The organism is Chitinophaga sp. OAE865 (genome assembly GCF_040546735.1).
GTDB lineage: Bacteria > Bacteroidota > Bacteroidia > Chitinophagales > Chitinophagaceae > Chitinophaga > Chitinophaga polysaccharea_A.
The window spans coordinates 3,071,583-3,302,268 of record NZ_JBEPOF010000001.1; the positions used below are offsets into that span (position 1 = coordinate 3,071,583).

Annotated in this window: 195 protein-coding genes and 1 tRNA gene (2 of these 196 only partly in view); 112 read left to right on the forward strand and 84 right to left on the reverse strand. The window is 46.9% G+C overall.

Annotation, left to right across the window (positions count from 1 at the left end; translation table 11 throughout):
• From ABIE50_RS12495 to ABIE50_RS12515, 5 genes are all read left to right on the forward strand, one after another.
• Positions 1-866 carry the end of a RagB/SusD family nutrient uptake outer membrane protein gene (locus ABIE50_RS12495; protein WP_142682903.1) on the forward strand. 931 nt of this gene lie to the left of the window's left edge, so 866 of the gene's 1,797 nt are visible here — the last part of the coding sequence; its start codon lies beyond the left edge, outside the window; it ends in the stop codon at positions 864-866.
• Between the two features lie 57 nt (positions 867-923).
• Positions 924-2,039 (forward strand): glycoside hydrolase family 76 protein, encoded by a 1,116-nt coding sequence (locus tag ABIE50_RS12500; protein ID WP_209861125.1) that lies wholly within the window; start codon positions 924-926, stop codon positions 2,037-2,039.
• 60 nt (positions 2,040-2,099) lie between these two features.
• Entirely contained in the window at positions 2,100-2,984 is an 885-nt protein-coding gene (locus tag ABIE50_RS12505) for a hypothetical protein (RefSeq protein ID WP_209861123.1), read from the forward strand.
• Positions 2,985-3,091: 107 nt separating this feature from the next.
• Complete coding sequence (gene mrdA, locus ABIE50_RS12510) at positions 3,092-5,044, forward strand: penicillin-binding protein 2 (protein WP_209861121.1); 1,953 nt, start codon at positions 3,092-3,094, stop codon at positions 5,042-5,044.
• Between the two features lie 28 nt (positions 5,045-5,072).
• Positions 5,073-5,882, forward strand: coding sequence for an alpha/beta hydrolase (locus ABIE50_RS12515; RefSeq protein WP_354027990.1), 810 nt, complete (start codon positions 5,073-5,075; stop codon positions 5,880-5,882).
• On the opposite strand, the gene ABIE50_RS12520 is transcribed toward ABIE50_RS12515, so the two are convergent.
• Positions 5,883-6,629 (reverse strand): DeoR/GlpR family DNA-binding transcription regulator, encoded by a 747-nt coding sequence (locus ABIE50_RS12520; protein ID WP_209861119.1) that lies wholly within the window; start codon positions 6,627-6,629, stop codon positions 5,883-5,885.
• 57 nt (positions 6,630-6,686) lie between these two features.
• Between ABIE50_RS12520 and nudK the strand changes: the two genes are divergently transcribed.
• A complete protein-coding gene (nudK, locus tag ABIE50_RS12525; protein ID WP_209861117.1) occupies positions 6,687-7,265 on the forward strand; it encodes a GDP-mannose pyrophosphatase NudK in 579 nt (192 codons plus the stop codon).
• Positions 7,266-7,277: 12 nt separating this feature from the next.
• On the opposite strand, the gene ABIE50_RS12530 is transcribed toward nudK, so the two are convergent.
• Positions 7,278-7,646, reverse strand: a complete 369-nt coding sequence (locus ABIE50_RS12530) for a winged helix-turn-helix transcriptional regulator (RefSeq protein ID WP_209861115.1) — start codon at positions 7,644-7,646, stop codon at positions 7,278-7,280.
• A gap of 178 nt (positions 7,647-7,824) precedes the next feature.
• On the opposite strand from ABIE50_RS12530, the gene ABIE50_RS12535 reads away from it, so the two are divergent.
• From ABIE50_RS12535 to ABIE50_RS12560, 6 genes are all read left to right on the forward strand, one after another.
• Positions 7,825-8,697: an NAD(P)-dependent oxidoreductase gene (locus ABIE50_RS12535; RefSeq protein WP_209861113.1), complete on the forward strand. Its 873-nt coding sequence runs from the start codon at positions 7,825-7,827 to the stop codon at positions 8,695-8,697.
• 79 nt (positions 8,698-8,776) lie between these two features.
• Positions 8,777-9,550: a helix-turn-helix domain-containing protein gene (locus ABIE50_RS12540; protein WP_354027991.1), complete on the forward strand. Its 774-nt coding sequence runs from the start codon at positions 8,777-8,779 to the stop codon at positions 9,548-9,550.
• A 103-nt stretch (positions 9,551-9,653) separates the two neighbouring features.
• The gene (locus tag ABIE50_RS12545; RefSeq protein ID WP_142682896.1) at positions 9,654-10,244 is read left to right on the forward strand and encodes a TetR/AcrR family transcriptional regulator; all 591 of its coding nucleotides are present in this window, start codon (positions 9,654-9,656) and stop codon (positions 10,242-10,244) included.
• A gap of 52 nt (positions 10,245-10,296) precedes the next feature.
• Positions 10,297-10,515, forward strand: coding sequence for a hypothetical protein (locus ABIE50_RS12550; RefSeq protein ID WP_142682895.1), 219 nt, complete (start codon positions 10,297-10,299; stop codon positions 10,513-10,515).
• A 28-nt stretch (positions 10,516-10,543) separates the two neighbouring features.
• The gene (locus ABIE50_RS12555; protein ID WP_142682894.1) at positions 10,544-11,812 is read left to right on the forward strand and encodes an MFS transporter; all 1,269 of its coding nucleotides are present in this window, start codon (positions 10,544-10,546) and stop codon (positions 11,810-11,812) included.
• A 110-nt stretch (positions 11,813-11,922) separates the two neighbouring features.
• Positions 11,923-12,906: a GlxA family transcriptional regulator gene (locus ABIE50_RS12560; protein WP_142682893.1), complete on the forward strand. Its 984-nt coding sequence runs from the start codon at positions 11,923-11,925 to the stop codon at positions 12,904-12,906.
• 4 nt (positions 12,907-12,910) lie between these two features.
• On the opposite strand, the gene ABIE50_RS12565 is transcribed toward ABIE50_RS12560, so the two are convergent.
• Entirely contained in the window at positions 12,911-13,342 is a 432-nt protein-coding gene (locus tag ABIE50_RS12565; protein WP_209861111.1) for a response regulator, read from the reverse strand.
• 180 nt (positions 13,343-13,522) lie between these two features.
• Between ABIE50_RS12565 and ABIE50_RS12570 the strand changes: the two genes are divergently transcribed.
• Together ABIE50_RS12570 and ABIE50_RS12575 are read left to right on the forward strand one after the other, a co-directional pair.
• Positions 13,523-14,791, forward strand: coding sequence for a PQQ-dependent sugar dehydrogenase (locus tag ABIE50_RS12570; protein WP_209861109.1), 1,269 nt, complete (start codon positions 13,523-13,525; stop codon positions 14,789-14,791).
• 22 nt (positions 14,792-14,813) lie between these two features.
• On the forward strand, positions 14,814-15,236 hold the full coding sequence (locus tag ABIE50_RS12575) for a secondary thiamine-phosphate synthase enzyme YjbQ (protein ID WP_142682890.1): 423 nt from the start codon (positions 14,814-14,816) through the stop codon (positions 15,234-15,236).
• A gap of 3 nt (positions 15,237-15,239) precedes the next feature.
• Here ABIE50_RS12575 and ABIE50_RS12580 read toward each other — a convergent pair whose 3' ends face one another.
• On the reverse strand, positions 15,240-15,953 hold the full coding sequence (locus ABIE50_RS12580) for a 2OG-Fe(II) oxygenase (RefSeq protein WP_209861107.1): 714 nt from the start codon (positions 15,951-15,953) through the stop codon (positions 15,240-15,242).
• Positions 15,954-16,039: 86 nt separating this feature from the next.
• Between ABIE50_RS12580 and ABIE50_RS12585 the strand changes: the two genes are divergently transcribed.
• Entirely contained in the window at positions 16,040-16,879 is an 840-nt protein-coding gene (locus ABIE50_RS12585; RefSeq protein ID WP_209861104.1) for a metallophosphoesterase family protein, read from the forward strand.
• Between the two features lie 111 nt (positions 16,880-16,990).
• On the opposite strand, the gene ABIE50_RS12590 is transcribed toward ABIE50_RS12585, so the two are convergent.
• Complete coding sequence (locus ABIE50_RS12590; protein ID WP_209861102.1) at positions 16,991-18,736, reverse strand: ATP-binding response regulator; 1,746 nt, start codon at positions 18,734-18,736, stop codon at positions 16,991-16,993.
• Between the two features lie 210 nt (positions 18,737-18,946).
• Here ABIE50_RS12590 and ABIE50_RS12595 point away from each other — a divergent pair, with 210 nt between their 5' ends.
• The 5 genes from ABIE50_RS12595 (at position 18,947) to ABIE50_RS12615 (ending at position 24,590) form a co-directional block, all read left to right on the forward strand.
• On the forward strand, positions 18,947-20,314 hold the full coding sequence (locus ABIE50_RS12595) for a TlpA family protein disulfide reductase (RefSeq protein ID WP_209861100.1): 1,368 nt from the start codon (positions 18,947-18,949) through the stop codon (positions 20,312-20,314).
• A 515-nt stretch (positions 20,315-20,829) separates the two neighbouring features.
• A complete protein-coding gene (locus ABIE50_RS12600; protein WP_209861098.1) occupies positions 20,830-21,075 on the forward strand; it encodes a DUF4374 domain-containing protein in 246 nt (81 codons plus the stop codon).
• A gap of 22 nt (positions 21,076-21,097) precedes the next feature.
• A complete protein-coding gene (locus ABIE50_RS12605) occupies positions 21,098-22,327 on the forward strand; it encodes a PepSY-associated TM helix domain-containing protein (protein ID WP_209861097.1) in 1,230 nt (409 codons plus the stop codon).
• A gap of 131 nt (positions 22,328-22,458) precedes the next feature.
• Positions 22,459-23,394: an NADP-dependent oxidoreductase gene (locus ABIE50_RS12610; protein ID WP_209861095.1), complete on the forward strand. Its 936-nt coding sequence runs from the start codon at positions 22,459-22,461 to the stop codon at positions 23,392-23,394.
• 323 nt (positions 23,395-23,717) lie between these two features.
• Positions 23,718-24,590 (forward strand): EamA family transporter, encoded by an 873-nt coding sequence (locus ABIE50_RS12615; RefSeq protein WP_209861093.1) that lies wholly within the window; start codon positions 23,718-23,720, stop codon positions 24,588-24,590.
• Positions 24,591-24,641: 51 nt separating this feature from the next.
• On the opposite strand, the gene ABIE50_RS12620 is transcribed toward ABIE50_RS12615, so the two are convergent.
• Positions 24,642-25,181 (reverse strand): GNAT family N-acetyltransferase, encoded by a 540-nt coding sequence (locus ABIE50_RS12620; RefSeq protein WP_209861091.1) that lies wholly within the window; start codon positions 25,179-25,181, stop codon positions 24,642-24,644.
• 87 nt (positions 25,182-25,268) lie between these two features.
• Positions 25,269-26,489 (reverse strand): cytochrome-c peroxidase, encoded by a 1,221-nt coding sequence (locus ABIE50_RS12625; protein WP_209861088.1) that lies wholly within the window; start codon positions 26,487-26,489, stop codon positions 25,269-25,271.
• Positions 26,490-26,638: 149 nt separating this feature from the next.
• Here ABIE50_RS12625 and ABIE50_RS12630 point away from each other — a divergent pair, with 149 nt between their 5' ends.
• From ABIE50_RS12630 to ABIE50_RS12650, 5 genes are all read left to right on the forward strand, one after another.
• Positions 26,639-26,896 (forward strand): sigma factor, encoded by a 258-nt coding sequence (locus ABIE50_RS12630; protein WP_209861086.1) that lies wholly within the window; start codon positions 26,639-26,641, stop codon positions 26,894-26,896.
• A 91-nt stretch (positions 26,897-26,987) separates the two neighbouring features.
• The gene (locus ABIE50_RS12635; RefSeq protein WP_209861084.1) at positions 26,988-27,197 is read left to right on the forward strand and encodes a sigma factor-like helix-turn-helix DNA-binding protein; all 210 of its coding nucleotides are present in this window, start codon (positions 26,988-26,990) and stop codon (positions 27,195-27,197) included.
• Entirely contained in the window at positions 27,197-28,162 is a 966-nt protein-coding gene (locus ABIE50_RS12640; RefSeq protein WP_209861082.1) for a FecR family protein, read from the forward strand. Before ABIE50_RS12635 ends, ABIE50_RS12640 begins: the two co-directional genes overlap by 1 nt.
• On the forward strand, positions 28,104-29,396 hold the full coding sequence (locus ABIE50_RS12645; RefSeq protein ID WP_209861080.1) for a hypothetical protein: 1,293 nt from the start codon (positions 28,104-28,106) through the stop codon (positions 29,394-29,396). Before ABIE50_RS12640 ends, ABIE50_RS12645 begins: the two co-directional genes overlap by 59 nt.
• Before the next feature lie 308 nt (positions 29,397-29,704).
• Complete coding sequence (locus ABIE50_RS12650; RefSeq protein WP_209861078.1) at positions 29,705-30,940, forward strand: amidohydrolase family protein; 1,236 nt, start codon at positions 29,705-29,707, stop codon at positions 30,938-30,940.
• Between the two features lie 66 nt (positions 30,941-31,006).
• Here the strand turns inward: ABIE50_RS12650 and ppsA are convergent, their stop codons facing one another.
• The gene (gene ppsA / locus ABIE50_RS12655; protein ID WP_209861076.1) at positions 31,007-33,421 is read right to left on the reverse strand and encodes a phosphoenolpyruvate synthase; all 2,415 of its coding nucleotides are present in this window, start codon (positions 33,419-33,421) and stop codon (positions 31,007-31,009) included.
• Positions 33,422-33,630: 209 nt separating this feature from the next.
• On the opposite strand from ppsA, the gene ABIE50_RS12660 reads away from it, so the two are divergent.
• Entirely contained in the window at positions 33,631-34,134 is a 504-nt protein-coding gene (locus tag ABIE50_RS12660; protein WP_142682874.1) for an Lrp/AsnC family transcriptional regulator, read from the forward strand.
• A 175-nt stretch (positions 34,135-34,309) separates the two neighbouring features.
• Here the strand turns inward: ABIE50_RS12660 and ABIE50_RS12665 are convergent, their stop codons facing one another.
• Complete coding sequence (locus ABIE50_RS12665; RefSeq protein ID WP_209861074.1) at positions 34,310-36,358, reverse strand: beta-L-arabinofuranosidase domain-containing protein; 2,049 nt, start codon at positions 36,356-36,358, stop codon at positions 34,310-34,312.
• 137 nt (positions 36,359-36,495) lie between these two features.
• On the opposite strand from ABIE50_RS12665, the gene ABIE50_RS12670 reads away from it, so the two are divergent.
• The gene (locus tag ABIE50_RS12670) at positions 36,496-37,290 is read left to right on the forward strand and encodes an alpha/beta hydrolase (RefSeq protein WP_209861072.1); all 795 of its coding nucleotides are present in this window, start codon (positions 36,496-36,498) and stop codon (positions 37,288-37,290) included.
• 1 nt (position 37,291) lies between these two features.
• On the opposite strand, the gene ABIE50_RS12675 is transcribed toward ABIE50_RS12670, so the two are convergent.
• Positions 37,292-38,026, reverse strand: coding sequence for a DNA-formamidopyrimidine glycosylase family protein (locus tag ABIE50_RS12675; RefSeq protein WP_209861070.1), 735 nt, complete (start codon positions 38,024-38,026; stop codon positions 37,292-37,294).
• Between the two features lie 54 nt (positions 38,027-38,080).
• Here ABIE50_RS12675 and ABIE50_RS12680 point away from each other — a divergent pair, with 54 nt between their 5' ends.
• Positions 38,081-38,686, forward strand: coding sequence for an alpha-ketoglutarate-dependent dioxygenase AlkB family protein (locus ABIE50_RS12680; RefSeq protein WP_209861068.1), 606 nt, complete (start codon positions 38,081-38,083; stop codon positions 38,684-38,686).
• A gap of 94 nt (positions 38,687-38,780) precedes the next feature.
• Positions 38,781-39,626 (forward strand): protease complex subunit PrcB family protein, encoded by an 846-nt coding sequence (locus tag ABIE50_RS12685; protein WP_209861066.1) that lies wholly within the window; start codon positions 38,781-38,783, stop codon positions 39,624-39,626.
• A 71-nt stretch (positions 39,627-39,697) separates the two neighbouring features.
• On the opposite strand, the gene ABIE50_RS12690 is transcribed toward ABIE50_RS12685, so the two are convergent.
• Positions 39,698-40,546 (reverse strand): NAD(P)-dependent oxidoreductase, encoded by an 849-nt coding sequence (locus ABIE50_RS12690; protein ID WP_209861064.1) that lies wholly within the window; start codon positions 40,544-40,546, stop codon positions 39,698-39,700.
• 70 nt (positions 40,547-40,616) lie between these two features.
• Entirely contained in the window at positions 40,617-40,970 is a 354-nt protein-coding gene (locus tag ABIE50_RS12695; RefSeq protein WP_142682867.1) for a winged helix-turn-helix transcriptional regulator, read from the reverse strand.
• Positions 40,971-41,092: 122 nt separating this feature from the next.
• Here ABIE50_RS12695 and ABIE50_RS12700 point away from each other — a divergent pair, with 122 nt between their 5' ends.
• Positions 41,093-41,887, forward strand: coding sequence for an SDR family oxidoreductase (locus ABIE50_RS12700; protein ID WP_209861062.1), 795 nt, complete (start codon positions 41,093-41,095; stop codon positions 41,885-41,887).
• 155 nt (positions 41,888-42,042) lie between these two features.
• Here ABIE50_RS12700 and ABIE50_RS12705 read toward each other — a convergent pair whose 3' ends face one another.
• The 6 genes from ABIE50_RS12705 to ABIE50_RS12730 all read right to left on the reverse strand — a co-directional run bounded on the left by ABIE50_RS12705 (position 42,043) and on the right by ABIE50_RS12730 (position 52,480).
• Complete coding sequence (locus tag ABIE50_RS12705; RefSeq protein ID WP_209861060.1) at positions 42,043-43,458, reverse strand: alpha-L-fucosidase; 1,416 nt, start codon at positions 43,456-43,458, stop codon at positions 42,043-42,045.
• A 10-nt stretch (positions 43,459-43,468) separates the two neighbouring features.
• Positions 43,469-45,517: a glycoside hydrolase family 2 protein gene (locus tag ABIE50_RS12710; protein WP_209861058.1), complete on the reverse strand. Its 2,049-nt coding sequence runs from the start codon at positions 45,515-45,517 to the stop codon at positions 43,469-43,471.
• An 8-nt stretch (positions 45,518-45,525) separates the two neighbouring features.
• A complete protein-coding gene (locus ABIE50_RS12715) occupies positions 45,526-47,109 on the reverse strand; it encodes a RagB/SusD family nutrient uptake outer membrane protein (RefSeq protein WP_142682863.1) in 1,584 nt (527 codons plus the stop codon).
• A 16-nt stretch (positions 47,110-47,125) separates the two neighbouring features.
• Positions 47,126-50,368 (reverse strand): TonB-dependent receptor, encoded by a 3,243-nt coding sequence (locus tag ABIE50_RS12720; RefSeq protein WP_209861056.1) that lies wholly within the window; start codon positions 50,366-50,368, stop codon positions 47,126-47,128.
• A 294-nt stretch (positions 50,369-50,662) separates the two neighbouring features.
• Positions 50,663-51,823, reverse strand: coding sequence for a FecR family protein (locus ABIE50_RS12725; protein ID WP_209861054.1), 1,161 nt, complete (start codon positions 51,821-51,823; stop codon positions 50,663-50,665).
• Positions 51,824-51,889: 66 nt separating this feature from the next.
• Entirely contained in the window at positions 51,890-52,480 is a 591-nt protein-coding gene (locus ABIE50_RS12730; protein WP_209861052.1) for an RNA polymerase sigma factor, read from the reverse strand.
• Between the two features lie 126 nt (positions 52,481-52,606).
• On the opposite strand from ABIE50_RS12730, the gene ABIE50_RS12735 reads away from it, so the two are divergent.
• A complete protein-coding gene (locus ABIE50_RS12735) occupies positions 52,607-53,839 on the forward strand; it encodes a trans-sulfuration enzyme family protein (RefSeq protein ID WP_209861050.1) in 1,233 nt (410 codons plus the stop codon).
• 25 nt (positions 53,840-53,864) lie between these two features.
• On the opposite strand, the gene ABIE50_RS12740 is transcribed toward ABIE50_RS12735, so the two are convergent.
• Positions 53,865-55,190, reverse strand: a complete 1,326-nt coding sequence (locus tag ABIE50_RS12740) for a GntP family permease (RefSeq protein ID WP_209861048.1) — start codon at positions 55,188-55,190, stop codon at positions 53,865-53,867.
• A gap of 168 nt (positions 55,191-55,358) precedes the next feature.
• Here ABIE50_RS12740 and ABIE50_RS12745 point away from each other — a divergent pair, with 168 nt between their 5' ends.
• The gene (locus ABIE50_RS12745; RefSeq protein WP_209861046.1) at positions 55,359-55,889 is read left to right on the forward strand and encodes an OmpA family protein; all 531 of its coding nucleotides are present in this window, start codon (positions 55,359-55,361) and stop codon (positions 55,887-55,889) included.
• Positions 55,890-55,957: 68 nt separating this feature from the next.
• Here ABIE50_RS12745 and ABIE50_RS12750 read toward each other — a convergent pair whose 3' ends face one another.
• Positions 55,958-56,818, reverse strand: a complete 861-nt coding sequence (locus ABIE50_RS12750; protein WP_209861044.1) for a helix-turn-helix domain-containing protein — start codon at positions 56,816-56,818, stop codon at positions 55,958-55,960.
• Between the two features lie 9 nt (positions 56,819-56,827).
• On the reverse strand, positions 56,828-57,817 hold the full coding sequence (locus ABIE50_RS12755) for an amidohydrolase family protein (RefSeq protein ID WP_209861042.1): 990 nt from the start codon (positions 57,815-57,817) through the stop codon (positions 56,828-56,830).
• Positions 57,818-58,006: 189 nt separating this feature from the next.
• Between ABIE50_RS12755 and ABIE50_RS12760 the strand changes: the two genes are divergently transcribed.
• On the forward strand, positions 58,007-59,116 hold the full coding sequence (locus tag ABIE50_RS12760; protein ID WP_209861040.1) for a Gfo/Idh/MocA family protein: 1,110 nt from the start codon (positions 58,007-58,009) through the stop codon (positions 59,114-59,116).
• A gap of 126 nt (positions 59,117-59,242) precedes the next feature.
• Positions 59,243-59,836 carry a porin family protein gene (locus ABIE50_RS12765; protein WP_209861038.1) on the forward strand — a complete coding sequence of 198 codons (594 nt, stop codon included), beginning with the start codon at positions 59,243-59,245 and terminating at the stop codon, positions 59,834-59,836.
• Between the two features lie 6 nt (positions 59,837-59,842).
• Here the strand turns inward: ABIE50_RS12765 and ABIE50_RS12770 are convergent, their stop codons facing one another.
• Both ABIE50_RS12770 and folD read right to left on the reverse strand, forming a co-directional pair.
• Positions 59,843-60,346, reverse strand: a complete 504-nt coding sequence (locus ABIE50_RS12770; protein ID WP_209861036.1) for a DinB family protein — start codon at positions 60,344-60,346, stop codon at positions 59,843-59,845.
• Positions 60,347-60,471: 125 nt separating this feature from the next.
• Positions 60,472-61,323, reverse strand: a complete 852-nt coding sequence (gene folD / locus ABIE50_RS12775; RefSeq protein WP_209861034.1) for a bifunctional methylenetetrahydrofolate dehydrogenase/methenyltetrahydrofolate cyclohydrolase FolD — start codon at positions 61,321-61,323, stop codon at positions 60,472-60,474.
• 142 nt (positions 61,324-61,465) lie between these two features.
• Between folD and ABIE50_RS12780 the strand changes: the two genes are divergently transcribed.
• The 5 genes from ABIE50_RS12780 (at position 61,466) to ABIE50_RS12800 (ending at position 70,656) form a co-directional block, all read left to right on the forward strand.
• A complete protein-coding gene (locus ABIE50_RS12780; protein ID WP_209861032.1) occupies positions 61,466-63,454 on the forward strand; it encodes an FAD-dependent oxidoreductase in 1,989 nt (662 codons plus the stop codon).
• Positions 63,455-63,568: 114 nt separating this feature from the next.
• On the forward strand, positions 63,569-64,135 hold the full coding sequence (locus tag ABIE50_RS12785) for an RNA polymerase sigma factor (RefSeq protein WP_209861030.1): 567 nt from the start codon (positions 63,569-63,571) through the stop codon (positions 64,133-64,135).
• A 149-nt stretch (positions 64,136-64,284) separates the two neighbouring features.
• The gene (locus ABIE50_RS12790) at positions 64,285-65,520 is read left to right on the forward strand and encodes a FecR family protein (RefSeq protein WP_209861028.1); all 1,236 of its coding nucleotides are present in this window, start codon (positions 64,285-64,287) and stop codon (positions 65,518-65,520) included.
• Positions 65,521-65,571: 51 nt separating this feature from the next.
• On the forward strand, positions 65,572-68,898 hold the full coding sequence (locus ABIE50_RS12795) for a TonB-dependent receptor (protein WP_209861026.1): 3,327 nt from the start codon (positions 65,572-65,574) through the stop codon (positions 68,896-68,898).
• A gap of 60 nt (positions 68,899-68,958) precedes the next feature.
• Entirely contained in the window at positions 68,959-70,656 is a 1,698-nt protein-coding gene (locus ABIE50_RS12800; protein ID WP_209861023.1) for a RagB/SusD family nutrient uptake outer membrane protein, read from the forward strand.
• 60 nt (positions 70,657-70,716) lie between these two features.
• Here ABIE50_RS12800 and ABIE50_RS12805 read toward each other — a convergent pair whose 3' ends face one another.
• The gene (locus ABIE50_RS12805; protein WP_209861021.1) at positions 70,717-71,643 is read right to left on the reverse strand and encodes a helix-turn-helix transcriptional regulator; all 927 of its coding nucleotides are present in this window, start codon (positions 71,641-71,643) and stop codon (positions 70,717-70,719) included.
• Positions 71,644-71,736: 93 nt separating this feature from the next.
• Here ABIE50_RS12805 and ABIE50_RS12810 point away from each other — a divergent pair, with 93 nt between their 5' ends.
• The 7 genes from ABIE50_RS12810 to ABIE50_RS12840 all read left to right on the forward strand — a co-directional run bounded on the left by ABIE50_RS12810 (position 71,737) and on the right by ABIE50_RS12840 (position 83,641).
• Entirely contained in the window at positions 71,737-72,621 is an 885-nt protein-coding gene (locus ABIE50_RS12810; protein ID WP_209861019.1) for an SDR family oxidoreductase, read from the forward strand.
• Between the two features lie 466 nt (positions 72,622-73,087).
• Positions 73,088-73,642, forward strand: a complete 555-nt coding sequence (locus tag ABIE50_RS12815; RefSeq protein WP_209861017.1) for an RNA polymerase sigma-70 factor — start codon at positions 73,088-73,090, stop codon at positions 73,640-73,642.
• Between the two features lie 95 nt (positions 73,643-73,737).
• Positions 73,738-74,673, forward strand: a complete 936-nt coding sequence (locus tag ABIE50_RS12820) for a FecR family protein (RefSeq protein ID WP_209861014.1) — start codon at positions 73,738-73,740, stop codon at positions 74,671-74,673.
• Between the two features lie 33 nt (positions 74,674-74,706).
• A complete protein-coding gene (locus ABIE50_RS12825; protein WP_209861012.1) occupies positions 74,707-78,018 on the forward strand; it encodes a TonB-dependent receptor in 3,312 nt (1,103 codons plus the stop codon).
• Positions 78,019-78,037: 19 nt separating this feature from the next.
• Positions 78,038-79,663 carry a RagB/SusD family nutrient uptake outer membrane protein gene (locus ABIE50_RS12830; protein ID WP_209861010.1) on the forward strand — a complete coding sequence of 542 codons (1,626 nt, stop codon included), beginning with the start codon at positions 78,038-78,040 and terminating at the stop codon, positions 79,661-79,663.
• Positions 79,664-79,968: 305 nt separating this feature from the next.
• A complete protein-coding gene (locus tag ABIE50_RS12835; RefSeq protein WP_209861008.1) occupies positions 79,969-82,548 on the forward strand; it encodes a GH116 family glycosyl hydrolase in 2,580 nt (859 codons plus the stop codon).
• Positions 82,549-82,558: 10 nt separating this feature from the next.
• The gene (locus ABIE50_RS12840) at positions 82,559-83,641 is read left to right on the forward strand and encodes a hypothetical protein (protein ID WP_209861006.1); all 1,083 of its coding nucleotides are present in this window, start codon (positions 82,559-82,561) and stop codon (positions 83,639-83,641) included.
• On the opposite strand, the gene fucP is transcribed toward ABIE50_RS12840, so the two are convergent.
• From fucP to ABIE50_RS12880, 8 genes are all read right to left on the reverse strand, one after another.
• Positions 83,619-84,908, reverse strand: coding sequence for an L-fucose:H+ symporter permease (gene fucP, locus ABIE50_RS12845; RefSeq protein ID WP_209861004.1), 1,290 nt, complete (start codon positions 84,906-84,908; stop codon positions 83,619-83,621). The two genes, ABIE50_RS12840 and fucP, sit on opposite strands and share 23 nt — an antisense overlap.
• A gap of 15 nt (positions 84,909-84,923) precedes the next feature.
• On the reverse strand, positions 84,924-85,784 hold the full coding sequence (locus tag ABIE50_RS12850; protein ID WP_354027992.1) for a fumarylacetoacetate hydrolase family protein: 861 nt from the start codon (positions 85,782-85,784) through the stop codon (positions 84,924-84,926).
• Positions 85,785-85,790: 6 nt separating this feature from the next.
• On the reverse strand, positions 85,791-87,023 hold the full coding sequence (locus tag ABIE50_RS12855; protein WP_209861002.1) for a DUF6786 family protein: 1,233 nt from the start codon (positions 87,021-87,023) through the stop codon (positions 85,791-85,793).
• A gap of 33 nt (positions 87,024-87,056) precedes the next feature.
• Complete coding sequence (locus ABIE50_RS12860; protein ID WP_209860999.1) at positions 87,057-88,691, reverse strand: UxaA family hydrolase; 1,635 nt, start codon at positions 88,689-88,691, stop codon at positions 87,057-87,059.
• A gap of 21 nt (positions 88,692-88,712) precedes the next feature.
• Positions 88,713-89,495, reverse strand: a complete 783-nt coding sequence (locus ABIE50_RS12865; RefSeq protein WP_209860997.1) for an L-fucose dehydrogenase — start codon at positions 89,493-89,495, stop codon at positions 88,713-88,715.
• 9 nt (positions 89,496-89,504) lie between these two features.
• A complete protein-coding gene (locus ABIE50_RS12870) occupies positions 89,505-91,067 on the reverse strand; it encodes an aldehyde dehydrogenase (NADP(+)) (protein WP_209860995.1) in 1,563 nt (520 codons plus the stop codon).
• Between the two features lie 10 nt (positions 91,068-91,077).
• Entirely contained in the window at positions 91,078-92,220 is a 1,143-nt protein-coding gene (locus tag ABIE50_RS12875; RefSeq protein ID WP_354027993.1) for a glycoside hydrolase family 172 protein, read from the reverse strand.
• 103 nt (positions 92,221-92,323) lie between these two features.
• Positions 92,324-93,343 (reverse strand): LacI family DNA-binding transcriptional regulator, encoded by a 1,020-nt coding sequence (locus ABIE50_RS12880; RefSeq protein ID WP_209860993.1) that lies wholly within the window; start codon positions 93,341-93,343, stop codon positions 92,324-92,326.
• A gap of 166 nt (positions 93,344-93,509) precedes the next feature.
• Here ABIE50_RS12880 and ABIE50_RS12885 point away from each other — a divergent pair, with 166 nt between their 5' ends.
• From ABIE50_RS12885 to ABIE50_RS12895, 3 genes are all read left to right on the forward strand, one after another.
• Complete coding sequence (locus tag ABIE50_RS12885; RefSeq protein ID WP_209860991.1) at positions 93,510-95,426, forward strand: GNAT family N-acetyltransferase; 1,917 nt, start codon at positions 93,510-93,512, stop codon at positions 95,424-95,426.
• Between the two features lie 123 nt (positions 95,427-95,549).
• Positions 95,550-95,891, forward strand: a complete 342-nt coding sequence (locus ABIE50_RS12890) for a YciI family protein (protein WP_142682829.1) — start codon at positions 95,550-95,552, stop codon at positions 95,889-95,891.
• A gap of 109 nt (positions 95,892-96,000) precedes the next feature.
• A complete protein-coding gene (locus ABIE50_RS12895) occupies positions 96,001-97,236 on the forward strand; it encodes an RNA polymerase sigma factor (RefSeq protein WP_209860989.1) in 1,236 nt (411 codons plus the stop codon).
• Here ABIE50_RS12895 and ABIE50_RS12900 read toward each other — a convergent pair.
• The gene (locus ABIE50_RS12900) at positions 97,230-98,048 is read right to left on the reverse strand and encodes an SDR family oxidoreductase (RefSeq protein WP_209860987.1); all 819 of its coding nucleotides are present in this window, start codon (positions 98,046-98,048) and stop codon (positions 97,230-97,232) included. The two genes, ABIE50_RS12895 and ABIE50_RS12900, sit on opposite strands and share 7 nt — an antisense overlap.
• 83 nt (positions 98,049-98,131) lie before the next feature.
• Between ABIE50_RS12900 and ABIE50_RS12905 the strand changes: the two genes are divergently transcribed.
• The 3 genes from ABIE50_RS12905 (at position 98,132) to ABIE50_RS12915 (ending at position 99,310) form a co-directional block, all read left to right on the forward strand.
• Positions 98,132-98,482 carry a winged helix-turn-helix transcriptional regulator gene (locus ABIE50_RS12905; RefSeq protein ID WP_209860985.1) on the forward strand — a complete coding sequence of 117 codons (351 nt, stop codon included), beginning with the start codon at positions 98,132-98,134 and terminating at the stop codon, positions 98,480-98,482.
• A gap of 101 nt (positions 98,483-98,583) precedes the next feature.
• On the forward strand, positions 98,584-98,871 hold the full coding sequence (locus tag ABIE50_RS12910; RefSeq protein ID WP_354027994.1) for a class I SAM-dependent methyltransferase: 288 nt from the start codon (positions 98,584-98,586) through the stop codon (positions 98,869-98,871).
• A 4-nt stretch (positions 98,872-98,875) separates the two neighbouring features.
• Positions 98,876-99,310: a hypothetical protein gene (locus tag ABIE50_RS12915; RefSeq protein WP_354028286.1), complete on the forward strand. Its 435-nt coding sequence runs from the start codon at positions 98,876-98,878 to the stop codon at positions 99,308-99,310.
• 46 nt (positions 99,311-99,356) lie between these two features.
• On the opposite strand, the gene ABIE50_RS12920 is transcribed toward ABIE50_RS12915, so the two are convergent.
• The 4 genes from ABIE50_RS12920 to ABIE50_RS12935 form a co-directional block, all read right to left on the reverse strand.
• A complete protein-coding gene (locus ABIE50_RS12920) occupies positions 99,357-99,872 on the reverse strand; it encodes a DinB family protein (protein ID WP_209860981.1) in 516 nt (171 codons plus the stop codon).
• Between the two features lie 103 nt (positions 99,873-99,975).
• Complete coding sequence (locus ABIE50_RS12925) at positions 99,976-101,388, reverse strand: hypothetical protein (protein WP_209860979.1); 1,413 nt, start codon at positions 101,386-101,388, stop codon at positions 99,976-99,978.
• Positions 101,375-102,358 (reverse strand): caspase family protein, encoded by a 984-nt coding sequence (locus ABIE50_RS12930; protein ID WP_209860977.1) that lies wholly within the window; start codon positions 102,356-102,358, stop codon positions 101,375-101,377. Before ABIE50_RS12930 ends, ABIE50_RS12925 begins: the two co-directional genes overlap by 14 nt.
• A gap of 3 nt (positions 102,359-102,361) precedes the next feature.
• Complete coding sequence (locus ABIE50_RS12935; RefSeq protein WP_209860975.1) at positions 102,362-103,792, reverse strand: hypothetical protein; 1,431 nt, start codon at positions 103,790-103,792, stop codon at positions 102,362-102,364.
• Positions 103,793-104,037: 245 nt separating this feature from the next.
• On the opposite strand from ABIE50_RS12935, the gene ABIE50_RS12940 reads away from it, so the two are divergent.
• From ABIE50_RS12940 to ABIE50_RS12960, 5 genes are all read left to right on the forward strand, one after another.
• Positions 104,038-104,502, forward strand: coding sequence for a GbsR/MarR family transcriptional regulator (locus ABIE50_RS12940; protein ID WP_209860973.1), 465 nt, complete (start codon positions 104,038-104,040; stop codon positions 104,500-104,502).
• A 61-nt stretch (positions 104,503-104,563) separates the two neighbouring features.
• Positions 104,564-105,883, forward strand: coding sequence for a TolC family protein (locus tag ABIE50_RS12945; RefSeq protein WP_209860971.1), 1,320 nt, complete (start codon positions 104,564-104,566; stop codon positions 105,881-105,883).
• A gap of 6 nt (positions 105,884-105,889) precedes the next feature.
• Entirely contained in the window at positions 105,890-106,981 is a 1,092-nt protein-coding gene (locus ABIE50_RS12950) for an efflux RND transporter periplasmic adaptor subunit (protein WP_209860970.1), read from the forward strand.
• Positions 106,982-106,984: 3 nt separating this feature from the next.
• Positions 106,985-108,247 carry an ABC transporter permease gene (locus ABIE50_RS12955; RefSeq protein WP_209860968.1) on the forward strand — a complete coding sequence of 421 codons (1,263 nt, stop codon included), beginning with the start codon at positions 106,985-106,987 and terminating at the stop codon, positions 108,245-108,247.
• Between the two features lie 3 nt (positions 108,248-108,250).
• Entirely contained in the window at positions 108,251-108,934 is a 684-nt protein-coding gene (locus ABIE50_RS12960) for an ABC transporter ATP-binding protein (RefSeq protein WP_209860966.1), read from the forward strand.
• Positions 108,935-108,946: 12 nt separating this feature from the next.
• Here the strand turns inward: ABIE50_RS12960 and ABIE50_RS12965 are convergent, their stop codons facing one another.
• The 3 genes from ABIE50_RS12965 to ABIE50_RS12975 form a co-directional block, all read right to left on the reverse strand.
• A complete protein-coding gene (locus ABIE50_RS12965; protein ID WP_209860964.1) occupies positions 108,947-109,681 on the reverse strand; it encodes an SDR family NAD(P)-dependent oxidoreductase in 735 nt (244 codons plus the stop codon).
• Positions 109,682-109,754: 73 nt separating this feature from the next.
• Positions 109,755-109,892: a carboxymuconolactone decarboxylase family protein gene (locus ABIE50_RS12970; protein WP_209860962.1), complete on the reverse strand. Its 138-nt coding sequence runs from the start codon at positions 109,890-109,892 to the stop codon at positions 109,755-109,757.
• A 20-nt stretch (positions 109,893-109,912) separates the two neighbouring features.
• Positions 109,913-110,053, reverse strand: coding sequence for a hypothetical protein (locus ABIE50_RS12975; RefSeq protein WP_209860960.1), 141 nt, complete (start codon positions 110,051-110,053; stop codon positions 109,913-109,915).
• 250 nt (positions 110,054-110,303) lie between these two features.
• On the opposite strand from ABIE50_RS12975, the gene ABIE50_RS12980 reads away from it, so the two are divergent.
• The 3 genes from ABIE50_RS12980 to ABIE50_RS12990 all read left to right on the forward strand — a co-directional run bounded on the left by ABIE50_RS12980 (position 110,304) and on the right by ABIE50_RS12990 (position 114,506).
• Entirely contained in the window at positions 110,304-111,557 is a 1,254-nt protein-coding gene (locus tag ABIE50_RS12980) for an alpha/beta hydrolase family protein (RefSeq protein ID WP_209860958.1), read from the forward strand.
• An 81-nt stretch (positions 111,558-111,638) separates the two neighbouring features.
• Positions 111,639-113,444: a serine hydrolase gene (locus ABIE50_RS12985; RefSeq protein WP_209860956.1), complete on the forward strand. Its 1,806-nt coding sequence runs from the start codon at positions 111,639-111,641 to the stop codon at positions 113,442-113,444.
• Positions 113,445-113,765: 321 nt separating this feature from the next.
• A complete protein-coding gene (locus ABIE50_RS12990) occupies positions 113,766-114,506 on the forward strand; it encodes a LuxR C-terminal-related transcriptional regulator (protein WP_209860954.1) in 741 nt (246 codons plus the stop codon).
• On the opposite strand, the gene ABIE50_RS12995 is transcribed toward ABIE50_RS12990, so the two are convergent.
• A complete protein-coding gene (locus tag ABIE50_RS12995) occupies positions 114,472-115,557 on the reverse strand; it encodes an ATP-binding protein (protein WP_209860952.1) in 1,086 nt (361 codons plus the stop codon). The two genes, ABIE50_RS12990 and ABIE50_RS12995, sit on opposite strands and share 35 nt — an antisense overlap.
• A 121-nt stretch (positions 115,558-115,678) precedes the next feature.
• Here ABIE50_RS12995 and ABIE50_RS13000 point away from each other — a divergent pair, with 121 nt between their 5' ends.
• Both ABIE50_RS13000 and ABIE50_RS13005 read left to right on the forward strand, forming a co-directional pair.
• Entirely contained in the window at positions 115,679-116,614 is a 936-nt protein-coding gene (locus tag ABIE50_RS13000; RefSeq protein WP_209860950.1) for a glycoside hydrolase family 43 protein, read from the forward strand.
• A 140-nt stretch (positions 116,615-116,754) separates the two neighbouring features.
• Positions 116,755-117,591: an NmrA family NAD(P)-binding protein gene (locus tag ABIE50_RS13005; protein WP_209860948.1), complete on the forward strand. Its 837-nt coding sequence runs from the start codon at positions 116,755-116,757 to the stop codon at positions 117,589-117,591.
• A 41-nt stretch (positions 117,592-117,632) separates the two neighbouring features.
• Here ABIE50_RS13005 and ABIE50_RS13010 read toward each other — a convergent pair whose 3' ends face one another.
• Entirely contained in the window at positions 117,633-118,076 is a 444-nt protein-coding gene (locus tag ABIE50_RS13010) for a hypothetical protein (RefSeq protein ID WP_209860946.1), read from the reverse strand.
• A gap of 237 nt (positions 118,077-118,313) precedes the next feature.
• On the opposite strand from ABIE50_RS13010, the gene ABIE50_RS13015 reads away from it, so the two are divergent.
• From ABIE50_RS13015 to ABIE50_RS13040, 6 genes are all read left to right on the forward strand, one after another.
• A complete protein-coding gene (locus tag ABIE50_RS13015) occupies positions 118,314-118,496 on the forward strand; it encodes a DUF3606 domain-containing protein (RefSeq protein ID WP_209860944.1) in 183 nt (60 codons plus the stop codon).
• Positions 118,497-118,508: 12 nt separating this feature from the next.
• Entirely contained in the window at positions 118,509-118,910 is a 402-nt protein-coding gene (locus tag ABIE50_RS13020; protein WP_209860942.1) for a tetratricopeptide repeat protein, read from the forward strand.
• Positions 118,911-119,172: 262 nt separating this feature from the next.
• Positions 119,173-119,553: a hypothetical protein gene (locus tag ABIE50_RS13025; RefSeq protein ID WP_209860940.1), complete on the forward strand. Its 381-nt coding sequence runs from the start codon at positions 119,173-119,175 to the stop codon at positions 119,551-119,553.
• Positions 119,554-119,718: 165 nt separating this feature from the next.
• Entirely contained in the window at positions 119,719-124,083 is a 4,365-nt protein-coding gene (locus tag ABIE50_RS13030) for a CusA/CzcA family heavy metal efflux RND transporter (RefSeq protein WP_209860938.1), read from the forward strand.
• A gap of 4 nt (positions 124,084-124,087) precedes the next feature.
• The gene (locus ABIE50_RS13035; protein WP_209860936.1) at positions 124,088-125,230 is read left to right on the forward strand and encodes an efflux RND transporter periplasmic adaptor subunit; all 1,143 of its coding nucleotides are present in this window, start codon (positions 124,088-124,090) and stop codon (positions 125,228-125,230) included.
• Positions 125,231-125,261: 31 nt separating this feature from the next.
• Positions 125,262-125,789: a DinB family protein gene (locus ABIE50_RS13040; protein WP_142682809.1), complete on the forward strand. Its 528-nt coding sequence runs from the start codon at positions 125,262-125,264 to the stop codon at positions 125,787-125,789.
• 13 nt (positions 125,790-125,802) lie between these two features.
• Here the strand turns inward: ABIE50_RS13040 and ABIE50_RS13045 are convergent, their stop codons facing one another.
• Together ABIE50_RS13045 and ABIE50_RS13050 are read right to left on the reverse strand one after the other, a co-directional pair.
• Positions 125,803-126,168, reverse strand: coding sequence for a cupin domain-containing protein (locus ABIE50_RS13045; protein WP_354027995.1), 366 nt, complete (start codon positions 126,166-126,168; stop codon positions 125,803-125,805).
• 79 nt (positions 126,169-126,247) lie between these two features.
• The gene (locus ABIE50_RS13050) at positions 126,248-127,036 is read right to left on the reverse strand and encodes a helix-turn-helix domain-containing protein (RefSeq protein WP_209860931.1); all 789 of its coding nucleotides are present in this window, start codon (positions 127,034-127,036) and stop codon (positions 126,248-126,250) included.
• Between the two features lie 135 nt (positions 127,037-127,171).
• Here ABIE50_RS13050 and ABIE50_RS13055 point away from each other — a divergent pair, with 135 nt between their 5' ends.
• Positions 127,172-129,034 carry a putative phage tail protein gene (locus tag ABIE50_RS13055; RefSeq protein ID WP_209860929.1) on the forward strand — a complete coding sequence of 621 codons (1,863 nt, stop codon included), beginning with the start codon at positions 127,172-127,174 and terminating at the stop codon, positions 129,032-129,034.
• A gap of 159 nt (positions 129,035-129,193) precedes the next feature.
• On the forward strand, positions 129,194-129,751 hold the full coding sequence (locus ABIE50_RS13060) for a hypothetical protein (protein ID WP_209860927.1): 558 nt from the start codon (positions 129,194-129,196) through the stop codon (positions 129,749-129,751).
• Positions 129,752-129,950: 199 nt separating this feature from the next.
• Here ABIE50_RS13060 and ABIE50_RS13065 read toward each other — a convergent pair whose 3' ends face one another.
• The 7 genes from ABIE50_RS13065 to ABIE50_RS13095 form a co-directional block, all read right to left on the reverse strand.
• Entirely contained in the window at positions 129,951-132,338 is a 2,388-nt protein-coding gene (locus tag ABIE50_RS13065; protein WP_209860924.1) for a TonB-dependent receptor, read from the reverse strand.
• Positions 132,335-133,699 carry an ABC transporter permease gene (locus ABIE50_RS13070; protein ID WP_209860922.1) on the reverse strand — a complete coding sequence of 455 codons (1,365 nt, stop codon included), beginning with the start codon at positions 133,697-133,699 and terminating at the stop codon, positions 132,335-132,337. Before ABIE50_RS13070 ends, ABIE50_RS13065 begins: the two co-directional genes overlap by 4 nt.
• 8 nt (positions 133,700-133,707) lie before the next feature.
• On the reverse strand, positions 133,708-135,150 hold the full coding sequence (locus ABIE50_RS13075; protein WP_209860920.1) for an ABC transporter permease: 1,443 nt from the start codon (positions 135,148-135,150) through the stop codon (positions 133,708-133,710).
• Between the two features lie 17 nt (positions 135,151-135,167).
• Positions 135,168-137,669: a TonB-dependent siderophore receptor gene (locus tag ABIE50_RS13080; protein ID WP_209860918.1), complete on the reverse strand. Its 2,502-nt coding sequence runs from the start codon at positions 137,667-137,669 to the stop codon at positions 135,168-135,170.
• 11 nt (positions 137,670-137,680) lie between these two features.
• Entirely contained in the window at positions 137,681-138,376 is a 696-nt protein-coding gene (locus tag ABIE50_RS13085) for an ABC transporter ATP-binding protein (RefSeq protein ID WP_209860917.1), read from the reverse strand.
• Between the two features lie 96 nt (positions 138,377-138,472).
• A complete protein-coding gene (locus ABIE50_RS13090) occupies positions 138,473-138,829 on the reverse strand; it encodes a hypothetical protein (RefSeq protein WP_209860915.1) in 357 nt (118 codons plus the stop codon).
• 74 nt (positions 138,830-138,903) lie between these two features.
• Positions 138,904-139,740 (reverse strand): AraC family transcriptional regulator, encoded by an 837-nt coding sequence (locus ABIE50_RS13095; protein WP_209860913.1) that lies wholly within the window; start codon positions 139,738-139,740, stop codon positions 138,904-138,906.
• A 90-nt stretch (positions 139,741-139,830) separates the two neighbouring features.
• On the opposite strand from ABIE50_RS13095, the gene ABIE50_RS13100 reads away from it, so the two are divergent.
• Positions 139,831-141,360 (forward strand): MFS transporter, encoded by a 1,530-nt coding sequence (locus tag ABIE50_RS13100; protein ID WP_209860911.1) that lies wholly within the window; start codon positions 139,831-139,833, stop codon positions 141,358-141,360.
• A gap of 39 nt (positions 141,361-141,399) precedes the next feature.
• Here the strand turns inward: ABIE50_RS13100 and ABIE50_RS13105 are convergent, their stop codons facing one another.
• Both ABIE50_RS13105 and ABIE50_RS13110 read right to left on the reverse strand, forming a co-directional pair.
• Positions 141,400-142,068 (reverse strand): hypothetical protein, encoded by a 669-nt coding sequence (locus ABIE50_RS13105; RefSeq protein WP_209860903.1) that lies wholly within the window; start codon positions 142,066-142,068, stop codon positions 141,400-141,402.
• A gap of 203 nt (positions 142,069-142,271) precedes the next feature.
• The gene (locus ABIE50_RS13110; protein ID WP_209860901.1) at positions 142,272-144,104 is read right to left on the reverse strand and encodes a glycosyl hydrolase family 18 protein; all 1,833 of its coding nucleotides are present in this window, start codon (positions 144,102-144,104) and stop codon (positions 142,272-142,274) included.
• Positions 144,105-145,003: 899 nt separating this feature from the next.
• On the opposite strand from ABIE50_RS13110, the gene ABIE50_RS13115 reads away from it, so the two are divergent.
• From ABIE50_RS13115 to ABIE50_RS13220, 22 genes are all read left to right on the forward strand, one after another.
• Positions 145,004-146,068 (forward strand): LacI family DNA-binding transcriptional regulator, encoded by a 1,065-nt coding sequence (locus tag ABIE50_RS13115; RefSeq protein ID WP_354027996.1) that lies wholly within the window; start codon positions 145,004-145,006, stop codon positions 146,066-146,068.
• A gap of 344 nt (positions 146,069-146,412) precedes the next feature.
• Positions 146,413-149,631, forward strand: coding sequence for a SusC/RagA family TonB-linked outer membrane protein (locus tag ABIE50_RS13120; RefSeq protein ID WP_209860899.1), 3,219 nt, complete (start codon positions 146,413-146,415; stop codon positions 149,629-149,631).
• A gap of 11 nt (positions 149,632-149,642) precedes the next feature.
• Entirely contained in the window at positions 149,643-151,250 is a 1,608-nt protein-coding gene (locus ABIE50_RS13125) for a SusD/RagB family nutrient-binding outer membrane lipoprotein (RefSeq protein ID WP_209860897.1), read from the forward strand.
• A gap of 32 nt (positions 151,251-151,282) precedes the next feature.
• On the forward strand, positions 151,283-152,629 hold the full coding sequence (locus ABIE50_RS13130) for a glycoside hydrolase family 18 protein (RefSeq protein WP_209860895.1): 1,347 nt from the start codon (positions 151,283-151,285) through the stop codon (positions 152,627-152,629).
• Complete coding sequence (locus tag ABIE50_RS13135; RefSeq protein ID WP_209860893.1) at positions 152,626-153,594, forward strand: glycosyl hydrolase family 18 protein; 969 nt, start codon at positions 152,626-152,628, stop codon at positions 153,592-153,594. Before ABIE50_RS13130 ends, ABIE50_RS13135 begins: the two co-directional genes overlap by 4 nt.
• 4 nt (positions 153,595-153,598) lie before the next feature.
• Positions 153,599-155,128, forward strand: coding sequence for a beta-N-acetylhexosaminidase (locus ABIE50_RS13140; protein WP_209860891.1), 1,530 nt, complete (start codon positions 153,599-153,601; stop codon positions 155,126-155,128).
• Entirely contained in the window at positions 155,125-156,459 is a 1,335-nt protein-coding gene (locus tag ABIE50_RS13145; protein ID WP_209860889.1) for a sugar MFS transporter, read from the forward strand. The genes ABIE50_RS13140 and ABIE50_RS13145 overlap by 4 nt, the downstream gene beginning before the upstream one ends.
• Positions 156,456-157,667: an N-acetylglucosamine-6-phosphate deacetylase gene (nagA, locus tag ABIE50_RS13150; RefSeq protein WP_209860887.1), complete on the forward strand. Its 1,212-nt coding sequence runs from the start codon at positions 156,456-156,458 to the stop codon at positions 157,665-157,667. Before ABIE50_RS13145 ends, nagA begins: the two co-directional genes overlap by 4 nt.
• Positions 157,668-157,675: 8 nt before the next feature.
• Positions 157,676-158,449: a glucosamine-6-phosphate deaminase gene (locus ABIE50_RS13155; protein ID WP_209860876.1), complete on the forward strand. Its 774-nt coding sequence runs from the start codon at positions 157,676-157,678 to the stop codon at positions 158,447-158,449.
• Positions 158,449-159,090, forward strand: coding sequence for a carbohydrate-binding family 9-like protein (locus ABIE50_RS13160; protein ID WP_209860874.1), 642 nt, complete (start codon positions 158,449-158,451; stop codon positions 159,088-159,090). The genes ABIE50_RS13155 and ABIE50_RS13160 overlap by 1 nt, the downstream gene beginning before the upstream one ends.
• A 72-nt stretch (positions 159,091-159,162) precedes the next feature.
• A complete protein-coding gene (locus tag ABIE50_RS13165) occupies positions 159,163-160,287 on the forward strand; it encodes an acyltransferase family protein (RefSeq protein WP_209860871.1) in 1,125 nt (374 codons plus the stop codon).
• A gap of 140 nt (positions 160,288-160,427) precedes the next feature.
• Entirely contained in the window at positions 160,428-164,450 is a 4,023-nt protein-coding gene (locus tag ABIE50_RS13170; protein ID WP_209860868.1) for a hybrid sensor histidine kinase/response regulator transcription factor, read from the forward strand.
• A gap of 486 nt (positions 164,451-164,936) precedes the next feature.
• Entirely contained in the window at positions 164,937-168,062 is a 3,126-nt protein-coding gene (locus ABIE50_RS13175) for a SusC/RagA family TonB-linked outer membrane protein (RefSeq protein ID WP_209860866.1), read from the forward strand.
• An 11-nt stretch (positions 168,063-168,073) separates the two neighbouring features.
• Positions 168,074-169,801: a RagB/SusD family nutrient uptake outer membrane protein gene (locus ABIE50_RS13180; RefSeq protein ID WP_209860864.1), complete on the forward strand. Its 1,728-nt coding sequence runs from the start codon at positions 168,074-168,076 to the stop codon at positions 169,799-169,801.
• Between the two features lie 36 nt (positions 169,802-169,837).
• Positions 169,838-172,633 carry a SusC/RagA family TonB-linked outer membrane protein gene (locus ABIE50_RS13185; RefSeq protein ID WP_209860862.1) on the forward strand — a complete coding sequence of 932 codons (2,796 nt, stop codon included), beginning with the start codon at positions 169,838-169,840 and terminating at the stop codon, positions 172,631-172,633.
• A gap of 29 nt (positions 172,634-172,662) precedes the next feature.
• On the forward strand, positions 172,663-174,333 hold the full coding sequence (locus ABIE50_RS13190) for a RagB/SusD family nutrient uptake outer membrane protein (protein ID WP_209860860.1): 1,671 nt from the start codon (positions 172,663-172,665) through the stop codon (positions 174,331-174,333).
• Between the two features lie 36 nt (positions 174,334-174,369).
• The gene (locus ABIE50_RS13195; protein ID WP_209860858.1) at positions 174,370-175,920 is read left to right on the forward strand and encodes a right-handed parallel beta-helix repeat-containing protein; all 1,551 of its coding nucleotides are present in this window, start codon (positions 174,370-174,372) and stop codon (positions 175,918-175,920) included.
• 47 nt (positions 175,921-175,967) lie between these two features.
• A complete protein-coding gene (locus ABIE50_RS13200; protein WP_209860856.1) occupies positions 175,968-176,810 on the forward strand; it encodes a glycoside hydrolase in 843 nt (280 codons plus the stop codon).
• Between the two features lie 184 nt (positions 176,811-176,994).
• Positions 176,995-177,423, forward strand: coding sequence for an SDR family oxidoreductase (locus ABIE50_RS13205; RefSeq protein WP_354027997.1), 429 nt, complete (start codon positions 176,995-176,997; stop codon positions 177,421-177,423).
• A 55-nt stretch (positions 177,424-177,478) separates the two neighbouring features.
• Complete coding sequence (locus ABIE50_RS13210) at positions 177,479-177,898, forward strand: Rossmann-fold NAD(P)-binding domain-containing protein (RefSeq protein WP_354027998.1); 420 nt, start codon at positions 177,479-177,481, stop codon at positions 177,896-177,898.
• Positions 177,899-177,910: 12 nt separating this feature from the next.
• Positions 177,911-178,648: an SDR family oxidoreductase gene (locus ABIE50_RS13215; RefSeq protein WP_209860852.1), complete on the forward strand. Its 738-nt coding sequence runs from the start codon at positions 177,911-177,913 to the stop codon at positions 178,646-178,648.
• Between the two features lie 31 nt (positions 178,649-178,679).
• Positions 178,680-179,594 carry a helix-turn-helix domain-containing protein gene (locus tag ABIE50_RS13220; protein WP_209860850.1) on the forward strand — a complete coding sequence of 305 codons (915 nt, stop codon included), beginning with the start codon at positions 178,680-178,682 and terminating at the stop codon, positions 179,592-179,594.
• A gap of 27 nt (positions 179,595-179,621) precedes the next feature.
• Here ABIE50_RS13220 and ABIE50_RS13225 read toward each other — a convergent pair whose 3' ends face one another.
• Complete coding sequence (locus ABIE50_RS13225; RefSeq protein WP_209860848.1) at positions 179,622-180,542, reverse strand: hypothetical protein; 921 nt, start codon at positions 180,540-180,542, stop codon at positions 179,622-179,624.
• A gap of 150 nt (positions 180,543-180,692) precedes the next feature.
• Positions 180,693-181,583: a DUF2268 domain-containing putative Zn-dependent protease gene (locus ABIE50_RS13230; protein WP_209860846.1), complete on the reverse strand. Its 891-nt coding sequence runs from the start codon at positions 181,581-181,583 to the stop codon at positions 180,693-180,695.
• A gap of 346 nt (positions 181,584-181,929) precedes the next feature.
• Between ABIE50_RS13230 and ABIE50_RS13235 the strand changes: the two genes are divergently transcribed.
• From ABIE50_RS13235 to ABIE50_RS13245, 3 genes are all read left to right on the forward strand, one after another.
• Positions 181,930-182,514 (forward strand): cysteine hydrolase family protein, encoded by a 585-nt coding sequence (locus ABIE50_RS13235; RefSeq protein ID WP_209860843.1) that lies wholly within the window; start codon positions 181,930-181,932, stop codon positions 182,512-182,514.
• Between the two features lie 87 nt (positions 182,515-182,601).
• Positions 182,602-182,907: a DUF493 domain-containing protein gene (locus ABIE50_RS13240; RefSeq protein ID WP_209860841.1), complete on the forward strand. Its 306-nt coding sequence runs from the start codon at positions 182,602-182,604 to the stop codon at positions 182,905-182,907.
• Positions 182,908-183,034: 127 nt separating this feature from the next.
• The gene (locus ABIE50_RS13245) at positions 183,035-183,706 is read left to right on the forward strand and encodes a YceI family protein (RefSeq protein ID WP_209860840.1); all 672 of its coding nucleotides are present in this window, start codon (positions 183,035-183,037) and stop codon (positions 183,704-183,706) included.
• A 76-nt stretch (positions 183,707-183,782) separates the two neighbouring features.
• Here the strand turns inward: ABIE50_RS13245 and ABIE50_RS13250 are convergent, their stop codons facing one another.
• Positions 183,783-184,244, reverse strand: a complete 462-nt coding sequence (locus tag ABIE50_RS13250) for a hypothetical protein (RefSeq protein ID WP_209860838.1) — start codon at positions 184,242-184,244, stop codon at positions 183,783-183,785.
• Between the two features lie 199 nt (positions 184,245-184,443).
• On the opposite strand from ABIE50_RS13250, the gene ABIE50_RS13255 reads away from it, so the two are divergent.
• Positions 184,444-185,523: a sensor histidine kinase gene (locus tag ABIE50_RS13255; protein ID WP_354027999.1), complete on the forward strand. Its 1,080-nt coding sequence runs from the start codon at positions 184,444-184,446 to the stop codon at positions 185,521-185,523.
• A gap of 10 nt (positions 185,524-185,533) precedes the next feature.
• Positions 185,534-186,247 carry a LytR/AlgR family response regulator transcription factor gene (locus ABIE50_RS13260; RefSeq protein WP_209860836.1) on the forward strand — a complete coding sequence of 238 codons (714 nt, stop codon included), beginning with the start codon at positions 185,534-185,536 and terminating at the stop codon, positions 186,245-186,247.
• Positions 186,248-186,269: 22 nt separating this feature from the next.
• Here ABIE50_RS13260 and ABIE50_RS13265 read toward each other — a convergent pair whose 3' ends face one another.
• The 10 genes from ABIE50_RS13265 to ABIE50_RS13310 all read right to left on the reverse strand — a co-directional run bounded on the left by ABIE50_RS13265 (position 186,270) and on the right by ABIE50_RS13310 (position 195,575).
• Positions 186,270-187,124, reverse strand: a complete 855-nt coding sequence (locus ABIE50_RS13265) for a class I SAM-dependent methyltransferase (protein ID WP_209860834.1) — start codon at positions 187,122-187,124, stop codon at positions 186,270-186,272.
• 38 nt (positions 187,125-187,162) lie between these two features.
• Complete coding sequence (locus ABIE50_RS13270; RefSeq protein WP_209860832.1) at positions 187,163-187,546, reverse strand: VOC family protein; 384 nt, start codon at positions 187,544-187,546, stop codon at positions 187,163-187,165.
• Between the two features lie 76 nt (positions 187,547-187,622).
• Positions 187,623-188,486, reverse strand: coding sequence for an AraC family transcriptional regulator (locus tag ABIE50_RS13275; RefSeq protein WP_209860830.1), 864 nt, complete (start codon positions 188,484-188,486; stop codon positions 187,623-187,625).
• Positions 188,471-190,669, reverse strand: a complete 2,199-nt coding sequence (locus ABIE50_RS13280; protein WP_209860828.1) for a TonB-dependent siderophore receptor — start codon at positions 190,667-190,669, stop codon at positions 188,471-188,473. The genes ABIE50_RS13275 and ABIE50_RS13280 overlap by 16 nt, the downstream gene beginning before the upstream one ends.
• A gap of 16 nt (positions 190,670-190,685) precedes the next feature.
• Complete coding sequence (locus ABIE50_RS13285) at positions 190,686-192,104, reverse strand: ABC transporter permease (RefSeq protein ID WP_209860826.1); 1,419 nt, start codon at positions 192,102-192,104, stop codon at positions 190,686-190,688.
• 1 nt (position 192,105) lies between these two features.
• Positions 192,106-193,533, reverse strand: a complete 1,428-nt coding sequence (locus tag ABIE50_RS13290; RefSeq protein WP_209860824.1) for a DUF2705 family protein — start codon at positions 193,531-193,533, stop codon at positions 192,106-192,108.
• Positions 193,534-193,811: 278 nt separating this feature from the next.
• Entirely contained in the window at positions 193,812-194,387 is a 576-nt protein-coding gene (locus tag ABIE50_RS13295; protein ID WP_209860823.1) for a YdeI/OmpD-associated family protein, read from the reverse strand.
• 11 nt (positions 194,388-194,398) lie between these two features.
• Positions 194,399-194,779, reverse strand: coding sequence for a DoxX family protein (locus ABIE50_RS13300; RefSeq protein ID WP_209860821.1), 381 nt, complete (start codon positions 194,777-194,779; stop codon positions 194,399-194,401).
• 6 nt (positions 194,780-194,785) lie between these two features.
• Positions 194,786-195,253, reverse strand: coding sequence for an SRPBCC family protein (locus ABIE50_RS13305; protein WP_209860819.1), 468 nt, complete (start codon positions 195,251-195,253; stop codon positions 194,786-194,788).
• 1 nt (position 195,254) lies between these two features.
• Positions 195,255-195,575: an ArsR/SmtB family transcription factor gene (locus ABIE50_RS13310; RefSeq protein WP_209860809.1), complete on the reverse strand. Its 321-nt coding sequence runs from the start codon at positions 195,573-195,575 to the stop codon at positions 195,255-195,257.
• A 130-nt stretch (positions 195,576-195,705) separates the two neighbouring features.
• Here ABIE50_RS13310 and ABIE50_RS13315 point away from each other — a divergent pair, with 130 nt between their 5' ends.
• A complete protein-coding gene (locus ABIE50_RS13315) occupies positions 195,706-196,110 on the forward strand; it encodes a helix-turn-helix domain-containing protein (RefSeq protein ID WP_209860807.1) in 405 nt (134 codons plus the stop codon).
• 57 nt (positions 196,111-196,167) lie between these two features.
• A complete protein-coding gene (locus ABIE50_RS13320) occupies positions 196,168-196,941 on the forward strand; it encodes an SDR family oxidoreductase (RefSeq protein ID WP_354028000.1) in 774 nt (257 codons plus the stop codon).
• 97 nt (positions 196,942-197,038) lie between these two features.
• Here the strand turns inward: ABIE50_RS13320 and ABIE50_RS13325 are convergent, their stop codons facing one another.
• Positions 197,039-197,827 (reverse strand): AAA family ATPase, encoded by a 789-nt coding sequence (locus ABIE50_RS13325; RefSeq protein ID WP_209860805.1) that lies wholly within the window; start codon positions 197,825-197,827, stop codon positions 197,039-197,041.
• A 187-nt stretch (positions 197,828-198,014) separates the two neighbouring features.
• On the opposite strand from ABIE50_RS13325, the gene ABIE50_RS13330 reads away from it, so the two are divergent.
• The 4 genes from ABIE50_RS13330 (at position 198,015) to ABIE50_RS13345 (ending at position 201,863) form a co-directional block, all read left to right on the forward strand.
• Complete coding sequence (locus ABIE50_RS13330; RefSeq protein WP_209860803.1) at positions 198,015-198,728, forward strand: SDR family oxidoreductase; 714 nt, start codon at positions 198,015-198,017, stop codon at positions 198,726-198,728.
• Positions 198,729-199,153: 425 nt separating this feature from the next.
• Complete coding sequence (locus tag ABIE50_RS13335) at positions 199,154-200,041, forward strand: alpha/beta hydrolase family protein (RefSeq protein WP_209860800.1); 888 nt, start codon at positions 199,154-199,156, stop codon at positions 200,039-200,041.
• 355 nt (positions 200,042-200,396) lie between these two features.
• Positions 200,397-200,849, forward strand: coding sequence for a DUF6265 family protein (locus ABIE50_RS13340; RefSeq protein ID WP_209860796.1), 453 nt, complete (start codon positions 200,397-200,399; stop codon positions 200,847-200,849).
• A 63-nt stretch (positions 200,850-200,912) separates the two neighbouring features.
• The gene (locus ABIE50_RS13345) at positions 200,913-201,863 is read left to right on the forward strand and encodes a hypothetical protein (RefSeq protein ID WP_209860793.1); all 951 of its coding nucleotides are present in this window, start codon (positions 200,913-200,915) and stop codon (positions 201,861-201,863) included.
• Between the two features lie 32 nt (positions 201,864-201,895).
• Here ABIE50_RS13345 and ABIE50_RS13350 read toward each other — a convergent pair whose 3' ends face one another.
• From ABIE50_RS13350 to ABIE50_RS13370, 5 genes are all read right to left on the reverse strand, one after another.
• Positions 201,896-202,402, reverse strand: a complete 507-nt coding sequence (locus tag ABIE50_RS13350) for a DinB family protein (protein ID WP_209860791.1) — start codon at positions 202,400-202,402, stop codon at positions 201,896-201,898.
• Between the two features lie 3 nt (positions 202,403-202,405).
• Positions 202,406-202,678, reverse strand: coding sequence for a PaaI family thioesterase (locus ABIE50_RS13355; protein WP_209861586.1), 273 nt, complete (start codon positions 202,676-202,678; stop codon positions 202,406-202,408).
• Complete coding sequence (locus ABIE50_RS13360) at positions 202,588-202,827, reverse strand: hypothetical protein (protein WP_209860789.1); 240 nt, start codon at positions 202,825-202,827, stop codon at positions 202,588-202,590. Before ABIE50_RS13360 ends, ABIE50_RS13355 begins: the two co-directional genes overlap by 91 nt.
• Before the next feature lie 62 nt (positions 202,828-202,889).
• The gene (locus ABIE50_RS13365; protein WP_209860787.1) at positions 202,890-203,519 is read right to left on the reverse strand and encodes a GNAT family N-acetyltransferase; all 630 of its coding nucleotides are present in this window, start codon (positions 203,517-203,519) and stop codon (positions 202,890-202,892) included.
• A 209-nt stretch (positions 203,520-203,728) separates the two neighbouring features.
• Positions 203,729-204,481 carry a TlpA family protein disulfide reductase gene (locus tag ABIE50_RS13370; protein WP_209860785.1) on the reverse strand — a complete coding sequence of 251 codons (753 nt, stop codon included), beginning with the start codon at positions 204,479-204,481 and terminating at the stop codon, positions 203,729-203,731.
• Positions 204,482-204,677: 196 nt separating this feature from the next.
• On the opposite strand from ABIE50_RS13370, the gene ABIE50_RS13375 reads away from it, so the two are divergent.
• On the forward strand, positions 204,678-205,157 hold the full coding sequence (locus ABIE50_RS13375) for a collagen-like protein (protein ID WP_209861621.1): 480 nt from the start codon (positions 204,678-204,680) through the stop codon (positions 205,155-205,157).
• Positions 205,158-205,174: 17 nt separating this feature from the next.
• Here ABIE50_RS13375 and ABIE50_RS13380 read toward each other — a convergent pair whose 3' ends face one another.
• The gene (locus tag ABIE50_RS13380; RefSeq protein ID WP_209860777.1) at positions 205,175-205,768 is read right to left on the reverse strand and encodes an alpha/beta fold hydrolase; all 594 of its coding nucleotides are present in this window, start codon (positions 205,766-205,768) and stop codon (positions 205,175-205,177) included.
• 1,165 nt (positions 205,769-206,933) lie between these two features.
• Between ABIE50_RS13380 and ABIE50_RS13385 the strand changes: the two genes are divergently transcribed.
• The 4 genes from ABIE50_RS13385 to ABIE50_RS13400 all read left to right on the forward strand — a co-directional run bounded on the left by ABIE50_RS13385 (position 206,934) and on the right by ABIE50_RS13400 (position 209,592).
• Positions 206,934-207,007 (forward strand) — tRNA-Pro (locus ABIE50_RS13385).
• A 643-nt stretch (positions 207,008-207,650) separates the two neighbouring features.
• A complete protein-coding gene (locus tag ABIE50_RS13390; RefSeq protein ID WP_209860775.1) occupies positions 207,651-208,370 on the forward strand; it encodes a phage integrase SAM-like domain-containing protein in 720 nt (239 codons plus the stop codon).
• Between the two features lie 334 nt (positions 208,371-208,704).
• The gene (locus ABIE50_RS13395) at positions 208,705-208,938 is read left to right on the forward strand and encodes a hypothetical protein (protein WP_209860773.1); all 234 of its coding nucleotides are present in this window, start codon (positions 208,705-208,707) and stop codon (positions 208,936-208,938) included.
• Positions 208,939-209,235: 297 nt separating this feature from the next.
• Positions 209,236-209,592 (forward strand): hypothetical protein, encoded by a 357-nt coding sequence (locus tag ABIE50_RS13400; RefSeq protein ID WP_209860771.1) that lies wholly within the window; start codon positions 209,236-209,238, stop codon positions 209,590-209,592.
• 36 nt (positions 209,593-209,628) lie between these two features.
• On the opposite strand, the gene ABIE50_RS13405 is transcribed toward ABIE50_RS13400, so the two are convergent.
• The 10 genes from ABIE50_RS13405 to ABIE50_RS13450 all read right to left on the reverse strand — a co-directional run bounded on the left by ABIE50_RS13405 (position 209,629) and on the right by ABIE50_RS13450 (position 226,573).
• A complete protein-coding gene (locus tag ABIE50_RS13405; protein ID WP_209860769.1) occupies positions 209,629-210,312 on the reverse strand; it encodes a hypothetical protein in 684 nt (227 codons plus the stop codon).
• Positions 210,313-210,572: 260 nt separating this feature from the next.
• On the reverse strand, positions 210,573-211,223 hold the full coding sequence (locus tag ABIE50_RS13410; RefSeq protein WP_209860766.1) for an SMI1/KNR4 family protein: 651 nt from the start codon (positions 211,221-211,223) through the stop codon (positions 210,573-210,575).
• A complete protein-coding gene (locus ABIE50_RS13415) occupies positions 211,220-215,449 on the reverse strand; it encodes a DUF6443 domain-containing protein (RefSeq protein ID WP_209860764.1) in 4,230 nt (1,409 codons plus the stop codon). Before ABIE50_RS13415 ends, ABIE50_RS13410 begins: the two co-directional genes overlap by 4 nt.
• Before the next feature lie 23 nt (positions 215,450-215,472).
• Positions 215,473-218,706 (reverse strand): hypothetical protein, encoded by a 3,234-nt coding sequence (locus ABIE50_RS13420; RefSeq protein ID WP_209860755.1) that lies wholly within the window; start codon positions 218,704-218,706, stop codon positions 215,473-215,475.
• A 44-nt stretch (positions 218,707-218,750) separates the two neighbouring features.
• A complete protein-coding gene (locus ABIE50_RS13425) occupies positions 218,751-219,059 on the reverse strand; it encodes a hypothetical protein (RefSeq protein WP_209860754.1) in 309 nt (102 codons plus the stop codon).
• 20 nt (positions 219,060-219,079) lie between these two features.
• On the reverse strand, positions 219,080-219,721 hold the full coding sequence (locus ABIE50_RS13430) for a hypothetical protein (RefSeq protein WP_209860751.1): 642 nt from the start codon (positions 219,719-219,721) through the stop codon (positions 219,080-219,082).
• Between the two features lie 1,480 nt (positions 219,722-221,201).
• Positions 221,202-222,110, reverse strand: coding sequence for a hypothetical protein (locus ABIE50_RS13435; protein ID WP_209860749.1), 909 nt, complete (start codon positions 222,108-222,110; stop codon positions 221,202-221,204).
• Positions 222,111-222,993: 883 nt separating this feature from the next.
• Complete coding sequence (locus tag ABIE50_RS13440) at positions 222,994-223,416, reverse strand: nuclear transport factor 2 family protein (protein WP_209860747.1); 423 nt, start codon at positions 223,414-223,416, stop codon at positions 222,994-222,996.
• Positions 223,417-224,347: 931 nt separating this feature from the next.
• Complete coding sequence (locus ABIE50_RS13445; protein ID WP_209860745.1) at positions 224,348-225,364, reverse strand: terpene synthase family protein; 1,017 nt, start codon at positions 225,362-225,364, stop codon at positions 224,348-224,350.
• Between the two features lie 186 nt (positions 225,365-225,550).
• On the reverse strand, positions 225,551-226,573 hold the full coding sequence (locus tag ABIE50_RS13450) for a terpene synthase family protein (RefSeq protein WP_209860743.1): 1,023 nt from the start codon (positions 226,571-226,573) through the stop codon (positions 225,551-225,553).
• Positions 226,574-227,249: 676 nt separating this feature from the next.
• On the opposite strand from ABIE50_RS13450, the gene ABIE50_RS13455 reads away from it, so the two are divergent.
• Complete coding sequence (locus ABIE50_RS13455) at positions 227,250-227,498, forward strand: helix-turn-helix domain-containing protein (protein ID WP_209860742.1); 249 nt, start codon at positions 227,250-227,252, stop codon at positions 227,496-227,498.
• A gap of 573 nt (positions 227,499-228,071) precedes the next feature.
• Here the strand turns inward: ABIE50_RS13455 and ABIE50_RS13460 are convergent.
• Positions 228,072-228,668 carry a YceI family protein gene (locus ABIE50_RS13460; protein ID WP_209860740.1) on the reverse strand — a complete coding sequence of 199 codons (597 nt, stop codon included), beginning with the start codon at positions 228,666-228,668 and terminating at the stop codon, positions 228,072-228,074.
• Between the two features lie 391 nt (positions 228,669-229,059).
• Here ABIE50_RS13460 and ABIE50_RS13465 point away from each other — a divergent pair, with 391 nt between their 5' ends.
• Entirely contained in the window at positions 229,060-230,118 is a 1,059-nt protein-coding gene (locus ABIE50_RS13465) for a sensor histidine kinase (RefSeq protein ID WP_209860738.1), read from the forward strand.
• A gap of 7 nt (positions 230,119-230,125) precedes the next feature.
• Positions 230,126-230,686: the 5' portion of a LytR/AlgR family response regulator transcription factor gene (locus tag ABIE50_RS13470; protein ID WP_354028001.1), read on the forward strand. It continues 165 nt past the right edge of the window; the window shows 561 of its 726 coding nt (coding positions 1-561); it begins with the start codon at positions 230,126-230,128; the stop codon falls past the right edge of the window.

Genomic DNA, 230,686 nt, shown 5'->3' on the forward strand with positions numbered 1-230,686 from the left:
GCCCTGCCAATTCATTGAACTCGCGTCAGTATGAAATGACGCCTTTCCATAGCGGCGCGCCATCCAGTGATCTGAGGGGAAGCGGCGGCCTGGGCGCCACCCAGAATATGGTAGACGCCTTTTTTATGAAAAATGGCCGGAGCATCGACGACCCTTTATCACAGTATGTAAAAACAGGATACTCCGATTTTACGGGCCCTAATGAAACTACGCCCAGCAGTATCTATAACCAGTGGGTAAACCGCGAGCCCCGTTTTTATGTGAACATCACTTATGATGGGAGCACCTGGCTGAATAAATCCTACGGGAATATTGTTACCCGGATCTACAATACCGGCAACTCCGGTAAAGCTACCGGTAACAATGATTACAGTCCTACCGGTTATATTGTGCGTAAAGCGCAGGGCCTCGGTAAATGGGATGTAGGCGGTCGTACCCTGATGCTGATCCGCCTGGCGGAGATCTATCTGAGCTATGCGGAATGCATTAACGAAGCTGATCCTGCCAGTCCTGAAGCATTAAAATATGTGAACCTGATCAGGGAAAGGGCAGGTATCCCGCAATACGGATCAGCAGAGCTGCCAGCCCCGGTTGGGCAAGCGGCCATCCGCGAAGCGATCCGCAAGGAACGCCGCGTGGAACTGGCTTTTGAAAATAACCGTTTCTTTGATGTGCGCCGCTGGAAAATTGCCGAACAAACAGAGAACGGTCCCATTTATGGCCTGAACATCGGCGCTGATATGCCCGGTTTCCTGCAGGTGGTGCCTTTTGAAACCCGTGTATTTGAAAGAAAGCATTACCTGTTCCCGTTGCCGGCAGATGATGTAGATAATGATAAACAGCTGGTACAGAATCCTGGCTGGTAAGTATAAACCTGAACCACCGGAAGTTGCCATGGCGGCTTCCGGTGTCAACCCGATCATATGAACAAGATAACCTGTTTACTTTTTGTCGCGCTACTGCTGCACAGCAACTGTTCCAAAAGCAGTACAAAGGCAGATCCGCCCGGACCAGTTGCCAAACCCGCCGTATCCTTTACCATGCAGGATGCAGCCACGGCCTACGCCAGCTTCAACCAACATTTCTACAGTACAGCCGACAAGCTTTATTACAGTAATACGGAGAAGAAAGGCATAGGCGCCATATGGACCCAGGCTATTTACTGGGACATGGCCATGAATGTATACAAACGCACAAAAGATCCGGCTGATCTGCAACGTATCAACGATATTTACCAGGGCGCTTATAACCGCTACGATAAATATAACTGGAACAATACAAAGGAATGGTTCATCTACGATGATATCATGTGGTGGGTAATTTCACTTGCACGCGCCCATCAGCTCACCGGCAACAAAACCTGGCTTGATCTTTCTATCTCCGGTTTTAAAAGAGTATGGGATGGCTCCTTCGATCCGGAAAAAGGCGGCATGTTCTGGGACTTTAACCACAGCGGTAAAAATGCATGTATCAATTTCCCCACGGTAATTGCCGCCATGACGCTTTATAAGATCACCGGCGAAGCCGCTTATCTCCAAAAAGCAAAAGATGTATACAACTGGGGCGTAAATAACCTTTATGATCCCAAAACCGGCAGGGTGGCCGATAATAATGTGAACGGCCACAAAGGCTGGTCTGATTACACTTATAACCAGGGCACGTTTATCGGTGCTGCTGTGATGTTGTACAGGGAAACAGGTACCGCTGCTTATCTTGATCAGGCAAATCTTGCGGCTGTTTATACACAGAAAACCATGAGCGATGTAAATGGTATCCTGCCTGCGGAGGGCGACTGGAATGAGCAGGGCGTACTGAAAGCGATTTTTGGTCAGTATATAATGACGCTTATTAACGATGCCGGGCAAACACAGTTCCTGCCCTGGATCCAGAAAAATATCAATGCCGCCTGGGGCAACCGCGATGTTACCCGCGGGTTAACCTACCGTAATTATAAAGTGCCTTGTGTAACCGGCACGCTGCAATCCTATGAGGCCAGCAGCGCGGTATACATGATGCAGATCTGCCCGCCGGCAAATTAGTTACACCACATCGTTTTCATGAGGTAAAACGCTATTTTTGCGGTTTAATCAATATACCTCATGAGAACGATGTTGTTTTTCACGCTCACCTGTTTGTTAACTTGTTTTGCAGCCCCTCTTCCTGCACAGGACCAGGACCAGGAATTTATCTTTAATACCTGGTCGCTGGCAAAAGATGATAGCCGTTATATTTTTGCAGATACCGCCCTGGTGCGCGTTAGCCCGGATACCAAACAAGCGCCCGCTGATACCCTGCTGGCAGGGGATGATATTACCGCGTTAAATATCCTGCCTGGTAAAATGCTTACCCTTAAAGGTCTTACCCTTCCCTGGGTACAGATAAAGTATAATAAAAACGGGGTGGAAAAAGAAGGATACGTATGGGAAGGACTGATCTCTTTTACACCTATGCGCCGGGGCGATATGAAGTTTATATTCGCCTATGATCGCCGTATGGATACTTTGATCGATCAGCAGAAACAATCGCAGTATATCGTGAAACTGAAAGCTGTTCAGGCAGGTAAGATACTTGCTGTTACCTCATTCCGCATTTTCGACGATGAATCTGCCGGTTTTGCCTATGCCAAGGTAATGGGTGGTATTGGCTTGTCGAATGTGCAGCATATCGTATCTCTTGGCTTTGGCGGGGCCGCCTGCGGTGTTCCTACCAACTATTATTATTTCGCCTGGATGAAAGACGGGCGTCTTGCAGCATTGCCTGGCAGAATGGACGTAGGCGACGCAGGGGTATATTACCATGAAGAGTCTTTTATTTTCCCCGGTGAGAAAGATGGACAGCCGGATATCATTGTGCTGAAAATACATGAGGAAGAAGAAACAGATAAGGTAGATAAGAATGGCGAACCGGTGATGGCGGTAAAAGAAACATCTGCAAAATACAGCTGGGATGGGGTGAATGCAACCTTCAGAAAAATAGGAAAATAAGACGTGCGGATCTATCCTTTCTAATGGCCGTTCATCTATAATTTTTTTACAGCGCTATTTATTTGAAATAGTTTTGCTGTTCTAAAAGATGCCCGTCATTACTTCCCATGTCCGTTTATAATCAACCCAGGAAACGCGTAATAGTACTCATTATTACAGGGTTCGCCCTCCTTTTTGTTGCCAGGTTAATGTACCTGCAGTTAATAGAAACAAAGTATGTGCGGCTGGCAGATGCCAATGCTGTTACAAGAAAAACGGTATACCCTGGCCGGGGTATTGTCTTCGACCGTAAAAACCGCAGTATACTGGGCAATGAGGTGTTGTATGACCTGGTAGTAATCCCTGCCGCTGTTAAAAAAATTGATACTGCGTATCTGTGTAATATCCTGCAGATAGACACTGCGGAATTTAAGCTGCGTATAGCCGATGCCGTTAAGAAGAACGGCCGGATGCGTTCCTCGGTATTTGCCGGTATGCTATCGCCCGATACCTACAGCCGCCTCCAGGAAAGTATGTACCTGTTCCAGTCGGGGTTTGAACTGGTGCCCCGCCAGGTAAGATCTTATCCTTATAAAGCCGCCGCCAATATCCTGGGATACATTGGTGAAGTATCGCCTGATATGTTGAAGATGAAAGCTTATGGCGATTATGAATCCGGTGATTATATCGGCTTAACGGGGTTGGAGAAGCAGTATGAGAAAATACTCATGGGGCAGCGCGGCACGCAATACATCATCAAGGATAATCTCAACCGTCCGCAAGGAGCGCTGGCCAACGGTGAGTTTGACACGGCGGCCATTGCCGGGAAAAATCTGCGTCTTTCCCTGGATATAGAACTGCAGTTGCTGGGAGAGCGGCTGATGCGTAACAAGATAGGAAGTATTGTAGCTATAGATCCGCAAAGCGGCGGTATCCTTGCCATGGTAAGCGGTCCTGTTTTTGATCCCAATCTTTTAACAGGAAGCCGCCGCACAAAGAATGCAGGCCGGTTGTTTACTGATCCCACAGAACCTTTTCTCAACCGCGGTATCCAGGCAACCTATCAGCCCGGATCTTCCATGAAGCCGCTTACTGCGCTGGTGGCGCTCGACGAAGGACTGATCACACCTGATTTCGGGTATCCCTGCCATGGTGCATACAATGCCTGCGGCCACATTGTAAAATGCCTGCACAGCGATGCGGGGCATGCCTCCAATCTGCGCGTGGCAATGGCGCATTCCTGCAACTCTTATTTTATTCACCTTTACCGCCTGGAAGTAGACAGCTATAAATGGGGCGGCGTAAAAAAAGGACATGCCAAATGGAAGGAGTACATGACGCAGTTTGGATTGGGCCATAAACTGGGCATCGATATTCCCGGCGAAAGCGCCGGTGTGGTGGCAGATACCGCTGTACTGAACCGCATGTACCGCGGCGCCTGGAATTCCTGCTCCGAGCTGTATGTAGGCATGGGACAGGGCCAGGTAGCTACCACGCCGCTGCAGATGGCCAATGCTATGTGCCTCATCGCCAACCGGGGTTATTACTATCTGCCGCACCTGGTAGAATCGATAGATAACGACAGCTCAGGCATCTTACAAAAGTTTAAAGAAAAACATGCAGTGGGTCATGTATCTGATACCGCTTACCGCTCTGTTATTTATGGAATGGAAGATGTAGTGGAGCATGGAACCGGCAGGGGCGCCCGGATAGAAGGGATCGCCGTTTGCGGGAAAACCGGTACCGCCGAGAACAGGGGAAGGGTGAATGGGAAGGTGGTGGACTTACCCGATCATTCTGTATTTGTGGCCTTTGCCCCGCGCGATAATCCGCGTATAGCCGTGGCCGTGATCGTGGAAAATGCAGGTATGGGCTCTACATTCGCCGTACCTATCGCTAATCTTATCATGGAAAAATATCTTCACGATACCCTGCCGGTATCAAAATTACCGGTAATGAAACGGATGCTGGAAACAACCACCATCCCACTGGCCAAACTGGAAGTGTCAAAAATAGACTCACTGAATAATACCACCGGTGCGCTCACCACCGGCCAGATACTGAAGCAGTATTTTCATTAAACAGCTATCTTCTTTGTATCTTACACAGATGTTAGCTGTTATCTTAAAATGGGTGTTGAAAACAATGGGGGCGCTGCTGCTGCTTTATGCAGCTGTTTGTATCCTTGTTTATTTTATCCAGGAGCGTTTACTTTTTTTTCCTGAAAGATTACCGGCAGATTATGTGTTTCATTTCCCGGAGCCCTTTGAAGAACGTACTATCCCCGTGGGAGATGGCGAGGAGTTGAATGCATTGCTGTTTAAATCCGGCGGCAACAAGGGCCTTATCTTTTACCTGCATGGCAATGCGGGATCCCTCCGGTCCTGGGGAGAAGTAGCCGGCGCGTATACGCAGCTGGGCTACGATGTGTTGATTTTTGATTATCGCGGATATGGAAAAAGTACCGGGAAGATCTATAGCGAGCAACAGTTTTATGCCGATGCGCAAGCTGTTTATGACAGCGCCAGAACATCTTACCCTGAAAATAAAATTATTATCCTGGGATATTCTGTTGGTACAGGTACGGCAGCAAGGCTTGCCGCCGACAACCATCCCCGGCAGCTTATCCTGCAGGCGCCCTATTTCAGCATGAAGGATATGGCCAGGTATTATTACCCCGTATTGCCTTCTTTCCTGCTGAAATATACTTTTCCTACCTACCGGAACATACAGCGTACTACCGTACCAGTTACTATATTTCATGGTAACACTGACGAGGTGATTTACTACGGCTCTTCCGAAAAGCTGAAAGCGTATTTTAAGCCGGAGGATACGTTAATTACACTGAAAGGGCAGGGCCACAATGGTATGACGGATAACCCGGAATACCGGGAGCAGCTGAAACGGATGCTGGAATAATTATGCCCCGATCACCTTCACCCCCTTCTTCCTGCAAAACTTCAGCTCCGCCGGGTCTGCATCTGTAATAATCGCATTCACCAGGTCCAGGCCCGCAAAATTAAAGTAAGAAGTTCTTCCTATTTTTCCCGCATCACACAAGAGATAGGTATAACCGCTTTGCGCAGCCAGGGCGGTGGCAATAGCCGCTTCTTTTTCACTGTGCGCAAACAGGCCCTGTGCTGAAATACCATCTACGCCGATAAACGCCTTGCCTGCCTTGTATCGCCGGATATGTTCCATGGCCATGGTACCGTGTATTGCCTGCCTCGCTTCATCGTATTCACCGCCAATAATGTTGAGGGATACCGCGGAATGCTGTAACTCAAATATCACCGGCAGGGAATTGGTGATCACTTTGATTTTTTTGTTCCTGATAAACTGGCACAAACGGAAAACAGTGCTGCCACAATCCATAAAAATGATATCGCCGTCGTTGATCTGTGCCGCCGCTTTCCGGCAGATCTTATCTTTTGCTGCCTGGTTGGCCGCCGCCTTGTTCACAAATTCGTAGGGCTGTTCGGGACTGCTGGCGGGGATAGCACCGCCGTGGGTGCGGTACAACAGCCCGTCGTCCGACAACTGGTTCAGGTCCCGCCGGATAGTGATTTCCGAAATGCCTAATACCTGGGCCAGTTCGCCGGTAGCTACTTCACCTTTTGACGCCAGCAGGGCCAGTATTTTTTGCTTCCTGAGTTGGAAATTCATTTTAAATAATTAACTTGATCAAAAATAATCAAAAACGATCAAAAACGATCATTTAATATGAAGACGATAAATATTCTTGAAACAGCCATCCTGTCGGATAACTGGTACACGCTGAAGAAGATCACCTATGAAATGGCAGGCAGCAACGGCATCGCGGTGAGGCAGGTGCGTGAGGCATACGACCGTGGCAACGGGGCCACTATCCTGCTGTATAATAAGGAACAGGGCACCGTGGTGCTAACGCGGCAGTTCCGCCTGCCTACTTATATTAATGGTAACGAAACGGGTATGCTGATAGAATGTTGTGCAGGTTTGCTGGATGAAGATAATGCAGAAGAATGTATCAGGCGGGAAACTATGGAGGAAACCGGTTACCAGGTAACTGCTGTGGAAAAAGTGTTTGAAGCGTATATGTCGCCCGGCTCTGTTACAGAGATCCTGTATTTCTTTGTGGCGGCATATTCCAGGGAGCAGAAAATACATGATGGCGGCGGACTGGAAGCCGAACAGGAAAATATCGAAGTGCTGGAACTGCCATTCACACGGGCATTGGAAATGATCCGTACCGGGGAGATAAAAGACGGGAAAACAATTATGTTACTCCAGTATGCGGCGCTTCATCACTTGTGCGGTTAAACCAAATTTATTTCAATTATCCGCCAGTGCTGTTTTGTGCATGCTTTTTCCAATCAGGGCCTGTTTCTCTTTACCCCATTGATCCATTGCTTTGATCAGCGGAAGGGTGCTGAGGCCCACTTCTGTCAGGTAGTATTCTACTTTTAAGGGAATACCGGGGTATACTTTTTTGTACAGCAATCCAAGATCTTCCAGCTCCTTCAGGTGCATGGTAACCACCCGCATGCTGGCGCCATCCACTTCCATCTGCCGGTGTATTTCGCTGGGCCGCCTGATATCGTCATGGATACACTCAATGATCCAGGCTTTCCATTTGCCCCCCAGTACTTTCATGAAAATGCTGATACCACAATGCAGCTCAGGGATCTTTTTTTCGTACATGTCATTTCCTTTGCGGGAAAGATAAACTTTTTACGCTGTTTCGTAAAAGCATTAAGCTGGCCTTCCGTTGTAATGCAGGAGGGACGTATACAGAAAAAATTTTCCATGGGTGAAAAATTTTTCGGCTATTGGCAGTCACTATGATACTAAAGACATTTGGCCCATAAAAAATGAAACGATGAGCATAAAGAAAGATGTTACAGTAATCGGATTGGGCCCTATGGGATTTGTATTGGCGCGTACTTTACTGGATAACGGCTACCGCGTAACGGTATGGAACCGGAGTGCGGAAAAAGCAACGGCACTGGTGGCAGATGGGGCCATACTGGCGGCAGATCCCGTTGCTGCTGTATTGGCCAGCCCGGTGATCATTACCTGCCTGAATAATTATGAAACTACCCGTAGTATCCTGGCTGCCGCGGCATCCGCCTCCTCCTTAAAGGGGCGCCTGCTGCTGGAATTAACCACCGGTACGCCGCAGGATGCAAGAACTGCGGAAGCCTGGGTACAGGCACTGGGTGCGCTTTACCTGGATGGTGCGCTGCTGGCCACACCACGGCAGATAGGAAAACCGGATACCCCTATCTTTTTATCCGGCGATATAGCTGCTTATGAAAAGGGAGAAGCTATACTGAAAGTATTGGGTGGCCATCTTATGTATGTGGGTGCTGCTGCTGGCGCCGCTGCAGCATGGGACCTCGCCATTCTTTCCAGCCTGTTTGGCCTGATCACCGGTTTCCTGCAGGGAGCAAGGATCTTCGAATCCGAAAAGCTGGATGTAAATGCGCTCGGTGATATGATCAATAACATTGCACCGGTGCTCGGGGAAATGGTGCGGCATGAGGGCGCGGTGATCAGCACCGGTAATTTCGGGCTTCCTGAAAGCAGCCTGAAAACCTGCGCGGTATCTCTTGCCTTAATGGTGAAACAGGCTGCCGAGTCGGGTATCCCGGGAGAGGTACCGGGCTTTATCCTTCAGCTGATGAACAGGGGCATTAAAGCCGGCTACGGGGAAGAGCAGCTGGGTGCATTGATAAAAGTAATGCGCTGAGTGAAAAGGTTAGTGTTTAGTCCGCCGGGGGCTAAACACTAATTATCCGTATCTTTATAAACATATAATCTGTTACTGCATGAATATGGAAAGCTATCTTCCCCCGGTAATTCTTTCTCCTTATATCAGTGCTTTCCTGGTCATTGAAAGCAAAGATGGTATGGAGAACCGCGTAATGCCGGATACCGCTGTGATGATGTCTTTCAGGTTTGGTGGTAAAGTAGCGGCAGGGGAGCCCGGTGAAGAAACCGGTTTGCCCGCAACCGCGCTCACAGGGTTGAGAAGAACTTCCCGTTTATTGCATTATGCACCCGGCACTGGGAACGTCCTGGTGAAATTCAGGGAAGGAGGCGCCGCCGCTTTTTTTAAAACACCCCTCCACGAATTCTTTGGTACCTATGAATCACTGGATCTGCTGGTGCAACGCCATAAAATTGCAGAAGTGGAGGAAAAGCTGCATGAAGCAAAAAGCAACCTGCAACGTGTCGCCATCGTGGAGCAATTTCTTATTGCAGCAATTAGCAGCCGGCAACCGGATCTGCTGATCAGCAACGCTGTACAGCAGATTAAAACTGCCGCGGGCAGTGTAAAGATCAAATCGCTGGCTGCCAGCCTGTATATCAGCCAGGATGCCTTTGAAAAACGTTTCAGGCGCAGTGTTGGCGCTACCCCCAAACAGTTCTCCGCTATTGTAAGACTACGCCACCTGCTCGATCATTTCCCGGAAACGGAAAGTCTTACAGAGGCGGCCTATGAGGCTGGCTATTACGACCAGGCCCATTTTATAAAAGACTTCCGCGCTTTCACTGGTCAAACGCCACAGGCCTTTTTCCGGCAGGCTGCATGGTGGTGATGACTCCCCCAGGTATTTATCTCTGTTATTCATCTCCCCAAAAAATCTCCCTGTCTCAAAAAATATTTTAAAATAAGCAATTGCTCACTTATCTTTGTGCCGCATGAGGTACAGAGACGAAAATAAAATACAGGCCATCCGCGAATCGGCTATCGAAATGGTGGCTAACGATGGACTGGAGAATTTTGGAATCAACCGGCTGGCAAAAGCAGCAGGGGTGTCTCCGGCAACTATTTATATTTATTATAAGGATAAGGAAGATCTGCTCACCAGTATCAGCATAGAAGAAGCTTTGAAGATGACTAGGGCCACCCTCAAAGGTTTTGACCCTGAAATGGGTTTTAAGGAAGGGTTGTGGGTACAATGGAAGAACAGGGCGGCATTTGCACTGGATAACCACCAATCGGCCAATTTCTTTGAACAGTTGCGCAATTCTGCCTATAAAGATAAAATGCTGGAAACGATCACCCTGGAGTTTCGTCAGGCTATGGGCAGCTACGTGCATAATGCAGTGAAACGCGGGGAGATCAACGAAATGCCGCTGGAAGTATACTGGTCCGTTGCTTTTGCACCTTTGTATTCACTGATCAAATTTCATAACGAAGGACAAAGCCTTGACGGCCGCAAATTTAAATTCTCGGAGAAAGTCATGAAACAAACATTCGACTGTGTAATAAAAGGATTAATGAAATAATTTTTTTTTGATTCATTTAGTAAATGAACGCTCGCTCATAAAATATCTGGTTATGCAACACGTTCTTATTTTCAAAACAAATATTGCCACCCCGGAAGCCCGTTCCAAAATAGCGCCGGTACTGGACCAGCAACCCTTTATTGACCAATGGACGGTAGACATGGAAGATGTGGACTGCGTGCTCAGGGTAGTAGCCGCTGAGCCGGTGCCGGACCGCATCATCGCATTAATCAACGCCAGCGCGTACGAATGTGCAGAGCTGGAAGACTAACAAACACATAAGCTCAAATCTCCCTGAAATGAAACAAACATCACCCGCATTTTCCGGTCACCAGAAAATGATAGTTGCCCTCTTGGCGCTCACACAATTTACCGTGATCCTCGATTTCATGGTGATGTCGCCGCTTGGCGATATGCTAATGAAATCAATGAGCATAAAGCCCAACCAGTTTGGACTGATCGTATCCGCATATGCCTTCAGCGCCGGTATTTCCGGGCTGCTTACCGCCGGCTTCGCGGACCGGTTCGATCGGAAGAAATTACTGGTGTTTTTTTACACCGGTTTTATTGCTGGCACGCTTTGCTGCGGATTTGCCAACACTTATTACACCATGATTGCGGCCCGTATCATTACCGGTTTGTTCGGCGGTGTAATGGGATCTATTTCACTTGCCATCATCACCGATCTTTTTGATATCTCGCAACGCGGGCGCGTAATGGGTTTTGTGCAGATGGCATTCGGCGCCAGCCAGGTGCTGGGTATCCCTATCGGCTTATACCTCGCCAACGCCTGGGGATGGGAAGCTCCCTTTTTCCTGGTAGCAGGTATTGCCGGAGTGGTGATGCTGCTGATCATTCTGCGGATGCAACCGGTTATTGCGCACCTGGCGGTGCAGCACGACAGGAGCGCTTTCACCCACCTGTGGCATACCGTAAAGAACGGCGATTACCGGGTAGGTTTTACTACCACCGCGCTGATGTCGATAGGCGGATTTATGATGATGCCCTTTGGCAGCGCATTTGCGGTGAACAACCTGCACGTTACGCAGGAGCAACTGCCTTTGCTGTTTATGGTTACCGGTGTGGGCTCCCTGTTCATTATGCCGGTACTCGGAAAATTAAGTGATAAGAAAGACAGGTTCACCCTCTTCACCATTGCCTCTATATATGCCCTGGTGATCATTATTATTTATACCCATTTATCGCCTCATCCACTCTGGGTTATCATGTGCCTGAACGTGCTGATGATGGCCGGGATCATGGGTCGTATGATCCCGTTCACCGCGTTAACCACCGGTATCCCTGATCTGGCAGACCGTGGCGCCTTTATGAGCGTGAACTCTTCCCTGCAGCAGATCGCCGGTGGAATAGCCGCTGTTATCGGTGGCATGATCGTAACACAGAAGGATAAATTCAGCCCGCTGGAGCACTACGATACACTTGGATGGGTGATTGTGGGGTTAACGCTGCCCTGTATTTACCTGGTATACCGTGTAAGTATGATTGTAAAAAGAAAACTGGCCAAAGGCGCTGTAACAAATACTACGGGGATGATGGCAGAAGCATAATAATAAAAAAGAAGCCGGTGCTGCCGGCTTCTTTTTTTATCCGGAAAAAAGTGTCCTTCATCACCACTACAGGGGTTGATTCCGACAAACTTTTATCTTAGATTTGAACTATGAAGCAAATATCCATTCTCGTTCCCAAAGGCGCTGTAGCGCTCAGCAGTATTGAAGGACCTTTTGTATGTTTCACCAAGGCCAACGACTTCCTGGAAAGCGTTGGAAAAGATCCGTTGTTTAATGTACAACTGGTGGGGCTTTCCAAAGAAGCGCAGGAATACGACCGCTTTTTTAAAGTAACGCCGGATGTGCTGATCTCGGAAAAACATAAAGCCGACCTGATCATCATTCCTGCCGTGAACGGGGAAAGGGAAACAGTAATTGAACAGAATAAAGATTTCTTCCCCTGGATTGTAAAGCAGCACCGGGAGGGATCGGAAGTGGCAAGTCTTTGCGTAGGCGCCTTTTTACTGGCGTCCACAGGTTTGCTCAAAGGAAAGCGTTGTTCCACCCACTGGCTGGCCGCCAATGAGTTCAGGAATATGTTTCCCGATATAGAACTGGTATCTGAAAAGATCATTACAGATGAAAATGGTATTTATTCCAGCGGTGGCGCTAATTCCTTCTGGAACCTGCTTATCTACCTGATAGAAAAATATACCGACCGCGATATGGCGATCCTGGCGTCCAAATATTTTGAAATTGAGATAGATCGTACCAACCAGGCCACCTTTACCATCTTTAAAGGTCAGCGTGAGCACCAGGACGAATCGGTAAAACAGGCGCAGGAATTTATTGAACAGAACTGGCAGGAAAAGATCACAGTGGAACAGCTGTCATCAATGTTTGCGGTAGGCCGCAGAAGCCTGGAAAGAAGATTTAAAAAAGCAACCAGCAACACGGTATCGGAATATATTCAAAGAGTAAAAGTAGAAGTGGCAAAGAAAAGCTTTGAAAGCAGCCGTAAAAACATCAATGAAATTATGTGGGAAGTAGGATATTCGGATACAAAAGCATTTAGAACAATCTTCAAGAAAACTACCGGGTTATCGCCGCTCGAATACAGGAACAAATACAATAAAGGAGCAGTCGCTAAATAGTTCCTTATTTTTCTGTGCCTGTGGAGTTGGAAAACAGCTTATGCCATCGCCCCTCCAGCACCCCTTTCAACATTGTGCACAGTTCCTGGAAAGTACTGGGCTTTGTCAGGAATAATTTGGCGCCAAGTCGCATAGCATCTTCCATATCCTCCTTCATATCAGAAGTGCTCAGTATTATAATATTGGTAAGCTGATGCTGCAGAATCTTTTTCAATTCTATCAGGCATTCCCTTCCATTCATTAATGGCATATTGAAATCGAGGAAGATGTAATCAGGTGCTGTGATCTTTTTTTCCTGGAACATAGCTAACGCCTGTATTCCACTATCACATACATGAGTTTCAATGACCGGGGAAATATTATTGATGGCTTCCTGGAAAAAACTTCGGTCATCCGCATCGTCATCAATAATCATTACTTGTTGTGGTCTTGTCATGGCTAAAATTTTAAGCATTTAGGTCTTCACACTCGTTTGATTCTTTGGCGGGAAGTATGAAGGTAAAGAAAAATGTGGCGGTATTCAAATTAAAAATTTCATAATACATATTCCTGTGCCCGCTATCCCATGGCGCAAATATTGATAACAGTAGAGGTATTACCCTGAAAACATCACCTCATGAAAAAGTACTTGTTGTCACTTGCATTATTGTCTTACGCTTATTGGCTGCCTGCGCAGGACAGTAGCCATTTGCCACCGCCGCATGCCACGAAATCATATGCAAACTACAGCCAGGTGCGCGGATGGCAACCGGGCGAAACTCCTGTCGCACCTGCAGGCTTTCATGTTTCACTGTATGCAGACGGTTTTCAGAACCCCCGGTGGATGTATGCCCTTCCAAACGGTGATGTGTTGGTAGCGGAGTCTAACAGCAACTATCCGTTTTTTATAAAGATAGGCGCTGCCATTATTGGCGCCAGCAAATCCAAAAGCATGAAAAACAGTGCAGACCGTATTACCCTCCTCCGCGATGCCGATCATGATGGTATACCAGAGCTGCGTACTGTTTTTCTTAGTGGCCTTGACCAGCCTTTCGGGATGCTGCTGACAGGCAACTATTTTTATGTGGCCAATACCAAAGCACTACTCCGTTATCCCTACAAAACAGGCGATACTGTTATTACAGCATCGCCGGAGAAAATTACGGACCTGCCTGCCGGTAAAATAAACCAGCACTGGACCCGCAACATCATTGCCAATAAAGACCAGTCTAAAATTTACATCGCTATAGGTTCAGGCACCGATCATGCGGAAAAAGGCATCGGGAATGAGCAATCAAGGGCCGCCATCGTGGAAATAAATCCCGATGGCTCAGGCCGCCGCATTTATGCTTCCGGGCTGAGAAACCCCGTGGGCATGGATTGGGCGCCCGGTACTTCCACATTGTGGGTAGCAGTGAACGAAAGGGATAAGCTGGGCAATGACCTGGTGCCCGATTATCTTACCCATGTAAAAGAAGGCGGCTTTTACGGTTGGCCCTGGACTTACTACGGCCAGCATAAAGATACACGGGTGGAAGATCCCGCCCCGCCGGAAGTAAACAATACCATTGTGCCTGATGTACAGCTGGGCGCTCATACGGCTTCCCTGGGCCTGGCATTTTATACGGGAGATAAATTCCCGGAAAAATACCGCAATGGCGCATTCATCGCCCAACATGGTTCCTGGAACCGCAAGCCGATATCAGGTTACAAAGTATTGTTTGTACCCTTTACCAATGGAAAGCCCTCCGGTAAACCGGAAGATTTTCTCACCGGCTTTATAAAAGATTCCACCACTGCAGATGTAAAGGGCCGCCCGGTGGGATTACTGGTACTGAAGAACGGTGCCTTGCTGGTAACCGACGATAAAACCAACCGCATCTGGAAAGTGGTATATGGTCAATAATGAAATGTTTAACTTGCATGGCATGAAAATATTCCAGCAGGCATTACAACTGCAACAAAGAAGAAGAGGATTTCATATAATCACCACAGAGATCATCCAGGCTTTTCCGCAACTCTCGGAAATAAAGACCGGTATGCTGCAGGTATTTATCCAGCATACCTCTGCATCGCTTGCACTGAATGAAAATGCAGATCCCACTGTGCGGAAGGATTTTGAAATGTATTTCAATAAAACGGTCCCGGAAAATGACCCGGAATACCTCCATGATGACGAAGGCCCCGATGATATGCCGGCGCACCTGAAAGCCGCCCTGCTGGGAAGCTCCGTGATGATCCCCATCCGCAACGGCAGGCTTGCAGTGGGCACCTGGCAGGGAGTTTACCTTTGTGAGCACCGCAACCACGGCGGCCCGCGGAACCTGTTGCTTACCGCCTGGGGAGAGTAATACTCAACTCAGGGCATCATGGAAAATAATACCCAGCGTATGCCGGTTCCCGTTGTGCACCGGGCTTACGCCATGCTTCATGTTTACCCGGTAATATCCCCTGCTGCCTTTTACCGGCCGGAAGTTGGTAGTGAATATCAGCATATCGCCCCGTTGGGGTTGCAGCACATTGGCCTTTGACTGCGCTCGCGGAATTTGTTCGGTTAATACAAACTCACCGCCGTTGTAATCTTCACCCGGCTGATTCAGGAATACCACCAGTTGCATGGGGAAATAAATATCGCCGTAAAGATCCTGGTGCAGTGTATTAAAACCGTCTTTCCCGTATTTGAGAATAAGGATAGTAGGTTTCGTTTGCCCGTTGGCGTGGCAATATTCCTTTAACGCGGCATGTGTATCCGGGTACCGCTGTGTTATATTCAATACTTCCATCCATTTGTTGGCTACCGGTGCAATGAAGGGGTATACTGTTTCACGGATAACTGTAATCAGCTCCGGCAGCGGATACCGGAAGTATTTATATTCCCCTTTCCCGAAGCGGTAACGTTCCATTACTATTGTTTTCCGATAGGTATCATCTGCCTGGTAAGCGCTGATCAGCGTATCACATTCCTCTTTAGTGAGCATCCCTTTCAGCAACGTATAGCCATGATCGTTGAGGCTTGCTGCTGCCTGTTGCCAGTTGTGCTGTAGCAGCCGTTTCTTAATATCATTCATCTGGTAATATTTTATGGAGATATAAAAGTAACTGCGGGAGCCGGCACAGAAAACCCGGTTCTTGCGGTGTTTATGGCAGGTAAATAATGGCACTATTCCATAGAATCGTGGTATTTTTAAAGGATAATGGCAATGCCTGTGAAGCAGCGCCTGAATTAAATAGTAACGTTGCAGGTATCAAAATGACTAATGAAATGTTGAAGCTGGCCATCATCAGCGATATCCACGCAAATCTGCCTGCGCTGGTATCGGTATTGGAAGATATAGAACAGTTCGGGGCCCACCAGGTATATTGCCTGGGCGATCTTACAGATGCGGCGCCCTGGCACAATGAAGTAATTGACCTGATCAGGAAAAGGAATATCCCGGTAATTATGGGGAATCATGATGAACGCATTGCCTTTGATCACCCGGTGCATCCGCTCCCTAAGCACAGCAGGGAGGAACGGGAAGCCAGGCTGCTGGCAATTAATCATACAAAGGAAACCATTGCGCCGCAGCATGCGGCTTTCCTGGCTGCGCTGCCGCCTTACCTGCAGCTGGAGGCAGGTGGTGCAAAAATATTGCTGGTACATGGCAGCACCCGCAGTAACGATGAATACGTTTACGAGGATCATGATGAAAATGACCTGCTGGAAATGATGGGCGAACATCATGCAGATATTATGATAACCGGGCATACCCATCTCTCTTATATACGCCCGCTGAAAGCGGCAGGAAAAATGGTGATCAATACCGGGTCTGTGGGCAGGTCGAAAGAGGAAGACCGGCTGGCGGCTTACCTGCAACTTACGGTTACGGGTAATAATATTACACCGGTTATCCGCAAAATAGCTTACCCGGTGGAGGAAACAATTGAAGGCATCCGTAACAGCCCGGTACCGGATTTTTATGCCCGTTTTTTAGCAGGTAACCAAAGCGTTTAATACGTATCCTTATCTGTAAATTAACGGATATGGAAACCGCTCATGGGGATGCCACACCTGGCAGCACAGCAGAGCAGCTGCAAGAAATGCGGCAGGTGGGCCGGATCGGGGCTACCTGGCGGTTGAAACCTGTGGATTAACATCTGACATTATCACCAGCTCTTTTAATATGGTGTACAGTTGTTCAATATTTACCGGCTTGCTTAAAAAACCATCTGCACCCGAAGCGGTCACTTCTTCTTTCACTTCGCAGTAACTGTTACCGGATACCAGGATGAACGGGATATGCCGCAGGTTCCGGTCGGCCCGGAACTGTGACAGCATTTCCACGCCGCTGGTATATGGCATAATCATATCCATCAGTATTGCATCCGGCTGGTGTAGCCGGGCTTTGGTAAGTCCCTGGGGACCGGAGTCGGCCAGTATTGCTTCTATGCCCATGCGTTTGAGCGCCAGTGAAAATGCAAGATGGTTGAGCGGATCATCGTCTACCACCAATACTTTTAGTCCTTTTAATAAAGAGAAGTCCAGGATATGATGGGCAGAAGGTGGGGCCGCGGTAATTTCCACCGGCATCCGGAGAGTGAAGATACTGCCTCCATCCGGGTTATCGGTGGCTGTAAGGTCGCCGCCCATCATACGGGCCATATGCCGGGCAATAGGCAGCCCAAGCCCGCTTGATTCAGTATGTTGCCCCGGTTCTGTAACATAGGGATCAAATATATGTTCCTTCCGGTCCGCAGGAATACCCATACCCTGGTCCATAACGGAAACCACCAGCAGGCCATTTTTCATACCGGCCTTCACTGTAATGATGGAGCGGAAGGCCGTGAACTTAATGGCGTTGCTGAGGAGATTAACGATGATGGTGCGCAGCTTGGATTTGTCTGCCAGGATATACTCAGGCAGGTTATCATGCAAGACGATATTTATATGTACGGATCTTCTTTTGGCGAGATACTCGTAGGTGTCGCATAAATGCAGCACCCAATCGCTGAAATGGAATGGTGATTTTACGATCTCATCTTTGCCGGCTTCAATTTTTGACCAGCCCAGTGCATTGCTTACCACCAGCTGCATATCCTGGCAGGCAAAATGAATTGCTTCCATGTGCGCAATGCCTACCTGGACGGTTTTCTTCCCATGGTCCGCCGTTTCAATATAATTTTGGAGGATACTGTTCACCACATTGAGGGGCGACCTGATCTCATGTGTAGTTTCACGCACATAAATACGCATTGCCTGGTTGGTTTTGTCGAGCTGGTGTACCAGCTTTTTCAACTGCCTGTTCTGATACCTGCTTTCTTTTGCATAATAGTACAGTGCTGCCCCGTTCAGGAAAGTAGCTGATGCGATCACCAGCCAGTGTAAATATAGTTCGGTCTCCTTATTAAGCGAAAGTGATGCCATTACGGGGTAGCGGTAATTGATGACAATAAGTATCATGGCAACCAGGCTGGCGGCAAGTATCAATACCTGCGACCAGGTTTTTTCAAATACCAGGAACACGCAGAAAGCGAGGAATGGCGCAAACAGGTAGACCTGGGAAGCTGGTCCCAGCAGTATCCCAAAGAACCAGATGGATATGCTGTGTAAAAAGAACATGAACCGTTTCCCGTATACCGGCTTGCTATATTTTGTGATCAGCAGGATAGAAAGGAAGAGGGCACTTTCCAGCAGGGCAGGGAATAAAATGATCTTGTGGCCTGTCATATAATATAACAGGCAGCCCAATGCAAATGCCAGCAGGCTGGCACTTTTGGCCATTGAATTGACAATCTTTTTCATCCGTTCCTTTGTATCATCTGCCTCCGCATCACTGCCGTTCATCCTGGTTGGGGTAAAATTGTTTTTCATAAAGTCCAGGTTTTTCGTGTTAAAAGGATTGCAGGTTTTGTTTCCTGACGCATTCAAGGTAGAAGAATGCAGATTATCAAGTGTAAATTCTTTGTAAACAACATACTTATCTCAGGAGAAGTTTAAACTTACCGTGTGAAGATGTGAACAATTAACGCACATTTTTTTACCAGTTATAAACACTACTTTCATATTTAAATTATAGCGTACATGAATTTCCGTTCACTGCGGCTGCTGATCTGGTTGTTTATTATACCCCTGGCGGGGAAAGGCGCTATTGTTATCGATGGTCAGCTGAAGGAAAATCCGCACAGTTTTGTTACCCTGTATGGTTTCGCCGATTATATCAGTAATGCGCCGGTAGAAATTATGCAGGTACATACAAATGGCGCAGGCAGTTTCCGGGCAACAATAACGGATTCCTGTGGCCCCCTGCTGAAGCTCATGGTTGCGAACAGGTCGTTCTCCTTTTTTGTACTGCCCGGCGGAGCCTATACCATTTGTGACAGTGCCGGTATATTTACCATAACTGACAATGCCGGTGCACCTGTTAACCGGCTGCTGCATAATATGGAACAGGACCTCGCACAAAACTGGTATCCGCTGTTTGCCGATACCAGCGGTCTTTTCCGGTTAACGCTGCCGGTGGATACTGTTTTTAGCCGCTTCCGCAATATTGTATCAAAATATACCGCAGATACCTCGGGTGCCGCCTACCTGCTATTGCGCTATGACGCAGCTATATACTATCTCCTGTTCATACATCAACTGCCGGATACTACCGGTTTGATGGATCAATTTGAGAATGTTTATTTCAATTCGCCATCTGTAGCGGTAAAAAATCCATTTTACATGCAGGTGCTTAGCAATTATATGCAGATTAGAATGATCCTGCTTGCACATCGGCGGTATAAAGGAAACGGGGCTGATCTACCGGACAGGGTAACGCACGAAGCAGCTTACTTTACGTCTCCGCAGCTGAAAGAGCTGGCATGGGTAGCCGGTTGTGAACAGGCTTACCGTATAAACCGTGAACCGGAAAAGAGAGATGAGTTATCGCGCCGTATCCGTGCCGCTATGCCAGATCATCTTGCCAGTGGGCCTGCCAGGGATATGTTGTTTCATGTTATTGCGGAAAATACCCGGGCCCGTATTGGAAATAAATTTCCCATGCTGCCATTAAAAAATGAAAAGAATGAAACTATAACACTTGCAGATATAACATCAGAATTGATACTTATTGATTTTTGGGCCACCTGGTGCTGGGGTTGCATAGAAGGGATGAAACAATTTCCTGACTGGATCAGTAAATGTAAAGGACAGCTAACCATTGTAGCTATTTCCGTTGACGATAACCTGGAAAAAATGAAAGCATTCCCCGGTAAACGCGCAGAGGTGCCGGGAGTACTCATGCTATACAACGGCCGTACCGGCGGCTATCTTGATAAATTACAGATCACTGGTTATCCTACCTATATCCTTCTCAATAAAAACCGGGAGATAATCGCCATGCCCGCTTATACCTCTTCTGTTGCAGATCAGCTGCAGACCGCACTGAGCGCATCACCCAACAAATAGCACCTCCCAAATAACATCTCCCAAAAAACAAAAAACAAAGAACAAAAACAATGAACAAATCAAAATCAAAATCAAAAAAACAAAACCAAAATAAAAGTAAATGAAATCAAAAAAATCAAAAGTGATCAAATCAAACAAATCATCATAATCATCATAATCCTGAGTCAGACAAAATCCGCGTCAGACAAAATCCACGCAATGCGGAAAATTTAACCTGCTGAAAAATTCCCGATATCGAAAACCCTTTGAATAATATAGACTTACTTTTGCAACAGATCGGATACCTATAGTACTCTGTATGCTGAATACCCGGTAACCATGCTACGGGATTCGCTTTTTTACGCGCATACAAACGGAAAGAAAATAAGGACACAAAGCCTATTCCGCCGGGATGCCAGTGTAATACGGATGCCTTTGCCTGTACATAGTTTCAATAAAGCTGTTTTAAAAATGTATATCAGAAAACTTTTGCTGACCAGCATCCTATTATCCCTTGCTGTTTTTGCCTTCTGAAAATGGCACTGGCTAATGTAAACACAAAAACCTTTACCTGGATAACAGGCGGTCAGCCGGAGATTACATCCACCTCCGCTGCATATAATAATAACACGCTTTCTGAAGATGGTAAAACAGGTTTTATAGGCCTGAATACCGCTACTGGAAGCTGGATGTATAAAATTGACATAGCAACAGCTAAGGCTTCATTGGGACTTACAGTGGAAGGCGGAAAGATTACTGCTATCACCAAGGTAGAATATTGATATCATTTTTATACAGGGAAATATGAATGTAAATTCAAAGAAAGCGACGGGGAAGAAACCCGGTTCCCGGTCGCTGTTCTATCGCATCTCTGCCTGGCTGCACCTGTGGCTGGGTATTGCCTCCGGTATTGTTGTGGTGATCGTTTGCGTGACGGGGTGCATCTACGTGTTTAACGACGAAATTACCGGCTGGACGGAACCGGAGTCAAATATTGCGGTAAAGGCGCAACCGCTCATCGCTCCCTCAAAGATCATGGAGGTAGCCACCAGGGAATACCCGGGCAAATCCGTGGGATATGTGCTGTACAAAGAAGGAAGGGCGGTGGAAGCCAGTATCGGCGGCAGGAGGGGAGGGTCTACACTGAAGCTGGATCCTTACACCGGTGCGGTGATCAATAAAGTGAACCGTAAAGAAGGAGAAGTTGGTTTTTTCAGATGGATACTCAACGGGCACCGCTTCCTGTGGCTGCCGTTTAAGATTGGCCGGCCTATCGTTAACTACAGCACCCTGATCTTTGTGATTACGCTCATTAGCGGGATGGTATTGTGGTGGCCAAAGAAGTGGACCAAAAGCACCCGTAACCAGAGCTTTAAAATAAAATGGGGGGCCAGCTTCAGGCGTGTTAACTACGACCTGCACAATGTGCTGGGCTTTTATGCATTGCTGGTACTTTTTGCTATAGCCGTTACCGGTATGGTATATGGACTGGAATGGTGGAGTAAAGGTTTGTACTGGGCTACCTCCGGCGGAAAAACACTGCCGGAATTCGCGGAGCTGAAGTCTGATTCCCTGCAGGCGGGTAGAAAACATTACGATAACCTGGGCCAGAAAATGGATATCGCCTGGAAAACAGCCATTGGCAAGCATCCTGAATCGGCAGGCTTTTATATGGCCTTCCCGGATACTGCGAAAGCCACCTCATCTATCCTGGTGATCGTTTATCCTGCAAAAGGACAATATTATAACCTTAGGCGGTATACATTTGATCAGCACACATTGCAGCCGCTCACTGGTAACAAACTGTATGACCAGGACTTTGCGGAAGCTGATTTCGGATCAAAGCTCCGGCGCATGAACTACGATATCCATGTTGGCAGTGTTCTTGGTTTGCCTGGCAAGTTCATGGCATTTTTCGCCAGCCTGATCGGGGCTACATTACCCATTACAGGGTTTATCATCTGGTGGGGCAAAGGCAGGAAAAAGAAGACGGCGCCAACTGCGAAAAGGAAGGTACAAACCGCTGCTGTGTGAAGATCTTAGCGAAGCTTGTCGGAGTCAGACAAACTCCGTGGCGAAATCCGCTAAATGTACAGAATTATAGAAATAATGTACAGGTAAATAAAGATACTACCACATAAATTTGTGTCTATAAATAACGGAACATGAAAGCAGTTGTTTTAAAGGACGCAGGAAGCGTGGATAATCTGGTGTTAACAGAACTGCCGGTGCCGGAACCGGCGGAAGCAGAGGTGCTGGTAAAGATAAAAGCCATCAGCATCAACCCGGTGGATGTTAAAACCCGTGCCGGTAAAGGCAGGTACAATATACTGAAGGAAGAAAACCCGCTGATCCTGGGATGGGATATTTCAGGTGTGGTAGTAGCTTCCAACTCGCCGTTGTTCAAAGAAAACGATGAAGTGTTCGGGATGGTCAATTTTCCTGGTCATGGCCGCGCTTATGCGGAATATGTGGCCGCGCCTGCGGCGCACCTGGCGCTGAAGCCGGCCAACATTTCCCATGAGGAGGCAGCGGCAGCCACCCTGGCGGCCCTTACTGCCTGGCAGGCGCTGGTAGATCATGCCAGCATCAAACCTGGTCACAGGGTGCTGATCCATGCTGCGGCAGGTGGTGTGGGGCACTATGCGGTGCAGCTGGCTAAAAATCTTGGCGCATATGTAATAGGCACTTCTTCTGCTGCCAACCGGGACGTCATTCTTGGCCTTGGCGCCGATGAACATATCGATTATCATACCCAGCCGCTGGTACAGCATGTATCAGATGTGGATTTTGTGCTGGACACTATCGGGGGCGATGTGATTGACCAGTCGCTCGAAGTAATGAAACCCGGAGCTACCATTATCAGTATTCCTTCCGGTTTGCGGGAAGCCGTTACCGCGAAGGCGGAAGCCAAAGGCATCAATGGCTTCTTCATCCTGGTGGCTTCCAATGGCGCGGAAATGGGCAGCATCGCTGCCTTACTGGAACAGGGCCGTCTCAGGTCCATCGTTTCCAAAACTTTTCCCTTAGAGGAAATACAGCAGGCGCATCTACAGATAGAAACCGGCAGAACGGTAGGTAAAGTTATCGTACGGGTGTAACCGTTAGGAAAGATTCTTTATTACAGCAGCGCAGTTGAAACCGGCGGTGGCCCGGCCGCCGGCGCTGCTTATTTTTTTAGGGAGATATAAAAAAAATTTCTACCTTGCCAGCCACAATCAGGTACAAATGCACCATATTTATTTAAGCACACCTCCGCCCGCTGTTGTTGTTTTGCACGCAAAATAACCGGCGTTACTTCGGCTTTTAGCTATTCCTGTTACAGGAATCGGTTTGTTATATACATACACTGAGTCTGTTTTACCGGCCTGGTTATTTTCGTGTACCCCATATTCTCCCTTTATTTTTTACACAAACGAAAATAATGACCAGGTATATATTAATGGTTTTTGCCGGCGCATGCAGCTTCGGTATCCTCTCTACTTTTGTAAAACTGGCCTACCGCGAAGGCTATACTGCCGCGGAAATATCCGTTACGCAAGCTTTTACAGGCATGGTTGTTTTATGGCTGCTGTATATTATCACCAGGCGGCAACGCCATCCTGTGAAGCGCGCAGATTGGGCCTGGCTGCTGATTACGGGCGGGTGTATTGGTCTTACCAGCTTTGTTTATTATGTATCGGTGGCTTATATACCGGCATCGGTGGCTATCGTGATCCTGATGCAGTTCACCTGGATAGGCCTGCTGATGGAAGCTTTATTTTTTAAGAAGATACCATCTTTACTGCAGCTTGTCACCACTGCCATGATCCTGGCAGGTACCTGGATGGGCAGCGGGCTGGCAGGCAATGGCCTCGCAGGGTTATCTGTAAAAGGTTTGCTATATGCAGGCGCCTCCGCCTTCTTATATGCGGTGTATATTATTGCCAACAGCCGTGTGGGTAAATCGCTGGATGCAGGGAAAAAAAGCGCGGTGACCATCATGGGGTCCACGTTATGTATTTTTCTTGTGAATGCGCCGCAACTGGTGACCAGCACTCACTTTAACACGGGCCTGCTGAAATGGGCGCTGTTCCTTTCGCTTTTTGGTACTATAATTCCGCCTTTGCTGTTTGCAAAAGGGATTCCCAGGGTAGGTGCGGGTATCAGTGCGGTGATTATGACTGCTGAGTTACCGGTGGCGGTGGTATGCTCGCATTTTATTTTACAGGAACCGGTGAACGGTTTGCAGTGGGCAGGCGTAGTGCTGATGTTGCTGGCGATGTTGCTGCTGAATGCACATTATTTCCGCAAATAGCGACAGGGCCGGGTATTTGCCCGGCCCTTCCCATTACCACCTGGCTTATTATTATTGCCGGATCAGGCTCCATTTCTCCTTATCAATCGCATACACGAAATTCAGTTTCGGCTTTTCTCCAAAATAAGTCACTTCCTGTTCTCCGGTTTTCTCTGCACCTATACGGCCAATAGCTATCTGAGAACGGATATTGCTGGCGCCTATATGAAAATATACTTTTGAAACAAACTGGAAAAGATAATCGAGCATCATTGTTTTTACTGCTTTGTTGATGCCCTTTCCCCAATATTGTGTGGCATAAAACGTATAGCCGATGAGGATACTGTTTTCCGTTTCGTTGTAGTCATACATACGGGTGCTGCCCACGATTTCCCCCGTTTGTTTATCTACGATCTTAAATGCGCCTTTGCTTTGTATAGCCCCGTCAAAAAAAGTACGGAAAACATCTTTTTTCCAGCGGTCCCGGTTAGGATGCTGCTCCCATATTCTGGGGTCCGATGCTACGGCATACAGTGCCTCAAAATCTTCTTCCTGCAACGGATAAAGAATTACCTGTTCGTTTTCTAGTATAGACTGGATACTGAATTTCATCTGCTGTTTTTTGATGAGAATACAAATTTATCCTTTAATCAGATGCTGCCCGTAGTCCATCTTCAACAAAACCGGTAGTCCAGTTTTTTACTTAAACGGGTCCGCATATTTCGGATCTGTTACCAGCGATTGGTCCGTAAGTGTTTTAAGGAACGCGATGATATCGCTCTTGTCTTTTGCAGAAAACAGTAATCCCTCGTTTTGCATTCCGGAAAATTGTATCCCGATATTGGGATTTTGTTTGATACCGGTGGAGTAATGTTCTATAGCATCCTCGAGGGTGGCAAAGCGGCCGTCATGCATATACGGAGCAGTGAGCGCTACATTCCGCAGGCTGGGGATTTTAAATGTCCCCTGATCGGCAGGTTTATTGGTAATTTCACCAATGCCCTTATCGGTATAATTGCTTTCCAGCCCGTTGTTGGAGCCAATCCCCGTATTCAGCCCGGTGTTGTCCACAATAAGGAAGGAAGAAGTTTGTCCCGGCTGGGAAGTGGACAGGTCGCTGTGGCATTCAGTACAGAAATCCACCTGCAGCAACCGCAGCCCGTTTTTCTCAGCAGGGGTGAAGTTGCTGAACTGGGTGGCTACTCCCTGGTCGTACCTGGAGTTGAAGGAAACAATGCTCCGCAGGAACTGGGATAGTGCCCTGGCTATTTTATCGGAGGTAACTGCCTCGCTGCCAAAAGCGGCTTTAAACAGGGGAGGATAATAACTGATGCCTGCCAGCTTTGTTTCCAGGGCGGCCAGGGAGGGCATTCCCATTTCTATGTGGTCCTGGATGGGCATCAGGGTTTGCGTTTCAAGATCTTTGGCCCGCATATCCCAGAACATGGTAGCCAGCCGGAAGAAGCGGAGATTCACTACCGGCATGCTGTTCCTGCGGGTAACTTTTCCTTCAAACCCTTCGGACCGGGCTACACCATCAGTGAAGGCTTTGTCCTGGTGGTGACAGGAACCGCAGGATTTCGTATTGTTCAGTGATAATGACTTATCGTAGAACAGCACCCTGCCCAGTGTGGCCCCTGCATTGGTAATGGGATTACCTGCGGGGGTATTGTCCAGTGTTGGGTTGGCGTTCATAAATGCCTGCATATAGGGAGGCATGTTATTACGGGTGCCTACGTAGTCGTAGAGCGTTCCGGGGAGGTTAGGAGCAGAGGGGTTATTGGGAACCGGGTGCTCACCCGGACCTGGACCGGGCTCGTTGCGGTTGTTTTCTTTTTTACATGAAATAGTATTAAGAAGAATGATGGCTACACCGGCTACCAGGTATGCAAGATTTCTTTTGCTGATGGTTTTCGTCATGGTACAGATATTTGGATTAATACACATCAATGTCTTTTTACCCTTATGGAGAATCATTAAAAAATTATTTTTGGAAGAAGTAAGGGTATTTGAATGATGAAGTGTATTATTCCTGAACTATCACTACAATCACGGTAACCGGTTTGGTATTGGACGAAAATATCGGTAAGGAAAATGACCTGTACGGGCAGATAGCAGCTTACTTTCATACGTATTTTGAAGGTTTGCACCGCTATGCCTTCACCATACTGAAAGATAATGATGATGCGAAGGATGCTGTGCAGGCGGTTTTCCTGAAGCTCTGGGAGAAAAGGACTGCCATAGATGAGCAGCAGTCGGTGAAATCCTATTTATATACCGCTATCTACCGCTATCTACCACTATTGCCTGAATGTAAAGAGACATGAGAAAATAAAAGAGCAGTATATAACAACCAATAATCATACTGCAGGTGAATTCCGGGATGCGCTTATTGACAAGGAAGCTTACCGCCGGATCATGGAAGGCATTGAAGGCCTGCCGCCGCAATGTAAGCTGATCTTCACCAAAAGCAGGTTTGAAGGAAAGAAGTATGTAGAAATTGCCGGGGAAATGGGATTGTCTGTAAAAACCGTAGAAGCCCAGGTGGGAAAGGCTTTAAAGATCCTCCGGGAAAACCTCTTCGATACAATGACCGCAGTATTTATTTTACTTTTATTACAACCATAATGAGCAACGGGGAGCTGTCATACGGGTTACTAGGCAAATACTTTTCGGGGGAAGCTTCCCCGGAAGAAGCCATGGCGGTTGATGACTGGGTCAGGCAGCACCCGGATCACCGCAGGTTATACGATGAAGCCGCCGCGGTGTGGGACAATGCAGCCGGTGCTCCGCGTTACCAGCTGCCTGATAAAGGGGCGCTGCTCCGGGAGATCAAAGAACAGGCAACAAGGCAACGGCCCCGGGTAACTCCCTGGCGCATTGCGGCTGCATTGCTGCTGCTGTTGGGAGCCGCTGTGCTCTATTTTGTGCTGCAGCCATCGCAGCCCGGGCATATGGGGTTCCCTGTGGTTATCCGGCAAACCACTACCGGCATTTACCGCGATACCCTGCCCGATCACTCACTGGTGGTATTGAACAGTCATTCTTCCATAAAATACCCGCCGGGAGAAACCCGGCAAATACAATTAACGGGCGAAGCCTGGTTTAATGTAACTTCTGATCCGTTAAAACCGTTTATAGTATCCGTGGGAGATCTCCGTATTGAAGTACTGGGCACTGCCTTTAATGTACGTCAGCTGGCCGGTGTTATTAATGTAGCGGTTAGCACTGGCGCAGTAAAGGTGAGTAAGAGAGATACCGCTATTACGGTAAAGACAGGGCAACAGCTCAGCTATGATACCAGTACGCAGCGGTTCAGTATGGGTAACAATGTTAACCCTAATGAAACGGGATACGCCACGAGGATCTTTAATTTTGAAGATGCTTCCTTGAAAGAGATTACGGCACAACTGGAAAGGGCATACGGCATTAAAGTGATACTTGAAAATGAACGCCTCGGGAACTGCACTATGAGCAGCGCTTTTGAGAATAAACCAATACAATACGTTTTTGAAGTGATTTCAATTACGTTGAATGTACAATGCAGATTTGAGAATGACCGGGTATATATCAGCGGGGCAGGATGTAACTAGTCTGCTATCGAAGTTTTCTATAATGGTGTGGCTCACCTTCATCACTACCATGGTTTCCGCGCAAACGGCGAAGGTAAATCTCCGGAAAGAAGTGAACATTCCAGCTGCGGATATGCAGCTGGATGAATTATTGCATCTGGTGAGCAAACAGGCAGGTATCCGGTTTTCGGTGAACACCCGGAAATTCCCCGGCACCACCGTGGTGCATATAAAGAAAGGCCGGCAGCCCTTATCACGGCTGCTCGGAGATCTTCGTGAATCTACCGGTATGGGTTACCGCGCGTTGGAAAGCCATATTATTTTTGTAGATAACCCGGCGCCTCTTGCTGCTAAAAGAACGCCTGCTGCGGTTAAACCATCTAAGGTAATACAGCCCGTCCATTTTTTTAACAGGCAGCTTTCCATGCTGCCGGCCAGGCAGGCGGCCTCCTTACCGGTAACTTTTTTACCAATGTCAGTTGCCATGAAACAGGATACGATGTATTCAGGATTGTTTGAAGCAACAGCAGATTCCTCTAATGTAAAACCGGCCGGGTTTCGTATTCCACTCCACGCTACCGGGAATGTTAAAGACACTATTGTAAACATCTACCGGTCGCCCCGCAGATCTTTCGCAGCAACTTTAGTGGAGCACCTGCGGCCAGCAGGCGGGCATACACCTGTTGCCGGTGGCACAGAAAATGAAGAACCCATATTTTCGTTTAAGCCATATGCCGCCGCAGGTATGGTGGCCGACGAATCTTTTTATGTAAATCCCACTATCCAGGCAGGACTGCCATTCCTTTATGTAATTGGTTCCTGGAGCACTAACTTCTCTTTTTCTATGTTACGGTATGGTGCAGGTACATCCATGCGCTTACCAGGCAGCTGGCGTTTGCACGTACAAGTCACCACGGGCCGCATAGAAGCTGCCGGCTACGATTCCCTGGGCTACATCCCTATAACGGTGAAGGCGCAGCTACATAAATTATCGCTGGTAACAGAAAAGCAAATCGGTAATCAGTGGGGGTTACAGGTTGGCGCTGCATTGAACAGCCTGCAAACAACCTATTACAGGAACAACGAACCAGCTCCGTTGAACAAGGAAGAAAACGAGGCACTGGCCAACATAAAGTATTTTAAACCGCCTTATACCATCAGCAATAATTTCTCTCCCGATGCGGGCCGTAGTAATAAACTGTGGATCGGTTTCCAGGCAGGTATTTTCTATCGTTTGAATTTTTATAAAGAATAATGTTTTTTTCAGGGCTGCGTGTATTGATAATACAATGGTACTACAGGTACCAAGATGATTGCATTATTAAAAACAGCAAAGCACACCAATAATATTTCCTGTATTAATAACTATGTTTACCAGCATTACGTATTTACCTGTAATGCTGTTCCCCTACAGTGCCCAACCAGGCGTTCCGGCGTGAGAGCGCCCTTTTTTAATAAAGCGATCCATACTTTCTGCAACATATTTGAATACTTTTATAACATTTGTAACCGGTGGGCAAAACAGAATAATTAAAATCGCAGAAAAAAGCTAATAATTATCTGATGAAAACATACTTGCTTTATTTACTTACGCTTCTTTCGGGTAGTGTCTATGCACAACTTCCCGCACAGCAGGAGCTTGCACTGGTAGGGGCTACCATCTATACTGCTCCTCAAACTTTACCTGTTATATCAGGAGTGGTGATTATCAGGAACGGTAAAATTACAGCAGTAGGCAATGATAAACAGGTAAAGGTGCCTGCACAAATGAAAGTAATAGATTGTAAAGGACTGGTGATGATGGCTGGTTTCTGGAATTGTCATGTGCATTTTATTGAGCCCAAATGGGATCATGCGGATAAACAGCCGGCGGCTGTGCTCAGCAGGCAAATGGACAGCATGATCAACAGCCGTGGTTTTACGCATGTATTTGACCTGGCTGCGCTGAACTACCCTAACCTGCTGGCGCTTCGTGCCAGGGTAATGTCTGGCGAAGTAAACGGTCCCGCGATGCTTACAGTAGGTGCTCCCTTTGTGCCTCCTCATGGCAACCCCTTCTATATCCGGCCGCTTTCCCTGCCGGAAATGAACACGCCGGATGAGGCGGTAGCGCATGTTACCAGGCAGATCAGGGCCGGTGCAGATGGAATTAAGATCATGTCGGCATCACCGGATGGACACGGCATTGTGCCAATGCCTATGAACATCATAAAGGCTGCCACCAGCACTGCGCATAAATTTCATAAGCAGGTGTTTGCGCATCCTACTGCTGATACAGGGATGCATATTGCGCTTGCCGGTGGAGTGGATATCCTTGCGCATGTAGCGCCGGATGGTTATCATAGCTGGACAAAGAACGAAACGGACCAGCTGTTGTTGCACAAAGTGGCGCTTATTCCCACACTGAAACTTTACAAATGGGAACTGGAAAGAAAGCAACTACCCCTAACGAACCCGTTAATGACAACTGCCGTGCAGCAACTGGGCGCATATGCGGGTGCAGGTGGTGAAATTCTATTCGGCACAGATGTGGGGTATGTAACCGATTATGATACGTCCGACGAATTCAGGCTCATGGCAGAAGCAGGAATGAGCTTTGATCAGATCCTTGCTTCCCTGACAACAGCTCCCGCCAAAAGGTTTGGAGTGGCACAGCACAGCGGTACTATCGCCCGGGGAATGGATGCGGATATTGTGCTGCTGAAGGCCGACCCGCATACAGATAGTCGCCACTTTTCCGACGTGGCATATACCATCCGGAATGGCAAAGTTATTTATAGCAGTGTGGTAAGGAAATAAGCAGGGCTGGAGAAAAAGAACCCCTGAAACCTTGTATTACGCGCAGTTCCAGGGGTTGCTGCTTTTCTAATCTTCCGCCTCATGAATCGCCATCACCGTTTTTATGATTGCATCTGGTGTAACTGAAATACTGTCTATGCCCTGCTCCACAAGGAATTTTGTGAAATCAGGAAAATCGGACGGGCCCTGCCCGCAAATTCCCACTTTTACTTTTTGTTGTTTCGCCACTTTAATCAGGTGTGCAATCAGCCGCAGCACCGCAGGATTACGCTCGTTATAAAGATTGGCCACCAGGGAAGAATCCCTGTCGAGACCAAGTGTGAGCTGTGTCAGATCATTGGATCCTATCGAGAATCCGTCTATGTATGCAGAAAACTCTTCGGCCATCATAATATTGGAAGGCAGTTCCGCCATCAGGTATACTTCCAGCCCCTGCTGCCCGCGGCGCAATCCGAATTCTTCCATGGTTGCCAGTACCAGTTGCAGCTCTTCCACGGTGCGGCAGAAAGGGATCATTACCACTACATTTTTCAGTCCCATCGTTTCCCTTACTTTCACCAGCGCTTTACATTCCAGTTCAAAGGCTGGTTTGTATTGAGGGGAATAATAACGGGAAGCGCCTCTCCAGCCTATCATCGGGTTTTCTTCCGTAGGCTCAAAGTGTTTACCACCAAGTAAATTGAAGTACTCGTTACTCTTGAAATCGGAGAAGCGTACAATTACTTTTTCCGGGTAAAAAGCCGCAGCAATTTTTCCTACGCCATAAGCAAGCTTGTCTACAAAATAATCCGTTTCACTGGCATGCCCCTGGATAAGCTGCGCAATTTTTGCGGACAATTCCGGATCGTTCAGTTCCTTGTGATGCAATAATGCCAGCGGGTGCGCCTTGATATAATTGTTGATGATAAACTCTTCACGGGCAAGTCCCACGCCTTTATTGGGCAGGTGCGTAAACTGGAAGGCCATTGCCGGAGAGCCTACATTCAGCATCAGCGGCGTACGGATGGAAGGCAGCGTGCTCAGGTCCAGCTGGTCTTCCCGGAACGGGAGTATCCCTTCATATACAATACCATCGCTGCCTTCGGCGCAGCTAACAGTGATGCTTTGCCCGTCGTTTAATTTTTCTGTAGCATCGCCGCAGCCAACAATAGCAGGGATGCCCATTTCGCGGGCTACTATAGCAGCATGACAGGTACGCCCGCCTTTATTGGTCACAATAGCGGAGGCCATTTTCATGATCGGCTCCCAGTCCGGGTCCGTCATGTCGGTTACCAGTACATCGCCTGGTTTGAATTCGCTGCCGGTAATGAGCCGGTTATCAAGGGAAAAAAGGATGTTCACTTTGCCTGCCGCTATTTTATCGCCTACAGCAATTCCTTTGAGCAGCTGCCGTGGCAGGGTGCCGTTATGTTCAATGGCATAGGTAGTTACCTTGTTATGATCTTTACGGGAATGAATGGTTTCCGGCCTTGCCTGTACAATGAACAGGTCGTTGGTAAGCCCGTCTACCGCCCACTCCACATCCATGGGGCACCAGCGGCCTTTCTTTTCTGAATAATAACTTTCTATGCATCGCACCCAGGTGGCCAGCTGCATGATCTGCGCATCGTTCAAACAAAAATGCTGCTGTTGCTTTTTTTCTACCGGGATGATCTTTGTTCTTTCATCACTACTTTCCCCGTACACCATTTTTTTATCTTTTACTCCCAGTTTCTTTTCGATGATGGGAGTATAACCCTGCTGCATACACGGTTTAAATACCATGAATTCGTCAGGCGATACTGCGCCCTGCACTACCATTTCTCCCAGGCCAAAAGAGCCGTTGATCACCACCACTTCTTTAAAGCCCGATTCGGTATCGAGCGAAAAGGCCACTCCCGAAGCGCCAAGATCGGCGCGCACCATTTTCTGTACACATACTGACAAGCCTATACTAAAATGGTCGTATCCGAAATTCTGACGGTAACTGATAGCGCGGTCGGTAAACAGTGAAGCGAAACAGTTTCTCACGGCATCAATCAGGGCGGCAGGTCCTCTTACATTGAGGAAGGTTTCCTGCTGACCTGCAAAAGAGGCGTCGGGAAGGTCTTCCGCGGTAGCAGATGACCGTACTGCCACATCGGTTTGTTCCTGCCCGTATTGCTGCGATAAAGCATGATACGCGGCAATGATCTCTTCGCTTAGTTCATGCGGGAACCGGGTGCTGCTGATAGCCTGTCTTATTTTCTGACCCGCCCTGCGCAGGGTGATGATGTCATTAAAGTTTACCGTAGCTACCTGTTCTGCAATAAATTGTTCGAGGCCGCTTTGCTTCATAAAATCATAGTATGCCCTGGTTGTAATGGCAAACCCTGAAGGAACAGCTACGCCTGCTTCCGACAAATTAGCGATCATCTCGCCTAATGAAGCGGATTTACCGCCCACTAAGGCAATAGCATCCATGCCTACCGCATGAAGCGGCAGTACAATACTCTCTCTCATGTAAAAATGAGTTTAATGAATAATAATGTGGAGGACTGTTGGTCGTCTTCCAAACGTGGTTAGATTTCTATAGCAGCAAGTTAGATGATGCTGCAATGGAATAACGGCAACACAGATAAAAGCGAAAACAAAACTAAAAAAATGGAGCATTGCCGACTTTTTTTCATTAAATCAGTAGCAGTATCGCTATTTTTGAAAAAAAATCACCCATGAATTTCATACCTGACCAGATTGATATGTGTATAATGGACATATTGCAGGAAGACGCCAGGACCACCAATAAAGAGATTGCTGCCAGGTTAGGTAAGTCAGTTACTTCTATATTTGAACGAGTGAAACGTTTGGAGGCAGAGGGGTATATTTTACGCTATATCGCCGTGCTCAATAAGAACAAGCTGGGCAAAAATCTTGTGGCATGGACCAGCGTAACCCTTAAAGAGCATGGGCAGGACCGGCTTCCGGCGTTTGAACAAAAGATCAATACATTCCCTGAAGTAATGGAATGTTATAAAATGAACGGGCAGTTCGATTACCTGCTTAAAATACTGGTGGCAGACATGGAAGCATATGAACTGTTTAATCTTACCAAACTATCCAAACTGGATAATATCTATAAGATCCGTAGCCTGTTTGTTTTAGCAGAAACCAAACAGGAAGTGGAGCTGAACCTTAAAACAGGATTGCCCGTCAAGCTGCAGCAGAAAAATAAATAATTTTAAAAAGTAGCTGCAGCGCCTCGCCATGCAGTTAAAGCGGTTCACAGCAATAGGTATTACAACAGTTTGTGACGCCTGCGGTTACCAGGGAAGCCCAAAATAACCACAGGCGATATCCGCATCAAGTCCACCTTTTATATATGTGCCAGGCATGCCCTAAGCCAGTGCCATATTAATTCTCCGCCATTCCGGGCACTGTTACTGCATTCACTACCGGGAACTGGGAAATGCGCAATCTGGTACAGCCAAAAGGCACCAATGTGATCTCTTCCTCTTCACCGGTTTCCATGCCATAGGTTATACTATATGGAATAGGACCAGCCATTTCATTGTATAATTTCCAGGAAGGGATCCTTTTTGCTGTAGTTTTCAGGGAGATGGGGACATATTCCAGGTTCCACGGCCAGGCGCTCTTATGGCCGCTTTTTTCCACGTGGAAGCGTGCTGCCAGTTTATCATCCGGAGTGGCTATCAAGGCATAGTTCCATGGGGTAGCAGGGCGTACCTCCTGGTAACTGTCGCCATAATCCATAGGGTCTTTATCATTCTTTACAGTAGTCACTTCTTCACCTATTTTCAGTACATAGGTTACCGGACCGCGTTCTACTGATAAAGAATTTTCAAACCAGTGTTCCTGGTAGATGTGCATCGGCAACGCCAGCTCCACCACATCACCCTGCTGCCAGGTTCTTTCCACTTTCACTACCTGGTTACCAGCCGCCTGCTGCCATACCTTTCCATTGATCTTTATGGTAGCCTGCTTACACCAGGCCGGGATGCGCAGGTGAAAAGGGAAACTCACTTTTTGGGAAGCGCTGATACTAAAGGTAACGGCTTCTTCAAAAGGATAATTGGTGACTTCTTTTACAGTAACGGGGATTTGCCCTGCTACATATATTTTCACTTCACTGGGGGCATATAGCAGCGCGGCTATGCCACTATCTGCTGTAGCATACCAGAGGTTTTGCGCAAATTTAGGCCACCCCTGGTGCATATTGGCGGTGCAGCATGGATAGCCGGACAGCAACCCGTAGCAAAGATCTGTACCGCTGTGGTTCACATCAAAGTTACGGATATGCCGTGTAGCCATTACCTGATTGGACTGCTGGAAATACTGACGGGCCATAAAGTTTTCCGTAATCTGCGAAGGCAACACATTGAAGGCGATCTTCTCCAGCTGATCAGCGTACCGCACATCGCCGCTTATTTCCAGGATACTTTCCAGTGAAAACATCATTTCTACCGCCGAACACAGTTCCGACCCCTGTGTGGGATTATTGCCGTGCAGGGCTTCATCTCCACCGTAAAGGCCATTTGCCATCCCGTTAAATGTGCGGAGGTCATCGAATCCCCTGGCGGTAGCCATACGGTATATGGAATCCGGATGCTGCTGGAAATAGATCATGGGCTCCTTTATTCCCTGCGCCAGGTTTACACCATGTATGCTGCCTGTTGTTGATAACAGGTTGGTGTTCATAAATGCATTGGTATAGTCGAAGGTCTGTTTGTGGATCAGCTCTGCAAGATCCAGCAGGAACGCATCTCCTGTAATATTATACAACCAGTACACTACCGCCAGGTTATCGCCTGCACGGTACTTTGCCCAGAAGCTCCAGTGGTCCAGCGGTTTTTGTGGCAGCTCTTTCAGCTGGTAGCGGAAATAATTTGTCATCAGTTTAATGATCCGGGTATCAGCTGTGGCATCGTAGTATTGCTTCAGTACTTTCAGCATTACCATCTTGGGCCACCAGTCGTGGCTGTTATTACGCTGTACGCCCGCTTCGTAGGGGTAGTCTTTAGCCGGACCGAAATAACCATCGGGTTGCTGGCTTTTAATAGACCATTCCACCCATGGCTTTACTTTCGCGATCAATGCCTCGTCTTTCAGCAGGTAAGCCAGTGGAAGCAATCCATCAATCCAGTAAGGACCGCGTTCCCACTGGTCTCCGTCGCCACCCAGCCATCCGTTCCGATGGTTCATCACCAGCGGGTATAGCTTATCCAGCTGGCCGGTGGCGCCGTTCTTTTGCTGTACCAGCACAGTACGCAGCCATCCCTGGGGAGTAATGGCGCCCAAAGGCAGCATGGTATATGGTTTGGTATGAAGCGGGGCCCGGTTGTTATAGTAATGCGGCAACGCAGCCGTATTCTTCTTTTTCTGCGCGGTAGCATATAAGGTGAGCCCCAGCAATATGGCGGAAGCAATCGCAAAATGTTTCATAAATGATCTGTAAGGAGGCAAAATGAACTGACAATTTATTACTATTTTCCTACCGGTGGTTATCTTCATTGACTCATTCTTTCTTTAAAATGTATCATATATTTCCTTATGTTTGGAAGAAAAAGATGCGGCTTCTATTGGCAATCCTGTTAACCGTAACGATAGGGATCAACACATCCACGGCACAAACCACTCCTTTTGTTTTAGGCGAAACACAACAGTTTTTTTCCTCTATACTGAATGAAACCCGTACTTTGAATATATACCTGCCCGATGGGTATACAGCCGCCGCGAACACCCGTTACCCGGTGATATACCTGCTGGATGGATCGGCAAACGAAGACTTTATCCATATTGCCGGTATTATACAGTTCCTCACCATGATCAAACAGCAGCCGCCTGCTATCCTGGTGGGTATTGCCAACTCAGACCGGAAGCATGATTTTACCTTTCCTACTACCGTGAAAAAAGATAAAGATGATTTTCCTACTACAGGTGGTTCGGAAAAGTTCATCCGCTTCCTGGATAGGGAGCTGAAACCATATGTACAACGGCATTTCCGTACCAACGATACCAGTACACTTATAGGGCAGTCGCTCGGAGGATTGCTGGCTTCCGAAATAGTGCTTAAGCAGCCAGCTATGTTTAACAACTATGTGATTGTTAGTCCCAGCCTTTGGTGGGACCAGGAATCCTTACTGAAACAGGCCGGGAAATTATTGGCGGCTTCACCGGCTGTGCATGTCAGTGTATTCGTTACCGTAGGAAAGGAGGGAAAAAAAATGGAAGCGCCTGCACGGCAGCTGGGCGGGCTGCTGAAAGATAAGCCCGGCATGCATGTTAACTTTGAGCCGTTACGGGAGGAAACGCATCTTACCATTTTGCATAACGCAGTGTATAAGGCATTACAATGGCTGAATGGCGTGAAGTAGCCTATGTATAAATTATCTGGCAGTTATTACAGAAAAAGCTTCTCCGGTTCGTTTTTCCGAGGTAGGCTTTAATAAGAGGAATGTTACAACGCGGGCATATCTTTTTCGTATGTGCGAGCCAGTGTTTTTTCAGCACAAATGCTTTCTTCCATTCGAGGAAGTCGTAGCTGTATTGCACTGCTTCATGTACCAGTTCTTTCCGCTTTTTAAGCGGCAGCTTTCCCACCAGGCTTTGCGGGTGTACGCGTATGCGGAACAGTACTTCGTTCTTAATAATATTTCCTACACCGGCAAAAATATCCTGGTTCAACAGGGCATCGCAAACCAATGTGTCCGGGATTTTTTTAAGTTTAGCCATTGCTTTTGAAGCATCCCAGTTTTCGTTCAGCACATCGGCGCTCCAGTCGTACACCTCATCCAGGGGTTCTTCTATGACCCTTATGGAAGAAGTGTAAAAGTTCAGTTCCCCGTTGGCGAACTGCAGATGCAAACGGGCAGGCATATCTTTGGCCTCATTGACCCGGTAGGTGCCAAACATCAGGAAGTGAATGCGTACCGAAAAACCAGGGAAGCAGATCAGGAAATGTTTGCCCCAGCTTTTGAAGCCGGTAACTTTTTTCCCGGTTATCCGGCTGAAATCAATTGTTTTTGAGTTGCCCGAGGCGCTGATCACCTTTTTCCCGGCAAAGCGGGCCACTTCTTCTTTCAGTATTACTATCGAAGGTCCTTCTGGCATAAAATTGATGTAAATTTATCTATAGGTAACCTCACTAAATTATGTGCCGTATATATGTCGCAGTTAAGTTTTTTTGATGACAACGAAAGCCTGCGTTTCCCGGAGAACCTCCTGGAATACTACCCTCATTTCCTGGAGGCGGGCCCCGCGCTGGCATTGATGAATGAGCTGATTGCCACGGCGCCCTGGAAGCAGACCACGCTTACCATCAAAGACAAGGTACTGCTTACGCCACGGCTCACAGCCTGGTTCGGGGATGCTAAAAGAAGTTACCGCCTGTCGGAGAAGCAGATCAATCCGCATCCCTGGACGCCTGCGCTGAGTGCGTTACGGGAGAAGGTGGAAGCCTTTACCCACATGAACTTCAACAGTGTGTTGCTGAACTACTATCGCGATGGGAACGATTCGGTGGCCTGGCACAGTGATAATGAAAAGGAGCTGGGACAACATCCCAGTATCGCTTCCCTGAGCCTGGGGCAGGCGAGGAGCTTTGACTTCAGGAATAAAAAAGATCATCAGCAGAAGTATTCCCTCAGGTTGGGTAATGGCTCCTTACTGATTATGAAAGGGGATTTGCAGCATCACTGGGAGCACCGTATCCCTAAATCTGCCAGGCCCCTGCAACCCCGGCTCAATCTTACCTTCCGGATCATTTATTAGGCGCTGTTATTACACAGTTGAGGAATAATGTCACACCCGTTCATGTCATCTTGTTACAAATCCCTACTTTCGCAGTATGTTAAACACCTGTTTTATGAAACTATATACGGCAGTAGCATTACCGTTATTCTTCCTGACCCTGCATCCCGGAGATGTACACGGCACCGGTAAAGCCGGTACGGAAATGATGGCTCCAAAGCCGAAACCACGGATCTCTTTTGGCAATGGCATTGATCTTATTGTAAAAGGACTTGGTTTGAACATCGACAATGTCCGTTTTATTAAAGCTCCCAAAGCCACTGACTATTTTAAAAAAGCGAACGATAAAGCCCCTTATGCGCCTTCCCTGATTATTGCGGCACTTAATGGGGTGGAGTCGCTGCGCGATGTAGATCCCGCATCACCCGCTACACGGGAGCAATTTGCTATCGCCTTGTACGAAGCTATCCAATCCACAGGCCAGTATCCTGTGAATATGATGTTCATCAATATCAAAGACGAAAGCTCATTCGTAAGCGGGGGAATGAATGCAGTACAAACGTTGATCAAGTTTAAAGTAGTGGCCCTGGAAAACGGCAACTATCGTCCAAAATCCTATATTACCAAGGCGGAAGCTGCAAAAATGGTAGAGAATGCAACCGCATTTATACAGGCGCATAAAAGCGCTGCGGCAGAACACAGCGGCAAAGGGCCGGTGAGCTTTGCCTCCACACCGGTGAATGATAAGGTGAACAGTATTGTGATCACGGCAGAAAATCAGCCTACTTCGGGTTATACGCTTAAAGTAACCCGTATTGTTTTCACGGAAGCAAATGAAGCAGAGATCCATTATAAGCTTACTCCGCCGCCTTCCGGCAGTATGAACCTGCAGGTGATCACATCGCCAACGGCAGAAACGTATGTGCCTGCCGGTTATACGGTAGTGTTGAAGGAGGACTGATAAACATATCGTAAAAAGAGGGGGGCGTACCAGCTATGGTGCGCCCCCTTCTTTTTATCATTAATTTTTATTCAGATGCTGTCCTTACCTATCACGGTCCAGTCTTCATTCCCGTGTCCCTTTTGGATCCACCGGTCCATTTCAGCTGCGATAGCCGGCAATACGGCGAGTGGCACATTGCTTTTATTCGCTGCATCTATAAACAGCTGGGTGTCTTTCCTTGCCATGCTCAGCTCCCAGGAAGGGTTGCTATAGCTGCCGGAAGTCATACGTTGTAAACGGGCAGGTAATGCACCGCCGGGATTCCATGAGCTGAACAGGGAGCTTACATCGCTCAGTGGGATCTCCAGCGCTTTGGCAAGCGACAGGGTATCTGCCAGTCCAGCGGTGAGCCCTACCAGGAAGCTGTTCCCAATGAGTTTCATACCTGCCGCCTTACCGGTGATATCGCCAAAATTGATCACCTTTCCGGTCATTTTTGAGAGGGCGGGCTCCCAGGTATTGATCACTGCCTGATCGCCGGAAACCAGCATATAACCACTGCTGTCAAGCGCATTTGCAGGCCCCATGAACACAGGAGCGTGCAGGTAGGTAAAACCACGCTCTTTCCACTCTTTTGTTCTGGCCACTGCGCCATCGGCGGAGGTGGTGGTGTGATCAATGATCACTGCACCGGGTGTAAGCCCGGCTGCGGCTGCCGCCAATACTTCATTTACCGTATGATCATCTTTTAAGGTAAGATGAATACGGCTGGCGCCTTTCACAGCGGCGGCTGCATCAGGGAATACCTTAGCGCCGTATGCCTCCAGGGCTGCGGCTTTTGAAGCGGTACGGTTCCATACCTGTACCTGTTCACCTTTACTGATCAACGCCCTTACGAAATTTGACCCCAGGAGGCCCATGCCTAAGAATGCTATCATAACCTTTTTTTTCCGAAGATAGGAAAAAGTTAACGGCATATAATGAGTGGGTTGAAGGCATCAGAAACTGTTAATTTCCCCGCAGGATCGCTTCTTTCAACACTTCTTCATGCTCATCCGCCCATTCTCCCAATACCTTAATTACGGGTATAAGAGAGGCGCCTAGTGTTGTAAGGCTATATTCTACTTTCGGCGGCGCCTGTGCAAACACCACCTTTGATACCAGTCCATGTTTTTCCATTTCATTGAGCTGGATATTTAACACACGGCGGGTGGCATCAGGTATTTGCCGCTGTAGTTCGCTTGGGCGTTTATGCCCTTTATGGATGAAATACAACAGGCGTATTTTCCACTTGCCGTAGAGCACTTCCCCTACAAGATCAAGACCGCAATTCAGCGTAACAGGGAGCTTTTTTACATACATGGATCAAAAGTACTTTATTGTTCTTAAACAAGCCATAGGGATAAATTTAACCCTATGTGAATCGTTTTTCCGTTATTGCCCGCCATGGATAATTGAGAGAATTTTGCTGAAAACAATAACAGATGGAACAAGGATTAAGTTTTGACAACGAACTGTCAGGTAAAACAGCGTTGGTAACAGGCGGAACAAAAGGAGCAGGAAAAGCTATTGCAGTACGGCTGGCCAGGGCCGGGGCCAGGGTGATCATCACTGCCAGAACAAAACCGGCAGATACAGATCCCGCATTTCATTTTATAGGAGCGGATCTCAGTACGGCAGAAGGTATTGCTTCGGTAGCCAACGAAGTTGGGGAACAATACGGGGGAGCAGATATACTGGTGAATAACCTGGGTAGTTCTGAAACGCCCGGTGGTGGCTTTTCGGTATTGACAGATCATCACTGGGAAACCACTTTACAAACCAATCTGCTGGCGCCGGTGCGGCTGGACCGGGTTCTTTTGCCTTACATGCTGGCCAAAGGCGCCGGTGTTATTATTCATATCGCTTCCATACAGGGCAGCATGCCGCTCTACGATTCCACACTGCCCTATGCTGCAGCAAAGGCCGCGCTGATCAATTACAGCAAGGGCCTGTCCAACGAAGTGGCGCCAAAAGGAGTGAGGGTGCTTACCGTTTCTCCAGGCTTTATTCAAACCTCCGCTGCCGATAAAATGATCCGGGAAATGGCCGATCGTACAGGCAGCAGCTTTAACGATGCATTGCAGCAGCTTATGCAGTTCCTTGGGGGTATTCCTATGGGCCGCCCGGCAAAACCGGAAGAAGTAGCTGAGCTTGTAGGTTTCCTCGTATCGCCGCGTGCGGGGTATTTAAGTGGTACGGAGTATATTATTGATGGAGGTACTATCCCGACGATATAACATCATATATGCCATACTATGCCCTTCAAAAATCAGGGAGACACCAACAGCGCAGCTGTTGCTATCTCCCCAAAATCCATTTCTTAAAATTTCTCAAAAAACCCAAAAAAACAAATCAGTAGAATCATCATAATCCTGGGTCAGACAAAGCCCGCTCAGGTCCGCGCTTTCTCAAATCCCCCGCTTTCCATACCTGTACGGGTTTGCAGCAGGATGACGAACGGCGCTGTACGTGGTGCATTCCCTACTTGTATAAAGTATTCATTCTTTCCGATCAGTTCAGGCGTAAGCTCTGTGGAAGGTTGCGCCAGGGGAGAAACTTTCAGAAGCGCCGTGCGTGGCGGCAGTTTCACCCGCAGGTTGCCGGATACCGGTACATTGCATACCACCATGAAAACGCTGTCTGTACCGGATTTACGGATATAATATCCCCAGTCCTGTTTATCAAAACCTGCATAGCCGCCTTCATAGATGGCCGTGCCGTTTACTTTCATCCAGTTGCCTGTTTCCTGCATGCGTTGGGTTTCTTCGCTGCGGAAAGTGCCATCGGGTTTGGGACCAAAATTGATCACGAAATTGCCACCGAGAGAGGTGGACCTGGCCAGCATTTCTATCAGCTCGTTCGATGATTTGATGTGGCCTGTCCATTTTGCAGCGTATCCCCACTGGTTTTCGGGGATGGTCATTACACCTTCCCAGTCGTTGCCGTGTATGTCTGCATATTTCTCCGGCAGTTTACGTTCCCAGCCTTGTTCGTAGTCACCCATGAGGTGGTTGTTTGAATCAAAATGCCGGGCGCCTTTTTCATCGGCGCGCAGGCGGCTGCCGATGATAAGCCCAGGGTGGAGCTGTTGCAGGTATTGTTCAAGCTCATCAGAGAAGGTGCCATCGTTTTTCCAGGAGTCGTCCCAGGTGCCGTCGAACCAGAAGCCTTTTACGGCAGGGTATTGGGTCAATAATTCCCGCAGCTGGTTCTTCACAAATATTTTAAACCGTCCGTAAGCGAGGCTGTCGGCCGGAGTTTTAAGTGAGGTGCGCCAGTCGGGGTGATTCCAGTCGATGATAGAAAAGTACAGGTATACATCAATGCCTTTCCTATTATATGCCTCCACCATTGGGCCGATGATATCCTTTTTGTAAGGTGAGGCAGCAATGGTGTAACGGGTGTATTTACTGGGCCAGAGACAAAATCCATCATGGTGTTTGGTAGTGATGATCATATACTTTGCGCCCATATCTTTTGCATATTGCGCCCACTGTTCCGGGTGATAGTTCACCGGGTTAAACTGTTTGTACAGGTTATCGTAATCGGCGTGGGGCATTTCCTTCCATGAGCGGATCCATTCTGCAGCGCCGTTGTATGTTTTCCCATTCCATTCTCCGCCGGGAATGGCATATAATCCCCAGTGAATGAACTGGCCAAGGCGGAGGGAACGCCACCGGGCCATAGCGGCATCGGACCTGTTGCCGCTGCGGTGTGCGCCGTGCTGCAGAGCAATGGTGTCTTTCTCCTGGGCGCTGCTATATAATTGGGCGATCAGCAGTGCGGTGGCTATACAGTATCTTTTCATTGTTTCGTTTTTAATGGTTCCAGGTAATGGTGTCAGTATATACTTTGCCGTTAGATGTACCTGAAGCGGTCAGGATATTTATGCCTGGCTTCAGTTGAAGATCATCAAAAATAAAGTCTTTGTTGTTGGCGCCTTTACGTCCGGAAATAGGGGCGCTGTTGTTCAATGTAAGCGTCACTTTTTCCAGGTTGCTGAACACTTCTGCGTGTACCCGTTGGGGTTGGCGTGTTTTATTCCGCCGGTCAGCAATATAGATCATGGGCTCTGGGTTCCAGTTAGCCTTGTACCAGTAGAAGGCGTCTTTTTTTTGTTTACGGTCGTAGGTAATGAGCCCTTTCAGGTTACGTGCATTCACACCGCCACGGTTCCACATGGGTACTGCAAATTCAAACATATTCCAGAGATAGGATGCTGCAATGTATGGGTGCTTTTCTATCACAGCCCATTGTTGTACATGTGTGGCAGTTTGATAGGTTTCCGGAAAAAACTGGCCGTTCACGGGGTCAAAGTTGGTACTGATGCTATCGGTATGCTGATTGATGTTGCCATCTGCGCCATATTCTGTGAGCATCAGTTTATAATCGGGGTAATTTTTCTCCAGGCCGGATACCCACTTTTCAATATCGCCGATGCTGCCTTCATACCAGCCAAAGTATCGGTTCATACCTTGTATATCGGTGGCAAGGTTGGCGGGGCGGTTCATTTCGCCGTAACCACTTACAGCAACCGTATACCTGCGTGGATCTTCAGTTTTGGCCAGATCGTTCAACTGCCGCGTGAGCACTGCTACATGTTCGTCCGGTGTTTTGGAATATACTTCATTGTGCATGCCCCATACATAAATGGAAGGGTGGTTGAAGTTCTGACGGATCAGTTCGGTGAGTTGCTGCCGCGCATTTTCGCTTTCCTTACCGGAGAAGTTATTCACAAAGGGAATCTCCGCCCATACAACGAAACCTATACTGTCGCACAGCGAATACAGATACCCCGATTGCTGGTAGTGCGCGAACCTGATGGTAGTGGCGCCTATTTCGCGGATCAGGTCCAGATCGGCCTTATGCTGCGCATTGGTAAGCGCGTTGCCGCAGTCCTGCCATTCCTGGTGACGGGTAACGCCGTGCATTGCATATGGTTGCCCGTTAAGGAAAAAGCCTTTACCTGCCACTATTTCAAAACGCCGTAATCCCAGCGGCTGTGTTACCGCATCGATAATGTGCCCATTGCTGATCAGGGAAGTAGTAAGGGAATAGAGATACGGATCTTTCAAGCCGTTCCACAGGTGCGGGCTGGTTACCGGTAATTCCTGGTGGATGATATTGATACCCTGGGGGCTCAGATTCACTTCTTTAACGGTAATGGATATACGTTTTCCCTGCCTGTCGCGGATCACCGTTTGTACCTGTACGTTAGTATAGTGTGCCTGTTTATTTTCAATTTTTGTAGTAACGCCCACCATTGCTTTCTCATTGCTCACATGATCCTGTGTAATGTAGATACCGGGAGAAGCATAATCGGTGGCGGTAATGTTAATATCGTTGGTGATCAGAAGATTTACCGGCCGGTAAATTCCCCCGAAAATACCAAACAGGAAATTGTTGATGGGTAATACATCCTCCCGCGCCTTGTTATTGGCTTTCACCACAATAGTATTTTCTTCACCGTACTTTACGGAATGTGTTATTTCAAAACAGAAGGCGGCATATGAGCCTTTGTGTTCGCCAATGAAGCGGTTGTTCACATATAGCTGTGCTATGGAACCTACGCCATCGAAGCGGAGGAACAATCTTTTTCCATTCAGGTTAGCGGCTATGTGAAAGGTTTTTTGATAGCAGGCTTCTCCTGCATAGAAGTTCTTCCCTTCCTGCATGTCTTTGTTGTTCCAGGTATGTGGAATAGTAACATTTGTCCATGCAGTGTCTGCCTGGTGGACATCCGCTACCAGTGGTCCCTTCCTGAAGGTCCATCCGTCATTGAATGGAATTATCTGTCGTCCTTCCTGTGCGTACCCCTGTAGAAACAGGAGTACGTTCAGGAAAGCTATGATATAAAATTTATTCATCTGCCGGATTATTTCGTGTAGCCTGTATTCTGTGTCAGCACTGCATCCTTATTCACATCAATTTCAGATTGAGGGATGGGCAGGTGAATATTAAAATCGCTGATGGTAGGCGCTACTTTTGGATTATATTTCCTTACGCGGGCCACCAGTGTTTTGGTTCTTACCAGCGTGAGCCTGCGAAGTTCTTCCGCGGTGAGCTCCCGGGCCCTTTCATCGAGAAGATAGTCAAGGGTTACATCGCCTGCCAGCACTTCTTTGGCATGGGCGCGGCGGCGGATCACATTAATGCTGGCGGCGGCATCGCCGGTGCGGCCCTGTTGGAGCTGCGCTTCGGCAAGCAGGAGATAAGTTTCACCGAGGCGCATCTGGATACGGTCTTTGTACGACTGTGCACCTTGCAGGTCCTGCGGCTGGAACTCATACCATTTGGTGGTATGTGCATAAATATTCTGTATGGTATCAAACCCGGTAACAATTACCGGCTGGCCGTATTTAGGAGAAGCCGGATCGTTGTAGTAGTAGTTGCGGCGGATATTGTACGGGGAATTGCGCATATCATCTTTGTCGTACAGCTCATAGGTCCACCAGTTGGTGGGCCTGATCCTGCCTATACCGCGGCCGCCTAATGAATCGCATATCTTCATGCCGGCCACATTTACATAGAAAGGGCCCCATTCACGCCTGCGCTGATCAAAATCCGATCCGCCACCGGTTACATTGTAGTTCTGTTCAATCACCCAGATGGCTTCCGTGTTGCCCTGGCTGCGGCGCATGTTGCCATAGGTGAACATATCTGCAAATGGATCGCCGGGTTGGGTGGCCTTTGCACCATAGCGGGCGGTGATCAGGGAAAAGAATTTACTGTCGATGATCCTTTTGGCAGCGGCTTCAGCTTCGGCAGGCCTGTTGGCGCGCAGTAATGCTTCTGCCAGCAGCTGCGATGCTGCAAATTTGTTGATCCTTCCCTGTTTGATCACTTTGGAAGGATCGGGCAGGTTCGCTTCTGCAAAGGTAAGGTCGGCGATTATCTGGCTCACCACATCGGCTTCTTTCGCACGTGTGTAATCGGTGCGTGGTACGCTCACCGGGGCAATGATCAGTGGTACATCTCCAAAAAGTATAGAGAGATGATTGTAAGCATAAGCGCGGAAAAAACAGGCTTCTGCTTTGTATAACTTCCTTTGCTCATCAGTGAGCTGTACCTTCGGATTATCTGTTGCTGCGATGATCGTATTGGCGCTGTTGATCAGCTTGTACCCCCAGTTCCAGATGGTGCTTAAAGAACCGGTCTGGGAATTGAGGTTCTGGTAATTTTCATACGGCGCCTGCACAGTGTTAGGCTGACCGGTAATGGCCATGTCGGTGCCTACATAAAAGGTGGCCAGCAGTCCCTGCGTGTTGCCGTAATCGTTGCGCATGATGCTGAGCATGCCGGTACTGGCGGCTTCAAAGCCCAGCTGGTCTACCAGTGTGTTATCCGGTGCATAGCTGGATTTCAGTTCTTCATCCAGGAAGCTTTTACTACAGGATGATGCCGCCATGAGCGACATACCTGCCAGCACAAATCTGTATATATATTTTGCGTGTTTCATTGTTATCTCTTTTAAATTATAAACTGATATTTACGCCCATGATCACGGTGGTATTCAGCGGATAGAAGTCGGAGCTTTGCTGCCCTGCGCCCTGCCCGTTGTTCAGGCGTGTGGTACTGGAGGTAATGGACGAAGGAGATGTTTCGGGGTCATATCCCTGCCATTTGGTAAACGTGGCCAGGTTCCTTCCGCTCAGGTATACAGTGAGATTGGAGATCTTGTACCGTTGTAAAGCAGTTTTATCGAAGTTATAGCTGAGCGTTATATCTTTTATACGGATAAAAGAAGCATCCTGCGCATATTTATAACCTTTAGGATTTGTATAGAACAGCGCCGGATTGGTGTTGATCTTATTTTCGGAGGTCCAGTAGGGGATTTCTGCGGGTAAGTTGATGATGCCTGCCTGGTCGCGGTTATCCAGGATATTATTAGGACGGAGAGAACCGTGAACATCCTGTATAAAAATATTCAGGACAAAATTTTTATAGGTAAAAGTGTTGGTCAGGCCCGCAATATATTTCGGTAATTGTGTACCGAGATAGGAGCGGTCTGCTGCATCTATCTTACCACTCTTATCGATGTCCGCAAATTTAATATACCCGGGTTTGGCGCCTGGGTCTATTTTGGCATCTTCACCTTCCTGCCAGATACCGGTCATGGTATAATCGTAAATGCCCAGCATGGGTTTTCCTATGAACAGGTTGTTACCGATATCGTCTTTGTTGTCGCCATAGAGCGCTACTACTTTATTTTTATTAAAGGAGATGTTGAAACCGGTATTCCATGTGAAGTTACCTGATTGGATATTGCGGCTGTTCAACATTAGTTCCAGGCCTTTATTGGCGGTTTCGCCGATGTTGTCATAAACGGAGGTATACCCGTTGATGGAAGGGATTTTCCTGCTTAACAGCAGGTCTGATGTGCGGGTGCTATATCCTTCTATGCTGCCACTGAGGCGGCTGTTCCAGAGGGCGAAATCGATACCTATGTTTAAGCCCGCGGTGGTTTCCCATTTCAGGCGGCTGTTGCCAAGTGTGTCTGGGATCACACCGATGGAGGTAACGCCGTCGTAAATATAGTTAACGGTGCTGAGCCTGGAGAGGGTACGGTAAGCGCCCACGGCCTGGTTGCCCGATTTGCCATAGGAGGCGCGCAGCTTCAGCTGGTTGATCACAGGAATACCCGACATGAACTTCTCATTATGGATATTCCATCCGGCGGCAACAGACGGGAATACCGCGTATTTATTATCTGCTCCAAACCCTGAGTAGCCATCGCGGCGTACGGTGGCGGTGAGCAGGTAGCGGCTGTCGTAGTTGTAATTAATACGGAACATCTGCGACAACAATGTGGTGGCGCCGTAGCTGGTAGTGGTTTTCTGCACCTGCGCGGCTTTCATGTTATTGAAGTCCAGGTTGTCGTTGATAAAAGTATTGGCTTCCAGTTCGGAAAAGAATTGTTCTTCCTTTTGCGCGCTGTAAAGACCGGTAAAGTCCAGCGTGTGCTTGTTCCGGGTAAGGGAATAAGTAAGCAGGTTTTCCACGATCCACTGTTTGTTTTCCGAATTGGTAACGTCGGCGCTTCCTTTAAGATCGCCCATTTTGCGGCCGGAGTAGTCGCCTGTACGTGATGGACGGAATGCGTAGGAAGCGTTCATCCTGTATTTAAGCCCTTTTACGAAACCGGGGGCTATTTCCGCATAGCCGGCTGCAGTGATGTTTTTGCTGCGGTTAAGCCCCGGGTTGTACAGGTTGATCAGCGGGCTCATGTACAAGGTTTGGGGAGCGATGGGATATACTTCATAATCGCCGGCTGCATTGTATAGGGAGCCATAAGGGCTGAGGGCATTGGCATCGAACAGCGTTACTTTACCACCGTCCTGGTTGTTGTTTACGAGGAACAGGTTAACGCCTGTTTTCAGCCAGGAGGTTACGTTTGCATCCAGGTTGGCCCTGATGCTGGAACGGTTGTACTGAAAGCCCTTCAGGTTACCCTGTTCTTTAAGGTATGTTCCGGAGATATAGTATTTCACATGATCCGTCCCCCCGGAAATGCTCAGTTCATGGCTATGTATATAACCCTGTTGGGCGATCTCTTTGAGCCAGTCGGTTTCCGGCATCCCGTTGGCATAGTTCGTTTGTTCCGTAAGGTATGGAAGATCCGGTGCATCGGGGCGTCCTGCCTGTATATTATACCAGTGATTTTTTGTACGGTATTGTTCCCCGTTCATTTGTTTTACGGTATTGCTCTGGTATTCCGGGCCGGCATAGCCGTTGTAGGAAATCAGGGGTTTGCCTGTTTTACCTTTCCGGGTAGTGATCATGATCACGCCATTAGCGCCCCTGGCGCCATAGATAGCTGATGCCGATACGTCTTTCAGGATATCGACAGACTCGATGTCGTTTGGATTAATATCATTGTAGCTGCCGCTGAAAGGGATTCCGTCCAGTACAATGAGCGGGGCATTGCTGGCGTTGATGGATTTCAGGCCGCGGAGGTAGAAGGCCGGGGAGCTGCCCGGCTTGCTGCTGTTGCTTACAATATTAACACCTGCCGTGGTTCCCTGAATCGATTGCAAAACATTGGTTACGGGCAGATTTTTCAGCCGTTCTTTGGGCACGGAAGCAACCGAGCCGGTAACGTCGCTTCGCTTCTGGGTGCCATAGCCTACTACCACTACTTCGGTTTGCTGTTCCACGGAAGCTTTCAGTACTATATTGAAGGTGCCGCTGCCGGTTATGCTGATTTCCTGCGGGGTCATGCCCAGGTAGGAGAACTGCAACACTACAGCGCCTTCTTTGGTAATATGAAGTGAGTAGCTCCCATCGGAGGCGGTGCTTACGCCCTGGGCGCTTCCTTTTACCCTTACGGAAACACCGGGTAAAGGATTGCCAGCTTCGTCGGTTACTTTGCCCTTTACATCTGTATCCGGGGCGGAAAGGCTGTTGTTTTCCTTAACGGTTGCCGGTTTTGGTGAGATGAAGATGGATTTATTTTCTATGACATATTTCAGCGGCTGGTCTTTCAGCATAAGGTCCAGGAATTCCCGGACAGAAACGTTTTCTACTTTCATGGTTACCGGATTTGCTTTCTCCAGCACATCTTTGCTGGCTACTACATTGTAACCGGATTGTATACGGATAACGGAGAATATTTTTTCCACGCGCACATTTTTCCCCGACCAGGTGATCAGTTGTGCATACCCGGTGGCAGTCACATTTAGAAAAGCGGTGGTAAGCAATAAAAACGTCAGTTTCATAACTAACAGCATTTTGGTTGGGAACCAGTTCCTGGTATGCGCTTTCGCGGATTTCTGCGCATAGGGGAACCAGTTACAAAGAGCATTTTTTTGCATAGCTTTGTAGTGATTTGGCTTGTAAAATGATAGATGTACGGAATTACTCAACTGTTTTGCATAGCTGTAATCGTTTACCGGGGGCGGGTCCAATCACCTCCGGTTTTTTATTGCCAGCTAACTTCATTGGCTGATTGCTGGTATTCTGGTTCACTGTTTTTCTATAACTTTTTTCTATATTGATAATTAATTTGCTGTTTATTTTTCTATAATTAAAGTCTTGTTTTCCAGGCGGAAGTGTATGCCGGATTCCCGGAGAAAGTTCAGCACGCTTGAAAGATTTACATCGCTGCCTGTTTCTCCTACGAATGTGATATCAGGCGGAGTAGTTTCATATACTACTTCTATATCGTACCAGCGCGCAATCATGTTGATAACAGCGGTCAGATTTTTATCCTGGAAACTCAGGATATCATTTTTCCACGCGATGATAGACAGCGTATCTACCTGGCTGTTGAGTGTGATGACGCCGGATTTTTTATTGATATCCAGTTGTTGCCCGGGTTTCAGCAAATTGCTTTGCCGGTTTATATTTACTTTCACTGCACCACCCAGCAGGGTAGTACTGATATTGTTTTCATCGGGGTATGCATGGATATTGAAATGAGTGCCCAGCACCTGTACGCTGGCGCCTTTACTGAGTTGTACAATGAATGGCTGGTTCTTGTTGGGAGCTACTTCAAAGTAGGCTTCACCTGTTAAAGTTACAGTGCGGTTGTTACCGGTAAAGGCAGTAGGGTAGCTGATAACACTGGCTGCATTGAGCCAAACGCCTGTGCCGTCAGGGAGGCGCAGCCTGAATTTCCGGCCACGTGGCGTGGTCATAGTGTTCTGGCTTACCGTACCGGAGCCAGCTGCGTCGTAGCTAAGCTGGCCGTTGTTGAGCGTTACGCGTGTGCCCTGCTGGTTGGTTACAATGCCATTGCCCAGGCTGTCCAGCACTACTTCGCTGCCATCGGCCAGGGTAAGCACCGCACCGCTCCTGCCTGGCTTCACATCGTTTGCAGAAACGATGGTAACAGGCATTTTACGGGATTGCCCCTTCCAGGCAAAATACCCTGCGGTGCCTATGAATAATGTAATGGCTGCTGCGGCAGCATACCGGATTACCATGCGGCGCATACTTTTTACCGGGATATGCTCCTGTTGCAGGATACTATTCACCTGCTTTTCATATACTGTGGGATCATAGGCCGGATCGGCCGTAGCGGATGCATGCAGCTCACTGATCATAGCTGTCCACTCTGCCTCATCGGAGCCGGTACGCAGGGCTGCAAACAACTCTTCGGCTTCCGCCGCGGTGGCAGACCCGTTGTAGTAGCGCTCTAATAAAAACCTGTAGTATTCTTTTGCTTCCACTGTGCACCCTTCTTTTGCTGATAGACGCAGAAATTTATCTGCCGTACTATGTCTCTTAAAAAAAAATTAAAAAAACTTCGACAGGAGTATGATCAAGAGGATAGGAAGTCGTGTACCGGTACGTTTTTCCAGGTATTCCCGGATAAATCTGCGGGCGGTTACCAGCTGGTTCTTTACCGTATTTTCGGAGATATCCAGGGCATCGGCTATTTCCTTGCGTGATTTGCCTTCCTGGGTATTCAAAATAAACACTTCCCTGCGGGAAGCAGGTAGTTGTTCGATGGCATGTTTGATCAATGCCTGTAACTCTTTTGCATAAATGCCTTCCGGCACATCGGCATCACCCGGCATATCGTCGGCAATGTCGTCCTGCCGGTGTTTTTCCCTGGCTTGTTTCCTGAGTGCGGACAGGGAGTAGTTGGCTGCCAGGGTATACATCCATCCCCCCGGATTTTCAATGCTTTCCAGGGTATGGCGCATCATCCATACTTTCAGGAATACCTCCTGTAATACTTCTTCCGCAGCCGTCCCTGATTTCAGCAGCTTCTTTACAGATCCCGCCAGTACTGCATTGTAACGGTGGTATAATAAACGGAAAGCTGCTTCATCTCCACTGGCAATTCTGGAAAAAAGTATCCTGTCCTCAGATAAATTCACAGCGTGATCCGGATTTTGTGGCAAAAAATGATAGCTATTGCCAATATTATACTATTTAAGGATTTCCTGCAAGGGCTTTCTTGTTTGTGCCTGTTTTTTGTTCCGGGGAAACTATAAATTTACAGCATGAGCAATCACCCCGTTTTTACAGAAATGGCTTCGGCAGCTATTCATGCAGCCCAGTCTAATATGGCCGAAAATGCCCACCTGGTGCCGGTTTTCGCTACCTCCACCTTTACATTCGACAATGCACAGCAGGGCATGGACCGCTTTAAAGGTACGGCTCCCGGCTATATTTATTCCCGCTTTGGTAATCCAACCGTATCGGTGGCTGAGGAGCTGATCGCTTCTCTCGAAGCCTTCGGCATCACCGCTGCCAACGGCCAGCCTTTACAGCTGAAGGCAATACTGCATGCCAGCGGGCAGGCGGCTATGACCAGCATGTTCCTTTCCAACGTAGCAGCTGGGGATACCATTGTAACGCATTATTCGCTTTACGGTGGTACCCACGAATTTCTGTTCGACTTCCTGCCGCAATTCGGTGTAAAGGCGTTGATAGCTGATCTTCACGATACAATTGCCGTCGCATTCCTGCTTCAGCAGGACCCTTCCATAAAAATGATCCATATAGAATCGCCTGCCAACCCATCCATGCGCTGTGTGGATATCGCTGCTATCTGTGAAATAGCCGGAAGGCATGGTGTGAAAGTAAGTGTGGATAATACCTTTGCTACACCGTATCTGCAGCAACCATTCCGTTACGGCGCTGATTTTGTTTTTCATTCCACTACAAAATTCCTGAATGGTCATGGTACCGCTATCGGTGGTGTGCTCATCGGAAAAGATATTGCCTTTATGCAAACAAAGGTGAACAGGACTGCGAAGTTGCTGGGAGGCTGCGCCAACCCATTTGATACTTTCCTGCTGATCCAGGGCGTTAAAACGCTGGAGCTGCGCATGAAGCAGCATTGCAGCAACGCGCAAACGGTAGCTGAATTCCTGCATGCACATCCGGCAGTGGCAAAAGTGAATTATAACGGGCTGCCTTCTCACCCCGACTATACACTGTCTGCCAAACAAATGCGTTATCCCGGCGCGGTAATGAGTTTTGAACTGAAAGAAGGCTTTGATGCGGCTGTGCATTTCATTGACCGGTTGCAGATGTGCCTGCGTGCCGTATCACTTGGTACGCTGGATACGCTGGTATCTCATCCTGCTTCCATGACGCATTCCGGCATGAAAAAGGAAGACCGGGAGAAAGCGGGGATCTCTGATGGATTGATCAGGATGAGCGTGGGATTGGAGAGCGTGGTGGATATAGTAGCGGACCTGAAACAGGCGCTGGAAGGAGGGAGATAAAAAAATAATTGCGGTGTAGCCATGGCTACACCGCCAGCACCATCGACAATAAATACACCAACCCTACGGATACCAGTCCCATTACCACTGTACCTGTACTGTATACCCGCAGCATATCTTTTATTTCCAGCCCCGAAAATTTAGAGATCACCCAGAAATAAGCATCGTTGGTATGCGAAATCATCATAGATCCTGCGCCCATAGCCAATACACAGAGGATCCGGCCATTGGCGGAGTCAAAGCCCATAACAGGCAGCAACGGTTGTAGAATGGCGGCGGCGGCAATCACTGCTACAGTAGATGAGCCCTGCGCAGTTTTCAGCAGTGCCGTAACCAGGAAGGGCAGCAGCAATCCCAACGCGGCAACAGAATGGTTCTGTGCAATGTGGCTGCCAATATCCGCTTTAGCCAGGATGGCGCCAAAAGCGCCGCCACCGCCAATGATCACCAGTATGCCCGCTGCTTTTTCAGCGCCTTCCTGCAATATGGCGCCCATATTGCTTTTCAGCTGGGTTAATGCCAGCAGGATACCCGTACCTATCGCCACTTCGGGGATGCCCAGGATAGAAATAGTCCTGAATACAGGATTGGGATGTGATATTTCCAGTCCGCCCAGGGAACGGATAGCAATCAGTATAACGGGTACGGCTATAGGTAATACCGACATAAGAACAGAAGGACCTTGCTGTATTTCGGCTGCCGCTTCCCCGGTGCCGCTAACGTTAACGGCTATCCGTCGCCCTGCAAACACCGACCAGCAATACCCTGCGGCTGATGCAGGAATGGCAATGAGCAAGCCGTACAGCATCACCCTGCCTGTTTCTGCCTGCAGCGTACCTGTGGCGGCGGTAATGCCGGGGTGCGGCGGCATCAGGCAATGCACGGCATACAGCCCTGTAGCCAGTGATGATGCCATCACGATCATGGAGATGCTGGAACGTTTGGCCAGCGCTTTGTTTAACCCGCTTAACACAATAAATCCCGAGTCGCAGAATATGGGCATGCCTACCAGGTAACCGATGATATTCATCGCCAGCGCAGAGCGGCCGGTACCGGTACGGCGCAGTACATAATTAGCCAGTACAGTGGTACTGCCGGTATGTTCCAGGATGAGCCCCAGCGTGGTGCCAAGGATGATGAGCAGTCCGAGTGAGCCTATAATATTACCCATACCGCTTTTAATACTGCCAAGGATATCTGTTACGGGCAACTGTAAAATAATGCCGGTAAGTATACTGGCCAGCAGCAATGCAAAAAAAGCATGTACCCTGAAACGCGCCGTGAGCAATACGATGAGGGCAATGCCGGCCAGCAGCCCGGATATGCTTTGTATCAAAGGGATCGTATTCATATCTCTCCAAGATAAAATTATAAACGCAATGGTGCTATCGCTTTTTAGTCAACCGGGCAGGAGCGTTATAACATTAACGCATATATGTTTTTATAAATATTACAGATTATTTATGCAACAGCTTGATAATGGCTATTTTACATACCTTTGCATCTTAATACAGCGGATATGAAAAAAATGTTATTGACCTCCCGTTATTGCCTGGTGGCAATAGTGACCATTGTTTTAATGGCTTCCTGCGCATCTTCCAGGAAAACCAGCAGCCAGCATGCTTATATGACAAAGCAGTATGAAGAGCTGAAGAACACCCTGAACGATGCGGAAGTAAGCATTATTAAAGACAGCCTGAAAGTTATCTTCCCCAACAACGTATTGTTTTCCTCTTCTTCCGACCAGGTGAACGAGAGTGTAAAGCCTACCTTCAGGCATTTTGCAGATGTGCTCAACAGGTATAATAAGACAAAGATCCTCATTACCGGTCATACCGATAACACAGGGGCAGCTGAGTACAATCGTGATTTATCCGAGCGCCGTGCAACAGGTGCAAAACAATTGCTGAATAGTTTTGAAGTGAGCAACGACCGTATGTTTACCTGGGGCCTTTCAGACCGTGATCCTATTGCCTCCAATAGTACGGAAGAGGGAAGGGCAAAGAACAGGAGAGTGGAGTTTGTGATCCTGTATGATGTGAAGAATTGATTTTTTGTAAAGATATATTGGCCGCTTCCGGGGTTACCGGGAGCGGCTTTTTTGTTTGTTTTTTCAACTTAAAGCTGGCTGTTTGAATCCTTGAACTTTTTACGGAATGTAAGCGCCGTCATCCCCGTTTCCTTGCAAAACAACCGGGAAAAATAAGAATAGTTCTCAAAGCCCAGATCATCAGCTATCTGCTTTACGTTCAGGTTGCTGAAGTATAACAGCCGTTTGGCCTCGATAATGACTTTGTATTTTATCCAGAATGAAACGGGAGAACCGGTTATCTTCTTTAAGGATTCATTAAGATATGATTCTGAAATATGAAGCATACGGGCATAATCGGAAGGGCCTTTGTATTTTCTTATATTTTCGTTTAATAGTTTTTTGAATTTAAGAGATATTTCCGCGTGTCTTGAACCTTTTGTATCGGTGTCTTCTGCGCCCCGGACGGTATCTGCAGCCATTTCAAGGAATGAGCGAAGCAACGAATACAGCACTGTTAAATTTACATTGCCGGAAGTCATTTTACGATAAATGATGTTAAGGAGCTGGTCATAATCATGCGTATCGCTCCGGGATAAAGTAACAGGCTTCTGGGAACCCAGCCAGTTTTCGAAAGCATTGCGACAGGCAGGGTCTATTAATGAAGGATCTGTAGCGATGAACCATCCTTTTGCTTTGCCTGTTTTAATCCGGTAGTGGATCTGTTCAGGCAGAATATAATATAACTGGTTCGCACGAACGATTTTTTCTTCAAAGTCCACTACCGTTGAGCCAGTGCCTTCCAGCAATATATAGAATATGTAATGATCATCCCGGTGCGCTCCAAGGTATTCAGACTGTTTATGATCTGATTCTTTCCCTGTGAAAGGTTTGAGTAAAAAAGCCCGGTGGGTTCTATCCTGTAATTTATGTACCGGAATACTGTTCATGCTTTAAGTTTATGATGCCTGCAGCCCAAGTAATTTATCCGCATTCCCATGTGCAATCTTCTCCACCTGTTCGGGGGGAAGCTGGATCTCATTCAAAAAATCAATACCCATCTGGTTATTGCTGAAAGGATAATCGACGGAAAATATAATATTGTCTATTCCAATAGTGTCGAGCGCAATCCGGAGTGGGGGCTGTGTAAAGAAGCCACTGGTAGTAATATATAGTTGCTGCCGGAAAGTATCGATTAATGTCCGTTGATTATATCCGCCATTGCCGGGCTGAAAGGCCCTGTCTGATCGTGCCCACATCATGGGTAACATTTCGCCCATATGACCTATGATTATTTTTAACCCGGGGTACCTGTCAAAGACACCGGCAGCCAGCAGCCGTAACACATGGATCGCGGTTTCTGAATGCCAGCCCCATCCCCAGCAGGCAATGGCATCAAAAGGGCCTGTGTGGCCGCCAACATTGCTATAATAAGCATCCATCACTGTTTTGGGAGGAATGCCGGGATGAATATAAATGGGAACCCCCAATTTTTCGGCTCTTTCAAAAACCGGTGTAAATTTAGGAGCATCCAGGAATTCGCCGTTGGTAAGTCCCCTGATCATTGCCCCTCGAAAACCGTAAGACATCACCGTGCGCTCCAGCTCATCAGCCGCTGCCAACGGTGCTGTCATGGGAAGATGTGCAAATGCAGTGAACCTGTTGGGATAATCTTTGATTTTTTCCGCCAGCAGATCATTATACCTTGCAGCAAATACGGGTGCATTGGTGCTGTTTAACAGGTTTACATCCGTATTTTCAACCGATAATACCTGCATGGATATTCCGGACCCGTTCATCGCGTTTAAACGTTCGCCTGAAATATCTGCCAGTTTAGGCATCATTTGAGTGGCGGGAGCAGACGGCGTTTGTTTATCCGATATACCTGCAGGAAGATGACGAGTCATCTCCGGGAATGATACATGTTCTTCTATAGCTACTATTCTCATTTTGACAGATTTGAATAATGCAAAGGAATAACAGTATGTGTGCATCATCAATGATCAACCCGCGGTGATGATAGCACAATTCGCGGTAAATTAATGAATAGGTATTTATGATATGCATTTACTTTTCTCTGCATCCTACTAATAATTTTTGTATTATTAAGGTATCAAATGAAACCCAAATCTCCCGTCATGAACACTCGTCGCAACTTCATACAAAAAATTGCCGCCTCCGCTATGGTACTGCCCCTGATGCCGCTTGCCGGCTGGGCCAAGGACTTTGGAAACTATGATGGCCCGGTACTACGTGTAGCCATCATGGGATTAGGCAGTTACGGTACCCGCGTGGCAGAGGCCATGCAGGCCTGCGTAAAAGCAAAACTGGTTGGCGTGATCAGTGGTACGCCATCTAAAATAAAGGACTGGCAGAGCCGGTTCTCTATCCCCGAAAAAAACTGCTACAATTACGAAAACTTCGACCGTATAAAAGATAATAAAGATATTGATGCGGTATACATTACCACGCCAAATGCCCTGCATCACGACGAGGCGATCCGTATAGCAGCCGCAGGCAAACACGTGATCTGCGAAAAGCCCATGGCACTGAATGCCAGGCAGGGCCAGGAAATGATAGCCGCCTGCAAAAAAGCCAATGTAAAATTACTGGTGGGCTACCGCATGCATTTTGAGCCCAAAACACTGGAAGTGATCCGTATGCGTAAGAACGGCGATTTCGGAAAAATCATGTTCTTCCAGGGGCAATGCGGTTTCCGTATTGGCGATCCCACCCAATGGCGGCTCAACAAAGAACTGGCCGGCGGCGGCTCCTTAATGGATATCGGTATTTATGCTATTAACGGCTCCCGGTATATGATTGGAGAAGAGCCCATATGGGTAACGGCCCAGGAAACAAAAACCGACCCCGTGAAGTTTAAAGAAGGGGTGGATGAAACCATTCAGTTCCAGTTGGGCTTCCCGGGCGGGGCAGTTGCCTCTTGCCTGTCCACCTACAACATGAACTACCTGGACCGCTTTTATCTCAACGGTGAAAAAGGATTTGCAGAAATGCAACCATCCACAGGCTATGGCCCTATCCGCGGGCGTACCAATAAAGGAGAGCTTACCCAGCCCCATGTTACCCATCAGACTGTGCAGATGGAAGAAATGGCGGGGATCATTCTTGAAGGAAAGCAACCGGTAGTAGCTGTAGACGGAGAAGAAGCGGTAAAAGACCTTAAAATTATTGATGCCATCTACCAGGCAGTTAAAACCGGAAAGAAAGTAGACCTTAACCTGTCATGATCCCGGGGAATCTGCCGAGAAAATATCCGGCGTGATAGTGAAAAACAGCAGGATCATCTATTAGTGGTCTGCCTGCAGCAATTCGCATCTGATCAATTCGTTTCTTTATAGTCAAAATCATCAGCTATGAAAAAACGACTATTGACAGTATTGTTGCTGGTTTGCCTTGCAGGTACTGCCGGCGCGCAGGAACTGCATTATGGCATCAAGGCGGATCTGAACATGTTTAAACTGGATGGGGCGGGCATTAAATCAAATTATACGCTGGGCGGAAGATTAGGCGTATATGCCGAATATGATTTTTCAAAGAAATGGGGCCTGCAGCCGGAGCTCCTGTTTTCACAGGTAGCTCCAAAACGCGGCGATGATTTCAGCGCAAAATATATCCATACCAGTAACGACAACGCTAATAAAACCATAAAGCTCAGCTATATTACCTTACCGCTGCTGTTACGTTATAATGTAAATAAATTGATTACTGTTAACGCAGGCCCCCAATACAGCTACCTGTTCTACGATAATGAAAATCTCCTGACCTACGACCGTAACGCTTTCAAGCGCAGCGACTTTGGCGTGGCTGCCGGCGCTACACTCACCTTCGATATACTGCACGTTTATGCCCGTTATGTACTGGGCCTTACGAATGTGAACGATATCGATGACCGCTACCAATGGAAAACCCGGCAGGCACAAATCGGCATTGGCGTGAATATTAAATAAGCTGCTTTAAGCCTTTACAACGGTATTGTATATACGTTGCAACTGGTGTATATGCCTTTGCGTGTGGATGTTGATAAACTGGATCCATTCCAGACGTGTAAACGGCCCGAAACCGGGCACTTCAAAGCTGGTGCATTCTTCAGTAAGATTTACCGTATTTGCGGCAGTGGTTAGTTTTTCCCAGATGGCAGCAGTATCCTTCAGTACCGATTCTTTTGGAAGATGCCCCTCGTCAGGCCGTATAAATTCTGGTGAACTCATTTTAGTATTGAAGTTCAGGAAGACGGATTTCACAGCCGGTATCTTTTCATCCGGTTGACGGTTGGAAGGCGCAGCACTGCCATACAATACTTCGCAGTCGCCGGCTTTGCAGATATGTGATGCCACCTGTGCTGCTGTCCAGCTGCCTTCAAAGGGCACGGTATTCAGTTGTTCCTCGTTAAAAGAATTGAGTAGCTGTTGAAGGGTATCACCGGTGGTAGTTACCTCGCGGAGCAGTTCTTGTCTCATAGATTTCCTTTTCCACAAACTTAAGTGGATATATCCGTACAAAGCGGGGGAGAATACGACAATCAGGCGGGCAAAAAGGGACAAAAAACAGCTGCGGGTATTAGTTGCCCGCAGCCGTTTTTATATCAGGACAACATTTTCTTTTCGGCAGATTCCACTGTTTGTGCAATCAGCGTTGCAATGGTCACTGGGCCAACGCCACCCGGTACGGGGGTGTAAGCGGCTACCCGGTTCACCAGCGGGGTAAGTTCTATATCACCGATGCCGCCTTTGTGATAGCCGGCATCTACTACAATAGCGTTGTCTTTTATCCATTCCGCTTTTATAAATTCAGGCTTCCCTACAGCGCCCACTATAATGTCGGCCTGCCTGATCAGCTCCGGTAAATTATTAGTGCGGGAGTGGCAAATGGTAACGGTAGCATTTTCATTCAGCAGCATCATGGCTACAGGCTTACCCAGGATGGGACTCCGGCCCACTACCACTGCATGTTTGCCGGCAAGGGGTAGTTGGTAATGCTTCAGCAGCTTCATAATGCCTGCAGGAGTGGCGCTGCCATAGGCCGGCTCGCTCATCGACATCCGGCCAAATCCAAGGCAGGTGACTCCATCTACATCTTTATCAATATCTATTTTATCAAAACAAGCCCTTTCATCAATCTGGTGGGGAACGGGATGTTGTAAAAGAATGCCGCAGATCCGGGGATCGGTATTCAGTTGCCGGATGGTGTCCAGTAACTCTGCTGTAGTGGTTTCTTTGGGCAGATGTACTTTTACGGAAGTCATCCCCACCCGCTCACACGCATTGCCTTTCATTTTCACATATACTTCAGAGGAGGGATCATCGCCTACAAGGATGGTGGCCAGTACCGGCACTATCCCCGTTTTTTCAATGATACGCTGCACCCTGGTCTTTAATTCCGCTTCCATTTGTTTGGATAATGCTTTTCCGTCGAGCAGTATTGTCGTAGCTGTCATATGCAGGTGTTTATCTTGTAGAAGATCACAAAGATACTAAGCGGCTGTCATAAATTTTTTTTGGGGTAGACGCATTCCTGTTACTTTTTTTTCCGTCTTTATACATATAGCGGTCTTCCAAAGGGCGGTTATTTATTCACGTATGAAAATCAAACTCTTTTCTATCCTCGTTTTATGTATAGCTTATCTCCTTCCGCTTGGCAGTTACGGATTTACGGCTCCGCCCAGGGAGGTGGATATCTGCGTATACGGCGGTACCTCTGCGGGGGTAATAGCAGCCTATACGGCAAAGCAGTTACACAAAACAGTATTGCTGGTATCACCGGAAAAACACCTGGGAGGCCTTACATCCGGTGGATTGGGCTATACCGATATTGGTAACAAATATGCCATCACCGGGTTATCGCGCGATTTTTACCGCCGGATCGGCGCCCATTACGGGAAACTGGAACAGTGGATCTTTGAGCCTCACGTAGCGGAGGCCATCTTCCAGCAGTATATCAAAGCTGCCAGCGTGGAGGTACTTTACGGGTATACTATCAGCAAGGCAGTAAAACAAAACGGGTATATTACGGAAATAACGGTGAACGGCCCCGCTGCCCAGGTGGTGAAAGCCAAAATGTTTATAGATTGCTCCTACGAAGGCGACCTGATGGCAAAAGCCGGCATCTCCTATACAATAGGCCGGGAAGCCAACGCGCAGTACCAGGAAACCTATAACGGCGTGCAGCTCCTCGATAAGCATCAGTTCCCCGATGGGGTGGACCCGTACAAAATACCAGGCAAGCCTGAAAGCGGCCTGTTATGGGGTATCAGCAGCGAAACGCTGGCAGCGCAAGGCTCCGGCGATAAAAAGGTACAGGCGTATAATTTCAGGATCTGCCTGAGCAACCGCCCGGAAAACCGCATTCCTATTACCAAACCGGAAGACTATGATCCGTCGCGCTATGAGCTGCTGATCCGTCTCCTGAACGCCACCAAACCGGAAGCGCTGAAACCCAATCTCAAGATAGACCTCATGCCCAACGGGAAAACGGACATCAACAATTACGGGGCTTTTTCCACTGATATGATCGGGATGAACTACAACTACCCGGAAGCAGATCCCGCTACCCGGAAAAAGATCGTCCGTGAGCACGAGCTTTATACTAAAGGGCTGCTATATTTTATAGGCCATGATGAACGGATACCCGCCCATCTCCGCAAGGAAATGTTGCAATGGGGATACCCGAAAGATGAGTACACCGACAACGGGCACTGGTCGCCGCAGCTGTATATACGTGAAGCAAGACGTATGATAGGCGCTTACGTGATGACCCAGGCCAATTGCGAAGGCCGGGAAAAAGTAAATGATGCAGTGGGGATGGCCGCTTATACAATGGACTCCCATAACTGCCAGCGCATAGTAGTAAATGGGATGGTGAAAAATGAGGGAGATGTGCAGAAAGGTGGCTTCGGGCCTTACCCGGTATCCTACAGGTCTATTATCCCAAAGCCGGAAGACGCAAAAAATGTGCTGGTACCGGTTTGTTTATCGGCCTCGCATATTGCCTATGGCTCTATCCGTATGGAGCCGGTGTTTATGGTGCTGGCGCAATCCGCTGCCACAGCAGCAGCGGTATCCATCGATCAGCGTGTTCCCGTACAGGAAGCAGATGTACAGAAAGTGCAGACTATGCTGCGCACTAATCCGCTGGCAGATAACAGTCCTGCCGAAATACTGGTGGACGACGACGATGCACAGCATGTAACGGTGAAAGGGGACTGGAAAAAAATGGTGCATGGCTGTTATGGCCCCACCATGCTCACGGACGACAGCAAAGGGGCGGTACCCAAATCAGTGCGCTTTTCGCCGGCCATTGAGCGGGCCGGTAAGTATGAAGTATTTACCTATGTGCCCCGCCTGCCCGGTTTGGATGGCAATGCACATGTAAAGGTGTTTGATGGCAGTACTGTGAAAGAAGTGGAAATTACGGCAGCCAGTATAAAAGTAGAGGGGCAAACATCGGGAGAATGGGTAAGCCTGGGCACCTACCAGCTGAAAGCCGGCAGCAGTGCCTATGTGGAAATAGGTAATCACAAAACAGAGGGGATTGTGGCGGCAGATGCGGTATTATTTGTGCCCAGGTGAGTATTTAAGTAAAAAAAGAGAAGCAGGAAGGATTCGGTCTATTTTTTTTACCGTCTTTATAAATATTGGTAATTCCGCGAAATGATTATTTTGTAATAAATTCCATGACCTTCCTTGCCGAAAGATAGTCCACATAATGAAAAAGAGCTGTTACTGCGTGTGGCAGCAGGGGATCAGCCTGCCTTCCAGCGGTTATTTAACCATTACTGGAGCAGGATGTATGCCAATGCCCTGCAGTTTGTTAAGTCACCTGTGCTTGCAGAAGACCTGACACAGGAGATCTTTATCAAAATATGGATGAACCGGGAGCGGTTGCAGGCAGTACAGCGTTTCGACGCTTTCCTGTATACTACCGCAAAGAATCTCATCCTGGATGAGTTCAGGAAAAGGGTATTACCTACTGTACAGGAAGAAGGGCAGCATGTATCTATGGCATCTGACCTTCCATCCGCACAGGATAAACTGGAGCTGAAAGATATGGAAGGCCAGCTGCATACCGCTATTAACCAGTTGCCCGCCCAGCTGCAGCTGGCTTTCCGGCTGAGCCGTTTCCAGGGCATGTCGCACGATGAAATTGCCCGGCAGATGAATATCTCCCGGGTAACTTCCAAAAATTACATTGCAAGGTCTATTGCAGCCATCCGGAAATATATGGGCAGAAGAGCGGAGCATGTTACATGAGTATAACGTTACCGGGTAAACGAAGTATAACAATTTTCCGGTAACAAAGGATTCCCGTTCATTCTTTTTTCGTCTTTATTATTACAACCCTTCATGAGAGTGTTGTTTTTGCACCCGGTTTTATGTTACATGATGAGTTAAAAGATTTATTGGAGAAATACCTTGGCAACGGGCTCACCCCTGAGGAAAGCAGGCGCCTGCAGGTATTGATGCAAACGGAACATACCGGGCCGGCACTGGAAGAAATGATTGCAGGCATACTTGCGGAAAACAGGTACACCACTCCTCCGGATCCTGATTTACAGCAGCAGTTCGATAAAGTGATGGCAACTGCAGCATTACGGCAGGCATTGGTACGGAGAGACGATCCTGGAGAAACGGACATTACTGCACAGCAAGCGATGCCGGAAGAAGATGACCTCCGCCATCTCTCCCGGAAAAATATCCGCGCCTTTTATAGAACAATGGCCGCCGCCGCCGTGCTGGCTTGTATCCTGGCAGGCATTTATACCTGGCGCTATTATTACGTACAGCCGAAAACGTTAGTGCTGAAGAAAAGTACGGAGATAAAACCGGGTGGTCATAAAGCAGAACTGATCCTTGCAGATGGCAGTACTATTGTGCTGGATGAAGCTGGCGCCGGCACCGTAGGCCAGCAGGGCAGTACGAAGATCATAAAACTCGACAGTGGCCGGCTGGCTTATCACGCCGCCAACGGTAACAGCAACGCCGCTCCTGAATATAATACCATCCGCACACCCAAAGGCGGGCAATACCAGGTGGTATTACCCGATGGCAGCCAGGTTTGGATGAATGCTGCTTCTTCATTGAAATTTCCCGTTGCATTTACCGGCAACAGCAGAACGGTAATGCTCAGCGGCGAAGCATATTTTGAAATTGCACAGCATGCGGAAAAGCCATTTATTGTGCAAACATCCGGCATTGAAGTGAAAGTGCTGGGCACTCAGTTTAATGTAATGGCTTATGCCGATGAAGCCAGCATAAAAACCACCTTGCTGGAAGGCGCTGTCCGTGTAACACAGGGTGCTGCTACGGTTATGATGAAACCCGGCCAGCAGGCGAGTATAGCAGGTAAAGAAGACCGTTTTTTAATTACCCATCCGGAAATGGAAGAAGTGATGGCCTGGAAAGAAGGACAGTTCAGGTTCCGCAAAGCCGAGATCCCGGTGATCATGCGGCAAATTGCACGCTGGTATGATGTAGAGATCGAATACAAAGGCGATGTTTCAGGTATCAGGATGTATGGCAGTATGACCCGTAAAGAGAACATTGGGCAACTGCTGGAATTAATGGAACAAACAGGAAGGGTGCATTTCACCATCAATGGAAACCGTATCACCGTAATGCCCGTCACTATAAACTAAACCAGGACATTACTCCACTTATCATTTATTAAATCTCAACCAAAAGGTAGTATGGAATTGTTCACTATTGCCCACTCCCGCGGGAGGAGAAGCCGTATGCCGGCTACACAACGAACATGGATGGTGATGGGGCTCATCACCTGGCTGCTGCTGGCTGCATCCCTTAACGCCGGCGCGCAAACCGTGAAGCTCTCTGTTAACAAAATGCCGCTCGACAAAGTATTTGATCTCATCAGCAAACAAACCGGTTACCAGTTTATATGCGATGAAAAACTGCTGGCAGATACACCGCCACTGAGCGTGAATATCACCAACAAATCACTGGAAGAAGCATTGAAGATCTGCCTGAAAGATCTGCCCCTGACTTACCTGATCAAGTATGGCACCGTGGTTATCAAAAAGAGCGCGGCGCCCGGCACAAAGCTGCCGCCACCCGGCAACGGATCACCGGCCAAAACCATTAGCGGTATCGTTACCGATAGTGCCGGCACAGGTTTACCCGGTGTAACGGTGGGTATAAAAGGCACGGCAAAAGGAGTGCTCACGGATGAGAATGGGAAGTTTTCCCTGCCTGGCGTTACAGATGATGATGTGCTCTCCGTTTCCAGTATCGGCTATCTTACTAAACAGCAACCGGTGAAAGGCGAAATTTTTTTTCGTATACCTTTGTCCGTTACCCCCAAATCACTGGTGGAAGTGGTGGTAGTAGGATACAGTACACAGAAGAAAGTAAACCTGACCGGCGCCGTAGCTACGGTATCAGGTGAAGTGCTGGCGGCCAGGCCGGTGGGCCAAACCACTGCAGGGCTCCAGGGCACCATGCCCGGCGTTACCATTACGCAGGGCAACGGTAAGCCGGGGGGCGACGGTGGTACAGTGCGCATCCGCGGCTGGGGCACCCTGAAGAATCCCGACCCGCTGGTGCTCATAGATGGAGTGGAAGGTTCTATTAATAATATTGATCCCAATGTGATCGCCTCGGTTACCGTGCTTAAAGATGCGGCATCAGCCTCTATCTATGGTTCACGCGCAGCGAATGGCGTAATACTCGTGACCACCAAAAGAGGTAAAAGCAATAAGCTATCAGTTAACTATAACAATTATGTGGGCTGGCAAAAACCTACCAACCTGCCGGCGCTTACCAATGCGCTGGATTATATGCTGCTCGCCAACGAAGCCTATAAAAATTCCGGCCGCTCGCCTTTGTATTCGGATGAACTGCTGGAGAAGTATCGTCGCCAGGGTAGCGGCAGCTCCGATTCGCTGCCCAATACCGACTGGCAGAAAGCGGTGCTCACAGGCTCCGGTTTTCAGCAAAGCCACTTCTTGACAGTAAACGGTGGTACAGACAAAGTAAAGATGCTGGTATCTCTCGGGTATTTCGATCAGAAAGGAGTGATTGACCATACAGAATTTAAACGCCTAACCATACGCAGCAATACCGATGTTGTTTTTTCGAAGAAGTTAAACATGCAGTTCGATCTGCAGTATATCAGTCCTGTTACCACGGAGCCTGCACTTGGCGCTGATGTGGTGTTTGCCTACATGAACAATATTTCCCCTAACCAGCTCGCGGTAAATTCCAATGGCACCACAGGCGAGGGATGGGTGGGGGCTAACCCGGCTGCAGCCGCAAAGATCGGCGGCTTGAACCGGGTAAGCGCGCCCTGGGGCAGCATTAATACTTCCCTGAATTATCAACCGGTAGAATGGCTTACAGCATCGGTTAACATTGCACCAAAATATGTGCAAACGTATAGGAACAAGTTTAATAAAGTGCTGCAAACTTATCGCCCGGATGGTAGTCCCAGCTATAAGCAGCCAGCAGTAAGCACCCTGGATGTTTCCAGCCAGCGGGAGTTTTACAATAACCTGCGCGGTACCCTTACCTTTCAGAAAAAGTTCGGTGTGCACGACTTGAAAATACTGGCGGGTGCTGAACAGAACAGTTACCGCCGCGACTCATTTTCTGCATACAGGGATAACTATATTCTGCCCGATTATCCTGTGCTGAATGCCGGATCAGCTATTAATATGAACAACAGCGGCACCGGCGAGGAATGGTCGCTGCGTTCCTTTTTCGGCAGGATCAATTATAACTATAAGGAAAAATATTTGCTGGAGATAAATACCCGTTACGACGGATCCTCCCGTTTTGCAGAGGGCCGCAAATGGGGCATATTCCCATCCGCTTCCGCGGGATGGCGTATTTCAGAAGAACCATTTATGGCATCGCTGAAACCGGTGGTAAATGAACTGAAGCTGCGTGCGTCATGGGGCCGGTTGGGCAACCAGAACATTGGCACCTATCCTTCAGCTACGGTAGTGAACCTGAGTCCTTATGTGATAGGGGGACAAATTGTAAATGCGGCCACGCTGGATGCATTGGCGAATAAGAATATTACCTGGGAAAGTACCGAGATGAGTGATGTAGGATTTGATGTAACCCTGTTTTCCCGTCTCTCCATAACAGCAGATTATTATGTAAGCAAAACAAAAGATATCCTGCTGCTGCTCAATATTCCGTTGATAACAGGATTAAAGGCGCCCTACCAGAATGCAGGCAAGGTAAGCAATAAAGGCTGGGAGCTGGGACTTAATTACGACGGGAAGATACGCGACTTTAAGTACAACATCGGCGTTAATGTTTCTGATGTGATAAATAAGGTAGTGGACATGCACGGTATTAACCAATCGGCTGTAACCGTGAGCAGGGAAGGATACCCGGTCAATTCAATTTTCGGTTTGCAGGCAGAAGGATTTTTTCAGAGCGATGATGAAGTAGCCAAACATGCTACACAGTTTGGTACTATTGCACCGGGCGATATCAAATATAAAGACCAGAACGGCGACGGCATTATTAATGAAAGTGATAAGGTGATCCTCGGTAACACAGTACCCCGTTATACCTATGGCGTTAACCTGAACGCATCGTGGAAAGGCTTCGATATAGGCGCTTTCCTGCAGGGAGTAGGGAAGGTAGACGGCCTGATCTACGGCGCCGGTATCATGCCGTTCTATGTAAGCTCCGTTGGCGGTACTGCACAGGAGCGCTTCAAGGATTACTGGACACCGCAACATAAGGACGCCGCATTTCCAAGGCTGGTATTTGGCGGTACCAACAACCAGCAGATCTCCAGCTTCTGGATGAAGAGCGCTGCCTACCTGCGCCTGAAGAACCTGCAGATAGGATATACCCTGCCTGCCCACCTGGTAAAGGCGGTACGGCTCAACAGCCTGCGGGTGTTTGTAAATGGATCCAACCTGTTTACCGCCAATAAATTCTGGAAAGGATACGATGTGGAAACCGCTGTGGGCGTGGCTGATAGCTATGCCATTGTAAAAGTGTACAGTTTTGGTGTCAATGTAAATTTCTAAGAAAACAGCAATTATGAGGAAACATTTCGCTTGTAAGGTAAATTTCTAAAAACAGCAATCATGAGGAAGTATTTCACTTGTTGGGTCATCATGGCTGCCCTCGTAGCCACGTCCGCTTGTAACAAATCATATCTCGATAAAGATCCTTTAACCGGACCTTCCGATGCCGCTTACTTTAATAACCAGGACGAGCTGCTGCTGGCGGTAAATGGCCTGTATAAAGGGCTGAATAAACCAAATGACAAAGACGCTGATCCGTCACAACTGGATGGTTTTCCGCCGGTGCTGTTGTTTGATGCTGCCAGCGATATCGGCTACGAACGGAATAACAGCGACCTGCAGAAAATAGGCATGGGAAACCATGATGCCAACAACACCTTCACACAAGGCATATGGACTGCATACTATAAGGTGATAGGACGATGTAATTATATACTGGATAACGCGGAGAAAGTGCGGTCGGTAACGGATCCTGTGCTGTATAGGCGTAGTATGGGGGAAACCCGTTTTGTACGTGCATTTATGTACCAGCAGTTGTTGTCGATGTTTGGTGGCGTGCCATTGGTAACGCATACGCTTACACTGGAAAATTCACAGGTACCCCGAAGCGAAAAAGCAGCCGTGCTTAAATTTGTATTCGATGAGCTGGATAGTGCAGCCGCCTCGCTGCCGGTTAGCTATACCGCTACTGATTACGGTCGTGCCACCAAAGGCGCTGCACTCACCATAAAGGCAAGGGCTGCGCTGTACAATGAGCAATGGAAAACTGCCGCTGATGCAGCCAAAGCTGTGATGGATCTGAACGTGTACAAACTGGACGACAGCTATCCCCGTTTATTCAGTTACGATGGAAAAAATTCACCCGAAGTGATCATGGCCCTGCAATACCAGCTGCCGGTTATCAACTGGGCCGGGCCATACCCGCTGCTGTGCAGGAATGCCGGCGGCGCTTCGAATAAGATCCCGACACAGTCGCTGGTCGACAGCTACGAATGTATCGATGGCCTCACCATTGATCAGTCGCCGTTGTTCAACCCGCAGCAACCTTTTACCAACCGTGATCCGCGGCTGGGCTACACTATTGCGCTGCCGGGATCTGTATTTTTTAATTACCAGTTTGAAACGCATAAGGACAGTCTCATGTGCTGGAATTACAATACTACGCCGGCTACCCGGATTGCCAACCAGGATGCCACCAATGCCTATGCATCTTTCAGTGGTTATTGCTGGCGTAAGTATGTAGATCTGAAAGATAAAGACAACACGCGGCAGTCGACCATGAGCATCATCCTGGCGCGGTATGCAGAGATCCTGCTTATTTATGCAGAAGCGAAGATAGAGGCCAATGAGCTGGATGGTACGGTGTACCAGGCCATCAATACTGTGAGAGGCAGGCCTGGCATAAATATGCCGGTTATCCCGCCTGGAAGCACCCAGGCAGCTTTACGCTCTGCAGTAAGGAAGGAGCGGTTGTATGAACTGGCCATGGAAGGGTTCCGGATGTTTGATATCCGCCGGTGGAAAATTGCTGATAAAGTGATGAAAGGCCCGTTATACGGGCGTGTGCCCAGGGGGCTGCTGGCTGCCGCCCCGAAGATAGATGCCAACGGCATTGCTGATTACAGTGCAGTACCCAACAGGGCAGATATGCGGGTAATAGAAGTGCGCACGTTCAATGCCACAAGGGATTACCTGTGGCCAATCCCTTATATAGAAACACAAACAGATCCGTTGATAGTACAAAATCCCGGGTACTGATTTCCGGAGATGATTTCGTGATATTTTTCCCGGCTGCCCGTTGTATTTACAGCGGGCAGCTTAGTTTCTGAGGTCTTTCGGAAGCAGGCCAAATTTTTTCCGGAAGGCTGCGGTAAAGTGGTGCGGATATTTATAGCCCATCCTGTCGGCCACCTCGTTTACATACATTTTTTCTTCCAGCAGTAACCGTTTGGCTTCCTGCATCCTCAGCCCGGAAATATAGCCGAACACCGTGTTATTGAACAGAGCTTTAAAGCCGTTTTTCAGCTTCATCTGGTTAATGCCGGCTGTACGGGCCAGTTCCATTATGGAAAGCGGCTGTTCATAGTGCGCATCGATGTAATGTTTGATACTGTGAAGCCTTTCCATATCGGCAGCCGACAGGCCTCTTGCGGCAGGCAATGGCTGATCCAGTTGCAGTACCTGCATAAGGAACAGCTCCGTGGCTTTGGTTTCCAGGTAAGTGGCCTTCAGCGCACCGCTGTAGGGGGCATGTTGCATCTCGTTGATGATATGGTGCATGGCCGGTAACATTTGCGCGGTAAACTCCTGTGAAGGGATGTTAAAGGTGTGATATTGCCGGAAACGTTCCATAAACCGGCTTTCCTCAGTGAAAATATGATCAAAGAAATCGTCGGTAACAATCAGTTCAAAAAAAGAGCGTGTTTTATGATTTGTAGGAGGAATGTAAAGCTCATGTGATTCCGGCGATTCACGGTATACCACGAATTGTTTTTCCCTGATGGCATGTGTGCTGGCCGCACCGGCATCCTGTATCCTGAAATGCGATACGATGGCCTTTTTATCCGGCCTGAAAGAAAGCACCCGTGGCTCGTGGTTCACATAACTGCCCCAGCGGAGATCCAGCCCGTTAAAAGAGATCTCTTCCAGCTGTATGCGAAAGCCGGAAGGGTCTTGTATATGCAGTTGTTTTTCCTGTACAGGAGGCTGATCTGCGTTACGGGTTACCTGGCATCTGCGGATCATAATACTTCTTTTTGCGTTGATGAGAGTTCCTCAAGCGTTATCTGCCGGAATTGGGGGGCAGTAACTTTGGGTGAGTAAAATTAAATGATTAAAATGGAAAACACACAGTACCGCACTGTATTCGGTGCAACAGGGAAAATAGGCAAAGCATTGCTTGGGTATTTATCGCGTGCAGAAGTACCTACTATTGCAGTAACCAGGGATCTCAGCAGGGCGGAAAGCCTGCCTTTTGTAAAATGGATGGCTGCCGACATGAGCCGGCCGGAAACGCTTGCCGCCACAATGGAAAACAGTACGGCAGTTTTCCTGGTATCCGGTATGGGAGCCGGCTTTGTAGAGGAGCAGCATAATGTGATCAAGGCAGCTAACGCCGCCGGGGTAAATCATTTTGTAAAGTTATCCTCCGCCGCCGCGGGGAAAAGCTGGCCGCAGCATATTGCAGCATCGGCCATCGGGAAGTCGCACAAAGAAGTGGAAACGCTGCTTAGGTCTTCCGGTCTGAACTGGACCATCCTGCAACCCACCGGATTTATGCAGAACTGGCTGGGAGAGTTTTCAAAACGGGTAAAAGAGGAGCGCGGTATTTACGAAGCCACCGGTGATGGGCGCAGGGCGTATATCGACCTCCGGGATATTGCCGAAACAGCCTTTACGGTGCTCATGAACCCGGCGGAACACATAGGAAAAACATATATCCTCACCGGCGATGAGGCCCTCAATTACTGGCAGCTGGCTGATATCATAGGAGAGGTGATAGGCGATAAAGTAACCTATGTGCCGCTTACGCTGGAGGAGGCGAGGGAAAGAATGGAAAAGAAGGGAATGCCGCAGTGGGCCATACAAACCCTTATGGTTTATACTGAAACACAGCGGAGCGGCGATGCGGCATATATCAGCCCTGATGTATCGCGGTTGCTGCAAAAACCGGCACGTACGGCAACCGGTTTTATAAAAGACTATGTGGAGTGGTTTAAATAAACCCGGTGCCCAGGGGAATGTGCTCCGTTGGCACTCCCGGTGATATACCGGTTTTGAAGCCATAAGAAGCTTACCTGGCAACAATTCCCCAATTACGGCATTTCCGCTGATCTTGTTTTACCCCAGGGGTGTATCAAAAGTACGATACACCCTTTTTTATTTGGATACCTGGTACAGGCCGCAGCTGTTTAACCGGATCCCAAACCTTCATTTATTTTTAATACATTTTCTTTTTTTTTAGTGTAAAAAAGACATTTATATCAAAAAAATGACAATTCTCATGTAAGCGCCTATGCAGTGCAGGCTTCACATTCTATCTCCTATAAATTTTTAAAAATCCCTGAAAAAAAATAATGTGCCAATAAGTATTAATTGTATATTAGACAATTAATAATTGCCTGGTTCCAGGAAGAAAGGACAAGCCGTAAGTAAAGACAGGTTTCACGTTTATGTTAATTTTCCACTTATGAATGGTGTGCATCTTCAACAATATGCAGACGATATCCTTTTAGATTTGCTGAAAGAAGATAACAGGGAAGCTTTCGATGTGATATACATGCGTTACTGGGAGCGGCTGTACTTTTATCTGGTAAAGGCGATCAGGGATACCGCAGAGGCGGAAGATATACTGCAGGAAATATTTGTGTCGCTCTGGAAACGCCGCCGCAACCTGGAGAATGTAGACTCCCTGTACTCCTATCTCCATTCCTGCGTAAGGTATGGGGGCTTCCGGTATATCCGCCAGGAAATAAAGAGGAACCATTTCCGCAAGTCATGGAGCCTGCTTTTTACAGACGCCGATGATCTTTTTGAACAGCAGCTGGCAGCCAACGAATTATCCCTGCTGGTAAACCGTGAAATAGATAAACTGCCCCTGAAAATGAAGCAGGTATTTCTTCTGAGCAGAACAGAAGATCTCTCCCATAAAGAAATTGCACATAAACTGAATATCTCCGATAAAACAGTAAAGAAACAGATCAGCAATGCCCTCAAATATCTTCACCTGAAGCTGAATGTATAGAATTCAAAAAAAATATTGCCAGCATCTACTACCATCCCTTCTTTTTATACACTTCTATATAACCACGTGTTCCAATACAAAGAAAAACAGCCGTTATGAATGAAACAGAATTTAACACGCTGCTGGAACTTTACCTGAATGGGGAATGTACACCGGAACAAAAGGAGTGGATGGAACAGTGGTTCGACCGTCTTTCGGAAGAAGGCAGCGGAGAGGATCTGGGGGTAAACAGGGAGATGGTGATGCGCCGGTTGAAAGATCGTATAGACCAGCGGATCAAAAGACAAAATTTTTTTAATCTCCCGCTAGTATTGCGTGTAGCCGCTTCCGTTATTTTTATTATATCGTTGGGTACATGGGCATACCTGCATTTTCGTGGTACAAACACCGTACGGAATATCACTATGTCCGCAGCCAGGGGGGAACAGCTGAAACTGTTGCTCCCGGATGGATCCGGGGTAATACTTAACGCAGGATCAGTGATCCGATACCCGGAGAGTTTTAAGGAGAACAGGACCATAATACTCCAGGAAGGGGAGGCCTGTTTTGATGTAGCCAATGATCCTGCTCATCCCTTTACTGTAACAAGCGCCGGTATACAAACAGAAGTACTGGGTACTGCTTTTAACGTACAGGCATATAAAGCATTGGATGAAGTAACGATAACGGTTATACGCGGGAAAGTAGCTGTAGGAACATCCGGGCAGGAGCTGCCAATGCTGCTTACACCGGATGAACAGGCAGTGATTCAACGCAGCAGCGGAGCCCGGCAGAAGAAAATGGTGAATGCAGCAGCTATTTCCGGGTGGACAACCGGTAAGCTTGTGTTCAGGAACGAAACACTGCAGCACGTGGCCATTATGCTGGAGAATATTTATGATGTTAAAATTATTTTTAAAGATGAAGCTACGAAGGGGATACGTTTTACAGCAAATTTCAGTTCCACCGATTCATTGGAAAAAATCCTTTTCGCCATCGCTAAAGCCAACAAACTTAACTGGACTGTACGTAATAAAGTAGTACAATTCTAAATCCAACTTTTACTTAACCAAACTCTAACTTGTATGAAGCGATTCACTTGGTGTCATCTCTATGCCATCCGGAAACCGATGCGCGCCGGCTGCAGCATATTCCTCCTTATCTCCCTGTGTTCACAACTATTGTTTGCAGGCGCGTTAACAGGGCAAACAGCCAGTAGCATCAGGATAAGTGTGCAGCTGGAGAACCGTTCCCTGCAGAATATCCTGGCGGAGATGGAAAAGAAAAGCGGACTTTCATTTGTTTATAATGACAAGCTCGTAGCGGAATACAACCGGTTATCCGTATCGGCAAACGGGCAGCCGTTGTCTGTTGTTTTGGACAAAGTACTGAAACATACAAAGCTCGGTTACCTGCAGAAGGATAATCTGATCATTATCGTGGAGAAAGAAGCCCCGGCGCAGGATATCATCGAGGTGACCGCTGCACCTGTACAGGAAGTAACTGTTCAGGGAAAAGTAACTGATGGAGAGAATGCACCATTGCCCGGTGTGAGTGTGAAAATTAAGAACGGGCAAACAGGAACAACTACCAATGTGGATGGTAAATACCATATCACTGTTGCCCCGGACGCTGTACTTGTATTCTCCTACCTGGGTTTCCAGGAGGTAGAAATGCCGGTAAACGGCAGGAAATCGGTAGATGTGGTGATGAAGGCTTCCATCGCGAGTTTGAGCGAAGCCGTAGTAATTGGTTATGGCACCCAGCGCAGAGGCGATGTAACCAGTGCGGTAGCTACCGTAAAATCGGAGAACTTTGTAAAAGGACCGGTACTGGACGCCGGTCAGTTGCTGCAGGGAAAAGTGGCCGGTTTAACCATTGCCACACCCAGCGGCAACCCCACCGATGGCTCCCAGATATTGCTGCGTGGCAACACCACTTTATTCGGCGCCAATGCCAACCCGCTCGTTATTATTGATGGTATTCCCGGCGACCTGAAGACAGTAGCCCCGGAAGATATTGAATCCATGGATGTGCTGAAAGACGGCTCCTCCGCGGCCATTTATGGTGTGAGAGGTTCCAATGGCGTTATCATTATCACTACAAAAAGAGCCAAAGGCTCCTATTCCAATTCCGTTGATTACAGTGGATATGCTACTACGCAGGTCATCTCCAAAAAACTGGATATGCTTACTGCACAGGATTACCGCGACCAGATCAAGGCCGGCACCAGGCTGGCCTCCTGGGATGCAGGCGGTTCCACGGACTGGCTGAAGGAAGCTACCCGCACACCGTTCACACAGGTGCATAACCTTACTATCCGCGGTGGCAATGCAACTACCAACTACCTGGCATCTGCCAACTACCGCGCATTACAGGGTATCTTCAGGAAAAGTGATAACAATACCTTCTCCGGCAGGATCGATGTGAATCACAGCATGTTCAACGATAAACTGAAACTGAATGTAGGTATCCTGAACCAGACCAATAACTATACCCGTAACAACAATGGCGATAATAGTTTTAACGGATGGATCTACCGTCAGACAGTGATCAGGAATCCTACTGAACCGGTACGTAACGAAAATGGAGATTTCTATGAGCAAACCGGCAACTTCGATTATGAGAACCCAATGGCATTGCTGTATGAAAGCGATGGAGAGGCGAAGAATGTAAATTCCCGTATGAATGCAACCCTTACCTACAGACCCATTAATAATCTGAAATTGTCGGCCTTATTCTCTTATGCACGTTTTAACTCCAATAAAGGATACGCGGAATCTAAGAAGCATATCTCCAATATTAAAAGTGGTGTGAATGGTTTTGCCTCTGTAGCCTCCGATCTGTCTATAGACCGTCTTACCGAGTGGACAGCAGAGTATACCAGGTCGTTCAACGAGCACCATTTTACTTTACTGGGCGGATACGGCTACCAGGAGAATGAATCTTCCGGGTCTTATTCCGATAACCAGGATTTTCCAACAGATGTTTTCGGGTATAACAATATTGGTTTGGGAGAAGGGATCAAAAACAAGCTGGCCAATATCAGCAGTTATAAAACAGAAACAAACCTGGTCAGTTTTTTCACAAGGCTGAATTATAACTATAAGGATCGTTACCTGTTGCTGGCCAGTTTGAGAAGGGAGGGAGCCAGCCAGTTGTATGGGGCCAAAAACCCATGGGGTAATTTCTGGGCAGTATCCGGTGGATGGAGGATCTCCAATGAAAATTTCATGAAACAGCAGGGCCTGTTTGATGACCTGAAATTACGTGTTGGATACGGTATCACCGGTAATCCGCCGCAGGATGGGTTCCTGAGCCAGCCATTGATCGGCTATGGCGATTATGTATATACCAATGGTAAATGGTCCCGCATCCTGATACCGGCTACCAATGCCAACCCGTTTATCCGCTGGGAGGAGAAAGCCGAGGCAAACATCGGGCTGGATTTCAGCTTGCTGAGAGGCCGCATCAGCGGTAATGTGGATGTGTACAACCGGCAGATCAGGGGACTGTTGTATGAATACGAAGTACCAAGTCCGCCGAACCTGTACCGCCGTACCAAGGCCAACGTAGGTAAAATGGAAAACAAAGGCGTGGAAGTGATGCTGAATTTTGTGCCGGTAAAGGCCAGGGATTTTACCTGGAGCTCCAGCGTCAATTTCTCTACTAACAGTAATAAATTAGTCAGCCTTTCAAACGAATTGTACCAAACCACTACGCCTTACTTCACTACCGGTGCCGCGGGCATTCCTATACAAACATTTACCAGCATCGTTACCATCGGTAAAGGTATTGGTGATTTCTACGGATATAAGGTGATTGATATTGATGATAACGGGAAATGGATATACGAAGGAAGAGATGGTAAACCTGTGAACTATGATAATTTTGCCCATGCTTTTGAGGATAAAAAAGTAATCGGTAATGGTTTGCCGAAATATTATGCCGGATGGAACAATAACTTTTCCTACAAACGTTTCGACCTGAGTATTACTATGCGCGGGGCTTTCGGATACCAGATCCTCAATTCACAACGGATGTATATGGAAAACCCTGCCATCCAGAATTATAACATCCTGAAATCGGCTTATGATCCTGTTTTCGGAAAAAAAGTATTGAACGTAAATGCACTTGAACTGAACAGTTATTATGTGGAGAACGGAGATTTCTGGAAGATTGATAATATCACTTTAGGTTATTCTCTTCCTCAAACAAAGAATAAATATCTCAAAGGGGCTCGTTTCTATGTTTCCTCGCTGAATACTTTCATTATCACGAAGTATAAAGGCCTGGATCCTGAAGTGAACAGGCTGGGGCTGAATCCCGGTATAGATGACCGCGATAAGTATCCGTCGACCCGTTCGTTTACCGTTGGTGTGAACCTGAATTTCTAATCTCCCAAAAAAAACACGTATGAAAAAGCTTCGCAGAATAAACGTACTGATGGCTATCATTTTACTATCGGCCTGTACCAAGTTAAAAGATACGCCATACACTACTATCATCTCCACTAAATTCAATCCTACAAAGGACGATATAGCGGCGCTCGTAGGCGCAGGATATTCGCAATGGCGGTTCATATTGCTGGACTGGAATGGTCTCTGGCGCGCTCAGGAAGTAACCGGCGACCAGCTGGTGATTCCAAAACGCCCATGGGGATGGTTTGATGACGGCGTATACCAGCGTTTGCACAGGCATACCTGGACTACCGATGATGATGTGGTAAACCAAACCTGGTCAAGAACCTACGCAGGAATCACTAACTGCAACAGGATCATTTACCAGATTGAATCCGGCCTGATCCCTATCACTGATGAGAAGGACGCTACCCTGGCAGAGCTGAAAGTGCTCCGTGCATCGTATTATGCCATCCTGTGCGACTTCTACGGAAATGTACCTATTGTGACAAAATTTGACCTGCCAACCGGATTTTTGCCTGAACAGAATACGCGCAAAGAGGTGTATGATTTTATTGTGAAAGATCTTACCGACAATATTCCTTTGCTCAGCAAAGAGAATACTGAGGCTACCTACGGTAAGTTCAACAAGTGGGCGGCTTTTACCCTGCTGGCAAAGATGTATCTCAATGCAGGCGTATACACCGGCACGCCGCAATGGGAAAAATGCATCAGTGCCTGCGACAGTGTAATGAATTCCGGGGCGGGGTATATCCTGGAACCTGCACAGAAGAATGTGTTTTTAACAGAGAACCAGGGCTCAAAGGAAATAGTACTGGCTATACCAATGGATGAAGACTATACCAATAACTGGAATGCGTTTGACCTGCACATGCAAACATTGCAGCAGGAGAACCAGGCCACCTACAATTTAAAGAATACTCCCTGGGGCGGTATCTGCGCTATTCCCCAGTTCATCAGCACCTATGATCCTGCTGACGCACGGTATCAGAACAACTGGATCAAAGGGCAGCAGTATACAGCTGCAGGCCAGATGTTATATGTGGCACAGGGCGATTTTGCCGGTAAGCCGCTGAGTTTTGTAAATGAATTGCCGGGGTTGGAGAAAGGAGAATCGGTACATGGTTTCCGCCTTGGAAAATTTGAAATAAAGATGGGCTCCACAAACCGGCTGAGCAACGATTATCCTTTGTTCCGTTATGCCGAAGTACTGATGATGAAAGCAGAGAGCCTGCTCCGGTTAGGTAAAGCCGATGAGGCCGCCGCCATAGTAACACAGGTCCGTCAACGTGATTTTGTTACTAACCCCTCCAAGGCAGTTGTAACCGGTGCACAGCTGAGGGGTGGCAGTACTTATCAATATGGTATGAAGGATGCCGTAAATAACAAATTCAGTAATGAAGGCGGTGAAGACCTGCTTTACGGCCGGTTCCTGGATGAGCTGGGCTGGGAGTTTGACCAGGAAGGGCATCGCCGCACTGATATGATCAGGTTTGGCGCATTCACAAAAAAATCGTGGCTGTCGCATGCCGCTACCAATAATATTAACCGTACCCTTTTCCCAATACCCAGAACGGAGATACAGAAGAATAATAATTTAACGCAAAATCCGGGGTATTGAGACTGTTTTGGTTGTAGATGAATCACGGGGATGAGTATTCATCCCCGTTTTTTATTTATGATATTACAGGAATAAAAGCCTGATCATTTCTTCTCTCAAAAATAAAATTCCATCAAACACTAGGATGCTATCATAAAATATTTTAGTTTCATTCTTATAATTTTGCTTAAACGTGTAAGCAAATTAAGGTGATCCACGGAAGAACAACGAAAAACGAAGCGCTTAACCGACAGACCTATAGTTGATTTTATCATGAAATGCGGCACCCATACTGCGTTGCCGGCTACTTTAAATTTGAAAACCACATGAAAAAAAGTAATAACAGGCGTTTTTTCCTGAAAAACATGGCCGTTGCCTGCCTGGGGGCTACCACTGTGCCTGCTATAGCGCTTGCTGCAAAAAATGAAGAGAAAGCGATGCCTGTACCGGAGGAAAAAAAGCCTGCCGGTGATCGTCGGTTTAATGAGTCCTATACCGGTAAATATAATAACCGTATAGCCTTCCCCGTTGGGGGGATAGGCGCAGGTATGTTCTGCCTGGAGGGAACAGGCGCCATCTCGCATATGTCGGTACACCATAATCCCGAAATGTTCTATGAGCCCGCAATGTTTGCCGCCATTAGTATTAAAGGTGTTCCGAACGGAGCCAGGGTGCTGGAAGGAAGCGTGCCCAACTGGAAAAAATTCGGGCAACGGGATGCAGGGCTGGGTGGTACCGGTGGCGCCACCTGGGGCCTGCCGCGGTTCAATGAATCCACCTTTCATGCACGTTTCCCGTTTGCGGATATCCGTCTCCGTGATAATACACTGCCGCTGCAGGTGGCTATAAAAGGCTGGAGCCCTTTCACACCGGGCGATGAAGACCACGCCAGTATGCCCTTTGGCGGCCTGGAATACCAGTTTGTCAATACCGGGAATAAGCCGGAAGAATACATCTTCTCTTATCATGCCCGCAACTTTATGAAGCAGGGAGATAAGGGGAATGCCGTAACGGCTATGCCCCAGGGATTTGTTTTGTCGCAGGAAGCCTTACCGGATGCGCCTGAGAAAAAAGGACAATTTGCCATCTTTACAGCCGAGCCTTCTGCTATAGTGGATCATTGCTGGTTCCGCGGCGCCTGGTTCGATCCATTGACCATGGTATGGAATACTGTAAAAGCAGGGGAAACACGCAGCACAGCACCGGTGGAAAAAGATGCGCCGGGTGGATCGTTGTACGTGCCTTTCCGTTTACAGCCAGGGGAAAAGAAAGTGATCCGTTTGATGATGACCTGGTATGTGCCCGACTCAAAGTTGCATATCGGCGACAGCCCTGGCGGAGCTGTTCCGGCTACAGGTAAATATTACAAGCCCTGGTACAGCAGCCGGTTTAAAGACGTTTCGGAAGCAGCGGCCTACTGGTTGGCGCACTATGATGAACTGCAACGGAAAACATCTCTCTTTACCAATACCTTTTATAAAAGCACCCTGCCACCGGAAGTGCTGGAAGCAGTGGCCGCCAATCTTACGATACTGAAATCAGCCACCGTGATGCGGCAATACGATGGCCGCTTCTGGTGCTGGGAAGGCTCGGGCGACAATTGGGGCAGCTGTCATGGTACCTGTACGCACGTATGGAACTATGCGCAGGCGGTGCCTCACCTGTTCCCTGCACTTGAAAGGAGCTTACGGTATACAGAGTTTCATGAGAACCAGAATACAGAAGGGCACCAGGGCTTCAGGGCCAATATTCCCATATCGCCGCTGGTACATAATTTTCATTCGGCTGCCGACGGGCAACTGGGTGGTATCATGAAAATGTACCGCGACTGGCGCATCAGTGGAGATGACGATTGGTTAAAGGAAATGTTCCCGCTGGTGAAAGTGAGCATGGATTACTGTATCCGAACCTGGGACCCGAAAAGAAAAGGCATTGTGGAAGAACCGCATCATAATACCTATGATATTGAGTTCTGGGGGCCTACAGGCATGTGTACCAGTTTTTACCTGGGTGCGCTAACTGCATTTATGGAAATGGGCACATCGCTCGGCGAAGATGTAAGCGCATACAAAACGCTGTATACAAAGGGAAGGCAATACATCGAAACGGAATTGTACAACGGTGAATACTTTATCCAGCAGATAAAATGGACCGGCCTGCAGGCGCCCGACCCGGTGAAGGCACAGTCGTTCAGTACACAATACTCACCGGAAGCGCTGGCATTGCTGAAAAAGGAGGGGCCTAAATACCAGTATGGCGCGGGTTGCCTTTCTGATGGCGTGCTGGGCTCCTGGATTGCACGGGTATGCGGTTTGCCTGAACCGGTAGACACTGCGAAAACAAAAAGCCACTTGCTGGCTGTGCATAAATACAACCTGAAAAAGGACCTGCAGCAACATGAAAACCCGCAACGCTCCACCTATGCATTAGGACATGAAGGCGGACTGCTGCTTTGTTCCTGGCCCAAAGGAGGCATGCTGTCGCTTCCGTTTGTATACAGCAACGAAGTATGGACCGGTATTGAGTACCAGGTAGCTTCCCATCTGATGTTCCAGGGGGAAGTGGAAAAAGGACTGGATATTGTGCGTACCTGCCGCCGGCGATATGATGGCACTGTGCGGAACCCGTTTAACGAATATGAATGCGGGCACTGGTACGCCCGTGCCATGTCGAGCTATGGATTGCTGCAAGGGCTTACCGGCGTGCGGTATGATGCAGTAGATAAGGTAATTCATATCGATTCAAAGATCGGTGATTTCAGCAGTTTCCTGGCTACGGATAAAGGCTTTGGTACGGTGAGCTGGAAGAATGGCGTTCCTTCCCTTGCAGTAGCGTATGGTACTATTCCTGCGGAACACGCGATGGTGGCAGGGAAAAAGATATCGTTGCAACGGACTGCCGTTTAAATAAAAAAAGATGAACTTTTACTGCCGCGTTATTTTTAGTATAATCGTTACCGTTAGCACAGCTGCTGCGCAGCAACCCCAGGCAGATCCTCAATGGATCAGGCCCAACCATGCTGCTGATCCGCCGGTGTGGGGTATCCGCAATGGTATTGTTGTTGGCCTGTGGCCGGCTGCCATTGAAGGCGCGCGGCCCGGCAATGACGGCGGTCCCAGGGGATTGCTCCGCATAGGCTATGAATGGAAAGGTATCATTTACCATCTCAACTATATTGCGATAGAACCGGTAGTGAATGGTAAAATGGAGTTCAGTGAAATATCACCTTCGCAGGTCGATGGCAAATGGGGCAAGCTGATGTGGACCGGTGAAACCAGTGAATCCGGGCGCTTTTCCGCCACCGCCGGCACGCGGGGAGTGCTTTCCCATCCTGATCCCCAACACCCTGAATACACTACGCTCAGCCTGTATGTTTTTATGGAGGCATTTGAAAACGGCGCCCGGCCTTATCTCCGTTTAAGCATCAGCAGCAACCGGCCGGATGAATTATGCATAGAAACGTTTCATCTGCCGGGAGGCACGCCAATGGAGCGTTGCGGCATTACAGCCACTATGGGAAACTATGCGCGGCTGAGAAAACTGTATCTCAAAGATAAAACCGTATATGCGAAAACGTTATATGCCGGCTATGAAGGCACCGGCTTTACAGAAAAAGCGCCATACCCGTTGCAGCAGATGCTGCGCAATAAAAGCGGCGATTACCTGGTGATGGCGCAGCCCGATGAATCGTTAAAGGAACTGGCTGCATGGCCAGAAGATGAGCAGCATGCTGCACGTTGGGGATGGAGGTACCGTCCTTTTTATACGCTTACCCAGTATTGGAGGAAAGAAGCCCGCGATGCCGACAGTTCGCTGCAGGTAAGGGTAAACGGACGGGCAAAGTACTGGAGTGGAGGAAGTACTGATCCTAATGCGTACATTAATATACCCGGCGGTCCATCTTTCGAAAACTTTGAAATACGCGAAAGATATAACGCCGGGCAGAAAATATATTTTGGTCTTACCCGCAAACCTGTTACTGAACTGCTCGCGGAGTAACAGGCGCAGCACGTTTCAACGCATAGTAACCTACTACGGCAAAACAAACAAGCGGTACGACATATGCGAGTTGCACATTGCTGTAAAAGCTCACTGCTCCCAGTGCGAGCGGAATCAATGCTCCGCCTACTATAGACATTACAAGAAAAGCTGACCCTGATTTTGTTTCATTGCCCAGGTCATGGATCGCCAGGGAAAATATGGTCGGGAACATGATGGACATAAAGAACTCTACTCCCAGCAAACAATAAACACCTGTTCTACCGCCAACGGCTACACTATAACATAATAGTAATACACAAGCCACGCTATAGAGGAACAACAGTTGCTTTGGCGCTATTTTCCGCATAAGCCATGTGCCCGCATAGCGGCCGGTCATAAAGCAAAGCAGCAGCAGTCCCAGGTAAGTGGTAGCTTCCTTCTCCTTCATATGACCGCTGTAACCGGCATAACGGATAAAGAAACTGGAGATGCATACCTGTGCGCCTACATACGCAAATTGCGCTATCACTCCCCAGCGGAAATGAACATGCCTGAATACACGAAGATTGATCATCTGCCCGTCGCTGTGCTCTTCCTGTATTTTTGGGAATGAAACTATCCTGAAAAGCAACGCAGTAAGCAGTAATACACCTGCAATAACAAGATAGGGCACCTGTACGGAACGGGCTTCTGTGAGCAGGTATTGATTCAGCGCTTCGGGCGACATACTATTGCTCTCTGCTGCTGTTAACTCTTTGCCGGAAAGGATTACCTTGCTCAGGAAAAACGCTGCTACGAAGGCGCCAAGGCCATTGAACGCCTGTGCAAAGTTGAGCCGTTGTACCGCTGTTTCCGGCGCTCCCATAATGGTGATATACGGATTGGCAGCAGTTTCCAGGAAGGTCATCCCGGCAGCTACAAGAAACAATGCAAAAAGAAAAAGCCCGAAGGAACGTAATTCTGCCGCAGGGAAGAATAGCATAGCGCCGGCTGCAGCAACAAGCAACCCTGTAATGATACCGGTTTTATAACTCCATTTGCGCATTACCCAGGCAGCCGGTAATGCAAAGAAGAAATAACTGATCCAATAGGCAGCGTCAATGAAGGCCGACTGGAAATCGTTCAGCTGGCAGGCCTTGCGCAGATGCGGTATGAGCACAGGTATCAGGTTGCCGGTGAGCGCCCATAAAAAGAACAGGCTGATAATTAGTATGGAAGCGGTTTTCAGCTGCCGGGCAGTTGATGATGCAGGTACTTCCGGTTTAAAGGCTACAGTGGAATTCATAAAGACTTTTTTTTGCTACAGGCGATAGGTCTGTACGTTATTGGTTAGCTGGCCTATATGATCTATGCTGATCTCTACCCGATCGTTATCCTTTAATGTGAAGCTATTGTCGGGTACCAGGCAGGTACCGGTCATCAGGAAACAACCCTCAGGAAAAGCACAGCCGCGGTACAGGAAATCCACCAGTTCCTGGTGACTCCGTTTCATCTGGCTGATGGGCACACTGTCGGAGTACTGTTCTTCATTGTTCCTGTAAATAGCCATGCGGATAATGGTATCTGCCGGAATCGGCACATCAGGTACCATCAGGCAGGGGCCAAGCCCGGCGCATTTCTCGTATACTTTTGCCTGCGGCAGATATAGTGGATTTTCCCCTTCTATACTGCGGGAGCTCATGTCGTTGCCTACAGTATAACCTTCAATGGTGCCTTTGCTGCTGATGAATAATGTAAGCTCCGGCTCCGGTACATCCCAGGACGAATCTGCCCGGATATACACTGTTTGCCCATGACCGGATACACGATGCGGCGTAGCTTTGAAGAACAGCTCCGGGCGTTCGGCTACATATACTTTATCATAAAAAGTAGCGCCGCCGGAAACTTCGGACTCTTCCATGCGTGCGGTACGGCTCCGGTAATAAGTGACTCCGGCGGCCCATACTTCCTGCGAACCGATGGGAGGCAACAGAGAGGTGGCGAGAATTTTTTCCGCTGCCGGTGTTTCAATAGGCTCCAGTCCTTTGAGATCTTCCAGCACACGTTGATATAATCCTTCCCTGTTCACAAAATCGTTCCACCCGGCAATAACAGTGTAATATTTTCCCTGGGAGGCAATAAGTAAAGTAGTAGTGGTTTTATAAATACGGATGATATTCATGAGAGCTTATTTGTTGGTGAGAAAATGTTGTACGTCTTCCAGCGGCAGCTGCCAAAGCTGCATAGCCAGAGTTTGTAAGGCTTTACGGTCGCCTTCAAAATGCAGGGTAGTTTGCCGGTAACGGAGCGATTCTCCTGCTTTCAATGCCCGTGCATCAGAAGAGGATTCTACTTCGTAGAATGGCCCCATTTGTGTGCCATCGGCCAGCGGGCCGTCGTTGTAGCAATTCACCGCATCACCTTTGAAGGGTTCTTTCTGCAGCTCCCATTTGGAATTTACATAGCGTCCCTGTGGCACTACCTCATAAAGTAAAACGGTGAGGGTATTGTTTTCAAGATCAATACTACCGGCGCCTTTTTTGGCTACAAGCGGGGCGAGGCCCAGCTTACCACGCGATTTACCGTCGGCGCGGAATAACAGGAGGCTGTCTTTCAGCTGTAAGTTTTGTGGAGGGATCTTTCCGAAGTAGTCATCCGTGATATGTTTGATAGCGTCCGGGCCTGATCTGAAAGGTGCTACAATAGCGGTTTGATCGGAAGGTTTAAACATGCCGAGCAGCCATATGCTGAGCAACCCATTTTCTTCCTGCCAGGCACTATCACCTTTATTAGTGATGGTATTATCTGTTTCATAAGCCACGCTGCGGATCCCTTCGGGTAATGGGAATCCAATACCTGAAACAATATCAGCATTGTTCAGCAGCCGGATGGTCCTGTTGATCTGTAATTGAAAAGTGCTGCCTTTATAATTTTGAATGCTGCCCTGCTGCTGGTAGCTAATGCTGCTTTCTGACTGGGTGGTAACCGTATAATGAACGGTATCAATGAGGCCGGGTGTTTGCCAGTTGGCAAAATCAAAAGATTTGCCCGGTGGAAAGAAGAGGGCATATTGTCCGCCTTCAGGCCCCAGCCAGAAACGTTCTTCACCGCCGAAGGCATTAATATGCGGCGCATATTGCTGCGATGCCACGAGATTGTAGTTGATCCAGCCAAAGCTTTTCCCTTTATCACCGCCGGTGGTGCTGGTCATAACGCGGGCCTGGTAATCCCCTGTCACTACTACCCGGCCGCTGTCGCTGCCATTTTTTAATACTACTACATTCTTAAGGTGCCGTTGTAAGAAGGCTACATCTTCACCAAAATTTTCAGGCTTCATATCTTTTTGTTCTTTCGTTGGTCCGGCACCGTTACAGGCAAAAAGCCCTGCAGCAATACAACCGGAGAGAAGGATATTTTTCATAACGATGGCATTTTTTAGCGTGATAAAAACAAACTATAGTGATACTCCTCTTTTCCAGGGAATGAAGTCGTCCTGCCCCAGTACCTGTGCTTTGGTCTGATAGTCGCCGCTGGCGGTAGCTATCACCAGTTCCATGATGCGGTTGGTCACTTCCTGCATGGTTTCCTCCCCGCTGATAATGGTACCGGTATCCAGGTCAATGATATCATGCATTTTTCGGGCAAGAGTAGTGTTGGTAGATAGTTTAAGGACCGGTGTAACCGGGTTGCCGGTAGGCGTACCAAGACCGGTAGTAAACAATACCAGGTTAGCGCCGGCGCCTACTTCTGCGGTAGTGGACTCTACATCGCTGCCTGGTGTGCACAGCAGGGCAAGGCCCGGGCGCTGTACCCATCCGGGATAGTCTATTACATCTGTTACGGGAGAGGAGCCGCCTTTTTTGGCTGCCCCGGCCGATTTGATAGCGTCGGTGATCAGGCCGTCGCGGATATTACCGGCGGAAGGATTGGAGTCAAAACCCGATCCCACTGCTTCCGCTCTGCTGGCATAATCCCGCATCAGCTGTACATATCGTGCAGCCATATCCGTAGTCACGCAGCGGTCGCTCAGTTCCTGTTCCACGCCGCACAGTTCCGGGAATTCTGATAGTATTACTGAGCCGCCCAGCGCCACCAGTATATCAGCCACTTTGCCAACAGCGGGATTAGCGGAGATACCGGAGAAGCCATCGGAGCCGCCGCATTCCATGCCAATACATAGTTTGCTGAGAGGAGCCGGTTGCCGTTGCCATTGGTTAGCATAGGCTAATCCTTCAAATGTTTGCTGAAGCGCTTTGGTCATCAGTGTTTTTTCTGAACCTTCCTGTTGCTGTTCCAGGTAAATCACTGTTCTGTCGAAGCCCGGTGATCTCTTTTCAATTTCCTCTCTGAGGATACTGATCTGTGCATTCTGGCATCCCAGGCTTAGCACCGTTGCGCCGGCCACGTTGGGGTGTGTAATATAACCTGCCAGCAGGCCGCAGAGAGTGCGGGCATCATCTTTTGTGCCGCCGCAGCCCATGGTATGTGTGAGCAGTTTGATGCCGTCAATGTTTGGAAAGGTGCGGGTAGGGAGTGTAAGTGCAGCGGTGGGATTGTGAGATGTATTGCCCTGCCGGAAATCCTGCAGCAGTTGTTGCAGCATGGCTTCATACGGTGAAGATGCCCGGTAGCCCAGCTCTTTTACCAGCATTTCATGCAGCAGTTGTACGTTACGGTTTTCGCAGAACACCAGGGGAATAATGACCCAGTAGTTACCGGTGCCTACCTTCCCGTCTTTGCGGTGATAGCCCATGAAGGTGCGGTTTTTCCAGGGAGATATATCCGGTGGCGTCCATTCGGCATGCCGTTCCCCGCTCACGCTGAACTGCCCGGAAGCATGGCGTATATTGCCGGTGGTGATAAGTTCCCCCGCAGGAATATCTTCATTGGCCAGTCCTACCAATACGCCGTACATAATTACGGGTTTATCTTTAGGAATAGGGCTCACCGCCATTTTATGCTTGGCGGCAATATCGCGTATAGCCGTTACCGTTTTTTGCCCGTCGCTTACCGCTGTACCTGCGGCAATATTTTGCAGCGCTACCCAAACGTTATCTCCCGGATGGATCTGTAAGATGCTTTGTTTCATTGTTGCTTGAATATAATGAGTTTACACCAGGGCTCTGTCCAGATGTACATAGCCGCCATCCACATGAATAAGTTGCCCGGTGGTATGGCTTGATTTCGCCGACAGGAGGAAGGCGGTCATCTGGGCAATTTCTTCCGGGGTGGTCATGCGTTTCTCAAGTGGAATGCGTTCCACGATGCTGGCCAGTTTCGCTTCCTTATCGGGGAAGGTGTTGATCCAGCTTTCGTATAAAGGCGTCCATGATTCCGCTACCACAATAGCATTTACACGGATGCTGAAAGGGAGCAGTTCCACCGCCCATTCCCGGGTAAGCGCATTGCGGCCGCCATTGGCCGCCGCGTAGGCGGATGTATTACCCTGCCCCGTTTCCGCAGTTTTGGAGGTAATATTTACAATAGCTCCTTTGGATGTTTTAAGATAGGGAAGCGCATGATGCGCTACCAGGTAATAATGTACCAGGTTACGATGCAGCGATTGCATAAATGCTTCGTAGCTTCCTTTCTCCAGTCCAACGCCATCATTGATACCGGCATTGTTCACAAGTCCGTCTATACGCCCGAATTCCGCCGCTACGGTGGCCACGGCTTTTTCACATGCCTGCGGATCGGTAAGCTCGGCTGTCACCTGTGCACCTTTGCCACCGGTCTGCTGTATGTGTTCCAGGTGCCGGAGATTGTCTGCTTCGCTTCTGCCAACAATAACGGGAATGGCGCCTTCCTGTGCCAGTACGGCACTGATGGCGGCGCCAATGCCTTTGGCGCCGCCGGTTACGATGATGATCTTATCTTTTAAACCCAGGTCCATACGTAATATTTAGAGGGGATTTTTTGAAATATCGCCATTCACCTGCCGCCATATCTTCATGGGATTTTCATCCTGTAATTCCGGTGGAAGCAGGTAGGAGGGAAAGTCCTGGTAACATACAGGGCGGCAGAAGCGGTAAATGGCGGCGGTACCTACTGAGGTGCCGGCGGCCGGGGTTGTAGCTGGCCAGGGGCCTCCATGTACCATAGCATGACTAACGGCTACGCCTGTAGGAAAGCCATTGATGATGATCCTGCCGGCTTTTTCCCGGAGTATATCAATCAAGGCAGCGTGTTCTTTCAGTTCTTCTTCTGTGCCATGGATAGTAGCAGTAAGCTGCCCTTCCAGGCGCTGTGCCACGGTATATATTTCTTCTATGCTACCGGCATGGATATGCAGGGAAGAAGGGCCAAATACCTCATGGCAGAGGGCAGGGTTTTCCAGTACCTGTGTGGCTGTTACCTGCAGCAGGCTGGGACTGGCCTGTTGTGGTGCAGCCCCGGCTTCTCCTAATATTTGCACTCCTTGTGCACGCAATGCAGCAATGCCGTTGTGATAGGCTTCCAGTATCCCGGGAGTGAGCATGTAGCCATTGGGCAGCGTGCCGATGCCTTGCCGGAGCGCATCTATAAAAGCATCGGTAGGGTTACCGGCCGCAGTGATGAATAATCCCGGGTTGGTACAAAACTGCCCGGTGCCCAGGGTAACAGATTGAAGGAACTGGGTAGCCAGCGCCTGTCCCTTCTCCCGTAAAATACCCGGAAGAAAGAACACCGGGTTTACGCTGCCCATTTCTGCGTACACGGGAATAGGAACCGGTCTTCGTGTAGCCGTTTCATATAGTGCCTTGCCGCCTTTAAAGGAGCCGGTAAAGGCAATAGCTGATACCAGCGGGTGTGCTGCCAGGTATTGCCCGGTTTCATTGGAGGTACCGTGTATCAGTGAGAAAACCCCATCGGGCATACCGGTGCGCAGCACTGCTTTACGTATAGCCGTAGCAGTTAAGTGCGATGTATGCGGATGTGCAGGATGTGCTTTGAATACAACAGTGCAGCCGGCCGCTAGTGCAGCAGTGGTGTCGCCTCCGGCAACGGAGAATGCCAGTGGAAAATTACTCGCGCCGAAGATTCCGGTAACGCCTGCAGGTATCTGCATTTGCCGCAGGTCCGGTGCAGGCGTGGTGATACGCGCATTTACCCAGGATCCTTCTGTGACGGTGGCTGCAAACAACCGGAGCTGCCCGGTGGTACGGTCCCTTTCTCCCTGTAGCCTCGGCAATGGGAGCCCGCTTTCAGCAGAAGCTGTGTTGATCAGCTCATCTCCCAGGGAAATTATTTCCTCGGCGATAGCGAGCAGGAAATCTGCTCTTTGCTGAGGAGTTGTTTTTTTGTAAACGGTAAAAGCCTGTGCGGCTAAATGTAAAGCCGAATCAATTTCACCGGTGGTGGCTTCCCTGAATTCCTGCGGCAGCCATTGCTGCTGCAGGGGAGAGAATGCCCGGAAGGTATGGTCGCCTTCGCCGGAAAAATTATTGCCTATCATCTGCAATCCTGTTAATGATGTTCTGCTCATATTTTTATGATTAGTTTACTTCCAGGTCGTTCATAGCCGGTAGCTTGGGGAATGGTGCATGTGGTTCCCGCTGGTACCAGTATACTACGCTGCTGATATCAGACTGTTGCGGAAGATAGCGCCCGCCGCTGCGCCAGCCCAGGTCCTGTATGGTGATCTTCAGTTCTTTTTCAAAACGTACCGGGTCCATGATATGCCAGCGGTACAGGCCAAACCGTTGTTGTGATTTGTATAACCCGTCGGGGCGTATTACCTGGGCCAATCCGGAATACGGTGTGCAGAATTCCTGGTAACGACCTTTGTTATCGAAGTTATAGGAACCGCAGAAATAATCTTCTGTACCGGTGCCGCAAATGGTTGGATATTGTTTATCGCCATCCATAAAGAATTTTATTTCACCTTCACCCCACCAGCCGTTATTGTTAACGCCCCAGGCGATGTAGGTGCCTACATACTGGCCTTTTCCTTTTACACCGTCGATCATGGTAAAGCTGGCGTCTTTCACGGGATTGTTGCGGCGGAACTGGGCGTGGAAGTAGCCGGCATCTTCCGGTACATTAGTAAGGGTATAATCTACCTGGTAGTACAGCGTCATTCTTTCCGTGTTGATATTTTCCATGGTGATGCGGCATTTCTTCCTGAAAGGCATAGCCCAGTAGCAGTTAAAGGCGCTGCCGGGATTAACGCATACAGCCAGTGAGTTGAGCGGTGCATATTCTCCCCAGCCCATACCAAAGAAATCGCCTACCGGTACTTCTACAGATGGAGTGGTTTCATCGTCCCAGTAAAAACGGAGAATGGAATAGCGCCAATTGCCGGTAGGTGTCATCCATATATGCTGAATGGCGCCAGGGCCGGTTATTTCAGCGAGGGTAACGGTTTTCCCCGGCTCAATATGAATATATGGATTTACTTTCCATCCCTGGCCCAGTTCCCTTGCAGCGCCGCGGGCATTACCCTGTTCCAGTGTGGCCATGCCGCCTTTGCCAGGCTCGCCGCTGAAGTTTTCCGGGCTGATAGAACGGGTTTTTGCATCGGATAAACGGTAAAGATTCCCCATGTTCATCTCCAGGCCGTTAAAGGGTTGCTGGGCGCTGGCTGTGGTCCATGTTAAGAGCGCAAACAAAGAAAGGCGCAATAGTTTTTTCATCATACGTGAATATTAAAAGATTAGGTTTACGGGTTTCGCTGAATAATGCTTTATCGTTTAAGCGATATGATATATTTTAAAGGATCATTTTCATACGTGCTTTAAATTACCGGCTCCCGCAGGATTTCCTTATTACCAGTGTGGTATCAATACTAATGGCCGTAGTGGCGGAAGTATCGTCGGCAATCTGCTCCAGTAACACACGTACCGCCGCTTTTCCTATTTCAAGGATCGGCTGTCTTACAAATGTTACCGGTGCATAAAACAGGTCCAGCGCTTCTCCTTCGTCAAATGTGATCACCGCCAGTTCATCCGGTATGCGTATGCCAAGTGTGTTAATATATTTAAGTCCCTCTATGGCCAGGCTGTTGGTGGCAAAAAAGATGGCATCTGCAGGGTGTTTTCCTTTCAGCAGCTGGTCAATTGCCAGTTGTATATCTTCTTTCAGATGCGAGTACCTTGCTTTCTTCAGCAAACTGTTGCTTGTCTTTATATGGTGTTGTTGTAATGCATCCTGGTAACCGCCAATCCTTTCGCTGATATGATGCAGGGTAGTTTTATACGCCACCATACCAATACGTTTCCTGCCGGCCTTAATAAGGTGTGACACCGCGCCTGCTGCGGATTCCCGGTTGTTAACAGTAATATAGCTGGCTGCAATTCCCGGGAAGAAGCGGTCGATCAGCACAAACGGGATCTTTTGCTCTTTCAGCTGCTGCAGCTGTTGCTCCGATCCTTCGGTAGGCGTAATGATCAGCCCGTCGACCTGCCGGTTTACCAGCACATTGATCAGGTCCTGCGATTTATCCACGTTTTCATCGGAGCTGCCAAAGATCACATTGTAATTGTGCTTCTTGGCTTCGTCTTCAATCGTACGCGCAATATTGGCGAAGAAGGGGTTGGAAATATCCGCCACGATCAGGCCAATAGTGAAAGACCTCCCGCTTTTCAGGCTGCGGGCAATGTGATTGGGCTGGTAATTCAGCTTCCGCGCAATTTCACGGATCTTTTTTGCCATGCCTTCCCCGATGCGGGCTTTCTTATCCTTGTTGGTCAGCACATAAGATACCAGCGCAGTGGATACACCTGCTTCAGTAGCGATATCTTTCAGCGAGACTTTCTTCATCTTTTAAAAATATGCTTAAACGTTTAAGTTTGCAAATTTTTGAGGGAATTTTTTTTGAGGGAGGTACTTCTTCCTTATTTTTTATAAAAGGAAAGAGGGGATGGAAGACGGGTGTCACCCCGCCTGGCATTTGTAATTTTAGTGGCAATGGTCTACTTTTAAGGGTATGATACAGCTGGAAAGATTTACTGCCGCGGATTTTGATCGTTTTATCTCGTGGGTCGACAATGAAGAAGCACTGGTCCAGTTTGCAGGCCCGTTGTTTACTTACCCGCTAACCCACGGGCAGCTGACCGCTTACCTGCAGCAAACAAAGAAGCAGCCTTTTAAGATCCGCCTGCTGGAAACAGGACAGGTGATCGGGCACTGTGAACTGAATTTCGAAAAGGAGATGCCCCGCCTGTCACGCATCCTGATAGGAGAAAAAAGCATGCGCAACAAAGGATTGGGGAAGCTGGTGGTGAAGGAAATGGTGAACCGCTTATTCAGCACAACGGAATATACTGCAGTTGACCTGAATGTATTCGACTGGAACCATAATGCTGTGGCCTGTTACACGCAACTGGGATTCCGGATCAACCCGGATATGGCAGGTACTACCAAAGTGGGCGAAGCTGTATGGAATACTTATAACATGGTGTTGCAGAAAGCCGACTGGCTGCTGCAACAGGAAGGCCCAAAGGAAAGATACAGCCTGGAATGGCCGGGGAAACGCGCAGCTATGGCCATTGCCGGCTTACCGGCCACACAGGTGCTGCATGCGGTGAAAACAGATGGGGTGAATTTTGATGGAACGGAGAATATCTATATTGAAGGAGATAATCTTGAAGTGTTGAAACTGCTGCATCAGCAATACACAGGCAGCATCAAAATGATCTATATTGATCCGCCCTATAATACCGGCCGGAAATTTGTATACCACGATAATTTCAGGCAAAGCAGCGCAAGCTATCATATGCTCAGTGAGCAGGAGGAAGCAATGCCTGACCCCGAAGCCAGCGGCAGGTATCATGCCGGCTGGTTGTCTATGATGTATCCCCGCCTGAAGCTGGCCGGTACATTATTGCGGGAAGACGGTATCATCTTTATTTCTATTGACGACCGTGAATTACCCAATCTAAGGAGGATCTGTGATGAAATTTTCGGGGAGATGAACTTTGTAAGTTGCCTGCCACGCATCACCAAAAAAGCAGGTAAATCAACCAGCATGATCGCCAGAAATAATGATTATGTGTTGTGTTACCGCAGGTCGCCCTCCACCCGTTTTAATACTTCCCGTTTTGATGCTGCAGGGTATATTCATTCGGATGAGTATGAAGCAGAAAGAGGCCGGTATAAATTAAGCCAGACCCTGGATTACAGCTCCATTCAGTATTCTCCTTCCATGGATTATGAAATTGAAATAGAGGGTCAGGTATTGCGCCCCGGAAATGTCACCCGTGAGGAAATGATAAGAAGACAGCAACGGAATCCTAAAAGTGATTTCTGCTGGAGATGGAGTAAAGAGCTATATGAATTTGGAAGAAAGAACGGTTTCGTAGTGTTGAAGCAATCAAGGAACGGTTACCGGATCTATACCAAAACATACGAGAAAGCTACCATTTCCCGTGCGGGCGACCGGTATTCCGTGGAAATGAAAGAAAGGACAAAAGCCTTCTCCAGCCTTGATCTTATTGATAACCGCTTCTCAAACGATAACGCCAAAAAAGATATGAGCAAATTGTTCGGGGAGAAAATATTTGAGTATTCAAAACCGGTATCCCTGATCGCTGAATTAATTGCCCTTGCTACAGATGAAGGTGATATAATACTGGATTTCTTTTCAGGGTCTGCCACTACAGCACATGCAGTGTATTCGGTAGCAGCGCTCACCGGGAAACAGCGGAAATTTATCCTGGTTCAGGAACCCCAACCTACGGATGAAGACAGTGAAGCTTATCATGCAGGCTACAAAAATATTTGTGAAATAGGGAAGGAGCGGATCCGCCGGGCGGCCAAAGCCATTAGAACAGAGACAGGTGCTGCGTTCGATGATGGTTTCCGCGTTTATCGCTTAGGAAGCCCAGCCAATAACGGGCTATAGTTATTCCTCACGAAAGCAGCATGAACCATATTCCACTACTGTTAATTATATTTGGGCAGGCATGTCCAATTGCTGCCATTCCATTTGTTATAAGGTATATTATCACACTTAAAACTTAAAAAGATGGAAGAATTCATGTTGATTTTCAGACACGAGGATGGCAATAAAGTAGCCTCCCCGGAGCAAATCCAGGTTTGGATGAAGCAAACAATGGACTGGATCGGCGGGATTGCCGCGCAAAACAAATTTGTGGAAGGGAACGGTTTGCCTTTTGCCGACAGCAGGGTGGTACATCACAACAACGTAGTGACCAACGGGCCTTTCGGTGAAATTAAAGAAACTATCGGTGGGTACATTATTGTGAAAGCCGCATCCATAGAAGAAGCGGTGGAGTTTGCAAAAGGAAGCCCCGTATTACAGGGCGACGGCAATACCGTGGAAGTAAGGAAGGTGGAGCGTCATTAAAAATTATACAGAGGGAGTATCAAAAGTAACTTCTCCCTGATATTTCAGGAAGCAGGAGAATAATCCTCAATACCATCAGATTACTTTTGATACCCCTCATGTTTTTTGTATGGAACAACCTGGCTTAATACCGCACCTGTTCCGGACAGAGTTCCGGAAAATCATAGCCGTGCTTTGCAAGGCTTTCGGTATAGCGCACATGGAAGTAGCGGAAGATATTGCCGCGGAAACCTTCCTGTCGGCCATGGAAACATGGCCCTATAAGGGTGTTCCTGAAAATCCTACCGCATGGTTGTATCTTGTGGCCAAAAATAAGGCGAAGAATTATTTTCAGCGTAATAAGTTGTTTGCAGAAAAAATTGCTGTCCAGCTAAGAAACAGGACATCCGGAATAGAAGTGCCGGAGATTGATTTATCGGAAGAGAATATCACCGACAGCCAGTTGCAGATGATCTTTGCCATTTGCCATCCCTGTATTTCTGAAGAAGCGCAGATAGGGCTTGCACTTCGCATACTCTGCGGTTTTGGGATTACAGAAATTGCCAACGCTTTTTTAACCAATAAGGAAATTATCAATAAGCGCCTGTTCCGGGCGAAGGAGAAGCTGCGGGAGGAAAAAGTGGAGATCGCATTCCCACCGGAAACGGAGATCAGGAAACGGCTGGATAGGGTGCTTACCACCCTGTACCTGCTTTTTAATGAAGGATATTATTCGGAAAGCCAGGATGCTGTGCTACGGGAAGATTTATGCCTGGAGGCTATGCGGCTTACTTACCTGCTGATCGGAAATACAGCCACCAATACGCCGGAGGTAAAGGCATTGTTTGCCCTGATGTGTTTTCATGCTTCCCGCTTTGAGGCCCGTAAGAATGAGAACGGTGAAATTATCCTTTACCAGGACCAGGATGAATCGTTGTGGAATGAAACGCTGATCGCCAGGGGTGCGTGGTTCCTGCATGAAGCTTCGGGTGGCGAAAAGAAACTATCCCGTTACCACCTGGAAGCAACTATTGCCTATTGGAATACACAAAAGCAGGACACCCCGGAAAAGTGGGAAAGTATCCTGCAACTGTATAACCGTTTGTTGCAGATCAGCTATTCGCCGATAGCAGCGCTGAATAGAACGTATGCCTTGTCAAAAGCCAATGGAAAGGAAGCTGCTATAGCAGAAGCAGAGAAGCTGCAGCTGACGGATAATCATTATTATTTTGTGCTCCTCGGTGAATTGTATACGGGTATTGATAATTCCCTTGCCGTTACCCATCTTCAAAAAGCATTAGCACTTGCTAAAACGGAAACGGATAAACGAACTATCCGGCAAAAACTGGATCTGCTGTGTTATTGAAATTGCCGCGACATTTGCTCCAGGTATGCTTCTATAGGCATTGAATTTCTCAGCGCCATCAGTTGGTTGCCTGTGTTGCCGATAACCGTACGGAACTTATTGTTTTTCCGCGTAGCGAGATCATAGAGCACTTTTACAATATCCATCCGGTCATCTTTCATACTGGCATCTGCCGTTTCAAACAGGTGCTGCAGTTTTCGCGTTAGGTCGTCGTATGCAGTGATGTCCGGGTTTACATTCCAGGTAACGTTTTCTATAAAGTTGGTTTCTGTAGTGCCTCCCTGTTCAATCAGCCGCAGGTCAATATTAAGCGGTTTCAGTTCATAGTATAATCCTTCTGTAAACCCTTCCAGCGCAAACTTCGACATGTTGTACAACGATCCCAGCGGCGCTGCTGTAGTGATGCCCATAAAGGAGCTTACATTAATGAACATGCCTCCGCCCATGCTGCGGAAATGCGGGAGAAACGCCCGGATAATATTAATAGGCCCCCGTGTGTTCACCGCAAACTGACGGTCAATATCCTCTTCTTTTGCCAGTTCCAATGCCCCATAAACGCCCATGCCGGCATTGTTGATCACCACATCAATCTTTCCAAATGCGTGAATAGCATCCTGTGTGGCCTGCTGTACTTCCGCCAGGTTGGTAACATCCAGCCTGAATATTTTAATGTTAGGATATTTTACCAGTTCCGTTTCTTTTTCCGGGCTACGCATAGTAGCGGCTACATTCCATCCCTGTTCTGCAAAGTAACGGGCGCTGGCTTTGCCAAGTCCTGAACTGCTGCCCGTAATAAAAATTGTTTTGTTCATCGTTTTATTATTTACATACAAAAGTATGGGCATATTGGTATAACTTTGTTACCAGTATCACAGAGTATACCAATACTAATAGCATGGAAAAAGCAGCTGCACCAAGAAGCCAGCAGGCCGAATTAAAGGCATTACAGGATACCATTTACGTGGTAGGCGGTAAATGGACCTTACCTGTCATCAACTCCATCTGCAATGGGAACAGGCGTTTCCGGGAAATAGAGCGCAGCATACCGGGTATTACCACGCGTATGCTTTCCCGCGTCTTGAAAGATCTGGAGCTGAACAACCTGGTAGTGCGCACGGTGTATGACGAATCGCCCGCATTGGTGGAATATACCTCCAATGATTATTGCAAAACACTTGGACCAGTGATCCAGGCGATGATCCTTTGGGGGCAACAGCATAAGCATAAGATCAGGTCAAAAAAATAACTTCCGTCTATGGGTCGACCCAGTAGGAAACATTCCTTTTCATGATGATCAGGTATCTTTTTTGCGGCATCCTGGAGTTATGTAACTTTAAATAAAGATGTATGCAGGAAGAAAAAGCAACAGGGTGGGATTTCACTTATCTCACCAATACCGGCAGGATGATGGAAAGCCCTTTGCCCTGGAATTACTTCACGGTTATTTGCCGCTACCTGAAACCAGGCTGCACCCTTCTTGACCTGGGTACCGGCGGCGGCGAATTTTTAAGCCTGCTGCCGGATAAGGAGCAACTTCGTATATACGCTACCGAAGGGTACCTTCCTAACGTGAGAGCTGGCACAAAAGAAGCTGCGCTCATTCGGAGGAACGCTTATTCACGATTATACAGATGATAACCTGCCTTTTGAAGATAATTATTTTGACCTGGTGATAGATCGTCATGAGAGTTATGACCTGAAAGAAGTGTACCGCATCCTGAAGCCCGGCGGGTATTTTATTACCCAACAGGTAGATGGCCGGAGCGATCTTTCCATAGCGGAGGTACTGAAGGTAAAAGCCAATGAGGAATTCCTGCACTGGAATATCGACTATGCCCTGCAGGAGTTTGCGCCGCTACCGTTTAATATTATTCACCAGGAGGAAGACAAAGGTTTTATGAGATTTTATGACACCGGTGCATTGTTGTTTTATATCCGCTCTATGCCTTACCTGTTCGACGAATACGATAGCTTCGATTTTACACAGTTATCGGCGCGGCTGTCGGATTATTTTGCTATGAATACTTTCCTGGATGTCCGGAAAGACAGGTTCTTGATTGTAGCGCAGAAGTAAGTGCTGCAAGGGTGTTGTATTTGGCGACAAATCGGTGAGTGCTGGTTTATTTATCGTAGGAATTGTGTTTTAGAATATCCCCAAGCTGCTGCAGTTTAATCCTTTCAATTTGCCGCCTGTGGCGGAGTACATGCACAATGGCATGTTCGGCCATTTGTTCTATATCGTATACCTGTCCCCAGCCTGCTTTTATTTTAAGGGCGTCATCTGTTTGTTCCAGCTCATCATCTTTAAATGCGCTGAATATTTTTTCTGTAAAGATAAATACCTGGTCCAGGTCTTCCATGTATTCATTGATGGTCAGGTGAAATGTTTTAGCAGGTCTTGCCAGCTGGTGGCCATGGAGGTTGTGAATACTGGTAGCATAGCCATATCCGGAGCTGACCACGTGCGATAAAATAGTTTGAACAGACCGGCAGCTATCATCGGACGTGTGAGGATCAGTGATAATGGTGAGCGCCTGATCGGGTATTGTTTTAATCACTTCTTTCAGCGCTGCGATAGCTTTCTCGTATTCATCGAGTAGTGCACCGATAGCGCCCTTTCTGAATGATTGGGTCATATTTTTTTAAGATGGTTTTGTCAAAAGTAGTGGATTCGCTGAAAATAGCGAAAATGCTGTATTTATGAGGTGGCTGTGGTGAGCTGTTTTACTTCAAAAAAGGTTATAAGGCGGAAGAGTATTGATCTCCGGCAGGGAGATCACCTGCCTGCTGCGTTGGCTTCATCTTATTATAGATATCATTATAGGTATCAAAGTTCCGGAACACCTGGCTGACAGGTAAGTTCAACTGCCTGGCTATAGTAGAAATGCTGTCTGCCCTGGTGAGCAACTTGATGGCTTCCTTTGTCTGGTTGGTGGCAATAAGCTGGCTAACAGCCTGGATAAGGCGCTCCTGGTAGGAATTCCCTTTTACATTAGCGATGTAGGGATGTGTAATAAAGTTTCTTGTGAGCTCGTCTAACCGGTTCATAAACCCCGTGAGGTTGCTGTAGGGAGCATCTATCTGTGAAAAATTATTCCAGTAAAGATCATACTTAACGTAGTCAATGACCATATCTACCAGCAGTTCCTGTTCAAAGTTAATCCCCCCGTTATTTTCGTTAACGGCAAACTTTGTCATCACAGCGGAAAGGATGGGCAGGAGGTTGTTGAGCTCAATGAGCTGTTTGTTGCCTGCCAATAGCTCCAGGTCCGGTAAAGGAAGGAATTCGTTTTCCGTAAAGTCTGTATTTTTTCCGGTGGCGAGTATTTGCAGGGCCCGGACCAGCGTTACCAGGAAAGGATGCTCCCGGATAATCAGGCGGTCGTTATCACTGAGTTTCTGGAAATTTTTGTAATCTTTAAATGCGTACATAATTTTGTCCAGTACCAGGTATTCTTCAGCTTCCCTGTGAAACGACTGTTTGTTGGAATAAAAGAAGAAACAGTTTTCCATATCCGCTTTATTGTGGTAGCGGATCATGAATTGGGTCTGATAATGATCATAAATATAGAATGGAAAGATCCTGGGGGCCTCCGTACCGTTCGCCTTCAGGAAATACAAGCCTTTGTCGAGTTTGCAGGAGAAGATAAACCAGCCTTCTTCGTTATTGAAACGGGTGTTGGCAGTATCAAATTCAACCAGTACTTCATTGGCGCTGCTGAGTATGGAATAGCCGCTAAGCAGTGTAACAGGCACCAGGTCAGGAAAGCTGTTCCTGTCGTATTTAGCGCCAAAGAACAGGAAGTTGGGCCGACCGGGTGTATTGGTATTGGTAGATATGGTGCTGAATGTTTCAAGGTTTTTGCTCAGGTATTCGTGGGTGGCTTTGAATGATAGTATGGGCGCCACGGAAGGATAGTCGATGTCGAAACGGAATGTTTTATCTTCATCTACTATGAGCAGGTATTCCTGGTAATAATCGATCAGGGTTACCTTCAGGCGGTAGATGCCTTTTTCCACGAACATATCCAGCCCCGAAGTGTACCCTGTGTAAATGATCTGCAGGTCGCCGTTTACAAGCACCAGGTGCAGCCCTTCCACCGGCTGGTTAAAATCCACGATAATATGGAATTTATCTTCAGAATTGTTCATAACCCATCGTATTTTCAGAGAAGTTGATGATAGTTTTTTGTTCACCACTTACATTGTCCAGTAATACATAATTCCCTTTTTCCAGCTTATAATGCCATTTATCTCCTATACTTACGTTATCCGTACGTAGCTTATCCGCGTTTTTATTGTAGAGGGTTACATTGGAATTGCGGTTAAAGGTGATCTCGAAGTTGTAGGCTTTCTCCAGCTTTTTTACCTCGCAGATCACAATATTATCGCCGCCATTGTCTGTATAGGCGCTTCCATTCTGGATCTTGTTGTATTTCAGGGCATAGGTGGGGAAATTGCTTTCAATATGCTGCTTCAGGTCAAGTGCAGTGATCCTGCCGTTATTATTGATATCGGCATCTCCTTTCAGGCTTTCGATGAGAAAAGAAGTAAAGGCGCCTCTTTTCTGGTTGGAGTCTATAGATACTTCATAGCTGAGTTTTCCGTAAATGGTGGAGTTGCATACCAGTACTTTGGGAACGCGTTCGCCTACCTTATTCTGCCAGTCGCCAATGGGAGGGAGCCCTTTTATAATAGTGTCGCTCTCGCGGCAGCAGTCGAGGAACAGTAGCACTTCATCAAAGATCCCTTTGTTGATCAGCCCTGTGAGGTAGTCCAGGCTGGATATGCAGTGGTTGATCATTTTAGGCCAGAACCGCATACAAAGTGCGGTATTGCTGAAGGTATTACCGATGCCATGTCCTGAGAAATAGAAGTAGAAGCGGTTTGTTTCGTTCTTATGCGTTTTGGCGTTTTCGGTGAAGACTTCAATAGCATTATCAATTTCATAGCCAATCACCACCTGGTTATTGGCATCAGATTTCAATAGTTTAATGTTGTCGGGATTGGAAACAAGATGCATATCAGTAAGAAATTCTGCGAATGCTTCTGCATCTGCTACCGCCCCGGAGAGTGCCCTTTTATCATAATGGTCAATACCTACTATAATTGCATATTCCATGGGTTAAATGCTTTTTAGAATAGCGGTTAAAGTGAGTAAGTCGTTGTCGAAGTCGCCATGTTTAAGAGAGCTGCATCGCAGGCTTTCATCTGTGTTTTCCAGGTCGGTGGAAAGGATCAGTTTATTATTGCTGATATACTGGTTCAGCTTTTTAAGCTCATCAAAGTTCTCATAGCGGCCGCTGGCCTTCAGTTGTTCGTGCAGTCCCATAATTTTTGCATCCACTTCATCTTCAAACAGGCCGGATACCATGTATAACAGGGAATGGGTATAAGCAAAAGGAATGCAATGGTCTTTTTTTTCATTGCTTTCCTCCATGGTGAACATTTTAAAATGTTTGAACACTCCTTTTTCCTGGGCAGGGGCTCCTTTCTGCAGGAAGAAATCAGTGCGGCAGGCAGGAGCAAGGAAGAAGACGTTGTTATAGGTGATGCCGCTGAAGTTCTGGCTGGTGGCTTCCAGCAGGTTGCATACGGCAATGGCGCCGGCGCTGTGGCCTATCAGTTCTATGTCCAGTTTTTTCCCTGCGGCCATTCGTTTTTGCAGGTGCGCATCCAGCAGGGAAAGGAAGTAGGTACCGGCATGGAGGTTGCTTCCGCTTAGACCGCTATTGCTGCTGAACATGCCGCCGGATTTATCTTTGATCTGTTTCCATCCCCATCCACCGATTTTATCCAGGTACAGTTTCCGGAAAGCTTCTTCCATAATAGTAGGGTAGAAGTCGTGGTGCGTTTTTTTTAAGTAACGTTTCAACACGGCAAAGGCAATCTGTGCCACCACCCTGGCCACGAACAACATTCCACCTCTGGCAATTTCATCCCCCTCGGGCTGTTCATATTTTAGCTCGTCTGATCCTTCGGCACTGACCAGGCCCTTAGCTTCTGTTTCCAGTTTGGCGTAGTAGGTGCTGTAGTTTTCGTCTTCCTCATCTATTTCAAGAGGAGCACCACCGCGGGCGTCCAGCGATTTATCCAGGTCTTCGAAAGGGGCTATTTTCTGTTTTTCTATGGTAATGGTTTCGTCGCTGAGGTAGGTACCGCCGCCTTTTGCATCATCGAGCCCCAGCTTTTTGGCAACCAGTTTGGTTACAAACTTCACGATCTCATCAAAAGTGCCTTTACCGGTAAGCTCTTTCAGGTTTTGCAGGTTTTGCATCACTACTTCCGCCGGACCAGTTTCCCATACAAAGGAAACGGTATGTCTTTTAGCCTCTGTACAGGCAAAATGTTCTTTCATAACAGTGGCCGTCTTTAGCCCGTTTTTTTCACTCACCAATCCGCCATGGAAATAAATAAGCAGTTTTTCAATATCCTTTTCTTCAAGGAAATCAAAGATCTTTTCCACATCGGCAGGGGAGGATGATAAATGGCCGGAATCGGCAAAGGTGCCATTGACGCCAACATTGATAAAGAAAATTTTTTCAAGTGCTTCCATGATGTTTTCCAGGGGTTGATTTGAATACACAGGGAGCCCCTTCGGCTATCGGGAGTTTGGGGTGTAAATTGGAGTTACTCGTCTTTTGGGGCTTCTTTTTCCTGTAATCTAAGATCGGTCATTTTTACAGAAATTCAAATTTTATTGTGTACGCGATGAGCTAACTTCACCGGGAGTATAATTGGTTCTCTTTTAGGAAAACAAAAATTCTTTTATACCTTTACACCCGGATATCAGTAACTATTTTGGAAAAGTACAGGGAAAAGATTGAGCAGCATAGTGCTACTATGGAATCAATGGGGCTTACACCGGTTGCAGCAAGGATATATATATACCTGATGCTGAGTGAAGAGCACCAGGCCACATTTGAACAAATGGTGGACTATTTCAGGGTAAGCAAAAGCGCCGTATCCAACGCGCTTAAGATGCTGGAATCGGTAAAGATGGTAGACGCCAAAACCATTGGCGGACAGCGTAAGCGGTACTTTTCCGTGAATATGAAAAGTATGTTCAGTGAAGAGTACCTGTCTACCCGGATAAAACAGTTTTACAATATACTGGATGATATCAGGACCATCAGGAAGGCTGATGATGATTTTAACGGGGAGCTGGAAGACATATCAGGGTTATATAAAATGATGCTGTTCGAAATTCCATTGATCCTGGAACGATGGAAAAGAACCATTGCATTAAAACAACAACGTAAATAATCTCTTTTTTTGCCTATAATGGTTCTTTTAATTCAGAACTAAAAGAAATTAATTTATTCAGATGAAAACAGTCACACTGTTGCTGTTACTGGCTTTCCATGTACGGATAGCAGCCGGGCAAAGCATGCCCGTAAACAACGCTTCGCAATGGACATTGGAGAAATGCCTAGAATATGCTACCAGTCATAACCAGGACGTATTGGCCCAAAAACAGCTGGTTCAGGCCGGTACGCAGGATCGTAAGGCGGCGGTAACACAGCTTGCCCCCGAACTAACAGTAAATGGCGCCATCAATAACTACTGGAAAATCCCCGTACAGGTATTCCCGGGAGAGTTGGTAAACCAGCCCGCAGGCACCTTTGTACCGGTAAGAATGGGAACTCCCTGGATGGGCAACTATGGCGTGAATGCTGAGCTGCCACTGGTAGATGTACAAACCTGGCAGCGCATAAAACTGGCCCGGTTGCAGGAGCAGGGCGCACAGGCGGAATACAGCTCCCTTCTGAAAACCCTGCTGAAAAATGTGCGCATTGCCTGGTACAGCGTACAGCAGCAACAGGAATACGTTACTGTTACCAATCGCCTGCAGGAAAATTATGGGCATGTTCACCAGTTGATCACCCGGCAGTTTGACAAAGGGCTGATCGACAAAATCGTATTAAACCAATCCGCCACACTGTTGAAAAACCGGGAAGCGGAGCACATAAAAGCCATTGCCGGTTTACAGCAAAGCTGCCTGGATCTGAAATTCTGGATGGGCTTTCCGCTGGAAGACACGCTGCCGGTTGCGCCTTCAGGCAACCTGCCGAAGCTGGCCGTTGCCGGTTTTAATGCGGAAGAATTACCGGGTTATGAAGCGGAGATACTGAAAGTGAAAACCGCCCGCCAGGATTACCGCTCCTCTTTATCTACTATTTATCCGAGCCTGCATATCAAAGGCAGCTGGGAACAACTCGGCTTCGGCGATAAAAGCAATTTCATCACCCGGTCGCCCTGGTTTACGGTAGGCTTCATCGGCCTGCAGCTCAGCATGCCCCTATCGCTCAGCAGGACCACCTACACGCCCCGCAGCCGCAAAGCCCGGTGGGAAGCGGCGGATCAGCAGTTCAAAAATTATACATCCCAACAGGAAAAAAAATACCGGCAGGAAAAAGTATTACTGGAGCAGGCCGCTGAAAATATCCGGCTGCAACAGGAAAACACGCGGCTGGCAACGGAGAATGAACAACTCACTACTTTGAAGATCCATAAAGGTATCATCGATATGATCCAGCTGAAGGAGGTACAAACCGATCTCTATAAAGCACAGGAACAACTGAATGAAGCCCGCATGGATTTTTTCAGGCACTATACAGAAATTAATTACCTACAAAATAAATAAGCTTACATGAGAAAGCTTTTATTAATAGTAGTAACAGCCATCCTGGTAACTGCCTGTAAACAAAAAACACCTGTTTACACTGTACAGCGCCGCGCCCTTAATGAAGCGGTGTATGCTTCAGGAGAAATTATGCCCGCGACTTACTATTTCCTGAAATCCAACAGCACCGACCTGCTTTTGCAGCTAAAAGTAAAGGAAGGAGATACCGTTACCCGCAACCAGGTACTGGCGGTATTGGGAACACCCAGTGAACAAACACAGGCAGATATCCTCCGGCGCCAGGTAGCATTGGCTGGCCATAATGTCAATGATGGCTCTGCTCCGCTCAGTGAGTTGCAGGAAAAGATTGAACAGGCAAAACAACAGTATGAAGCGGATGAAATAAACGCTGCGCGGTATACGGACCTCGCAAAAGACAAAGCTGTTTCGGAAAAAGAAGCGGAGCAGGCAAGGTTGCAGGCCGCGGGTAGTTTGCGTACCTACAAGGCATTACAGCAGCAGTATCTCTCACAAAAAAATACGCTGACAGATAAGCTCCTGCAAACCCGTGAACAACTGGCGGCCAATAACCAGGTAAGAGAAGGAAAAGTGCTGAAAAGCCCCGTGGATGGAAGTGTGTTTAAAATATATTTGAAAGAAGGAGAACTTGTGCCTCTCAACAGCCCAGTGCTGATGATAGGTCTGCCCGGTACATTCAAACTGGAACTGCTGGTGGATGAAAGGGATATTACCAAAATTAAAACAGGCCAGAAAGTATATTTTGAAACAGATGTATATGCAGGCAAACAATTTGCCGCCACTATCAATAAAATCATTCCCGTGTTGCAAAAAGAAAGCAGGAGCTTCCAGGTGGAAGCCGCTGTGCTTGACAGTAGCACCTTCTATCCCCAATCATCAGTAGAAGCAAATATTATTATCCGTGAAAATGTTCCCGCATTAATGATCCCCGCAAATTACCTGCTGAAAGGTGACAGCGTATACCTTCAGCAGGGAAAGGAATTAAGGAAGGTCCATATCGGCACTCATACGAAAAGCGGCGATTGGGTGGAAGTAACAAGCGGACTGCAACCAGGGGATATCATCGCAAAAAAGGAATAAGCCATGAAAGTATTTACCAACATGCAACTGGCCGCATCCATTGCATTTACGCATATGCGCACAAGGCTGAAACAAACCGTTGTGGCCACCGCCGGCGTTGCTTTCGGGATCACCGTTTTTGTGTTCATGGTAAGTTTTATCAAAGGCTCCAATGAATTTATCAGGAACATCGCCTTTGAGCAATCGCCGCACCTGCGCCTGTATAATGAAGTACAGGCTACGCCAGGCACTATCCTCGACAAAGTACAAACGCAGGCGGTAAACATAGTGGATCATGTAGAGCCCAAAGATGTTCTCCTGAGTTTGAAAGATGGAAAGCAGATTGTTCAAACCCTGCAGCACGATCACCGGGTGAGCGCCGTTTCAGGATCTGTCAATGCACAGGTATTTTACCGGCTGGGATCCAGCGCTATCAATGGGATCGTCAACGGGATTGATTTTGAAGCGGAGAATTCCCTGTTTAATCTCCAGGCAAAATTGATAGATGGAAGTTTCCAGGAACTAAGCACTATGCCCAACAGTCTTGTTATGGGCGCGGGGCTGGCAAAAAGGCTTAACCTGAAAACCGGCGACCGGCTTACACTCACTACCGAGAAAGGAAATACATTTTATGTAACGGTAGTGGGGATCTTTAAAACAGGCATGACAGACATCGACAAGCAGCAGAGTTATGCCGGTCTTAATACTGTACAACGTTTCCTCGGTGTGCCCGCCGCATATATCACGGATATCAAGGTCAAGCTGCACGATATGGAGCTGGCGCCTGCGTTTTCAAAAGAGCTGCAGGCGAAGTACGGTTTCCACGGGTCGGACTGGAAACAGGATAACTCCACTATCCTTGAAGGCGATGTGATCCGCAATATGATCGTATATGGGGTAGCCGTTACCATATTGCTGGTAGCAGGATTCGGGATCTTTAATATCCTTACCATGATGATCTATGAAAAGATGAAGGATATTGCCATCCTGAAGGCAATGGGTTTTTCTGATGCAGACATCCGGTGGATCTTCCTGGTACAGGCGCTGACGATCGGTGTTACCGGTGCATTGCTGGGGCTTTTGTTTGGTTTTCTTTGCTCTTATGGCATTTCAAAGATGCCCTACAAAAGCGATGTGATGATCACCCTGGATCATTTACCGGTGAGTTTTGCCCCGGTATATTATATCACCGGTTTTACGTTCGGCATTATTACTACTGCCCTGGCTGGCTATCTGCCATCGCGAAAGGCATCCCGTGTGGATCCGATCACTATTTTAAGAGGATAAACCATGAACCTGATCTCCGTAAGAAATGTAAATAAATATTTCCTGCAGCCTTCAAAGATGCAGGTGCTGAATAATGTGAGCTTTGATATAGAAAAAGGAAAATTCGTTGCTATTACCGGTAAATCAGGGAGCGGAAAATCTACCTTGCTCTACCTGCTGTCTACCATGGACACTGCCTTTGAAGGCAGTATCCGTATTAATGAAGAAGAGATGCAGGGAAAAGGTAATTCCTGGCTGGCCGCCTTCAGGAACCATCATATTGGCTTCGTATTCCAGTTCCATTATCTTTTACCTGAATTTACGGTGTTAAGAAATGTGATGCTCCCTGCGCTTAAACTCGGGGAATACAGTTCCGCAGAAACAGAGCACCGTGCCATGGAGCTGCTTAAATTACTGGGGGTAGATAACCAGGCAAATAAACGGGCCTCCCTGCTTTCGGGCGGCCAGCAGCAACGGGTAGCTATTGCGCGGGCATTGATCAATGACCCGCTGATTATTATGGGAGATGAACCTACCGGTAATCTCGACAGCTATAATTCAGCAGTGGTGTTTGATCTCTTTAAAAAATTATCGTCAGAAAAAGGACAAACGATATTAATGGTTACCCATGATGAAGATATTGCCAGGAGGTCAGATCATACCATTCATCTTACAGATGGTAAAATAGATGAAGAAACCGGTGTATAAATACCGGCTGGTTCAGGGCAGCTTCGCCACCAGTTTTTCCGGCAGATGCTTCAGTATAAAATAAATGATCTTCCATTTGCTCCCGGGCACTATTGCAAAGCCGCTGCCGGCATTCACTATTTTACGGGCAATAAAGGCCGGCTCCATTAACAGGTATTCCGGGAGATCCAGTCCTGCAGTCATTTTGCTTCGGATATATCCTGATATAATTACATTTACAATAATTTTCCGGGTGAAGAGATACTGGCGTAACCCCGCCAGGTATTGGGTAAATGCCGATTTGGTGCTCCCGTACACAAAATTGCTTTTGCGGCCGCGCACACCGGAAAGCGACGACAGGCCAATGATGCGTTCCAGATGCGTGTTTGCTGTATCTGTGGCAATGATATTAAGGATGGATACAGCGCCGGCATAGAGCACATTTATCATCCGGTAACTGCCATCCCAGTTTGCCAGTGCCTGTTCATTGGTTACCTGGAAGCCTGCTGCGTATACCACGATATGCGGATTGGAGGGCAGTGCTGCATAAAATGCCGGATGATCGCTGAATGCAGTGGCGTCAAAGTAACAGATGGATAGCTGATGTGCAGCGGCATTCCGGGCTTTCATAAACGCCGCGATTTCTTCCGTGCTGCGGGAGGCAGCAATAACATGGTAGCCCTTCTCCAGGTATAGTAATATCGCTTCTTTGGCTACATCAGAATTAGCGCCGAGTACAAGCACTGTTTTAATGGCATAATTACTCATAGGCCGTAAAAATAGTCATTGTCCGGCGATTGGGCGCATGGCGGGGGAAATAACTCCCCCGCGTATTCCTCCTTCAGGATTTTCTTTTACTGATATCGCACAGCATATCGGAGTGAATATTCAAACCGATGTTGGTAATATTGTAAAGATGTTCGCTGGCCACCAGCCAAACGATTTCACAGATCTGCCGGTCTGAGTAGTATTCCGCCATACGGTTAAAAGTGGCGGGGCTTATGTTAAAGCCACCGGTAGCCGGACGGAATGTACTTTCAGCGGAGTCAATACTTTACCGAACTGCCGGCGTGTAAGAAAATAAACCAGTTTCATTACCAGGCTCCTGGGCTGGTCGATAGGAGGAAGGAAAGTATCCATTGTTATCGTGTTTTATGTGTTAACAGGTTGTTTATACCTTAATAAAGATCGGGGCCTTCAAAATTGGACAAAAGGGAGAAGAAATATTTTCCGGCAGGATTTTATGAAAATTAACCGCCTGTTAATTGATCTGTTAAGAAATCCGTTAATACATCCCGCTTTTCTTTGCAATACAGTAGCGGGCATTTTGCTAGTGTTGCTTGTTATTACCTGCCAGGTAAATGATTGCGCCAACGTTTATTTAAAATATATGATCAGATTAAGAATGACCCGTTTGCTTTTAATTGTTTTCCTGTTGCTCCGTTGTTTGCCGGAGGGCAGGGCGCAGGATCAGCCGGCCGATCCTTTTACGGCTTACCTCAGCAGCATCCCGGCAATTGTTAGTACCATCAGTGTGGAAAATTCCGGATCAGGCGCTACTGCAATCACCACGAAGAAATTCACTTTCAGTTCGCGCAATGGTGTTAACATCGTGTTTGGTATTATGTGTTATCCACAGCGGGAGGGCACTTATCCGGGCATCCTGATGCTGCATGGAGGAGGAAGCAATGCGGAAGGCATGCTTGGATATGCGCAATCCTTTGCTGCGCGGGGATATGTTACGCTTACCATTGATCAGCCCGGGATTTGCGGAACAGGGAAAACGCCTTATTCATCAGGCCCCTGGAAAGGGAAACCGGCAGGCGAAGCGCCTCGGTTTGCAGTAACCCCCACACCTGCTGCTAGTACACTGGCAGATGCAGGCATTGCCAACCTGCAGGCATTCAACCTGCTTCGCTCACAGCCCAATGTGAGCCCCGCCCGGATGGGTATCATGGGGTCATCGTGGGGCGGCTATGGCACTACGCTTTTGTGTGGGCTGCTGGGTGATAAGGTAACAGCTGCCTATTCGCATTTCGGATGCGGTTACTATGATAAGGGTTCTTTCTGGGCTAATATTATACAACGGTTAAGTATGCACGACCGTGAAGTATGGCTGGCAACATTTGATGCTGGCCGCCGCGCGGGTAATATGCGCGCAGCCTATTTTATAGAATCACCGTCCAACGATACCTATTTCTGGCCGGAAGCCGTGCGTGCCACCATCGAAGCATCGGGCAGCCCGGTAAAGAACCTGGTGATCACGCCTAACCTGAATCATGTGATTGCGGCCAACAGTGACCTTATGAAAAACAGCTACTTCGATTATTACCTGAAAAACACCGGCAGCCCGTTTGGTAAAATTACCATCAGCAATGTGGCCGCACAGGCAGATGGCAGTATGAGGGTAACCATGCACGTTAGTTTGCCGGAAGGGATCAATGTGGCTGCCGTTAAACTGTACTACAGTGAACCGGCGGTCAGCTGGCAGGTACGGAACTGGACAGAAGCAAATGCTGTTGCAGCGGGAAACAATACTTTCACCGCCCTGATACCGGCAGCAGCAGCGGTCCGTAACCCCGACTTTTATGCCTGCATGACGGATTCACGTACCATTACTGTATCCGGTTACATGCGAAAATAACAACACTTTAAAGATGGCCTGGAGGAGGGTTTGCTTAATCCGGTTATTTACTGTAATCTTATATAGTAATACATTAACCCGATGATGGTACCTATAATAAACAGGTGGATCTCCAGCCTGTGTTGTTTAACTATGGCAGCAGTGGCTACTGCCCAAACTCCCGTTAAAAATAACAGACTCGAAAAGATAGATGCAGCGTTAGCCGGTATTTTGCAGGAAGCAAATGGGGCTGGCTTTGCGGTGGCAGTGGTGGAAAAAGGCCAGGTGATATTTTCAAAGGGCTTCGGTTACCGGGATGTAGCCCGTAAATTACCCGCTACAGCACATACCCGGTTTGCTATCGGCTCCTGTACCAAGGCTTTTACCAGTGCCTTGCTGGGCGGGTTACGTAAGGAAGGAAAGGTAGATTTTGATAAGCCGGCTACCATTTACCTGCCGGCGCTGGATTTTTCAGATCCTTATCTTAACACCCAGATAACCCTGCGTGATATGATGTGCCACCGGACAGGGTTCTCCCGTTACGACCTGTCCTGGTATCTTTTTGAAACCGATTCAAGGGACTCGCTGCTGAAACGGATACATTTTATGAAGCCCAATGCGCCGTTGCGGGCACGCTGGCAATACAATAACTTTATGTTTATGGTACAGGGCATGGTGGCGGAAAAGTTAACCGGGCAGTCGTGGGAACAGAATATCACCAACCGCTTCTTTCAACCGCTGGGTATGAGCGAATCATCCATTGGCGCTGTTTCCCTGGCAGCTTCGGAAGAAGCGTCGCGGGGGTACGAGCTAACCGATAAAAATGAGATCAAAGAAAAGAAGTATCACGCCATTATTGCTATGGGGCCTGCCGGCGCTATCAACAGCACGGTAACGGATATGTCTAAATGGCTCATTACCTGGATCAATGGAGGAAAGTATAACGGGAAAGAAATCATTCCTGCAGACTATCTGAAAGAAGCAATTTCTCCCCAGATGGTCATCCCCGGAGGACTGCCAGACAAGAAAACCCCGTATGTACAGTTTGCCGATTATGGTCTTGGCTGGATGTTGCTTTCCTACCGGGGGCACTACCGGGTGGAGCATGGCGGGAATATAGACGGATTTACTGCGCTAACTACCTTTTATCCGACAGACAGTATCGGTATCGTGGTGCTGAGCAACCAGAATAATTCCGCTATACCGACGAAGGTCACCAACCTGATCACCGACCGGTTGCTGGGTATTGCCGGAGAGGCGAAGCCAAAAGAAAAGCAACATAAAGGGGAGGAGGGACCAAAGCCCTTTACAGATTCTTCTTTCAGTCCACACCCGGCTACACATCCGTTAACAGCATTTGCGGGAGTGTTTAAGAATAATGCCTACGGGGATTTTAATATTTCTGTTAAGAAAGATTCCCTGTTTGCCACATTCCCTGAAATAACCTGGTACCTGAACCATGAGGACTATAACATCTTCTCTCCCTATGATGCTGCGGATACTGTGATCGATGTAAAGTATAAGTCGAATATGCGGATACAGTTCCTGATGAATAACAGCGGGGAGATTGACCGGTTAAGTTTTAATTATGACGGCGACCCGGTTATATTTGAGCGTGTTTCCCGGCCGGTAGTACTGCCTCCTGCTTCGCTGGAGCAGTTTAAGGGTATTTATAAGATTGGGTCTGTGTCGGTAACGATCAGACTTTCGGATGCCAAAGCGCTGATAATGGAAGTACCAGGCCAGCCGGTGTACACGCTGGAAGCTACAGACAACACCACTTTCCGGATACTGGAACTTAAAGACTTCAGGGTGAGGTTTATAAAGGATGATAAAGACAAGGTGGTGGCATTAATTTCCATGCAGCCGAATGGCTCTTTCCGCGCAGAAAGGGAAGCCGGTAAATAAAAGAAAAACCGGTGCAGTTCTGTATTACTGCACCGGTTTTGGGGAACATTGTATTTATTGAATGGGGCCGGGTTATGAAACAACGGCGTTAAGACACACTTTTAAATTTAACATTGGGGTGTTACTGGGGATACCACTGCCATACAGATCGTTGCCAGATCTGCATTTGAGGGGATCTCCGGATAAAAGGCCATTAGCTGTTATTCCTGTTAATCCATAAAGGATTGTATTACAGGCACAAAAGTATAACGCAGAAGAAGGAGAATCAACTGCGAAAATTCGCAGGTTAAGCTATTCTTTATTATTTTTACCATCAAAAAGATGCATCCTGATAAGTTGGCGTTTGGAAGCTATTCGAAAGCATTTATTACAGATGTACCGGCTGATCTTACCAGCCCGGAAGCATTACATTATAAAAATACGGTCCGCCGGTTTGCGGATGAAGCCATCTATATATATTCTTTTAAGGAGAACAGGATGCTGTATGCCGACGGTTGGGAAGACCTGCTGGGTTATGCAGACAATGAGATCAGCATGCTCACCATTGTAAATATTACCGCGCCTGAATATGCTCCTTTCTCCAATGAACTGAACGACAAGGCCCTGATGTTCCTTCATAACAAATATATAGGGGACGAACCATACAGCTTTACCATAGAACTGAAAAAGATCCATAAGAATGGTACTCCTGTGCCCCTCATTTCCAAAGTAGGTGTATTTACAACCGAGCAGGGTAAGGTGACCAGTATTATAGGCCACTCCCAGAAAAATGAGAGCATCAAATTCGGCAATGTAATGCGTTATGCGGCATACGGACCGGAGAAATCCGAGTTCGAAGAAGAGCTGAACAAGCAGCTGTTCCGCTATTATGCCATTTCTGAGAAAGAGAAAGACGCTCTTTCCCTGGTGGCTGAAGGCTATTCTTTTAAGGAAATTGCGGCAAGGTTTGGCGTATCACAGTCTGCCATTGAAAAAAGGATCTTACCGATGTATAAGCGTTTCAATGTAAAAAGCCTGACCCACCTGATCAGCTTTGCATTTGCAAACCATATTCTGCCTTAGCCGGTTTTTTCTTCGGCGCATATCTTTCCAGGTTAAGGAAAAGCATTTTTTCCCTTTCTACTCCTATACTGTGCAGCATATTCTGCCAGGTGGCAGATAGTTTCCGGTCCTCATCATCATTGCCCAGCACCCATATTACGTTGGTGTCTTTCAGTGCGGTCCTGTTAATATCGTTGGTGGATGAGCCATCCACGAAACTGAGGAACCTCTCTGAAGTGATAAGGTCTTCCTTAACAGGATCGCCGGGGTTAATATCGTCTATTACCAGGATCGATGCCTTTCTCCAGGTCCACAGCACATCAGCCGTGGTGTCGTCGTCCTGTTCATAAAACATGCAGTACAGCTTCATGGCGGAAGTGTAAACGGCGGAGTAGTGGCGGATAGACAGCTCCGTGGCAATAGCCACACTCAGGCTGGTTTTGCCGCTGTTCTTGGGGCCAAACAGGAACAGGTGCATGCCCTGTGTATTACTGTCGAGGAACCGCCTGATCAGGTTTATATCTTCCGGGGCAATTTGTTCGGTGCTCCACTGGCTAAGCCGGAACTGGAATGGATAGCCCGGCGTTTGCAGGTACATTTTGGTAAGATACCAGTAATAGGTAGGATACACCAGCAGCACACCGGTTACCACTACCACCACCCTGGCAGTTGTGGTATCTTTGCAAAGCAGGGAGCAGAAAAATGCGCCGAGCCAGAAGAACAGCAGATCTGTGACGGTATCAAAAGCCACGTTGCCCCATGCCGGCTGGAATACATATGATTTTACACCCCCTTTTTTCCCGATGGTCAGTGGCCACAGGAAGTTAATGGCCTCAAAAACCAGCCACAGCGCGCTGATGCACCAGGCTGCAGTAAGTGCGGCGCGGACTTCATCCATATGATTCTTCAGTACCAGGTATACAATGAAAGCAGGAATAAATCCGAGTGAAAAGTGACCAAACTGGTTTGCCAGCCATGTATAGGTAAGCGTAACTCCGCGGTAAGAATCCTTACCTCCGAGGTCCGCCTTTAGCTGACGGAACATGTTTCCGCGGGTAATAGTTTTCTTCATGAGCAGTTGGGATAGCAGCGGTTGGATAAATTGAGGGTAAATATAGGAAGTTGACAGAAATAATATATGCTGTTCTTAAAAAAATGCTCCCTGAGCGTATATTTAAGGATATTCGTCCTTTATGAAGAAAATACTCGTTTTTATTTTTTTATCAGCACTCCTGTCAAGTGCAACCGCGCAGGATGCGGTTTATTTATTTGCTTATTTTAAAGATAACGGCCAGGATGGCCTGCACCTGGCGTATAGCCGGGACGGTTATAAATGGCAGGCGCTGAACAACGACCATTCCCTGCTCACCCCTACCGCCGGGGGAGACAAGCTGATGAGGGACCCTTGCATCATCCGCGGGGCAGATGGCCTCTTTCATATGGTATGGACGGTTAGCTGGAAGGAGAAAGGAATAGGCTATGCCTCATCGCCCGATCTACTGCACTGGTCCGTCCAAAAGGAAATTCCCGTAATGGCGCATGAACCCGGGGCACTGAACTGCTGGGCGCCGGAAATCACTTATGATGCCCGTCGCAGGGAATATATGATCTATTGGGCCACCACTATTCCGGGCCGGTTTACCGCCGGCGACACTACCGGCGATGGTAACTATAATCACCGGCTGTATTACGTCACCACGAAAGATTTTCAGCACTTCAGCCCCGCAAAATTGTTGTACGACCAGGGCTTCAATGTTATCGACGCCAGTATAGTTCCGGATAAAGGCCGGTTTATAATGTTCCTGAAAGACGAAACAAAAATGCCTCCGCAGAAAAATATCCGTATTGCCATAAGCAAAACCCTGACCGGTGGCTATGGTAAGCCTTCCCCGCCCATCACGGGCCAATACTGGGCGGAAGGGCCCACCGCACTGCATACCGCCGGTAAATGGATCGTGTATTTTGATAAGTATACCCAACACCGTTATGGTGCTGTAGAATCCACCGATATGAAAACATGGAGGGATGTGTCGGATCAGTTATCCATGCCGGAAGGAATACGGCATGGTACTGTGCTGGCTATTACCGGTAAAGAACTTGAGCGGTTGATGAATGCTAATAACAGGTAATGGTTGCTGCGTTAGCAGTGAGGGGTATTATCAGTGCCCATATTTATTTATTTGCTGCCGGCCCCCGGAAAAAATATCCCGGTGTCGGTTTTGTTCTATTTTCCCGGAGCCCGGCATAGTAGTTTTGAGAAAAAAAGATCATGACAACAGCAAATACCACAAAACAGACCGTACTCGTATTGGGCGGCACCGGTAAAACCGGCAGCAGGGTAGCAGCGCAACTTACAGAAATGGGCTGGCCTGTTCGTATAGGATCACGTTCTGCTGATCCTTCTTTTGCCTGGGAAGATCAATCTACCTGGAAACCGGCCCTGCGAGGTGTACACGCTGTGTATCTCAGCTATCACCCCGATCTGGCCATACCCGGTGCCACGGAAACTATCCGTGCCTTTACTGATGCGGCTGTGAGCAGTGGTGTACAGAAAATAGTATTACTGTCTGGCCGGGGAGAAAAAGAAGCGCAGGCATGCGAGCAGATCATTATGAACAGTGGCATCAGCTGGACAGTAGTGCGGTGCGCCTGGTTCAGCCAGAACTTCAGTGAAGGATACCTGCTGGAGCCGCTGCAGGCCGGCCATGTGGCCCTTCCTGCCGGAAACGTGGCAGAGCCCTTTATTGATGTGGATGATATTGCGGACGTAGCAGTGGCTGCGCTTACAGACGACCGCCATAACGGCGAGCTGTACGAGCTCACCGGCCCCCGGTTGATGACCTTTGAAGCAGCTGTACAGGAAATAGCCAAAGCGGCAGGCAAGCCTATCCGGTATGAAGCCATTTCAACAGACGCCTATAAGGCCATGCTCGTTGAATATAATATCCCCGACGATTTCATTTGGCTGGTTACCTACCTGTTTACTGAAGTACTGGATGGCCGTAATGCCCATCTCAGTGATGGAGTGCAACGTGCATTAGGCCGCGCTCCACGGGATTTTTCCGAATATGCCCGGAAAACAGCCGCTACCGGCGTCTGGAACTAATAAAAAAACAGCGCTGTATTATTCCATACAGCGCTGTTTTTCTATAAACGATAAATGATCATCACTCCCAGGCTGAATAAAACATGGCTCAGGCCCACAGCTGTTACGTACGACACCACCGGAACTGCCGGAGGATTTGGATGAAGCCGGATAAATGCCAGCCACCACCCCATGGCAAAAATGCCGGTTAATAAACCAAGTATAATAGTATAACGAATGGTCAGATCTCCTACACCTGCTTTCCACAGGTAAAAATAGATAAACGCGAAAAATACCCCGATAAGATAATGCAGCATAATACCGGTAACAAGATCAGCCGGTTTATGTGTGAGGCCGCCACCAGCCCTGGTATGATTGGTAACCATGGTCGCAAGTACGCCAACCACCTTGTAATTTTTTCCAGTAATTGCTGTAAGAAGATATAAGGCCCCTGTCATCAGCAGAGTTCCGGATATGCCTGCCGCGATCGCTTTCAGATAAAACATAAGATACGGGTTAGTATATCAATGCCTATCAAATAATAATCCGTTTAGCAATACCACCCTCTGGCTTGCCTTTCTGCCCGGCAGCGATGTACAGGCGCTACATTTTGAGGCGCTGTTTCTCCAATACTGTACATGGTCCCGCTGCAATTACAGCATCACGGCTATCATCCGGCAGGGCATGTAATTTGTGACGCTGGGAGATAGAACAATTTCATCTTTCACTTAAATTTCATTGTTATGGCAGATGATAAAAAAAATGTGGGAAAACAGGATGATATCCGTGTAGACAGCCAGGATCCGTCTGAGGTAGAATACCTGCATCAGCAGTTTCCGGCTAAAACCCACCAGGAAATTAAAGACGCCATTAAAAAGGCTGGCCCTATGCGACAGGATATTATCAACTTCCTGCAGGGTCATTAATGAGAACGGCTCATGGCAGAGAAGACTTCACATAAAAGCTTACTGGAGCAGGCCAGGCAACTGGAGTCGGAGGATGATTTTACTGGCGCCATTGCAAAATATAACGAGGCCCTTTCCAACGATCCGCTCACTATTGCTGCTTACAACCGGTTGATGATCATTTACCGTAAACAAAAGGCGTATAAAAAAGAACTGGATACTATCAACAAAGGGATAAAGTCGCTGGAAGATCATGCGCATCAAACCCGGGCCACCTGGATGAAAGCGCACAGGAAGGCCGCGAAGTTAAGCCAGGCGCTGGCAAAAAGCCTGGGGCAGATAGACGCCAAAGGTAAAATGACCAGCGAGGACCCGGTGATCACCGGCTGGAAGCGCAGGAAAGCGATTGTTTTAAAACGAATGAAGACCCCATGAGTGGATGCCGTATAAAAAGCGTCTTACAGTAATGATGCTGTGAGACGCTTTACATTTTATATTCTTTTTACTGAAGAATTTCTTCCCGGTGCTGTTAGCTGGCAGCGGGCGCCGGATGGCATTGGCTGCTTCAATGGAGCGGTTGGCTTCAATAACCGTTAAAACGCTTACAGAACATGGAGTAAAGGTGATCCTTGCTGAATAACCGGCATAAAGAAAATGGAAGATGACCGGTTCTCGCTTTTTTTTATAACTTTACCGCGTGAGAAAAGCAGTAGCTATATTTCTAATGGCCCTCTACCTGCTGGGCACTACCGAAGCAGGGCAGGTGTTAAAACTGCCACTGCTGGTGGAGCATTATATCAAGCACAAAGGGGAAAGCCCCGGCACTACCATTTTCTCATTCTTTAAAATGCATTATGTAGATCCACAGCCCTACGATGCAGACTATCAGCAGGACATGGAGCTGCCGTTTAAAACCTGCCTGTATTTTTTTACACTTACACCTCCCAGCATATTACCTGTTTTACCGCAACTATCGTTTAAAGTGCCCGCCGAGGCGCCTGTAATGCGGGAGCTAATGAATGACGAAATACCACCCTATCTTCCTTTACACAGCATTTTCCAGCCTCCCCGTGTATAAGGGTGAACATTGTCTTTTCAGCTGGAAAAGATAAAATCCGCGTACATATTTTTATTTCTGAATCACTGTGATGCTGCACATGGTTGCTGCTGCCGTTCACCATACGGCGCAGGCTATCCCTGTGGGCAGCTACGCTGTTGTATTCATGTAGCCCAACAGATAATCATGTTAAATAAGATCATTCATTTTTCCGTCAGGAACAAACTGATCATTCTCCTCTTTGTACTGGCGTTGATCGGCTGGGGCAGTTATTCCGTAACACAGCTGCCTGTTGATGCAGTTCCTGACATCACCAATAACCAGGTGCTGGTGATCACTTCAGCGCCTAGTCTTGGTGCGCCCGATGTGGAGCGGTTCATTACCGTACCCATAGAACAGGCCACCCGTAATGTGCCCGGAATTATTGAGCAACGGAGCTTTTCACGCTTCGGGCTTAGCCTTGTTACCATTGTGTTCAACGATCATACAGATGTATACTGGGCCCGGCAGCAGATCAGTGAACGACTGGGCCAGGTGCGGCCACAAATTCCCCCGGGAATGGGAGATCCGCAGCTGGGGCCTGTTACCACAGGCCTGGGTGAAATATTCCAGTACGTGGTGAAACCCAGGCCGGGCTACGAAGGTAAATACGATCTCACCGCCCTGCGCGATATACAGGACTGGATTGTAAGGCGACAGCTGCTGAGTGTGGAAGGCGTAGCTGATGTGAGCAGCTTTGGCGGTATGGTAAAACAATATGAAGTAGCCATTGACCCTGATAAACTGAGAAGCTTTGGGCTAACGGTAACGGACGTATTTAAATGCCTGCAGGACAATAACCAGAATACCGGCGGCGCCTATATTGAGAAAGGCCCTAACGTGGTTTTTATCCGTAGTGAAGGGCTGGCCAAAAATATGGCAGACATCAGCAACATCGTGGTGAAACAGGTAAGCGGCGGCGTGCCGCTGCTGATAAGGGATGTAGCCACCGTAAAGCAGGGGCATGCCGTAAGGTACGGAGCCACGGTATATAATGATGAGGGCGAAGTAGCCGGCGCAGTGGTGATGATGCTGAAAGGAGAAAACAGCGCCGCCGTAATAAAAGGGATTAAAAACAGGGTGAAGGAAATAGAAAAAACATTGCCGGAAGGTGTGATGATCGATCCCTTCCTGGACCGTACCAAAATGGTAGATAATGCTATTTCCACTGTAGAGCGCAACCTGCTGGAAGGTGCGCTGATAGTGGTATTTGTGCTGGTGATATTTATGGGCAATATCAGGGCAGGCCTGATAGTGGCTTCCGTGATCCCGCTGGCCATGTTATTTGCCATTATCATGATGAACCTGTTTGGCGTAAGCGGGAATCTGATGAGCCTCGGCGCCCTGGATTTTGGCCTGCTGGTAGATGGGGCCGTGATCATTATTGAAGCGGTGATGCATAAGCTTACCAAAGGCGCTGCCTTGAGGGGAACAGCCATGATGACGCAGGAGCAGATGGACAGCGAAGTAGAGACATCTGCGAAAACGATGATGAACAGTGCAGCTTTCGGGCAGATCATCATCCTGATCGTTTATCTCCCTATCCTTTCCCTGCAGGGCATCGAAGGAAAGATGTTCCGGCCTATGGCACAAACGGTATCTTTCGCTATCATCGGTGCATTTATCTTATCACTTACTTATGTGCCGATGATGGGCGCCTTGGTGCTGAATAAAAAGTTAAGTCATAAAGATAGTTTCGCTGATAAGATGATGCGCTCCGTACAGCGGTTTTATGATCCTTTGCTGAAGAAAGCTTTGCGCACGCCCCGCATGGTGGTAGCAATGGCTTTTGTACTATTTGCCGCTGCCATCCCGGTGCTGATGTCGCTGGGCGGTGAATTTATTCCGCAGCTGGAGGAGGGGGATTTTGCAGTAGATACCCGGCTGCTTACAGGTTCTTCTTTAACAACTACCATCAGCACCACGCAACAATCTGCCAGGGTTTTGCTGGATAAATTCCCGGAGGTAGAGAAAGTGGTGACCAAAATAGGCTCCGGTGAAATTCCTACGGATCCTATGCCCATGGAAGCTGCCGATATGATGGTGATACTGAAGCCTAAAAAAGAATGGACCAGCGCATCTTCCTTCCCGGAGCTGGCAGGCAAAATGAGCGCCGCACTGGAGGAGGTACCGGGTATTGCCACCGGCTTCCAGTTCCCTGTGCAGATGCGGTTCAATGAGCTGATGACAGGCGCAAGACAGGATGTGGTGTGCAAGATCTTTGGCGACGACCTGGATACCTTGTCGGCATACGCCGATAAGCTGGGTAAAGTAATCCAATCCATTAACGGCGCTACGGACCTTTACACTGAAACGGTAACCGGTATACCGCAACTGGTGGTTACCTATAACCGCGAAGCCATTGCCCGTTCCGGCGCTTCCATCAACGATATCAACAACACGCTGCAGGCTGCCTATGCGGGCGCAGTAGCCGGACTGGTGTTTGAAGCGGATAAACGGTACGATCTCGTGATCCGTATGGATGAACGGCAACGCCGCGACATCAATGAAATTTCCAACCTGCAGATAGGGCTTCCGGGCGGGCAACAGGTGCCCCTTCATATGCTGGCCACCATTGAGCTGCAGGATGGCCCTTACCAGATCCAGCGGGAAGATGCCCGGAGACGTATCACGGTAGGGTTTAACGTAAGGGGAAGGGATGTTCAGAGCATTGTGCAGGAGCTGCAGCATAAAGTAGGCAGCCGTGTGAAGTTCCCTTCCGGTTATTACGTCACTTATGGAGGGCAGTACGAGAACCTGCAACATGCTACCCGGCGCCTGGGCATCGCTTTGCCGGTGGCCCTGCTCCTGATTTTCCTGTTGTTGTTTTTCGCTTTCCACAACCTGAAGTACTGTGTGCTTATCTTCTCCGCTATTCCCTTATCCGCTATAGGAGGAATATTGGCGATCTGGCTGAGAGGAATGCCTTTCAGTATTTCTGCCGGTGTAGGTTTTATTGCGCTCTTTGGCGTAGCCGTATTAAACGGGATTGTGTTAATAGGAGAAATGAATCAATTGAAAAAAGACGGTATGACGGATACAATGCAGATCATTTTAAGGGCCACGCATGACCGGCTCCGGCCCGTGCTGATGACCGCCACTGTAGCCTCGCTGGGCTTCCTGCCCATGGCGCTGAGCCAGGGCGCCGGAGCAGAAGTGCAACGGCCGCTGGCCACTGTAGTGATAGGCGGGCTTATTACTGCTACCATGCTTACCCTGTTGGTGTTGCCCTGCCTGTATTACCTGGCGGAAAAGGGCTGGAAACGGCCAACAATAAAACCGGTGACGGTATTATTATTGCTGCTGGCCTGCCCCGGTATGCTCAGGGCGCAGGAAGCCAAACCGCTTTCCCTGCAGCAGGCGCTTCATATAGCAACGGAACAGAACCGGCAGATTGCGCTGGGCCGTTTACAGGAATCTTACTACGAAGCATTGCGGCATTCATCTGTAGATCCTGCCAGGACTACAGTTACAGGTGAACTGGGAAATATTAACAGCATTTCCTTTGATAATAAGTTTACCATCTCTCAGGGATTTTCCCTTCCCGCCCTTTACAAAAAACAGAAGAACGTTTTTGAACAGGAATGGCTGGCGGCAAAATGGCAAACTACTTTACAGAAAGCGGAGATTATCCGTCTGGTGAAACAGGCCTACCTGCAGTTACAGTATCTCAACAGCAGGCGCCTACTATTGGAAAAAATGGACAGCACCTATTCGCGGTACACGAAGGTAGCCGCCCTGCGTTTTGAAAAGGGAGAAACCAACCTGCTCGAAAAAACAGCACTGGAGAACCAGGCCAACCAGCTGAAGATGCTGCTCCGGATGACCAATGCCGATGAGAAGGTAGCCGGTGTTCAACTGGCTGCATTATTGAATGAGCGCGGTGTTATAACGGCTACGGATACACTGAGCGCCAATGTGGTGCTCTATGATACCACGTTGCTGGCACAGCATCCTGTATTGCAGCTTTACCAGCAGCAGGAGCGCATTGCGGCGGGGAATACCCGCCTTGAAAAAGCAAAGCTGCTGCCCGACTGGAACCTGGGTTATTCCAATCAATCGCTTATCGGCTGGCAGATGGACAAGCAGCAGGTGGATCATTATTATGGACCCGGCTCCCGCTTTTCTACGGTGCAGGTAGGCGTAGGTATCCCCATTTTTGCCAGGGCGCAGCATGCAAAAGTAAAAGCGGCTGCCCGTATGGAAGATATTGCGGCGCTGTCGCTGGAAGTAGCGGCTACAAAGCTATGGGCGCAGCTGCAGCAAAACCACAGCGAATACCTGAAGTACCAGCAGGCGGTCGATTACTACGCCGGCAGCGCGTTGCCGCAGGCAGATGTTATGATAAGGACTGCTAATCTTACCTATAAGAACGGAGAAATTGGTTATATAGAATGGGGTACGCTGATAAATAATGCTGTTACCCTGCAGAGCGAATACCTTGACGCAGTGAAGGAACTGAACCTGCGCAAAATTGAACTTGAATATTTATTGTCATCCAATCAAAATTAGTGGCATGAAAAGGTTATTGATATATAGTTTAGTAATGGTGGCAGGGATGTCCTGCAAACCAAAAGCAGAAACGCCGGGAGAGCCGAAGACGGGGACGGAGGCAACGGGGCAGAATATAGTGAGGCTCGACAGCCTGCAAAAGAAAAATGCAGGCATTGCAACAGCTACTGCCCGGGAAGGTACCACCCATGCTACTGTGCGTGCCAGCGGCTCGGTGGATGTGCCTCCTCAAAGCCTGATCTCCGTGAGCTTCCCCCTGGGAGGCTACCTGAAAAGCACGTCGCTGCTGCCGGGCTCACCGGTGTCGAAAGGCCAGGTGATTGCAGTGATGGAAGACCCGGCTTATGTACAGCTGCAGCAGGATTACCTGACGGCAAAGGCCAGGATGCAATACCTGGCAACGGATATGCAGCGGCAAAAAGAACTGAGCGAGGCAGATGCCACCAGTAAAAAGAGTTACCAGTTATCGCTCAGTGAATACAACACGCAGGAGGTACTGATACAATCCCTGGCTGCAAAACTGCGTATCATTCATATTAATCCTGATAAGCTCAGTCCCGGCACTATCTCCGGTATTGTGCCCATTTATGCGCCTATCAATGGTTATGTGAGCAAGGTGAATGTGAACATCGGTAAGTATGTGAATCCGGCCGATGTATTATTTGAACTGGTGAACCCCGACGATATTCATGCTGCCATCACCGTATTTGAAAAAAATATCAATTCCTTTCATAAAGGGATGCATGGTAAGGTAAGCCTGGTAGATAAGCCCGACGAATGGTACGATGTGGAAACCATACTGGTAACCCGTAATGTGGATGAAAACCGCAGTGGCGTGCTACATTGTCATTTTGAGAAACAGATGCTGCACCTGTTGCCGGGCATGTTCCTGAATGCTGTGTTTGAGCTGGATAACAAGCCCGCTGCCATTGTACCGGAAGACGCGCTGGTGCGTTACAACGGGAAGGAATATGTATTTACCACCACCGATGAAAACAGCTTTCACCTGGTGCAGGTAACAGCCGGCGACAGGGAGAATGGTAATGTAGCGCTGATGCCGGACAGTGTCAACTGGCTGAAAACAAAGATCGTTGTAAAGGGCGCATATGCCCTGCTGGGAAAATTGAAGAACAAAATGGAAGATTAGTGATAACTTAGACCAGACCATCTCTGTAAAAATGGAAACAAATAAAGCAGCTGTTTTACTGGAGCAATTCAATAAAACCATTGATATATGGATCAATCACCTCAATGACTATACGTTGGATATGCTGCGCCGTAAACCCGGTGAAAATTCCTGGTCGCTGGGACAGGTATACCTGCACATTATAGAAGACACCGCCTGGTTTGTGGAACAAATGCATACTTGCCTGCTGCTCAGCAATGCCAACAGTGAAAAGGAAATGCATGAGGATGCCAAAGCGATATTCGCCAATAATGCGTTTCCTGATGCATTGATGGAGAATCCTTCCAATGACCCGGATTCAAGACAGCCAAAGGATAAGGAAGAACTATTACAGGGCCTCACAGATATAAAAGAGGAGGTGAATGCACTGTATTCGGTGGACCATCCACAGGCGGACGGAAAGACCGAGCATCCGGGATTGCATTTTTTTAATTTGCTGGAATGGCTTCAGTTTGCAGAGATGCATATGAGGCATCATTTGCGCCAGAAGCAGCGGATCGATGAGAAACTGTTCAGGTAAAACGGCGAAGTATTTATGCTTCACCCGCCAGGATCTCCACTTCTTCCGGGATAACAAAAAACAGCACGCATCCCGTTTGGCTGGTAACAGAGTGCCGGAATCCGGGCGGCGTGTAGAGGTAGTCGCCCTCCCGCAGGGTGGCATGTTCCAGTACAGCGTCGCCGCTTAGCACAAAGATCTCTTCGCCCCCGGGATGGTTATGATAAGGGTAATGGGCGCCGGGCTCAAATTTGAGCAGGATGGTTTTGGAGCGCCCGGAGACTTCATCATACCGGAGCGATTTTACAAATATGCCTTTATAGTGGATGTTTTTTTCCACGAGGGGCTGCCATTCAGCCTGGTTGCTTCTGGTGATGTAGTGATTGATATCTGTATTCATAACTTTGTATTTATTTATACAAAGATGGGTTTTATAACGGGCCCTGGGAATAGACAATCCTGCAAAAAACATGTAATATTTACAGGGAGCCTTGTTCTTTATACAGTTTTGGGGAGATCCCTGTTTGTTTTTTGAAGAAATTGGAAAAATAGAAGGGGTCGTTGAAACCGAGCTTATATGCCACTTCTTTTACTGTAAGATCGCCATAGGTAAGCAGCCGCTTTGCCTCAGCAGTAACAAGACCGTAGATCACGTTCTGGGCAGTTTTCCCCGCATGAAGCTTTGCCTGCTCATTGAGCTTTGCTTCCGTAGTGCCCAGTAGGGCGGCGAATTGTGCAAGGCTATAATTATGCTCAAAATTATTTCTCACTGCCTCCAGGAATTTCAGGAACAATGCTTCCGGTTTCCAGATCTCATCACCGCGTTTCACCTTTGACCGGTTGATGGATACCAGTATTAATGCCACACGGCTATGCACGGATATAAGGTACTGGTAAGGCTGCTCCGTTAATTCATTCCTGATCAGCGCCAATTGCTCCTCTATGATATCCTTATCCACAGGAATTACCTCGTTCATGGCGAAGTGACAGAAAAGCCCGTTGTGAAAGATCAGCTCTATATCGTTATCATCTTTACAGAAAAAATCCAGTGTAAATTCAAGTATGTATCCCCTGGCTTCAGATCCCGGTACTATATGATGGATCTGGCCGGAGGTAATGGTGATCACATCGCCGGGATGGAGCACAAAAGGAGTATGATCTACCTGTACATCCAGTTTCCCGGCAGCACAATATACCAGCACATATTTCATGATGCGTTGGGGGCTGGCGGGAAGCTTGGCTGGGTTAAGGTTTTTTATTTCAATCATTTGCCTGGTTGTGTAGCTGAAGGTAAGATTTTAAGTTTCTTGTTCCAATATTTTCTGAACGCATTTCCAGTGCGTATTAAAGGATGATTTTTATAGCGACATATTTTTTATTGAGAACCCCAAAAACATATCAAAATGACATTTGAAAACGTGATTGCATTGAAGGGCACTGCTGGCACAGCAGATGGAGAGCTTGCCTATCTATTAGGATATACCAACCGCGGAGACGGTGGTGGCGGCACATTTTACTGGGATAGTACTTCGGGTTTAACAGACAATGGAGGGACAATATTTGAAGTGTCTCCATCCACTCCCGGCAGATGGATCAGGAATATTGACGGCAATATTATAAATGTGCTGTGGTTCGGCGCTTCAGGGAACCCTGCCCAGAATTCAACGACGGCGCTTCAGAATGCAGTTGCCGTGGCAAATGCATATTCTGTCACATCACCTGATCCGGGGACTTCTTATTATGGAAATAAGCCCACATTGTATTTTCCCCGGGGCGACAGGTATACATGTACTTCTACATTAAATATTGATGCCGGCGTAAATGTGGAAATGGAGGCCCCTGTGAACTTTGTTGATCCAACTGATTCCCTGCCCGGAATGGTGATAGGAAGCGACAGCACCAGCAATGCTTCTGTAAACCTGAATATCCGGATTGTAAAAGGAGCATTGTCGGCATGGACAAACGAAAACTGTGTAGGGGTTAAGCTGTTCAATCTTATGGCATCGAGGGTTAATCTTGAGTTTATCAGTTCCTTTACTATTAATGTACAGCTTATTGGTAGCATCCAATGCGCCTATAACAGAGTGGGCATTGGTACATTACAGGATAGCAAGGTACAGCTTGATTTGCTGGCTACAAGCGTGGATGGGTTTTGTAACGAAAATGTGTTTACCGGAGGAAGATTTACCGTCAGTTCCATCAGTGATCTGTCAACCAGGTCCCGGTATGGCGTACGGATAGGTATGTCGGGAACAACAAAGCATACTCCCAACAATAACGTATTCTATAAGCCCAGTTTTGAATTGAGTGCATCATCTATCACAAATCCGGCAACCACAGAGTGCCGTGCAGTACTGATTAATCACGGTATTAATAATCGTATTTGGGATGCCAGGAATGAGAACAGCGGAAAGTGCTCACTAAAGATCACCGGTAATAGATCTGTACAAAACAGTGTATATATAGGATATACTGATTTATCTGCTGCGGATGTGAATAATGCGGCTATTCAAATAGAGGATGGAAGTGATCTTGGCAATAACAGGGTGGCTAACTATCCCAATTATTATAATGATGCCGTCAATAATGGTAATTGCTGGCAATCGCTTTTCCTGCCGTTGAACATTAATAAGTATAATGCCACTACTTACTTTTTCAGGGGACTACATTGTGCCGATAAAGCCAGTAGCGCTGTGCTTCCATCACGGCTCGTTGCGGCAACCACCGCCAATTACGTGGAAATATCAGGCAACACAGGTATTGGTGTTTTTGTGGGAACCACAACTTCAAAGAAGTTTATTATAAGAAAAAGCGTGGATGCCGGTTTTGGAGGAAGGGTATGTGTCGTATGTTACGATAGTGCAGGCAATATCCTTACACCGGTTATCGGGACCAATCTTTTTTCCCCACATTTGTCGATAGTAAATACAACCCAGTTTGGCGGTTGTTACCTGAATAACGTTGATGTCGAATATGCCTCTTCTTTTACTGTGGCAGATAATGTGGCCTCCATTAGGGTCATATTAACATCGGGTACAGCCAATTTGAGGATACGGTCGTTTTCAATTGCTACCCTGGATTTTTCACAAATAACGGCTTATACCGGCCTGGAAGCGTCTGGAATTGATCACAACCTATCCTATGCGGCAATAGCGCCTACTGAGGTGAAACCCAAGGGAACCATTATTTACAACGACTGGAGCTTAACCGGGGGGCACCTTTGCTGGAGAAATACAAACGGAGGCACCACCTGGATGCAACTGTAAGTAAAGAACCGGATAATGTATCAGGACCCGCTTTCAGCAGGCATTGGTACGTTATCCGGTTCCTGCCCGTAAAAGGAGTTTATAAGACTGCAAAAAATAAGATCCCCTCATTTTACAGCTACTAAAAAATTATCACTAATTTTCCACAAAAAACCGCCCATGCGTTCTCTGCTCAAACTATGCCTGTTCCTGTTTATCGCTCTGCCGGCTATGGCCCAGAAACCCGCTAATGAACTACACTTTACCAGCAGCCAGCAACAGCTGATCACCGTGTACAAAGGCACCATTTTCGTAAATGGTAATAAAGCTTTTGTGCTTCATGAAGACATTATCAACTACAAAAGTAAACGCAACCGCCTGGTGGAAAACGGAAAAACCGTTTTTCTTTTCCTGGAAGTAAATGGAGCCCCGAAGAAAAATAAAATGTATGTATTCAATATAGACCACTCCCTGGCTGATTCTCTGCTGACAGCAATAAGCTCTGATGTAAAGGACTGGGACCGCGACGGCAACCTGGAATTCGGTGGAGCCGATCTCACCGATACCTATCCTTCTCCCGACTCTATGTATTACATCTCCTCAAAATTCTATGAAATTAAAAAAGGGAAAATTACCTATGACGCGGAGCTGACCGAAACAACGGATAAAAAGGCCAATGGTGTTTTCGTGGCCAACCCGGCGAGCGGCCTGGTGATTCCCAAAGGGAAGAAACGTTGATTTGAGCGAAGGGTATCGCCTTCGGCGATTGTCTTGGAGCAGGATTACGCTGATTAAAATGATTAGTTTGATTTTATTTGTGGATTTTGAATCCGTAAACAGGAGGAGATTTCCTGTGATTTTGAACCTGTATGCAGCAAGAACTTCATGCGATTTTTAAACCTGTAAGCAGGACAAATTTCAGATAAAACATGATTAATCAAAGCCTGCCCTTCTCATCAGAATAATGTTCTGCTGTTTTTTTGAGTGCACCGCCAAAATGATACTTTAACAGGAGGAATACCCGCCTGCTATCCCTTGTATTTTTTAAATGGTAGTGAATAAGATCCGTTACAGCCACCGATTTCATCCGGTCGCTGAAAAAGAGATCGGTGAAAGTAAGGGTGGCGGTAAAACGTTTGGCCAGGAATTTTTTGCTGATGCCGCCGTCGAAGGAAAAGCTCTCAAACGATCTCATATATCCCTCCGGCTCTCCTGTACTGTAACGGGCCGACAGCTCCATTGTTACCTCCCATGGCAGCGTAAATTGCTGGTTCAGAATTGCATTACCGGAGAAGCGTTTATTGATCCTGGAAGCCCCACCGGAAACCGGTAAGGGCAGCTCGTTATAGGCGCCGTTAAGGAGGCCTGTTATTTCCCAGGAACCACATACGCTTACCGGCAATATCAGGCCGAGATCCCAGCGTTTACTGTAAGGGAAGTTGTTGTCGCGGCTAATGATAAGCCCATCAGCCTGTTGCACCAGCTCTTTCAGGATCACTTCCCTTGTGCGCGAATAACCCAGCTGCAAAACATATTTTCCCAGCAGGGTATAGGTCAGCATGGTATTCCAGCTGAAGGCGGGTTTTAAACCCGGTGTGCCGCTGGTGTAATAATTGGCATCATAAAACCATTTGGTAGGGTTCAGATCTGTATACGATGGGCGGTTGATCCGCCGGGCAACGGAAAGCTCCAGCTGGTGTTTGGAGCCTAGCTGCCGGGTGAGTGAAAGCGTGGGAAACAGACTGGCATAATTCCATGCACTATCCAGCTCCCTGCTGTTTTGCCCCGCCACGGTATGTTCCAGCCGTAATCCCAGGTCGAGGCTGGTATGCTGCCATTTTTTTTGCCCGCTCACATATGCGGAAAGCAGTTGCTCGTTGTACCGGAAGGAACCGGTTTGTGTATCGTCCGGCTCAAAAACAGCACCGGTATAATTCCAGTAGCGGATGGGATTATTTACCCGGGCTGTGGTAAATTTAAGACCGGTTTTTAGTGTGACAGGCTTCAACGGAAGCGCGGCATCCATCCTTGCGGAAAAGATATCAATATATATCGGCTGACTGAATTTGAAACGAGTGCTGTTTAGAAGATCTTCGTGAATGATATCTGTAAAACGGGTACTTACTTCTCCGTCGGAGTTATTGCTGTAGCGGATATAATCTGCGTCAACCGAAATACTTTTCCCGGAGCTGTCTGCCAGGTAGCTGTACCTGCTGTGTAAAGTATTGTAGTAGTAAGGCTCTTCGGCTTGAATAAAAGACTGGGATCTGTACCGGGGCCCATTCATATCGCTGAGAACTGCATTACTTTCGCTGTTCAGTTTCCAATTGTCGAGGTAGCCGTCAAAAGAAAATTCAAGCGCACTTTTTTTACTGATGTTCCAGTCGGTTCCCAGTTTATAAGTATAGAAAACTGTTTTAACAGGTCGGTCTGAAGCCCTGTCGTACCGCAGCTTTTCGTTGTCGTAGCTGGTGTAGCTGCTTGCTTCGTTGAGTGAATACCGGTGTTTGGAGCTGATATCCAGTGAGCCGTATATATTCATCCTGCCGGTATTGTAGTTGCCGCCAATATTATTGGTAAAGAAAGTATTCTTATTGCTTTTACCAATGCCGCTGGCTACATCAAAGGCATAGCCGGCCGATTTTTGTTTTTTAGTAGTGATACTTATCGTACCTGCGTTGCCGTTAGCATCCATGTCTGATGTAGAGGTGGGCATGATCTCCACCCGGGCGATGTTATCTGCCGGCATTCCTGATAACATATTTGCCAGCTGGTCTTTGGAGAGATAGGTAGGCTTACCGTCGATGATCACATTGATGCCGGAAGAGCCACGCATCAGGAGCTGCCCGTTCTGATCAGCGCTGATACCGGGCAGCCTTTTCAGCATATCAAGCACTGATACACCGGGAGTGGCAGCGCTTTGTGACAGGTTTACGATAAGCTTGCCTCCACTTTGCTGCAGCACCGGCTTCCTGCCGGCCACCCTTATTTCTCCCAGCTTCGTACTGCTGGCTGTTAATACCTGCTGGCCGATACTTACCGGAGATGGTGTTAAAGAAAGTTCTTTCAGCAGCTCACGGTAACCTATACACGTTATTTTGAGCAGGTATTTACCTGGCGTCGCAGAAAGGGAAAACATGCCTGTACTGTCGCTTTGCGCCTGTGTTACCACATGCCGGCCGGTTAAATGTATCAACCCAATGGAAGCAAATGGAACAGGCGCATTTTGCTCATCTGTAACTTTACCGCTCACCATAATGCTTTGCGCCGGCAGGTTTGTGACGCTGCAAATGAAAAACAGGAGACAGGTAAACAGGCTTTTCATGAATAGATCTTCTTTCTGAAATTATATAAAGACAAAAAGGAAAGTAATCCCGTAAAGCCAACCAGTGAAATAATGCATGGCCATATTTTACCGTTGTTATCCCCGTAATAGCGCTTTAGTTTAAACTGGCTCCAGTCTATACTTTCAACAGGTTGCTCCCGGAAAATGGACGGGTAGAAATATAAACGCAGCTGCTCATGATAATGCCTGAGCGCCTGCTGGAATTGCAGGTGCTGCTGCAGATCTGATCCTGCTATGCCATTAAGCGCCAGCTGTGTTTGAATACCAGGCAGGATAAACGCAGCCATGTCGGTAAACCGGCTTCTTTGCTGCAGCTTCCGGTTCATAGCCTGTGCGCCTGTAGCAGCCTGGTCATCGCCGTTTTGCTGCATGGCAAAATACCAGTACCAGCTGAATGCCTGTTCCTGGGGAAAAGGATATTTTTTAAACTGTGGATAATGTTTGTAAAACGAATTGAGGGCAACACTTTTATCCATATCCCATTTTTCATGATATCCTTCTCTTTGCATCACCACTGTTTCCAGGGCTTCCGGAACGGGGTATTGCCGGGTAAGCCAAACATTTACAATAGCAGGGGCAAGAATATTGAGCACTACCCCAAAGGAAATGAGGCTCACTGCATTAAAGCTGGAAGATTTCCCCAGTGAGATGATCCAGAAGGAGAGCGAGAACCAGAACAACAGGTACAGGCTCAGTACTACGATCACAGCCAGCAGTCGCCCATCGACAGCGAGTTGCAGGTATACGGCGGCTATGGCCATCAGTACCAGTGCTGCCAGGTATACGGCCGTCATTCTTACCAGGAACTTCCGCCATATTACTTTTAACGGAACGGTGGATTGTGAACGGAGCAATCCCCATACGCCGGATTCCTGCTCTCCTGAAAGCAGGTTATAACTGAATGCAATAATGACCAGCGGGAATATGAAAATAAACACAAAGGCCAGGTCCATATTACCCAGCAGCAGTGTAGAAGGATTATTAAGGTCGGTGTCGTATAACTGTCCTTCCAGCCCCAGTGTGGTTACCCCGATAAGATATGGATTGATGTCGCGCTGCCCGTTGGAGAATGCCGCCCAGTTGCGTGGCATATTGGCCATCTGGAATTTGTTGTGATACAGCGTTAGTCCCAGTTCTTTACCAAAGTATTTAATATTCCTGGCGGTGTTTTCGGTTTGCAGTTTTTCCGCTTTGGCAATCACTTTTTTTTGTCTCTCTATAAAATCTTTTCCAAAATACAACCCGGCAAGCCCGCTCACCAACAGGATCAATAACCCTGTGATCACTGTTTTATTCCTGAAAAAGATCTTACTTTCCAGTTGATATATCCGTTGATTCATATATACTGTTATAAAGTTTTAACCCATTTTGATGATAGCAGTATCCCGCCCAGCAGTACCAGCAGCCAGCAAAGCAAAGAGAGGATGGTACTGGTATGATGGGAAATGACCTGTTCCACCGGTTTAAATACATATTTGAAGTCGGCCTGCTCCGCCCAATGGCTGCGACTGATCGTTAAAGGGTTATCTTTTTCTCCCGGGGGAATATTGCTGATCTTTTCTTTCTGCAGTTTGTTCATGCGCTGTGCAAGTCCGTAGCGATAGGCTTCCGCCTGGTCCTGGAAGTCGGCATAGGTATTAAAATCCGAGGCGGTGAGCGCCATGGATAGATGTTTAATGGCCAGGAAGGGGTTCAGGTAGCCGGCGGCCACCCCAAAGCTGTTTTGCTGTTCAAAGGTGTGCATCAACGCTTTCTGATGCCGGTTGTAAATGGCGGCGGAGATCCTTTCTCCTTCTGCCATTACATAGCCCCCATAATTAAATGGCAGTTGCTTTACATCGGTTACGTTGTATTGCCTTAACACATTCTCCCTGAATTTTGCATAGTGCGGATCATCGGGATTGTGGCTGTCGCCCTGCTGGTGAAGGTCCGACTCAATAGCGGCGGCGAACTCGATTTTTGACGGCGATGGATATGCTTTAACGCCGATTGCCTGTGTAATCCTGGGCATCACGATAGTAAAGAACACCCAGCATGCCAGCAGGGTGGTAAGCGCGGCCCTTGATGTTTTGTGCAGGGCAGAAGCCACTACGGCAATGCCGGCGCAAATGATGAAGTATACCGCATAAGCAAGTATGAGTAAAGCAAGACGGGTAGCGGCATCGTTGGTTACCTGCCAGTGGCTGAGCATGGCCCAGAGGAAAATGGTAAGCAGGATCACCGGGATGAACAGCGTGAAGCTAACGGCCACAATGCCTGTCATCTTCCCCAGTAACAATGTTCTCCAGCTTACGCCCTGGCAAAGCAATATTTTTAATGTGCCGCTTTCCCGCTCTGCGGAAATGCTGTTATAGCCAAGGAAAAAGATCAGCAGTGGCACCAGCAGTTGCAGCACCATGGCCACGCTCATTTCCCCGAAACGAAGCATGCCATTGGAGAAACCGGCTTCACTGAAATTAACGGTGTTTTGCTTGTGCGCCTCCAGAAAAATGGATACGCCGGCAAAGCTTTCAATGCCAAAATCAAAGAAGCTCAGTTCATGCTTGTCACGGAAAGCAAGATAGCCGTAATGCGCCATGCGGTGCGGATGCTTATCCGGTTTGGCCAGCCATTGCTGGCGCACGATCTGTTTGTACTTCAGCCGTTGTCCGTTCTGGATGTTGAAGTTCTGCCACCCCGTATAAGTGGCCATGCACAGTGCCAGTCCGAGGATCAGCGTCAGGGCGGTAGTAGCTTTGTTCCTGAAGGCTGCTTTCCAGGTGCTGGCGGCAATCAGCAATATTGTTCTCATGCAATTGGTTTTTCCTGTTAAAATTTATACGTGGCGTTGAACATTACGCTTCTCGGGGAACCGGGAAACAAGCGCAGGTAATTCTGCGCGCCTATCCAGTAAGTTTTGTTCAGGATATTATTCACGTTTACAGCCAGCTGTATCCTTGTTTTAGCCGGGCTATAGTATACAGCGGCATCCAGTAGGGTATATGCCGGCAGTGTAAAGTCGCGGATATACCAGGGCAGTTTGTTGCCGCTGTATTGAACGCCGGCGCCGAAGCCAATGCCTTTCAGCAGCCGGTGCTGGTTCAGGTCGTAACGGGTCCACAGGCTACCGCTGTGTTTGGGCGTGTTTTGTACGCGCGTACCTTTTAGTTTTGGGTCGGCATCATCTATGATCACAGCATCAACAAAACTGTATCCCGCGTTGAACTGCCAGTTGGACATAATAAAGCCGGATGCTTCCAGTTCTGCGCCGCGGCTACGCTGGGCACCGCGTTCCACGAGGCGGTTTACATCTTCAGGATCGTTGGCGTTCATGAGCAGGTTCTTTTGATTAATTTCAAACACGGCGATGTTCACCATCAAAAGATTATTCAGCCAGGTCGATTTTGCCCCGATCTCTTTCAGATCGCTTTCCAGTGGTTTATAGTTGGTGCCTGCCGGTGGCGGCACTATTACCAGTGTGGAGGTATTGCCCTGGGGCTGATAGCCACGGAGGTAAGTACCGTACAGGTTTATAGCAGGGGAGATGGCATAGGTAAGCCCTATCCTGGGCAGCAGTTTTTGCTGCGAGATCTTTTTTTCTGCAGTAAGCTTATAATTGCTGATGTCCTCGTACCATTCCTGCCGCAGGCCCAGCGTAAGGGTGAGCCGCTCATAGTTCACCTGGTCCTGCACGTATACGCCGTTCACGAGGTAGTATGCGGGCGGAATTTCTGTCTTATTAAAAATATAATCACTCAGGTTACGGATGGTATAGCTGGGATTGGCCAGGTTAAAGTGATCTACATTCGGCATTGGTGCATTAATGCCGTTAATGGTTTTGAAAAGATAGAGCTCTTTCTTTGCAGGATCATATTTAGTGGCGATGGTGCCGTCTTTCAGCCGGTAACCCTGTGCGGAGTTTTCCCCGCCGCCCCTGTACTTTTGCGTGGTAATACGGTCGTATCCTGCTACAATTTTATGATGCAGCACGCCGGTGTTGATATTGATACTAAAGTAGGCGCTGAGGTTATCGGTGTTCCATTTCTGTTGCCGTTGTACTGCGCGCATGCCAGCCAGCGTTGGGATGGGGGCATTGTTTTCATCCACTGCAAAAGCATTGGTGGTGCGGTGTTCCAAGAGGTCTTCATTCCAGGTTTGCTTCATATAGGCAACATTGAATATCACTTTGGAGCTGAAAGCATGAGATCCGTTGATCATGAGCATGAGGTCCTGCGTATTGAAATGATCATTGCTGCCACCCATATTAAAAGTGATGGGGGTGCTGTTCAGGTCTGTTTTTCCTGCTACAGCGCCGAATATCGCCTGGCCGCGGTCCAGCCTGGAGTTGCTGTTGTTCATCACTAACTCCACATTAAGACTGGTACTTTGATTGGGCACATAGGAGAACGACGGTGATATGAGATAGGCTCTTTTATATTGCAGGTCGCGGAAGCTTTTACTGTTTTCATATCCCACATTGAGCCGGTACAGCAATGTTTTTTCCTGGTTCAGCGGTCCCGTGAAATCCAGCGCTGCGCGGATGGTGCTGAAACTGCCGGTAGAAATGCTTACTTCCTTCCTGCTTTCCCGGAGCGGTTTTTTGGTCACCATATTGATGCTGCCCCCGGGGTCTACACTGGAGAATGTAGCGCTGGCAGGTCCTTTGATCACCTCAATACGTTCCAGGTTATTAGTGAGCGGCTGGTTGAAAAAATATTGCCGGGTACGCATACCGTTAATGATAGCGCCTTCTTCATTCTGGCTGATGCCACGTATAGAGAATTGGTTGTAGTAACTGCTTTGCGAAACGGCGGTTACATTTTTTACCGCATCGGCCAGTGTGAATGCCTGCCGGTCGGCAATCAGCTCTTTTGATACGGAGGAAATGGCCTGTGGAATATCTTTGTTGGGAGCCGCGATCTTTGTGGCGGAAAAGGAATAATCACCGTAATATTTCTGTGCGTTGGTACCGATGATCTCCACGGTCTGCAACGCTGTACTGGCCACGGAGAGCATTACAGGCGGCAGTTCCATGGAAGCCTGCAACTGATAGTTTTTAGTAAAGGTATTTAAGCCCGCAGCGCTTACATGTATGGTATAATCGCCGGGATATGGCAGGATGAGCTGGAATCTGCCGGAAGAATCGGTGACTGTATTCAACCGGTTGGCGCCACTTTTCATGGTAATAATGGCATTACTTACGGGTTGCTGTTGCGTGTTTGTTACAGCTCCACTCACCCTTGTTTGCGCCCCTGTATGTAATGAAAAGAGCATAAGGGCTGCGGCCAGGAAAATATTTCCGGCAATTGGAAAAGAATAAAAAAGTTTCATGAGTTAGTTGGCTAAATGGTTTCCAGGTATAATTCCTGCAGATCGCGGGCATTGATATCGCCTGCGTTTAAAGTGTGCACCAGCTGGCCTTTGCGCATGATGCCGATATGTGTGCCCACATTCACGGCATTGAATATATCATGCGTGGCCATCAGTACTGATTTGCCCTGTTGCCCCAGTTCCCGGACCAGGCCGGTGAATTCGTCGGTGGCTTTGGGATCCAGTCCGCTGGTGGGCTCATCCATGAGGATCACATCTGCATTTTTAGCCAGCGCTATGGCGATGCCTACTTTTTGTCGCATCCCTTTACTGAAACCGGAGAGGCGCTTATCATGGGCTTCGGCTTGTAAGCCGCAGCCGGAGAGGAATTGCTCCAGCCGGGATTTATCGTATTTAAAACCTGCCAGCCGGCTGAAGTAGTCGAGGTTTTCAACGGCAGTAAGACTACCATACAGCATCACCACTTCCGGGATATAGGCCAGGTACCTGCGGGTGTCGCCTTCGCCGGGGCGCACTTCCTGTTGATGGATCATTACCTTTCCCGATGTAGGAGCGGTAAAACCCAGGAACAGGTTGATGGTAGTGGTTTTGCCCGCGCCGTTCTGGCCCAGCAGGCAGTAGATTTCCCCTGGTTTAACTTCCAGGTTGAGATTGTCCAGCGCCACGTGCGACTGGTAATGTTTTGATAAGGATATTGCCTGAAGCATAGAAAAAGAATATAAGCAGTGGTACGCCTTCCGGACGGAGAGCGCATAAAATCGGTAAGAGGATGCAGCTACAGCAGGTACATCCAACAAAAAAAATCAGCAGGAAACAGGAGGCCCTTTATTAGCGCAGGCCAGCAGGTAGCTGGAATAGGCCTGTACGCGGAAAAGCGAAGCAGCAGCTTTTTTTACCGGTGAAATGAAAACCGGTTGAGGCCATTGCGTGGGTAGGAAGTCGTGCGACTGATGCTTCACCAGGTCGCATAACTTACATGCTATGTGAAACGTATTAAATTGATAATTCCCGTTGTCCGCATATTGCTGTTCCGTTCTTCCATCATTACAATGATGATGATGGAAAGCCTCTATCAGCGGGGTGCTCAGGAAAATAAGCAATAGGAATACCGCTCCAATCCTGGAGAATATCTGAAAGCGGTATTTTTGTTTCGTGTTCAAAATTGCAACGAAGTTACAATTTTTGATAAAAAGGTTGCGTTTTATTTTAAAAAAAACATGTCATGGTTCTTGGATCAGGAGGCTGATAAAGCCTGCCGGTATGCTGTTAGGCTAATTCCCTTTTGTTTTTTAAAAAACTTGTTCAGGTGGCTTCCATCGGCAAATCCGAATTCATCAGCCAGTTCATTGATCCGCAGATCACTGAATTTTAACCGCCATTCAATCAGCCTGATTTTGTAACCGCTTATGAATTGTTGTATGGTTTCGCCGCATTGTTTTTTAAAGTAAACGCCCAGGTAGGTTTCGGAAATGCCAAAAGCATTGCCAATAGCCGTGGCCGTTAGCTGGGAGGGAGTAAAAATATTCCGTTCAATATGGTTAATGATCTCAAGGATCCGTTTATCTGTATTGTCGCGTACATTGCCCGGCCTTAGTTTGGCTATATTCCTGGCCGCAATCACGATCAGCGCATTCACCAGGTTCATTTCCAGGTCCTGCTGGTACGCCCCGCCCAGCTTTATACCATACAGCAGGGAGTTTACAAGCATTTCAACCAGGCGGCTGTCGTCTTTACACCTCATCACGCATCCTGATAGTTTAGTGGCATAAAAGAGCAGGCATTCCAGGTGATGGATACTTTTCCAGGGATAAGTGCGCACATAGCTTTCACTGAAGCGGATCAGGAGGAATTCCGTCGTTTCCGCTATCTCGAAATGGTGGCGGTCGTCCGGGGTGAGCAGCAACAGGTTGCCATCACGATAGGCCATCCGGTTGCCGTTGATATTTATAAAACCTTTCCCTGAGATAAGATATACTATTTCAAAAAAACTATACTGCCGGTTCACCAGTGGACAATGGTCGGTTTTAAGGTATTCCACCTCCACCTGTTGATGTATATTCTGCTTAACCATAATACAAACATACCTTTTTATAATAGAAATGAACCGAAAAGATAGGTATTTGCCGGTCTATTTTTGTTAAAACGAAACAGGTATTCAACTATGCTTAAAAACAAAAAGAACGCGCTTACCCTTGCAGCTATTTGCTTTTCTTCCTTGATGTTCGGATTGGAGATCTCCAGTGTACCGGTGCTGCTGCCCAGCCTGGAAAAATTACTGCATGGCAGTTTCAGCGATGTACAGTGGATCATGAATGCCTATACCATTGCATGCACCACTGTATTGATGGCGACCGGCACCCTGGCCGATCGTTATGGCAGGAAACGGGTTTTTGTGATTGGCCTGGTGCTTTTCGGTATCACTTCTTTGCTCTGCGGCCTGGCTACAGGAATGTCTGTACTTATCATCAGCCGTTTTCTCCAGGGGCTTGGCGGAGGGATCATGCTCATTTGCCAGATCGCTATTCTTTCCCACCAGTTCCAGGAAGGGAGGCAGCGCAGCAGGGCCTTTGCCATGTGGGGCATCGTATTTGGAACAGGTCTTGGTTTCGGCCCCGTTATAGGTGGGCTGATCCTTTCACTGGCCAGCTGGAAGTGGGTTTTCCTGGTGCATTTTCCATTGAGCATACTCACGCTCGGACTTGCACTGGCAGGCATAAAAGAATCCAGGAACACCCATGCGCAGCAGTTGGATGTGTGGGGTATGATCTCGTTATCATTGTCCGTTTTTGCATTAACTTATTTCATTATCCAGGGGCCGGTGCTCGGATTCGGCAGCACATCCGCATTATTTATCCTTACCGGGTCGGTTATTGCATTCCTGCTCTTTCTTTATGCCGAGAAAGTAAGTCCCCAGCCAATGTTTGATTTTACTGTATTCCGCGTGCCCAATTTTTCCGGCGCCATCATTGGCTCTATTGGTATGAACTTTTGTTTCTGGCCTTTTATGATTTACCTGCCTATTTATTTCCAGGGCGTACTGGGGTATAACGGTGTTGTTGCGGGAACAGTGCTTCTGGCTTACACGCTTCCCACATTGGTGGTTCCTCCTTTGGCTGAAGGACTGCTGCTCAGGTACCGGCCGGGAATAGTTATCCCGCTTGGGCTGTTCAGTATCGGTGCGGGTTTTATCCTGATGTGGCTAGGTATACATTCCGCGCATCCGGGCTGGCTTAGCATGCTGCCGGGTACCCTTGTGTCCGGAATTGGATTGGGCTTATGCAATACGCCTGTTACCAACACTACCACCGGATCCGTTAGTGCCGACCGTGCCGGTATGGCCTCAGGGATAGATATGAGCGCCAGGCTTATCACGTTGGCGGTTAACATCGCCTTAATGGGGCTGGTGCTAAGCAAAGGTATCTACGCGCATCTAAAAGGAGTATTCAACAACAGGTTCAGTGCAGAACAGCTTCAGTTAATGGCGGAAAAGATAGCGGCTGGGAATTTTGCGGGTTTGAATGAAAAATTTCCGGAGATGAATATCGCAGATCCCGACGGATACGCCGCTCATTCGGCGCTCAGTTACGGCTTTGAATTGCTCACTCTTTTCGGTGGGACCGGCGTTTGGTTATTGGCCCTGGCCAGCTTTTATATGTTTAAACCGGCTGCAGGAAAAGCGGTGTTCAAATAAAATATTACTGCCGGTGTTTTGCCGGCAGTAATATTCTATCTAATTGTAAACTTCGTTTTCGTTGTACTGGTGAAGGATCTTGTTCAGTTTACCATCTTTAAAATACAATCTCACAATAGAATTACCTTTTACACCTGGTTTAACATCAGTTGTAATAGAAAATCCCCATTCCGCATATTTTTCCATATCCGGATCAAAAGGTTTATTCAATGGCTTATCCGGTAAAATGATTTTCAGTTGACTGTAGGCAGGGATTTTGTAAATGGCGAGCAGTTTTGTGTAGATGTTGTTTACCAGGTCGTTTTTAAGAATGGCTGTTTCTGAAGGAAGAGCTGCAGGCCATTGATCCATCTCTTCCGGGAGTGCTCCGCCGGCACTGATATGCGCCACTTTATCGCCGGAGAACTGGATCAACGCACGGTCTATCACAACACTGGTGTCCATCAGTGTAACAGCATCGTAATAAGGGAGCAGGTATTGCACTTGCTGCGGAGAGGAAAAAGGCTGGCGGTATACTACTGCTACCGAGGAAAGATCTTTTTCATTATTCAGCTGCTGGAGCCGGTTATAAACATCCGCATAGGAGCTCCCGATCCTGATGCCCCATTTATCTCCTTTAGTAATGGTTTCTATTAATGGAAGCTGGTCTTTTTTACTACAGGAAAATAATAGTATTGCAGGGAATAATAAGAGGAACAGTCGTTTCATATTGTGATTCATTAATGTGACTGTTGGAAAATAAAATATTCTGAAGGAAAATTCATGCAGGGAAGGATCATTTTGGATGAAATGCCTGTTGGTAGGGAAGAAGCGGGAAAGGGAGGCGTGGGTAGAACTTATCGTGTAAGAAAATGCGGGGCAAAAAAATGCCCGGCGATTTTATATCACCGGGCATGTAATTATAGCCGTATTTAGTTTTGCAGATCAAAACTGATAGCAATTGCAGACAGCGTAGCCAGTAAAGAATTGGCGCTGGTAGGCGGTGTGGTGCCCGGCGTACCGGTATTGCCGGATGCGTTGAAAGAAAAGCTGTTGATGGTACCAAGCGCTGCAAGCTCGCCCGTAGCGGGGAAGTTGGTTAAGCCGGCTGCGCCCTGTATTAATACATCGTTTACCCATAAGTGATAGGTTTGTTGTGGCAAAGCATAAGCGCTGCCGTTTTTCAGGTAGTTCCTGTCTGAACTGTGGTTGTTGCAATACAGTTCAATTTTATAGCTCCCGGTTTTATTGAATACGGTGTTGTTGATGGTAGTATAACCGTATGTGGCATTGCGGTACGACAATGTGGCAAAGTTGCCTCCGTAAAAATCCAGGCGGATAGCGCCGAAAACGCCGGGTGTATTTACAGAGGTAAGCTGGTTGGTGTTGTTAAAGGTGCTGCTGCCGGTGGTGCTGTAACCAAAGGGAATAATGAGCTGTCCGTTGGTTAATGCGGCATTCAGCTGAAGATTGAAGATGAGTGCTGCCACTGTTTTGGCTTCATCGATATTGTACCAGGAAAATTTGGCTGGCGTGTTGGTAGAGCTGGCGGCTGTTTTCAGGCCGGGAGGATTAGTGCCCGGCTGCAGCTGGTAATAGCCGCCGCAGTTAGCAGGCAGGAATACCCGTCCGTAGCCATAGGGAGGTGCAGGTAAAAATCCCGGGGCGCCTTTTATGGAGATGGATGATTTCATAGCAGTGGAATCGCTGTACGTAGCTGCAGCCGCCGCGCTCAGGTCGAACCGCCAGGTGATGTATGGATTTTCCCAGCCGGTATTGCTGTTTATTTTATTGTGGATGGCATTTAACAGCGACAATGACCCGCTGGCATCCTGCAATACCTGCCAGAACATAATACCACCGGCTTCCTGTTGTGCGTAGGCCGTTTTATTCTGGATGGTGGGAATACCATTGTAGTTGATCACGATACCATCTGCGCGGCGTACTGTATCCTTATTTTCCGCGCCGGGATATTGCGTTACCAGTTCGCTGTATTTGATGGATTGCAGGTTGCCCGAAAGTGTATACAGGCCATAGAATGGAACGCCCACCACTATTTTATCTGCCGCCATGCCTCTTTGTCCTTTCCAGTAATCAACATGTTGTTTTGCATAGCTGTAAGGCGAATGTTCATCGCCGGCTTTATCATAAGCCATTACGTTGATGAAGTCGAACGCTGCGAGACAGGAATCTGTTACCCGGTCGCGCGTCCACCAGGCCACTGCAGCGGTCAGTAGTTTCCCGTTGGGTTTAAGCTGTGCCGACAGTCCGGTGATGAATGCTTCATAGTTTTCATCGATGTTGTCTCCTTCGAGATCCACATCAATACCATCCACGTTGTATAGTGAAACGAGGTTCACTACTTTGGTGATAAAGGCTGCCCTGTTAGGCGCTGTAAGCAGGTTGGCGTACTGGCTTTGATTGGATCCGCCGCCGAGCGATAAAAGCACTTTAACGTTGTTGAGATGCGCTTTGGATACAATGGTATCCAACCCGGTGCCTTGTGATGCGGGGAAATTGCCGTTTACATCGGGGTTGAAGAAGGCAATATTCAGATGGGTCACCTTTGAGAAATCAAATGCATTGATATGATCTGCGAGGGTGGAAGTATATTTTGGAAGATAGGCTACTATCTTAAAACCGGCCGACTGCAATTGCAAGGTATGCATTTGCCCGGGTTTGTTGATATAAAACATATCCCGGATCTTGGTACAGCCGGAAACAAGTAATACAAAGAGAGCAGATAATACTAGTTTTTGTTTCATGTTTTTTGGTTTAAATGAGCAGTGAATAATAGGGAGTGTATGAATAGCTGATCGTGCAACATTGCCGGCATAAGGTTTCCCTTCGGTTTACTTTGAAGGGCATCAGGGAGCAGCACAGTAGCGCTCCTGCTCCTGCCTGGGAAATTGATTGATTTATACTTGCTTTAGCAGTACTTATACATGGCTGCAGTGATACTTAGGACACGCTGTCAACGTGCCGGCAACGGGGTGTTAATGTGGAGTAGAGGTGGACTTGATCAGCAATTGATTGATACCCATTGAATTATGTACACTTTTTTCCGGGCATGTTACATCACTTCCGGATCCGTAGATATATGGATATCAAATAGTTATTTGAATAAAACCAATTTGCCTGAAGGTAGGTCCTTTAACCCAAAAACACGCCAATATAACCGTTGCCGTTATACCGCCGGGAAATGGGCGGTGTGTGGCTATGTATCAGTATGATTCAGCCATGATTAACAGAAGTGATTTGGGATGGATCTGTTTTTACCTTAAATTCGTGTACGTACACAAAAATAACGTTTATTTTCATATATCCAAGTACCGGCGTAAAAAATATCCGGTCATTTATTTTACAGGAATAACGCCGGGTATATGCTGGCAACAGCATAACGCCGCACCAGTGGATGAATGAAAACAGGATTAAATTAGTACTTTTGGTGGCGCGGCAGGTTTAACGCCGGGATAGATAGTTTGATGTATAACAGCCTTTACATGGAAGTATATGAAATGTTGTTGCCGTAACAGGATTACATGGAAACTGATATTGCCGGCTTTTATATGGAATCCGCTGTACCGGGATAACGGGCTTTACGCGGAAAACAAATAATCTGCTGCTGTAAACCGGAATAATTGAATGCACAATCAACCAGTTAATGAAAGATATAAAAGAAGCCGCATTGGTGGGCGTGAAAGAAATTGCCAGAAGGGCGAATGTTTCTATTGGCACCGTAGACAGGGTATTGAATAACCGTACCGGTGTGGCAGATAAAACAAGGGAGAAGATACTGGAAATTATTAAGGACCTGGATTACCAGCCTAATATTATGGCAAGACGGCTGGCATCCAAAAGGCTCCTGCACCTGGCCGTGCTGATCCCGGCAGCATCCGGCGAAACGGGATACTGGAATGCACCGCTGAATGGTGTAAGGCAGGCCGCAGCAGCGATAAGGGATTTCGGGGTAACCGTGGACATCTATTTTTTTGATCAGAATGATAAAACCACTTTTACTGCCCGTGCTGCTGAAATTTTAAAGAAAGATTACCAGGGTATCCTGCTGGCGCCAATGTTTGAAGAAGAATCCCTGAGCTTCACCAAAAAATGTAAGACGAAGAAAATTCCCTTTGTATTCATTAATTCAGATCTTGAAACCGAAACCGGCCTGAGTTATATTGGTCCCGATCTTTACCAGAGCGGCTACCTGGCGGCGCATCTTATCAGTTATCTCGTGAGGGAAGGGCAGCAGGTACTGATTGTGAATATCTCCAGGGAAATGGATCTGCATCATCACCTGTTGAGAAAAGAAGAAGGTTTCAGGGCTTATTACAAAGCACATCCTGCAGATATACAGATCAGGAAAACCGATATCCGCCAAACCGATTATAAGTCCGTGAAAAGCAAGCTGCACAAGGCATTGGTCAAAACGCCCGCAGATGTGATTTTTGTTACCAATTCAAGGGTGGCCACCGTAGGCCGCTACCTGGAAGAAGCCGGGCTTACACATATCAGGCTGATAGGCTACGACTTCCTCGCGGAAAACATCGACTACCTGAAAAGATCCGTGATCGATTTCCTCATCTGCCAGAAACCGCAGGAGCAGGGGCACAAAGGCATCATGGCATTATATGATCATCTTACACATGCCGCTGTTATTGAGCGGCAGCAGTATATGCCTATCGATATCATCACAAAAGAGAATTATCTTAACTACCGTAACTGACCCGTTTTTACATCTTCCAAAAAAAATATTTTACAACAGATAGCATTTTCTGGATTTTATTTCTATATTCGTGTACGTTAACGAAGATGATGGTTTTGTAATTCCCTGTCACCTGCGTTAACTGAATGGAATTGTGCTTTTGGGGGCGATTCCTCTTTTTTACCTTTTTTTCGTGTACGTTAACGGTATTTTTCATCTGTCGTTTTAACAGCCTGTATTTTTCATCGTTTGGTATTTAGTCAACCAAAATGCGCTGCGCTTTATTCCGGATAAAGAGCAGCCAACGGGTATTTATTGATCACTGCTGTGTACTTATCGAATCAGGAACCAAAATCACTACCACCATGAATGCAATTGTCAAGTTTAAACATCTGTACCTATGTATAACGATGTTGGCGGCCTCCCGGCATTACGCTGCAGCACAGGCTCCGGGAGTAGTTAGGGGTGTCATCACAGATGAAAAAGGCGCTATCGTCCCCGGCGCGAGCATCTATAATAAAAACAGTAAAGAAACAGCCATCTCAGGCAATGATGGCGCTTATATGATTAAGGCCACCGGCGGCGACAGTATCATTATCCAGATGATAGGTTATGAGCGCTTTGGTTTTCTTACAAGAGCGCAGCGGCAGGTAAATGTAAAACTGTTATCGCGCTCCGAAACACTGAAAGATGTAGTGGTAACGGCATTGGGTATACGAAGGGAAGAGCGAGAGCTGGGATACGCATTTTCTGAAGTAAAAGGAGAGGATATCAATAAAGCAAAAGAAACCAATGTGATCAACTCCCTCGCGGGAAAAGTGCCGGGCCTTATTATCAACAGCACCGCCGGCGGGCCATCGGGCTCTTCCAGGGTGATCATCCGCGGCAATACCAGCATTACCGGCAACAACCAACCCTTGTATGTGATAGATGGTATCCCTATGGATAACTCCAACTACGGCCAGGTAGGCGATACGAAATTTGCTGAAGGCGTGGATATGGGAGATGCCATTTCTGCTATCAACCCGGATGATATTGATAAGATCAGCGTACTGAAAGGGCCTTCTGCTGCCGCGTTATATGGCAGCAGCGCGGCTAATGGCGTTATACTGATCACCACAAAGAAAGGTGCCCGCTCAAAAGAGCTGGGCGTAGAGCTTAACAGCACCGCTACTATTGAGAACCAGCTCACCAAAGTAGATGGCAACCAGTACCTCTACGGGCAGGGCCGCTCGGGGCAACTGCCACTGGATCAATCACAGGCGCAGAGCACCATGTTCACCAACTTTGGCCCACGGCTGGATCCCGGTCTCAGTGTGATCGGGTTCGATGGCGTAACCAGGCCCTATGCCCTCGCCAAAAATAATTTCGGCAGCTTCTTCAGAACCGGATCTTCGCTGAATAATACGCTGTCACTAACCAATGCCACAGACAGATCCAACTTCCGCTTCTCGGTGTCAGACCTGCGGTATAAAGACATCCTGCCGAACAGTGATATCCGCCGCAATAACTTTACCTTCAGCGGGCGCTCCAAGTTCGGCAGCAAACTGGATGTGGATGTAAGGGCCACCTACCTGAATGAAAAGGTGAACAACAGGGCGGGACTGGGAGATGCGCCAACCAATGTGGGACAAAATTTTAACGGCCTCGCCAACAATATCGATCAGTCTGTTTTTTCCGATACCTATAAAAGCAAACAAGGCGAATACGTGGAATGGGGCGGTGGCCCATACCGCCTCAATCCTTACTGGGTACTGTATGAAATGTCGAACGTTACGTTGAAAGACAGGCTCACGGGCGCTTTTAACGCTACCTATACGGTTAATAAGTGGCTGAGTTTACTGGCAAGGGCTTCTACAGATATCACCTTCCTGGATTACCGGAAGTACAGCCCACGCACCACGCCGCTGGCGCTTTCAGGCATGATGAATGTTACGAACCAAAAATATTCCACTACCCAGGCCGATTTCATGGCTACCATTACAAAAAAGATCACGCCTGATCTCAACTTCTCTGCCAGGCTGGGCGCCAGTTTGAATAAGCGGGTAAGAAAGGGAACCAATGCCACTTATTCCAATATGACAGTGACTGATGTTATCAGCATCAACAGCTACCAGGATAAAAGCCTGGAAGAGAATAACCAGCGCAGGGAGATAAGGTCAGCATATGGATTATTTACATTTGCCTATAAAAACTATCTGTACCTGGATGCTACGGTGAGAAGGGACGCATCTTCCACGTTACCTGAAAATAATAACGTATATACCTACCCGTCAGTATCTTCCAGTTTCATTTTTACAGATGCGTTTAAGATGAAGAGCGATGTATTGTCGTTCGGAAAAATAAGGGCTTCATGGGCAGAAGTAGGAAACGATACCGATCCTTATATGCTGGATGTGTACTACAGTTTATACCCGCTGGCATTCAACGGCGTGCAACCCGCTAACCTGGCCACTAAAATACTGCCCAATATAAACCTGCGGCCTACCAGGACCCGTTCATTTGAAGCAGGTACCAACCTGAAATTTTTCAACGGCAGATTGAATTTTGACGCTACTTATTATACTTCCCATTCGAGAGACCAGATCAATATTGTTCCTGCTCCACTCTCTTCCGGTTATCCGAAACAGATCATTAATGCAGGTATGATCACCAACAAAGGGATAGAGTTGTTGTTATCCGGCACTCCTGTATCCGGAAAGAACTTTTCCTGGGACCTTACCGTGAACTTTGCACGGAATATCAATAAGGTGGAATCGCTGGCAGATGATGTGCCTTTTATTACTTTATCTGAAGCAAGATGGCTTGGTCTGCTTGTAGCAGCTATGCCGGGTCAGAAGTATGGCGCTATCCTGGGGTATGATTACCAGCGGGATCCTGATGGAAATGTGATCCTGAACCCCACTTCCCTGAACCCCATGCCCACAACCGATAGAAGAGTATTGGGAAAAGGCGTGTTCGACTGGACAGGCGGAGTGGTGAGCCGGCTGAACTATAAGAGCTTCAGTCTCAACGCTGCTTTTGATGTAAAGTATGGCGCGGATATTTTTTCCATGACAGACCTGTTTTCCGTAGTGCGGGGCAGTAGTGTGAAAACCCTTCCCGGACGGGAAGAATGGATACAATCCGAGCAGGAGCGCCTGGCCGCTAAGAAATCGCTCGGCGAATGGCAGGCTATGGGAAAAGTAAGGGGATATGTGCCTGAAGGCGTGGTACAAACCGGTACCGGTACAGATGGAAAACCAGTGTATACCAAAAATACGAGGGCAGTGGATCCTTCCGTTTACTGGAGCAATTTTTATTCCGATGGCAATGGCATTGCCGTACCCTTCATTTATAAAGCTACTTATGTGAAGGTGAGGGAAATCACTTTGTCGTACCGCCTGCCGGCCACCTTCAACAGGAGAACAGGGCTTAAAGATGCTTCTGTAAGCTTTGTGGCAAGGAACCCTTTTATCATCTATAAAGACATTCCCAATGTAGATCCCGATTCCAACTATAATAACGGCAACGGGCAGGGGCTGGAATATGGATCGCTGCCATCAAGGCGGGGCTGGGGAATTAATCTGAATGTTAAGTTCTAAATGATCAAAACATGACAGACATGAAAATCAACAACAATCATCCAATGAGATATATTATACCAGCGCTGCTGCTGCTGTTATCGGCCTGCAGCAGGTTCGGCGACCTGAACACCGATCCTACAAAGTCCAGTAAAATAAATCCCGAGAACCAGCTGATATTTGCGCAGCTCTGGTTTTCAGGTGACCTGTCCACACAGGAACGGACCAATAGTATAGTACTGATGCCGATGATGCAGCAGCTGGGCGCCGCTTATTATGCGCGTGTGGGTGGTATGTATATCAAAGACATTACGCGCCTGTGGGTGATGTGGGAAAACAGCTATCAGAATGATGTGGTGAACATAGTGGACGCCGTGGAACGTACCAATGGCGTGGCCGGGCAAACCAATCTCAATGCCATCTGCAGGATCATGAAAGTATACACCTTTGCCAGGCTCACGGATCTTTATGGGGATATTCCTTACTCGCAGGCCGGCAGCGCGTTTTATACACAGGTAAAGCGCCCGGTGTATGATCTGCAGCAGGACATCTATAATAATTTTCTCGAAGAGCTGAAAACGGCTTCTGCACAGCTGGATCCTGCGAAAGATAAAGTACCTAACGAAATTTTTTATAAGGGAGATATCAACGCCTGGAAGAAGTTCGCCAACTCACTCCGTATACGGCTGGCGCTTCGCCTGGTAAAACGCGACGCGGAAAAAGCAAAGAAGGAAATACAGGATGCCTTCAATGCTGCAGGCGGCGTAATGAACAGCAGTGCAGATAACTGTATCACCAAACATATGGACATACAGAATAATTATTCCGATCTGCGTGGTAACTCTGTATCAGTAGCTATTAACCAGCAAAGCGCCATGCCGAAAATAGTAAGCACTTTTCTGGATCAGTTGAAGAGCACCAACGACCCGCGACTGAATTATATTCCCCGTTGTTATAAGCAGAATATACCGCTGAAACCTTTTGAAAGGGAAGATATTACAGCGCAGGTGAAGGCCAGCGTGATCGGGCTGGTAGGCTCCAAACCGGGGAAGTATGTGTATGAAGACTGGGTAGGTCCTGTTACTATTAAACTTGCCAATGGCACCAATTATAGCGCAGTGAACGGTGATCTTAAATGTGAGATCAACAATTGTTTTATCCGTAACAACGCTCCCTTCCTGCACCTGACCTATGCAGAAGTGGAGCTGTTACTGGCAGATGCTTCCGTGCGCCTGGGGCTCACACTGGGCGCGGATGCTGCCACTCATTACAATAAAGGGGTAGAAGCAGCCATGAAACAGCTGAGTCTTTACCCTGGCGGACCGGTGATCCCCGATGCAGAAATAGCGGATTTCTTAACCAATAATCCCCTGCAGGCGGGTACTGAATTAAAGCAGATCAATAACCAGTTATGGATCGCATTAATGCTGAACGGGCCGGAGTTGTTTGCCAACTGGCGCAGAACAGGATATCCCCAGTTGCTGCCTACGCCCAACAATGAATCTACTTCCACTACCATACCAAGAAGGTTCCAGTATCCGCTATCTGAAAAAGAGCAGAACAAAGTAAACGTGCAGGCGGCTATTGACCGCATAGGAGAAGACGACTGGCTGAAAAGAGTATGGTGGGATAAAGAATAAATATCCAAAAACAGGTATAAAAATATTCACTGATGAAAGGATCAACTTATTTATTGCTGGCGTTTTTGACAGGATGCTGCTTCTTTGCTGCATGTAAAAAAGACGAGGCAGATACACAGGCAGAAGGCAGGCCGTTTACACCCCGTGTATTCAATGACGCGTCGGTTTTCCCGGAAAACCCGGATAGCGTACGGGTGATGTCAATCGGGGAAACATTGCCATTCACCGGTTTGCAATATTCCCCGGGAGGCAAAACAAAAATCTCCTGGAAAGTAAATGATGCAGAAGTATCCACTGCCGACAGTTTCCTGTTCAAAGCCGCTGAAGGCGGCGCATTCCGTATCCGGCTGGAGGTATCTTACGGAGGATTCACTACCGCCAGGTATCGCGATGTGTTTGTAATACCCGATACCTATAAGAAGAAAGATGCTGCCAGCGTAGTGCTGGCCTACCTGAATGATACTGCCGGTTATAAGTATATCGACTGGAGCACTATCACGCACCTGGCCTATAAGGTGGCCACCATTAATGCTGCCGGCGTGGTGGATGTATCAAAGGGAGAGCCTTACCGCAAGGCAGAAGAGCTTACCGGCAGGGCCCACCTGAATGGGGTACCGGTATTGCTGAGTATCAGCGGCGCCCTGTCTGGCGACGGATGGAGCGTGAGCCAGAGCAACAACTTCGGTGCAGTGATCACCGATGCTACCAAAAGAGCAGCGTTGGTGAAGTTCATTGCCAGTTATATTGCCGCAAAGAAAATGGATGGCGTAGACATCATGATGACAGACATCAACGCTTCATCTGCCATCATCAATGATAATATTGCTGCTACCGGCCTGCTGCTGAACGAACTGCGCGCAGCGCTTGGCGCAAACGCTATCATTTCCGTAACAGTGCCTGTTAACCAGTATTACAGCCGTTATCCCGATCTCTCCGCCGCCACCTGGCTGAATGTGCATGCCTTTGAAGACGGGCAGCATGTGGGCCCGGGAAAGGTACCGGGGCAACCTTCAGGATATAATTACTTTGTAACTGGTGCAGAGCTCTGGAAAACAAAGTATCCTGCCTCAAAACTGGTGATCGGTATACCAGCCTTCGGACTGAGATATAACCAGCTGGATGCCAACGGGAACAACCTGGGCTGGACATCCTATAACTATATCCCTTACAAGGACATCCTGGCGGCAGTGCCCACCGCAGCCGATAAAGAATACGCGGATATTTCAAAAGGCGTATATTTCAACGGGTTGCCGCTGGTTACACAGAAGGCAGGCTACTTAAAGCAGAACGGTTTTCTCGGCGCATATATCTGGACAGGTGATTATGATGTAAAAGGCGCTAATTCTTTAACCGCTACCATCTTCAATTTATTAAAATGAGTATACTGCAACGCATCTCTGTCTTTCTTATCACCCTCATCTTTACTACCCATGTAAAGGCACAGTTCAAAGTAGTGGGCTATATACGCGCCGGTGGCGATATTGTATCAGACCTGCAGAAAGTGGACCTGGGAAAGGTGACTCATTTAAACATAGCATTTATCAACCCGGATACATCCGGATACTTCCGGGCATTTCCGGCACTGGATACCGTGGTAAGCATAGCGCATGCCAGGAAAGTGAAAGTGCTGATGTCCTGTGGTGGTGGCAGCCGGCATGTTTACTATGCCCGGCTGTTATCGGACGGGTGGAGGCCGGCAGTGGTGGACCGCTTTATTGCATTTGTAGACCGTTACCAGCTCGATGGTATAGATGTGGATATTGAGGGAGATGATATAGACAGTAACTATGAGAACTTTGTGGTGGCGTTGAAGACGCCGCTACAGAGCCGGGGTAAGCTGCTTACCGCCGCCCTGGCCTATTACACCCGTAACAGGATCTCTGATAAAGCCCTGCAGCAGTTTGATTTCATCAACATGATGGCGTATGATAAAACAGGGCCCTGGCGGTTAACCGATCCTGCCCAACATGCGCCGATGTCGTATGCGGTGGACCACCTGGATTACTGGAGCCATGAAAGAAAAGTACCGAAGGAAGAACTGGTGCTTGGCCTGCCGTTTTACGGTTATGGCTTCGGGCCGCTGCCGGATACCAATGGAATTTTCCGGTCTATGTCGTACAAGGATATTATTGCCCGTTTCCCGGGAGCGGAAAAGCAGGATGAGGTGCAGTTTCCCGGCAACGGCGGTACGCTTTATTATAACGGTGTGCCCACCATCCGTGATAAAACGGCGCTGGCGCTGCAAAGAGGCGGTGGCGTGATGATCTGGCATTTGCTGGGTGATAGCAGCGGCACTCATTCTTTGCTGAATGTAATTCATGAAACAGTTGAGAAAAATAAATAGCACTATGAAAGCGAAACGGTTATTAACAGCGGTGTTATTATTGACCATGTATTTTTCAGCAGCAGGGCAGGCCGATACTTTTCGTGTGAAAGGCTTTCATCTCGACCTGCGCATACAGGTCATGAAGATGCCGGCACTGAAAGCATTTGCACGGCAGTTAAGCGAGCATGGCATAAACACCCTAGTGATGGAATGGGAAGCTTCCTATCCCTATCAGCAACATGCTGTTATTTCTAACCGTTATGCCTATACGCGTGAAGAAGTTGTGGATTTTGTAAAGTACTGCAATGGATTAGGAATAGATGTAATTCCCCTTCAGCAAAGCTTTGGCCATGTGGAGTATATCCTCCGCCACTGGCGTTACCGGGAGCTGAGGGAAGACCAGAAAGATTATTCACAGGTAAATCCTGTTAAAGAAGAAGAATGCAAAGCGCTTTTCAGGGATCTGTATAAAGATCTTATCTCCACACATACCTCCCGCTACATCCATATTGGTGGTGACGAAACTTACCTGCTTGGTCATTCGGAAGCATCTAAACAAAAGGTGGAAAAGGTGGGTAAAGGGCGTTTGTATGGCGACTATATAAAAATGCTTTGCGAGCTGGTGGTAAGCCTGGGTAAAGTACCGGTAGTATGGGCGGATATTGCGCTGAAATACCCGGATGCATTGCAGGGATTACCTAAGCAAACCGTTTTCGTCGACTGGAATTATGGATGGGACCTTCACCGCTTTGGTGATCATGAAAAACTGATGCACAGCGGGTTTGAAATATGGGGTTCACCGGCTGTCAGGAGCGGGCCGGATAATTATTTCCTGGCCGACTGGGAGAAGCATTTCAAAAATATCCATGATTTCATTCCACAGGCGCGTGCCCTGGGTTATCGCGGAATGATCATGACTTCTTGGTCTACCTCCGGCCTGTATTCCCCTGTATTTGAAACGGCTACTGATATTACCGATCTGTATGCTATCCGCAGGGTGTATCCTATCACCGGTTTTGATATGCTCATAGCCGCTTATTTTGAAAGTTTGCGTACCACCGCACCGCTGGATGCATCGCAGTTCATTACCGGTTATTGCCGCCGGATGTATGGCTTTAACGATGCGCAGGCTATGACATTCTGGAATGCACTGAAGAAAGCGCCTTATGAAGTATCGCAGGGGATGGTAGTGAAGCAGGGAGTATCACTCGCTGCTTTGCTGGATAGTGCCAGGGAAACCGCTGCAGCACTACGTTCCCTTAAGCCGATTAAAAACCGGTCCGGTTTTGCGCACTTCGGGTTAATGAATGATATCAGGATCTTTTACCTGTCCTGTTTGATTGTAGAAGCTAAGACGAATGATGTGAATTATACGCGCGACAAAGCGCCTGCTTTACTGCAACAGTTGAACAGCCTGCAACCGGAACAGTTGAATGAGCGTTTCGCGCAGATGAACAAAGATGTGTTATATCCCTCGGAGATCAACACGGAGAATACCTTGCGTAATGAAAGATGGAACCTGTTAAAAAATAAGCTGGAAGCTAGCAAATGACACAAATGAATATGCCCGCAGTGCTGGTGAAGAAGAAAAACGATACGGTCCCGATTGTGATCATCGGGTTGATGTTTTTTATTTTCGGGATGGTGACCTGGATCAATGCTATCCTGATCCCTTACTTTAAGATCGGTTGTGAGCTGAATAATTTTCAATCATACCTGGTAGCTTTTGCATTTTACATTGCCTACCTGGTAATGTCGCTACCCGCCGCTTACCTGCTGAAGAAAACCGGGTTCCGGAAAGGGATGATGACCGGTTTCTGGATCATGGCCTCCGGTACCTTGTTGTTTGTGCCTGCCGGTATGATGAGGGCGTACCCGCTTTTCCTGGCCGGCCTTTTCACAACAGGACTTGGTCTGGCTATCCTGCAAACCGCCGCCAATCCATACATTACCATACTTGGCGATAGAGAGCGGGCAGCACAACGGTTCAGCATTATGGGCATATGTAATAAAGCCGCGGGTATACTGGCGCCGCTTTTATTTGCAGTAGCTGTTATCCGTCCTGGTGATCAAACGCTTTTTAAGGAGCTGCACGGGATGCCCTACCCGGAAAAAGCTGTGGTGCTGGATCAGCTGATCCGGCGGGTGGTAGCGCCTTATGCAGTGGTAACAGCTGTTTTGTTTTTGCTGGGGTTGATGATCAGGTTTTCTCCTTTACCGGAAATAAATACCGATGAAGAAGATACCGCATCTGGTGCATTGCGTACGAACAGGAAGAGTGTATTGGATTTCCCTCACCTCGTATTGGGAGCGGTGGCTATTTTTTTTCACGTGGGATCGCAGGTGATAGCAGTAGATAGTATAATCAACTACGCATCCGGTATGGGCATGCCTTTTCTGGAAGCAAAAACATTTCCGTCGTATACGCTATCGGCCACCATTACGGGGTATATACTGGGCATATTATTGATCCCAAGGTTTTTGTCGCAGCTCACCGCGCTCCGTATCTGTACCTTACTGGGACTTTTATTCAGCTGCATGATCCCGCTTATCCATGGTGAAGTGAACTTGTTAGGACACCGTACAGATGTATCTGTTTGGTGTATTGTATTGCTCGGGTTCGCCAACTCCATGATATGGGCGGGTATATGGCCGCTGGCGCTTGATGGCCTTGGGCGGTTTATAAAAACAGGCGCATCACTGCTGGTGATGGGGCTGTGCGGCAATGCCATCCTGCCGTTGCTGTATGGCTATTGGGCCGATAAATATGGCCTGCGGGCCGCTTACCTGGTATTGCTGCCCTGTTATGCTTACCTGATCTTTTATGCTTTTTATGCCTATGGTATGAGGAGCTGGAAACATAAAACCGGGATTGAAAAATGAAATACCTGAAGATATATAACGGTACAGTGCTTACACCACAGCGCACCATTAAAGATGGCTGCGTGATTATTGCGGATGGTATAATTGAAGAAGTAAGCGACAGGAACATTGATGTACCCGGTGCGATAGAAATAGATGCCCGTGGAAAATATATTGCACCCGGATTTATTGATATGCATGTGCATGGAGGGGGCGGTCATGATTTTATGGACAACACGCCAGAGGCATTTTTGCAGGTTGCCGCCACTCATGCCCGGTATGGCACCACCGCCATGATGCCTACCACCCTGAGCTGCGACAAACAGGATCTGCTGGATACGCTCCGTATCTATGAGCAGGCCGATAAACAAAATCATCGTGGCGCCACCTTTGCAGGGCTGCATATTGAAGGCCCCTACTTTTCCATGCAACAGAAAGGCGCCCAGGATCCACGTTATATCCGTGATCCTGACCCGGAAGAATATACGGAAATACTTTCCCGTTCCAACTCCATTAAAAGATGGAGCGCTGCCCCGGAATTACCTGGCGCACTGGCATTCGGGAGGTATTTAACCGGCAGGAATATCCTGGCTGCGCTGGCGCATACAGATGCCGTTTATGATGAAGTAGTAAAAGGATATGAAGCAGGGTTTACACATGCCACGCATTTTTATTCCTGTATGTCGGGTGTTTCCCGGCGCAATGCATTCCGGTATGCTGGCGTCATTGAAAGCGCCTATCTCCTGGAAGGCATGACGGTAGAGATCATTGCAGACGGTATCCATTTACCCCCACCTTTGCTGAAGCTGGTGTATAAGATCAAAGGGCCTGAACGTACGGCACTGATTACAGATGCCATGCGCGCCGCCGCTATGCCCGAAGGACCCTCCGTATTGGGCAGCTATAAAAACGGGCTGGAGGTAATGGTGGAAGATGGAGTAGCCAAACTGCCGGACCGCAGCGCTTTTGCGGGTAGTGTGGCTACTGCGGACCGCCTGGTGCGCAACATGATAGAACTGGCGGAGGTACCCCTCAGAGATGCTGTAAGGATGATGAGTGAAACACCAGCCACCATCCTGGGTATACAAAACAGGAAAGGAACACTGGTAAAAGGGAAAGACGCTGATGTGATCATCTTCGGGAACAACATACACATCGATGTTACTATTGTAAACGGTAACATCGTGCACATGACGGAAGAAAATTTTTCCGGTCATCTCATTAAATAAAAACAAACATGATAAAGGAATTTAAAGCAGGGCAGTTAACAGTGAAAATTTATCCTGAACGGAGGGCAATGGGTAATGCTGCCGCAGCAATGATATCGGCCACACTCCGGCGCTTGCTGGAGCAAAAAGAAGCAGTCAGTATCATTTTTGCGGCAGCGCCTTCCCAGGAGGAGATGCTGGAAGCACTGGTGAATGAAACGGGTATTGAGTGGAGCCGCGTGCACGCTTTTCATATGGATGAATATATTGGCCTGCCGGCCGATGCGCCACAGGGATTTGGTAATTTTCTGAAGCAACGGATCTTCGATCTCCTGCCTTTCCGTACTATAAATTATATAGATGGAAGCGGTACCGAAGCGGCCTGTGTAAAATACGGCTGCCTGTTACAAGCCCATCCTGCAGATATAGTGTGCATGGGGATAGGAGAGAATGGTCACCTGGCTTTCAACGATCCACCCGCGGCGGATTTTAATGACCCGCTGCCGGTGAAAATAGTTGAGCTGGATGAAGTATGCCGGCAACAGCAGGTGAATGATGGTTGTTTTGCCACGCTGGCAGCAGTGCCCACACATGCAGTTACATTAACGATCCCTTCTTTGCTGCAGGCGCCGCATATTTTTTGTGTAGTGCCCGGCGAAAGGAAAGCAACGGCAGTATATGATACTATTCACCAAAGCATACAGCCACAGCATCCTTCTACTATTCTGCGGAATCACAACGGGGCAACGCTTTTCCTGGATGCGCAGAGCAGTGATCAGTTAAGCATTCAAAAAAACGGATGATGCGAAAACTGGAGGTGCCCTTTATTCCGTTGGATGGTAAGCCCGCGCCAGCCGCTGTCAGCATGCTGCTCGACGGGTTGCCGCCGGTGCCCATCAGCTGTAACCCCTGGCCGCAGTACGAACACACGGTGAGGGCTGCATTTTCCATGGCGCATAGTGAGGATGCTATTTTGCTGAAATATTATGTGAAGGAAAGTCACCTGCTGGCAGCTGCTTCTACCAACGGGGATATTCATAAAGACAGCTGTGTGGAATTTTTTGTTGCCTGTGATGATAACGGGAACTATTATAACCTGGAGTTTAATTGTATCGGCTGGTGTAAGGCAGGCTTTGGATCAAGCCGTGATAACAGGGCGCCACTGCCTGTTACCGCTACCGATCTTATTGCAACGGCCACCCACATTACTTCAGCGGTAGCGAATGGCAGGAGGTCGTTTATGTGGGAATTAACTGTAGTGATACCTGTAGCCGTGTTCAGTTATCATCACATTGCCAGGCTCAAAGCCATGAAAGTGAAAGGTAACTTTTACAAATGCGGGGATGAGATGCCAGCTCCTCATTTTCTGACCTGGAACGATGTAAAGGCTGCTATGCCTGATTTCCATCGCCGGGAAGATTTTGCAGAGATCTGTTTTCTCTAACTAATAGTGTACTGCAATGCGGTGGAAATTATTATACATGAATTTAAATTTACCCCTTTATCTTAGTTAAATATGAAGGCCGTACCGGAAAGATACCTGGCATTGGATGTACTCAGGGGAATGATTATTGCTTTTATGATAATAGTGAATACACCCGGTAACTGGAGCGCCATTTATGCGCCTTTGAAACATTCCGACTGGAATGGCTGTACCGTTACAGACCTGGTGTTCCCCTCTTTTCTTTTCGTGGTAGGGAATGCCCTCAGCTTCAGTATGGGAAAGTTGAACAGTCTTTCCCATACTGCATTTGCAGGCAAGGTATTCCGGCGCACAATCATCATTTTTATTATCGGCATATTGCTGGGCATTTTCCCTTTTGTACAGTTTGAAGAAGGACGTTATGCGTGGAAAAGCCTGGCTGATACCAGGCTATGGGGCGTATTGCAACGTATTGCCGTTTGTTACTGTATTGCAGCGTTTATGATCCGATACATGAATAAACGCGCACTCATTACAGGCAGTGTATTCATATTGCTGTTGTACTGGCTGGTGTTATATTATTTTGGTACGCCGCCTGACCGTTATAGTATGGAAGCCAATGCGGTGGGGCGGTTAGACAGGCTTTATTTATCTCCCCGGAATATCTACAGGCATTACGGGTTCCCGTTTGATCCGCTGGGATTACTGAGCACCTTCCCTGCAGTAGTGAATGTGATTGCCGGATACCTCACAGGTAGCTTTGTGCAGCGGCATGGAAAACATCGTAGCGGTATCATGAAGCTGTTACTGGCTGGAGCATTGATGACAGGAGCAGGGTTGTTATGGGGCCTCTTTTTTCCCATTAATAAACCATTGTGGACCAGTTCCTATGTGTTGTATGCCACGGGGATTGTATTGTTGGTACTGGCTGTACTGATCACTATTGTAAAGATAGGATGGCTTCGCAGGTGGGCGTATTTTTTTGAAGTATTCGGCAAAAATCCCTTGTTCATATACATCATTGCCGCCATGCTGATTGTATTGGCGGGCATTATACACGTTGATGGATCATCTGTGAAAGGAGTGATTTACAGGGAAGCTTTTACCCGTTGGTTATCTCCCAAAAATGCCTCCCTGCTCTTTGCTGTTATTTATATGTTGATAATATGGCTGATAGGATATATAATGGACAGGAGAAAGATATATATTAAAGTATAGTCATCCATAAGAAGACTTATTGTTGTCGTATTAACATTTAATTATTATCTTGGTTGAAGGCATCTTATAGAAGATGCTCTTCAAAGCACGAAGAAGTGATCTATACTTATCCACGTACTAGCATTATATACCTATTTCTGTTGTTGCTGGCTGTATGCATTGATGCAAGGGCGCAACAGCAGCCTATCAGTCACCTTGGCATTGAGCGGGGGCTGTCTAATAATTCCGTTACCTGTATCCATAAAGACCGTTATGGTTTTATGTGGTTCGGCACGTACGACGGGTTAAACCGTTTCGATGGTTACAGCTTTAAAGTTTCCCGGCAGCAATTGAAAGCGCCTAATTCCCTGACCAATAACCGTATTGTTACCATTGCAGAAGATTCCACTGGTTTTATGTGGGTGGGCACCAAACACGGGGCCAACCGGTTGAATGGGGCAACGGGTTTGTTCCAGCCTGTTTATTATCATCCATGGAAAAAGCATGATACTCTGCAGGTGTTATCAGAAGTGTATGCCATTGTTACCAACCGCAAAGGACAGGTGCTTATGGGTACTTCCAATAATGGTTTTCTCGTGTACCCGCCCAATAGTGGCCTGGCCAGGCAAATCCCGCTGGTAAACGGCGACACCGTTCTGTCCAATAATGTGCCGGCTATTGTAAACGATGTCCGGGGCCGCTGCTGGCTGATTATACAAAACGTAGGGCTTTGCCGCTATGATGAAGAGAAACAACTGCTCACAGTGGTGAACCGCCAACAGAAGAGAGGTAACTGTCTACTTGCAGATGCCAATGGTCAGCTATGGATGGGAACCGATGAAGGCGTATATAGATATGATCCCTCATCCAATACCCTTTCACGTTCACCGGAGGCCACGCGGCAACAGGATAGTAAAGTGATCAGTTTAACAATAGATAAGAACCGGCAGCTGTGGGTATCTACCGATGGTGACGGCATTTTTGTAATGCCCGCTGAAGGCGGCACGGCATGGCAGCTGCAAACCGGTAAAGATAAATCATCGCTTTCCAGCAATGCCGTTTATGCCGTGTATGAAGATAATGACCAGCGCAAGTGGATTGGCACCCTGCGCGGTGGTGTGAATATCATCGATAAACAGAAATCCCGTTTTACTACTATCAATCCCAGTCCTTCGCCAGGTAACAGTCCGGCTGCCAATTTTGCTTTTTCATTTTGTGAAGATGATAATAAAGATATCTGGATAGGTACCGACGGTGCAGGCATTTCCGTATGGAACCGCCGACAGGACAGCTATACGGCGTTTGTTCATAAAGCCGGCATCCCTGGCTCACTCAGTAACAACAATGTAACCAGCATCGTAAAAGACCAGGACAATAATATATGGGTAGCTACTTTTGGCGGCGGCATAAACCGTTACAATAAGGCTACAGGTACTTTTGAAAAATATCCCTGCAGCCTGAACGGGTATGAAGATAAATTTGTATGGAAGCTGTATCTCGATAGCCAGAATACCCTCTGGGCAGGCGCCTGCATGGGAGGCACCATTTACCGCTTTAACAGGGCGGCCAACCGTTTCGAATGTTTTGATCCCGGTCTGCGCGATATCATCACCATCTCAGAAGATAAAGCCGGCAACCTTTGGCTGGGTACCTTCAACAGGCTGATAAAGGCGGATACAAAAAAACGGCAACACAGCTATTATAATATGGACTTTAATGTCCGCGCCATTTATGAAGACAAAGCCGGTCATTTCTGGGTCGGTACAGAAGGAGGCGGCCTGGTGAATTTCGACCGCAGTACCGGTAAAAGCAGCACCATTGCCCAGCAGGAAGGACTGCCCAACAATGCGGTATTAAATATTGAGGAAGATAATAAAGGCAACCTGTGGCTGAGCACCTATAACGGCATCGCCCGTTACAGTCCTGCTACCGGCCAGTGTAAAAGCTTTTATGAGTCGGACGGGTTGCAGAGCAACCAGTTCAACTACAATGCTTCCCTGCAGTTATCAACCGGGGAGCTGCTGTTCGGCGGTATCAAAGGGTTTAATATTTTTGACCCTGCCGCCATTGAAGAGAAAACAGATTTTCCCACCCTGCTCATCGCCGGCCTGCGGATCTCCAATACGCCGTATGACCATGAACAGCCGCTCACCACCCTGCAGGAGCTGGTGCTGCCTTATGATAAGGCCGTTTTTTCACTGGACTATGTAGCGCTGGAATATTCCTCCCCCGATAAAATCAGCTATGCATATTATATGGAGGGCTGGGATAACGACTGGAACTATGTAAACAGCCAACGGACTGCCAATTACACCCGCCTGCATGAGGGCAGTTACCGCTTCCGTATAAAAAGCACCAATGCCGATGGCAGCTGGAACCCGAAAGAGCGCGTCATAAAAATCACTGTATTGCCCCCCTGGTACCGTACCTGGCTGGCATATATAATATATGGACTGCTTACAGGCGGACTGCTGTATGCTTATCGCTTTTACCAGCAGCGACAGGCCCGCCTGCGGTATGAAATAGAATTATCGCGCCTGCATGCAGAAAAAGAGAAAGAAGTACATGAAAAGAGACTATCCTTTTTTACCAATGTATCCCATGAGTTCCGTACCCCGCTCACACTGATCATCAACCCGGTAAAGGAGCTACTGTACAGCGACGGCCGCCAGATTGAAAGCAAGGACCTTACCATTGTATACCGCAATGCCCGCCGTTTGCTAAGCTTGGTGGATCAGTTACTGTTGTTCAGGAAAGCCGACCAGGAGGAAGATCAGCTAAAGATTGTACCCCTTGACCTGGCAGCCATCTGCCGGGAAGTATACCTTTGCTTCACCCACCAGGCCAGCGTAAAAAAGCTGCAGTTTGATTTCAGCTGCGATGCCGAACAGGTAATGGCGTATGCCGACCGGGAGAAAATTGAAGTAGCTTTATTTAACCTGTTGTCCAATGCCTTTAAATATACCCCCGACGGGGGCAGCATCCGCTTCTCCCTGTTGGACGCCGGGGAAGGGATAGTGATCCGTGTGGCCGACAGTGGCTGTGGTATTCCCGGAGATGTAGGGAACCGTTTGTTTGAGCGCTTTTACCAGGTATCAGGAAAAGATACCACCCTGAAAAACGGCTTTGGTATCGGGTTATACCTGGTGAAGCAGTTCGTACAGGCGCACAAAGGCACCGTGACCTATGAAAGTGAGCCTGGCAGCGGCACCACCTTTACCATCACCCTGAAAAAAGGGAAGGAGCACCTGCACGGCTATACGGTTTACGAGGAAACTGCCGGAATGGAAACCTTGCTGGAAGAGTTGGTGGAAGAAGATGACCTTGCGCAGATGGAAGCGGAGGAAGCGGCAGCAGAAGATACGTTGGATGTGTTATTATCGCCCCGGCCAAGCATGCTTATTGTAGACGACAACGGCCAGATCCGCGATTATATTAAAAGCATTTTCCGGAACAGCTTCAATATCTACGAAGCTTCAGAAGGTGGGGAGGGATACCAGCTGGCCAGCAGGCATCTGCCTGATATTATTATCAGTGATGTATTAATGGAGGGACAAAGCGGTATTGAGTTGTGCCGGCAGATAAAGTCGGACCCGGCGCTGGGACATATCCCGGTGGTGTTGCTTACCGCCAGTTCTTCTCCCGAAATAAAACTGAAGGGTATTGAAGGCGGGGCCGACGATTACCTGAGCAAGCCGTTTGATAAAGAGCTGTTTGTAGCCCGCATTACCAATATTATCCGCAGCCGCAATACCCTGCAGCAGTATTTTTATAAGGAAATTACCCTGAATACCGGCAATCAGAAAATATCGGCAGAATACAAGGAGTTCCTTCACCGCTGTATTGCCGTTACGGAAAAGCATCTTGATAACCCTGATTTTAACATCAAGCTGTTTGCCCTTGAAATAGGGATCAGTCATTCCACGCTTTATAAAAAGGTGAAGTCCATTTCAGGGCATTCGGTCAGTGAGTTTATCCGTTTCATCAGGTTGAGGAAAGCCGCTGAACTGCTCATCAATACCGGGTGCAATGTAAACGAGGCTGCATTCCAGGTGGGCTTTAATGATGTGAAGTATTTCCGCGAGCAGTTTTGTAAAGTATTCGAGATGAATCCTTCGGCTTATATCCGCAAGTACCGCAAGAAGTTTGATAAGCGGATTTTGTCTGACTCAGGATTAGGATGATTATGATGATTAACCTGAATTCTTTTTAAATTTCCTGGGAGGAATAATTGGGAGATATAAATATATGCGCTTTTACATCATCCAAATTCTTAAATCATTGAATTAAAATATCAGGCAGGATATTAAACATAATATGGAGATATAAGCAAATATGCCTATATCTCCATCTATATCTTTCAAAAAGTTTAAAAAGAATTCAGGTTAATCATTATAATCATCTTAATCCTGAGTCAGACAAAATCCGCTTTTATCTCCACCTATATCTTCAAAAAATTTAAAAAGAATTCAGGTTAATCATTATAATCATCCTAATCCTGAGTCAGACAAAATCCGCATCAGACAAAATCCGCGAGTTCCCGATCTCACCCCCTAAATAGGCGAATCTCTCCCCCTTGTTTCAGGATGAATCATCCGAATTTTACCCCTGTCAACCAATGTGATGTGTGCGTATGGCTACCGTCATTCTCAAAAAGTAATACTAACGTTATGAAAAAAAGCTACTGTAGTGTGCGGTCTTTTTTACGGATAACATATGTTGTCCTGTTGTCCCTGACCTCCTTACCACTCTTTACTTTTGCCGCCGTAAAACCGGCCGGTGTCATTATTACCGGTAAGGTAACCGATGAAAAAGGCAATGCCCTGATAGGTACCACTATTGTGGTGGAAGGTACCCAGAAATCCACTTCGGCCGATGGGGATGGTAATTACCGGATAGATGTGCCCGACGGAAGGAAAGTGCTGGTATTTTCCTGTATAGGGTATATTACCCGGAAAGTGCCGCTGGGCAGCGGGTCTGTTCTGAACGTAAAAATGCAACCCGATGAAAAGAACCTGGGCGAGGTGATCGTGGTGGGTTACGGTGTGCAGAAAAAGGTAACCGTTACCGGCGCGGTGGCGTCTATCGGTACAAAAGAGCTGCTGCAATCGCCCGTTGCCAACGTATCCAATATGCTGGTGGGGCGCTTACCCGGCCTCATAGCCGTACAGCGAAGCGGGGAGCCCGGCCAGGATGGCTCCAGCCTGAAGATCCGTGGTATTGGTACCCTGGATGCCGGCTCCGGTTCTGATCCGCTTATCATGGTGGATGGTATTGAACGCTCCAATATCAACCAGATAGATCCCAACGAAATAGAAACCATTAATATCCTGAAAGATGCTTCTTCTACCGCGGTATACGGGGTAAGGGGAGCCAACGGCGTTATCCTGATCACCACCCGTCGCGGGAAACTGGGGCCGCCTAAGTTGAGCTTAACCTCCAACCTGGGCAGGCAAAGCCCTACACAGCTGCCCAAAATGGTGAGCAGCTATGAATACGCCCTCCTGAAAAATGAAGCGCTGAAAAATGACGGCAAAGAACCTTACTTCACGCAGGACGACCTGGAGCTGTTCAAATCCGGTAAAGACCCGGTGTTCCATCCCAGCGTGGATTGGTTTGATGTAATGCTGAAACCTTACTCTTTGCAGTCGCAGCACAACCTGAATATCAGCGGCGGCACCCAGCTGGCCAGGTACTTTATTTCAGGCGGCTATTTTGACCAGAACGGTGCATACCGGTATGCCGATTATAACCCCGAGTTCAGCGCCAATCCAAAATACAAGCGGTATAATTTCCGCTCCAACTTTGATTTTGATGTAACGCCGCTGTTCACGGTGAAGGTAAACCTCGGCGGACAGGTAGAGAACCAGAACTACCCGGCCAAATCTGCCGGCGATATTTTCTTCGATGTGCTTTCCGCTAATCCATTCAGCAGTCCGGGTATTGTGGATGGTAAGCTGGTCACCATTTCTGGCGCCGTAAACGGAAGGAACCCGCTGCTCACTATGCTTAATGCCGGTTACCAGCAGTTGTTCAAAAGTAACGTGAATTCTTCCGTTATCCTGAACCACAAACTGGACTTTATTACTGCTGGCTTGTCTGCCCGTGGTACCATTGCTTATGACAGCTGGTATAGCCACTCCATAAGGCGTTCCAAGAACAATGTGACTTACCTCGCCGTGAAGGACCCGGCCAATGCCGGTAATATCCTGTATGTGCCCCAGGGAGAGGAAACTACCCTTGGCTTCAGCGAAAGCTACGATAAGAACCGCAAAATATACGGAGAGCTGGCATTGGATTATAACCGCACTTTCGGCGCGCATAATGTAACCGCGTTGCTGCTGTATAATCAAAGCAAAGCCTATGCGCCCAGTCTTACCTATAAAGTGCCCAATGCCTATCTGGGCATGGCCGGCCGCGTAACTTACAATTACAAAAGCCGCTACCTGGTAGAATTTAACATGGGGTACAACGGTTCAGAGAATTTCCCTGAAGGCAGCAGGTTTGGCTGGTTCCCGGCTTACTCGCTGGGTTGGGTGGCCTCTGATGAGCCCTTCTTCCCGAAAAATAAATACCTCACTTTCCTGAAAATAAGAGGCTCTTATGGAGAAGTGGGCAATGATAAGCTGTCTGATATTTTCAAAGGCGGTTCACGTTTCCTGTATCTGCCCTCTGCATTCGTATACGGCGGTGGATATAATTTCGGGGAAGTAGGTTCTTCTTACCAATGGTATGGCGGTTCCTATGAAGGCAAGCTTGGCAACCCCGATGTTACCTGGGAAAGGGCGAAGAAATCGAACATTGGTCTTGAGATGAAATTGTTTAACGACCGCTTCTTTTTCACCGGTGATTATTTCCAGGAGAAGCGTAACAATATCCTGGCCATGCGTGGCGCGGTGCCTGGTATTGTTGGTGTGAGCGATCTGCCGGCCTATAACCTGGGCAGGGTAAGCAATAAAGGGTTTGAAATGGAAGCCGGGTATAACGATCATATAGGCAAAGTGAATTACTGGCTGAAGGCTAACTATTCTTTTGCCCGTAACAAGATAGAGTTTAAGGATGAAGCGCCGCGTTCCTATCCTTACCAGAATGAAACAGGGAACCCTGTGGGTCAGTACTTTGGGCTGGTGGCGGAAGGATTGTTCAACAGCTGGGAGGAGATCAATGATGCAAAAAGACCGCAATCGTCTTACGCACCCGGTGTGAACGGCCGAGATGCCCTGCAGCCCGGCGATATTCGCTATAAAGATGTGAATGGAGATGGCATCATTAATAACGACGATCAGATGCCTGTAGGCTATTCACAGTTCCCGCAGATAATTTATGGTTTTTCTTTTGGCGGGTCCTGGAAAGGATTTGATGCTTCATTGCTATTCCAGGGTGCAGGCAGGGCGTCAGTATACCTGGAGCAAATGGCGGCATGGCCTTTTGATACCGACTGGCGCAATGCAATGACCATTCACTTGGAACGGTGGACTGAAGAAAGATATAAGGCAGGTGAGAAGATCACTTTTCCCCGGTTGTCGCAAAGTCCTGCCGGTAACAACTACCAGCGTTCCAGCTACTGGTTGAAAGATGCCAGTTACCTGCGACTGAAGAACGTAGAGATTGGCTACACCTTTACCGATGGTATTTTAAAACGTGCAAAGATCGGCAGCGTCAGGGTGTATGCCAATGGTATGAACCTGGTTACGTGGTCATCGCTCAAAACCTATGACCCAGAAGCGCCGGATGGCCGTGGGCAGTTTTATCCGCAGCAAAAAGTGTATAACGTAGGGTTGAATCTGCAGTTCTAAAAAAACAAACTATGCAACAAGTAAAATACTATATCATATTAAGCCTGCTGTTGGGCGCTTTCTTTTCCTGTACAAGGGATTTCCTGGAGAAACCGCCATCCGTGGATATTACGGAGGATACCATTTTTTCAAAGATCAGGAATGCAGAAACATTTTTGTACGATGTATATGGCAACAGTATGCCTTCAGGCTTACCAACCGGTTGGAGCAATAGCAGCAGTGGCGGGATTGTAGCCGGCGTGCTCGCCGCCGCCTGTGATGAAGGGGATATTGCTGACAGCTGGCCCGGCGCCAACCGTTTTAACGAAGGGCAATGGAATGCCAACGATAACCCGGAAGATGATTTCAGTACCCACTACAAAGCCATCCGTAAGGCCAATATTTTTATGGAGCGTATCGACGGCGTACCGGATGCCAGCGGGGAATATAAAGCGCAGCTGAAGGCCGAAGCCCGCTTCCTGCGCGCCCTGCAATACTTTGAGCTGGTAAAGCGCTACGGCGGCGTGCCTATTGTAGACAGGCGTTTGCTGAATAGCGACAACCTGAAACTGCCGCGTAATAAACTGGAAGAGTGTATCAGTTTTATTGTGGCCGATTGTGATGCTGCTCTTGGCGCGTTGCCGGCTGCACAGGAAGGTTTCCTGCGGGGCCGTATCAGCAAGGGTGCTGTGCTGGCGCTGAAATCCCGGGTGCTGTTATATGCGGCAAGTCCTTTGTTTAACAGCGCTACTGCTTATGTGCCCACCACCGATGCCACAGCTGCATTGGTAGGCTATCATAACTATGACGCCACCCGCTGGCAAAAAGCGGCAGATGCGGCCAAAGCAGTGCTGGACTGGGCGCCCACTGGTAGCTGCCGCCTCATCACTGAATTTGGAGCCGATAAGAATTATGAATATGCATGGTCGGAACCAGACAATGCGGAGATCATCCTGGCTAATAAATCCAATGGCAGATGGGGGATCTACAGCGACTACTTCAACTTCACCATGCCGGTGAATATTTATGGAGGTTGGTATGGTATTTCTGTGCCGATGAACTTTGTAAAACTGTATGAGAAGAAAACCGGTGGCGCCCAAACATGGCCTCAGTCGGGCGATAATGCCAATGCCATGTACGCTTCGCTGGACCCCCGCTTTGCACAATCTGTAGGGTATAACGGGGCCAGCTGGAACAGCGAAATAGGCGCTTTACAGATGTATATCAAACCGGATGGTAAGCCGGCCCTGCATGGCGGCGACCGTGGCGGTGGACAATGGATGCATAAATTCCTGCCACGCAGCGTTACCTGGTCTACTTACGGCGCTACCATCAACTGGCCGGTATTCCGCTTAGCGGAATTTTACCTCAACTATGCCGAAGCGCTGAACGAAGCGCAGGGTCCTGTTGCAGAAGTATATACCGCTGTGAATACGATCCGCGCCCGTTCGGGTATGCCTGCGCTTTCAGGCAAATCAAAAGAGGAAATGAGAATGGCTATACGAAATGAGCGGGCAATAGAGCTGGCATTTGAAGAGCACCGCTACTGGGACGTGCGCCGCTGGAAAATTGCCGGTGATGAAGGTGTGATGAACGGGAAAATGTATGGATTGAGATTAAAGCCCATCGACGGCAGTACTGAATTTCATTTCGAACAGGTGGTGTTTGAACAACGGGTCTGGAATGATAAGATGTATCTGTATCCGTTTCCCAACACGGAAATATACAAGCAATACATCGTGCAAAACCCGGGCTGGTAAGCAGGACACCTGATCCTAAACTTCAAATCTGAAAAAATGAACTGTATATATAAATTAAGAACAACAGCATTGCTAACGGTAACGGGCACACTCTTTTCCCTTACCGCATTAGCGCAACCTGCTACAGATTCTGTTCCGGTAACCGCAGATACCACACTGCAGGTACCGGTGGCCTATGGAGAACAGGCATGGTGGAAAGTAACCGGGGCTTACGGAAGGGTGAATGGCAGCGTATTAAGGAAGTCGGCCGCCGCTACGCTGGGCAATGGTCTTTATGGCCGTATACCCGGCCTCACTGTAATGCAGGGCAACGGAGAACCTGGTTATGATGCGCCTTCCATGGCCATACGTGGCCTCAGCTCTTACCGTGGCGCAGGGCTCCTTGTTTTTGTGGATGGTTTTGAAAGTCCTTTTGACCAGCTGGCCGCAGATGAAATAGAAACCATCACCGTGCTGAAAGATGCTGCTGCTACTGCTATGTATGGCATCCGTGGCGCCAATGGCGTATTGCTCGTTACTACTAAAAGAGGTTTCAGCGGTAAGCCTAAAATATCTTTCCGTGCGCAAACAGGATTACAGCGCCCGCAACGCCTGCCTGAGTTCCTGGGATCGTACGACTATGCCACCCTTTATAATGAAGCATTGCGTAATGAAGGCAAAACAGATAAGTATTCACCTGCCGACCTGGAAGCATATAAGAACGGGAACGACAAATACTTTCATCCCGATGTGAACTGGTATGATGAAGTGCTGAAGAAGTCGGCGCCTATGTCGGAATACAATCTGAACCTCAGCGGCGGCAATAGTAATGTTACTTATTTTGTATCGCTGAATGTACTGAAGAATACGGGGTTGTATAAAAATACCGATTCAAAAAGAGAAGAAAATTCCAACGCTAATTTCCTGCGGTATAATTTCCGTTCCAATGTAGACATCAAAGTAACAAAGCGGTTGAGCACTTCGCTTGACCTGGCAGGCAGGGTGGAAGACCGGAGCTATCCCGGTGCAGGCGCCCCTGAAATATGGAACAACATGATGCTGATACCACCCAACGCGTTTCCCGTACGCAACCCGGATAATTCATACGGAGGTACCTCGGTATACCGCGGTAATCCCGTAGCGCTGGTGCTGGGTCGCGGCGTAGCCACCACGCATGCCCGCGCAATGCAGGCCACTATGCGTTTCAGCTACAGCCTGGACCAGGTTACACCCGGCCTGAAGGCCGGAGCGGCAGTATCTTTCAATAACTGGTTCCAGGGCAACGATGATAAAACCAAACAGTTCGCCGTATTCCAGCTGCTGAAAGATCCTGCCGGAGATACCATTTATAATAAGTTTGGTGATAATACCACCATTGTACAGAATGATGGGGTAAACGATCAGTGGAGACGCACCAATACCCAGTTCACCCTCACTTACAACCGCACTTTCGGTGAGCATAGTATTGATGCGCTGGCGCTTTACCAGCAGGATGTATATACCATTTCCGGCAACAATGTTCCTTATGCCCACCAGGGTACATCCGGCAGGATAACGTATGCGTATAAACGAAAGTACATCGGCGAATTTTCCTTTGGTTATAATGGCTCTGAAAATTTCCCCAAAGGCAAGCGCTTTGGCTTTTTTCCGGCAGTATCCGCAGGCTGGATCCTGTCGGAAGAACGATTCCTGCAGCAGGCACAGTGGATCAGTTTCCTGAAGCTGCGGGCCTCTTACGGGCAGGTGGGCAACGACCAGGTGGGAGGACGACGCTTCCCCTATAAACAGTATTATAACAGCGGCGCCGGTTATTACTTTGGCACCGACAACCGCTATGCCGGTGGTATGGACGAAGGGAGCCTTGCCAATCCAGACATTACCTGGGAAAAGGACCGCAGGGCCAACATAGGTATAGATGCCTCGCTGCTGCATAACAGGGTAACCCTGATGTTCGACTTCTTCGATGAGAAAAGAAAGGATATCCTGGCCGAAAGATATGGTGCTATCCCCGGTTACATAGGTGTGGGATTACCTGCGGAGAATGTGGGCAGTGTAAGGAACCGTGGCTTTGAATTGCAGCTGGGCTATCAGAGCGAAGTAAAGCATAGTTTCAGTTATTTTGCTTCTGCTTCCGCTGCTTTTGCACGTAACAAAATATTGTACATGGCAGAAGCACAACAACCCTATGCCTACCTTAACCGTACCGGGCAAAGCATTGGTCAGCCTTTTGGATTGCAGGCTATCGGATTCTTTAAGGATGAAGCCGACATCAGCGCCAGCCCCCAACAGATCTTCGCGCCCGTGAAGCCCGGCGATATCAAGTACAAAGACCAGAACGGTGATAACATCATCGACATTTATGATGAAGTGGCCATTGGTAAACCGGTATTGCCGGAATGGACATTCGGTTTGCACCTGGGTGTACAATACAAAGGCTTTGACCTAGATGCGTTTTTCCAGGGCGTTGCCAATCGCAGTGTGATGTTGTCCGGCCCGCTGGTATGGGCATTTGTAAATGAAGCAAAAGCCGCGCCCATTGCCATGGGCAGGTGGACCCCCGAAACTGCTGCTACCGCTACTTATCCCCGGCTTACCACCGCCGCCAACGACAACAACTACCGCTCCACGGATTTCTGGCAGCGCAACGGCAGCTTTGTAAAACTGCGCAATATAGAACTGGGATATACTTTCCCTGCTTCATTGTTATCGCGCATCAGGCTGCAACAGCTAAGGCTATACGTAAATGCTGTGAACGTATTTTCATTGGATCATATTCATTTTGCAGATCCTGAAACATTAAGCGGATATCCTGCTATGCGCTCTGTGAACGCTGGTATACGTGTGCAATTATGATCATCATCTCAACAAAAAATTTCAATTTTATGAAATATAAGTTTTGGTTATTTTTTACAGGAGTGGTTACCATCATCTCAGCTTCCTGTAAGAAAGACTTCCTGGACAGGCAGATCAGTACAGAGCTTACCAAAGATGAAGTATTTTCATCGTATGCCCGTACCCGTGATTTCCTTATAGGAACCTACGCTTACCTGCCTGATGGTTTTAACCGGCTTGACAATGCTATGCTGGACGCTGCCACAGACGATGCGGAATTCACCTGGGAAGGCAGCGCCATTCAACGTTATAATAACGGCAGCTGGAATCCCTACATTAACCCGGACGACAACTGGAATGCCACGTATGCGGCTATACGCCGCACTAATCTTTACCTGGAGCAATCCGGTAACGTGGACCTCAATATGTATAAGCTCAACCCGGATGCTACCGCGCAGCAAACCTACCGCAATATGGTTGCCGACCTGGAACGCTGGCGTTATGAGAACCGCTTCCTGCGCGCCTACTTTTATTTTGACCTGGTTACCCGCTATGGAGGCGTGCCGCTTATTACCAAAACACTGGGCTTATCCGACAGCCTTAACCTCTCGCGGAGCTCCTACGATGAATGCGTACAGTTCATTGTTTCAGAATGCGATTCTGCAGCAGCACACCTCGGCGCAACAGTAGCCGATAACGATTTGGGCAGGGCCACCAAAGGAGCTGCGCTGGCACTGAAAAGCCGGATGCTGCTCTATTATGCAAGTGATCTGAATAATAAGGGACATGTGAAAGAACGGTGGGTAGCAGCGGCAAAAGCGGCCAAAGAAGTGATCGACCTGAATGTATACCAGCTGGAAAGTAACTACCAGGGATTGTTCCGCAGCACTACCAGCAAGGAGATCATTTTTGCCCACCGCTATGCAGCCAATAATGGTTTTGAACGCGCCAATTATCCTATTGGCTATGACGGCGGAAGCAGTGGTACCACACCCACGCAAAACCTCGTAGACGCCTACGAGATGACGGATGGCAGCGCCTTTAACTGGAATAACCCTGATCATGCGCAGCATCCGTACGATAACCGCGATCCGCGTTTGGCCATGACCGTGATCCTCAATAACTCGCAATGGAAAGGCCGCGCAGTAGAAGCCTTCACCGGTGGCCGCGATGGAGTGGGGGTAGACCGCGCCACCAAAACAGGTTATTATCTCAAGAAATATGTAGATGAAAACCTGGACCTGTTGCTGAATAAAATCAGTGTGCATACCTGGATATTATTCCGTCTGGGTGAAATATATCTCAACTATGCAGAAGCTATGAATGAAGCCTATGGTCCCGACCAGGATCCGCAGGGCTTTGGCTTAACTGCTATACAGGCGGTGAATAAAGTGCGGGACCGCGCTTCAGTGAAGATGCCTTTATTGCAGGCAGGTCAGTGGAATACCGCCACATTGCGTACTAAAATACGCAATGAAAGGAGAGTAGAGCTGGCATTTGAAGAGCACCGCTATTGGGATGTGCGCCGCTGGGAACTGGGTGTGGCATTATTTAATTCGCCCGTATATGGCGTAAAAATAACCCGTACCAACGCCACTACGTTTAAGTATGAGAAAGTAGAAGTGGAAGGAAGGGTGTTCCAGCCAAAGATGTATTGGTATCCCGTGCCACAGGCGGAGAAAATTAAATCGCCTGCGCTCACGCAAACACCGGGCTGGTAAATATACAGGATCATGGATTTTTAAAAGATGAGTGACATGAATATTGGAAAGGTTTTCCGGGCCGCTGTGATATGCGCCCTGGGATTAAGTTTACACGCAGGCGCCGCAGTACCCCGCACTTATTACATAGATGCGCTCATGGGGAAAGACGCCAATAACGGGTTGTCGGAACAACAGCCCTGGCGCAGTTTACAACGGGTGAACGCACAGGTTTTTGAACCGGGTGATCAGATCCGCTTTCGCTCTGGCCGTATTTATGAGGGGCAACTGAAGCCCCGGGGCAGTGGCCATGCACAGCAGCTGATCACCATTGATCAATATGGAGAAGGATACAAGCCCCGTATACAAGGCAACGGTATTATGCCTGCGGCACTGTATTTACAGAATGCAGAAGGCTGGGAGATCCGCAACCTGGATATCTCCAATTATGGCCCGGATGCCAGGGCTCATCGCTCAGGCGTACTGGTGCAGTTAACCAACTATGGTACTGCCTCTGCTATTTACCTGAAGCAGCTCGATGTGCATGATGTGAATGGAAGCCTTGTAAAAAAAGACGGTGGCGGCGCAGGTATTATTTTCAGCAATAGCGGCCGGCAAACCCGTTCCCGGTTCGACAGCATCCTTATAGAGGATTGTACCATCAGGCGTTGCCAGCGGAATGGTATCCTGGTGAACGGCAACTGGTCCAGGGCCGACTGGTTCCCCAATGAACATGTGGTGATCCGTGGCAACCTGATAGAAGGAGTGCCCGGCGATGGCATTGTGCCTACCGGCTGCAACGGTGTGCTGGTGGAACATAACACCATGCGCGATTGTCCGCGCCTGTTGCCCGACAGCGAATCTGCTGCGGGGATATGGCCCTGGAGCTGTGATAATGCGCTTATTCAATACAACGAGGTAAGCGATCATAAAGCCCCCTGGGATGGCCAGGGTTTCGACTCCGACTGGAACTGCAACAATACCGTGATCCAGTATAATTACAGTCATGACAACGATGGCGGTTTTTTGCTGGTATGCGACGATGGCAGCGCCCACGCCCCGCAGAGCTGCGGCAACAAAGGCACCATTGTGCGGTATAATGTAAGCGTGAATGATGGTTTACGTACCACCGGCAAGCATGCCGGTTTTGCACCGATTTTTCATATAACCGGCCCCGTAGTGAATACCCGCATTTATAACAATGTTATTTACCTGCCGGAAAGAGATATTAAAATGGATAGCACACTGGTGGAAATGGGTAACTGGTTTGGCTACGCCGACAGTACTTATTTTGCCAACAATATCTTCTACACAAAAAGCTCCGCAGATTATGTGATGAATCAAAGCAAACGTAATTTTTACAGCAATAACCTTTATTTCGGCACGCACCTTAACCGCCCGGCGGATAAGGCCGCAGTTACAAAAGATCCGCAGTTCCATGCCACGCCGTTGCCCGGTATGCAGGGAATGGAAGCGCTGAAAGCATTCCGGTTGCAACCGGGCTCGCCGGCTTTGCAAAAAGGCATTGCGTTACCGGATAGCACCGCCACAGACCTGTATGGGAACCCTTTACCGGCACATCAGAATATAGGAGTAGATGGGAAATAGGAGGGTGAGATAAGCGCATTTTATTTTTCACTATAAAAATTCCATTTATGAACACAAGTATGAAAATCCTATTGGCGCTCACCTGCGCAGTGACCCTTTCCTGCGGTAAACAATCTGCTACCGCGGATCTTAAGCCCATCACGCAGGAGAAGAAGTCGGCGGTTGTAGCTACCGTTACCTGGGAAACGGTGATTGATAACAGTTCGTTTGCCAGCTATTCCGCGTTTGAAGCAGCCTGGAACTACCTGTATCCGTGGGGCTCCGATCATAACGGTACCGCACGTATGTACGGGAGCACGTCAGATCATAACCATATTTACCTGAATGCAGGTGTTCTTACGCTTAAGGCGGCACGTATCAACTGGAATGAAGGGAACAGCAGCAGCGATCCTTATTTGCCTATTCATTACCACAGCGGGGCAGTACATGCCAAGGCGCAGGTGCTGGTAAACGACCAGTTCCCCGACTGGGAGGTAAAGGGCGATTTCCAGGCGCCTTTTGTAGCCGGTTCCTGGCCCGCATTCTGGCTTACCGGTGTGAACAGCTGGCCGCCGGAAAGTGATATCCTGGAATTTAAGGGAAACAGTACCAACTGGCAGAATACTTTCAGGACCTGGCAGGATGTATCCAGTATTTTAACCAATGTTTCATCTCCCGGCAGCTGGCATACTTACCGCGCGTGGATCACCAAGGTGAGCGCTACCGATGTGAATATTCATTATTATATAGATGGTGTATGGAAAGGCATGCACACGGCTAATTTTGTGGGCAAGCCCATGTATATTATCATTAACCTGCAAATGGAAGGATCCAGTGGCAGCAATGGCCCCTCAGGAGATACCTATTATAATGCAAAGAATATTTATGTAGGACGTAACAGGGTATCCTGATATTAAAGAGATGAATCCCATATGCCCGTGCGGCATATGGGATTTTCCATTACTGTATCTGTAGGCGGCGCCTTTTTGTTACCCCGGCAGCTGATATACTCATTTAGGTTAAGTAATTCCCCAATCAGGTTACACCCGCTTTCTGCCCTTTGCTCACCTTTGCAATAACAAAAGCAGGAATAAAATGAATATCGTTATTACAGGTTCTTTAGGGAACATAGGAAAGCCTTTAACACAGGAGCTGGTACAGAAAGGACACACCGTAACCGTTATCAGCAGGAAAGAGGAAAGGAAAAAAGAAATTGAAGCCATCGGCGCCAAAGCCGCCATAGGCGCTATGCAGGACGCGGATTTTTTAGCGGCCACCTTTAAGGGAGCAGATATTGTTTACCTGATGGAGTCGTGGGAAGGCATGGCCAGTATATTCGATAAGGACGCAGATTTTATAGGGGCGTTCAATAGCATCGGGAACAATTACAAACAGGCTGTGGAGCAATCGGGGGGTAAAACGCATTGTACATCTAAGCAGTATTGGCGCCCACACCAACAAAGGGACCGGCAGTCTTTTTCTTCACAATACCGTGGAAAATATCCTGAAACAATTACCTGGTGATGTTGCTATAAAGTTCATGAGGCCGGTTAGCTTTTACACCAATATATTCAGGTATATGGAAACCATCAGAAACCAGGGAGCCATTATACAAAGTTATGGCGGTGATCAGAAAGAGCCCTGGGTTTCGCCCCTGGATATTGCTGCTGCTGTTGCAGCAGAAATGGAAAAGCCCTTTAGCGGGAGAACCATCCACTATCTGGCAAGCGAAGAAGTATCCCCCAACGAAGTGGCTAAAATTATAGGAGAGGCTATTGGAAAGCCGGATCTGAAATGGCTGGTTATCCCAGGGGAACAGATGCTGGATCATATGCTGGCCGCAGGGATGAATGAATGGATTGCGAAAGGGTTGGTGGAAATGCAGGCCGCACAGGGAAGCGGCAGCCTATACGATGATTACTACCAAAACAGGCCTGTTATGGGCAAAGTGAAACTGGTGGATTTTGCAAAAGAATTCGCGCTCATCTATCATCAATAAAAACCAACACAAATGAAAAGAGCATTAATTACAGGAGCTAATAAAGGTATTGGTTTTGAAACTGCCCGCCGGTTACTGCAAGAGGGATATTACGTTTACATAGGTAGCCGTAGTATGGAGAATGGCCGGGCGGCTGTGGAAAGGCTTAAACAGGAAGGATTAAATAATGCAATGGCAATACAGCTGGATGTTACCGATTCCGGATCAGTAAAAGCCGCACGCGCCACAATAGGCAGGGAAACTGATGTGCTGGATGCGCTGGTCAATAATGCCGGTATACTTGGTGGTTTCCCGCAGGCAGCACTTGAATCAGCCATCGGGGATTTTAATGAGGCGTTGGATACCAATTTGTATGGCGTTATAAGGGTTACACAATCATTTGTAGATTTGTTACGTAAATCTGAACAGCCGCGCATAGTCAATGTATCTTCCAGCGGATGCTCGCTCAGCCTGCACTGTGATCCTACCTGGAAATATTACAGTCACAAGGCAGTGCTCTACAACTCCTCCAAAGCGGCGCTTAATATGTATACCATCAACCTGGCCTACGAATTGCGCGATACGCCATTTAAAGTGAATGCCGTGTGCCCCGGCTTTGTTGCCACTGATTTTAATAATTACCGGGGAACGGGGACTGTACAGGAAGGTGGCGCCCGCATTGCCAAATACGCAATGATCGGTAGCGACGGCCCAACCGGAAAATTCATCAGTGAGGAGCATAACCCCGAAACCGGTGAAACGCCCTGGTAAAACATGACAGATCTATTTGTAAATTTACATTATGAAAAGGGAAGAGAATACACTTTATAAATTTGAATCACTATCCGACTTTCACCGGGTATTTGGGCTGCAAACGCCCTTACACCCTTTGATAAGTTTTATTGACATCAGAAATATGAAGTTTGACGCCAGTGAATTTCCACCTTCAATTGTGCTCAATTTTTATAAGATTGCCTATAAGATGCAGGTTTGCGGGAAAGCCAGGTATGGGCAAAACTACTACGATTTTGGCGAAGGGGGATTAGTATTCACCGCACCCAATCAGATATTTGAATCTCCTGACAGCTCGGCGCATTCAGGTTATATACTGCTTATACACCCTGATTTCTTTTTATCTTATCCTCTGGCAAAGAAGATAAAGGAGTATGGCTTCTTTTCATACGCCGCCAATGAAGCATTGTATTTGTCGGAAAAGGAAAAGGCAACTATTATGGCAATTTTCTCCATTATGGATGAGGAATTAAACAGCCGGATAGATGATTTTAGCCAGGATGTGATTATTTCGCAGATCGAATTGCTGTTGAATTACAGCAACCGTTTTTATAAGCGCCAGTTTATCACAAGAAAAGCTGCAAACAGCACTGTGTTGCAAAAGCTGGAAGAAGTGCTGGAAGATTATTTCAATACGGGAAAGCCGTCATTGCAGGGAATTCCAACTGTGCAGTACCTTTCGGAGCAATTGAATATATCCGCAAGTTACTTAAGCGATATGCTGCGTTCCTATACAGGGCAAAATACGCAGCAGCACATTCATAACAAACTTATCGAAAAAGCGAAAGAGAAGTTATCCACCTCCGGATTATCGGTTGCTGAAATTGCTTACGAGCTGGGTTTTGAACATCCGCAGTCGCTCAGCCGGTTGTTTAAAACGAAAACCAACCAGTCGCCTTTGGAATTCAGGCAATCTTTTAACTAACCTGCAAGCGTTCTGGTATAGCTGTATTCAATAGAATACAGCTATACTGTCTGGTTTCCACTTGGTGTCGTTAAGGTCCACTTCAATTCCGCTGGAAGCGGGTGCGAAAAGATTGCCTTTCAATACAGTGCGCTTATTGGTTTCAAACTTTACATCATTGATCACTTTGCTTGCCAGCAGGTTGCCATTAGCACCCCAACACATGACAGTAATAGACGGAACCGTGTAGCTGCCCTGTAACGGGAAATAAGCCTGTGTTTTAAAGCCAGGTTTGCCCTGGTTGTATGTTGGTATCTGGAACTTGTATCCGGTATAGTTCGAATAGGCGTCTCCGTTAGCAGGGTTGCTCACTTGCCCTGTGGGGAAATTGAATACTCTCGGGATACCTCCAAACCGTACATCCATCCATGCGGCATCTGCAGGCAGGGGATCCTGGATAATGAATTGCAATCGCGCTACAATCCTGTCCAGCGATACTTTGGCGTTGGCCGGTCCGTTAACCACCATCTCAAAGTGGGTACTGAAAGCATCGCTGCCGGGATATTTGAAGCCCGCATTGGTAATGTTGGGGCGGTATTCATCCCCGGTGGCCAGCAATGTGAATTTATAGTTGCCTGGTGGTAATGTATCCCTGATAATACCAAAAGAAGGAGTACCCACCTGTTGTACGATCACGTGCCGCAGGTCTGCCTGCGCACCTGTGCCGTATACCTTGTAATAGAGGTATTTTACATGACCATCCAACGAGTCTTTTGCAAACAACGTTGCATCCGCTTTTCTTCCAAAGCTATCCAGTTGCTGTGTAAAACCACCCGCATCAAATGTAACGGGGAATACGGTTTCTGCGCTGGTTTCGGGTGCAGTGCCACCGGGCGATATATGATCTTTATTACAGGAAAAAAGCAGCATAGCGCCGGCAAGCCAGGCGAGGGGAGTAGAGGTAGACATGGTTGAAGAATTTAGGTTGTTTAAGTTAGTCTTATTTACTCCCTTTTTTGCTACTTGTAATAGTAGACTTTGAAGCGTGGAAACGTATATTGGTAGCTGATTTCAGGTATGTTTACAGCCCGGGCCGCAGGCGCGGCCCGGTTTTTTTTACTACATATATTTTTCCAGGTAGCCGCTTTTTGCGAGGAATGCCTTATAATCCTTTATATCAAGAATTTCCTTTACCGCCTGTTTTTTATCTGCGGCCTTCATGAAATATTGCTGTGTAATTTTATAGCCCATCCAATAACCGAGATCGCGGGGCCGGTCATCTTTCCTGGAAACCTCATATAGCCAGTCTTTGAGCTCGGTACTGTCCATTCTTGTTATGAATTCCCTGCATAACCTGTCTTCATTTTTATTCCCGTAGTCAACTACAAGCTGGTTGGTATTTGCGCCGGATATCAGCTCTCCCAGGAAATCAGCGCTGCCTTCCACAATACTCTGTTGCAATAGGGTAGGATATTCCAGCCAGTTTTTCTGTTGAAAATGGATCAGCTCATGGGCTACGATGAATGGAACGTTGTTGATGTCGGCTTGTTTTTCGGCGCCGATAAATAGTCCATCTTCATTAAATGTACCTCCGGAGTTCCAGGCGCCGATTACGAAGTAAACAGGCGGGTATTTAGCCTCGGGATACCAGTATTTTAACGCATAGAATGCGCTCCTGCATTGCTTTTCCTTTTCTTTCATCAGCAGGGTGGTGGCCCGTACTTTTTCATATTCGGCCTGGCGCTTTTTGACCATTCCGAACAGATGGCTGGCGCTCCTGATCCTGTCGGGGATAAATCTTTTCACACCGGCGCTGCCGATATCTATATAACCACTGCCAAAGGGATTGACAGTAGTATCCTTTTTAAAAAGGTCAAAAGCTTTCCAGAAATTATCAATGTCTTTCGTAAGAAAAACGGAGCTGTCGGGATCACTGGAAAAAACGGTTTGGGCTTGGGTACGGGCACTAACAATTACAAATGCCAGAAGTGGCAGACAAAATTTTAACATAACAGATTTTTTAAAATGGCGGATGTAAATTAGAATATTCCGGGAAGAAAAAAAATTACAGAGGGAGATGATCTACTGTTTAAAACTTATCATGTGCAGATGATGGTGTAAACCGTATGTAAAACGGATGGAGCCATCACCAATTGATCCCCGTTAAGTTTCACAACAATGTCGTGTTTTTTTTCGTTCTGACTAAGTGATGTTAGCAGCAAAATGATTTTGAGAGAAAGGAGTAACACAATTACACATTGATTTTAGGATATTTTGTGAGAGTGCTGGTGGTTTATGAAACGGCAGTTATCAAACAACCGGAATTAATTATCGGGGAAATAATAAATATAAAACGATGAAAGAGCAACGCACAAACACAGCGCTCCTGGTGATGGATATGCAGGAGCAGATGCTGAAGGGGTTGCCGCAGGGTGGCCCTTTAATAGAAAGAACCGCAAAAGCGATCAGTGATGCACGGAACAATGGGGTGCCGGTTATTTACGTGATAGTAGGTTTTCGTAAAGGTACGCCGGAAATCAGTTCACGTAATAAAACCTTTAGTGCCAGGGCGGCATTCCTGCGGGAACAGGATATGGAGCAGTGGATGAAAATTGAGCCGCAGCTGGCCCCTGCAGAAAATGAGGCAGTGGTTGTAAAGCGCCGGTACAGTGCGTTCACAGGCAGCGACCTGGAGGTATTGCTGCGGGGCATGAACATTCATCACCTGGTATTGTCGGGCGTGGTTACCAGTGGTGTGGTCCTTTCAACCCTGCGGGAGGCAGCTGATAAGGATTTCCAGCTTACAGTGCTTTCTGATGCCTGCCTGGACCGTGATCCGGAGGTGCATACTTTCCTGATGGAGAAGATTTTCCCGCAACAGGCTGAGGTAACAACCGTAGAGGCGTGGATCAACAGTAAGCAGGAGAACCAGCCTGCATAGTACCAGTGGCTCTTTTGCAGTTATATTGCCTGGATGTTAAAAAAAAGGGATTATTTTGCAGGTTGATTCAGGATAAATAGTATTAATATGTCTACAGGTGAAAATGTAAGTGCCGGTTTAAACGAAGATCCATATGAAAATTTTCGTTCATTGTTACAGCAATCCGTGGTATTTCCCACTGAATATACTTTTAAGTTTATTATTAAGGCAGATAAGGATAAGATAGCAGATCTGAAGGCGATGTTTGCCAATGCCAACGCCAGTATCAGTGAAACCAGCTCCTCAGGCGGCAAGTATAAATCATTTACGGTGCAGGTGTTTGTGCAGGACGGGGAAGAGGTGATTGCCTATTACAAGGAGGTGTCGAAGATCGACTCGGTGATTATGCTGTAAAGACAGCCATCGGGTAAATGCATACATGAACGAATTGTTATAATATTGACATTTTTCGATGTATTGTACGATGATTAAACCTTATTAAGTAATTTCGGCCAGTTACACATAAACTATATTTAAATTTATGAAGCAATCAGTTCCTGCTTTTGCCCTGCTGCTCACGCTTGCAGCATGTGGTGGCGCTTCGACCGACCAGGCGAAGACCGAAGAAAAGAAAGAAGCGGCTGTAGCCACCGGCGCAGCTTATGTAATTGACACCGCAACTACAACTGTTCAATGGCGCGCTACCCACAAAGGTGGATTTGCACCACGCTTTGGTAGCATCAAAGTAACTGATGGCAGCCTGAACGTTGAAAACGGAGCAGTTACCGGCGGTAGCTTTAATGTAAACCTGGGCAGCCTGGTGGTGGATCCGGCTTCTGTTACTGAGCCCGATAAAAAACCAGCCGACCTGGAAGGGCACCTGAAAAGCCCCGATTTCTTTGATGTGGCCAAACACCCACAAGCCAAATTTGTAATTACATCTGTAGCGCCTTTCGACAGCACCAAGCAGAAAAGCCTGCTGGCTGGTGCCACCAATCTGATCAGTGGTAACCTTACACTGAAAGACAGCACCCTGAACATCACTTTCCCTGCACAGATCACTGTTGGCGAAAACGATGTTACTGCAAATGCAAAATTCGTGATCGACAGATCTTCCTGGGGTATCAACTACAAAACTGAAGGTAGCCCTGAGAACTGGATGATCAGTAAGGACGTTGAAATTGGTTTTAGCCTGAAAGCAGCAAAGAAATAAGTTGCTGACTGTATTTTAGAAAAGGGCCTGGTATATTGTACCAGGCCCTTTTTTATTTCTTCCACACGAATACCGGTTAACGGGAGTGAAGAAAGGCGAGTGTTTCTTCTGCCTTATAAAGTTCCCGTGCCGTATAATGAAGACTAAGATGATGCGCTGCGTTCATTTTTTCCAGTTGCAGCAGCTCTTTTACCGGTATTACCATACTAAGATCAGAGCCGGTGGCATTGGCAAACGACCATTTTTTCAGGGTATTCCCGTTCTCATCTTTCAGGATGATGCTCCGGTTAGTACCCGCTCCCTGTAAAGAGCAGTGCTTATAGATGATATGCAGCTGATCGCCGGAGCTTGCCTGGCTTAGTTGCAGTACCCTTAAATTCAAAGGCTGGTTGACCGATTGTTTTAGGATAAGTTTGTTGTTAAGATAGATCTCATAGCTATCCAATCCTACTTTTGGAGTGAAGCTAAATGCTGTGAAGCATAACGCTGTAAGCATACATATGGTGATGAATGCCCGGTTAAATGTTGTACGTTTCATAGTAAAAAATTTAAGTGAAAAATACCTGTCGGATCCCTGGTAACAATATTAGCAGAAAAGAAAACGAAGGAGAAAATTAGTAGAGCAGCAAACAAAATAATCGATGAATGAACATCCTCCTTTTTTATTGTTATCTTCCTCTACTATTTCTGCTGTTGGTCGATATAATTTTGCGGGATAAGCACTTTTATTTTCTTTTATGATGAATGATATGAAAATGGAGTTCCTGGATAAACCGCTGCAGCTGCCGTTTTCAAAACGCAGTGTTTCCTTAAGGCATGCCCTGCTGCATGGCGCTTACTGGGTGCTGATCACTGGGTTCTTTATATATGAGAAAAGGTATCTTATATATAAAGCCAATATGCCTTATTTTGTAGCCTGTGTTACTGTGAGAATTGCCTTGCTCATAGTGATCGCTTACCTTAACCTGCATTACTTTTTACCCCGGTACCTCCTGAAGAAACGCTACCTGGCGTATTTTACCGCGGTTGTTATTTCTGTGCTGGGATACCTGGCAGCACAAAGCCTGTTCGATTATTACCTGTATGGTTATGTGGTGGGGCCTATGCGTAATAGTAACCTGGTGGAATCATTATCATACAACTTCTTCAGTACTTTATGGTATATCGGTTTGATGCTGGCCCTCAAATTAAGTATGGACTGGTATGGGCAGCAGCTCATGATCCAGAAGATCACGGTAGAAAAACTGAATGCCGAAGTTAATTTTCTCCGCGCACAGGTAAATCCCCATTTCCTGTTCAACGCATTGAACAACCTGTATGCATTAACGCTTAAACAGTCGGCGCTGGCGCCGGATATAGTGCTGAAACTGTCTGATATGATGGAATACATGTTGTACGACAGCACAGATGCAAAGGTTTTGCTGGAGAAAGAAATCACTTACCTGAATAATTATATTGAACTGGAGCGGCTTAGGTTTAATGCCGGATCTGCTATTGTTTTGAATATACATGCTGAATTAAACGGGGAGGAAATTGCCCCCTTGTTATTATTACCCTTGCTGGAGAATGCATTTAAGCACGGACTTAGCAGACAAATTGAAAACAGCTGGCTGAAAGTGGATATCCAATTGCATAAAACGACACTTACGGTGATTATAGAAAACTCCAAACCAGCTGCTGCAACCCGTAAGAGCAAAGGAGGAATAGGGCTCGATAATTTACGGAAAAGACTGGAACTGCTTTATCCATCCAGGTATCAGCTTGAATTTGAAGACCGGGAAAAATCCTTCCTGGCTAAACTGGTAATTGAACTGTAAACTGCCTGCCATGTTGAAATTTGTTATTGTAGACGATGAGCCGCTTGCCCTTGAAGTATTGGATGGCCACCTGAAAAGAATGGATGGAGTAGATTCCGTTGTTATGTTCGGGAATGCGGGAGCGGCTTTACGTTACCTGGAAAAGCATCCCGCTGATGTATTGTTGCTGGACATTGAAATGCCGGAAATGACAGGCATTGAGTTCCTGAAGGCACTGACTAATCCTCCGCTGACTGTGTTTACCACAGCCTACCGCAACTATGCTTTTGAAGGCTATGAGCTGGGGGTGATAGATTTCCTGCTGAAGCCTGTTTCTTTTAATCGTTTCAGCCAGGCTATTGCGAAGATCAGGGAATTCCTCGCATTGAAAGCACAGCATTCCAATATTGAGGATACTCCCCTGGAAGGCAACCCTGATTTTATTTTTGTAAAAAGCGGTGTACGACGGGTTAAACTGGAGTTTAACGAGGTAACACATATACAGGGCCTGAAAGATTATGCGATCATTTATACACAGGGAGGAAAGATTTTGCTGAAGGGCTCTATTAAAGCGATGCTGAACATCTTCCCTCAAAACCGTTTTGTGCGCGTACACAAATCATTCATTGTATCTGTTCAGAAGATAGTACGTCTTGAAAGGAACCGCATTGTATTGAATGGTCAGCAGATCCCTATCGGGAGAAATTTTAAGGAGCAGCTGGAAAAGATACTGAATGCGAGGTAAGGCTCATCCGGTGATAACCCCGTCAGACGGTACGCGCCACCAAAAATTCCTCCCCGCTTGCGGGACTAAGCCCGTCTGTTCTCCCGGCAAAGTAGCGCCTGGCGATATTGCCGGAAGATACAATTTCCACTTCTTTAAACCCGGCTTCCTGCGCCAGCGCCTGCATTTCTTCCGGGGAAAAAAAGCTGATAAAAGGAGTGCCGGCTGCACGGGCGCCTTTTTCAGCTATCAGTTGCAGCGGCCTGTCTTCTTCTTCCATAAGATCTAACGGTAAATAGAACGTCATGGCAAGTTTTGAACCGGGGGCAAGTCCAGCCATTTGCCGCAGGGTAGCAAAGATCGCCTCCCTGGTAAGATACAGCGTAACTCCTGTACAGGCTATCATGGCGGGCTTCCCGGTATCAAACCCTGCTTTGATCAATTGCTCCCACCAGGAAGAAATTTCAAAATCCACTGAAACAAAATGGAGCCACTCCGGAATACCGAAGCCCAGTTCTGTTAACCGTTGTTGCTTCCACGTTTGTGTACCGGGTTGATCAATTTCAAATACCTGCAGCTGCGAGGCGATCTGTGGCTGCCGCTGGGCAAAGGTATCAAGCCCTGCGCCCAGGATCACATATTGCCGGGTACCCAGTTTATATTCTTCCTGGACCATATCCTCAATAAACCGGGCTCGGGCCACCATAGAAGCACGGAGGCGTTTTGTAAAATCCGGGTGCATATCCGGGCGTTGTTGCCAGTCTGCATCCGGGGCTACCAGCTTCAAGCCTATTTCGTCTTCAATAATATGCGGCCTTGCATCTGTCTGAACATGCAAGGCTCTCCAAAGCGCTGTGCGTACTGCGGTATTGTCGGGTACTGCTTTATTCCGGGTCATATTGTGATGGTTTTGCTCATTGCTATGCTATAAGAAAGTTACTTCTTTGCGCGCAAACCAATGGTATTGCCTTCTGTATCTTCTATCAGCGCAATAAATCCAAAGTCGCCGGTATGCAGCTTTGGGCGGAGTATTTTACCGCCGGCGGCTTCCACCCGGCTTAGCTCGGCGTTAATTTCTTCTGAGGCGAAGTATATAAGCGTGCCGCCGTTGCCGGGCTTTACCTGGCTCATGTGCACCAGGGCGCCGCTGGCGCCGGCCCCGTTTTCAGCTGTGGGAAAAACAGCATACTGCATTTCCGGATGCCTGTCGCTGTTTACCTCCAGATCGGTCAGTTCACATTGGAATACGGTGGTATAAAATTTCTTTGCCCTGTTAAAGTCTGATGTATAAATCTCAAACCAGTTAATCGCGTTTTTCATCTCTCTACAATTTTAAATTCAGTAATACCACAAAATTAGCCATCACTGTCTGGGAGAAATTGTAAAAAACCGACACTCATTTTTTCAGATCCCATTCCGGGAAACCCGGCATTCTTTCAATGGCTTTACGCTGGTAGATGCGCGGGCTTACGCCTGAAAATAATTTGAAATCCCGGATAAAATGGGATTGGTCGAAGTAGCCCAGCGAATAGGCGATGTCTGTGAGCGGGCGGAAGCTGTTTTGCCGTAAAAGCGATAACGATGCCTGGAAACGGCAGATGCGGGCATATAAAATGGGAGTAATGCCAATATGAACGAGGAACAGGCGTTCCAGGGAACGCTCTGATAAATTCAGCTGGCGTAAAACATCGGGTAGTCTTTTACCTTGTTGCAGGGCTGCTGCAGCATACACCAGTTTGGGATTGTAGTGGTTGTAACGCTGCGTTTGTGTGAGCAGGAACTCAGAAAGACAGGCAACCTGTTGCTGTACAGAGTTACAATGGAGCAGCTGTTCGCGCAGGGATGTTTTTGTAAGATGACTGATGCAGGTGCTCTGATCAGTAAGCTCATTTGCATTTATCCCAAATACCGGCTTAAGCGCCGTTGGCTCAAAGGTGACGCCAACGGTGCGAAAGTTGCCGCCACCCTGTAGTTGTCCATACTTTCTCGCTTGTCCGAATACAAATAACTGTGGCAGCCGTTCTCCCTCAAAACCTGTGAACAGTGCAGGGTTTTCCTGGAAAATAAGCCCGGGTAGCCCATTGCTCATTACTGTAAAGGACTTTTGCGATACGCTGGCAGTTGGGTTTTCCAATACCCAGAAGTAACGCACATAATTTCTGAGTGATGCCGGAGGCGGGATTACCTGGTAACTCATTTCGTAGTTTAATACTGTAAAGATAACAGTAAATGCCGTGCCGGCGGCTATAATTTGATACATGCCGTGATCCTGAAATTAACAGGCTCCCCTTCTATAAAGAAGTAATTGTCGGTGTCTGGAATCGGGTAGCCGTTCCCGATATCACCGGAAGCCACATAGCGTTTATTGGTCAGGTTATCTGCAATAAGTCTTACGTAATACTTTGGCGTTGTAAAGCTGATACCCACATCCAGTTTTGTGTAGTTTGGCAGGTATACATCTTTTGCGTAGGTAGACCGTTTGATCTGCGACGTTTGCCCGGCACTGAAAGCGATGGCCCTGCTGGCCTTTAACGGGATGCTGTATTGTACCCAGGTATTGATGATCTGCTGCGGGGTACCAGGCAGCTTATTACCAATCAGGGCTGATCCCAGCGTGTCTTTAGTGATCCTTGCGTTTACAAAAGTATAATTGGCAGAGACAGATAGGCGTGGGGTGATGTAACCCAGTATATCCAGTTCTACCCCGTCGCTGGTATATTCCCCGATCTGTTTTTTAAAGCCGAGAGCGGCATTCTGGACATCCTGCATCAGTACATTTTTCTTAACGGTATGGAAACCGTTTACAGTAGTAAGCAACCGCCCACTGAACCATTGTTTTTTTATACCCAGTTCCAGGTCGTTATTTCTTTGCGGATCCACTGGTGTGCCCACAGGCTTGTTCGTTTCGGGATCCAGTGCTGTACCGGCTTTCAGCCCGCTTTGCGGCACGAAAGACTGGTCGTACAAAAAATAAACGGACATAGCCGGGTTGATAAGATAGGTAAGTGCCGCCCGTGGGGAAAATGCGTTCTGGGAAAACTTAGTGATCTTGGGCGGCCTGGTGGCCGACACTTTTTGGGTAACCGTATTGTTATACCAGGTATGCCGTACACCTGCTGTTAATATCCAGTGTGGACTGAACTTAATAATATCGTATACATAGGCAGATTCATAGGAGAGATTGTTGTGCAGAATAGTCCTGGATGCCCCCATTTGGCGCACGGAATCGGGGTTCACCGTATAGTTGATATTTTTCTGGTAGAAAGGAAAGGTATACCTGCCGAATTCGTTGGAAAGGCTATCCCTGCTGCTGGTGAAATCACCGCCTATGATGAGCTGGTGCGTGATGCTGCCGGTATGGAATTTCCCGTTTATAAAAAGTTGTGTGGCAAACGTTTTGCCGCCGATGGCGGAGCGGGAAGATAACCGGGCGGTTTGTCCCTGTTCGTTAAAACTAACACCGGTATAGGTTTCTGACGAAAGCATACTCCAGGTATTGTATGGCGCGAGTATATATTGTGATTGAGAGGTTAGTTTCCACCGGTCGTTGAACTGGTGGGCAAACAACATACGCATGGTTTGTGTTTGATAATAGGTAAGCGGAAGCCCTTTGGCCGCGCTATAGTTAAGGCTTATGGGATCATGCAGGGCGTCTGCACCAGAACGGAGCTTGGTAATGCCCGACCCGTTACGCGATTCTCCCCGTATGAAGTCATATTCAGCCAGCAGGTATGTTTTAGGGCCGAAGTTGTATTGTACAACGGGAGCTACCACATATTTACTGGTATTGAGCATGGAGAGATAAGAGTCCTGGTGCTGGTACACGGCATTGAAGCGGTAGGAAAATCCTTTTTCCTTCACTGCGCTTCCGGCATCTACCGAGATACGGGCCAGCCCGAAGCTGCCGCCTGTCAGTTCTGCGTTCAGGAGCCTGCTACCGGGCGTTTTGGTGTTGATATTGATAGTGCCGCTGGCTTCTCCTACAGAGTTGATAAATCCTGCCGCTCCCTTCACCACATCAATACTTTCAAACAGGGCCTGGTCGTCGAGCACTGCGCCGTAATTAGCATGCCGGGGCATGCCGTTAATGATAGAATAGGCATTGAAGCCCCGGATCTGGATAGATGCCGAGCGGTCGAACGGGGTACTGTTATATCCAAAGTAAATACCGCTGGCATTCCTGGCTACGTCTTTCAGCTCAAGGGCGCCCTGCTGCTGCAACAGGGTGGAGGTAATACCAACGATATTTTGAGGGATCTCCATCAGCGGCTGATCCAGTTTTAAGGCATTGGCAATACTGTCTTTTTTAATATTCCCGTTGCGTTGTGATAATACTTCTATTCTTTGCAGCTCCCGGTATCGCATACTGCTGTCTTTTTGCTGGGCCAGCAGGCTGAAAGAATACCATAGCATAAGCGGGATAAAACAGATAGATCTCTTCATGTTAAATATGTTACAGTTAATTGTTGTCTGGCAGGATGATGGTAATCCCGAGTATCAGCAGGATAGCCAGCCAAATGGAGAAGCTACGCAGCAATAGTTGTTGCGCCTTGCCGGGTGTTTCCTGAAAATGGAAAACAGGCAAACGGTCAAGGTCTTTTTCCTGCATATTTTTATCATATAACAGGTAGCTGTTCATAAATGCTACCCAGGTATGTTGAAAGCGATTTACCTGAAGCTGGTAACTGGCATAGCTATCGAGCCCTGAGGCAGCATCGGTGTATAACAGGTGCTGTGCCTGGGTTACAGGATTTAACCACAACAGCTTTTCCTGCAGTTGGCGGTGCTGTGATTGCTGTTGCTGATAGCTGAGCAGTATCCTGTCTGTTCTTCTTCCCAGCAGGTCGGCATAGGCTATGAAGCGCCGGTTACCATACTCCGCTGTATCCGTAACTGTTCGTGTATATTCAGGATGATGCAGATAGAAGCTGTCCAGCAGTACCTGCACCGGTAATTCCCAGGTTTCTTCTTTGCATTCCCGCTGACTGGATGCCAGTGAAGAAAGCAGCGGAACAGGCGCCCGCAACGTGGTGTAGCTGTTGGTAAGGGCGGGCAGCACCATCATAAACAACAGCCATGCGCCCAGTGCGCACAGCATATTCCAGCGCGACGACCGGTTAAACCGGATGATCAGACCGCAGAGGGTAAACCAGAACAGCAGGTAGATAAAAACCAGGTATAGCCATAACCAGGCATCACCGGCCGTGATCCTGCTGCCGGAATGGTACATCATGAACCCGGGAATACTCAGGCCGGATGCTATCAGCATCAGTACCAGGAAGCGGAAAAGGAGTTTGTAACAGATGATGCGTGTAAGAGAAGCGCCTTGTATGGCCAACAGTTTATCGACCTGGTTTTCTTTTTCCTGTGAGAGGCAGTTGTGGCTCCATACGATGATCAATAACGGGAACAGATAAACGATCACGTAGGCCAGGTCAAAATTACCGACCGCCAGTTTCTCGGCATTCACAAATTCTGCATTGGGAGGTGTAAGTACATCGCGTTTGGAATTTACCAGGTCAAAGTACGGCAGCAGGTCCCGTTGCCCCACTGCCAGTACTGCCAGCCGGTGAGGCGGGTTCATGGCATACGGCGGATGGCGGAATTCCACTACCTGCGGAACGCCCGCCTGTGCCGCCAGCTGTTTCCCGTGCGGGGTAGAGGTGTCGCCATGAAACCGTTGATGCGCCTCTGCTAAATGTGTGGCCTGTGTTTGCGTGAGACTGTCCAACCCGCTTAACTGCCGCCCTATGATGGCATGCCCGGTATACAAGCTGTATATGCCCATCATCACATAAAAGAGCAGTAAAAGCAGCAGGGGAGGTTGCCGCCGTAGTTGCAGGTATTCAAACCTGAAAATGGTACGTAGTAAAAACATGTTAATGAAACAACCCGCGTTTTGAAATAAGATGAAGACAAAAGAAAGCCAGCAGTATCCATGTACAGAGTGAAACAAAGCCCAGGCGTTGCTGCAGCACTGCCGCTTGAACAGGAGGAAGCTTATGGCTGAACTTTTTTATCTGCCTGAAAAACTTCGGGCCGGCTTTATAACTGCCGTAGCTCTTGCCGGGATGAGCCGCCAGCTCCATATTCAGCGTACGGATAAAATAATCCCGGTAGAGCTGTGCCTGCTGGTAAAATGCCTGATGGGCATAATAATCCGTGCCGGACATCGACATGGATATCCGTTTCAATCCTATAAATGGATCCAGCATACCGGCCCGGCTGAGAAAAGACTGCTGCCGGGAAAAACTCTGCGCTACCTTGCTGTAATAGTGATGGAATACCTGTTGCCTGTAATCTTCGTGGCATTGCATGATGATGCCGTCGGCATCCACGGGTAACTGGCTGACGCTGTCTGCATGAAATTGCTGTAAGATCTGTTTAAGATAACGCTCACTTCTTTCATAATAAGGATCGTGCCCGTTCAAACCTTTCAGATAGCCTTGTTTTACCTGGTCTTCAAATACTGCCCTGGGCATTATGGGAAAAGCTTTATCGGCCTGGCTGGCGGCTACTTTGGGAAGGATGATGCTGAGGCATAGCCAGCAAAAAAGCACATTCATAGTGGCTGAACGGGAACTGCTACTCAACGCGGATATGGATACGGCTATTACCACAATGAGCAGGTAGTATAACAGGTATGCCCCTACGATAACAGCGCTGCGGCCCCACAGGTCGTTTGTGCCGGCAGCGATAGCTGCGCCGGTAAAATACAATCCGAAAAAGGGCAGGAGTATGCCCGCGAAAAGCAGGTAGTGCGCCCACACCTTACTCCAGATAATGGCGGTGCTGTACCGGCCCTGTACGAGGAGCATCTTTAACGTTCCGGCTTCTTTTTCCGCGGTAACCGAAACGGCTGCTGTAACCATTAGCAGGAGAGGAACCATGAGCTGCAGCACCTGTGATATACTGAAAGGTCCAAACCGTGCGGAGGCATCGCTGCCCTGCACCTGGCTGTGATCCACTTCATGCTGTACATGCGCTTCAATACGATAGGTGGTGCCACTATACTCATCAAGCCCCGGATCAAATGCGCCCGCCAGGTATAGCGGTTTAAATATATAGGTGCCAAAATGCGCCGCAGCGTGCGGATTCCGTTCCTGCTGTTCCCATTGCCTTACAAACATGGCATTGGCGTCTTGCCGGCGTTGCTGTTCCTGCCGGTATTGCAGCAATGTAAATAACCCCGCCGTTAAAAGGGCTCCCCATATAATAACAAAGGAGAACAGTACAGTTTTTTCCCGGTACATTGTACGCAGTTCCTTTTCAATAAGGGTGCTATAATGTGAGCGGTATGTTTTCATAATGCAACGAAGTTGCAAATAAATATTGATATTAGCAACATTGTTGCAAAAAGTAAAAGCCGACCATTAAAATAACAGGCAACAATATGCCGTTTCGGCAAGTGTATGACGCCGGTAAAAATTGCTCCTGCCCTGGTATATAAAAAATGGAATGTACCGATGGTGAGAAGAAATTGGGTTAACAGTAACTGGGGCAGTAATTCAAAAGCCTGCTGATAAGGAAAAGTTCCCGGGCAACCATTTCCCTGGTTCACTGAGGTGAAAATGCGACAGGTGTATTAATCATCCAATCCCTTTCCATCCAGGATCTGCTGCAGGTATTTTTCAACTCTCGACTCCCGTGTTTTGGATTGCTTGGGACTGGAAAAATGGAGGAGATAGGCCCTTTGCCTGCCTGGCGTAAGCGCTTCAAAAGCTTTTCTCAGGGCCGGCATCTTATCCAGTTTTGTTTGAAACTCTTCCGCAACAGCAAATTGGGATGGCTTTTTGAATTTCACTTTCAGACCGGCTTTTTCCACTTCAATAGCTTCATAGATGTAAGCCTTTAATGTGGGCGCCAGCTTCGTGATTTCCTTTACATTGGTGAACCGGATCTGGCGGGCCGACTGCACATTTTCGGTTTGCTGTATAAGAAGGTTATCGGCATCATGTAACAATGCGCCTTTGAAAAACAGGAATGCGCAGTATTCTTTAAACGCATGTATCAGCACGATGTTATTTCCATCGAAAGTATAGCAGGGGCAACCCCATTTCAGCTCTTCGGTGAGGCCACAGCCGAGCGCTATCTTCCTTAGCTGCTGCTGTTCTTTCTGCCATTTTTCTTTCTCAAAGTAAAAATCAACCTTGGGATTCATAGTATTAATTTTTATTGATTAGCCGGAATGAGTTTCCTTTCGGCCGGCCGGAAGTACCAGGATATTATTGTCAGTGCCAGCAATAAAAGGCAGGGAAAAATTTCCTTTGTGGTACCTGACAGGATATGTGAAAATGCTGCACCGGACATGGCAAAGAAAAAGCCTGCATACGCCCACTCTTTAAGTAACGGAGATCTTGGGATAAGTATAGCTATTACACCCAGGAGTTTCCATGTACCTAATATAGTTAAAAAATAATCAGGATAGCCCAGGTTGGCGGTAAAATCCTGCTCCTGTTTTATTTTGAGCAGCTGCACTATGCCGGTAGAGGCCATTCCCAGCGCCAGCCAGAGCGTAGCTATCCAATAGATAATTTTATTTCTCTTTGTCATAAGGTGTTATTTTAGTTTGCTTACGGTGTCCTGTAATTTGTTATGCGCCATGTTTATACCAAAGGCAAAAGGCAGTTTCAGCTGCTGATCCCTGAGCTCAATTGATCTGTATATGATCTGCATTTTCAGCCTGCTGGTATCGTCTGTAACTTTTTCAAACTCCAGGAACTCCAGCTGAACATCAAAAGGGGCATTGACCATTTCAAATGTCCGCGTGATTTTCCGGTTAGGAACAAACTCATGTATAACTCCATGCGCCTCAAACAGCACCTGGCCCTGTTCATTTGATGTTTGATAGTGCCAGCCGCCATGCTTTTTGTTTTCCAGCTTCAGTACTTTGGTCCCCATCCATTGTTCCACAATTTCGGGCTCCTCATAGGCTTTGAAAAGTAGTTCCAATGGCAGGTCAAATTCTCTTGTTATCACTAGTTCCTGCTTGCCATCCTCTGCATGAATTTTTGTTTTTTGTTCCATGTTATTTGTTTTTGTATTTTTTCATGATGGATTCCAGTTTGTTGAACCGGTCGTCCCACATTTTGCGGAATGGTTCAATAAAGTCTGCTATTTCTTTCATCTTTTTAGGATTTAGGTGGTAATGAATTTCCCTTCCGTTCTGTTCCTGTTTAAGCAGCTCGCATTCAGTAAGTATTTGCAGGTGTTTTGATACGGTTGGCCTTGCCGTATCAAAGTTCGCAGCTATGGCGCCTGCCGTCATTGACTGGGAGGCTACCAACAGGAGTATGGCCCTTCTTGTAGGGTCGGCTATGGCTTGAAACACGTCTCGTCTTAAGTTCATCGTGTAGCTATTTGACTACAAATATATGTGTAGTTATTTAACTACACAAATTTTTTTTGAGAGATAAATGGAATGATCAGTTGGCTGATGTATATATAAACTTCAATCCCTATATTTGTAAAAAGGTAGGATGACTTACAATAATAATAAACGGGTAAAAAGGAGTGAAGAGATAACCAGCCAGTACTTTGTGTTTTTAGACAAGCACATTGAAGACCTGGTAGCAGGAAGGGTGAATGAAATGATGGAGCTGAATGAAATTGCGGCGAAATTATACATTTCACACAAACACCTGACAGATACCATCAGGCAAACAATGGGCGCTCATCCCTGTCACTTTTACGATCAGAAAATTATTGAAAAGGCAAAGCAACTTTTGCAGGAAACAGACTTTTCTGTGGCTCATATAGCGATCACGCTCACCTATGATCCATCCAATTTTTCAAAATTCTTCCGTAAGTATGTAAAATCAACGCCCGATCAATGGCGGAAAAATAATCGCCCCGTTAAAAAACTTCCGAAAAGTTCACCATGATAAAACTACCAGGTATATTGACCTTCATGTAAATTAAAAACGATAAATATTTTCATTATGGCAAGAAATGATTTAAAAGGAAAAGTAGTTTTGATCGCAGGCGGAGCGAAGAACCTGGGTGGTTTATTAAGCCGTAAGTTTGCAGAACAGGGTGCAAAGCTGGCTATTCACTATAACAGTGAAAGCACCAGGACCGATGCGGAGAAAACCCTGTCCGATGTACAGGCCCTCGGTGCTGAAGCCTTCCTGTTCCAGGCAGATCTGACAAATGTGAAGAATATCACTAAATTCTTTGATGAAGCCATTTCCAGGTTTGGCGGAATAGACATAGCTGTCAATACCGTTGGTAAAGTGCTGAAGAAGGAATACATATCTACCAGTGAAGCTGAATACGACAGCATGGCCGTCATCAACTCTAAAGTAGCTTATTTCTTCATCCAGGAAGCAGGTAAAAAACTGAACGATAATGGTAAGATCTGTACCATTGTTACTTCCCTGCTGGCGGCATTTACAGGTTATTACTCCACTTACGCGGGAATGAAAGCACCAGTGGAAGATTTTACCCGGGCGGCATCCAAAGAGTTTGGCAGTCGTGGTATATCGGTATCAGCCGTGGCCCCGGGCCCGATGGATACCCCGTTCTTCTACGGACAGGAAAGTGAAGATGCAGTGGCTTATCATAAATCCGCTTCTGCATTGGCGCGGGCTTACAGATATCAAAGACATTGCTCCCCTGGTACTGTTCCTGGTAACAGACGGCTGGTGGATTACCGGGCAAACTATTTTCGCCAATGGTGGTTATACCACACGGTAAGTAAATACAACAGGTAGTGGAACGGGAAGTCGTCCTGTTTCACTACCTGTATTTATAAGATTTATTATGATCGGGAGGGGATGGCTTTATAATTCATATTTACTTCATATTATTTTACAGGTACCGCAGATAAGCCGCCGGATTGCTGAGAAACGAATGGGTAATACGGTAATGCTCCGTGTCTTCATAAGCGGTTTGCCGTATCTCATCTTCGCTTATTTCATAGAGCAGGGCTCCCGGCACGCCCATGATGATCGGGGAATGTGTGGCCACGATAAACTGGGAGTTTTTGCTTTTCAGGGCTTCCAGGATAAAGGATATCAGGGATAGCTGTTTCAGGGGCGATAATGCAGCTTCCGGTTCATCCAGCAGGTAGATGCCGTTGTCATTTATTTTTGTTTGTATTATTTTCAGATAGGCTTCGCCGTGAGAAAGAGCCAGCAGGTTTTCCCCGTAATCGTTCCGCATCATGTGCAGCAGGGTGTGCATGCTTTCAGACATTTTATCAAGTACTGTAGCTGCTACTTCTTCCCGCATATCGTCCAGGAAGGCGTTGTTGCGGTTCTTTTCCTGTTTCAGTTTGTAGATATAGTCGCCGAAATCTTCCGCCCGGAAGAAGAATCCATTGAGAGGTTTCCTTACCTGTTCCAGCTGCAGATAGGGCTGTAATAACCTGGCGGCGTTGAAATCTTCCCTTTTTCCGATATGATCGCCTATCAGCGGTGTATTCATGCGCATAGCAATACTTTCCAGCAGTGTGGATTTCCCGGTGCCGTTGTCGCCGGTAAAGATCGTAATCCTGTTGTCTATGGTTATGTTCTTCCCATGCCTAACCGCTGGCACGTTAAACGGGAATGGATGCGAGTGAGACGTATTTATGGATAAGGAGCGGAGAAAGGGCATAACAATGATATTAAGTTGAAAGATTAAGTTACTATTTTCCTAGGTAAAAACTCACCTGCCAGGGCATAAAAAGGGAGTGAAGTTTTTTAGGTATTACCCTGGCGTCAAAGGCAGGGAATCCTGAGATATAGTTTTCTTTTAAAAAATTTTCTATTTTACCTTTTTTCAAATACTCAAGTATTTCCTGATGAACACAGATCAACAAATATGCCTCATCACCGGTGCCAGCAGTGGTATAGGGCATGCTATAGCCACTGCGCTGAAACAGGAGAAGAATAACCAGCTGATTGTAACTGCCCGCAGAAACGATCGTCTTGAAGAATTAATATCCCCCAATGTAGATGTGCTTCCGGGAGATCTTAATTCGCCGGAATTCCAGGACTCGGTACTATCACATATCTGGAACAAATATGGTAGGTGCGATTACCTGTTCAATTGCGCCGGCAGCATCGAAGTGGGTACCATAGAAGATATGGATATAGACAGGATGACGGCTATGCTTCGTTTGAATATAGAATCAACGTTCCGTCTCACTTATGCAATGCTGAAGAAATTCAAGCAACAGAACTCCGGGCATATCGTTAACCTGTCCAGCGTACTGGGCACCAAAGTAAGGGCCACTGCCGGGGCATATGCCGCAACAAAGTTCGCCATGGAGGCGTTGTCGGAAGCGCTCAGGATGGAGCTGTCAGATTCCGGGATAAAGATCAGCTGTATAGAACCGGGGCTGGTAATGACGGAACTGCATAAGAACTGGAAAGTACATCCAAAGGAAAGCATGAATATCAGTCATCCCCTGTCTACCGCAGATATTGTGGAGGTGGTAAAGTTCATCATGTCGCAGCCGGCACATGTAAACATCCCCAGGCTGATGATTCTTCCCAAAGGGCATAATATTTAGCAGTTATGAATAATACCGGTTATAATAACCGCTAAACGCCCCCGGTATTTTACTGACAATTCCGGTCAGGTTACCGTATTTATCCGGTATTGGCCTGCTAACTGCACCAATACCATGATCTGCCGTTATTTCCATCCTGTTAGAGCCCCTTCCTGATTTATAAAGTGGTAATAAGTGAAGTCAATTACATATATTCAACCTGCATATCCTGGTCTGATAGTATATAAGCATAAATAATCCTTAAATAAAATACAATGCCCTTTAATAAGATATATTCATTGTTAATAATAGCGGCTTTGCTTTACATGCCCTTAACCCATCTTTGTGCCCAGGACAGGAGCTATCAGGAACAAAACATAAATTTCAGCAGTAACGGAAATGAAATCTTTGGAAAGCTAATTACTCCGGTTGTCTATAAAGGTAAATTGCCGATTGTTGTTTTTGTGCATGGCTCTGGTCCTGAAGATTATAGTTCATCAGATAACTACAGGTATTTATGGGAAGAATTTACTAAAGCCGGCTTTGCCTGTTACTCCTGGAATAGGCCGGGAGTGGGCGAATCCAAGGGCAAATGGTATGAATTATCTGTAGAAGACAGAGCCGGTGAGGTAATAAGTGCAGTAAACAAGCTCAAAACACTCGATATAACAGACAGTTCCGAAATAGGTTTTTGGGGAATCAGCCAGGCAGGTTGGGTTATTCCCCTGGTAAGTGAAAAGATGAAGCCCGCTTTTGTAATAACCGTTTCTTCACCGGTAACTACAGCCTTCCGGCAGGAATTATACAGGGTGCGATCGGAAATGCAGGCGGAAGGATTTTCCCGGTCTGATATAAAAAAGGCCCTTTCCTATAACAGGAAACTCAGGATGATGATAAGCAAAGGTGAGCCCTATGAACATTTTTCAGCTTTGCAAAAAGAGAACGAAGGCGCTAAATGGGCGGATAATGTTATTGGCGGTGGTGAAATGGTGTACGCCTATTTAAGTATCGTTTTCAAGAAAGACAGTGCCCCTGAACTGGATAGTCTTAACTGCCCTGTATTAGCTATCTGGGGGAAAAATGACCTGGTAGTGCCTCCTCAAAAGGGAGCCGCAACATACCGGAAAGCAATGAAACGTATTGGTAACTCTGATGCTTTGATAAAGATCATTCCTGATGCAGATCATACACTCACATTTAATAAGACCGGGAAACGGGCTGAAACGATAGAGAGAAGGGAACGGTATAAAGATAATCCCAAAGAGATCTTTGCTCCAGGCTATGTAGCGTTGATGACGGATTGGTTAAAGCATTTGCATTTCCATCATAATTAAGTTTTGTCGGCACATTTTCCCAGCATGTCTACTTCCCGTAAATGACGACGGGACAGGAGGTAGTTTTGTGTAACAAACGTTTTTTATGAAAGCAGCTACAGAGCGTAAAATAATCCGCTGGTTACACATTATACTCAGCATTCCCATACTGGGATATATTTATGGGCCGGTGGCGTCCAATCCTCCCGCCGCAAACGCCGTGCGCTGGGTATTCCTGCCGGTAGTAATATTAAGCGGACTTTGGATGTGGAAGGGGCATCTGCTAAAAAAAGAAATTCAGGAAACAGGTAAGCGCATAGGTTTTTTGTTGTGCAGAAGAATATGCGTTATTTTACATAACTAATCTTTTGATTTCATGAAACGTGCGCTCTTATCATGTGTGCTAACCATCTTTACAATGGCCGTATCAGGCCAGGCGGCAACAGACTTTCCAAAACTTAACTGGCTGGAAGGCTCATGGAAAAAGATGAACACAAAACCAGGCCGTTCGGGGCATGAGAAATGGGAGAGCATTACCCCCTCTTCCATGAAAGGCATAGGCGTAACGCTACAGGGGAAGGATACGGTTTTTTGGGAAAAACTGGAGCTGGTAGTGAAAGAGGATGCTATCTACTATGTAGCGGATGTTCCGGGGAATAAGGCCCCTACCTGGTTTAAGATTACTTCCATAGGCAATAATGGGTTTACCTGTGAAAACGATGATCATGATTTCCCAAAAAAGATTGTGTATGAGAAGGAAGACAGAAAGATGAAGGTAACTATTTCAGGCAATGGAAAGTCCGTCGGTTTTTTATTTGAGAAAGGATGATGGTTGCCAGAGGTGGATGTCTGATTTTACTTACATAACATACTATTTGAAAATACCGTTTAAATGGATGTATTGAACTGGCTGCTCGATGCTGATCCCGCCATCCGCTGGCAGGTATTGCGCGACCTTATGCATGCGCCGGCTGAAGTTTACACCGCTGAACGTGAGCGGATAGCTACGGAAGGCTGGGGCGCGAGATTGCTGGCCTTGCAGGATGAAGATGGGCAATGGGCAGGAGGCGCCTGTTTCCCTGCCAGTAGCCTTCAAACGGTTCCCGGAGAGCAGGGGCAGCCCTGGATCTCAACATTACCTACACTTCAGCTGCTATGGGGTTTCGGGATCGATCCCGATACAGAGCGCATGCGCCGGGGCATCGGGTTGATCAGGGACCACTGTTGCTGGGAGCATGCAGGGCAACCGTTCTTCAGCGGGGAGGTAGAGCCCTGTATTAACGGGAGAACTGTTGCATTAGGCGTTTACTTTGGCCAGCAGGTAGATGATATTGTTGCCCGGTTACTGGAGGAACAGCTGGAAGACGGAGGATGGAATTGCGATGCAGAAATAGGTTCCTGCCGTTCTTCGTTTGCAACAACTATTAATGTCCTCGAAGGATTGCTGGCGCATGAGCGTGCAACCGGAGGCTCTGCAGCGTCTATTGCAGCCCGGCGCAGAGGAGAAGAATATCTGCTTGAACGGAAACTATTCCGCCGCAAAAGCACCGGTGAAATCGTAGATCCTGCCTGGTTGCAATTCTCGTTTCCTGTGCGCTGGCACTACGATGTGCTGCGCGCCCTCGAATACTTCCGGTTGGCAGGAGATGCGCCGGATCCGCGTATGGCCGAAGCAATTGATCTGCTCCGGTCCAAACGGCAGCCTGATGGTACATGGCTGCTGGAAAACACACATCCGGGCAGGGTACATTTTACCCTCGAAGAGGGCGACGGACGGCCCAGCCGGTGGAATACCCTAAGGGCTATGCGGGTGCTTAACTGGTGTGGGCAGTTTGGGGAGTAAGCCAGTGCTTCATCCACCGTCTTATTCCCTGTCTATATATTGGGAATGCTGTTCTGCGCTACTTGCTCGGATGTTAACCCGTACATCGGTGGTGTTTTCACTCCCAACAGGTTCAGGTAAATATAAAGCTCCCCCCGGTGGTGGATCTCATGTTCCACCATGAATCGCATCCATTTCCATATCCGCATCTCAACATTGCCCGGAGTGGTGCATTTCCGCTGCAGGTCTTCATCGCTTAAACGGCGGAATATATCAAGTGATTGCTGGTGCAATTCGTTGAAAAAGGAGAGCACATTATCATAACCATCTGCCAGCTCTTTCCCACAGCCCTGGTAGGCGCTTTTCCTGCCGGCAATGGTTTCGGCGAACATATACCTTTCAATAGTGGCAATATGCCTGATCTGATCGCCGATACTGAATTTCCCCGGCAAATAGGACCAGTCCAGCTGGCTGGGAGGAACCACTTTAATGAGCCGGAGAGTGCGTTCCCGTACTTTATCATAGTAGTCGAGGAAAGGTTGTATGGTAAGTATTTCCATGGGTTATCTGCTTGCTTTCATGAGGGTGATCAATGATGTGGCTACCTGTGTTTCTTTACCGTCATTAACGGTGAAAAGATCGGTTTGTGCAACAGTAAGAGTAGCGCCTCCCTTTATAACCGTAGCTTTGGCGATAAGTTTTTCTCCTTTCGCCTGCCGGAGGAAGTTAATTTTAAATTCGATGGTCAGGAACGAAACATCTTCCCGGTAAAGCGTAGTGGCGGCATAACCTCCTGCTGTATCTGCCAGTGCTGCAATAACGCCGCCATGAAAGATGCCGGAGGTGCGTAAGAGAAAATCAGTGGAAGAACGGCGATCTCTATTGTTCCGCTGCCAATACCCAGGATGGTGGCGCCATAAAACTGCATTAGTTTCTGTCTGCCAAAACTGGCTCTGATCCTTTCGCCTATGTGTTGGTCTAACATAAACAGTTCTTTAAGGGAAGGTAGACATTTTTGACTATTTGTAAACAGCCAGCATACCGCGGCTATGTAATTACCACGGAGGTGTAGGGAGTATATAATGTCCAGCCAAGTGATTCATATAAGGCTTTGCCGGTTTCTGTTGCTACCAGCACGCCATTTGTTTTTTCACGGGAAACCGCAATATTTTCAAGTGTTTTCATGATAATTGTCGCCAATCCTTTACGGCGATGCATTGCATCCGTTTCTATACGGTCATAGATAACAAAATCATCTACAAAGACCAAACGCCCAATAGCAGCTGTATCCCCATTAATAGTAAGCACCTTTGCTATGGAAACGGGAACTTCGTTCTTTACTTCTAATTTATACTCATCAGCTAATCCTCTTTTACACGGTGACATAGGTGTAAAGCAGGTCATCATAAAGCCGGGAGGTTGAAGAACCCATGCAGAGGGAAGTATATTTTTAATCGCATCGGGAGGGGCGCATACTTTAAGAAACACCCAGGGCTCTATAATGGTATTGGCCAGGTCGGTAAATTCGTTAGTGAGGTTGGGGAAAACATAACGGGCTTTTTGCCCGGGCCATCCTACCTCTACCCTGAACCCGCTGCCACTTTTAACCGGCAATGGTAAGTCGCGTGATAAAGCCCATCCTTTAAGCCACTTTTCAACAATATTTGGATCAATCATATAAAAGGGGAGATTCTTTTTTATTTATCAGTGATCGATAACAGGCGTTTTTATCCTTTGCAAAATCGAGCTGGTAAACAAATGTTTCAGGGTCCGCTTTTTTATCGGATAGGAATTATAGTATACGCCCAAGCCGGCGATAATGTCATAACCGTTTCCTTCCGGGAGGTCTTTTGCTGGTGATAGTGTTGCTGGTTTTATCCACATAGCTAGTTTTCACGTTTAATAAGGTCCTCAATGATCCGGGTAAAGTAATTTTCTTTATCATTTACATCAAGGGGGACTGAGTTACCGTTCAAAGGATAGTTGCCCTGTATGAATCTTAGTATACCATTTTTATCAAGGAACAGGTTTGTTGGCAGCGCTCTTATTTTTATCTCCTTCTTATACATCCCTCCATTTTCCAAAACCTGGAAGTTGAATTTTTTGTCTTTTAGGAAATCTGTCAGGTTATCGCCTGCTGCGCTGTTTTCAGTAATAGCTACAAAATTCATTTTGTCTTTATACTTTTCTTTAAGCATACTTAACTGGGGCATTTCCGCAATACACGGCCCGCAATAGATTGCCCAGAAGTTAATGAGCGTAGGCTTTCCCAGCAGCTGGGCGGAGGAGATTTTATTCCCGTCAAGTTCCTCCAGATTGAAATCGGGAAGTTTTTTATCCAGCAGTAAAAAGAGGGAATCCTGTTTGTATGGCATTTTAAATCCAGGTGATTGTTCACCGGATACTTTTTTATCTGCGGCAAACGTAATATAATTGACCACAGTGTCTTTTTCAAACGCTTTGTGATAGATGACAGCTGTTAATGAAAGGGATGGAGGGATTGTTTTTTTTACAGCATCAAAAGATGCTTTTACTTCAGCTTCGGTAAATAATACGCCATTGTTAAAGGTGTATACATTCTGCTGTGCAGAGATTTTCTGTTGTGTTATTATCAGGAGGAAAACAATCAATGATCTCATTGCTGTAATTGTTTCTGTTAAGATAACATTTTTATCTGCTATTCCAGTGCTTAGTGATATCAGTAACCTGGAAGGGAAATTGTCTTGTAGGGTATTTTATGATCCTCAGGGTATCTGCACGCTTCCCCTGAAGCCCCGCAGCGGTCCGCCAGATTCTTTGCAGTAACACATCTTTCAAACCTTCAAACATATCATCATGAAAACAAAAATGCTGTTAACGGCAGGCTTGCTTATGTTATGTCTTGCCTGCTCAAAAACCGGCCCCGAAGGCCCACAGGGAGCACAGGGTCCCAAAGGCGATAAGGGCGATACCGGGAAGCAGGGCCCTGCAGGTACGGCTAATGTAATTTATTCCACCTGGAGGTCCTTTACGGGAAGGCTGGCACAATGGCCGATACCGGCTATTACAAGGGAGGTCCTGGATAAGGGGATCATATTGGTATATGTTGATTTCGGCTCTGCGGTATTGCTTGTACCCTATGCCTCCAACAGTGGTGATATAAAGATGTACCCCCAGTATTACGTAGGTGGTTTTAATGTGGTCAGTAATTTTGACCTGAATTCTTTCAGGTTCCGTTATGTCATTGTTCCCGGTGGCGTTATAGCCAGGAGCGCATCAGGGATAAACTATAACGATTATCGCCAGCTGTGCAAATACTATGATATTGAACCATGACAGTGCGGGCCTGCGTATTACTCACGAAAGTAATTCGTGATGATTTTACTAATTGTATCCGCTTTATTAAAAACCATAAGATGCCCCCCGCCTTTAATACGGTAATCAGGATGCACCAGCCGGCTGGTTATTACCTTGTCGGCTGTTCCGTGTATCTGGATAGTTCTTTTAGGTATTTCTTTGTTTTTCCAGTAACAAATACTTTTCAGCGCCCAACGGAAAAAAGAAACATCCGTATCCTTCAATAATTTCCTCAGTGCTTTCTTATCATTCAGGGAATGGGCGCCAAAATAGCTGTAGGTAAGAAAATTGGCGCGATTTATTAATGCCCGGGGAATGATGCGGTATAAGCCAAGTTTCATGAAGAAAAACTGTCTTTTATTTAATTCATCCCTTGTTCTGACAGAGGAGATCAGTACCATTTTTTTGAATCTTATCATTTTAGATACTTCCACAGCCATTATGCCTCCAAAAGAAAGCCCGATTAAATACGGATCTTCCACTGTAATCTGGCTTTTTATTCTGCCGGCATATGCTGTTAATGATTCATCCGGCAACGCCGGGATCCAGTTGATGTAAACTTTGTGGTAACCCGGGAGTTTCAGGTTCATGAATATGGTTGAATCTGCCCCTATACCACTAAAAAGATAGACAACCTTTTGATCTTTTTTAACCGTGTCCAGGTGGGATTGGGCTTCCCCCCGGAAGCTGCTGAATATTAATAAAACAGAAAAAATCACTTTCACAATTGACGACATAGTATCCTTGCTTCTTGACCTGAAAAGGCAATTTTAAATGAAACAGGCTACGATATTACTAAAAAAAAAATCAATCGTTAAAATATGGGATAATAAGCTCACATTGGCAGAGTTTGCATCTGTTATGGGATTATATTTATAAATAGCCGTTCCTTAATGAGCCGGTACCCTTTGAGCAAGCGTATGAATTGTATCCCGTTGCGCAAATGAGCTGTGAGGGAACAAACCTATGATCCTGTTAAAATAGATATGCTTTATAGTTCAGGTATCCTCATTTGATTAAGAAGATAATGTAAATATATGTTCTCCCAGGAATAAGGATACCGTCGAAATCCCGGTAAATATTGCGATGGGGAAATGAAGGATTATGTGATGAGGCATTCAAAAAGTATCATCCGGTCTGTCTGCATTTTTCCGGCATTAAGTTTAAGAGCGTAAAGATCTCCGTATCATGGCCACCACCGCTTATATCCATTGCCTCCAGGTATTTTGTGCCGTCACGGCTAATATCCCAGCCATTGCGGCTCACATCATCGTGGATATAGTGGATGGAGCCAGGTTGAATTTTAAGAGGCCTTCATCCGAACATTCGAAGTAGATAACGCCGTTTCCTAAATTTTGAGGAATGCCGTTGTCAGGATTACCAGGACCGTCATTCTTACTTTTGCTGCAACTGTTGATAACTATTGCATACATGATACATAAAAAGGTAAATAGTTTGTTTTTCATTTTTGGGAGATTGTACTTCGTTCAGAAAGTTTCAGCCAAAAAAGGATATAATTGGTAAGAACCTCCATTTTTTTACCAGGGAAAACCCTTAGAAACCGGTGAGGCTTCCGGCCAATAGGGCAGTTGTGGCAGCGGAGATCAGTTTGCCGTAAAGCTGAAAGACCAGTAAAATAAAAGATAGCCGGTAAGTTGCTTGCAGATCCCCTGGCAGTGGAAACGCATTGCAATAGGAAATTTTTTGCAGGAAAATTTGCAGGAAACAAAAAGATTTATAATTTAGCCGCTCCGACGGGATGTAGCGCAGCCCGGTAGCGCGCTTCGTTCGGGACGAAGAGGCCGCTGGTTCGAATCCAGTCATCCCGACTAAACAGATCTCAAAGCATGAAATTCAATAAACCGAATTTCATGCTTTTTTGTTTCAAGTTATTGCTCCTTGCGGGTTTCCAACTTCAAGAACAAAGTGCTGTTTCTCAGTAGGGACTTAGTGGTGCCTTTGCTGCTTTTTTGCCTAAAACCCGCTATAGCCGGGCCCTTTCGTCGGGATTTGAGATGAACCTGAACGTTACAAAGTATTTCAACTTATAACAAGGGTGAAAATAGTATCTCTCCAAGTCTTGTTAGTCACTCCATTTAAGGCCCCTTTCAACTAACAAAGTTCCCCGCAAACACTTGACCAGTAGGCATTTTGAGATGATAAGTGTATCAGCAATCAATATTTTTTTCGCGCAGATCCGCTAAATCCGCGCGAAAGGGAAAAAATGCGTAATACATTTTATATCAATTCATGTCAACTCATTTAGGAACTAAGTAGTGAACTAGGTTGGGAACTGAAGATACTTTATTTTCGGTTCCTGAAATGGATATAACAATTTGTATATCAATTATTTAACATTGTTTTCAATTGATATCAAATGATACCATTTTAGACCAGTGGATTCATTTTCTAAGTGTCCCTGTGTGCGAGATAAGTGCTGTTTGATTTTAAAACACTAAAAAATGAAATGACATGGAAAGTCGAAACACGTTCGTCGTTTCGTTCAAGGCTCGGGCTGAAAAAGGCAAAGATGGGATGGCTCCCATCTATATGAAGGTAACTGTTAATAAAGTTCCCAGAGAAGTTTCACTAAAGTATTCGGTGGATTTAAAACTGTGGAACAGCAGGAAAGGGCGGCCTAAATTAATCAGTGACGAAATGAGGCAACTCAATATGGAACTGGAAACAGAGGCTGGGTTGGTTTTGAAGGCTTATGAAGAAATTGAACGAGAAGGCGATGTACTTAACGCTGATGCAGTAAAAAGCAGATACATTGGAGCCAGCCACGCCGAAGCCCCCTACACCCTTAAAGTTCTAATGACCGAATATGAAGCAGATCAAAAGCCCGATATGGAATGGGGAAGCTGGAAAAACTATATTACCACCTATTGTTACCTTAATAACTACATTGCAGCACACTACCCGGCAAACGATATACGTGTATCAAAACTCGACCATGCCTTTATGGCCGGCTTTAAAACCTATATCCATGAACACCCGCTTACCCCACATCGGTCCGCAGGGCAAAATGGCCTTGCAAAACATATAGAGCGCGTAAAACGTATGGTCAACTGGGCACAAGAAAGTGGCAAGATTGTCATCAATCGGGTAGAGAAATATCAGGCACCTAAGAAAAAATATATACGCAAATACATTACCGAATTTGAATTGCACGACCTGGAAACTTGCTGATTCAATGATCCATTGCAGCAGATGGTACGCGATTTCTTTATTTTCGCGGTGTATACTGGGGTTTCGTATGGTGACCTTATGGCGCTAAGGCCGATTGACCATGTTGTAGGTATGGATGGCCAGCGCTGGATCAGTAACCAGCGCTTGAAATCCGAAGGCTATTTTTTAGTTCCCCTACTACACTTCAGTTTCATGATGCCCGGCACATGTTTGCTACCTACATAACACTGGCTAAAAATGTGCCATCGAAAGCGCGAGCAAAATGATGGGACACACAAAAATTTCAACCATACAGGTCTATGCCAAAATCGTCGCTGCAAAGGTGAAAGAGGACATGACTATCTTGCAAGCCAGGCTTGATCAGCAGAATCCACCCGAAGTAAAACTACTGGAAGTGAGCATGGAAGAGATTATTGCCCGGCATAAGGCTCAGCCCATGCCAGTGATCGAATCGGGAGATTGTGATTCTACCAACGCCGTTGTACCTGGTGAGCAACCGGCAACACAACCGGCTATCGCAGAGACACTATCATTGCCGTATAGAATAAATTATGTTGTAGGTAAATAGCTAATTAACGGCAAGCCTAAAAGATCCTACTGGACAAATCATTGCCTACCGGTATGAAGCAAATTGCAAGAGACCGTTCTTATAGTACTGCGTAAATATAAAAATCTAGGTTTTTCGGCCCGGATTTTTATATTTACGCAGTTTCTGAATCAAATGACGGACTAATGATGCAAAAATCATCTAGGAAATGTAGCAAGCCCTTGGGAGCGAGCAATTGAATCACCTGATTTCTGCCTGCAGTTCTATTTTGATAGGGTAATCCCCTGACAGATATCTCTTAAGAAATCACATATCAATATGTTAATACTATCTTTTGTCATTTGCTTTTTTCTTTTTATTATTTTTGGTCTTTCATCCAAAATAGTTATCAATAAGATTATTGAGGGTAAAATTTTTAAGGTCTTAAAAAATTATCACTTTACTGTGATCTCCCTTGTAGATACTAATAAAACCTTTAATTACGATAAAGAACAGGTCAAAGCCTGGTGGCGCAATTTCTTAATAATTACAAATTCAACTCCTAGATCAACCACATTTAAGGAAGTAAAGTTTAAAACTATCGACAATAAAACAGTTATCTCCTTAGTAGCTATAGAAACTACACTTTTTATATTTAACAAAGTTTTTTTTGAAGTTGATCTGGAAAAGGCTTAAAGTTTATATAGCATTGAAACTATGAGAAACGGTCAATTATTTTATTTCTGGGAGCATATCTGCCAGCCGTTTCATCTCAATTCTACAATCGTCTGGCATATCTCTTTCATCAATCAACGTGTTGTAGATTGTTAGCAAATTATCTGATTCTGGATTGTTATCTAGTTTTGCAGCAATAACCCCCTTGACAAATCTAAAAAGATCATTTACCATGTGAACCGTATATTCCCTAGGGTGGCTGTTTAAAAGCATGTCAATTCGTTTTACTGAACTATTTTCAAGAAAATAAAGTAGTGCAAATTCCTTGAATAGTTTAAGCAGTGCGTTTGCAACTAATTTGATATGAGCTTCTTCCCAAACATAAAAGCGCAGACTCTCATTCCTTTTTCTATTAATTCCATCAGGATTGGCAATCAAATTTGCAAGGCTGTTTCCTATTGTATTAAAATCCCATTTTGATTTTAAATATGAATTAATAGTAATTTTTTTATAATATTTCTCTATTGATAAATTGCTGATCTTGGCGTAGGGTTCAATAAGAAACCCTTTAGCTCCTGTTTTAATGTTGTGCTCATTATAAATAAGGAAGAAGTAAAAATAAATAACACCATTTTCCTCCCGTAGAAAGCCCTGTTCTTTGAGATCTAATTTAAAATCGAAAGCTTTCAATTCCTTTTCTATCAACGCTAATAATTTCCTGGTTACTTCTTTTATCGTCATTTTGCAAAATTAGCTGCATTTGTGATTGTTTAAATTATAGATGCCATTTTCCCATTGATGCTCAACCTTCAGTTAAAAAAAATGCCACAATTATTTTTACAACGATCACACCCTGTTTCAAACTTATAATGAGTAGGGTGCCACAAAATATTGTGGCACCCTGAATAAACAATTGAATTGTCTTATTTCACGCAGTATTTTATTTGAACATCAACCTGTCAAAATAAGAAATGATTAATCTAAAGATTTCCAAGAAACAATTAATGCTTCTTCTTAATCACTAATTCAACCTTTTCTCCGTCTTTAAGATTGAAGATCTGTAGCGCTAACTGAGCATTGTAAGTAATATAATATGGGAATGTTCCAATATCAAAGTTTTTTAAGCTATAATCTCCACCAATTACAAACGGTTTTTCAGGCAATATTCTCTGGTCTAAAGCCAATTTGTTTTGTTTTTTCCATTCAGTTGCATAACTAACACCAGCGTAATAATCTAAATCCTCTTTGAGTACTTCTAGCCAATCCTTAAATGATCCAGCAACAATCTTTTGTTCAGCCGTCTCAATGTCAAACAATATTATACAATTCTTCTCAGTGTTAAAAGCAAACTGATTTCCAAAAATGTCTTGGGCAAATGCGATTAGCCCGTTAAATAATTCTTTAAATTCCCGCTTGAAAGTTTCGTTAACTACAGATATATTTCTGTAGTCTCTTTTCTCCGTGAATGAATAAAAATGCAAGGATTGATCAAAGTAAAATCCCCCATTATTTATATCTTCGATGAAAGAAAAGTAAAAGCTTTCATTAATTACCAAACCAAAATCCTTTGATAGTGGATAATAAAACTCATCAACTAAATCTCCATTGTATCTATTGGCGAGGTAAAAATTAATTGTTTCTTGATATCTCATATATTAGGTGGTATATGTTTAATTACAATTCTCACTCTTGTATTATCAGGCAAATTACGAATTTGTTGTCCAATTGACGCTCCCGCGCCACGATTATCCGATGAGGTTATATGTTTTACGCTCACTTTTCCCCCGGTTTTAATAACGGCCGGTGGAAACTCATCCCTATCCTTACCAGGTATGATTTCAACACCTTCTAAATTTTCCTTTCGTCTGGCATCTCTCCCTTTTCGGTCAACAACACCTTCTACTTTCACAGCTTTATCTTTTTTGGCCTCATCGCCATGCTGCGCAGATTCGGGATGTCTTGAACCATCGATGTAAATTTCAACGGGTTTAGCTGCTTTTGCATTGACAATAGGGACGGGCACAGCCGGTCCAGTAATTGATGAAGCGCCAACAGGAGCTTTCCCTCCACCTGCTAAAGCTAAAGATGGGCTCTCCGGGATATTTGCTCCGCCACCGCTTGTCATGGTAAGAACAGCAGACACTACCGTTCCTGTCGTTGAAGCGCCATCATAAATCCTTTTCTCTTGACTGCTAAAAGGAAATTTATCTGAGGAAACACCGGGCAATCCCAGCATTTTTTCTACGCCATTTAAAGTTCCCAATGCGCTTGCAAGATAGAGGCGCCATGTTGGTGGATCATCGCCATCTGGCTCGTCTCCTAAGAAATCCTGGTAACGTATTGGATTATCGTAGTTTGAGGCATACGGGCTCCACATTTCCATGTCCTCTGTTTTAGGGTCTACCTGATTCCATCTACCAATTTGCGGATCGAGATTGCGGAGTTGGGCGTCGTATATATCTAGGTCCAGATCATCGGTGTACTCTATCCCGTTGTATTTTTTCCTGTTTGCTGGATAATTGGTTCCTTTAAGTGCATTAGAACTAATCCCGGCCATTTGAAGGCCAAATGGATAATAATGCGTTTCCTCAAGTAAGGGGCCGGAGGCCAAAGCGACTGTAACATTATCAAAGAACACATCTTGCGGACTCTCATTGCTGGTGTATATATATAAGAAACCAGATTTTGATACCACCATTTTGTCTTGTCCTAGCAGTTGCAACTGGTCAGGTTCTGCTTTAACCTGCCTTACACCACTATTTTCTTCCACTAATTTAAACTGGTCATCAAATAATACAAAATTTAAATAGGCTTTGGGGCGATTCACCTGAACCGGGTCCCCATCCCTTTCTTTTAGGCGCTGGTAATCGGTGGAGTAGAAGTCCCTACCGAACGGTGTGGAGGTGTTGGTAGCTGATACCCCGTGGGTACCACCGGGCTCAGTAGCACCTTTAAACGCTTGTACCAAGTCCGGTACCATGCTTTCCGGTAATGGAATATCTTCCTTCTTTTCCGTCGGCGCAGTGGATTTGTAAAATGCGTTCGTCTTAATTCGGAAGGTGTCCCCAGCCATAACCCGTAATACCAGCGACGGGCCAATTTTCTTTCCTTCCTTTAGAGCGGTAAGTTTTGAAACTGATTGGTTTTTAGCAGTATCTTGACCGGAGGGATAGCCTACAGGTTTTGGCACGCGGGTGTTATCAATGTTACTAAACAACGCTGTTTCCGTGGCTGCACTGGTAGTTTCCATTGTCGCCGTATACATGCTAAGGTCGGTCTGATCTGTAAGAACAAGCCTGATGTTACCTAAATGATCCTTTACGAAATAATCATAGTTGTAAGCCACGGGCTGTCCTGTCTTAAAACTGGTACGGATGCGACCTTCTTCATGGCTGATATATTGCAAACTATCATTCTTGTAGACGAAACTTCCTATATAATCAGTTGTCGTTACTTTCGGTGCACCTCCCGTAACATCCGTTACAATTTTCTTCACCTTATTTCCAGAAGCATCATAACGGTATACAATGCTACCTTTCCCCGTGATGACGATGCTATCGGGCAGATTGAGAAAATTATAGCGGATAACAGTAATCTTTTTATTTTCATCTTTTATGAGATTTCCGTTTGCATCATAATCATAGTCATCGCCGGTATTTACGCCATTATTGAAGTCGCCCAGTTTAGCAGCGGAAGTATTAATAGGATCAGCCACCTTTGCAAGCTTATTGCTGTTGCTGCGATAAGTATAGGTTAACTGATCAACAAGTGATGGCGCAGCTACTCCATTTTTACCCATCTGGTTTAGGGTAAGAATATTGCCGTTAGCATCGTAGGCTAAATTGTTAACAGTGAAGTCCATGTTCGTTTTTCCCCAGGTTGTACCGTTTCTTTCCAGGAAGTTAGCGGAAGCGAGGCGGGAAACTTTATCATAGCCAAAGCTATAGAGCCTTGCTATACCATTTGACTTACTTTTCCAACGCGCGCCGGCAATGTCACCGCTGAACTGGGCCGCGAGGGTAAAACCATAGTCATAGGTTAAATCTTGGCCAAACCAATTTGCGGTGCTGCCGTCTGTATTGGCATAGTCTTTATTAATCCCCTTAAGCCATCCGCGAATGTTATACTCATATTTCAGCGTCTCAAGTTGTCCTGTAGTGGTAACGCCCAGTCGTTTAGTTACCAGCTGCCCCAATTCGTTGTAGCTCAGAGCTGAAATTGTTTTCTCGTTTGCCACAACATCATTGAGGCGTTTTTTAGTTGAGGTGACCCGCCCAGCTGCATCATAGCTAACCATTGTCAATACTGTAGTTTGCGGAATCGTTGTGCTCCGTGGATTTCTGTGTTTGAGATATGTACTTAGTAGCTTTCCATTAAAATCGTATAAATTATTAATCACATCCACGCCACCGGAAACATTATCCGATAAAGATTGTATAATCCGGCCTTTATCGTTATAATAATTAGTCGTCGTCAACCATTGATTTGTCCCTAGAATTCGTATCCTGATGCCTGTCAAAAGTCCGCTCGTTTTGCTGCTTGGAGTAACGGGCAGAGCCTCCGAATAAGGATTGGTTCCTGCTTGTGGCTTTAGGATATCTTCTGTTGTAAAGTTTTGTTTGCCGGTAAAAGTGTAGTCATTATAGTAATTATAGGATATCGGCGTTAAGGCAGCCGCAGGTAAACTGGGTGCTGGATTTCCAGTTATAATGCCATTCATGGTATTTTGTAAAGTCACCCTGTCAGTTACAGCCGCATATAATTGTGTTTGTATCGGCCGGTTTAAAGCATCGTAATAAGTTACCAGCCAGGTAGTCCCCTTCATGTTACCGTTCCTGGAAAAAACAAGCCTGTCACGTACATCATATACCATTTCCGTTGAATCGGCGCCGGGTAGCTTTTTAACTATCAGTCTTCCGCGACCATCATACCTGTAAATAAAGCAAAGTTCTTTGGCTACCTCTGCGGAGATAACCCAGTTCCCACTGATGGATTGCACCGCCTTGGGTGGGATTACCATACGAAGGTTATCCTTATCATCATAGACATAATAAGTGCAGAGCCATCCGACATGAGCTGTTCCGGTGATAGGAGCCTGCATCTTCTTCAGCACCAGCTGGCCGTCCTTATTTTTATATTCAATGACCTGGTTACCCATCTCATTAGTGGTGGAATTTTTATACAGCTGCCCTGCAGCGTATATTGAAGTGCTGATAGGAATAATACCACCAGTAGCCAGCGTCCAAACCCTCACAGAATCGGTTAGCCCGTTAGTTTCATAACCATTCTTTAGAAAATGGTTACCACCGTTTTCCCCAGTTGCAACATCCTTCTTTGCCCAGCTATTGCCCGGAGCATACAATTTTAATGGCCGGTTCAGCGGTGAGGCATCAAAATCAGTTTTATTATAGAAAACACTTTCTCCGGCAGTACCGGGCATAAGCGTTGCATTGCTATAAAATAGCTTTTGCTGTGCAAATGGATCGATTTTGAATTTTCCATCGCTAACGTTTTGTGAGGTAAAAGGAAGATACTTGTATTGCTCTCTGCCATACTGATCGTAAATAGTTGGTGATACCATATCCCTCCCTAAAGGGCTAAGTCCTTTACCAATAACTTGAATAGATCTTCCCAGGCCATCTATGTATTCAGTGGACTGCCGGACTTCTGCTACTGTCCTGGCGGGAGCTGCAATGGTGGCCGAGTCTACACTTGGCATACTGGGCTCCCAGGTTCTTACGTAGTTGATAGGAACATTATTGTAATTTGCTGGTAAAGGTACAGGCGTAGCTGCACTTCTCGGTATATCAACAGGAGTTTGGGCGTCAATAGCGCCAGCACATAATAACAACAGGAAGATATATAATGCTTTTGACATGATTTTCATTTTTGGAGATTCAACTATTGAGTTATAGGAACACGGTACTGATACTGGATTAATTTTAAGATTTTGCCATCCTGATCCTTAATTGTCTTTAGGCGCCCCAACATGTCATACTCGTAATAAGTAGTTAATCCACGGTTATCTGTTTCAGAAGTAATCCCCAAAAGTGGAGTATAGGTGTAGGTATTCACGATGGCATTCGGAAGAGCAGTACGTATTTTATTGAGCTCATCCCTGAGCTGCTGATCATTGGCAGGTGCTTGCAAAATAGTATTATTCACTAAGGCCGACACGGTCGTATAGTCACTGCCAACAACCTTTGCTACAGGATACTGATTATCATACCCCCATAAGTAAACCTCCCACACATCATTTACCTTAGCTTGTTGACGGATGTTACCATAATTATCGTAATTGGCAAAGGTGATCCACGGCTTGTGTCTACTATCTAACACCATCGAAGCAGCGGAAACGCTAACCGGTACATAGTTCGTCACCGGTTCTGAGTATTCAAAACCCCATGTGATAGCTGGAAACGGCCTATCCGGCTTATAGGTGGTAACCGACGCCGCGACCGTTGCGCTGCCAATTGTTGTATATTTTTCAACCACGCTATTGATATTATGGTTAGTCTGCAAATATTTTATACCCGTAACATCCGGGGTCGCTGGCGTTCCGGTGATCGTGTAATCCAAAGGATATTTATAGTAGGTAGTTTGTGCCTGGTTTAATGAATTTGTCTCAATTTTTCTGCTTAGTTGAGCATGTTTGGCATTATCATAATAACTACTCACCGTTTCGACAATGCTGCGATTGTTGTCCAGGTCAAATACTGAATCCACTCGTTGCACCTCATAAATCCAGGGACAGACGATTTGGGAAGGTACAAGCCTGTAGCCTTGATTCAAGGGCTCATCGGCGCAGCAATGGCCACAATAAGTTGGGTTACAGTAGGGGAAAGTATAGCCATATATTATTGGAGTTGAGAAATAATTGCCATTTTGAAGATTGCCAGTATTATAATAATAATCGGTTCTCGAAACTTTTCTGGCAGAAGAGTCATAGTTAATTTCCCTTAGTAGGCTACCTCGCAAATAATCCATATCAGAGGTATACTTCTCCGATGCTCCAATATTGTAATAATTCATGGTGATGCCACCATGATACTCGGGCAGATGCATATTAGGGGGATCAAAAGAAAACTCTGATACTTTCTTTCCCAGTTGCGGTTCACCAAATACTTCGGTAACAGTAGAGTATCCAACATTGCTGCCTCTTGTACTATTCAGGGTAGACACTGGAAAGCTAGATCGGATAAAAAATTCACAAGTCGGTCCATTTCTATTGGTCAGCTTTCTTTCTGTAAATTGGAAGTCGCTGATCAGGTTTCCGGAAGAGCGGTTGGCGTCATAACTTGTATTATAATAGAACTTATGCCTGTTCGGCACACTCGTTACACCATCGGAGTTAATTATTTCTTTAATCCTCAGACCACCGGTAGCGATTTTTTTGATTAATATGACTGAATCAGAATAGGTGTAATACTGAGCCCTGATATAGGCATCCTGCCCACTTCTGCTATCTACGGTGGCCCTTAACCGATAAAGACCAGAATCTAATTCTATGCTCAGTGAATTGGATACATTCCTAAGATTGTGATATTCGAGTAAAGTTGTCTGCACATTCTCAGCACTAACTTTGTAAAGATAAACTGAAGGATTATCTTCTCTGGACGCAGGACCATTATTGGTTGCTGCATAGGTAATCAAAACCTCCTGCTTATTACTAATGGTAAGATCAGTTTGGTTGTCAACTACACTGGTACCGCTGGTTGGACTGAACGCGGAAGCAAGTCTATTGTTGGCAATTTTAGGACGATAACTCACCTGGCTACCATTTTTTAGGCCATACTCATTTCCTTCAAAAACCAGCTCGGTACTGCCACCGGTAGGATATGTGATCCGTTTAAGCATGCCTATCGCTGCAAAATTAGGCTTAGGGTTCCTGTCGGCACCTGATAATGAAATATGAATATTATTGACAAAGGTATCAACCTGTGGCAGTAGCGTGAAGTTACTTTCGCCATTAAAGTATCCCCAGTAGTCCTGAGATTTGGAGTTAGTAGCAGGGACTGCCGCCGGAGAGTTATACTCAAAAGAATGCCATTTTTTGCCTATAGCGCTGCTGCCTTCTTCAGATATACTGTCCAGTTTCAGCCGACGGTATCTTAAGTCCGTTTGCGTTTCAGAGCCGAAATAGCTATACTTAAATGCGAAGTTTTTTATCCGTCTTCCCTTTTTATCTAAGACAGTAACCGAGTCCAGCTTACTCCTTGATTGAGCGTCCCTGCGGCCCGCGGAAGAATAAAAATTGATCGTGCAAGAAGGAGTTGTAATACTCTTTAACACTTTTGAAGCAGCCCGTACTTGCATGAATGAGTTGGATGCAGTCATCACATCGCAGGTGCCGGCTATCCGCTTATAATCAACTTCGCTGCTTTGTTCACTGATTACATCGTCCACATCATCAGCATAGGTAAAGTAAGCATTTCCATATGGGGTGATAATTCTGGACAGGTACCAAGCAGACTTAAATGGATTAAATAATGTTCCCCCTTCGGTATAGGAAGTTTCTGAAGCTGAAAACTGGTAAATGATACCGCTTTCATCCACTATCTGTATACTGTCCAGCCGTTTGGGGTAGGTAATCTGAAGCGGCTGAAAAGGGATGATATGGGCGTTATTAGCCGGTGTGGCATCAATAATGAATTTGCCGCTTCTCCCGTTAAAGTTAAAAGCGAAGTTGTCGGGTTGCAAATCAAGTATTCCTACGGCGGCCTCCCTGATTCTGTCACCAGACTTCACAATGGAATCCAGCACAGCTAGTCCACCTTGGGTCATATATCCTAGTTCATCTGGCCTGACATTCATGCTCCTTGTGACAGCGCCTCCTGCATTCAATGTCCATCCCAGGCCAACTTGGGATGCCAGCTCACTTACTTTAAGACCGGAGCCGTAGTAACTGAGCGAAATTGGTAAGGGAACTTTGCCGATACTTGCGGTGTATAAAGGCACGTTGACACTTGGAATCCCAGTATAAAGACCAACTGGCACATCTCCATACTTTCCCAAAGAAGCGGCATTGGGAGATGGGGGGATTACTTTCGGGATGTCAATCATCCCGGTGCTGGTTTGAGCAAACCCGCTCATTTTTAAAAAGAATAAAAGCAATAGTAAATACGAACCTTTCATGGCGTTATCATTTGAATGTTTATTATTTCATGTTATAGTGATGTTCAGAAATTATATCCAAGCCTTACTTTGACGGGGTCAGTGCGGGGAATGTGCTGGTTGTACAGGAAATCAAACAGCAACATCATATTGCCTTTCAACTTACTATTAATCTTGTATTTCTTACTGATTCCAATCAACCCACTCTGGGTCCATTTCTGTCCTATACTTTCAGGGACGCCGGCATAGTCCGGCTGGAAGTTTTGCTCATAGCCGCCGTTAAGAAAGAATGTGCCCTTTAGCTTCCAATCTATAAAAGAGCGGATGCCCATACCTTGACTGGAAAAATGGATATTATCCAGTCTTGTTCCCATGCCCAGTTTATAGGAAAGGCCTATACCAACGCTTCCGTTCTTGTGGAATTTATAGGCAGCCTGCCCAGTAAGATCACCGGTAGTGGGAAGAATTTGTTGCTGCGCTGCAGCTGGATGTTGCTGCCAAATTCCAGCCTTTGCAACAGCCGCTTTGTTTTCATCTCACTAGGCTTAAAGTCCGGCATTTCTGCGGCATTATCCAGATCCGGGAATTTGCTTTTCAGTTCATCGAATTTGCTGCGGGCTTCGGCCATCTGCTGGCTTACTACGGCGCTGGCGTTAGGGCCGCTACCCAGGCGCTGCTGGATCAGTTGTTCCACCTGGCTGCGGGTTTGCATTCCTTCCAGGTTCTGAGCTGATGCCGTAGAGCCTTGTATACCAAACAAACCAGCAAGCTGGGAATGCCTTTGCATGAAGTCATTAAAAGCGGGTATTTGCTTAATTACCTCCATAGCTTTTTGCTCTGCTTTTCTCTTATCGCTAAAAGCCTGTTTATACTCCATAAGTTGCTGGCTGTAGTAGTAGACTTGTTTGTTCATCTTCTGTAGCTCCTTGGTAAACCCTGCATACTGGCTCAGTTGCTGCCTTAACAGCTGTTTACGCTCGCGGATATACGCTTTAATGGATTCCGCCTCGGCAAGTTTATCTTTAAGGCGTGCCATAGCATTTAGCGAATTGCTTATTTTGCCTTTAACCGCTTTAGGTCCATCCAGTAAACCATCCCCCCGTTTCATAAATGAAAGCCAGGTAGTGATACTGTCCAGATAAGATCCCCCTGTTGATGTTAGGGCGCCGGCATAAGTCCCATATCTTCCCGTAATGGCAGTTTTGACTTCAGCGACTGAGGCATATTCAAATAGAGACTGGGCCTTAAGGGAGTCCGAGCTAATTATTTTTTTCTTAATTCGATTTTCCTGCTTTATGAACCGTCTCAGGGTTTTATCAGCTTTTTGGCCAACCAGGCGCTGTAGCCGGTCGGACTTGCGTTCCAGGTCTGCATAAAATGCTTTGGATACAACGGCGGTATCCTGGATGCTGAAAGCCTCGTGGCTCCAACAGGTAATAGGGGATGCAATAAATGCAATTAAGATTAAAAATGGTTTCATAGATCTTTTAATGTGATATTAAAATCCAGGGCCACAGATTTATTTTCGCTTCAGTGGATTTACACCCATCTTAACCAGCATTTCTCGTAAGGCCGGTAGCGCATGACATCTTCACCCACCGGCTGCATGTTGCATAACCGGTAGCGAATAAACGTTGCTACAAACCAGACGCACGAAAAACGATGCTACTTTTGATAATACCTCTTCCTATCTATCCTTATTTAGAAAGGGGAGTCAAAAAATAAAATCATATTGGGTAACACTAAATAACCTTAATTCTTTGGAGCAGGTTAAAACTAACAATACAACAAACACCCCCAAAAAAAACTTAAAACAAACAACTAGCAATCCTCTAGGTACACAGATCAATCAGTGGTGACTGTCTAAAAGGTGACACAAATAGCGATCTGCCACATAACGACCAGCAAATTAATATACCTAAGTATAAGATGCATTATTTTAGAAAAAATACGTAAATACACGCAATAAGTTTAATACGCATAAATACGCAAGGCGCAAATTATAGTCTGTAGTCCTGACGAAATAAATGTGAGAGGGCTAAGCGCATTGAATGTGCGTAGTGTTATAATCCAATATCAATATTTCCGAAGGTTCCGCAGGGTAGGCGCGCCTTTTTCTACACATACCATTTACCACAGCTGTTAGATTATAGGCCTAACACATTATTGTAAACTTATCAAGTCTGTCAAAAGGGCGTGGTTCATGAAGTAAACCCGCGTACTGCGCTGGCATGTTTTAAATCGTGGGTAGAGTTTTTAGGCACCAATCACCAGCTATGCTTAAATGGATATAACTGCAAGGGGCAAACGAAACAAAAGTGGCTATTGTAATAAACTGGTATGAATTGATATCATTTGGCGCGTACATTATAATATAGTAAATTGCGTAAATGGGCTCTCTGGTAATCCATTAAGTAGCTAAAAAGTTCTTATAAATAACTGAAATCTAAATAATTAGCCTCTACGGGCGTCGTGTAGTCGTCCCACCGACACAGAAAGATAAAACTACCGGGATTCTATATAGTGTTTTTATTAAGGACAGCCTCAAATTCGGATTTGTATAAAACCTCCAAAGATTCTACGCCCGCCTTTTGGATAACCTTTATATACTCATCCTTACCTAAAACGTCAAACCAAAAATTGCTACCAGTATAATCTTGGATTCTATTTGTATCCAAATATTCGAGAACCTTTGGATGTTTTATGAAAAGCTGATATTGCTTCTCTTGCATTTCCTCGATTGCCTTCTTGTTGTTCTCAAGCGTATTGTCTGTATATTTTATTAAATAAATACACTCATCAAAATCGTCGCCTTTCCCGTAGTTATGGTCACCACCATAGTGCTTGAAGCTATGAAGCTTGATAGCAAAAATTTCGGATCCCATGTTCACCGGAAAAGATGTTGCTTTGCTATCCTGTTCTAAACTGAACACCTCGTCTTTATAGTATATATTCAACATAAACAGGGCGCCAAGGGCATGCAATAGGTTCTTAATATTTCCATATTTCAAGTTCTTTACCCGGTTATGTTTCACGGCTTGATAAGCCTGTTTCCATTTGCTTCCACTTGTTCCCCTTCTGTAAGCTTTAGCCAAAGGAGAAATAATCCTGTTGTTTTCAGACTCAAAGTAGAAGTTAGCCGCGGACAAAATTAGCCTCTTTTTGCTCAGTAACCACTTATTTTCAAGCAGCTGCAAGCAGTCAGTATCAAAATAAAGATCTGTTTCGTTCGCAGCTGGTGGACCACCTAATCTATCATATAGATCTTTAGAAATTGCTTCAATTTCCACTGAGCACCTTATAAGTAGATCAGCTATTTTAATAGAATAAATATTTAATTGTGCATCGTCAAAATGAATTTGGTTGGATAATTCCAATGTTTCCCTTTCCAGATTTTTGTACACCGCCCAGTAAAGATTAATCATAATTGTCAATGTTTAGTTAATCAAACACGTTATTAGTTAATCAAACACGTTAATTGATTGTCAACATTTCGAGTTAAGTGTTTTTCATGATCAAGCAATAATTTCCATGTGTATAGTCATTGTTGTCCGTGATCCGGTGTTCAATCGGCGGCTGAATGCCTATTAAGCGGGCGTGGTCAAAAAGCCTTACATGGAACAATTTTCCCTCCTGATTTTGTCGTAATTTTTCTATATACATCTCTTTTGAATTGAAATTGTGATGGACAAATATATTCCCTTTTTGTGCCGAATGACCACCTCAAACTTTAATGTCCAGCGATTAACATTTCATTAGCAACGTAGCGTTGCAAATGAAAGTAGCCCTATGTATAATTTTACGCCCCGACCAAAAACGTGCAGGGATACACTAAATCATTTCAAAATGTGTTATCTTGCATTCATAGCTCTTTCAAAAAAAGCTCAGGAACTAAGTGGTGAACTCACACTGGTTGCTGATCCTAAATTCTTGACCTTCAATTTTTTGAGGACGCAGTTCGTCGTCCAGTCATCCCGACTATGTTTTGAAGCCCGCTCTGGTAGTGGGTTTCATTTTCTATTAAATTTCAGCCCAGGTTAAAATATTCAATTTTAAGCCCCCAAAGTTCGAATCCTGCCGTCTCATTCATGTTTCATTTAATTAGAGATCCGAAAAATGAGTTCCTCTTAATTGAGGTCAGAATTCCTTTTATTCATTTATATGGCCCTTGCTTGTACTAATGAATGTAACGAAGACAAGATTAGCAAGTCGTAGTAAAAAATATATTTGGATCTGATTTCAATAAGTTCTTCAATCCAATCAACTCTTTTCATTTGCATTTGACCCGCGGGGCTCTTACAAATGCACCTAATTTTCGACAGGCTTGGCCTGACCTGCCTGTTCGATTAGTTTATGGATAGGCTGGCCGTCGTAATCATAAATGTATAACCGCACCTCTACAATCTTTCCGCTCCTAAAAGTGAATTGCTCACAAAGAAGTATATTTCCGTCACTGTGGGCGATCGCTGCCTTGCTGATCGCAAATACCTTATCTTCGTCAGCATAAACATTCAAAAGATGGAAGTGTTTGAAATCATAAAACGTTCTCACCTTGGGGTAGAACTGTTCAAATGCCTTCATACCCCGATAAGTACCGCCGAAGGGCAGAGAAGACGGTTCGTAAACCACCATAGAATCGCTTACCCTATCCGGATAATCCGTCAACTGCTTCTTTTGGCCGATCATCTCCATCACAAACGCCTTGTTCCCGGCCGTATCTTCTTTTTGCATACTATCTGATTTGCAGCCGCTCACTATTCCTACCAGGATAGTGAAGAACAGCCAGATTTCTATTCGCATACAGAAAAGCCTCAAAGTATATGCCAGCGGTTCCGGTAACAGTCTGGCCATGCTGGAGCAACTGGCGGACAGTGACAATTGCGGTGCCAAGTGTGTCTCTACATTAAGGGTAAATCACATTATTGAAATTTATAAAATTATTCCGCGAAAGGCATTTGCTATAAAAAGTATAAAATATTCATTTTCAAATCGCTAGGTTAGCCAAACGCCGCAAATCCATTAAGAATAAGTTCGAAAATTGTACAGGGAGGGCGACTAAACGTATCAAAGCATGAAGTTCAAAACATCGGATTTCATGCTTTTTGCTTTATAACGGGCACTATTTACGCCGGGAACTAAGTGGTAAACTACCACTTTAAAAAACGCGTAAATCCGCTACAGCAGATGCTTTTCGTCGGGACCAGGAACTGGACAGTTCACTGCAAAGGATACCATCTCATAACAACGTTCAAATTAGTATCCCATCTTCTCATGTTTGTCAACAAATTTAGTTTCATCTTCAATTAGCCAGATTCACGCCAAACCATTTACCATTGGATGTTTCAGAGTAGCCATATTTATGTATCCCTATTTTTTCCTTTACAGATCTGAATAAATCTGTAAGCCTGGAAAAAAATCTTTGATACATTTTATATCAACGCATGTCAATTGGTGCAGGAACTAAGTGGTGAACTGGGCCAGGAACTAAACATTTTTTACTTTTAGTTCCTGTAACGTCATATCTATTTGATTATCAACTTTTTTACATTTATTTCAATTTGCTTCTATCTCTATCATATAATCCAGGTTATCACAAGGGGAAAGGTGACTGTTCGGGTGCCTTTTTCTTTATTATATTGGCACCCGAGCAGTCCTTAATACGCTAGAAATGTTTAATCTCTATTCTGTCTATTGTTTCGCCCTTTCCATTTGGCGGCACTGCAAAGCCACCGGGGTCGTACCGCTTCGTTCCGCTTTGGTAATACCAGTTATTCAAACCACTGATCATTTGCTTTATGTAGTATATAAATTCGGCCGTTTCTTTTTGATAGGGACTAAAATCCGGTAGATGGTTTGATAATGTTACCATTTCGTCTACAAACTCATCGTGAATCCTCATTCCTTCTGTGCAGGCTTCATCAAAAGATATTTTATGATGATGCTGTAGCAATGTGATGATATTGAAAATCTCTGATTCTATTGCGAGCTCTTTGCCGATAGTGGCAAAATCGTTTTGAAGTGCTACAATGATAGCCTGCAGCATAATAATACGCTGGATAACGGTATGATTATAAATATAATCTGGTAAAGCAAAGCCCGTTGTCGGGCAAATCAAATCAACAAATGGAATCATGCCGATTGAATTGGCACGGATTAAATGAAAGAGGGGAATAGGAGGAATTTCCTTGCTGATCTTATAGGGTGATTCTTCCATAATTCCGTCTGTAACAAAACGGTGCTTATAATTCGTGGCTATCCGCTCCAGCCAGAAGTCTGGCATTCCCAGCGCAATCCACTCTTTTCTGTTTGTTTGCATCTGACGTAATATTCCTTTTTCATCCGGCCGTGGATTGTCTCCCATCATTACCTCAAAAATCCGGTCCCTGAATGCCGCAATCTCCTTTGTTGGTAAAAGTTCAACAAAATCGTCTGTTACCGTCATATAAATGGCAAAACGTGTTGCATGGCGGACCCTATCCCTTTCGACAGCAGCAGGTATCATAAATGGGCCAACATCGAATAGTCGCATTTTTCTATATCTTGCCATTGCCTCTTTTGATAAAAATTGATAGTCCTGGTCATACCAATCGCTTTCTTCTTCATTGAAGGTTCCGACGAAGGGGCTTTGAAGGGTTGTCCAGGGATACACCGGCTTCGGGACATTAAATTCCTTGTTCATAGATGATGTTTGGTTTAAAATGAGGAAAATTCGTGTTAATGAGCGTTTTTAATTCCCTGCAATGCTTTCGCATAGGAATTCTTTTTCAGATTTACAGGACGAAATGCATCATCCCATTAATGGTAAATCAGATCCTGATAGGGTTTTCAGAATTAAACCTTCTCTGTGTCGGTACAATTGTTTTTGCTATTTAATGTATGCTGAATTTCTTTTGCTCAAAGCCTGCTTTACCGTTTGGACGTCAGGAAATCCCTCCATAGAATTATACCTGTCGAGTTGAGATGAAATGGACTTCCACCCATTTAATGTCATACTGATATAATGGACCCTGTTTATTACAGCATCCTGCCAGGTACCAAAGTCTGGTAGAAAATCCTGTAGATATTGAAATTCCCTCAGGTATTCATTATGGATGTGCAGCGCCTCCATACATGCGCCCTCCAGTGAGATGTTCCGTTCGTGTTGAATTGCCTTTACAACATTATAGTAAATCGCTCCGGTAGCTTCGTCTTTAAGTACGGATTGGACTTCGTTGAAGCAAGCCATCATGCGGACAGCCAGTGCTTTTAGACGTTTCATGCTATTGTGCTGATGTATGAATTCCGGGAGAATAACTTCCGTTTCAAGGTCCAGCAGTTCCAGGAATGGGTAAAGGCAAAGCGAATCTTCCCGAATAGCCAGGCATTCTTCTACTGAAGGGAATTCTTTTCGGGCCTTGTAAAAAAGCTCCTGTTGAAGACCATCGAAGTACTTCTGAATGCCCATGATGAACCGGTTCATCGATTCTTCGGGGAGAAACTGGGCCAGTTCTTCCCTGAGCGTAAATAGTAGTCCTGCAAGAGGAATCTCCACGTCATTCCTGGCTCGTGTTCCTTTCAGAATTTCCAAAGACTGGTCACGGACACGATACAGCTCCTGAAGATTAAATTCTTCACATCTGTCATCATTATAAAGTGTCCATAACATGAGTCTGCATACGGGCTTCAATCGCTCAGTACTGGCCGTCGGAAACCACTGAGAGGCGATATGTGCAGTCTTAGTCATTTTGTACTTTTTCCTGGTGGAAGGATCGTTCTGATATAGCCCCAGATACTCCCCATCTATCCAGTGTTTTTCAGTAATTTCCTGCATGGCGTTCGCAAATGGATTTTTGAGCATGGGAAAAGGATAGTGGAACCGGGAAAGGATTGAAGTGATCTTTGTATTCATAGAAATTCGGGTTACAGTGAGGGAACTAATTATTAATTATATCCTTGCCATTCTAATGGTATTCTTTCAAGATGAGGATCGACTGCGCCGGGCTTTTACTTTTCTTTATTTCAGGGCTGTTGTAATTGGGCAATTGTAGAATTAGAAGCGTTTATGGGGCTTCGAAAGGCAGCCTGCTCTGAAAGTAGCAGCCTGATCAAAATTGGGTTTTTATGGTGACAACGGTACTTATTCCCGCGGGCTATTTTTAGACGTCTTTTTTGCTTATATGTTAACTCGTTTATATGTTAAGCTGCGTAAGGTGGGGAAACGTCTGTAAGCCGAAAAAAGGAATTTGTGGACATTTTAATTTTCTTTTGTGGTTATTTTGCTTAGTTACCGGGTTAAAACTGGTTTATATAGAATAAAAATTATGAGTATTTAAAGCTACAAAATGTTGTCATACCGTCCAAGAAAAATTTAATCTATAATAATCAACATTTTCCGTTGAGTTGCCAATACATCATTCAAACGATGCTTTTAAATATACCGATAATGGCGGGCAAATAACCCTTCAGTATTTCCTCGATAAAGGTCTTTTCAGATCTTCATTTGAAACAGGTCTGCACCTGGCTTGTGAGCTTAAAGCAAGCCGGTATATTTATTTCCTCGTGACAGACACCGGAATTGCACGCGAATGAATATCAGCTGCACCAAACTTTACCAAAAGATCAAAGGCATTTCAGGGCAGTCTGTTGGAAAGTTTATTAAGACTATCCGCTTAAAGCGGGCTATCTACATTATGACACATGAGGACGTAACGCTTTCGGAGGTGGCAGACCGGATTGGATTACAGAGCGGGTCCTATTTTTCCAGAATGTTTAAGAAGGAATATGGCAGTTCGCCATCTGAGTTTGTAAGAAACCTGCGTAATGGAGGCAAGTAGATACTATATCATTATCTCTTTGTAAATGGTATCACTATGAATCTGTGTGAGCTGTTGAATTCTTTGAGCCCTCTGACTCACTATTGAATCAGATTATTCCCAACTATAAGGCGAGATAACGATGCTTTAAGAAGAACCTTTCCGGCAATTTTTCTGAAGAATAGCGGTCAGTTCGAAGTGCCGGAAGACTACTTGCACAGCGTGTAAGTGAAGCTAGTTCGAAATCTTTACGGCCCGACCCAAAACGTGCAGGGATACACTAAATCATTGCAAATTGTGTTATCCTGCAGTCATAGCTCTTTACAAAAACGCTCAGGAACTAAGTGGTGAACTCACATTGGTTGCTGATCCTAAAATACCATAGTTCAATGGCCTTTGGTATCTGCTGGCAGCTAACCGGATATAGCCCCTGCCGCTGGCTGCCACTTAGCCACTCTTTAGCAATTGCATAACATCTGCTGAAGGTGGTTAAATCAGCCATTATTTATACTCAAAGGAACTGAAATGTCCCAAAAGGATTTGACCTTTGAGGCATTTCAGCTTTTTTTGATACCTTCCTTTAGATCTGCAGTGCTATTTTCGTTTTGCAGTGATATCCAGTTTTATTTCAATGTCGGGGAGTATATATAATTCCGCTTCGGGATCATTGAAACTATTCATACCCCATTTTAAGCGATTAATTGAAAAGCTGGCTTTTGTGGTTATGACATCGTTGTTAACGCTTACTTTGGCTGGAATGTCAATAGTGTTACTTTTCCCCAGCATGGTGAAAACACCACTGATGATATGATTAGACTGTGAGGACGATTCATGGGCAGGCGATACCTTTTCTATCTTAAAATTGGCTGTAGGATATAAAACTACATTAAAAAAGTCGGGGCTTTTCAAGTGGTCGATCAGTTGCTTATTGAGCGCTGAATCGACCAGATCAAAGTTTTTTATACTTGCAATAGGTATATCAAATGATCCGTTTTGGATATTACCGTTCGTGTCTCCAATGAGTTCACCGGATACAGCAAATGAGCCTATATGGAAATGATCGGGTGCGGAACCTTTCCATTCTATGGAAGATTGCGAGCCAGACACCACGTAGGTATGAACCTTTGACTTGTCTTTGAAACAGGATGAAATTAGAATAACTGATAAGAATGATACTAATAAATTCTTCATGCGGTTTTATTTTAAATAATTAAACGATGCCTTTCCGATAACCGTAACGCCAGCAAGCATTTCTGATCCTACGGCGATAAATCAATTACATTCGTCTTAAATAGATTTTGAAATTCAGATGCAATATTGAGGCTATTATAACTACTGAAAAACTTAAATCGATGTATGAACAGTTATGTAGTCAGGTAGTATTTTAAGTCGATAAACGTTCTTTAAATGCAACAGCCCGGTCCGGCAAAGTAATAGAGCGGGCTTATATTTATTTTAATGTCTTAAGTGCTGATTCTTTCTAGTTAATTGGTAATTTGTCGATGAAAGGCTGATTTTGTCTACATTTTTACTATTCCCGGAAATTCCCGGTTATTTTTGGGTGAAAAAAATTATCAATAAATTGTTCATTAAGTATCCGATATTAAAACATGTCATTTTCTGGCTGTGCGCATTCGTTCTGCTCACATACATATATGGCACCGCCTATGAAAGCTTTGAGCTGGGCATAAAAGTTATTGCGATGCTGCTGCCTGTTCACATGGTGTATTTATATGCTATCGACAAAATTGTTGTAAGTCATTTTTATCTGAAAGGCCAATATGTGAAGGCTGCCATAGCTACCCTGCTGATCATGATAATTGTTTCCTTTTTGTACCGGGTAGCAGAGATCTTCATCACTGATCCCTATATCTATAAATTTTACAAAAACACAGATAGCAACTTTTCATGGGAGCGAGTGAATTGGAGCAAGTCAAAGCAGTTGTTCAACCCAATTCTTTTTGTAACAGCTATTGAAAGAAGTAATGCAGTAGTATGGATAGGGATCACATTAAAGCTGTTTTCCTTGTCGCATGAAAGAAAGCAGTCTGCCTTACTGGCGGAACTTAATCTTTTAAAAGCACAGCTGCATCCACATTTTTTATTTAATTCATTGAATAATATTTATTCGCTTTCACTGGAGAAGTCGGAAAAAGCACCGGAAGTGATACTGGGCATCTCTAATATACTTAGGTATTCTCTTTATGAGTGTAACTCGCAACAGGTTTTACTTAAAAGAGATATTGAGATTTTAAAAGACTATATCAGGTTGGAGCAGATCAGGTATGAAGAGCGGCTTGATCTCAATGTTTTTATTTCCGAAAATACCAGCTCACTACAAATTGCTCCCATGCTGATGCTGCCGTTGGTGGAAAACGCATTCAAACATGGTACTGCAGGAACTATTGATATGCCCTGGATAAATATTCAATTGCATATCAGCGAGAATAGTCTTACATTGAATATCAGCAACAGTAAACCGGATTCCCCTCTCGCATCCAATGATTCATCGGGAAGGATCGGTATCCGGAATGTACAGAAACGATTGGATCTGTTATACCCGGGCAAACACAGCCTCAAATTTTTTGACGAAGAAGATTGTTTTATAACTTTACTCCACCTTAATTTAAGCCTTACCTGATTGTATTATGCCTATCCGGACATTGATCGTAGATGATGAACCACATGCGGTTGACGTAATTAAAAGATATTTGCAGCAAGTTCCTGAACTTGAACTGGTTGCTGCCTATCCCAATGCGATCCAGGCATTCCAGGAACTAAAAAAGAACAAAATAGATCTGATATTGCTGGACATCAACATGCCTGGCCTCTCGGGAACAGATCTGATCAGAAGTTTACAGCACCCTCCAATGGTTATTTTCACAACTGCATACCAGGAATATGCTATTGAAGGATTCGATCTTAATGCTACCGACTATTTGCTGAAACCCATTTCCTTTGACAGATTTCTGCGGGCTGTTGATAAAGTAATGAATCTGACAAAACCGAAAACCATATATCCGCCAGAACATGATATTACGCAGCCTGCGGCGCAGCCTTTTTACATTTATTTGCGCGTTGACCGCCAGGTAATTAAAATAGACACAGAAGAGATCCGCTGGATCGAAAGCGATAAGGATTACATTAAGGTTATTACAAAAAAGAGTACCTATGTAACCAAGCAAAAGATAAGCGCAATGGAAAATCTC

Excerpts from the sequence above, each read along its gene's own strand:
- ABIE50_RS13305 (WP_209860819.1), bottom strand. The coding sequence starts at position 195,253 with ATGGAACAAAAAACAAAAATTCATGCAGAGGATGGCAAGCAGGAACTA.
- ABIE50_RS12745 (WP_209861046.1), top strand. The coding sequence starts at position 55,359 with ATGAAAAAAATGTTATTGACCTCCCGTTATTGCCTGGTGGCAATAGTG.
- ABIE50_RS12635 (WP_209861084.1), top strand. The coding sequence starts at position 26,988 with ATGGAAGGCATTGAAGGCCTGCCGCCGCAATGTAAGCTGATCTTCACC.
- ABIE50_RS13215 (WP_209860852.1), top strand. The coding sequence starts at position 177,911 with ATGAAAAGAGCATTAATTACAGGAGCTAATAAAGGTATTGGTTTTGAA.
- ABIE50_RS12920 (WP_209860981.1), bottom strand. The coding sequence starts at position 99,872 with ATGACCCAATCATTCAGAAAGGGCGCTATCGGTGCACTACTCGATGAA.
- ABIE50_RS12640 (WP_209861082.1), top strand. The coding sequence starts at position 27,197 with ATGAGCAACGGGGAGCTGTCATACGGGTTACTAGGCAAATACTTTTCG.
- ABIE50_RS12815 (WP_209861017.1), top strand. The coding sequence starts at position 73,088 with ATGAATGGTGTGCATCTTCAACAATATGCAGACGATATCCTTTTAGAT.
- ABIE50_RS13005 (WP_209860948.1), top strand. The coding sequence starts at position 116,755 with ATGACAACAGCAAATACCACAAAACAGACCGTACTCGTATTGGGCGGC.
- ABIE50_RS13330 (WP_209860803.1), top strand. The coding sequence starts at position 198,015 with ATGAACACAGATCAACAAATATGCCTCATCACCGGTGCCAGCAGTGGT.
- ABIE50_RS13415 (WP_209860764.1), bottom strand. The coding sequence starts at position 215,449 with ATGTCAAAAGCATTATATATCTTCCTGTTGTTATTATGTGCTGGCGCT.
- ABIE50_RS13250 (WP_209860838.1), bottom strand. The coding sequence starts at position 184,244 with ATGAAACGTACAACATTTAACCGGGCATTCATCACCATATGTATGCTT.
- ABIE50_RS12570 (WP_209861109.1), top strand. The coding sequence starts at position 13,523 with ATGAAAAAGTACTTGTTGTCACTTGCATTATTGTCTTACGCTTATTGG.
- ABIE50_RS12590 (WP_209861102.1), bottom strand. The coding sequence starts at position 18,736 with ATGAAAAACAATTTTACCCCAACCAGGATGAACGGCAGTGATGCGGAG.
- ABIE50_RS12755 (WP_209861042.1), bottom strand. The coding sequence starts at position 57,817 with ATGAGAATAGTAGCTATAGAAGAACATGTATCATTCCCGGAGATGACT.
- ABIE50_RS13270 (WP_209860832.1), bottom strand. The coding sequence starts at position 187,546 with ATGAAAAACGCGATTAACTGGTTTGAGATTTATACATCAGACTTTAAC.
- ABIE50_RS13370 (WP_209860785.1), bottom strand. The coding sequence starts at position 204,481 with ATGAGATCATTGATTGTTTTCCTCCTGATAATAACACAACAGAAAATC.
- ABIE50_RS13300 (WP_209860821.1), bottom strand. The coding sequence starts at position 194,779 with ATGACAAAGAGAAATAAAATTATCTATTGGATAGCTACGCTCTGGCTG.
- ABIE50_RS12520 (WP_209861119.1), bottom strand. The coding sequence starts at position 6,629 with ATGAATTTCCAACTCAGGAAGCAAAAAATACTGGCCCTGCTGGCGTCA.
- ABIE50_RS13105 (WP_209860903.1), bottom strand. The coding sequence starts at position 142,068 with ATGAAACGACTGTTCCTCTTATTATTCCCTGCAATACTATTATTTTCC.
- ABIE50_RS13135 (WP_209860893.1), top strand. The coding sequence starts at position 152,626 with ATGAGTATACTGCAACGCATCTCTGTCTTTCTTATCACCCTCATCTTT.
- ABIE50_RS13445 (WP_209860745.1), bottom strand. The coding sequence starts at position 225,364 with ATGAACAAGGAATTTAATGTCCCGAAGCCGGTGTATCCCTGGACAACC.
- ABIE50_RS13460 (WP_209860740.1), bottom strand. The coding sequence starts at position 228,668 with ATGAAGAATTTATTAGTATCATTCTTATCAGTTATTCTAATTTCATCC.
- ABIE50_RS13070 (WP_209860922.1), bottom strand. The coding sequence starts at position 133,699 with ATGAATCAACGGATATATCAACTGGAAAGTAAGATCTTTTTCAGGAAT.
- ABIE50_RS12580 (WP_209861107.1), bottom strand. The coding sequence starts at position 15,953 with ATGAATGATATTAAGAAACGGCTGCTACAGCACAACTGGCAACAGGCA.
- ABIE50_RS12840 (WP_209861006.1), top strand. The coding sequence starts at position 82,559 with ATGAACTTTTACTGCCGCGTTATTTTTAGTATAATCGTTACCGTTAGC.
- ABIE50_RS12855 (WP_209861002.1), bottom strand. The coding sequence starts at position 87,023 with ATGAAAAATATCCTTCTCTCCGGTTGTATTGCTGCAGGGCTTTTTGCC.
- ABIE50_RS12750 (WP_209861044.1), bottom strand. The coding sequence starts at position 56,818 with ATGAACAGTATTCCGGTACATAAATTACAGGATAGAACCCACCGGGCT.
- ABIE50_RS13440 (WP_209860747.1), bottom strand. The coding sequence starts at position 223,416 with ATGCAAAAAGAAGATACGGCCGGGAACAAGGCGTTTGTGATGGAGATG.
- ABIE50_RS12645 (WP_209861080.1), top strand. The coding sequence starts at position 28,104 with ATGTACAATGCAGATTTGAGAATGACCGGGTATATATCAGCGGGGCAG.
- ABIE50_RS12990 (WP_209860954.1), top strand. The coding sequence starts at position 113,766 with ATGCATCCTGATAAGTTGGCGTTTGGAAGCTATTCGAAAGCATTTATT.
- ABIE50_RS13140 (WP_209860891.1), top strand. The coding sequence starts at position 153,599 with ATGAAAGCGAAACGGTTATTAACAGCGGTGTTATTATTGACCATGTAT.
- ABIE50_RS13455 (WP_209860742.1), top strand. The coding sequence starts at position 227,250 with ATGAATATCAGCTGCACCAAACTTTACCAAAAGATCAAAGGCATTTCA.
- ABIE50_RS12715 (WP_142682863.1), bottom strand. The coding sequence starts at position 47,109 with ATGAAACACGCAAAATATATATACAGATTTGTGCTGGCAGGTATGTCG.
- ABIE50_RS12515 (WP_354027990.1), top strand. The coding sequence starts at position 5,073 with ATGTTAGCTGTTATCTTAAAATGGGTGTTGAAAACAATGGGGGCGCTG.
- ABIE50_RS12685 (WP_209861066.1), top strand. The coding sequence starts at position 38,781 with ATGAAACTATATACGGCAGTAGCATTACCGTTATTCTTCCTGACCCTG.
- ABIE50_RS13320 (WP_354028000.1), top strand. The coding sequence starts at position 196,168 with ATGGCAAGAAATGATTTAAAAGGAAAAGTAGTTTTGATCGCAGGCGGA.
- ABIE50_RS12700 (WP_209861062.1), top strand. The coding sequence starts at position 41,093 with ATGGAACAAGGATTAAGTTTTGACAACGAACTGTCAGGTAAAACAGCG.
- ABIE50_RS13420 (WP_209860755.1), bottom strand. The coding sequence starts at position 218,706 with ATGAAAGGTTCGTATTTACTATTGCTTTTATTCTTTTTAAAAATGAGC.
- nudK (WP_209861117.1), top strand. The coding sequence starts at position 6,687 with ATGAAGACGATAAATATTCTTGAAACAGCCATCCTGTCGGATAACTGG.
- ABIE50_RS13265 (WP_209860834.1), bottom strand. The coding sequence starts at position 187,124 with ATGACCCGGAATAAAGCAGTACCCGACAATACCGCAGTACGCACAGCG.
- ABIE50_RS13285 (WP_209860826.1), bottom strand. The coding sequence starts at position 192,104 with ATGTTTTTACTACGTACCATTTTCAGGTTTGAATACCTGCAACTACGG.
- ABIE50_RS13110 (WP_209860901.1), bottom strand. The coding sequence starts at position 144,104 with ATGAAACAAAAACTAGTATTATCTGCTCTCTTTGTATTACTTGTTTCC.
- ABIE50_RS13230 (WP_209860846.1), bottom strand. The coding sequence starts at position 181,583 with ATGTTAAAATTTTGTCTGCCACTTCTGGCATTTGTAATTGTTAGTGCC.
- ppsA (WP_209861076.1), bottom strand. The coding sequence starts at position 33,421 with ATGAGAGAGAGTATTGTACTGCCGCTTCATGCGGTAGGCATGGATGCT.
- ABIE50_RS12535 (WP_209861113.1), top strand. The coding sequence starts at position 7,825 with ATGAGCATAAAGAAAGATGTTACAGTAATCGGATTGGGCCCTATGGGA.
- ABIE50_RS12705 (WP_209861060.1), bottom strand. The coding sequence starts at position 43,458 with ATGAAAAGATACTGTATAGCCACCGCACTGCTGATCGCCCAATTATAT.
- ABIE50_RS13055 (WP_209860929.1), top strand. The coding sequence starts at position 127,172 with ATGACATTTGAAAACGTGATTGCATTGAAGGGCACTGCTGGCACAGCA.
- ABIE50_RS13175 (WP_209860866.1), top strand. The coding sequence starts at position 164,937 with ATGAAAAAAAGCTACTGTAGTGTGCGGTCTTTTTTACGGATAACATAT.
- ABIE50_RS13245 (WP_209860840.1), top strand. The coding sequence starts at position 183,035 with ATGAAGCAATCAGTTCCTGCTTTTGCCCTGCTGCTCACGCTTGCAGCA.
- ABIE50_RS13200 (WP_209860856.1), top strand. The coding sequence starts at position 175,968 with ATGAACACAAGTATGAAAATCCTATTGGCGCTCACCTGCGCAGTGACC.
- ABIE50_RS13205 (WP_354027997.1), top strand. The coding sequence starts at position 176,995 with ATGAATATCGTTATTACAGGTTCTTTAGGGAACATAGGAAAGCCTTTA.
- ABIE50_RS13410 (WP_209860766.1), bottom strand. The coding sequence starts at position 211,223 with ATGAGATATCAAGAAACAATTAATTTTTACCTCGCCAATAGATACAAT.
- ABIE50_RS12905 (WP_209860985.1), top strand. The coding sequence starts at position 98,132 with ATGGAAAAAGCAGCTGCACCAAGAAGCCAGCAGGCCGAATTAAAGGCA.
- ABIE50_RS13240 (WP_209860841.1), top strand. The coding sequence starts at position 182,602 with ATGTCTACAGGTGAAAATGTAAGTGCCGGTTTAAACGAAGATCCATAT.
- ABIE50_RS13280 (WP_209860828.1), bottom strand. The coding sequence starts at position 190,669 with ATGAAGAGATCTATCTGTTTTATCCCGCTTATGCTATGGTATTCTTTC.
- ABIE50_RS12610 (WP_209861095.1), top strand. The coding sequence starts at position 22,459 with ATGAAAGCAGTTGTTTTAAAGGACGCAGGAAGCGTGGATAATCTGGTG.
- ABIE50_RS13015 (WP_209860944.1), top strand. The coding sequence starts at position 118,314 with ATGGCAGATGATAAAAAAAATGTGGGAAAACAGGATGATATCCGTGTA.
- ABIE50_RS12880 (WP_209860993.1), bottom strand. The coding sequence starts at position 93,343 with ATGAAGAAAGTCTCGCTGAAAGATATCGCTACTGAAGCAGGTGTATCC.
- ABIE50_RS13345 (WP_209860793.1), top strand. The coding sequence starts at position 200,913 with ATGGATGTATTGAACTGGCTGCTCGATGCTGATCCCGCCATCCGCTGG.
- ABIE50_RS13165 (WP_209860871.1), top strand. The coding sequence starts at position 159,163 with ATGAAGGCCGTACCGGAAAGATACCTGGCATTGGATGTACTCAGGGGA.
- ABIE50_RS12765 (WP_209861038.1), top strand. The coding sequence starts at position 59,243 with ATGAAAAAACGACTATTGACAGTATTGTTGCTGGTTTGCCTTGCAGGT.
- ABIE50_RS13290 (WP_209860824.1), bottom strand. The coding sequence starts at position 193,533 with ATGAAAACATACCGCTCACATTATAGCACCCTTATTGAAAAGGAACTG.
- ABIE50_RS13400 (WP_209860771.1), top strand. The coding sequence starts at position 209,236 with ATGTTAATACTATCTTTTGTCATTTGCTTTTTTCTTTTTATTATTTTT.
- ABIE50_RS12865 (WP_209860997.1), bottom strand. The coding sequence starts at position 89,495 with ATGGACCTGGGTTTAAAAGATAAGATCATCATCGTAACCGGCGGCGCC.
- ABIE50_RS12820 (WP_209861014.1), top strand. The coding sequence starts at position 73,738 with ATGAATGAAACAGAATTTAACACGCTGCTGGAACTTTACCTGAATGGG.
- ABIE50_RS12740 (WP_209861048.1), bottom strand. The coding sequence starts at position 55,190 with ATGAATACGATCCCTTTGATACAAAGCATATCCGGGCTGCTGGCCGGC.
- ABIE50_RS13130 (WP_209860895.1), top strand. The coding sequence starts at position 151,283 with ATGAAAGGATCAACTTATTTATTGCTGGCGTTTTTGACAGGATGCTGC.
- ABIE50_RS13075 (WP_209860920.1), bottom strand. The coding sequence starts at position 135,150 with ATGAGAACAATATTGCTGATTGCCGCCAGCACCTGGAAAGCAGCCTTC.
- ABIE50_RS13030 (WP_209860938.1), top strand. The coding sequence starts at position 119,719 with ATGTTAAATAAGATCATTCATTTTTCCGTCAGGAACAAACTGATCATT.
- ABIE50_RS13390 (WP_209860775.1), top strand. The coding sequence starts at position 207,651 with ATGGAAAGTCGAAACACGTTCGTCGTTTCGTTCAAGGCTCGGGCTGAA.
- ABIE50_RS13050 (WP_209860931.1), bottom strand. The coding sequence starts at position 127,036 with ATGATTGAAATAAAAAACCTTAACCCAGCCAAGCTTCCCGCCAGCCCC.
- ABIE50_RS13160 (WP_209860874.1), top strand. The coding sequence starts at position 158,449 with ATGCGAAAACTGGAGGTGCCCTTTATTCCGTTGGATGGTAAGCCCGCG.
- ABIE50_RS13295 (WP_209860823.1), bottom strand. The coding sequence starts at position 194,387 with ATGAATCCCAAGGTTGATTTTTACTTTGAGAAAGAAAAATGGCAGAAA.
- ABIE50_RS12615 (WP_209861093.1), top strand. The coding sequence starts at position 23,718 with ATGACCAGGTATATATTAATGGTTTTTGCCGGCGCATGCAGCTTCGGT.
- ABIE50_RS13045 (WP_354027995.1), bottom strand. The coding sequence starts at position 126,168 with ATGAATACAGATATCAATCACTACATCACCAGAAGCAACCAGGCTGAA.
- ABIE50_RS12560 (WP_142682893.1), top strand. The coding sequence starts at position 11,923 with ATGAAGCAAATATCCATTCTCGTTCCCAAAGGCGCTGTAGCGCTCAGC.
- ABIE50_RS12945 (WP_209860971.1), top strand. The coding sequence starts at position 104,564 with ATGAAAACAGTCACACTGTTGCTGTTACTGGCTTTCCATGTACGGATA.
- ABIE50_RS12505 (WP_209861123.1), top strand. The coding sequence starts at position 2,100 with ATGAGAACGATGTTGTTTTTCACGCTCACCTGTTTGTTAACTTGTTTT.
- ABIE50_RS12805 (WP_209861021.1), bottom strand. The coding sequence starts at position 71,643 with ATGATCCGCAGATGCCAGGTAACCCGTAACGCAGATCAGCCTCCTGTA.
- ABIE50_RS13310 (WP_209860809.1), bottom strand. The coding sequence starts at position 195,575 with ATGAACTTAAGACGAGACGTGTTTCAAGCCATAGCCGACCCTACAAGA.
- ABIE50_RS12770 (WP_209861036.1), bottom strand. The coding sequence starts at position 60,346 with ATGAGACAAGAACTGCTCCGCGAGGTAACTACCACCGGTGATACCCTT.
- ABIE50_RS13080 (WP_209860918.1), bottom strand. The coding sequence starts at position 137,669 with ATGAAACTTTTTTATTCTTTTCCAATTGCCGGAAATATTTTCCTGGCC.
- ABIE50_RS12675 (WP_209861070.1), bottom strand. The coding sequence starts at position 38,026 with ATGCCAGAAGGACCTTCGATAGTAATACTGAAAGAAGAAGTGGCCCGC.
- ABIE50_RS12650 (WP_209861078.1), top strand. The coding sequence starts at position 29,705 with ATGAAAACATACTTGCTTTATTTACTTACGCTTCTTTCGGGTAGTGTC.
- ABIE50_RS13360 (WP_209860789.1), bottom strand. The coding sequence starts at position 202,827 with ATGTTAGACCAACACATAGGCGAAAGGATCAGAGCCAGTTTTGGCAGA.
- ABIE50_RS12585 (WP_209861104.1), top strand. The coding sequence starts at position 16,040 with ATGGCACTATTCCATAGAATCGTGGTATTTTTAAAGGATAATGGCAAT.
- ABIE50_RS12795 (WP_209861026.1), top strand. The coding sequence starts at position 65,572 with ATGGAATTGTTCACTATTGCCCACTCCCGCGGGAGGAGAAGCCGTATG.
- ABIE50_RS12540 (WP_354027991.1), top strand. The coding sequence starts at position 8,777 with ATGAATATGGAAAGCTATCTTCCCCCGGTAATTCTTTCTCCTTATATC.
- ABIE50_RS12600 (WP_209861098.1), top strand. The coding sequence starts at position 20,830 with ATGGCACTGGCTAATGTAAACACAAAAACCTTTACCTGGATAACAGGC.
- ABIE50_RS12690 (WP_209861064.1), bottom strand. The coding sequence starts at position 40,546 with ATGATAGCATTCTTAGGCATGGGCCTCCTGGGGTCAAATTTCGTAAGG.
- ABIE50_RS13065 (WP_209860924.1), bottom strand. The coding sequence starts at position 132,338 with ATGAAAAGCCTGTTTACCTGTCTCCTGTTTTTCATTTGCAGCGTCACA.
- ABIE50_RS13115 (WP_354027996.1), top strand. The coding sequence starts at position 145,004 with ATGAAAGATATAAAAGAAGCCGCATTGGTGGGCGTGAAAGAAATTGCC.
- ABIE50_RS13325 (WP_209860805.1), bottom strand. The coding sequence starts at position 197,827 with ATGCCCTTTCTCCGCTCCTTATCCATAAATACGTCTCACTCGCATCCA.
- ABIE50_RS12710 (WP_209861058.1), bottom strand. The coding sequence starts at position 45,517 with ATGAATAAATTTTATATCATAGCTTTCCTGAACGTACTCCTGTTTCTA.
- ABIE50_RS12735 (WP_209861050.1), top strand. The coding sequence starts at position 52,607 with ATGAGCAATCACCCCGTTTTTACAGAAATGGCTTCGGCAGCTATTCAT.
- ABIE50_RS12555 (WP_142682894.1), top strand. The coding sequence starts at position 10,544 with ATGAAACAAACATCACCCGCATTTTCCGGTCACCAGAAAATGATAGTT.
- ABIE50_RS13145 (WP_209860889.1), top strand. The coding sequence starts at position 155,125 with ATGACACAAATGAATATGCCCGCAGTGCTGGTGAAGAAGAAAAACGAT.
- ABIE50_RS13315 (WP_209860807.1), top strand. The coding sequence starts at position 195,706 with ATGACTTACAATAATAATAAACGGGTAAAAAGGAGTGAAGAGATAACC.
- ABIE50_RS12500 (WP_209861125.1), top strand. The coding sequence starts at position 924 with ATGAACAAGATAACCTGTTTACTTTTTGTCGCGCTACTGCTGCACAGC.
- fucP (WP_209861004.1), bottom strand. The coding sequence starts at position 84,908 with ATGAATTCCACTGTAGCCTTTAAACCGGAAGTACCTGCATCATCAACT.
- folD (WP_209861034.1), bottom strand. The coding sequence starts at position 61,323 with ATGACAGCTACGACAATACTGCTCGACGGAAAAGCATTATCCAAACAA.
- nagA (WP_209860887.1), top strand. The coding sequence starts at position 156,456 with ATGAAATACCTGAAGATATATAACGGTACAGTGCTTACACCACAGCGC.
- ABIE50_RS12870 (WP_209860995.1), bottom strand. The coding sequence starts at position 91,067 with ATGAGCAGAACATCATTAACAGGATTGCAGATGATAGGCAATAATTTT.
- ABIE50_RS12950 (WP_209860970.1), top strand. The coding sequence starts at position 105,890 with ATGAGAAAGCTTTTATTAATAGTAGTAACAGCCATCCTGGTAACTGCC.
- ABIE50_RS12830 (WP_209861010.1), top strand. The coding sequence starts at position 78,038 with ATGAAAAAGCTTCGCAGAATAAACGTACTGATGGCTATCATTTTACTA.
- ABIE50_RS13095 (WP_209860913.1), bottom strand. The coding sequence starts at position 139,740 with ATGGTTAAGCAGAATATACATCAACAGGTGGAGGTGGAATACCTTAAA.
- ABIE50_RS13010 (WP_209860946.1), bottom strand. The coding sequence starts at position 118,076 with ATGTTTTATCTGAAAGCGATCGCGGCAGGCATATCCGGAACTCTGCTG.
- mrdA (WP_209861121.1), top strand. The coding sequence starts at position 3,092 with ATGTCCGTTTATAATCAACCCAGGAAACGCGTAATAGTACTCATTATT.
- ABIE50_RS13380 (WP_209860777.1), bottom strand. The coding sequence starts at position 205,768 with ATGAACCTGAAACTCCCGGGTTACCACAAAGTTTACATCAACTGGATC.
- ABIE50_RS13035 (WP_209860936.1), top strand. The coding sequence starts at position 124,088 with ATGAAAAGGTTATTGATATATAGTTTAGTAATGGTGGCAGGGATGTCC.
- ABIE50_RS12960 (WP_209860966.1), top strand. The coding sequence starts at position 108,251 with ATGAACCTGATCTCCGTAAGAAATGTAAATAAATATTTCCTGCAGCCT.
- ABIE50_RS12925 (WP_209860979.1), bottom strand. The coding sequence starts at position 101,388 with ATGAACAATTCTGAAGATAAATTCCATATTATCGTGGATTTTAACCAG.
- ABIE50_RS12875 (WP_354027993.1), bottom strand. The coding sequence starts at position 92,220 with ATGATGAAAAAACTATTGCGCCTTTCTTTGTTTGCGCTCTTAACATGG.
- ABIE50_RS13395 (WP_209860773.1), top strand. The coding sequence starts at position 208,705 with ATGACTATCTTGCAAGCCAGGCTTGATCAGCAGAATCCACCCGAAGTA.
- ABIE50_RS12660 (WP_142682874.1), top strand. The coding sequence starts at position 33,631 with ATGAATTTCATACCTGACCAGATTGATATGTGTATAATGGACATATTG.
- ABIE50_RS12885 (WP_209860991.1), top strand. The coding sequence starts at position 93,510 with ATGATACAGCTGGAAAGATTTACTGCCGCGGATTTTGATCGTTTTATC.
- ABIE50_RS13425 (WP_209860754.1), bottom strand. The coding sequence starts at position 219,059 with ATGGGAACAAGACTGGATAATATCCATTTTTCCAGTCAAGGTATGGGC.
- ABIE50_RS12995 (WP_209860952.1), bottom strand. The coding sequence starts at position 115,557 with ATGAAGAAAACTATTACCCGCGGAAACATGTTCCGTCAGCTAAAGGCG.
- ABIE50_RS13085 (WP_209860917.1), bottom strand. The coding sequence starts at position 138,376 with ATGCTTCAGGCAATATCCTTATCAAAACATTACCAGTCGCACGTGGCG.
- ABIE50_RS12895 (WP_209860989.1), top strand. The coding sequence starts at position 96,001 with ATGGAACAACCTGGCTTAATACCGCACCTGTTCCGGACAGAGTTCCGG.
- ABIE50_RS13185 (WP_209860862.1), top strand. The coding sequence starts at position 169,838 with ATGAACTGTATATATAAATTAAGAACAACAGCATTGCTAACGGTAACG.
- ABIE50_RS13100 (WP_209860911.1), top strand. The coding sequence starts at position 139,831 with ATGCTTAAAAACAAAAAGAACGCGCTTACCCTTGCAGCTATTTGCTTT.
- ABIE50_RS12850 (WP_354027992.1), bottom strand. The coding sequence starts at position 85,784 with ATGAATATCATCCGTATTTATAAAACCACTACTACTTTACTTATTGCC.
- ABIE50_RS13000 (WP_209860950.1), top strand. The coding sequence starts at position 115,679 with ATGAAGAAAATACTCGTTTTTATTTTTTTATCAGCACTCCTGTCAAGT.
- ABIE50_RS13255 (WP_354027999.1), top strand. The coding sequence starts at position 184,444 with ATGATGAATGATATGAAAATGGAGTTCCTGGATAAACCGCTGCAGCTG.
- ABIE50_RS13195 (WP_209860858.1), top strand. The coding sequence starts at position 174,370 with ATGAATATTGGAAAGGTTTTCCGGGCCGCTGTGATATGCGCCCTGGGA.
- ABIE50_RS12800 (WP_209861023.1), top strand. The coding sequence starts at position 68,959 with ATGAGGAAGTATTTCACTTGTTGGGTCATCATGGCTGCCCTCGTAGCC.
- ABIE50_RS12605 (WP_209861097.1), top strand. The coding sequence starts at position 21,098 with ATGAATGTAAATTCAAAGAAAGCGACGGGGAAGAAACCCGGTTCCCGG.
- ABIE50_RS12835 (WP_209861008.1), top strand. The coding sequence starts at position 79,969 with ATGAAAAAAAGTAATAACAGGCGTTTTTTCCTGAAAAACATGGCCGTT.
- ABIE50_RS13190 (WP_209860860.1), top strand. The coding sequence starts at position 172,663 with ATGAAATATAAGTTTTGGTTATTTTTTACAGGAGTGGTTACCATCATC.
- ABIE50_RS12530 (WP_209861115.1), bottom strand. The coding sequence starts at position 7,646 with ATGTACGAAAAAAAGATCCCTGAGCTGCATTGTGGTATCAGCATTTTC.
- ABIE50_RS12985 (WP_209860956.1), top strand. The coding sequence starts at position 111,639 with ATGATGGTACCTATAATAAACAGGTGGATCTCCAGCCTGTGTTGTTTA.
- ABIE50_RS13125 (WP_209860897.1), top strand. The coding sequence starts at position 149,643 with ATGACAGACATGAAAATCAACAACAATCATCCAATGAGATATATTATA.
- ABIE50_RS12545 (WP_142682896.1), top strand. The coding sequence starts at position 9,654 with ATGAGGTACAGAGACGAAAATAAAATACAGGCCATCCGCGAATCGGCT.
- ABIE50_RS13220 (WP_209860850.1), top strand. The coding sequence starts at position 178,680 with ATGAAAAGGGAAGAGAATACACTTTATAAATTTGAATCACTATCCGAC.
- ABIE50_RS12680 (WP_209861068.1), top strand. The coding sequence starts at position 38,081 with ATGTCGCAGTTAAGTTTTTTTGATGACAACGAAAGCCTGCGTTTCCCG.
- ABIE50_RS13040 (WP_142682809.1), top strand. The coding sequence starts at position 125,262 with ATGGAAACAAATAAAGCAGCTGTTTTACTGGAGCAATTCAATAAAACC.
- ABIE50_RS13180 (WP_209860864.1), top strand. The coding sequence starts at position 168,074 with ATGCAACAAGTAAAATACTATATCATATTAAGCCTGCTGTTGGGCGCT.
- ABIE50_RS13020 (WP_209860942.1), top strand. The coding sequence starts at position 118,509 with ATGGCAGAGAAGACTTCACATAAAAGCTTACTGGAGCAGGCCAGGCAA.
- ABIE50_RS12595 (WP_209861100.1), top strand. The coding sequence starts at position 18,947 with ATGAATTTCCGTTCACTGCGGCTGCTGATCTGGTTGTTTATTATACCC.
- ABIE50_RS12955 (WP_209860968.1), top strand. The coding sequence starts at position 106,985 with ATGAAAGTATTTACCAACATGCAACTGGCCGCATCCATTGCATTTACG.
- ABIE50_RS12970 (WP_209860962.1), bottom strand. The coding sequence starts at position 109,892 with ATGGCGGAATACTACTCAGACCGGCAGATCTGTGAAATCGTTTGGCTG.
- ABIE50_RS13120 (WP_209860899.1), top strand. The coding sequence starts at position 146,413 with ATGAATGCAATTGTCAAGTTTAAACATCTGTACCTATGTATAACGATG.
- ABIE50_RS12900 (WP_209860987.1), bottom strand. The coding sequence starts at position 98,048 with ATGAACAAAACAATTTTTATTACGGGCAGCAGTTCAGGACTTGGCAAA.
- ABIE50_RS12890 (WP_142682829.1), top strand. The coding sequence starts at position 95,550 with ATGGAAGAATTCATGTTGATTTTCAGACACGAGGATGGCAATAAAGTA.
- ABIE50_RS13225 (WP_209860848.1), bottom strand. The coding sequence starts at position 180,542 with ATGTCTACCTCTACTCCCCTCGCCTGGCTTGCCGGCGCTATGCTGCTT.
- ABIE50_RS12930 (WP_209860977.1), bottom strand. The coding sequence starts at position 102,358 with ATGGAATATGCAATTATAGTAGGTATTGACCATTATGATAAAAGGGCA.
- ABIE50_RS13060 (WP_209860927.1), top strand. The coding sequence starts at position 129,194 with ATGCGTTCTCTGCTCAAACTATGCCTGTTCCTGTTTATCGCTCTGCCG.
- ABIE50_RS13430 (WP_209860751.1), bottom strand. The coding sequence starts at position 219,721 with ATGGCACGCCTTAAAGATAAACTTGCCGAGGCGGAATCCATTAAAGCG.
- ABIE50_RS13435 (WP_209860749.1), bottom strand. The coding sequence starts at position 222,110 with ATGATTAATCTTTACTGGGCGGTGTACAAAAATCTGGAAAGGGAAACA.
- ABIE50_RS12780 (WP_209861032.1), top strand. The coding sequence starts at position 61,466 with ATGAAAATCAAACTCTTTTCTATCCTCGTTTTATGTATAGCTTATCTC.
- ABIE50_RS13260 (WP_209860836.1), top strand. The coding sequence starts at position 185,534 with ATGTTGAAATTTGTTATTGTAGACGATGAGCCGCTTGCCCTTGAAGTA.
- ABIE50_RS12695 (WP_142682867.1), bottom strand. The coding sequence starts at position 40,970 with ATGTATGTAAAAAAGCTCCCTGTTACGCTGAATTGCGGTCTTGATCTT.
- ABIE50_RS12965 (WP_209860964.1), bottom strand. The coding sequence starts at position 109,681 with ATGAGTAATTATGCCATTAAAACAGTGCTTGTACTCGGCGCTAATTCT.
- ABIE50_RS13375 (WP_209861621.1), top strand. The coding sequence starts at position 204,678 with ATGAAAACAAAAATGCTGTTAACGGCAGGCTTGCTTATGTTATGTCTT.
- ABIE50_RS12810 (WP_209861019.1), top strand. The coding sequence starts at position 71,737 with ATGGAAAACACACAGTACCGCACTGTATTCGGTGCAACAGGGAAAATA.
- ABIE50_RS13235 (WP_209860843.1), top strand. The coding sequence starts at position 181,930 with ATGAAAGAGCAACGCACAAACACAGCGCTCCTGGTGATGGATATGCAG.
- ABIE50_RS12910 (WP_354027994.1), top strand. The coding sequence starts at position 98,584 with ATGCAGGAAGAAAAAGCAACAGGGTGGGATTTCACTTATCTCACCAAT.
- ABIE50_RS13275 (WP_209860830.1), bottom strand. The coding sequence starts at position 188,486 with ATGTATCAAATTATAGCCGCCGGCACGGCATTTACTGTTATCTTTACA.
- ABIE50_RS13340 (WP_209860796.1), top strand. The coding sequence starts at position 200,397 with ATGAAACGTGCGCTCTTATCATGTGTGCTAACCATCTTTACAATGGCC.
- ABIE50_RS12625 (WP_209861088.1), bottom strand. The coding sequence starts at position 26,489 with ATGACGAAAACCATCAGCAAAAGAAATCTTGCATACCTGGTAGCCGGT.
- ABIE50_RS12575 (WP_142682890.1), top strand. The coding sequence starts at position 14,814 with ATGAAAATATTCCAGCAGGCATTACAACTGCAACAAAGAAGAAGAGGA.
- ABIE50_RS12975 (WP_209860960.1), bottom strand. The coding sequence starts at position 110,053 with ATGGATACTTTCCTTCCTCCTATCGACCAGCCCAGGAGCCTGGTAATG.
- ABIE50_RS13450 (WP_209860743.1), bottom strand. The coding sequence starts at position 226,573 with ATGAATACAAAGATCACTTCAATCCTTTCCCGGTTCCACTATCCTTTT.
- ABIE50_RS12825 (WP_209861012.1), top strand. The coding sequence starts at position 74,707 with ATGAAGCGATTCACTTGGTGTCATCTCTATGCCATCCGGAAACCGATG.
- ABIE50_RS13210 (WP_354027998.1), top strand. The coding sequence starts at position 177,479 with ATGGAAACCATCAGAAACCAGGGAGCCATTATACAAAGTTATGGCGGT.
- ABIE50_RS12550 (WP_142682895.1), top strand. The coding sequence starts at position 10,297 with ATGCAACACGTTCTTATTTTCAAAACAAATATTGCCACCCCGGAAGCC.
- ABIE50_RS13350 (WP_209860791.1), bottom strand. The coding sequence starts at position 202,402 with ATGGAAATACTTACCATACAACCTTTCCTCGACTACTATGATAAAGTA.
- ABIE50_RS12665 (WP_209861074.1), bottom strand. The coding sequence starts at position 36,358 with ATGAAACATTTTGCGATTGCTTCCGCCATATTGCTGGGGCTCACCTTA.
- ABIE50_RS13405 (WP_209860769.1), bottom strand. The coding sequence starts at position 210,312 with ATGACGATAAAAGAAGTAACCAGGAAATTATTAGCGTTGATAGAAAAG.
- ABIE50_RS13365 (WP_209860787.1), bottom strand. The coding sequence starts at position 203,519 with ATGATTGATCCAAATATTGTTGAAAAGTGGCTTAAAGGATGGGCTTTA.
- ABIE50_RS12720 (WP_209861056.1), bottom strand. The coding sequence starts at position 50,368 with ATGAAACTGACGTTTTTATTGCTTACCACCGCTTTTCTAAATGTGACT.
- ABIE50_RS12760 (WP_209861040.1), top strand. The coding sequence starts at position 58,007 with ATGAACACTCGTCGCAACTTCATACAAAAAATTGCCGCCTCCGCTATG.
- ABIE50_RS12565 (WP_209861111.1), bottom strand. The coding sequence starts at position 13,342 with ATGACAAGACCACAACAAGTAATGATTATTGATGACGATGCGGATGAC.
- ABIE50_RS12860 (WP_209860999.1), bottom strand. The coding sequence starts at position 88,691 with ATGAAACAAAGCATCTTACAGATCCATCCGGGAGATAACGTTTGGGTA.
- ABIE50_RS12935 (WP_209860975.1), bottom strand. The coding sequence starts at position 103,792 with ATGGAAGCACTTGAAAAAATTTTCTTTATCAATGTTGGCGTCAATGGC.
- ABIE50_RS13155 (WP_209860876.1), top strand. The coding sequence starts at position 157,676 with ATGATAAAGGAATTTAAAGCAGGGCAGTTAACAGTGAAAATTTATCCT.
- ABIE50_RS12980 (WP_209860958.1), top strand. The coding sequence starts at position 110,304 with ATGATCAGATTAAGAATGACCCGTTTGCTTTTAATTGTTTTCCTGTTG.
- ABIE50_RS12620 (WP_209861091.1), bottom strand. The coding sequence starts at position 25,181 with ATGAAATTCAGTATCCAGTCTATACTAGAAAACGAACAGGTAATTCTT.